This is a genomic window from Acinetobacter sp. 25-47-130, from assembly GCF_056779705.1.
Genome location: NZ_JBWYII010000001.1, coordinates 576,716 through 738,790, shown reverse-complemented (window position 1 = coordinate 738,790; position 162,075 = coordinate 576,716). Strand labels below are relative to the sequence as shown.

The 162,075-nt window shown below is 38.0% G+C and carries 178 protein-coding genes and 1 other RNA gene (1 of these 179 running past the window's edge); 72 read left to right on the top strand and 107 right to left on the bottom strand.

The window, feature by feature from the left end; genetic code table 11:
- Nucleotides 1-2,768 (top strand): BapA/Bap/LapF family large adhesin (locus tag AC1M83_RS03680; protein ID WP_481590050.1); only part of this gene is annotated, 2,768 nt, incomplete at its 5' end.
- Nucleotides 2,769-2,845: 77 nt separating this feature from the next.
- Here the strand turns inward: AC1M83_RS03680 and AC1M83_RS03675 are convergent.
- The 3 genes from AC1M83_RS03675 to AC1M83_RS03665 are packed head-to-tail and all read right to left on the bottom strand — an operon-like array spanning nucleotide 2,846 to nucleotide 5,962.
- Nucleotides 2,846-3,043 carry a heavy-metal-associated domain-containing protein gene (locus AC1M83_RS03675; RefSeq protein ID WP_035268662.1) on the bottom strand — a complete coding sequence of 66 codons (198 nt, stop codon included), beginning with the start codon at nucleotides 3,041-3,043 and terminating at the stop codon, nucleotides 2,846-2,848.
- 34 nt (nucleotides 3,044-3,077) lie between these two features.
- A complete protein-coding gene (gene cueR, locus AC1M83_RS03670; RefSeq protein WP_035268660.1) occupies nucleotides 3,078-3,473 on the bottom strand; it encodes a Cu(I)-responsive transcriptional regulator in 396 nt (131 codons plus the stop codon).
- Between the two features lie 23 nt (nucleotides 3,474-3,496).
- Nucleotides 3,497-5,962: a heavy metal translocating P-type ATPase gene (locus AC1M83_RS03665; protein WP_481590049.1), complete on the bottom strand. Its 2,466-nt coding sequence runs from the start codon at nucleotides 5,960-5,962 to the stop codon at nucleotides 3,497-3,499.
- Between the two features lie 309 nt (nucleotides 5,963-6,271).
- Between AC1M83_RS03665 and AC1M83_RS03660 the strand changes: the two genes are divergently transcribed.
- A complete protein-coding gene (locus AC1M83_RS03660; protein WP_481588106.1) occupies nucleotides 6,272-6,886 on the top strand; it encodes an OmpW/AlkL family protein in 615 nt (204 codons plus the stop codon).
- A gap of 69 nt (nucleotides 6,887-6,955) precedes the next feature.
- Here the strand turns inward: AC1M83_RS03660 and AC1M83_RS03655 are convergent, their stop codons facing one another.
- Complete coding sequence (locus AC1M83_RS03655) at nucleotides 6,956-7,564, bottom strand: MarC family protein (RefSeq protein WP_035268656.1); 609 nt, start codon at nucleotides 7,562-7,564, stop codon at nucleotides 6,956-6,958.
- A gap of 34 nt (nucleotides 7,565-7,598) precedes the next feature.
- Complete coding sequence (locus AC1M83_RS03650; RefSeq protein ID WP_035268654.1) at nucleotides 7,599-9,635, bottom strand: choline transporter; 2,037 nt, start codon at nucleotides 9,633-9,635, stop codon at nucleotides 7,599-7,601.
- A 248-nt stretch (nucleotides 9,636-9,883) separates the two neighbouring features.
- Between AC1M83_RS03650 and betI the strand changes: the two genes are divergently transcribed.
- The 4 genes from betI to AC1M83_RS03630 are packed head-to-tail and all read left to right on the top strand — an operon-like array spanning nucleotide 9,884 to nucleotide 14,446.
- Nucleotides 9,884-10,465: a transcriptional regulator BetI gene (betI, locus tag AC1M83_RS03645; RefSeq protein ID WP_035268653.1), complete on the top strand. Its 582-nt coding sequence runs from the start codon at nucleotides 9,884-9,886 to the stop codon at nucleotides 10,463-10,465.
- A 33-nt stretch (nucleotides 10,466-10,498) separates the two neighbouring features.
- Nucleotides 10,499-11,974, top strand: coding sequence for a betaine-aldehyde dehydrogenase (gene betB / locus AC1M83_RS03640; RefSeq protein WP_481590048.1), 1,476 nt, complete (start codon nucleotides 10,499-10,501; stop codon nucleotides 11,972-11,974).
- A 10-nt stretch (nucleotides 11,975-11,984) separates the two neighbouring features.
- Entirely contained in the window at nucleotides 11,985-13,658 is a 1,674-nt protein-coding gene (betA, locus tag AC1M83_RS03635; protein WP_481590047.1) for a choline dehydrogenase, read from the top strand.
- 8 nt (nucleotides 13,659-13,666) lie between these two features.
- Entirely contained in the window at nucleotides 13,667-14,446 is a 780-nt protein-coding gene (locus tag AC1M83_RS03630; protein WP_481590058.1) for a TorF family putative porin, read from the top strand.
- A gap of 860 nt (nucleotides 14,447-15,306) precedes the next feature.
- Here the strand turns inward: AC1M83_RS03630 and AC1M83_RS03625 are convergent.
- Nucleotides 15,307-16,452 carry an RICIN domain-containing protein gene (locus tag AC1M83_RS03625; RefSeq protein WP_481590046.1) on the bottom strand — a complete coding sequence of 382 codons (1,146 nt, stop codon included), beginning with the start codon at nucleotides 16,450-16,452 and terminating at the stop codon, nucleotides 15,307-15,309.
- A 246-nt stretch (nucleotides 16,453-16,698) separates the two neighbouring features.
- Here AC1M83_RS03625 and zigA point away from each other — a divergent pair, with 246 nt between their 5' ends.
- Complete coding sequence (gene zigA, locus AC1M83_RS03620; protein WP_481590045.1) at nucleotides 16,699-17,919, top strand: zinc metallochaperone GTPase ZigA; 1,221 nt, start codon at nucleotides 16,699-16,701, stop codon at nucleotides 17,917-17,919.
- A 17-nt stretch (nucleotides 17,920-17,936) separates the two neighbouring features.
- Here zigA and AC1M83_RS03615 read toward each other — a convergent pair whose 3' ends face one another.
- A complete protein-coding gene (locus AC1M83_RS03615) occupies nucleotides 17,937-18,635 on the bottom strand; it encodes a DUF1826 domain-containing protein (protein WP_481590044.1) in 699 nt (232 codons plus the stop codon).
- Nucleotides 18,636-18,842: 207 nt separating this feature from the next.
- Entirely contained in the window at nucleotides 18,843-19,079 is a 237-nt protein-coding gene (locus AC1M83_RS03610; protein WP_035268632.1) for a VF530 family protein, read from the bottom strand.
- Nucleotides 19,080-19,342: 263 nt separating this feature from the next.
- On the opposite strand from AC1M83_RS03610, the gene AC1M83_RS03605 reads away from it, so the two are divergent.
- From AC1M83_RS03605 to AC1M83_RS03550, 12 genes are all read left to right on the top strand, one after another.
- Nucleotides 19,343-20,041 (top strand): DUF4145 domain-containing protein, encoded by a 699-nt coding sequence (locus AC1M83_RS03605; RefSeq protein ID WP_481590043.1) that lies wholly within the window; start codon nucleotides 19,343-19,345, stop codon nucleotides 20,039-20,041.
- Between the two features lie 409 nt (nucleotides 20,042-20,450).
- Nucleotides 20,451-21,863, top strand: a complete 1,413-nt coding sequence (locus AC1M83_RS03600) for an amidase (protein WP_481590042.1) — start codon at nucleotides 20,451-20,453, stop codon at nucleotides 21,861-21,863.
- Between the two features lie 115 nt (nucleotides 21,864-21,978).
- A complete protein-coding gene (locus AC1M83_RS03595) occupies nucleotides 21,979-23,724 on the top strand; it encodes a SulP family inorganic anion transporter (protein ID WP_481590041.1) in 1,746 nt (581 codons plus the stop codon).
- A gap of 162 nt (nucleotides 23,725-23,886) precedes the next feature.
- A complete protein-coding gene (gene sstT, locus AC1M83_RS03590) occupies nucleotides 23,887-25,089 on the top strand; it encodes a serine/threonine transporter SstT (RefSeq protein ID WP_481590040.1) in 1,203 nt (400 codons plus the stop codon).
- A 34-nt stretch (nucleotides 25,090-25,123) separates the two neighbouring features.
- Nucleotides 25,124-25,801: a YoaK family protein gene (locus AC1M83_RS03585; RefSeq protein ID WP_092766442.1), complete on the top strand. Its 678-nt coding sequence runs from the start codon at nucleotides 25,124-25,126 to the stop codon at nucleotides 25,799-25,801.
- A 12-nt stretch (nucleotides 25,802-25,813) separates the two neighbouring features.
- Nucleotides 25,814-26,350: a DUF2058 domain-containing protein gene (locus tag AC1M83_RS03580; protein ID WP_481588118.1), complete on the top strand. Its 537-nt coding sequence runs from the start codon at nucleotides 25,814-25,816 to the stop codon at nucleotides 26,348-26,350.
- Between the two features lie 563 nt (nucleotides 26,351-26,913).
- On the top strand, nucleotides 26,914-28,155 hold the full coding sequence (locus AC1M83_RS03575; protein ID WP_228143075.1) for a mechanosensitive ion channel family protein: 1,242 nt from the start codon (nucleotides 26,914-26,916) through the stop codon (nucleotides 28,153-28,155).
- A gap of 30 nt (nucleotides 28,156-28,185) precedes the next feature.
- Nucleotides 28,186-30,051 (top strand): ABC transporter ATP-binding protein, encoded by a 1,866-nt coding sequence (locus AC1M83_RS03570; RefSeq protein WP_180027849.1) that lies wholly within the window; start codon nucleotides 28,186-28,188, stop codon nucleotides 30,049-30,051.
- Nucleotides 30,038-30,472 (top strand): MaoC family dehydratase, encoded by a 435-nt coding sequence (locus AC1M83_RS03565; RefSeq protein WP_179997979.1) that lies wholly within the window; start codon nucleotides 30,038-30,040, stop codon nucleotides 30,470-30,472. The genes AC1M83_RS03570 and AC1M83_RS03565 overlap by 14 nt, the downstream gene beginning before the upstream one ends.
- A 116-nt stretch (nucleotides 30,473-30,588) precedes the next feature.
- Entirely contained in the window at nucleotides 30,589-31,620 is a 1,032-nt protein-coding gene (locus AC1M83_RS03560; RefSeq protein ID WP_035267503.1) for an AraC family transcriptional regulator, read from the top strand.
- 68 nt (nucleotides 31,621-31,688) lie between these two features.
- On the top strand, nucleotides 31,689-32,063 hold the full coding sequence (gene gcvH, locus AC1M83_RS03555; protein WP_035267502.1) for a glycine cleavage system protein GcvH: 375 nt from the start codon (nucleotides 31,689-31,691) through the stop codon (nucleotides 32,061-32,063).
- Nucleotides 32,064-32,259: 196 nt separating this feature from the next.
- On the top strand, nucleotides 32,260-33,435 hold the full coding sequence (locus tag AC1M83_RS03550) for an MFS transporter (protein WP_035267500.1): 1,176 nt from the start codon (nucleotides 32,260-32,262) through the stop codon (nucleotides 33,433-33,435).
- Nucleotides 33,436-33,489: 54 nt separating this feature from the next.
- Here the strand turns inward: AC1M83_RS03550 and AC1M83_RS03545 are convergent, their stop codons facing one another.
- The 4 genes from AC1M83_RS03545 to AC1M83_RS03530 all read right to left on the bottom strand — a co-directional run bounded on the left by AC1M83_RS03545 (nucleotide 33,490) and on the right by AC1M83_RS03530 (nucleotide 39,543).
- A complete protein-coding gene (locus tag AC1M83_RS03545; protein ID WP_035267499.1) occupies nucleotides 33,490-34,653 on the bottom strand; it encodes a PilT/PilU family type 4a pilus ATPase in 1,164 nt (387 codons plus the stop codon).
- 161 nt (nucleotides 34,654-34,814) lie between these two features.
- Nucleotides 34,815-35,852, bottom strand: coding sequence for a 3-deoxy-7-phosphoheptulonate synthase (locus AC1M83_RS03540; protein WP_481590039.1), 1,038 nt, complete (start codon nucleotides 35,850-35,852; stop codon nucleotides 34,815-34,817).
- Nucleotides 35,853-36,261: 409 nt separating this feature from the next.
- Nucleotides 36,262-38,397, bottom strand: a complete 2,136-nt coding sequence (locus AC1M83_RS03535) for a sensor domain-containing protein (protein WP_481590038.1) — start codon at nucleotides 38,395-38,397, stop codon at nucleotides 36,262-36,264.
- A 384-nt stretch (nucleotides 38,398-38,781) separates the two neighbouring features.
- Complete coding sequence (locus tag AC1M83_RS03530; protein ID WP_481588125.1) at nucleotides 38,782-39,543, bottom strand: alpha/beta fold hydrolase; 762 nt, start codon at nucleotides 39,541-39,543, stop codon at nucleotides 38,782-38,784.
- A 244-nt stretch (nucleotides 39,544-39,787) separates the two neighbouring features.
- Here AC1M83_RS03530 and AC1M83_RS03525 point away from each other — a divergent pair, with 244 nt between their 5' ends.
- Nucleotides 39,788-40,993 carry an amino acid aminotransferase gene (locus AC1M83_RS03525; protein ID WP_481590037.1) on the top strand — a complete coding sequence of 402 codons (1,206 nt, stop codon included), beginning with the start codon at nucleotides 39,788-39,790 and terminating at the stop codon, nucleotides 40,991-40,993.
- 41 nt (nucleotides 40,994-41,034) lie between these two features.
- Here AC1M83_RS03525 and AC1M83_RS03520 read toward each other — a convergent pair whose 3' ends face one another.
- Nucleotides 41,035-42,144, bottom strand: a complete 1,110-nt coding sequence (locus AC1M83_RS03520) for an S-(hydroxymethyl)glutathione dehydrogenase/class III alcohol dehydrogenase (RefSeq protein WP_481590036.1) — start codon at nucleotides 42,142-42,144, stop codon at nucleotides 41,035-41,037.
- Nucleotides 42,145-42,279: 135 nt separating this feature from the next.
- Here AC1M83_RS03520 and AC1M83_RS03515 point away from each other — a divergent pair, with 135 nt between their 5' ends.
- Both AC1M83_RS03515 and AC1M83_RS03510 read left to right on the top strand, forming a co-directional pair.
- Nucleotides 42,280-43,824, top strand: a complete 1,545-nt coding sequence (locus AC1M83_RS03515) for a phospholipase D family protein (protein ID WP_481590035.1) — start codon at nucleotides 42,280-42,282, stop codon at nucleotides 43,822-43,824.
- A 90-nt stretch (nucleotides 43,825-43,914) separates the two neighbouring features.
- The gene (locus tag AC1M83_RS03510) at nucleotides 43,915-44,352 is read left to right on the top strand and encodes a hypothetical protein (RefSeq protein ID WP_180027843.1); all 438 of its coding nucleotides are present in this window, start codon (nucleotides 43,915-43,917) and stop codon (nucleotides 44,350-44,352) included.
- Between the two features lie 29 nt (nucleotides 44,353-44,381).
- On the opposite strand, the gene AC1M83_RS03505 is transcribed toward AC1M83_RS03510, so the two are convergent.
- Nucleotides 44,382-44,969, bottom strand: a complete 588-nt coding sequence (locus AC1M83_RS03505) for a uracil-DNA glycosylase family protein (protein WP_481590034.1) — start codon at nucleotides 44,967-44,969, stop codon at nucleotides 44,382-44,384.
- A 13-nt stretch (nucleotides 44,970-44,982) separates the two neighbouring features.
- Entirely contained in the window at nucleotides 44,983-45,705 is a 723-nt protein-coding gene (locus AC1M83_RS03500) for an SGNH/GDSL hydrolase family protein (protein WP_481590033.1), read from the bottom strand.
- 153 nt (nucleotides 45,706-45,858) lie between these two features.
- On the opposite strand from AC1M83_RS03500, the gene AC1M83_RS03495 reads away from it, so the two are divergent.
- Nucleotides 45,859-47,229: an alpha/beta hydrolase-fold protein gene (locus AC1M83_RS03495; protein WP_481590032.1), complete on the top strand. Its 1,371-nt coding sequence runs from the start codon at nucleotides 45,859-45,861 to the stop codon at nucleotides 47,227-47,229.
- Between the two features lie 24 nt (nucleotides 47,230-47,253).
- Here the strand turns inward: AC1M83_RS03495 and AC1M83_RS03490 are convergent, their stop codons facing one another.
- Genes AC1M83_RS03490 through AC1M83_RS03475 form a run of 4 tightly spaced genes read right to left on the bottom strand, consistent with a single transcriptional unit; the run spans nucleotide 47,254 to nucleotide 51,114 of the window.
- Entirely contained in the window at nucleotides 47,254-47,997 is a 744-nt protein-coding gene (locus AC1M83_RS03490; RefSeq protein WP_180027839.1) for an SDR family oxidoreductase, read from the bottom strand.
- A gap of 31 nt (nucleotides 47,998-48,028) precedes the next feature.
- The gene (locus tag AC1M83_RS03485) at nucleotides 48,029-48,727 is read right to left on the bottom strand and encodes a histidine phosphatase family protein (RefSeq protein ID WP_035267788.1); all 699 of its coding nucleotides are present in this window, start codon (nucleotides 48,725-48,727) and stop codon (nucleotides 48,029-48,031) included.
- On the bottom strand, nucleotides 48,724-49,845 hold the full coding sequence (locus AC1M83_RS03480) for a phosphotransferase family protein (RefSeq protein ID WP_481590031.1): 1,122 nt from the start codon (nucleotides 49,843-49,845) through the stop codon (nucleotides 48,724-48,726). The genes AC1M83_RS03485 and AC1M83_RS03480 overlap by 4 nt, the downstream gene beginning before the upstream one ends.
- A 27-nt stretch (nucleotides 49,846-49,872) precedes the next feature.
- Nucleotides 49,873-51,114 (bottom strand): acyl-CoA dehydrogenase family protein, encoded by a 1,242-nt coding sequence (locus AC1M83_RS03475; protein WP_481590030.1) that lies wholly within the window; start codon nucleotides 51,112-51,114, stop codon nucleotides 49,873-49,875.
- 89 nt (nucleotides 51,115-51,203) lie between these two features.
- Here AC1M83_RS03475 and AC1M83_RS03470 point away from each other — a divergent pair, with 89 nt between their 5' ends.
- The 4 genes from AC1M83_RS03470 (at nucleotide 51,204) to AC1M83_RS03455 (ending at nucleotide 54,534) form a co-directional block, all read left to right on the top strand.
- Nucleotides 51,204-52,118: a LysR family transcriptional regulator gene (locus tag AC1M83_RS03470; protein WP_481590029.1), complete on the top strand. Its 915-nt coding sequence runs from the start codon at nucleotides 51,204-51,206 to the stop codon at nucleotides 52,116-52,118.
- A gap of 106 nt (nucleotides 52,119-52,224) precedes the next feature.
- On the top strand, nucleotides 52,225-52,779 hold the full coding sequence (locus AC1M83_RS03465) for a thermonuclease family protein (protein WP_035267796.1): 555 nt from the start codon (nucleotides 52,225-52,227) through the stop codon (nucleotides 52,777-52,779).
- Between the two features lie 100 nt (nucleotides 52,780-52,879).
- Nucleotides 52,880-53,329, top strand: coding sequence for a MarR family winged helix-turn-helix transcriptional regulator (locus AC1M83_RS03460; protein WP_481590028.1), 450 nt, complete (start codon nucleotides 52,880-52,882; stop codon nucleotides 53,327-53,329).
- Complete coding sequence (locus AC1M83_RS03455) at nucleotides 53,326-54,534, top strand: MFS transporter (RefSeq protein ID WP_481590027.1); 1,209 nt, start codon at nucleotides 53,326-53,328, stop codon at nucleotides 54,532-54,534. Before AC1M83_RS03460 ends, AC1M83_RS03455 begins: the two co-directional genes overlap by 4 nt.
- Nucleotides 54,535-54,583: 49 nt before the next feature.
- Here AC1M83_RS03455 and AC1M83_RS03450 read toward each other — a convergent pair whose 3' ends face one another.
- The 5 genes from AC1M83_RS03450 to AC1M83_RS03430 all read right to left on the bottom strand — a co-directional run bounded on the left by AC1M83_RS03450 (nucleotide 54,584) and on the right by AC1M83_RS03430 (nucleotide 59,766).
- Nucleotides 54,584-55,186, bottom strand: coding sequence for a nitroreductase family protein (locus AC1M83_RS03450; protein ID WP_481590026.1), 603 nt, complete (start codon nucleotides 55,184-55,186; stop codon nucleotides 54,584-54,586).
- A 245-nt stretch (nucleotides 55,187-55,431) separates the two neighbouring features.
- Nucleotides 55,432-55,923, bottom strand: coding sequence for a hypothetical protein (locus AC1M83_RS03445; RefSeq protein WP_481590025.1), 492 nt, complete (start codon nucleotides 55,921-55,923; stop codon nucleotides 55,432-55,434).
- Between the two features lie 142 nt (nucleotides 55,924-56,065).
- The gene (locus tag AC1M83_RS03440) at nucleotides 56,066-57,004 is read right to left on the bottom strand and encodes a DUF4760 domain-containing protein (protein WP_481590024.1); all 939 of its coding nucleotides are present in this window, start codon (nucleotides 57,002-57,004) and stop codon (nucleotides 56,066-56,068) included.
- A 255-nt stretch (nucleotides 57,005-57,259) separates the two neighbouring features.
- Nucleotides 57,260-58,654, bottom strand: coding sequence for a class II fumarate hydratase (gene fumC, locus AC1M83_RS03435; RefSeq protein WP_481590023.1), 1,395 nt, complete (start codon nucleotides 58,652-58,654; stop codon nucleotides 57,260-57,262).
- Nucleotides 58,655-58,764: 110 nt separating this feature from the next.
- Nucleotides 58,765-59,766, bottom strand: coding sequence for an NAD-dependent epimerase/dehydratase family protein (locus tag AC1M83_RS03430; RefSeq protein WP_481590022.1), 1,002 nt, complete (start codon nucleotides 59,764-59,766; stop codon nucleotides 58,765-58,767).
- Between the two features lie 71 nt (nucleotides 59,767-59,837).
- Here AC1M83_RS03430 and tusD point away from each other — a divergent pair, with 71 nt between their 5' ends.
- Genes tusD through AC1M83_RS03410 form a run of 4 tightly spaced genes read left to right on the top strand, consistent with a single transcriptional unit; the run spans nucleotide 59,838 to nucleotide 61,257 of the window.
- Nucleotides 59,838-60,206 carry a sulfurtransferase complex subunit TusD gene (gene tusD / locus AC1M83_RS03425; protein WP_035267807.1) on the top strand — a complete coding sequence of 123 codons (369 nt, stop codon included), beginning with the start codon at nucleotides 59,838-59,840 and terminating at the stop codon, nucleotides 60,204-60,206.
- A 44-nt stretch (nucleotides 60,207-60,250) separates the two neighbouring features.
- On the top strand, nucleotides 60,251-60,601 hold the full coding sequence (locus AC1M83_RS03420; RefSeq protein ID WP_035267809.1) for a hypothetical protein: 351 nt from the start codon (nucleotides 60,251-60,253) through the stop codon (nucleotides 60,599-60,601).
- 5 nt (nucleotides 60,602-60,606) lie between these two features.
- The gene (locus AC1M83_RS03415; protein ID WP_180027828.1) at nucleotides 60,607-60,906 is read left to right on the top strand and encodes a DsrH/TusB family sulfur metabolism protein; all 300 of its coding nucleotides are present in this window, start codon (nucleotides 60,607-60,609) and stop codon (nucleotides 60,904-60,906) included.
- Nucleotides 60,907-60,933: 27 nt separating this feature from the next.
- Entirely contained in the window at nucleotides 60,934-61,257 is a 324-nt protein-coding gene (locus AC1M83_RS03410) for a TusE/DsrC/DsvC family sulfur relay protein (RefSeq protein ID WP_035267814.1), read from the top strand.
- 247 nt (nucleotides 61,258-61,504) lie between these two features.
- Here the strand turns inward: AC1M83_RS03410 and AC1M83_RS03405 are convergent, their stop codons facing one another.
- Complete coding sequence (locus AC1M83_RS03405; RefSeq protein WP_481590021.1) at nucleotides 61,505-61,876, bottom strand: hypothetical protein; 372 nt, start codon at nucleotides 61,874-61,876, stop codon at nucleotides 61,505-61,507.
- A complete protein-coding gene (locus AC1M83_RS03400; RefSeq protein ID WP_035267817.1) occupies nucleotides 61,876-62,226 on the bottom strand; it encodes an immunity protein Imm33 domain-containing protein in 351 nt (116 codons plus the stop codon). The genes AC1M83_RS03405 and AC1M83_RS03400 overlap by 1 nt, the downstream gene beginning before the upstream one ends.
- Nucleotides 62,227-62,380: 154 nt before the next feature.
- Here AC1M83_RS03400 and AC1M83_RS03395 point away from each other — a divergent pair, with 154 nt between their 5' ends.
- From AC1M83_RS03395 to accC, 5 genes are all read left to right on the top strand, one after another.
- Nucleotides 62,381-62,998 (top strand): LexA family protein, encoded by a 618-nt coding sequence (locus tag AC1M83_RS03395; RefSeq protein WP_257219868.1) that lies wholly within the window; start codon nucleotides 62,381-62,383, stop codon nucleotides 62,996-62,998.
- 28 nt (nucleotides 62,999-63,026) lie between these two features.
- Nucleotides 63,027-64,358 (top strand): Y-family DNA polymerase, encoded by a 1,332-nt coding sequence (locus tag AC1M83_RS03390; RefSeq protein WP_035267823.1) that lies wholly within the window; start codon nucleotides 63,027-63,029, stop codon nucleotides 64,356-64,358.
- 236 nt (nucleotides 64,359-64,594) lie between these two features.
- On the top strand, nucleotides 64,595-65,050 hold the full coding sequence (gene aroQ / locus AC1M83_RS03385) for a type II 3-dehydroquinate dehydratase (RefSeq protein ID WP_035267826.1): 456 nt from the start codon (nucleotides 64,595-64,597) through the stop codon (nucleotides 65,048-65,050).
- Between the two features lie 18 nt (nucleotides 65,051-65,068).
- Nucleotides 65,069-65,488 carry an acetyl-CoA carboxylase biotin carboxyl carrier protein gene (gene accB / locus AC1M83_RS03380; RefSeq protein WP_035267829.1) on the top strand — a complete coding sequence of 140 codons (420 nt, stop codon included), beginning with the start codon at nucleotides 65,069-65,071 and terminating at the stop codon, nucleotides 65,486-65,488.
- Nucleotides 65,489-65,503: 15 nt separating this feature from the next.
- A complete protein-coding gene (gene accC / locus AC1M83_RS03375) occupies nucleotides 65,504-66,847 on the top strand; it encodes an acetyl-CoA carboxylase biotin carboxylase subunit (protein ID WP_481590020.1) in 1,344 nt (447 codons plus the stop codon).
- Between the two features lie 103 nt (nucleotides 66,848-66,950).
- Here accC and AC1M83_RS03370 read toward each other — a convergent pair whose 3' ends face one another.
- Entirely contained in the window at nucleotides 66,951-67,433 is a 483-nt protein-coding gene (locus AC1M83_RS03370) for a hypothetical protein (protein ID WP_035270703.1), read from the bottom strand.
- A gap of 252 nt (nucleotides 67,434-67,685) precedes the next feature.
- Between AC1M83_RS03370 and AC1M83_RS03365 the strand changes: the two genes are divergently transcribed.
- A complete protein-coding gene (locus tag AC1M83_RS03365; protein ID WP_481590019.1) occupies nucleotides 67,686-69,152 on the top strand; it encodes a GGDEF domain-containing protein in 1,467 nt (488 codons plus the stop codon).
- Nucleotides 69,153-69,156: 4 nt separating this feature from the next.
- Here AC1M83_RS03365 and AC1M83_RS03360 read toward each other — a convergent pair whose 3' ends face one another.
- On the bottom strand, nucleotides 69,157-70,320 hold the full coding sequence (locus AC1M83_RS03360; RefSeq protein WP_481590057.1) for an MFS transporter: 1,164 nt from the start codon (nucleotides 70,318-70,320) through the stop codon (nucleotides 69,157-69,159).
- Between the two features lie 605 nt (nucleotides 70,321-70,925).
- On the opposite strand from AC1M83_RS03360, the gene AC1M83_RS03355 reads away from it, so the two are divergent.
- Both AC1M83_RS03355 and AC1M83_RS03350 read left to right on the top strand, forming a co-directional pair.
- Nucleotides 70,926-71,111 (top strand): hypothetical protein, encoded by a 186-nt coding sequence (locus AC1M83_RS03355; RefSeq protein WP_481590018.1) that lies wholly within the window; start codon nucleotides 70,926-70,928, stop codon nucleotides 71,109-71,111.
- Between the two features lie 65 nt (nucleotides 71,112-71,176).
- Nucleotides 71,177-71,401, top strand: a complete 225-nt coding sequence (locus AC1M83_RS03350; protein WP_481590017.1) for a hypothetical protein — start codon at nucleotides 71,177-71,179, stop codon at nucleotides 71,399-71,401.
- A 567-nt stretch (nucleotides 71,402-71,968) separates the two neighbouring features.
- Here AC1M83_RS03350 and AC1M83_RS03345 read toward each other — a convergent pair.
- From AC1M83_RS03345 to AC1M83_RS03270, 16 genes are all read right to left on the bottom strand, one after another.
- On the bottom strand, nucleotides 71,969-72,376 hold the full coding sequence (locus tag AC1M83_RS03345; RefSeq protein ID WP_481588137.1) for a hypothetical protein: 408 nt from the start codon (nucleotides 72,374-72,376) through the stop codon (nucleotides 71,969-71,971).
- Entirely contained in the window at nucleotides 72,373-72,921 is a 549-nt protein-coding gene (locus AC1M83_RS03340) for a glycoside hydrolase family protein (protein WP_481590016.1), read from the bottom strand. Before AC1M83_RS03340 ends, AC1M83_RS03345 begins: the two co-directional genes overlap by 4 nt.
- Entirely contained in the window at nucleotides 72,905-73,168 is a 264-nt protein-coding gene (locus AC1M83_RS03335; protein WP_048882812.1) for a phage holin family protein, read from the bottom strand. Before AC1M83_RS03335 ends, AC1M83_RS03340 begins: the two co-directional genes overlap by 17 nt.
- A gap of 44 nt (nucleotides 73,169-73,212) precedes the next feature.
- Entirely contained in the window at nucleotides 73,213-73,425 is a 213-nt protein-coding gene (locus AC1M83_RS03330; RefSeq protein ID WP_481590015.1) for a hypothetical protein, read from the bottom strand.
- Nucleotides 73,409-73,888: a hypothetical protein gene (locus AC1M83_RS03325; RefSeq protein ID WP_481590014.1), complete on the bottom strand. Its 480-nt coding sequence runs from the start codon at nucleotides 73,886-73,888 to the stop codon at nucleotides 73,409-73,411. Before AC1M83_RS03325 ends, AC1M83_RS03330 begins: the two co-directional genes overlap by 17 nt.
- Complete coding sequence (locus tag AC1M83_RS03320; protein WP_481590013.1) at nucleotides 73,854-74,363, bottom strand: hypothetical protein; 510 nt, start codon at nucleotides 74,361-74,363, stop codon at nucleotides 73,854-73,856. The genes AC1M83_RS03325 and AC1M83_RS03320 overlap by 35 nt, the downstream gene beginning before the upstream one ends.
- The gene (locus tag AC1M83_RS03315; RefSeq protein WP_481590012.1) at nucleotides 74,347-74,598 is read right to left on the bottom strand and encodes a hypothetical protein; all 252 of its coding nucleotides are present in this window, start codon (nucleotides 74,596-74,598) and stop codon (nucleotides 74,347-74,349) included. Before AC1M83_RS03315 ends, AC1M83_RS03320 begins: the two co-directional genes overlap by 17 nt.
- A 14-nt stretch (nucleotides 74,599-74,612) precedes the next feature.
- Nucleotides 74,613-74,936, bottom strand: coding sequence for a hypothetical protein (locus tag AC1M83_RS03310; RefSeq protein ID WP_481590011.1), 324 nt, complete (start codon nucleotides 74,934-74,936; stop codon nucleotides 74,613-74,615).
- Between the two features lie 45 nt (nucleotides 74,937-74,981).
- Nucleotides 74,982-77,468 (bottom strand): phage tail protein, encoded by a 2,487-nt coding sequence (locus tag AC1M83_RS03305; protein ID WP_481590010.1) that lies wholly within the window; start codon nucleotides 77,466-77,468, stop codon nucleotides 74,982-74,984.
- 1 nt (nucleotide 77,469) lies between these two features.
- Nucleotides 77,470-77,892, bottom strand: a complete 423-nt coding sequence (locus tag AC1M83_RS03300) for an NlpC/P60 family protein (protein ID WP_481590009.1) — start codon at nucleotides 77,890-77,892, stop codon at nucleotides 77,470-77,472.
- The gene (locus AC1M83_RS03295; RefSeq protein ID WP_481590008.1) at nucleotides 77,889-80,051 is read right to left on the bottom strand and encodes an SGNH/GDSL hydrolase family protein; all 2,163 of its coding nucleotides are present in this window, start codon (nucleotides 80,049-80,051) and stop codon (nucleotides 77,889-77,891) included. Before AC1M83_RS03295 ends, AC1M83_RS03300 begins: the two co-directional genes overlap by 4 nt.
- Nucleotides 80,052-80,108: 57 nt before the next feature.
- Nucleotides 80,109-80,966: a DUF2163 domain-containing protein gene (locus AC1M83_RS03290; RefSeq protein WP_481590007.1), complete on the bottom strand. Its 858-nt coding sequence runs from the start codon at nucleotides 80,964-80,966 to the stop codon at nucleotides 80,109-80,111.
- Nucleotides 80,963-81,616, bottom strand: coding sequence for a DUF2460 domain-containing protein (locus tag AC1M83_RS03285; protein ID WP_481590006.1), 654 nt, complete (start codon nucleotides 81,614-81,616; stop codon nucleotides 80,963-80,965). The genes AC1M83_RS03290 and AC1M83_RS03285 overlap by 4 nt, the downstream gene beginning before the upstream one ends.
- A 10-nt stretch (nucleotides 81,617-81,626) precedes the next feature.
- The gene (locus AC1M83_RS03280) at nucleotides 81,627-85,322 is read right to left on the bottom strand and encodes a lytic transglycosylase domain-containing protein (protein WP_481590005.1); all 3,696 of its coding nucleotides are present in this window, start codon (nucleotides 85,320-85,322) and stop codon (nucleotides 81,627-81,629) included.
- 96 nt (nucleotides 85,323-85,418) lie between these two features.
- The gene (locus AC1M83_RS03275; RefSeq protein WP_481590004.1) at nucleotides 85,419-86,351 is read right to left on the bottom strand and encodes a phage antirepressor N-terminal domain-containing protein; all 933 of its coding nucleotides are present in this window, start codon (nucleotides 86,349-86,351) and stop codon (nucleotides 85,419-85,421) included.
- Nucleotides 86,352-86,433: 82 nt separating this feature from the next.
- Nucleotides 86,434-86,586 (bottom strand): toxin-antitoxin system HicB family antitoxin, encoded by a 153-nt coding sequence (locus tag AC1M83_RS03270; protein ID WP_481590003.1) that lies wholly within the window; start codon nucleotides 86,584-86,586, stop codon nucleotides 86,434-86,436.
- A 108-nt stretch (nucleotides 86,587-86,694) separates the two neighbouring features.
- Between AC1M83_RS03270 and AC1M83_RS03265 the strand changes: the two genes are divergently transcribed.
- Nucleotides 86,695-86,946 (top strand): Arc family DNA-binding protein, encoded by a 252-nt coding sequence (locus AC1M83_RS03265; RefSeq protein WP_481590002.1) that lies wholly within the window; start codon nucleotides 86,695-86,697, stop codon nucleotides 86,944-86,946.
- Between the two features lie 35 nt (nucleotides 86,947-86,981).
- On the opposite strand, the gene AC1M83_RS03260 is transcribed toward AC1M83_RS03265, so the two are convergent.
- From AC1M83_RS03260 to AC1M83_RS03110, 31 genes are all read right to left on the bottom strand, one after another.
- Nucleotides 86,982-87,752 (bottom strand): hypothetical protein, encoded by a 771-nt coding sequence (locus AC1M83_RS03260; RefSeq protein WP_481590001.1) that lies wholly within the window; start codon nucleotides 87,750-87,752, stop codon nucleotides 86,982-86,984.
- A 73-nt stretch (nucleotides 87,753-87,825) separates the two neighbouring features.
- Entirely contained in the window at nucleotides 87,826-88,059 is a 234-nt protein-coding gene (locus AC1M83_RS03255) for a hypothetical protein (protein ID WP_481590056.1), read from the bottom strand.
- A gap of 26 nt (nucleotides 88,060-88,085) precedes the next feature.
- Entirely contained in the window at nucleotides 88,086-88,406 is a 321-nt protein-coding gene (locus AC1M83_RS03250; protein WP_481590000.1) for a hypothetical protein, read from the bottom strand.
- Nucleotides 88,407-88,412: 6 nt separating this feature from the next.
- Entirely contained in the window at nucleotides 88,413-89,174 is a 762-nt protein-coding gene (locus AC1M83_RS03245) for a hypothetical protein (protein WP_481589999.1), read from the bottom strand.
- 59 nt (nucleotides 89,175-89,233) lie between these two features.
- Nucleotides 89,234-89,674, bottom strand: coding sequence for a hypothetical protein (locus tag AC1M83_RS03240; RefSeq protein WP_481589998.1), 441 nt, complete (start codon nucleotides 89,672-89,674; stop codon nucleotides 89,234-89,236).
- Nucleotides 89,667-90,149 carry a hypothetical protein gene (locus tag AC1M83_RS03235; RefSeq protein ID WP_481589997.1) on the bottom strand — a complete coding sequence of 161 codons (483 nt, stop codon included), beginning with the start codon at nucleotides 90,147-90,149 and terminating at the stop codon, nucleotides 89,667-89,669. The genes AC1M83_RS03240 and AC1M83_RS03235 overlap by 8 nt, the downstream gene beginning before the upstream one ends.
- Before the next feature lie 7 nt (nucleotides 90,150-90,156).
- Nucleotides 90,157-90,345: a hypothetical protein gene (locus AC1M83_RS03230; protein ID WP_481589996.1), complete on the bottom strand. Its 189-nt coding sequence runs from the start codon at nucleotides 90,343-90,345 to the stop codon at nucleotides 90,157-90,159.
- Between the two features lie 9 nt (nucleotides 90,346-90,354).
- Nucleotides 90,355-90,738: a DUF4054 domain-containing protein gene (locus tag AC1M83_RS03225; RefSeq protein ID WP_179998030.1), complete on the bottom strand. Its 384-nt coding sequence runs from the start codon at nucleotides 90,736-90,738 to the stop codon at nucleotides 90,355-90,357.
- Between the two features lie 8 nt (nucleotides 90,739-90,746).
- A complete protein-coding gene (locus tag AC1M83_RS03220) occupies nucleotides 90,747-91,133 on the bottom strand; it encodes a hypothetical protein (protein WP_481589995.1) in 387 nt (128 codons plus the stop codon).
- A gap of 13 nt (nucleotides 91,134-91,146) precedes the next feature.
- Complete coding sequence (locus AC1M83_RS03215) at nucleotides 91,147-92,142, bottom strand: DUF2184 domain-containing protein (protein ID WP_481589994.1); 996 nt, start codon at nucleotides 92,140-92,142, stop codon at nucleotides 91,147-91,149.
- A gap of 6 nt (nucleotides 92,143-92,148) precedes the next feature.
- Nucleotides 92,149-92,619, bottom strand: a complete 471-nt coding sequence (locus tag AC1M83_RS03210) for a structural cement protein Gp24 (protein ID WP_481589993.1) — start codon at nucleotides 92,617-92,619, stop codon at nucleotides 92,149-92,151.
- A gap of 14 nt (nucleotides 92,620-92,633) precedes the next feature.
- On the bottom strand, nucleotides 92,634-93,818 hold the full coding sequence (locus tag AC1M83_RS03205) for a DUF2213 domain-containing protein (RefSeq protein ID WP_481589992.1): 1,185 nt from the start codon (nucleotides 93,816-93,818) through the stop codon (nucleotides 92,634-92,636).
- 3 nt (nucleotides 93,819-93,821) lie between these two features.
- Nucleotides 93,822-94,238: a hypothetical protein gene (locus tag AC1M83_RS03200; RefSeq protein WP_481589991.1), complete on the bottom strand. Its 417-nt coding sequence runs from the start codon at nucleotides 94,236-94,238 to the stop codon at nucleotides 93,822-93,824.
- Nucleotides 94,239-94,311: 73 nt separating this feature from the next.
- Nucleotides 94,312-94,608, bottom strand: coding sequence for a hypothetical protein (locus tag AC1M83_RS03195; protein WP_481589990.1), 297 nt, complete (start codon nucleotides 94,606-94,608; stop codon nucleotides 94,312-94,314).
- 47 nt (nucleotides 94,609-94,655) lie between these two features.
- Nucleotides 94,656-95,465 (bottom strand): phage head morphogenesis protein, encoded by an 810-nt coding sequence (locus AC1M83_RS03190; RefSeq protein WP_481589989.1) that lies wholly within the window; start codon nucleotides 95,463-95,465, stop codon nucleotides 94,656-94,658.
- Nucleotides 95,440-96,798, bottom strand: coding sequence for a DUF1073 domain-containing protein (locus AC1M83_RS03185; protein WP_481589988.1), 1,359 nt, complete (start codon nucleotides 96,796-96,798; stop codon nucleotides 95,440-95,442). The genes AC1M83_RS03190 and AC1M83_RS03185 overlap by 26 nt, the downstream gene beginning before the upstream one ends.
- An 8-nt stretch (nucleotides 96,799-96,806) precedes the next feature.
- A complete protein-coding gene (gene terL, locus AC1M83_RS03180; RefSeq protein WP_481589987.1) occupies nucleotides 96,807-98,333 on the bottom strand; it encodes a phage terminase large subunit in 1,527 nt (508 codons plus the stop codon).
- Nucleotides 98,311-98,793 (bottom strand): DUF2280 domain-containing protein, encoded by a 483-nt coding sequence (locus tag AC1M83_RS03175; protein ID WP_168396906.1) that lies wholly within the window; start codon nucleotides 98,791-98,793, stop codon nucleotides 98,311-98,313. Before AC1M83_RS03175 ends, terL begins: the two co-directional genes overlap by 23 nt.
- A gap of 46 nt (nucleotides 98,794-98,839) precedes the next feature.
- On the bottom strand, nucleotides 98,840-99,487 hold the full coding sequence (locus AC1M83_RS03170) for a putative metallopeptidase (protein ID WP_481589986.1): 648 nt from the start codon (nucleotides 99,485-99,487) through the stop codon (nucleotides 98,840-98,842).
- Nucleotides 99,484-99,654, bottom strand: coding sequence for a hypothetical protein (locus AC1M83_RS03165; RefSeq protein ID WP_171319224.1), 171 nt, complete (start codon nucleotides 99,652-99,654; stop codon nucleotides 99,484-99,486). The genes AC1M83_RS03170 and AC1M83_RS03165 overlap by 4 nt, the downstream gene beginning before the upstream one ends.
- 506 nt (nucleotides 99,655-100,160) lie before the next feature.
- Entirely contained in the window at nucleotides 100,161-100,391 is a 231-nt protein-coding gene (locus AC1M83_RS03160; protein WP_179998039.1) for a hypothetical protein, read from the bottom strand.
- A gap of 197 nt (nucleotides 100,392-100,588) precedes the next feature.
- Nucleotides 100,589-100,825, bottom strand: a complete 237-nt coding sequence (locus AC1M83_RS03155) for a hypothetical protein (protein WP_004646432.1) — start codon at nucleotides 100,823-100,825, stop codon at nucleotides 100,589-100,591.
- Between the two features lie 197 nt (nucleotides 100,826-101,022).
- Entirely contained in the window at nucleotides 101,023-101,577 is a 555-nt protein-coding gene (locus AC1M83_RS03150) for a hypothetical protein (RefSeq protein ID WP_481589985.1), read from the bottom strand.
- Entirely contained in the window at nucleotides 101,574-101,981 is a 408-nt protein-coding gene (locus tag AC1M83_RS03145; RefSeq protein ID WP_481589984.1) for a DUF559 domain-containing protein, read from the bottom strand. Before AC1M83_RS03145 ends, AC1M83_RS03150 begins: the two co-directional genes overlap by 4 nt.
- Nucleotides 101,978-102,238, bottom strand: coding sequence for a hypothetical protein (locus tag AC1M83_RS03140; protein ID WP_481589983.1), 261 nt, complete (start codon nucleotides 102,236-102,238; stop codon nucleotides 101,978-101,980). Before AC1M83_RS03140 ends, AC1M83_RS03145 begins: the two co-directional genes overlap by 4 nt.
- The gene (locus AC1M83_RS03135) at nucleotides 102,235-103,191 is read right to left on the bottom strand and encodes a helix-turn-helix domain-containing protein (RefSeq protein ID WP_481589982.1); all 957 of its coding nucleotides are present in this window, start codon (nucleotides 103,189-103,191) and stop codon (nucleotides 102,235-102,237) included. Before AC1M83_RS03135 ends, AC1M83_RS03140 begins: the two co-directional genes overlap by 4 nt.
- Complete coding sequence (locus AC1M83_RS03130) at nucleotides 103,188-103,526, bottom strand: hypothetical protein (RefSeq protein ID WP_179998047.1); 339 nt, start codon at nucleotides 103,524-103,526, stop codon at nucleotides 103,188-103,190. Before AC1M83_RS03130 ends, AC1M83_RS03135 begins: the two co-directional genes overlap by 4 nt.
- Nucleotides 103,523-103,819 (bottom strand): hypothetical protein, encoded by a 297-nt coding sequence (locus AC1M83_RS03125; protein ID WP_179998048.1) that lies wholly within the window; start codon nucleotides 103,817-103,819, stop codon nucleotides 103,523-103,525. Before AC1M83_RS03125 ends, AC1M83_RS03130 begins: the two co-directional genes overlap by 4 nt.
- Nucleotides 103,816-104,073 carry a hypothetical protein gene (locus AC1M83_RS03120; protein WP_481589981.1) on the bottom strand — a complete coding sequence of 86 codons (258 nt, stop codon included), beginning with the start codon at nucleotides 104,071-104,073 and terminating at the stop codon, nucleotides 103,816-103,818. Before AC1M83_RS03120 ends, AC1M83_RS03125 begins: the two co-directional genes overlap by 4 nt.
- A gap of 47 nt (nucleotides 104,074-104,120) precedes the next feature.
- Nucleotides 104,121-104,573: a phage regulatory CII family protein gene (locus AC1M83_RS03115; RefSeq protein ID WP_481587469.1), complete on the bottom strand. Its 453-nt coding sequence runs from the start codon at nucleotides 104,571-104,573 to the stop codon at nucleotides 104,121-104,123.
- Nucleotides 104,574-104,594: 21 nt separating this feature from the next.
- Entirely contained in the window at nucleotides 104,595-104,843 is a 249-nt protein-coding gene (locus AC1M83_RS03110) for a transcriptional regulator (protein ID WP_427938633.1), read from the bottom strand.
- A 1-nt stretch (nucleotide 104,844) separates the two neighbouring features.
- Between AC1M83_RS03110 and AC1M83_RS03105 the strand changes: the two genes are divergently transcribed.
- The 9 genes from AC1M83_RS03105 to AC1M83_RS03065 all read left to right on the top strand — a co-directional run bounded on the left by AC1M83_RS03105 (nucleotide 104,845) and on the right by AC1M83_RS03065 (nucleotide 111,029).
- A complete protein-coding gene (locus AC1M83_RS03105) occupies nucleotides 104,845-105,624 on the top strand; it encodes a LexA family protein (RefSeq protein WP_481589980.1) in 780 nt (259 codons plus the stop codon).
- An 18-nt stretch (nucleotides 105,625-105,642) separates the two neighbouring features.
- A complete protein-coding gene (locus AC1M83_RS03100; protein WP_481589979.1) occupies nucleotides 105,643-106,596 on the top strand; it encodes a PD-(D/E)XK nuclease domain-containing protein in 954 nt (317 codons plus the stop codon).
- A complete protein-coding gene (locus AC1M83_RS03095; RefSeq protein WP_481589978.1) occupies nucleotides 106,596-107,696 on the top strand; it encodes a hypothetical protein in 1,101 nt (366 codons plus the stop codon). Before AC1M83_RS03100 ends, AC1M83_RS03095 begins: the two co-directional genes overlap by 1 nt.
- Nucleotides 107,689-108,354 (top strand): hypothetical protein, encoded by a 666-nt coding sequence (locus tag AC1M83_RS03090; RefSeq protein ID WP_481589977.1) that lies wholly within the window; start codon nucleotides 107,689-107,691, stop codon nucleotides 108,352-108,354. The genes AC1M83_RS03095 and AC1M83_RS03090 overlap by 8 nt, the downstream gene beginning before the upstream one ends.
- A gap of 112 nt (nucleotides 108,355-108,466) precedes the next feature.
- A complete protein-coding gene (locus tag AC1M83_RS03085) occupies nucleotides 108,467-108,808 on the top strand; it encodes a hypothetical protein (protein WP_481589976.1) in 342 nt (113 codons plus the stop codon).
- A gap of 200 nt (nucleotides 108,809-109,008) precedes the next feature.
- The gene (locus AC1M83_RS03080; protein WP_481589975.1) at nucleotides 109,009-109,437 is read left to right on the top strand and encodes a hypothetical protein; all 429 of its coding nucleotides are present in this window, start codon (nucleotides 109,009-109,011) and stop codon (nucleotides 109,435-109,437) included.
- Complete coding sequence (locus AC1M83_RS03075; protein ID WP_481589974.1) at nucleotides 109,437-110,558, top strand: ATP-binding protein; 1,122 nt, start codon at nucleotides 109,437-109,439, stop codon at nucleotides 110,556-110,558. Before AC1M83_RS03080 ends, AC1M83_RS03075 begins: the two co-directional genes overlap by 1 nt.
- Entirely contained in the window at nucleotides 110,555-110,698 is a 144-nt protein-coding gene (locus AC1M83_RS03070; protein ID WP_481588176.1) for a hypothetical protein, read from the top strand. Before AC1M83_RS03075 ends, AC1M83_RS03070 begins: the two co-directional genes overlap by 4 nt.
- Nucleotides 110,699-110,762: 64 nt before the next feature.
- A complete protein-coding gene (locus AC1M83_RS03065) occupies nucleotides 110,763-111,029 on the top strand; it encodes a helix-turn-helix domain-containing protein (protein WP_481589973.1) in 267 nt (88 codons plus the stop codon).
- Nucleotides 111,030-111,043: 14 nt separating this feature from the next.
- On the opposite strand, the gene AC1M83_RS03060 is transcribed toward AC1M83_RS03065, so the two are convergent.
- Together AC1M83_RS03060 and AC1M83_RS03055 are read right to left on the bottom strand one after the other, a co-directional pair.
- On the bottom strand, nucleotides 111,044-112,306 hold the full coding sequence (locus AC1M83_RS03060) for a tyrosine-type recombinase/integrase (RefSeq protein ID WP_481589972.1): 1,263 nt from the start codon (nucleotides 112,304-112,306) through the stop codon (nucleotides 111,044-111,046).
- Nucleotides 112,307-112,616: 310 nt separating this feature from the next.
- Complete coding sequence (locus tag AC1M83_RS03055; protein ID WP_035270711.1) at nucleotides 112,617-112,850, bottom strand: hypothetical protein; 234 nt, start codon at nucleotides 112,848-112,850, stop codon at nucleotides 112,617-112,619.
- Nucleotides 112,851-113,124: 274 nt separating this feature from the next.
- Between AC1M83_RS03055 and AC1M83_RS03050 the strand changes: the two genes are divergently transcribed.
- Complete coding sequence (locus AC1M83_RS03050) at nucleotides 113,125-113,673, top strand: hypothetical protein (RefSeq protein ID WP_179998064.1); 549 nt, start codon at nucleotides 113,125-113,127, stop codon at nucleotides 113,671-113,673.
- Between the two features lie 148 nt (nucleotides 113,674-113,821).
- Entirely contained in the window at nucleotides 113,822-114,298 is a 477-nt protein-coding gene (locus tag AC1M83_RS03045; protein WP_481589971.1) for a hypothetical protein, read from the top strand.
- 44 nt (nucleotides 114,299-114,342) lie between these two features.
- Here AC1M83_RS03045 and AC1M83_RS03040 read toward each other — a convergent pair whose 3' ends face one another.
- From AC1M83_RS03040 to prmB, 3 genes are all read right to left on the bottom strand, one after another.
- Complete coding sequence (locus AC1M83_RS03040; protein ID WP_481589970.1) at nucleotides 114,343-114,696, bottom strand: hypothetical protein; 354 nt, start codon at nucleotides 114,694-114,696, stop codon at nucleotides 114,343-114,345.
- A 98-nt stretch (nucleotides 114,697-114,794) separates the two neighbouring features.
- Nucleotides 114,795-115,880 carry a chorismate synthase gene (gene aroC, locus AC1M83_RS03035; RefSeq protein ID WP_481589969.1) on the bottom strand — a complete coding sequence of 362 codons (1,086 nt, stop codon included), beginning with the start codon at nucleotides 115,878-115,880 and terminating at the stop codon, nucleotides 114,795-114,797.
- Between the two features lie 14 nt (nucleotides 115,881-115,894).
- Nucleotides 115,895-116,905: a 50S ribosomal protein L3 N(5)-glutamine methyltransferase gene (gene prmB, locus AC1M83_RS03030; protein ID WP_092766327.1), complete on the bottom strand. Its 1,011-nt coding sequence runs from the start codon at nucleotides 116,903-116,905 to the stop codon at nucleotides 115,895-115,897.
- 371 nt (nucleotides 116,906-117,276) lie between these two features.
- Here prmB and AC1M83_RS03025 point away from each other — a divergent pair, with 371 nt between their 5' ends.
- From AC1M83_RS03025 to AC1M83_RS03000, 6 genes are all read left to right on the top strand, one after another.
- On the top strand, nucleotides 117,277-117,486 hold the full coding sequence (locus AC1M83_RS03025; RefSeq protein WP_035263597.1) for a cold-shock protein: 210 nt from the start codon (nucleotides 117,277-117,279) through the stop codon (nucleotides 117,484-117,486).
- A 124-nt stretch (nucleotides 117,487-117,610) separates the two neighbouring features.
- Complete coding sequence (locus AC1M83_RS03020) at nucleotides 117,611-117,916, top strand: hypothetical protein (RefSeq protein WP_481589968.1); 306 nt, start codon at nucleotides 117,611-117,613, stop codon at nucleotides 117,914-117,916.
- 143 nt (nucleotides 117,917-118,059) lie between these two features.
- The gene (locus tag AC1M83_RS03015) at nucleotides 118,060-119,433 is read left to right on the top strand and encodes an ABC1 kinase family protein (RefSeq protein WP_481589967.1); all 1,374 of its coding nucleotides are present in this window, start codon (nucleotides 118,060-118,062) and stop codon (nucleotides 119,431-119,433) included.
- Between the two features lie 227 nt (nucleotides 119,434-119,660).
- A complete protein-coding gene (locus AC1M83_RS03010) occupies nucleotides 119,661-120,956 on the top strand; it encodes an acyl-CoA dehydrogenase family protein (RefSeq protein ID WP_481589966.1) in 1,296 nt (431 codons plus the stop codon).
- A gap of 29 nt (nucleotides 120,957-120,985) precedes the next feature.
- The gene (locus AC1M83_RS03005; protein WP_481589965.1) at nucleotides 120,986-122,185 is read left to right on the top strand and encodes an acyl-CoA dehydrogenase family protein; all 1,200 of its coding nucleotides are present in this window, start codon (nucleotides 120,986-120,988) and stop codon (nucleotides 122,183-122,185) included.
- Between the two features lie 73 nt (nucleotides 122,186-122,258).
- Complete coding sequence (locus tag AC1M83_RS03000; protein ID WP_481589964.1) at nucleotides 122,259-122,744, top strand: GNAT family N-acetyltransferase; 486 nt, start codon at nucleotides 122,259-122,261, stop codon at nucleotides 122,742-122,744.
- A gap of 38 nt (nucleotides 122,745-122,782) precedes the next feature.
- Here the strand turns inward: AC1M83_RS03000 and AC1M83_RS02995 are convergent, their stop codons facing one another.
- The gene (locus tag AC1M83_RS02995) at nucleotides 122,783-123,994 is read right to left on the bottom strand and encodes an alkane 1-monooxygenase (protein ID WP_035263607.1); all 1,212 of its coding nucleotides are present in this window, start codon (nucleotides 123,992-123,994) and stop codon (nucleotides 122,783-122,785) included.
- A 188-nt stretch (nucleotides 123,995-124,182) separates the two neighbouring features.
- Here AC1M83_RS02995 and AC1M83_RS02990 point away from each other — a divergent pair, with 188 nt between their 5' ends.
- Complete coding sequence (locus tag AC1M83_RS02990) at nucleotides 124,183-125,115, top strand: AraC family transcriptional regulator (protein ID WP_092766332.1); 933 nt, start codon at nucleotides 124,183-124,185, stop codon at nucleotides 125,113-125,115.
- A 75-nt stretch (nucleotides 125,116-125,190) separates the two neighbouring features.
- Here the strand turns inward: AC1M83_RS02990 and AC1M83_RS02985 are convergent, their stop codons facing one another.
- From AC1M83_RS02985 to AC1M83_RS02975, 3 genes are all read right to left on the bottom strand, one after another.
- A complete protein-coding gene (locus tag AC1M83_RS02985; RefSeq protein ID WP_481589963.1) occupies nucleotides 125,191-127,056 on the bottom strand; it encodes a SurA N-terminal domain-containing protein in 1,866 nt (621 codons plus the stop codon).
- 128 nt (nucleotides 127,057-127,184) lie between these two features.
- Complete coding sequence (locus AC1M83_RS02980) at nucleotides 127,185-127,457, bottom strand: HU family DNA-binding protein (protein WP_035263613.1); 273 nt, start codon at nucleotides 127,455-127,457, stop codon at nucleotides 127,185-127,187.
- A gap of 168 nt (nucleotides 127,458-127,625) precedes the next feature.
- A complete protein-coding gene (locus tag AC1M83_RS02975) occupies nucleotides 127,626-128,054 on the bottom strand; it encodes a phasin family protein (protein ID WP_092766445.1) in 429 nt (142 codons plus the stop codon).
- 233 nt (nucleotides 128,055-128,287) lie between these two features.
- Here AC1M83_RS02975 and AC1M83_RS02970 point away from each other — a divergent pair, with 233 nt between their 5' ends.
- The 8 genes from AC1M83_RS02970 to fdx all read left to right on the top strand — a co-directional run bounded on the left by AC1M83_RS02970 (nucleotide 128,288) and on the right by fdx (nucleotide 134,480).
- The gene (locus AC1M83_RS02970; protein ID WP_179998074.1) at nucleotides 128,288-128,938 is read left to right on the top strand and encodes a hypothetical protein; all 651 of its coding nucleotides are present in this window, start codon (nucleotides 128,288-128,290) and stop codon (nucleotides 128,936-128,938) included.
- A gap of 139 nt (nucleotides 128,939-129,077) precedes the next feature.
- Complete coding sequence (locus AC1M83_RS02965; protein ID WP_035263618.1) at nucleotides 129,078-129,551, top strand: Rrf2 family transcriptional regulator; 474 nt, start codon at nucleotides 129,078-129,080, stop codon at nucleotides 129,549-129,551.
- A 1-nt stretch (nucleotide 129,552) separates the two neighbouring features.
- Nucleotides 129,553-130,770, top strand: coding sequence for an IscS subfamily cysteine desulfurase (locus tag AC1M83_RS02960; RefSeq protein ID WP_035263620.1), 1,218 nt, complete (start codon nucleotides 129,553-129,555; stop codon nucleotides 130,768-130,770).
- 103 nt (nucleotides 130,771-130,873) lie between these two features.
- Nucleotides 130,874-131,260 carry a Fe-S cluster assembly scaffold IscU gene (gene iscU / locus AC1M83_RS02955; protein WP_035263622.1) on the top strand — a complete coding sequence of 129 codons (387 nt, stop codon included), beginning with the start codon at nucleotides 130,874-130,876 and terminating at the stop codon, nucleotides 131,258-131,260.
- Nucleotides 131,261-131,290: 30 nt separating this feature from the next.
- Nucleotides 131,291-131,611: an iron-sulfur cluster assembly protein IscA gene (gene iscA, locus AC1M83_RS02950; RefSeq protein ID WP_035263624.1), complete on the top strand. Its 321-nt coding sequence runs from the start codon at nucleotides 131,291-131,293 to the stop codon at nucleotides 131,609-131,611.
- A 101-nt stretch (nucleotides 131,612-131,712) separates the two neighbouring features.
- On the top strand, nucleotides 131,713-132,228 hold the full coding sequence (hscB, locus tag AC1M83_RS02945) for a Fe-S protein assembly co-chaperone HscB (RefSeq protein ID WP_180027819.1): 516 nt from the start codon (nucleotides 131,713-131,715) through the stop codon (nucleotides 132,226-132,228).
- A gap of 37 nt (nucleotides 132,229-132,265) precedes the next feature.
- Nucleotides 132,266-134,125, top strand: a complete 1,860-nt coding sequence (gene hscA, locus AC1M83_RS02940; RefSeq protein WP_180027818.1) for a Fe-S protein assembly chaperone HscA — start codon at nucleotides 132,266-132,268, stop codon at nucleotides 134,123-134,125.
- A 16-nt stretch (nucleotides 134,126-134,141) separates the two neighbouring features.
- On the top strand, nucleotides 134,142-134,480 hold the full coding sequence (gene fdx / locus AC1M83_RS02935) for an ISC system 2Fe-2S type ferredoxin (protein ID WP_035263630.1): 339 nt from the start codon (nucleotides 134,142-134,144) through the stop codon (nucleotides 134,478-134,480).
- 65 nt (nucleotides 134,481-134,545) lie between these two features.
- On the opposite strand, the gene AC1M83_RS02930 is transcribed toward fdx, so the two are convergent.
- The 7 genes from AC1M83_RS02930 to AC1M83_RS02900 form a co-directional block, all read right to left on the bottom strand.
- On the bottom strand, nucleotides 134,546-135,988 hold the full coding sequence (locus AC1M83_RS02930; protein ID WP_035263632.1) for an adenylate/guanylate cyclase domain-containing protein: 1,443 nt from the start codon (nucleotides 135,986-135,988) through the stop codon (nucleotides 134,546-134,548).
- A 52-nt stretch (nucleotides 135,989-136,040) separates the two neighbouring features.
- Nucleotides 136,041-136,478, bottom strand: a complete 438-nt coding sequence (locus tag AC1M83_RS02925) for an HIT domain-containing protein (RefSeq protein WP_035263634.1) — start codon at nucleotides 136,476-136,478, stop codon at nucleotides 136,041-136,043.
- 224 nt (nucleotides 136,479-136,702) lie between these two features.
- Entirely contained in the window at nucleotides 136,703-140,161 is a 3,459-nt protein-coding gene (gene mfd / locus AC1M83_RS02920; RefSeq protein WP_481590055.1) for a transcription-repair coupling factor, read from the bottom strand.
- 101 nt (nucleotides 140,162-140,262) lie between these two features.
- Nucleotides 140,263-140,613, bottom strand: a complete 351-nt coding sequence (locus AC1M83_RS02915; protein WP_180027816.1) for a hypothetical protein — start codon at nucleotides 140,611-140,613, stop codon at nucleotides 140,263-140,265.
- A gap of 93 nt (nucleotides 140,614-140,706) precedes the next feature.
- A complete protein-coding gene (locus tag AC1M83_RS02910) occupies nucleotides 140,707-141,498 on the bottom strand; it encodes a glutathione S-transferase N-terminal domain-containing protein (RefSeq protein WP_481589962.1) in 792 nt (263 codons plus the stop codon).
- Between the two features lie 30 nt (nucleotides 141,499-141,528).
- Nucleotides 141,529-142,038: a ribonuclease E activity regulator RraA gene (rraA, locus tag AC1M83_RS02905; RefSeq protein WP_180027814.1), complete on the bottom strand. Its 510-nt coding sequence runs from the start codon at nucleotides 142,036-142,038 to the stop codon at nucleotides 141,529-141,531.
- Nucleotides 142,039-142,049: 11 nt separating this feature from the next.
- Nucleotides 142,050-142,715: a Rossmann-fold NAD(P)-binding domain-containing protein gene (locus AC1M83_RS02900; RefSeq protein WP_481588187.1), complete on the bottom strand. Its 666-nt coding sequence runs from the start codon at nucleotides 142,713-142,715 to the stop codon at nucleotides 142,050-142,052.
- Between the two features lie 215 nt (nucleotides 142,716-142,930).
- Between AC1M83_RS02900 and rpsT the strand changes: the two genes are divergently transcribed.
- Complete coding sequence (rpsT, locus tag AC1M83_RS02895; RefSeq protein WP_035263646.1) at nucleotides 142,931-143,200, top strand: 30S ribosomal protein S20; 270 nt, start codon at nucleotides 142,931-142,933, stop codon at nucleotides 143,198-143,200.
- A 78-nt stretch (nucleotides 143,201-143,278) separates the two neighbouring features.
- On the opposite strand, the gene AC1M83_RS02890 is transcribed toward rpsT, so the two are convergent.
- From AC1M83_RS02890 to AC1M83_RS02880, 3 genes are all read right to left on the bottom strand, one after another.
- On the bottom strand, nucleotides 143,279-144,016 hold the full coding sequence (locus tag AC1M83_RS02890; RefSeq protein ID WP_481589961.1) for a histidine phosphatase family protein: 738 nt from the start codon (nucleotides 144,014-144,016) through the stop codon (nucleotides 143,279-143,281).
- 61 nt (nucleotides 144,017-144,077) lie between these two features.
- On the bottom strand, nucleotides 144,078-144,926 hold the full coding sequence (locus AC1M83_RS02885) for a 3'(2'),5'-bisphosphate nucleotidase CysQ family protein (RefSeq protein ID WP_481589960.1): 849 nt from the start codon (nucleotides 144,924-144,926) through the stop codon (nucleotides 144,078-144,080).
- 325 nt (nucleotides 144,927-145,251) lie between these two features.
- Nucleotides 145,252-145,389 (bottom strand): hypothetical protein, encoded by a 138-nt coding sequence (locus AC1M83_RS02880; protein ID WP_481589959.1) that lies wholly within the window; start codon nucleotides 145,387-145,389, stop codon nucleotides 145,252-145,254.
- Between the two features lie 297 nt (nucleotides 145,390-145,686).
- Between AC1M83_RS02880 and AC1M83_RS02875 the strand changes: the two genes are divergently transcribed.
- From AC1M83_RS02875 to AC1M83_RS02860, 4 genes are all read left to right on the top strand, one after another.
- Entirely contained in the window at nucleotides 145,687-146,379 is a 693-nt protein-coding gene (locus AC1M83_RS02875) for an HAD-IA family hydrolase (RefSeq protein WP_481589958.1), read from the top strand.
- Nucleotides 146,363-146,803, top strand: coding sequence for an RNA-binding S4 domain-containing protein (locus AC1M83_RS02870; RefSeq protein ID WP_481589957.1), 441 nt, complete (start codon nucleotides 146,363-146,365; stop codon nucleotides 146,801-146,803). The genes AC1M83_RS02875 and AC1M83_RS02870 overlap by 17 nt, the downstream gene beginning before the upstream one ends.
- Nucleotides 146,804-146,949: 146 nt before the next feature.
- Nucleotides 146,950-147,993, top strand: a complete 1,044-nt coding sequence (gene recA, locus AC1M83_RS02865; RefSeq protein WP_035263652.1) for a recombinase RecA — start codon at nucleotides 146,950-146,952, stop codon at nucleotides 147,991-147,993.
- Between the two features lie 68 nt (nucleotides 147,994-148,061).
- The gene (locus AC1M83_RS02860) at nucleotides 148,062-148,688 is read left to right on the top strand and encodes a regulatory protein RecX (RefSeq protein WP_481589956.1); all 627 of its coding nucleotides are present in this window, start codon (nucleotides 148,062-148,064) and stop codon (nucleotides 148,686-148,688) included.
- A gap of 27 nt (nucleotides 148,689-148,715) precedes the next feature.
- On the opposite strand, the gene ffs is transcribed toward AC1M83_RS02860, so the two are convergent.
- An RNA gene (gene ffs / locus AC1M83_RS02855) (signal recognition particle sRNA small type) lies at nucleotides 148,716-148,812 on the bottom strand.
- Nucleotides 148,813-149,097: 285 nt separating this feature from the next.
- Here ffs and AC1M83_RS02850 point away from each other — a divergent pair.
- Nucleotides 149,098-149,925: a YbgF trimerization domain-containing protein gene (locus tag AC1M83_RS02850; protein ID WP_180027808.1), complete on the top strand. Its 828-nt coding sequence runs from the start codon at nucleotides 149,098-149,100 to the stop codon at nucleotides 149,923-149,925.
- 46 nt (nucleotides 149,926-149,971) lie between these two features.
- Here the strand turns inward: AC1M83_RS02850 and lpxA are convergent, their stop codons facing one another.
- The 12 genes from lpxA to rimO form a co-directional block, all read right to left on the bottom strand.
- The gene (gene lpxA / locus AC1M83_RS02845) at nucleotides 149,972-150,760 is read right to left on the bottom strand and encodes an acyl-ACP--UDP-N-acetylglucosamine O-acyltransferase (protein WP_035263657.1); all 789 of its coding nucleotides are present in this window, start codon (nucleotides 150,758-150,760) and stop codon (nucleotides 149,972-149,974) included.
- On the bottom strand, nucleotides 150,757-151,239 hold the full coding sequence (fabZ, locus tag AC1M83_RS02840) for a 3-hydroxyacyl-ACP dehydratase FabZ (protein WP_035263658.1): 483 nt from the start codon (nucleotides 151,237-151,239) through the stop codon (nucleotides 150,757-150,759). The genes lpxA and fabZ overlap by 4 nt, the downstream gene beginning before the upstream one ends.
- A 1-nt stretch (nucleotide 151,240) precedes the next feature.
- Entirely contained in the window at nucleotides 151,241-152,311 is a 1,071-nt protein-coding gene (gene lpxD / locus AC1M83_RS02835; RefSeq protein WP_092766345.1) for a UDP-3-O-(3-hydroxymyristoyl)glucosamine N-acyltransferase, read from the bottom strand.
- 3 nt (nucleotides 152,312-152,314) lie between these two features.
- Complete coding sequence (locus AC1M83_RS02830; RefSeq protein WP_179998091.1) at nucleotides 152,315-152,803, bottom strand: OmpH/Skp family outer membrane protein; 489 nt, start codon at nucleotides 152,801-152,803, stop codon at nucleotides 152,315-152,317.
- Nucleotides 152,804-152,832: 29 nt separating this feature from the next.
- Nucleotides 152,833-155,355, bottom strand: a complete 2,523-nt coding sequence (gene bamA / locus AC1M83_RS02825) for an outer membrane protein assembly factor BamA (protein WP_481589955.1) — start codon at nucleotides 155,353-155,355, stop codon at nucleotides 152,833-152,835.
- 41 nt (nucleotides 155,356-155,396) lie between these two features.
- The gene (gene rseP, locus AC1M83_RS02820; protein ID WP_481589954.1) at nucleotides 155,397-156,752 is read right to left on the bottom strand and encodes an RIP metalloprotease RseP; all 1,356 of its coding nucleotides are present in this window, start codon (nucleotides 156,750-156,752) and stop codon (nucleotides 155,397-155,399) included.
- Nucleotide 156,753: 1 nt separating this feature from the next.
- The gene (ispC, locus tag AC1M83_RS02815; RefSeq protein WP_481589953.1) at nucleotides 156,754-157,950 is read right to left on the bottom strand and encodes a 1-deoxy-D-xylulose-5-phosphate reductoisomerase; all 1,197 of its coding nucleotides are present in this window, start codon (nucleotides 157,948-157,950) and stop codon (nucleotides 156,754-156,756) included.
- Nucleotides 157,951-158,775 carry a phosphatidate cytidylyltransferase gene (locus AC1M83_RS02810; RefSeq protein ID WP_481589952.1) on the bottom strand — a complete coding sequence of 275 codons (825 nt, stop codon included), beginning with the start codon at nucleotides 158,773-158,775 and terminating at the stop codon, nucleotides 157,951-157,953.
- 2 nt (nucleotides 158,776-158,777) lie between these two features.
- Nucleotides 158,778-159,524, bottom strand: a complete 747-nt coding sequence (uppS, locus tag AC1M83_RS02805; protein ID WP_481589951.1) for a polyprenyl diphosphate synthase — start codon at nucleotides 159,522-159,524, stop codon at nucleotides 158,778-158,780.
- Nucleotides 159,525-159,532: 8 nt separating this feature from the next.
- On the bottom strand, nucleotides 159,533-160,087 hold the full coding sequence (gene frr / locus AC1M83_RS02800; protein WP_035263669.1) for a ribosome recycling factor: 555 nt from the start codon (nucleotides 160,085-160,087) through the stop codon (nucleotides 159,533-159,535).
- 76 nt (nucleotides 160,088-160,163) lie between these two features.
- Entirely contained in the window at nucleotides 160,164-160,892 is a 729-nt protein-coding gene (gene pyrH, locus AC1M83_RS02795) for a UMP kinase (RefSeq protein ID WP_035263670.1), read from the bottom strand.
- Between the two features lie 47 nt (nucleotides 160,893-160,939).
- On the bottom strand, nucleotides 160,940-162,075 hold the 3' portion of the coding sequence (gene rimO / locus AC1M83_RS02790; protein ID WP_481589950.1) for a 30S ribosomal protein S12 methylthiotransferase RimO. Its footprint extends 208 nt past the window's final position; the window shows 1,136 of its 1,344 coding nt (coding positions 209-1,344); its start codon lies off the right edge, out of view; its stop codon occupies nucleotides 160,940-160,942.

The window sequence follows — 162,075 nt, the reverse complement described above, 5'->3', positions numbered from 1 at the left end:
TAGATGCGTTGAAAGGTACAGCACAAGGCTTGGTTGATGCATTACCTGCATCAGCAGCTAAAGATGATCTAGATGCTCGTTTAGATGCTCTGGATACAGCAGTACCGGCAGTGAACGATTTAGATAACAATGGTATTGTCGATGATCTTCAAGAAATAGTACTTCCAGCGGATAACTCAGTTAATTTCATTCCTGAAGTGATTAACCCGACTACTAAATTACCTTCAGCAGAACAACAACTTGAAGATAAAACTGCATTTGCGGTAGCAAGTGTTGGCTTGGGTGCAGTGCTCGAAGCTAATGTTTTAACAGAAGTTCTTCAAAATTCATTAACAGTAGATGTTGCTGATGGGACAGTTCGCAACTTAACATTGAAATCACAATCAGGTGGTGTTTCGATCGTCTCGATGTACGATCTTAAAATTTATCAATTTGATGAAGAAACTGGTCAATACAAAGAGTACATGACTGAGAAACAATGGTTGAAAGCTTATTTACTGGCTGGTGTTTCTGAAGAATTGAACGTGAGCCTTCCTGAAGGTAAATATATTGTATTCTTAACACCTTCTGTTGGGGTAACAGTATTAAGTGGTTATACATTGAAGGTATTGAATGACATTATTCTGGATTATAATGAAGTTGTGTCAGTCGATGGCGAAGCAACTGGTAATGTAATCACAGATGCAGATGCTGTTGATGGTCAGGATGTACTGCCAACTGGTACGATTGTAGAGTCAGTTATGGCTGGTTCTAATGCAGCAATTACGTTGAATAGTAATTCTGAAACCGCGATCGAAGGTAAATTTGGTACGTTATTTATTAATCAAGACGGAAGCTATCGTTACGAGATTAATGAAGACTTTAAAGGTCCATTCGGGCAAGTAGATGAGTTTACCTATTACGTTAAAACAGAACTAGGTAATACAGCTTCTGCAAAGCTTAATATATCGATTGATAATAAAGTTGTTGAGGTAAAACAATCAGAAATCAACGACACTGTTATCATCAATCCACTTCCTGAAATTAAAGATATCACTGGTGAAGTGCCTAAATTAACAAATGTTAAAGTGTTAGATGTAAGTTTGTTAGATCCAGTTATTAAAGCTGGTGCAGTTGATTTATCTTCGTTCATGAATTTCACAGTGAATGAAAATAATGTTCGTGAAATGACTTTCCAAGGCGATGGCGGCGGTGTAAGTTTAACTTCATACTCTTTATTTATTTATAAGTTCAATGCTGATACCAATGAATATGTCCAAGTTCACAGCATAAATAACTGGTACACAGTAATTTTAGGTGGTAAATCTGATGAAGTTACACTTAAATTTACAGAGGGTGACTATTATGCAGTGACTGTTCCAACAGGACTTAATGTACTTGGTGGATCTGGTCTATATGTTAATAAAGACACACTTTATGATTATTCGACTGTTAAAACAGACAATGATTTTGTCGGTCAAACTTCAGGTCAGATTGAATTAGCTAATGGGTCAGAAATCATTATTGCTGGTAATACTCAGCTTGTTGAAGAAACAGAACTTCAAGGTGTGTATGGTAAATTAATTCTCAATAAGGACGGAACTTACCAATACTTCGTAAATAAACCTAGTGAAGGCACAAGCTTACCATATGGTGAAATCGAGACATTTACTTATGTCATTAAAGATCAGAATGGAAATAGTTCACTCGAAACCTTAACGATTAAAATTGATTTAGCTGTTGCTCAAGATGATTTTGAAGAATCTGAAATTGTAATGCAAAATAAATCAGAAACTATTGTAAATGATACAATTTTAGATATTGGTCTGGCTCAACGTACTATCGATGCTAAATTTGCAATAGCTGAAAACTCAGTCAGTACAGTTGCAATTTCTTTTGAAAGTACTCTATCTTTAACTTCATCACGAAGTATTAGTTACACAGTGAAAAATGCAGCTGGCACTGTAGTTAAGACTGGTGAGTTAAATGCTGTTACTGGAAAAGTATTACAGTTAAATGATCTTCCCGCTGGTGTATATACTGTACAAGCTAATCTTGTTAATCCTGGACTTGCTTATTTCGAGGACTCTACAATCACGTTTAATACAACGTACTTGAATGAATTTACTCCAGTTGCTTTAGAACCAGTTATTGGAAACGTTTCTAATAATGATGACGGTTTAAATTCTATTAGTTCTTATACTATTAATGGATTAACGACGTCGACTTATAGTGGTAATCCTAGTGTAACTGTCGAAGGTAAATTTGGTACTCTTGTTTTCAATAATGATGGTAGCTATACGTATACACCATCAGGAAAAGGATTTGGTAAAGAAGAATTTAGCTATACTGTTTCGACAGTTGGTGGAACGACTTCAACAGCTACTTTAAGCTTTGATGTAAACAAATCATTTACAAGTTCGAAATTTAATGACGCATTCACTGGAAGTGATATCGCGGATAAATTAATCTTCAACTTACTTGATGAAGCCGATGCAACGGGTGGAAATGGTTTTGATACGTGGTCAGATTTCGAAGCAGGTGTCGATGTAATTGATGTATCTCAACTATTTGTTGATGCTAATACTTCAACTACATTCTCAACAGATTCGACTGATCAAGTTGCGGATATCTTAAGTAAATATATCACTGTTAAAGATTCTGTAATTTCAATCGATCGCGATGGTGAAGGTACACAATTTGAAGCTACTCAATTGTTGAATATTGGTCCTCAAAATGCAGATCTGACGTTGGAGCAGTTACTTCAAAACGGTCAAATCATTTATTAATTCTTTAAAAATACGCATACTACGGTATGCGTTTTATCAAAAAAGGCGAAATAATGTTTCGCCTTTTTTATGGCAATTTAATCTTTTAATTCAGGAGGGAAACCATCTTCAGTCAAAACTTCAGCGATTTTTTCAAAGCTATATGTTGTACGAATATCTGCAATTTTGTTGGCAACATCTACATTGACGCTTGCATTAGGATCAAGTGACAATACAGATGCAGTGACACCTTTAGCACAACCCGAACAACTAATATTTTCAATAAATAATTTCATAATAACCTCTTGCGTTAGTTAACATCTATCACTGTCACGATTGAATATGTTCAATTTTATTCAGAATACTGCAGTTTGAAGTCGAATCATTAGAGCACATCTGACTCGCAGCCTTTAATTTTAAAATCATTGATTGCATCGAATGAATTTGTTCTGTCAAAAAATGGATATGTTGATCTGTAATTTTTTTCACATCAGCACTTTTTCTGTCAGGATTTTTCCAAAGCTCAACTAAACTTTTGATTTGATCGATCGAAAAACCAAGATCTTTAGCATGTTTAATAAAACTTAAAGTCGAAAGGTCTTGCTCTGTGTAAACACGATAACCGCTAGCACTTCTGATCGGAACAGAAATGAGATCGATTTTTTCGTAATATCGAATCATTTTAGCAGTTAAGCCTGAACGTCGTGCTAATTCGCCAATATTCATGATCTTTCCTTTGTTTTAAGCTGCTAATTTAATTTCAAAGTTTTGAGTCTTAAGGCATTCGCTAATACAAATACCGAAGAAAGTGCCATTGCGATTGCGGCTAAAACAGGTGAGAGCAGGATACCAGTCAAGGGGTAAAGTACGCCTGCAGCAATCGGAATCAGACAAATATTGTATAAAAAAGCCCAGAACAGATTTTGATGAATATTTCTAATGGTCATTTCGCTTAATTTGATGGCTTTAGATAAGTTATTCAAATTTGATGACATTAAAATAAGGTCAGCCGTTTCAATGGCGACATCCGTACCTGAACCTATCGCAATACCGACTTGAGCTTGCGCAAGTGCAGGAGCATCATTAATACCATCACCAACAAAAGCAACATTTCCATATCGCGTTTGAAGGGTCTCAACGATGTTTAACTTTTCATGTGGTTTGACCTGTGCATAAACTGCATTGATATTGAGTTGATTAGCCACATATTGCGCTGCATTTTGATGATCGCCAGTAATCAAAGCAATGTGCTTGTCGTTCTTTTTAAGTTGAGCCATAACCTCGTAGGTTTCAGGTCTTAATTGATCCGTGATTAAAATAATTGATGCAAGCTCACCATCGATGGAGATCGCGATGGGTGTTTGAGCTTCATCTAGTAATCTTTGATGGTGAGAGAGTGCATGAGAAATCTTTGCATTTTCTCGAGTAATAAATTCTACAGATCCAATTTTAATATCCTGACCATTCAATTGTGCTTGAATGCCGAATCCTGAAATACTCTTAAACTCAGAAATTTCGATCATCTTTATATGATGATCGGAAGCATATTGAACAATCGCTTTAGCAATTGGGTGCTCGGAATGATATTCAACGGATGCAACAGTTTGTAGAACCTGTTGATGTGTAAATGGTGCGAAAATCTCGATATGACTAATCGCAGGTTGCCCTATTGTTAATGTTCCAGTTTTATCAAATGCAAATGTTGAAATTTCTCGAAGTTTTTGAAGTGAAGTCGCATTTTTAAATAAAATTCCGTGTTCAGCAGCACGTCCCGTCGCAACCATTATCGACATCGGGGTTGCAAGTCCCATCGCACAAGGGCATGCAATAATCAAAACAGAAACGGCGTTAATCAAAGCATAGCTCAGATTAGGTTCAGGTCCAATCACCAGCCACGCGATGAAAGTAATCATCGAAATCAAGAGGATAACTGGAACAAACCATAAGGTGACTTTATCGACTAAAGATTGTATGGGGAGCTTTTGTGTCTGAGCATTTTCAACCAACTGAATAATTGAAGATAAAATGCTATTTTCAGAAGAATGTTTGGTTTCAATGACAAGAAATCCATTTTGATTGAGGGTTCCACCAACAACTTCTGAACCCATCAATTTGTGGATTGGAAAAGATTCTCCACTGATCATTGACTCATCTACAAAGCCTTCACCTGAAATAACCACGCCATCTACAGGAATTTTTTCACCAGGCCGAACTTCAACCTGCATACCGATTGTAATTTTATCAATCGATATATCTTTAGTCTGGAGGTCAGATACTCTAACTCGCGCTGTTTTAGGTTGTAAGCCAATCAGATGTTGAATCGCTGCAGAAGTTCGACCTTTAGCTCGTGCTTCTAGATATTTGCCTAACAAAATAAATGTAATAATGAGTGTTGCAGGCTCGTAATAGACATGTACTGACTGTTGTGGCAATAAACTTGGAAAGAACGTAGCAACAATAGAATATAAATAGGCAGCTCCTGATCCTAAACTCACCAAAGAATTCATGTCAGGATGTAAATTTATCAGTGACTTGATACCTTGTGTGAAAAAATGCCGTCCAGGTATAAAAATAACTAAAGTCGCAAGAATAAATTGGAATAACCAGCTCTGATTCTGACTGATGTAAGTACCTATAAAATGATGAAATGAAGGCAAGAGGTGCGAGCCCATTTCAATGATAAATATAGGTAAACTGAGTACAAGTGCGATAATAAAATGCTTGAGAATTTTTTTTGATTCAAGTTCGCGATTTGGAAGTGCTGTGATCGTTTGCTGTTCAAGTACAGCTTCAAACCCTGATCTTTCAATACGCTCAATAACTTGATCAACAGGAACTGGATAAAGTAGATCAATGCTTGCTATCTCAGTTGCCAAACTTACTTGTGCTGCTAATACACCTGGTATTTTTAGTAAAGAACGTTCAACTCGGCTCACACATGCAGCACAAGTCATGCCTAAAATTTTTAATTTTATTGTTGCGCATTTTTTAATTTTAAAACCTGTTTTATTTACGGCTTGAATGATTTGTTGATCTGTTACGTCTGTTGTTAACTCAATTTGAGCTATTTCAGTGGCGAGGTTCACACTGGCATCTTGAATACCATCGACTTTTTTTAATGAGTTTTCAACTCGGCTTACACAAGCAGCACAGGTCATTCCTTCAATTTTGATTTGAATAGATTTAGTTGAAGTAGATGACATACTTAACTCCATATGCTGATTGAAATAAGGTCACGATCATTCTAAACCTTCCCATTGTGGTAAGGTCAATAAGATTTGTTTCTTGTTTCATCATTACTGATTGGAATCCAAATTAGGCGTACGTTCTTTCCTCACTTAAATTAAAAACAATATTCCAAAAATCCATTTAAATTGAATAAATTTTCTTAAATAAAAAATCATCAAAACAAATCAGAATAAAAAATAACCAACAAAAAGAATTATCGATATGATCTAAAGCATTCAATTTAATTGATTAACAATCTTCAAAATTTCAGATATTTATAAAAAATGGGTAATGATATGAATGATAAATTAAGTTTTGGTTTATTCGCGATTTTATTGAGTACCATGGCATTAAGTTCTAATGCGCACAGCGCAGATTATAAATGGAAGATAAGAGGTGCGATTAGCAATATTGATCCCACATCTTCTCCAGGTAGTATTTTTAATCAAACAGCACCCGTCACAATAGATGATGCTTGGGGAGTCACTGGCACGATCTCTTATTTTTATACACCAAATATTGCATTTGATGTATTAGTCGGTTTGCCACCACAGCATAAAATTAATGTTGCTGGTAATGAAGTCGCAAAAACAAAACATTTACCTCCAATTTTTAGTGTGCAATATCACTTCTTACCCAATGAAAAGTTACAACCTTATGTGGGTCTGGGCTTAAATTACACCTATTTTTTTAATGACCGATTATATAGTGGTGATAAGTTCGATCTCTCAGATTCTTTTGGTTGGGCTGGTCAAATAGGCGTAGATTACCAATTTAACCCTCAATGGAGTGTTGGTGCTGATATCCGATATGCGGATATCAAAACTGATGTAAAAGTAAATGGAGAAAAGGTAGGAAGTGTGGACGTAGATCCAACGGTGTATAGTTTAAATATCGGATATAGATTCTAAATATTAGGGTTTAAAAAAAGGAGTCAATGATAAGACTCCTTTTTTATAAATATCAACAACAACCTTCAATTAGCCATTGATGATCCCAGTAACACCAGTCACGATCATATCAATGGCAATCGTACCGATAAGCAATGCAGCAACACGACCCACGATATCTACATATAAGTCGATATAATTAGAATATTTATGCTGTAAATTATCATGCAAATATTTCATTAATATCAAAAGACTACAGGTTAAGAATAAGGTCATAAAGATGACTGTGATCGTCTGCCATAAACTTAATTGAATGCCAGTGATTACAGATGCAGAGATTGTTCCTGGACCGATCATAAAAGGCATGGCGATCGTACCAGCCAAATGGTTTGGTGCTCCACGCATGACCCCAATCGTATCAGCACCTTCAAATACATAACGATAACCAATCACCAAGAAAATGATTCCACCAAAAATTTGGAAAGATTCAAATCGTGCATGAAGTACATCATTAAAAAAGGCTTCACCTGTTTTAGCAAAAATGACAAAAACCACAAAGCTAATCAAACTACCTTGGATCAGGGCCATATTAAAAACTTTTGCATCTGAATTTCGAATAATCCCAAGCATATAAATGCTCATTAAAAAGGGATTAAGCAACGAAAAAAATAGAGCAAAGGCGTTTAGACTTTCTGACATGGTCATTTTCCTTGTTTAGATGAGCTACTACTAACTAAATGTCACGATCGGGAAATTGTGGACGTTTACCTGGACTGATACGGTTAATATGAAGGTACATCATATGACGTTCATATTTGTCCAAAATGTCGTTAATCACTTGTTCTTTGTTGTAACCGACCAAATCATTACCTTGCGAACCTTCAAATAAGTAACTTTCTAAACGATAGTAATAACGCTTTGTTCGTTTAGCACGGGTACTAAAGTTAGGGGTGTCATAACGAACGGGCCAAATCTCATATACGAAATTTTCTTCTTCATTCAAGTGAATAATGAGGTCCAAATGATAAAGCTCAGCATTATCTTCAAGAGGCTTAGTATTCACATCGACTTTGACACCTTTGGATAAAAGTTCTTGTGCCACGGCATCCATTGCAGGTTTACACACATCATCTAGCATTTTTAATGTTTGTTCATGGCTTGGATGAAGCATTACGCGACTGAGTCGCTTTTTCCAATTGAGAATATCCACATTGCCCACGACTGGCGCGGCATTTAAGCTAGTACTGGCTTGTCTGAAATCTTCCAATCTCAAGGATTTGTATAAACCCGCCATCACAAAGAATATGACAAAGCTAAAAGGCAGACCCATGATGATGGTTGTGTTTTGTAAGGCGGTAATACCATTTGCCATCAGCATCGCTAAGGTTAATAAACCAATGGCTATAGCCCAAAATACGCTGAGCCATCTTGGAGAGTCATGCTCGATATTGGTGAATTTTGTTGTGAAATTACCCAAAACAAGAGCGCCTGAGTCTGCAGAAGTGACGTAAAATAATAATCCTGTAATTGTTGCTATACCTGCTAAGAAGGTAAAACCAGGATATTGTGCAAGTAGGTCATAGAAACCATGCGCTGGATTTTCTAAAACGGTTGTTGCAAGTTGTGCATTACCATCAAAAATTACATTGTGAAGTGCACTATTTCCAAAGATGGATAACCAAGTCAGTGTAAATAGTAGAGGAATAATCAACGTACCAAATACAAATTCACGAATGGTACGACCACGAGAAATTCGTGCTAAAAACAGACCGACAAATGGCGACCATGCAATCCACCAAGCCCAAAAGAAAAGCGTCCAACTGTTCATCCATTCTTTAGGTTGTTCGAATGGAAAACTCATTAAACTCAATTTTGGGAATTGACTGAGGTAATCACCTAAATTTTGGATTAAGCCTGCGAGTAAGAATTCTGTATTACCAATCAAAAGAATAAAGAGGAGTAATCCAATCGAGACATAGATATTGATTTCGGAAAGTACGCGAATCCCTTTATTCACACCTGCCGTTACTGAAATTACAGTAATGACTACCGCGATCCCGATTAGACCAGCTTGAATCCACAAATTTTCAGGTAGATCGAAGAGAACATGAAGACCATAATTGAGTTGTACGACACCAATACCACAGGTAGTCGCGATACCAAAAATCGTACCTAAGACGGCAGCTGTATCTACAGTGTGACCTATAGGACCGTTAATTTTTTTTCCAAAAATAGGGTAGAGAGCTGAACGGATCGTAAGGGGAAGGTTATAACGATAGCTGAAGTAACCTAAGGCTACACCAACCAATGCATACATGCTCCAACCAGTTAAACCATAATGAAACAAGGTCCATACCATGGACTGACGTGCTGCTTCAAAGGTTTGTCCTTCACCTACAGGTGGGTTCATGTAATGCGATAAAGGTTCAGCCACGGAAAAGAACATGAGATCAATACCAATACCCGCAGAAAAGAGCATTGCAGACCAACTCAATAAACTAAATTCAGGCTTAGAGTGTTTAGGTCCTAATTTAATTTCGCCGTATCGAGAGCATGCGATAAATACAATAAAGACAAAATAGAGTGTCGCAGCCAACAGGTAATACCAACTAAAGGTTCTGCTTACCCAATCGAGGGTTTGTGTAATGACGTTATTAGCAGCTTCATTAAACAAAATTGTGGTGATCGAAAACAAAAGTATCAATGATGCTGATACATAGAACACGACCTTATTCAAACTATCCTGCGTTTGATCATTTTTGTTATGCATAAATCAGTGACCATTCAATGAGTAATGAAATGATCTACAGCGCAGTTCGATTTATATCCTGATAGAAGCTTGCTTGATCCACAATTACAAACTTTTGCAAATACAAAACAAACTGAGCTGTACATCATGGAAGTAATAGCACTATAATTTTTATTGATTGAACGTTCAATTAAAAAAACGTTTACTAATGTTACAGCGTTCTTATTGATAAACGCTGATTATAATCTCCTGTAGGTTTAGGTCATCTTATGCCAAAAGTTGGTATGCAACCCATTCGTCGTCAACAATTGATTGATGCTACTCTCTCCACTGTAAATGAGCTCGGTTTTGCTGATGCATCCATTCAACAGATTGCGCAAAGAGCAGGTGTCTCCACGGGTATTATTAGTCATTATTTTGGTGGCAAGAATGGATTGATTGAGGCAACCATGCGCTATTTACTACAGCAACTTGGAGAAAGTGTAAGGGATCTAAAATCAGAGGTTGGACATTCTCCAGAAGATCGTTTAATGGCGATTGTTAAAGCGAATTTTGCAACTCCTCAGACCAATCAAGCCGCGATGAAAGTATGGCTCGCGTTTTGGGCTATTAGTTTGCATCAACCCGATCTACACCGATTACAGCAAGTGAATCACTGTCGGCTACATTCAAATTTAAAACATGAGTTTTTAAAACGTTTAAGCCCCCTAAAAGCTGAGCAAGCAGCTCAAGGGTTGGCTGCATTAATTGATGGGTTCTGGTTAAGGGGCGCATTAACAAGAAGTGAGATTGATACTGATCTTTCTATCCGTCTTTGCCATGCCTTTATCCAGCAGCAACTTACACAATAATTTTTAATATTTACTATATCTGAGGCTAATCGTATGAATAAATTCCCATTACAACGTCCTTATATTCATGGACAATTCGTCGATGCTCAATCAGGTCAAACTTTTGATTCGATTAATCCAGCCACGGGGCAAGTTCTCGCGACCATTCAAGCATGTTCTCAACAGGATGTGGATCAAGCCATTCTATCTGCCAAACAAGGACAGAAAGTTTGGGCTGAAATGACTTATATGCAGCGTTCAAGAATTTTAAATAAAGCTGTAGCTATTTTACGTGAAAGAAATGATGAACTTGCCGCCATTGAGTCCTTAGATAGTGGTAAAGCATATAGTGAAACATCGACTGTAGATATTGTGACAGGGGCTGATGTACTCGAATACTACGCTGGAATTTTACCTGTACTCGAGGGTCAACAGATTCCTTTAAGAACAGATTCATTTGTCTATACACGCCGTGAACCTTTGGGAATTGTAGCTGGTATAGGAGCATGGAATTATCCAATTCAAATTGCCTTATGGAAGTCAGCACCTGCTTTGGCGGCGGGGAATGCAATGATTTTCAAAGCCAGCGAGATTACCCCATTAACAGCCTTTAAATTGGCAGAAATTTATACCGAAGCTGGAGTGCCAGATGGGGTATTCAATGTTGTAACAGGGGGCGGTGATATTGGTGCCTATTTAAGCCAGCATGTAGATATTGCGAAAATTTCATTTACTGGTGGTGTGAGCACTGGAAAAAAAGTGATGGCTCAAGCTGCTGAATCGAGTCTTAAAGAAGTCACGATGGAGTTGGGTGGGAAGTCACCATTAATTATTTGTGAAGATGCTGATTTAGACTTAGCTGCAGATATTGCAATGATGGCAAATTTCTATAGTTCTGGACAGGTATGTACGAATGGGACACGAGTGTTTATTCCAGAATCATTACAACTAAAATTTGAAGAAAAGCTATTAGAACGTGTTCCTTATATCCGCTTAGGTAATCCGCTCGATTCAGAAACAAATTTTGGACCAGTATCTAGCTTTGCGCATATGAATAAAATTTTGGCATTCATCGATTCTGCTAAAAGCGAGGGAGCACGTTTAGTGTGTGGTGGTTCTAGAGCAACAGATGATCATTTAAAAAATGGTGCTTTTGTACTGCCTACAATCTTCAGTGATTGTCGAGATGAGATGACCATTGTTCAAGAGGAAATCTTCGGTCCTGTGATGAGTATTTTGACATATACATCAGAAGAAGAAGTGATTCGTCGCGCTAATAATACTTCTTATGGATTGGCTGCTGGCGTGGTTACCCCTGATATTGTCAAAGCACATCGAATCATCCACCAAATTGAAGCAGGTATATGTTGGATCAATACGTGGGGTGAATCGCCAGCTGAAATGCCAGTCGGTGGCTATAAGCATTCTGGTGTAGGAAGAGAGAATGGTTTAACGACTTTACAACACTACACGCAAATCAAATCGGTACAAGTGGAATTAAGTCCATTTCAATCTGTATTTAAAGCCTAAGGAGAACACTATGACATATGATTACATTATCATAGGTGCAGGTTCTGCTGGGAATGTACTTGCAGCGAGACTCACCGAAGATCCAGATATTAAAGTTCTGCTCCTTGAAGCGGGTGGCCCTGACTACCGTTTAGATTTTAGAACTCAAATGCCTGCTGCTTTGGCTTATCCTTTACAAGGTCGACGTTATAATTGGGCATATTTGACTGATCCAGAACCACATATGAATAACCGCCGTATGGAATGTGGACGTGGTAAAGGTTTAGGTGGTTCATCATTAATTAACGGTATGTGTTATATCCGTGGGAATGCCATGGATTTAGAGCAATGGTCTCAAATGAAAGGACTCAGTCATTGGCGCTATGCTGAATGTTTACCTTACTATAAAAAAGCAGAGTCTAGAGATATTGGTGCAAATGAATATCACGGTGATCAAGGCCCAGTTAGTGTTGCTACGCCAAAGTCAGACAATAATGAGTTATTTCATGCAATGGTTGAAGCGGGTTTGCAAGCTGGATATCCACGTACGGATGATTTAAATGGATACCAACAAGAAGGCTTTGGTCCAATGGATCGTACGGTGACACCTCAAGGCAGACGTTCCAGTACCGCTCGTGGCTATTTAGATATAGCTAAAGGTCGTCAGAATCTAACGATTATTACGCATGCCACAACCAATCGAATCTTATTTGAAAAAAAACAAGCTATCGGTGTTGAATACATTCTTGGCCAAGATGCCACAAATTTACACAAGGTCTATGCTGAGCGAGAAGTATTGCTGTGCGCAGGTGCTATTGCATCACCTCAAATTTTACAGCGCTCTGGGGTAGGAGCTAAGTCATTATTAGAGTCACTGGATGTAAAGGTTGTGCAAGATTTACCGGGTGTGGGTGAAAATCTGCAAGATCATTTAGAAATGTATCTTCAATACCAATGTAAGAAGCCCGTCAGTCTTTACCCTGCATTAAAATGGTATAACCAACCTAAAATTGGCGCTGAATGGCTGTTTTTGGGTAAAGGAATTGGTGCAAGCAATCAGTTTGAAGCAGGTGGATTCATCCGCTCAAGTGATGAGTTTGAGTGGCCGAATCTCCAGTATCACTTTTTACCAATTGCAATTAACTACAATGGTACCAATGCAATCAATGAACATGGTTTTCAAGCACATGTTGGATCTATGCGATCGCCGTCAAGAGGGAGAATTCGCTTAACCTCGAAAAATCCTTTTGATCATCCGAGCATTTTATTTAACTACATGAGCACTGAACAAGATTGGCGCGAATTCCGTGATGCAGTGAGAATTACACGAGAAATTATGCATCAGCCTGCATTAGATCAGTATCGAGGTAGAGAAATTAGTCCAGGTTCAGCATTAAAAACAGATCAGCAAATTGATGAATTTGTAAAAAATCATGCAGAAACAGCGTATCATCCTTCGTGTAGCTGTAAAATGGGTGAAGATGATTTAGCTGTTGTAGATGGTTACGGTCGTGTCCATGAAATAGATGGGTTGCGAGTGGTCGATGCTTCTATCATGCCGCTGATTATTACTGGTAATCTCAATGCAACGACGATCATGATGGCCGAGAAGATTGCAGATCACATTCGTAATCGACCTGCTTTAACCCCTTCAGATGCACCATTTTATCGTGCAGAAACTTCACCCTCATTTTCTAAATTATAAATTTTATGATGATTAAAACGACTCAAGCAGTGCTGTTGAGCACTGCTAGCTTTATTATTTTACCCAGTTATGCAAATTCTACGAATCAAGAAACAAATTCACCAATTCAATTTGATGGATATGTCACATTAACCTCCAAATACATTTCACGTGGTTTAACAAATGCACCAGAAAATGATGACCTCGCAATTCAAACAGGTCTAAACCTCAGTTATAACAACTTCTATGTCGGGTATTGGGGGTCTACACTAGGCTACTCTTATGCTGAACTTCAAGGTGATAAGCGCCGTAAAACTGATAAATTAGAGCACGACTTTATTGTCGGCTACAGTTTTGATACTGGTAGGACAAATTGGAATATTTGGAATGCCACTTATTTCTATCCGAACGCGTCAAATACAACTTCCAATGAAATGGGGGTAACTGCCACACACCAATTCAATGATAAAATCTCTTTATCAACCAGTTTATCTGCATATACATATGATGTCGTGTATGCAAACCAAGGGGATACTTATCTAAACGTAATATATACCCACCAACTCAATGATAAATTATCTGCTATAGCAAGTGCTGCAGCGAGCTATTTTAATGATAATGGGAAATATGAAGGTCTAGAGCTCGGTGATACAAAACGAGAATTTGCTTATCGCTTCTCATCTATCGGGCTAGATTATGCCTTGACACCAGAACTCGGATTGAGTGGACAATATATTTTTGGTGGTAAGAACCGCTATAACGAAAAACAGAAAAATTTAGGTGTAGTGGCTTTCACCTATAGTTTCTAATTTAAAAAAATCTTCAAATGCTTAGGCTTAAATTTTGAACACCAAAATAGCCTAAGCAAAAATGTAATTTTTAAATTAGACTCATCAATAAATAAAATATCGACATATCAAAGATTATTAGTAAAAAAACTTATCAACTTAGTATTTATTTAATGAGTGATAGAAGTATGAATTGACCAAAAATAGGTCATGAATATGACGAGGAGAGTAAAATTTTACGCAATTTTTTTTCAAGAATTTATTTAGAAATAATTCTTGTGAAAAAAGTTCACTAAGATTTTTTGATGTTACATAGATGACTATGCTCAAGTATTAACTGATTTCAGCTAAATTCATAAATCAACTAGATATCCTATAATTTATAATTCATGAAGGACAATGGATTGAAAAAATAAAACTATGAATGTTCATATTAAACATGAGGTTAGAATTTGATTCTCTCCAATATTAAAATAGGGCTTTTGATTTCTATCTTCAGAGATAAACAACTAAACGTCTAATCTCATTTATTAAGTTTTAATATTTTGAAGAATTTTGTTCTCATCATTAACGGCGCTATCGGAAAAATAGCAACGATTTATGAAGAATATTTTTAATTGTTTTTATCTTATTGCTGTCATCAATATTACAAATATACCTTAGACAAATATCTCCCTAAAATCATTGAACTTATTTCGCTTTTTGAGCCAGTATTAAGAATGCTTTTAACCTGAGTGAGCTGGCTTATCTATGAGTAAAATCTCTAATTTAGATATCAAATTGTACTAAAATTAGTACGAGTCACTCAAAGAAAGCAAAAAAATTAAAATTTCAGCATTAAAATTCAGAGCTTTAAATGCTAAAGCTCTGAATTTAATAAATTAACGTGTAATTTTCCACGTTTGATATGAATTATTGCTTTGACATCCAATCATTTGTAGGCGTGCCATACTATTTGCACCATCAGCGGCATCAAGGCATAGACCTGTTTTTAAGTTGATATATTGGCTTGTATGGTGGCTATACATCCATCGTTGACTACTATCATTATTGCACGGCGCAACTTTAACAAAATTATCTTTATCATCGCCCATCAAACACGCATCCCGATGAGTTAAGTATAAGCGATGTGTGTGATCCGTACTCAGACGTTGATTTCCGTTGTTGGGATCGCATGAATACAATCCCATTTGTTGACCACCATTCAAGCTATCTGCACAGAAACCTCGTGCACCATTTTTCAAAATGAAAGGTTTTTGCTGGGTGTAATTTGCATTATTCACAGTAGAAATGCAAGTAGAATCATCCGTGCAATGCGCTGATGCCACTTGTACACAATTTCCATAAGTTTTAGTCGTTTGTGATTTAGACTTGATTGAAGAGTTTGCTATTGCAGGATAGGTCGCAGAAACAGATGTATGAACATCATTACAACTGTTATAGCCATAAATACCGTTGGGTTGTTTATTCTGTCGGAAGTTTTCGGTAAATGTAACTAAACTATCAAAACCACCCCAGGTCTGAGGCACATTGATTTTTGCAATTTCAAGTTGTTTACCAGTACTCACGTTTTTAACAAAGGCTGAGACTGTACTGTCATTATTTTTCACAATCTTAAAATTATATTTCGTGCCTTCTTTCCATTCATATGGTAAGTCACATTGAACGCCATCACCTTCGTGATCAAATTGTCTGCAATACGCAGGGTATCCTGATTTCCAAGATGTCGTTTTCCAGATTGAGAAATTTAAATACTTCTCATCATTGCTTCGTTGCTGTAATCCAACATAACCGATATTTCCATTTTTTAATGAAAATTGATTGGCCCAAAATGTATTACCATCATCTCCTGGCTCATGGGTAATGATGATTTGATTTTCAAGTGTTGCAAAGCCGTTAGCCGGAATATTGTTCCAATGGTAGTCAGTAGAAATCATTCCGCCTGCAACCACAGCATACGTATTCGAAACTCCAAGTAACAGGGAAGTACTTAAAGTGGTACGAAAAATAAGATTGATTAAATTCATTGTTATATGCTCATATAATTAAAAAAATTAGGTCATAGATTCTTTAGTTTTACTTATGATTCTACAGTGATGAATACAATTTAGAATCACTATAAATAAATTTTATTAAAGTTTAACTAAACATTAAACATGTTGAAATGTTATAACATAACAATTATGATTTAGTTACATCAAAAATCAAGATCATTCATTGATTGCAATAAGCGATCAAATGATGTGGTTGAACATGAAAACGAGTAACTCACCATGAATATTGATTCTTCACAACCGTATAAATTACCTGTCACTGTGCTATCTGGATTTCTTGGTGCAGGAAAAACCACACTTTTAAATCATATTTTAAATAATAGAGAAGGAAAACGTGTCGCAGTAATTGTGAACGATATGTCAGAAGTCAATATTGATGCTGCTTTAGTCAGAGAAGGTGGGGCGGAATTATCACGAACGGAAGAAAAACTCGTTGAAATGAGTAATGGATGTATTTGCTGTACTTTGAGAGAAGATTTATTAGTAGAAGTAAGACGATTAGCGGAAGAGAAAAAATTTGATCAACTCGTCATTGAATCTACCGGAATATCAGAGCCTCTACCTGTAGCCGAAACATTTACGTTTGAAGATGAAGACGGCGTATCTCTAAATGAGTACGCTCGTTTAGATACCATGGTGACCGTAGTCGATGCATTCAATTTTTTACGTGATTATCGTTCATATGATCTTCTTCATGATCGTGGCGAATCACTTGGAGAATTTGACCAACGTACTGTTGTGGATTTACTGATAGATCAAATCGAATTTTGTGATGTTATTATTCTAAACAAAACTGATTTAATCGATGAGCATCAGAAGTCCCAGCTTTATGCGATTCTCAAAAAGCTTAACCCTAGAGCAAAAATTGAGTCATCTACATTTGGTCAGGTTGAACTCGATAAAATACTCAACACACAGCTTTTTAATTTTGATGAAGCCTCACAAGCACCTGGTTGGTTAAAAGAGTTGAGAGGAGAGCATAAGCCTGAAACTGAAGAATATGGAATCGAAAGTTTCGTATATAGAGCAAGAAGACCCTTTCACCCACAACGTTTTTACAATTTTATTCATTCAGAATGGAAAGGTGTTATACGCTCAAAAGGATTTTTTTGGCTTGCTGCGGAACCAACAATGGCTATGGCTTGGTCACAAGCTGGAGGTATGGCTCGGCATGGTCAAGCAGGATATTGGTGGGCTTCGGTACCACAAGAGGAATGGCCACAAGATACGCAATCTATTCAGGAAATTGAATCGAGTTGGCATCCAGAAACGGGTGATGCCAGACAGGAAATTGTTTTAATTGGTCAAGAGATGGATAAAGAGCAATTAATCCAAAATTTTGATCAATGTTTACTTACTGATTCGGAGATGAGTTTAGGACCAATCGTTTGGTGTAATTTCTTTAATCCATTTGAAGCTGAAAAAGAATTACTCGCCTAAATTGAGCAAGGAATTCCTTAACAAATTAAGAGTAATCTGAGTTCTCCTGCATTTTCTTTTGGAGCACGGTGAACACAAGGAAGTACTTTCTGATCAGGATGATCTACAGCCAAACGCCAGAGATGACCAATTCCTAAATTTAAAGGTGTTGCACCATTTTTAGGTTGATAGTGAAGATCCATATAGGTCTCTTCAAGAAAATCCTCAAACTCATGGTCTTCGCCATCAAACAATGATTTAATTTTTTGACGGATTTCTGGAATATGAATTTTTTGTTCAACCTCATCATTGGAAATAATATCGCTAGCCGCCCCGTAATAGGTACATAGATATGTATCCGTTGCTAATGGCGATCGATCTACATGAAAAGAATATACATCAGTGCTGATAAAATCCAATTCTTCATCACGCTGATATTCTTTGACTAAGTTTAAAGACGGCGATGCACCCAATTCGGTAAGCAACATTATATCATTAATAATAACGTCTCTCGCTTTGCTTGCAGAGTCTGAAAGTTTGAGTTGCTCTAATTGTGCGATGGAAATTTCAGTAATATCTTCTATGAGTGTAAGTTTTTCAACGATTTCTTTGAAATTGTAATCTAAATGCCTATACCAACATAAAGCATTGACAGGGTCTTCAAAAACTTCATTCGCTAATGCTTGGAAAGTATTCACCAATTTGGCTTGAGGATATGAGTGAATGAGTTCGAGCATATGATCTAAAACTTTTTAAAAACATATTATAGCTTTTAGCTCTAGACTTGATAAGACTGGATTTAGATGATTGATCGTTGTCCTATGTAGTAGGAGAGTGGGGCTTCCACCCATAACTACACGCTGTCAACAAAACGATAGATACTCATTAAGGCTATTCTACGATTGGGTCTAAAAGATTAAACATAGCGTGAGTTTTTTTGTTGGCTACAATTTCTGTTTAGCTTTTTGACGGAGAACATACAAATATAAGCTTTCTACTTTTTCACGTGCCCATGGTGTAGTCCGTAGGAATCGTAAAGATGATTTAACACTTGGGTCGATGCAAAAACAACGAATTTCAATTTTACGACTTAATCCTTCAAAGCCTCCGTAGTAATCCAATAACTCATCTAAAATGTCAGCAAGTTTTTTGCCATGTAAAGGGTCATTGGAAGTGTTCATAGTAGATCAACTGAATTGTGTAAGATGAGCATTATAACCTGAGCTAGTTAAAAATTGAGAGCATTGCTTTCTATGCGCAATTAATCATTCAAAATTACAGATTGTGTTTTAGTTTTTTTAATTTTTCAAATTGAATTCTAATCATTCGTTGTTTTATGTCATGTAACAAGACGATAGGTAGTATTGGTGTGCTGTTTAAGATATTGTATTTAAAATAAAATGAAGTTATGAGACTTTATAATGACTTAGCACTTGAGAAAAATATGTCCCAAAAATTTCAAACTAGATTAGAACATCTAATTAGCCAAGGCGAACAGATATCAGCTCAATCTTATCAAAATACAAATGGTTATATGAGCTTTTCACAAAAATCAAAGGATTTATATGTTCAATGGATTGTTAGTTCCAAATCATTACTTAAATTAATTTCTGATAATAAAAAAGCAATTCACTTTGAACTTTTTGATTCAGCTGGAAAGAAAACTCATAGTATGGAAACAGATCCACTTGTTTTAAGACGTCTTATAAGTATCTTAAGGGCAACTCTAGATGACATAAATAGTGGTTGTTTAATCTCTTTTAAACAACTCATACAAGCTGATGTTTTTGATAATGAGCTAGAAAATGAGCTAGAACAAGCTAAACATTTTTTAGAATCTGGTTATCCAGTTGCAGCTGCTGTGACTGCAGGAGTAGTGCTAGAGTCATCAATTAAAGAAATTTGTAAGAATAATGGCATAGATGTTTACCCTCCAGGTTCGACTAAGCCTAAAAAACTTGATGTTTTAAATGCTGCATTAAAAAACGCTGGTATTTATAACATTCTACAACAAAAGAAAATTACTGCTTTAGCTGATATTCGAAATAATGCAGCTCATGGAAACACTAATCAATTTACGATTGAGGATGTAAAAGATATGATTCGTGATATCGAGCGGTTTTTACTGGAATTTGCTTCTTAAAAAAAGAGTCCTTGTTATTAAGGGTAGACTTATAAGAGTAAAAGGACCGAATTACTTAATCATCCTTACAATAAATTTCTGCACGATACTTTACTACAATTATTAGAATCTAGGTCGATTCTTATTGATTTGTGAATTTGAATTGAACTTACACCAATCGACAAGATTCTGATTGTTGCATAAACTTATATTATGTTTCCTAGGATACTCATCAACGTGAATTATAATCGTAGATATTAACGTGGATGAGCTGTAGCTATAAAAAAGTATTGTGTAGGCAACAGTTCCAGATATCCTATTTAACATAATATACATTATGCGAAATCGTGTTAATTCAATCTTTGGTCAATCGACAAATCAATATTTCATGTGTATACATATGCTTAGTCAATTTTAAAGAAAATCGATTATGGATAATCAAAAAAGAATTCACGCTTTCACGGATGATATATTAGGTACGAGTGATGCGATTGAGCTCTCAAACAGAATTCAATCTAAAGACATCTCAATTGATGAAGTTTTAAGAGCTACGATTGAACGCGCAAAATTCGTAAATCCTCTGCTAAATGCAATTGAATTCGAAAACTTCGAACAAATACTTAAATCGCCTACTTTTAAACCAAATCAGATTTTTTCTGCAATCCCTACATTTATTAAGGATAATTTGGATCTAATTGGTTTTCCTACGCAACAAGGATCAACATCGTTCAAATCCAAGGAAAAGATCAAAAATTCTAAAATTACTCAACAAATGTTAGATACAGGCTTAATTGCACTGGGTAAATCTAAAATGCCTGAATTTGGCTTAAATGCTTCAACAGAATTTAAGTCTGGGGATTACACACGCAATCCTTGGCATACTGATTATTCGTGTGGAGCTTCTTCAGGTGGAGCTGCGGCACTCGTTGCATCAGGCGTAGTACCAATTGCACATGCAAATGATGGTGGTGGTTCGATACGAATTCCTGCAGCAAATTGCGGTTTAGTCGGTTTAAAGCCGACACGTGGTCGTTGGTATCCAAATGAAGGTTCACAGTATTTACCAATTGACCTTGTTTCAGATGGTGTTTTAACACGTTCTGTGCGTGATACCGCGTTTTTCTTTGCTGAAATGGAAAAACAATATAAGCCAAAAAAATTACCCGAAATTGGCTTAATCCAGCATCCATCCAGCAAACCTTTACGGATTGGTCTTGTTTATGATTCATTGCAAACCAATACTGATGCTGAGACCCGTCAAACTGTTGAGTCTACTGCTCAATTACTCAGGAATTTAGGTCATCATATTGAAGAATTTTCACTTCCTCTTCCAGATTCGTTTATAGATGATTTCAGCCACTATTGGGGTTTTTTATCATTTATGATTCAACAGTTTGGAAAACCGCTACTTGGCAAAGATTTTAACGTGAATGAGTTAGATCATCTAACAGTTGGGCTTGCAAACTTGTACAAGAAAAATTTCTATAAAACCCCTTTATTTTTATACCGTTTAAAGCAAATCCAGCGCATCTATCAACAAATCTTCCAACAATATGATGTCATCCTTTCGCCAGTTTTAGCGCATGTTTCGCCTCAAATTGGATATCTTTCACCTCAACTCGAATTTGATGTTTTATTTGAGCATTTAAGGAATTATGTAGCATTCACACCTATTCAAAATATCGCAGGTGCTCCAGCGATATCACTGCCAATGGGTATGACTAAAGTAGATTCAAGACCGATAGGTATTCAGCTTTCTGCTGATTTGGGACAAGAACGTTTACTGATAGATCTCGCTTATCAGCTTGAACAGATACAACCTTTTAAAAAAATATTCGATTAAATTCATACGCTAAGGATCATTAATCAAATTCTTGATGATCCTTATCAACAATACTCAGTGCTTGTTTATCACTTTTTATGCATAATATATATATAAATGTGATTTAGAGATTTGTATGGATTTAACGAAGCATTCTGTGGAACGAATCATCCCAGCTTGGAAATGGTTAAAAAAATACAACACTCAAGATTTTAAATCTGATCTTCTTGCATCTGTGATCGTGCTTGCAATGCTTGTACCACAAGGCATGGCATATGCCATGATTGCAGGCTTACCTCCAATTATGGGGTTATATGCCAGTATTATCCCTATGATTGCTTATGCACTGATTGGAGGGAGTACTACCCTTTCAATTGGTCCAGTTGCATTAATCTCTATGATGACTTTTGCTACATTACAGCCATTATATGAAGTGGGTTCACCAGTCTATATTCAAGCTGCCTATTTGCTAGCAGTAATGGTTGGCATAATTTCATTTTTATTGGGATTATTCAGATTTGGTTTTTTGATTCGTCTCATTAGCCATCCTGTGATTAAGAGTTTTATCATTGCTTCAGCCGTCTTAATTGCATTAGGTCAAATAAAATTTATTCTTAATATTCCATTGCAATCCAGTAATTTAATCGAATTTTTTACGAGTTTGGCTCAATATATTTCTTTATATGATTTGGCCAGCTTATCTTTGGGTTTAGCTTCAATTTTAGCGCTCATTTATTTACCACAATTACTTAAAATTCCAGCATTTTCAAATCATCAAAAATTAATGCAATTTGTACAAAAAGCATTACCGTTATGCTTAGTGCTATTTTCAATCTTACTGGTTCAATCCTTTGATTTAACTGTCTATGGAATTAAAACAGTAGGTGAAATTCCAAGTGGATTACCTCCTATTCAAATGCCGTACTGGACATGGGACATGGTGAAAATACTGCTTCCTGGTGCAGCAATGATCGCTATGGTGAGTTTCGTTGAATCTATTTCGATCGCGCAAGCTACGGCTTTTCAATCACGTAGCAATTTGAACAGTAATCAAGAGCTTGTTGCACTCGGTGTTGCAAATTTTGGCGCTGGAATCAGTGGCGCATTTCCTGTCACTGGTAGCTTATCACGTACAGTGGTCAATGCTGATGCTGGTGCTAAAACACCTATGGCTGGGGTTTTATCCTCGCTACTTATTATTGTGGTCAGTCTATATTTTACAAGCCTATTTGAATATTTACCTTTAGGAGTATTGGCTGCAACAATCATTGTGTCGATATGGAAACTTGTTGAAATTAAACCTTTTATAGCGGCTTGGAAATATTCTAAAGCAGATGGTTTAGCAATGGCACTCACATTTTTAGGAGTGCTGTGTATAGATATTACGACAGGCTTAATGGTGGGTATTATTTCAACATTTGTGTTGCTGTTGTGGAGAATTAGTCGTCCACATATTGCAGTGATTGGTCTCGTTGAAGGCACGCAGCATTTTAGAAATATTTCAAGGCACCAGGTTATTACCAGTAAAAGGCTCGTTTCGGTGAGAATTGATGAAAATTTGAGTTTTCTCAATGCAAACACCCTGAAGGAATTTATTATTTCAGAGGTTAGCCAACATGATGAGCTTCAACATGTTGTCATTAACTGTTCCAGTATTAGTAATATTGACTATTCAGCTTTAGAGACTCTTGAAGAAATGAATTCTGAGTTATCTAAACTCAATATTCAACTACACTTAAGCGAAGTTAAAGGTCCTGTTATGGATCGCTTAAATTCAACCAATTGGATACAATATCTGACAGGTAAAATATACCTCACTCATTTCCAAGCAGTATATGAATTAGACCCGCATTTCAGCGAAAATAAATCATCTTTTGCATAAGAATTTGATATTCTTAAGTAAGAATTATCAAAAAAAATCCAGTGATTTGATTCACTTAATTTTTATTATGAATAAGTTTTATATTTAAAATCATTTTTAAGTATAGAATACCCCACTTATTTATCCGATTTTAAGCCAGACTCGGCATTATTAGGTTCAGTTATGTTCACTGCTCTAGCACGTTTGAGTTTAGTCACCAAAATCATTATCGCCATTATTCTTGGCGTTTTGGTGGCTATATTTTTTCCTCAAGTTGCACCACAATTAAGCTTGCTGGGTGATTTATTTATTAAAGCCCTTAAATCTGTTGCACCAATTCTTGTTTTTGTTTTGGTCCTGTCTTCGATTGCAAACTTTAAAGTTGGTGATAGCAGCAGTGCGAAAATCAAACCCATTATGATGATGTATGCCGTAGGTATGTTTTTATCTGCGTTAACTGCTGTCATTGTGAGTAATTTATTTCCAAGCACTCTTTTCCTAGATGTCGCTGCGCAAGCTGATTTACAGCCACCTGGCAGCTTGACTGAAATTCTTAAAAATTTATTACTCAGTTTTGTTGCGAATCCTATCGTTGCATTAAGTGAAGCAAACTTTATTGGGATTTTGGGTTGGGCTGTTGCACTTGGTATAGCATTTCGTCATGCCACAGACACCACAAAACAGTGTCTGACGGATGCTGCGAATGCCGTGAATCACGTGATTCGTCTTGTCATCAGTTTTGCACCTTTCGGTATTTTTGGACTTGTTGCAGTGACTTTTGCAGATGCTGGTCTTAAAACCTTAGCAAGTTATGCACAATTATTGTCTGTTCTATTAGGGACTATGTTCTTTGTTGCACTTGTAATTAACCCAATTATGGTGGCATTTGTTACGCGTTCAAATCCTTATCCATTGGTTATTCAATGTCTACGTGAAAGTGGGATCACCGCATTTTTCACGCGTAGTTCAGCAGCAAATATTCCAGTGAATTTAGATCTTGCAAAACGATTGGGCGTGAATGAATCGACAGCGAGTGTAGCAATCCCGTTGGGTGCTGCAATTAATATGGCGGGCGCATCAGTAACGATTACCGTATTAACATTAGCAGCGGTGAATACACTTGGTATTTCCGTTGACTTTACTACAATGCTTGTTCTTTCTGTTGTGGCTACAGTTTCTGCTTGCGGGGCTTCTGGTGTAGCAGGTGGTTCACTGTTATTGATTCCTGTCGCTTGTGGCTTATTCAATATTTCACCAGATGTGGCTATGCAAGTTGTAGCCATCGGTATGGTGATCAGTGTTCTACAAGATTCTACTGAAACAGCACTCAACTCATCTACAGATGTATTGTTTACTGCTGCGGTTGATCGCGCTCCTTCAAAATAATATATTCATGGCATAAACTTTTAGAATGAAAGATATGCCATTTCAATTCCTTCCAAACTGGGTACAATTTGGGGCTTTCATGCTTGCAGTAAATGCAGGCATGATCAACGTTTTGGGTCTCATTTCTTTATTACATCAGTCAGTTTCACACATGACAGGCAATGCAAGTTTGCTTGCCATCGGTCTTATTGACCATGATTTCAAAGCTGTAATTTTTCTTATTCTTATTATCCTGAGTTATGTTTTAGGCTCTAGTTTTAGCGGTCTGATATTGGGGAATAGTCAATTTAAACTCGGGCGCAGATATGGTCTACCATTGAGTTTAGTGACTCTTTTTATTCTGCTCTGTTGGGTATTTATTCCCTATTATCCTCGTTATGCACTGCTATGGGCATGTTGTGCGATGGGTGTACAAAATGCCATGGTAAGTCATTATAAAGGTGCGATTATACGCACGACTCACCTTTCTGGTGTCTTAACCGATCTTGGTTTAGCATTTGGATATTTTGTAAGAGGTCTTACAACGGAATCCAGAAAAGTTATTTTGCATTTAGTGATTTTATTTGGTTTTATTATTGGCAGTACTGTTGCGGCATTCAGCTATCCTTATTTACAATTAGAAGCGTTTTTAATTCCTGCAGGTTTAAGTTTTTTACTGACCCTGATCTATTGGATTTTATATTTCCGTCATTGTTATTTTCAAAAATCGTAGTTGGTATTACTCATGGTAAAAAATGCCTTGCAAGCACAATTGCTCAAAGCTGGTTTAGTCGATCAAAAAAAGGCTAAAAAACTTTCTAAACAAGCTGTGCATGAGCAACGCACGGGTCAAAGCAATGAAGCTGAGATTAAAGCTAAGATTGAACAAGATTTAAAGCAAAAATTAGAAAAAGATCAGAGTCTTAATCTTGAAATCAAACGCCAGCAAGATGAAAAAGCATTACGTGCAGCAGTAGTGCAAATGATTGGTCAGCATAAAATCAAAGATATTGATGGTGAAATCAGCTACCAGTTCGTTGATGAAAATAAAATTAAGAAAATTTATATTAATCAACAAGTTTACAATGCACTCGTGGCAGGCACATTAGTTATCGCCAAAGATCAAACAGGTTATGCTGTTCTACCAAGAGTGTTATCTGAGCGGATTAATGAAAAAGTCGAAGGATTTATTATTGTGAATAATGCTGAGAAAAATGAGGCTATTACGGATGAGGAAGATCCATATGCAGCTTATGTTATTCCAGATGATTTAATGTGGTAAATCTCTCTAAAGCCTAATTTATTAGGCTTTTTTAACGCTTTATATGTGATTCAGATTGCGGTGTAGCGGGTATAAATTCATGATTAAGATGCTTTAGGTCATATTGCTGCGTCCAACCATCACGAGAAGACTCTATCAATTTTCTGCGCTCGTCTTTTATTCTCTGATTCGATTTTTTTCAATCGATGTTGTTTTGGAGAGCTTTAAAAAAATAATGGATTGACTTTCTCGCATTATTTTTTCATTTTCTAACTGCTGAAGATGAGCAAGTTCAATAATGCTTCTTTGAGGAGCTTTCGCAAAAAGCAAAGAACACAGAGAGATCGATATAAAAAATATTAAATTAGATTTAAACATGGGTTTTATAATTTGAAAATGTAATGACGATAATCTACGAAATTTTATAGTGTGACTTATTTCACATTAATTTTATTTAAAATAGAATTTCATAAAACGTAGTTCAAGTAATTAATTTAATCTATTCTGTTTGATAAACGTTAACTCTAATAAATTTAATAACTTAAACCATTAAGCTAATGCTAATTCATTTAGAGGTGATCAAGTTGGACAGATTAAATTTTGTAACTCAAATCCAAGAATGGTCAGATCAATTTCCTTGGTTAGAGATGTTGACCTCTCTGAGCATTCTTATTCTCATTGCATTTATCGCAAATTTTATTGCTAAACAAGTGGTCGTCCGTGGTATTCGCAAAATTATTAGCAAACTACGTTTTAGTTATAGTGATGTCTTAGCGGAACATAGCGTTATTCGAAGAATTGCAAACATTGTCCCAGCATTGGTGATTATGAATGGAATTGTGACGGTTCCTCACCTGTCTGAAAAAGTCATTACATTGATTCAGATGTTTGCACAAGCCTTCATTTTCTTAACCATTGCCTTGGCAATTAGTCAGCTTCTCACCATTTTTAATATTATTTATCAACGTAATCCTAAATCTCACAATAAGCCAATTAAGGGTTATTTACAGTTAGTTAAACTCATTATTTTTGTTGTTTGTGCTCTGATGGTCATAGGAACATTTCTTAAAAAAGATGTTTTCACGCTATTGGCAGGTTTCGGGGCAATGGCAGCAGTGCTCATGCTGGTTTTCCAAAATACAATTCTATCTCTAGTGGCTTCAGTTCAAATCTCTTCATATGACATGGTTCGGATTGGTGATTGGATTGAAATGCCAACCTTAAATGCGGATGGCGATGTCATTGATATGTCATTACATACGGTGACCGTACAAAACTTTGATAAGACCTATACCACTATTCCGACCAATCGTTTGGTGACAGATACTTTTAAGAACTGGAGAGGTATGCAAGAGCAAGGTGTTCGTCGTATTAAACGTGCACTCTATATCGATCAAAATAGTGTTCACTTCTTATCTGCAATGGAATACAGCAAACTTAAAGAATTTCTGATTTTAGAAAAATATCTGGATGAGAAACAAACTGAGTTAAAAAACTTTAATCAGCAATATGCAAATAATGGGGTCAATAATCAACGTCGTTTAACCAATTTAGGAACATTCCGCGCATATATTGAATACTATTTAAAAAATCATCCAGGTATTGCACAAAATCAGTCCTTAATCGTTCGTCAATTACAACCGACAGGTGAAGGTTTGCCTATAGAAATTTATGCTTTTACAAATACGACAGCTTGGGTGGCTTATGAGGCGATCCAATCCGATATTTTTGATCATCTTTTGGCGATTCTTCCTGAATTCGGATTAAAAATATTCCAGATTCCTTCTGGGAATGATTTCAAGATTCCTCAAGACACAGTAAACTGAGTTTTGATTAGATGAATTAAGATTAGTCGTATGCTGCAGTGGTTTGAAAGACTCGTTGATCCATATCCATCCAAAGATTTAAATCAGCCCTTGCCGAAGAAATTTTTTCCATTTGTTTGGCAAGCAGCATCAGGAGTTAAGCGCTATCTCTTGGTGTTGGTGTTATTTACTGCAGCAACAGCTTCATTTGAAGCTATTTTCTTCTCTCAAATTGGTCATTTAGTTGATTGGTTGTCCGCATCGACGCCTCAAAATTTTCTCGAAAATAACCAAACAAATCTGATGATTTTGTCTGGTTTTCTACTTGCTAATATTTTCTTTGCAAGTTTGCAATCAATCATAAGGCATCAGATTTTATTCAGTAGCTTTCCAATGCGCTTGCGTTGGCGTTTTCACAACTTATTACTTCTTCAAGGTTTAGACTTTTTTCACAATGATTTTGCAGGTCGATTGTCAGCTAAAGTCATGCAAACTTCACTTGCAGTTCGTGAATTTTGGGTAATTTTGGGGGATATCGTTACTTATGTGGTGATTTATTTTATTACCATCAGTGTGGTTTTAGGAAACGTCTCCCCTCTTCTCCTTATTCCCCTGATGGCATGGTTGATTTTATTCATTGGCGCGGCATCCTTCTTTATCCCGCGACTTGGAAAAATTTCAAAAAAGCAGGCTGATGCACGCGCGGTGATGACTGGTCGTGTGACTGATGCTTATACAAATATACAAACAGTAAAATTGTTTGCACATGCTGGTCGTGAAAGCCAATATGCCAAAGAGTCTATGCAACTTTTTATGAAGACGGTGTATACCCAGATGCGTCTGGGAACTGCTTATGAAATTAGCATTAATCTACTGACCGCAATTTTATTCTTTGGCGTTTTAGGTACAGCAGTTTGGCTTTGGTTTATTGGTGAAGCAAACATCGGTGTGATCGCCGCAACGACAGCCATGATTTTAAAGCTGAATAGTATGGCTTCTTTTATGATGTGGCAAACTTCAGCCTTATTTGAAAATATTGGTACCATCCAAGATGGGATGACCACGCTAGCCAAACCAATAGCAATTCAAGACAAAGAAGCTGCACTGCCACTCAAGGTACATTCTGGTGCAATTAAATTTGATAATGTGAGCTTTGCATATAATCAAAAAAATGTTATTAATCACTTGAATTTAGAAATTAAACCGGGTGAAAAAATTGGAATCGTCGGTCGGTCTGGTGCTGGAAAATCGACACTGATCCAACTACTACTTCATTTTTATCAAACCCAACAAGGTAAAATTTATATCGATGGTCAAGCGATTGACGAAGTCACCCAAGATAGTTTAAGAAAAAATATTGCACTCGTGACGCAGGATACTTCTTTGCTGCATCGAAGTGTTGCTGAGAATATTAAATATGGTCGACCTGAAGCGACTGATGAAGAAATGTATGAAGCTGTCCGTAAAGCTCGGGCAGAAGAGTTTATCCCGCAGCTTACAGATCTACGTGGTCAGACAGGATATGACGCTTATGTGGGTGAGCGTGGTGTAAAATTATCTGGTGGGCAAAGACAGCGTATAGCAATCGCACGGGTATTCCTAAAAGATGCTCCAATTTTGATTTTGGATGAAGCAACCAGCGCACTCGATTCAGAGGTTGAGGCGGCGATTCAGGCAAGCCTTGATGACTTGATGGAAGGTAAAACGGTAATTGCAATTGCACACCGACTTTCAACCATTGCTCAAATGGATCGATTAATTGTTTTGGATCAAGGAAATATCGTAGAACAAGGATCTCACGATGAGCTGATCCAACAGAATGGAATTTATGCCCAACTTTGGCAACGCCAAACGGGTGGATTTTTAGTTGAACAAAAAGTGAAAGACAAGGAATTAGACGAAGATGCTTTATCTTGATGATTTAAAAGTGGGTGATCAGTTTAAAAGTCGTGAATATGAGTTAACACTCGAAGAAATTAAAGAATTTGCACAAAAATATGACCCTCAAGTCTTTCATACTGATGAAGAGGCTGCAAAAGATCATCCTATTTTTCAAGGTATCGCAGCCAGTGGTTGGCAAACTTCAGCCATTACCATGCGTCTCTGGACTGAATGTTTTCCAATTGCCAAGGGGCTTATCGGTTCAGAGTCAAGCTTAAGATGGCCAAAACCAGCTCGTGCAGGTGATCGTTTGCATGTGGAAGTTGAAATTGTTGCTATCAATCCTTCTAAAACAAAGCTAGATCGTGGAATTGTGAGTTATGTCACACAAACAAAAAATCAGTATGGTGATGTTTTGTTGATTTCAACCACAAAAATTGTCGTTTTTAAGGCTTAAACATCGGTTTCACACTAGATTTGTCCGACAAAATTGGTATTTTCTATCTGGAATTTATGTCAGTATTATTTTCACCAAAAATTATGAAAAAAATTGTGTAAAGCAATGGATCGCACATGAAAACAGTTTCAGTTCGCCCAGATTTAGGCATTCCAGGTGTTTATGGACTCTTACTTTTAGATGTTGTTTCTCGTTGGGGTTATAGTGCTGAGTCGCTATTCGCTCCCTTTGGATTCACCAACGAGCAACTTGCCGATCCTGAATTTAGAATTCCACTACAAGTAGCGAATGAGATGATTATTCTCGCGCGCAAAATGACAGGTGAAAGTTCTCTTGGTTATCATCTTGGTAACCAAATGCGGATTTCTATCCATGGTTTTATTGGCTATGCCATTATGACCTCGAATGAGATTACTGATGCACTTATTTTAGCCAACCGCTTTATACAACTGCGTATGCCTTTTCTGCAATTTCATTTTTCGACATTTACAGAACAAGTTTCTTTGCAGTTACAATGTGATATTGATCTTGAACCGCTGAGAACTGAAATTGTCATGGCTTTGACTTTTGGTGTCATTACCATGGCAAAAGCACTGACAGGCATAAATGATTTGTATGGCGAAATTAATTTCGACTTTCCTAAACCTGAAGGCTTTGACAAATACATCAGTCGTCTACACCCTAAAACGATTATTCATTTTGACCAGACTCATTTTCTTGCCAGTTTCGATAAAAGTTATTTAGGCTTGAAGATGGTTAACGCAGATCCGATTGCCAGTCAAATTGCAATTAATCAGTGTGAAGCAGAACTATCAGAGCTTGGAGAACGCCGTCGAATTTCAATGCGTGTTCGCGATATTTTGACACATTCTGAACAGCACTATTTAAGTATTGAAAATGTGGCAGATCGCCTGCATATGTCTGATCGTACACTGAAACGTCAGTTGGCTGCAGAAGGAACTTCTTTTTCAACCTTAGTGGATGAAGTTCGATATCGTCATGCAACCTCCCTACTGTCACGTACTGACTATTCACTTGAACAAATCGCAGATGAACTCGGTTATTCAGATGTTGCGAATTTCAGTCGTGCATTTAAACGTTGGAGTGGTCGAAGTCCAAGCAGTTGGCGTAAAGATCCATATTTATAGAACTTTCGTTTTTAAATAAAACACTGTATAACACAAGAAAATTTTTCAAATCGAATTGAGGAGTCGTGATGAATCATCCTTCAGAGCTTAAATATGCTCGCACACACGAATGGGTACGTATTGAAGGTGATCTCGTTGTTACTGGGATCTCAGATCACGCACAAGATGCATTGGGTGATCTTGTCTATGTAGAAGCACCTGAAGTAGGTCGTGAATTGACTGCTGGTGAACAAGCGGGTGTAGTTGAGTCTGTGAAAACAGCTTCTGATATTCATGCTCCTGTAAGTGGTGTAGTTGTAGAAATTAATGAAAATCTAGAAGATGATCCAGATTTTGTAAATGATGATCCCTATGGCAAAGGCTGGATCTACAAAATTAAACCATCTAATTTGGCAGATGTAGAACAACTTCTCTCAAATACAGATTATGAATCAGGTTTGTGATATTTATGACCAGTCTACGGACTGGTTTTTTATTTATACATTTTCGGATGAATGGCTCACTTTTTGATGTAATTTTCATGTAATTTGATTATAATTAATTCAACTTCTCTCCCTACTTCATTGCTGACCAAAACCAAAAATAATTTTATTTGGCACAGATTGAAGCTTTTAATGGTTCAATATTTCAAGGTTGTCTATGTCTTCTATACATGCTGAGCATCTATGGAATAAATCTTTTATTCTGTGTCTAATTAATAACTTATTTATTTTCATCTTCTATTTTGCTCAGACAACGATATTGCCAATTTATATTCTTAATGATTTAAATGGTAATATTACCCAAGCTGGGCTTGCACTGACTTTATTTCTAGCTTCATCGATCGCAATACGACCGTTTACCGGTCTCATTATCGAGAAGATTGGGCTTAAAAAAGCACTTTATATCTCTGAGTCATTTTTTGTACTGCTCTCTTTCGCTTATATCTTTGCTGATAATCTAACCCTATTACTGGTCATTCGGTTACTACAAGGAATTTGGTTCAGTATTTTGACCACTGCCATGATACCAATCGTCAATGACTTCATTCCAAATCAGCGTAAAGGTGAAGGCATGGGCTATTTTGTCATGTCAGTCAATCTTGCCATTGTACTAGGACCCATGTTGGGCTTGATTCTCATTCAACCATGGGGATATATTCCAGTGGCTACACTTTTAGCTGCAATTGTTTTTATTGGTTATTTGTTCTGCTTTTTGATTCCGATCCAGACACAATTTCAAACTGTTAAGCGCAAAACAAAAATTAGTGTTCATGATTTTGTTGAGATTAAAGCTTTACCTGTTGCGATGATGGCGATGCTCATCTCATTTTCTTATGCAAGTATCATGTCTTTTATCTCGACATATGCTGAATCAAAAAATTTATTGACCTATGCGAGCTTATTCTTTGCTGTTTTTGCAATTTCCATGATGCTTCTAAGACCCTTCACAGGAAAGTTATATGACTCTAAGGGTCCTGCCTACGTTGTCTATCCAGCGATTGTGAGCTTTAGCATTGGGCTATTCATTCTAAGCCAAATTCATTCTGCTGCCGGATTATTGATATCTGCTGTCTTTATTGGTATAGGCTTTGGGTCTGCTCAGCCATGTCTCCAAACGCAAGCCATTCAAGCTGTAGCACGTGAACGAGTTGGACATGCGAGTTCAACTTTTTACACCTTTTACGATATTGGCATCGCATTAGGTTCTTTTATTCTAGGTATTGTGATCACACACTATCAGTATTCGATTGCATATATATTATGCGCGATATTGACGCTTTTGAGCTTGCTGTTTTACCGCTTCGTTGTTCAAACTAAAGTTAAAGCGGTCTAGATAGCTAAAAATTTGTCCAAAAAAAAGCCTTCAGATGAAGGCTTTTTTATTTAATTAGCTCTCTGCATCTTCATCAAACATACTGAAGGTTTGTGAAGAGGTTTCAGCATTCTCTCGGACGCGTGTACTTTTTAGCTTAATCTGTAGACGTAATTCATTTTTAGAGTCAGCATTACGAATGGCTTCATCATAACTGATCGCACCTTCGTTATATAAATCAAATAATGCTTGGTCAAATGTTTGCATACCAAGTTCTCGCGACTTGGTCATAATTTCTTTCAACTCATGAAAGTTACCTTTCAAAATCAAATCAGAAACTAAAGGTGTATTTAGCATGACTTCTACAGCAGCTCTACGTCCGACACCATCTTCAGTTCGAACTAAACGTTGAGAAATAATGGCTTTCATATTTGATGAAAGATCCATAAGCAACTGATTGCGCCGTTCTTCAGGGAAAAAGTTGATAATTCGATCCAAGGTTTGATTGGCATTATTCGAATGTAACGTGCCTAAGCACAGATGACCAGTCTCTGCAAAAGCGATCGCATGCTCCATGGTCTCCGTATCACGGATTTCGCCAATTAAAATTACATCTGGTGCCTGACGAAGTGTATTTTTAAGCGCATTATGCCATGAGTGACAGTCCACTCCGACTTCTCGGTGAGTGACCATTGATTTTTTATGTTTATGCACGTATTCAACTGGATCTTCTACAGTAATGATGTGCCCTGCTGAGTTCTCATTACGGTAATCAATCATGGCAGCAAGTGAAGTAGATTTACCCGATCCAGTGCCACCAACCACTAGAATTAAACCTCGCTTTTCCATTACCACATCTTTCAATGTTTCTGGTAATTTCAACTTTTCAAAGTTTGGAATTTCAGAGGTAATGGTACGAATGACCATCCCTACATTAAGTTGCTGTTGAAAAACATTCACGCGAAAGCGCGATACATCTGGGACATTAATGGCAAAATTACATTCTAATTCACTCTCAAATTCTGCTCTTTGTTTTTCATTCATTAAGCTATAAGCGAATAGTTTTGTTTTTTCTGCAGTCAAAGCTTGAGAACTTAAAGGCTTCATTGAACCTTGATGTTTCATACTTGGAGGAAAATCAGCTGAAATAAATAAATCTGATCCCTCATGTTCAAAAACGCTTTTAAGCAATCTGAACATGAATTGCCGAGCTTCGCTAAGTAATTCATTACTGAACATTAATTTCCCCAAGTTATAAATATTAAATACTTAAAATACTAATAGAAATATAAGGTTATTTCAGCTGTTTCATCAAATATTTAATGCTTTAAACAAACATTCAGATCTTAAAGGCAAAAAAAAAGAACCCATATTTCATGGGTTCTTTTTTATGAATTATATTAGGAGAGTTGTTGAGCAACATCCAAAATCAATTGCTCTGTACTTAACCAACCCAAGCATCCATCAGTCACTGATTGACCATAAGTCATGTGATCAGAAATTTTCTGATTGCCATCGACTAAAAAGCTTTCTAGCATGACGCCACGGACTTGTGTTTGAGGTCGTTCATTCACAATTTGCTTTAATACAGCAGGTTGATTCAATGGATTTTTAGCACTATTCCCATGGCTACAATCAATAATCAAAGCTGGTAGTACATGGTTATTGTTTTCTTGAATCTTTTTAATTTCAGATAATTGGTAATTTGTACCCTGATTCGATCCACGTAAGATCAAATGTGCATGCGGATTACCCTTTGAAGATAAAATGCTTGGACCACCATCTTGACTTAAACCAAGAAATTGATGCGGTTGTGAAGCGGACTGAATCGCATCCAATGCAATTTTGATTGATCCATCTGTACCGTTTTTGAACCCAATGCTATAAGGCATATGGCTAGATATTTCACGGTGAATTTGCGATTCGCTTGTTCTCGCCCCAATCGCGCTCCATGAAATCAAATCATCAAAATATCCTGTTGCCATTGGGCTTAAGATTTCTGTGGCCAACGGCAAACCCATTTCAGCAATTTGAATGAAGAGTGATCTAGACTGTTCAAGTCCTTTTTGCATATCTGCTGAACCATTTAAATCTGGATCATACAAGAAGCCTTTCCATCCTACAGTGGTGCGAGGTTTTTCAATATAAGTACGCATCACGATGAAAATCTGATCTTTGACTTGTTCTTGCAGTTGTTTTAATTTTTGTGCGTATTCGAGGGTTGCTTTAGGATCATGAATCGAACATGGACCAGTAATGACCAATAAACGTGGATCATGACCCGCTAAAATGTCTTGTATTGTTTGGCGATGTTGACGAATTTGAAGTGAAAATATAGGACTCACAGGTAAAGCTGATTTTAGTTCTAATGGTAAGCTTAATTTTTTTTCTAAAGTATGTTGAGCTGTGGTTATAAGCTGAGAATTAATTGCATTCATCTTGAATTCCTTTGGGCAGCAATTGCCCTATCTTTTATTTGAGCGTGAGGTGTCTATTGGATGGGTTTTGTTCTTGACTAAAATAGAACCAATAACCGTTGCTAAAATAAAAAGTATTCAATGTTTTCATGAGATGCTCCTATATTTGTTGAGATGAAAAAAAACCTGATTGGTGTTGCCAATCAGGTATAAACTTGATGGGCAACATTTTTGTTGCCCGAACGCGTCTAGGCAACTAGATGTTAAATTGCCAAAAATAATAATAAGCGTTAGTAATCAAGTGTGTCGTTTTCATCAAATTATCTAAAATATAACCCTTAAAAGTAAAATACGCATAAATAGACTGATTGACAAGCAATTTATATAAAAAATATTGTTATATCAATCATAACTCAAATATATCAATGGTTTATTGCCTATCTGTAGGAAGCCAATCTTTTATAGCACATACTTGTTTGAGCATCAGTTGCTCAGCCTCAGACTTACAAATCGCTTGGCTAAATAAAAAGCCTTGACCATATGCACAGCCAACATCCTGAAGACTTAAGAGCTGTTGGCATGTTTCGACACCTTCTGCGATCACATCCAATGACAGAATAGGTCCGAGCTTAGCAATGCCCTCTACAATTGAATTGATTGACTTCTCCTCATTCATTCGATTCACAAAAGCATAATCAATCTTGAGACAGTCGACAGGATAATCTCTTAAATGCGTCATTGAAGAATGACCGGTTCCGAAATCATCCAATGAGATTCGAAGACCATAATTTTTGAGCTTTTGTAGTGCTCGAATCACAAATTCTACTCCACGCTCAGACAGAATATGTTCTGTAATCTCAACCTCGATTAAATGAGCAGGAATTTGATGTCGTTCTAAACGTTGAATTAACAATTCTGCATAATTGTCACGCATGAATTCAACTGGAGAGGCATTAATTGAGATCGGTACAAGTTGAACGCCCTTAGACATCCAATCTGCCATGTCACTGAAAATCTTTTGATGCATGATTTCACTGATTTTACTGGCCAGCTCATAATCGTTAAACGCTTCTGAGATTGAAGCTGGATAGTGAAGTTGCTGCTGTGTATCATGCCAACGCATCAAAGCCTCAAATCCGATTAGCTGACAGTTATCTAAGCGAACCTTAGGTTGATAATACGGCTCGATTAAATTGTCCTGTATGATATAGCGAGCAGTATCAAGTTGTTGCATCTTCTTTTCAGCAAGTGCAAACATTTCGTCATCATACATACGATACCCACCACGACCCTTTTCTTTAAGATCATTTAGAGCGGTATCCGCACATTTCATCAATCCGAATACATCTTGAGCATCTTTAGGATAAATGGCACATCCAATACTCATCCCACTATTAATCACTTTTCCTGCATAAGTGATGGGGGCAATATTTTGTTTAAGTACTTTCTGTGTGGTTTGATGTAATTCTTCTTCTGATGTCATCCCTGGGACAATAATTGCAAATTCATCTCCACCTAGACGTGAAACAATACACTTGCAATCCAAACTCTTTTGCAGACGTTTAGATAAGACTTTAAGTAGATGATCTCCAGCAGGATGACCTAAAGTATCGTTAATGTTTTTAAAATGATCGAGATCAATAAACATCATACCAATAAGTGTTTTTTCACGATTTGCTTGTGAAATCGCCGCTTTTAATTTATTTTTGAAGGCACGACGATTCATCAGACCAGTCAGATCATCATATTCACTGCTGATTTTTAGTTTAGCTTCGGCAACACGTTGACGGGTAATATCACGTGATACACAGAGAATACTGGTCGTATTTCCTTGTTCATCATGCACAGGTGTTAAAATATTATCCCAATACATCACAGTATCGCCGTGTGTGCTCATCCCCGCAAAACGGGCATTCTTCCCTCGAGCTGCTGTTTTAATCGCTTTTGCCCCCTGTTCACGTACTTCAGGTGGTAACAGCGTTAACCAATCCATTCCAAATTTCTTAAAACGCTCTTGACCCAGTAATGCCATGCATCCAGATTTGTTCATGTGTTCAAGCTTGCCATCTGGTGTGATAATTTTTATACAGTCTACGCTGACATCGAGCATATCTGTATTGGCACGCAAGGCCTCAGCAGTTTCACGCATTTTGATTGTACGATCATGGATATTTGTGCAACTTATCATCCAATTTTGCTGGTTGGATTGAATCACCTTAGGTTCAGCAAGCATTAAGAACCAAAGATATTCACCTGATTTATTTTTTATACGACACTCTTTTTCAAATTTCTGACCGTTTTTTTGAGCATCATTCCAAATCTGATAAAGATGTTCAGCATCATCAGGATGAACAAATTTAAGCCAGTCTACGTCACGTAAGATTTGCGTATCCGCACCGATATATTGTTTAAGTGCGAGATTACAATACCCTGAGTTGGTGTGACTGACCCAAATCAAATTGGGCAGTAAATCAAGTGCAAATTTAAAGTCATCTGACAGTGTTAGATGCAAAGGCACAGCTTTGGACTGTAAATGATCAGCTCTATTCAGATCCAGAATGCTCATAGTTCACCTATTTGAAAATAACAACCCATCAAAATGACGAATACAAAAATCAGCGTAAAAATTTAGAATTTAATTAATCAGTATTTAAATTTCGTTAATAATGATTATTAATCATCATTAATTTTAAAATACGTGATAATAATAACACTTAAATGGATTAAATTAATACAAATACCATTTCTGCATGATACATAATTTTTATCACTTGTGAATATTAAATAGACAAAATGCATAAAAAATAATGAAATACGACACAATAATGAATTTATTTGATAATTCGACATCTTAGAATTAAATAATTCCGATTTTAATTAAAAAAAATACCTACTTATATTAAGTAGGTATCGACTAATATAAAAATAATCTAAACTTATTATTAATTTATTATAAAAAATCTTTAATGTTCTTGATAACCTCACTTGGTTTTTCTGCATGTAACCAATGTCCAGTGCCATCAATCGTCACAAATTTAGCTTTAGGATATTGAAACCGAATAAGATCGTTATCGCGCTCGAGATTAATATAATCGGATAATTCTCCTTTTAAAAACAAAGTTTCATTCGATTGTGGATTAAGACGTTCCCATGACAAAATCTGAAAATATTGTTGTTTAAGTGCATCTAAGTTAAATAGCCACTGTCCATTGCGGAAAGATTTGAGCAGAAATTGAATAACGCCAATTTCATTAATATATTTCTGCATCAACTCGGTTGCCTCCTTTCTTGAAACAACTTGAGCTTTTTGAACTTCTTCTAAAGCTTTGAAAATTTGATCATGATGAGATTTTTGATAAGCGACGGGTGCCATATCAAGTACAATCAACTTAACTACTCGATGTGGTACAAGGTTTGCTAAGTGCATGGCAACTTTCCCCCCCATCGAATGACCAATGATGTGAAATTGTTGCACATTCATATCATCTAAAGTTTCTACAACATCTTGCGCCATGAGTTGATAACTCATTTGATTAGAATGAGGTGATAAACCGTGATTACGCAAATCAATTTGGATGACATCATGCGTTTCCTGAAATGCTCTCGCGAGCATGCCGAGGTTCGATAAACTACCAAAAAGACCATGAATCAGAACAAGAGCAGGTTGACGTTGATTCGCATTTGATTTGGTGATCTCAGCATTTAGTCGCATGTATATACTCAAATAGCTTTAAAAATGTGATTCAAATTCTAACAGTTGAGTTTGTATTTTAGTGCTAATTTAATTTTTATTTATATAATTCAGCATATTAAAGACAATCAAAAAATTTCGGTTATAAGTAAAAGTATTGAGTTTTATAAAAATTAGTCCTGTAATTCGATCTTGTGATCGTGCGGAAATTATATATATTATCCGATTAAACTTTTTACTTTGAACATTTTAGGAAATTTAGACCATGTTTCATCATGTAGATGCTTATGCAGGTGACCCTATTCTTTCACTTATGGAAGAATATAGTAAAGATGAGCGTACTCAAAAAGTGAATTTGAGTATTGGTCTATATTATAACGAAGACAGTATTGTACCTCAGTTAAATGCGGTCAAAGCTGCGTACAAAAATATTGAACCGAGCAACGATAAAGTTAAACTTTATTTACCAATGGATGGTTTGAAATCTTATAACGAAGCGACTCAAGCATTAGTTTTAGGTCCTGATAGTCAAGCGCGTAAAGATGGTCGTGCTGTCACGATTCAAACACTTGGTGGCTCAGGTGCACTTAAAGTTGGTGCTGATTTTTTGAAAAAATATTTCCCTGAGTCAGATATCTGGGTAAGTCAGCCAACTTGGGATAACCATATTGCAATTTTTAATGGCGCTGGTATCCAATCTCATTTCTATCCTTATTTTGATGCTGATACAAATGGCGTTAACGTTCCAGCAATGCTTGAGGAATTAAAAACACTAAAAGCAAAAAGTATTGTTTTGCTTCATCCTTGCTGCCATAACCCAACTGGTGCAGATTTAACGCCAGCAGAATGGGATCAAGTGATCGAAGTACTTAAGACGAATGATCTTATTCCATTCCTTGACATCGCTTACCAAGGTTTCGGTAAAGGTCTTGAAGAAGATGCATACCTTATTCGTGCTTTAGATAAATCAGGTATGAATTTCATTGTGAGTAATTCATTCTCAAAAATCTTCTCACTGTATGGTGAGCGTGTCGGCGGCTTAACATTTGTCTGTGATGATCAAGCTACTGCTCAAAAAGTGCTTGGACAATTAAAAGCAACTGTACGCCGTATTTATTCTAGTCCAGCAAGCACAGGTGCATTGTTGGTTGAAAACGTGTTAAACAACGCAGATCTAACTGCTCAATGGCAAGCTGAATTACAAGAAATGCGTGAACGTATTATTAAAATGCGTGAATTGTTAAATGCTAAATTGAGTGCGGCTCTGCCTGAACGTGACTTTAGCTATCTAGTAAAACAACAAGGTATGTTCAGTTATACAGGTTTGACTGGCGAACAAGTGGATATTTTGAAAGATAAATATGGTATTTATTTAGTCCGTAGTGGCCGTATGTGCGCAGCAGGATTAAACTTGAATAATATTGATTATGTGGCTGATTCAATTGCAGAAGTTTTGAAAGCTACCGCTTAAAAACAAAAAAACGGGCATATCGCCCGTTTTTTATTGCCCAATTAAAAATGTACAACTGTACGGATTGATTTACCTTCGTGCATTAACTCAAAGGCTTTATTAATGTCTTCTAGCCCCATAGTATGAGTAACAAAAGGTTCTAATTGAATGTCACCCTTCATCGCATCTTCAACCATTTTTGGTAATTGAGTACGACCTTTTACACCACCAAATGCTGTACCCATCCATTTACGTCCAGTCACTAATTGGAATGGACGAGTTGAGATTTCTTGACCTGCACCAGCCACACCGATAATGACAGATTGCCCCCAACCACGGTGTGCACATTCAAGCGCTGAACGCATTACGTTTGTATTACCGATACACTCAAATGAATGATCAACACCCCATCCAGTCATCTCTACAATGACTTGTTGAATAGGTTGATCATAGTCCTTAGGATTGAGGAAATCTGTAGCACCAAACTGCTCAGCCAATTTAAATTTTTCTGGATTAGTATCCACTACAATAATTCGGCCAGCTTTGGCTTGTTTAGCACCTTGAACAACTGCTAAACCAATACCACCTAAACCGAACACAGCAACAGTATCACCTTCCTGTACTTTTGCAGTATTGTGAACCGCACCAATACCAGTCGTCACGCCACAACCCAATAAACAAACGTGTTCAGGGTTTGCTTCAGGATTAATTTTTGCTAACGATACTTCGGCAACAACTGTGTATTCACTGAATGTTGAACACCCCATATAATGGTAAATAGGTTCGCCGTTATAAGAGAATCGAGTCGTTCCATCAGGCATAACACCTTTACCTTGAGTGGCACGTACAGAGACACATAAGTTTGTTTTATTTGATTTACAGAACAAACATTCGCCACATTCTGCAGTATAAAGTGGAATGACATGATCACCTGGTTTTACACTGGTCACGCCTTCACCAACTTCAACCACAATACCTGCACCTTCGTGACCCAGTACCGCAGGGAATACGCCCTCTGGGTCTTCACCAGAAAGTGTAAATGCATCAGTATGACAAACACCTGTATGCGTAATTTTCACCAATACTTCACCAGCTTGTGGTGGAGCAACATCTAATTCAACAATTTGTAATGGCTGACCTGGACCGAATGCCACCGCTGCACGAGATTTCATGATGAAAACTTCCTTTGTAAATTAAGATTTAACAGATAAGTTACAGTAACCGCTTTTGATAAAAACATTCAACTATTTGATTGATGATATTATAGCCATACAACTGAATAATAAGATTTAGGAACGACAGCTTTGATGCTTATGTTGCGATATATATTGTGTTTACTCACATTCTTTATTTTAACTGGATGTAATTTGGCGATGAATACAAGTATAAAACAAGCCCCAATCCAACCTCATACCACACATTGGCTCAGCAATACACCAGAAACAAAACGCAATATTGAACAAGATTTAACTGCATTCTTACCGCTTCATGATCCTTTTATGAGTATGGCTTCACGTGTTCATTTAATACGTGAAGCACAACATACGATCGATTTACAGTACTATATCTGGGAAAATGATGTGATTGGTCAGCATTTATTGTCTGACCTACTTAAAGCAGCTGATCGTAATGTGAAGGTTCGACTGTTAATTGATGATCAAAATGGCACTCAATTAGACTCGACCTTAAGTGCATTGTCTGAACACCCCAATATCGAAATTAAGCTATTCAATCCCTACAAATTTCGCATCTTTAGAGTTTTGGATTATGTGTTTCGCTTTAATAAAATCAACCATAGAATGCATAACAAACTGATTATTGCTGACGGAGCGATTGCTGTTACTGGGGGGCGTAATATCAGTAATGAATATTTTGATGCCAGTGACAATTTTCAATTCGCGGATATGGATATTTTATTTGCAGGGCAATCAGTTTCAGATGCCAACACGGTGTTTCACCAATTTTGGAATGATGAGCTGAGTTATGATATTCAGCAAATAATTCCTGAGTCTCAAAAAGAATTGGCGCATTTAAGATCGTATTATTCAACCAAGCAAAATTTTCAAGGTGCTGAAACTAAAAAACGTATTGATCAAGCAGAACATTTTTTAGAAGAAAATTTAAAAAAACATCCTATTCGTTGGTCTAAAGCTCATTTTGTTGCAGACAGCCCAAATAAAATCAGAGCGAAAGCTCAATCCCATGAACTGCTGTTTAATCAGTTCAAATCCATTATGGGGAAACCTGCTCAAGAAATAAACTTGGTGTCTGCCTATTTTGTTCCTACTGATCATGGTGAGTCTTTCCTCAAACAATTGAGTGAGCAGAATGTCAAAGTTCGAGTTTTAACAAACTCATATTTGGCAAATGATGTCCCGATTGTTCATGCATTTTATCAAAAATATCGAACCCCACTCTTAAGGTCAGATGTAAAACTTTACGAGTTTAAACCTTATATTGAACGGTCTGATCGCACTTGGTATGAAATTATGACGGGTAATGTTATTCCTGCGAAAGGAAAAAATGCGTCGCGTCTTCATGCCAAATTTTTTACTGTAGATGATAAAGTTTTTATTGGAACATTCAATTTTGATCCACGTTCAGCGTATTTGAATACTGAACTTGGACTGATCATTGAGTCAGCCGATTTTAAAACAGAGATATCTCAATCTTTAGATGAAAATCTTCCCAAAGTTGCCTATCAACTACATTTGGATGCACATCAAAACTTAAGATGGGAAGAACAACGAGGTGAAGAAAAGTTAATACATGATCATGACCCTGAAACGACTCGTTTTCAGAGATTTATGTTCAAGTCTTTGTCCTATCTCCCAATCGAATGGATGATGTAAATTCTTTGTTGTGACTGGTTTGTACAACCAGGATAAATTGCATTATTATTCACGTTTTATTTTTTGAACCCTTGGTTCTACTCTACTCCCATGCAATTTTTTGATCTTAGTCGACAGTATAATCTGAACGACATACTCACCCCTTTTTTATCACTTGAAGATTTATCTCAGCATGAATGGTATTTAGCTAAAATTAGTGTTGATTATGATTGCCTTACTGATGAAGACCTAATTGAAGGTTCTATCACCTTAAAGTCTAACCATAATGTTCAAATTGAATTGGCTTGGTTAATTTTAGACAATGGTCATGAGTTACAAGTTTTGTTCAAAGGCATTGAAACCTCTGTCTCAGAGCAAACACTCGTGATTGTGAAGGGTGCCCGCTTAGTTGATGAAAAAGGACAAGAATTATCTGCTCAAGCATTATCTTTATGGATTGATGGTACTCTACTCAATATGCTTCCACATATTCGTAAAGAAATTAAATCACGTTTAAACTTGTGGGATTATGTAGATTATGATGTGTAATAAGCATCTCGATTGACTTTAACAGGTTGTTAAATTAATCCAATTGACTGGAAAAGTTCACGATAGTATTCGGCTTTCTTTTCGAGAGCTAAAGGATAAGCTCTTGAAGAAGATGGCATACGATGAATTCGGATATCTTTGTTATCAAATTGCAGATCCACGACTGTACCCATTTTAACTTTAGTGTGTACAGATGCATTCATTGACTTTAATAAGGTCTCAGTTGCTTTATCACCTGTGGTCATAATATCTCGACAATGTGGAATTTTTTTAAGCAATAGAAACATATCTGTCGGTGTAACGATTTCTAGAAATTGATCTGAGGCATTGTCTTTCAAACGCCGTATTTGATAGGCTGTATCAAATATTGCAATGCCCAACTCATTTAGAAAATCTTTCAGCATTTGCTCTTTGAATTGTTTATTTTCACGGTCTAGAAAATAATGAGAGTCTTGAAAAAAGATCAACCCATATATTTTCCACATATCATTTTGAAAATTCGGATAATAAAAATCCATTTTCCATCTTGCTTTCGGCGGAGGAAAACTGCCAAGCATGAGCAATTTAGCTTGTTGAGGTACAAATGGCTCAAGTGGATGTGTTTCGATATCAGTCATATCAAATTTCGGTCTAACTTTTCGATCTAAAGTGATTTTGAATAATCGAACTAATTTTTTTTGCCCAAAGCTGATAGATTTCTTTACTTGGATGAAATCCATCCTCAGCCATCTTCAAATTGAGTTGTTTATACTCATCCAAATCATATTTAACCAATTCAAATTTTGGTTGTGGTTCAATCCAATTTTCCAATTTAACATTCATTTGATAGGCATATTTTCCAAACAACCAAGCTAAAGGATTTGGTAATGAAGGAAACTCATTCATCGGTGGAACTCCAGTCGCGATAATGAGCTTGGGTGAAAATTTCTCAGCGATCAGTGAATATAATTGTTCTTGTAGGCAGATCCATTTTTTCGGTGAGATGAGCTGTGTTACATCATTGACCCCTATCGAAGTTACTACAATATCAAACTGATCGTCATTAATAGCCTGTATAGTTCGAATTACATCTGAAGTACGATTTCCAGTTTTTGCAATTAATGACCAGCGAATTTGAAAATGATCTCTTAGTTCTTGTAACAATGTTCCGCTTAGCGCATCTTCTTGAAATTGCACACCCACACCAGCAGCAGCTGAATCACCTAAAATTAAAATTGATATTTGAGGGCCATTCCCAACCAAACCATTTCTTTCCCCCAAAGCTTCTGCTAAACGAGGTGTATTTTTCTTGACTTGGTAACCTTGTACAAGTAAAGCTGGAATGAGTGCGATTGTCGCTAATTTAAGAAACATGTATTTGAATTTAGGTTTTGATATTTCCTATTTTAAACGATTTTTTGATATTTTCATTGCTATTTATTATTGAAAATAATTATCATTTACACAATTAATTCAAAGCTAAAATCCATGAATCATCCTATCAAATTTTTTTCTATATTGATGTTAGTGAGTTCCACAGTAAGTGCTGATCTTTCTGTAAATCATTTATTACAAGTCAGCACTCAATCCTATGCCCCTGTATGTGAGGATATGGATGCTAAAAGTAAGGTGCTTCAACAAATTCAAAAACAGATTCAGATGTATCCTGATCAAAAAAATCATCTCCTCGATCAATTTTGGTCGGAAATTCGTAAAAATCAAACCCCAATAATTGAAGATTTTAATGAAACACACCAACGTGTCATTTATTTATATCGTGGTGCAAAACACAATGTGCGATTAATCGGTGGTCCGAGTAATGATCATGAATGGTTAACTCGGCTTAAAGGTACTGATATTTGGTTTAAAGAAAGTATTGTTGATTCAAGATTTATCGGAAGTTATAGTTTTGCTGTGGATTCGCCGAATATCGATGGATATTTATCAAATTACTGCCCACATTTAAACCCAAATTTAAAAGAATCACGAGATCAGCGTCGATCTATTTTAAAGGTACAACAACTCGACCCTTTCAATCCTCATAAGTGGTTTGATTCTAAAAACATTGCCTTAAAAACGAATACCACGCTGAGAAATGAAAATATCGCAAAACTCAGTCGAGCGCCCAATTTTATTGATCCAACTCAAATGGCTGAAAATAGTGAAAAACAATTAGTTTCATCCGTGTTGAAAAGTAAAGTTTTGGGAAATGATCGTCTTATTCAGATTTATGCAACTCCACCTCAAGTCGGAAAATCATATATCACTCTGATTTTTTTTGATGGTGAGCAATATGCGCATTTAGTTAAAGTTCCCCAGATATTAGATCAGTTGGTTCAACAACAGCAACTCCCACCTATACAGGCTGTTTTTGTTGGACACCCAAATGATCAATTACGTGCTAAAGAACTTAGCCCCAATCCAGAATACACACAGTTTTTTCAAGAAGAATTATTGCCTTGGATGAGTCAACATTTGCCCTATCAACATGATCACAACAAAACAGTCTTATTGGGTTCAAGTTTAGGTGGTCTGAGTTCTGCTTATTTGGCGTTAAAAACATCCAATGATATTAGTCACGTCGTGCCACTTTCTGGTTCATTTTGGTGGAAATCTGATCCAAACGATACAATCAATGGTATGAGTAAACTGATCAGAGCTTCAACATTAGACAATACAAAGAAACTCAATTGGTATATTTCAGCCAATAGCTATGAAAATTCGAGACAAAATAATAGCTTAAGCATTCTAGAAACCTCTCCGATTGTCGCTCAGGATTTAATCGATCAGGGACACAATGTTCACTATCAAGAATATATAGGCGGACATTCATATGCCGTTTGGCAAATCGTCATACAAGATGCTTTGAAATATTTCTTTAAAAATAAATCCCACTAAATGTGGGATTTATAAGACGTTATTTTAACTCAGCTTATTGACGAGCTGAAGCGGTAAAACCTTCATTGCAAAACCCAATGGCAACCATGGCCACTTTGGAACATATGCTTTGACTGGTTGCTTTTCGATTGCTTCAGCTAATAGTCGTGATCCTGTGGCTTGATCGACCTCAAAAGGTAATTTTCCAGCACCTTCATTAATTTCAGTTCGAATGTAACCAGGATAAATCGTTGAAACTTTAATTGGTGTTCCAAGAAGTTCAGCTCGAATCCCTTCGGCTAAATGCGCAATTCCCGCTTTACTGGCAGCATAAGCTGTAAGATGTTTTGGCATACCACGCAAAGCACTCATCGACGAAATTACAACTAAATGTCCTGAATTTTGAGATCTAAAAATTTCGACCGCTGCTTCACATTGTGCCATCGCAGAAATAAAATTAGTTTCAACTGTTGCTTTATTAATCGCAAAATTACCTTTACCGATACGACGTCCTTCGCCCACACCAGCATTGACTATCACTCGATCGATAGTGCCTAGCTCATCTTTAAACTCTTTAAATACACGGAAGACTTGCTCATCATCCGTGACATCCAATGCCTTCGCACTTACTTTTACCTGATAGCGTTGTTCTATTTCATCTTTTAAAGCATACAACCTTTCTAAACGACGTGCACAGATCGCTAGGTTATATCCTTTTTTTGCAAACTCTTGTGCCATCCCAGCACCGATACCTGAGCTTGCACCTGTAATTAATATAGTTTTGTTCATTCCATTTTCTCTCTATGGCATATAGCCTTGATCAAATCCAAGTGAGCAAATCACGATCTTGTTCTTTTAAATAATGATGTTCATTTAAACTGAGTAATTGTGGTTCTGTACCAACCAATCTTAAGGTGGTAAAACTGGTATTGGTGATTGCCCAGTTCAATGCAAAAGTTTTGTCTGCACTTAAACCAAGTAAATGCCCTGCAACAACAGATATAACACCACCAGACGTATAAACTACGGCATAGCGAGGTTTTTCTGTTTCAAGTTGTATACATAGTTTGTTCAAGCCTTGAAGTACTCTTTGCTGAAATTGAGGCCAGCTTTCATCATAATCATGATGATGATCACCCTTGGTCCAACGTTGAATTGCACCTTCAAAAATTTTTCCTAAATATGCACGAGGATCTACCGCTTGACCAACATCTTTTTTAAGTAATGCAGGATCTGCAAAACGTGGTTCATATTTTGCAAACACTTGTTGATGATTGAACTCGTTCCAATGTGGATCGATATCAATATGACTGTCAGGAAAACACTCATTCAAAGAGATATCCGCCGTCTGCTGATGACGTTTCATCGAGCCAGCTAATACATAGGGCTGCTCTTGTATTAACTTTTGAAAATATTGCCCCAACACACGTGCTTGAACTTCACCTTTCTGAGAAAGCTGATCATAACTTTCAGCACCAAATGAAGCTTGACCATGTCTGACCAAATATATTGTCGTCATCTTGGCAGAATATCCTGTAATTTTGCGAGATAAGTTTTTGCAATTTCATTCGCTTCAAGCTTTTGTATACCTATGAGTTTTAAAGCACGAATATGTAATGCATGAATCACAATCCAAAAATCCTTAAATGCAGGATTATCCGTTTGTTTATGGTAATAACGATAATAAATTTGTTGTGCTATGACCGCTAATCTAAAGATCCCAAAAACTTCATAGAACGTCCAGTTAGATGGCTTTAGTCCTGTTTTTTCTAGGTAATAATCCACAACTTCTTTACGTGTAAACATGCCTTTAAGATGTGTAGGTTGTCGACGTGTCGATTTAAAGATCATATTGTCGTTTTCTTCAACCCAATATGCTAAGGCTGATCCTAAATCCATAAGTGGATCACCAATTGTCGCCATTTCCCAATCCAACACCCCGATGACCTCAGTAGGCTGTTGAGGATTCAAAATGACATTATCAAAACGCCAATCGTTGTGAATAATACAGTTGGTTGAATCCTCAGGAATATTGTCTTTAAGCCAATTTCGTACAAACTTAAAGGTCGGCACATTGATGGTATGGGCTTTGTCGTAGCGACTGTCCCAACCTTCGACCTGACGACGGCAGTAACCCTCACCTTTTCCAATTTGCTCAAGTGCTGTTCCTTGATAAGGAACTTGGTGCAATTCAATCAATTTGTCTAAAACATTTATACAAAGCTGATGCACATCAAATTTAGTGAGTTTTAGTTCTGGTGGAAGCTTTGCCCTTGGTATAATTCCCTCGATTCGCTGCATCACATAAAAATCGCATCCGAGTACAGATTCATCCTGACATAATGCCAGCATTTTGGGCACGACTGGATATAGATCTTTTAAAGCTTTCTGAACATTATGTTCTCGAACCATATCATGAGCAGATTTGGCTTTGGTTCCTGCGGGTGGTCTTCTTAATATCAGATCTGCATTGCTATATTTTAGCCGGTATGTCCAGTTTGAAGCTCCACCAGAATATTGTGTAACTTCTACAGGCTCAATCACTTCCACACCATTTTGATTTAACCAGTTTGTGACTGAAACGATATCGAGCTCTTCACCACGTCTGACTTGCCCTGCTGTATCTATAACTGACATATTTCTTCCTTAAATCGAGTGCTCATCTTATTGAGAATGACGAGTTGAAAAACCACGTTTCGCAAGTTCCAATTTTGCAATCATGCCTTTATGCACCTCATCTGGCCCATCTGCCAAACGTAATGCACGCGCTTGTGCAAAAAAACCTGTCAATGGCGTATCTCTAGATAGACCTGCACCGCCGTGAATTTGCATTGCCATATCGACAACTTTTTCCAAAACACTAGGTGCAACGACTTTAATTGCAGAGATTTCAGTGAGTGCAGCCATATTGCCCAGTTTATCCATTTTATATGCCGCATATAAGGTCAAAAGACGTGCTTGATCGATGGCAACACGCGCTTCCGCGACTCTTTCCAAATTACCACCAAGTTTCAAAATTTCCTTACCGAATGCTTTTCTTTGCATTCCACGATCAATCATTAATTCCAATGATTTCTCAGCAGCACCGATACAACGCATGCAATGATGAATACGTCCTGGACCAAGTCGCCCCTGTGCAATCTCAAACCCTTGACCTGCTCCACCAATAAAATGAGTGACTGGAACACGAACATTATTAAAGGTTACTTCTCCATGACCGTGTGGCGCATCATAATCACCAAATACAGGTAACATTCTTTCAATTTTTACGCCCTCAGTTTCAACTGGAACTAAAACCATTGAATGTTGTTGATGTCGACCTTTATTTGCGTCTGGTGTATGTGCCATAAATATAATGATTTTTGCATTAGGATCGCCTAAACCCGAAGACCACCATTTGCGTCCATTTAAAACAATTTCGTCTCCCTCAATTACAGCAGTGGCTTGCATGTTCGTCGCATCTGAAGAAGCAACTTCTGGTTCAGTCATGCAAAATACGGATCGAATTTTTCCGTCTAAGAGAGGTTTTAACCATTGCTCTTTTTGTTGTGCTGAGCCATAGCGCCAAATTAACTCCATATTACCGCTATCTGGCGCATTACAATTGAAAACCGTAGGAGCCAATAAACTACGGCCAGTTAACTCAGCAATGTGTGCATATTCTTGAACTGTTAAACCTTGACCAAATTCTGGGTCTGGTAAAAAAAGATTCCACAAATTTTGCGATTTAGCTTTTTGTTTGAGTACTTCAAGTTCTGCTGGCCACATCCATGATGTCCAATCATCACTTGAATTTAATTGATGAGCTTTATGCCAAAATTCTTGTTCTATAGGCTCTATTTCGTCTTGAATAAAGCGTTGTGCTAAATCATAAAAGTGTTTAGCTTTTTCCGTTAATTGAAACATTAATCCCTCGAACTATATTCTCATCACGCTTTACATCAACATAGCTTGAAACCTACTATGAATGAAATGATTTATTTAAATATTACTTTATGAATAGAATTCATCAGGAATCTGTGGATCTGAGCGCTTTTTCACACATTGATATCAATCTATATCCATTATTTATTGCGATATACGAACATCAAAGTATCAGTAAAGCCGCAAATTTGATGTGTATTACACAATCTGCAGCCAGTCACGCTTTACAGCGATTAAGATTACAATTGAAAGATGATCTTTTTATCCGAAGTGGTATAAAGATGGTTGCGACACCCTTTTCACATCAAATTTATCCACGAATAAAAGAAACATTAATCGCAATTCAGCATATCTCTACTCATCATATATCTTTTGATCCACTGACGATTCAATCTATTCGTATAGCAATTCATGATGAAATTGAGCCTTTAATTTTTCCGCAGTTAATCCGTCATTTTCGTGATTTAGGACTAGCGACACGGTTTCAAAGTATCAAATTAGATCGAACTAATTGGGCAAAAGATTTATTGTCACAGCAACTTGATTTAGTGGTCGATCTTCAACAGAAAGTTGATGAGAAAATTTATTTTAACCCTTTAGTGAATGATCGCTTTGTCATATGTGGTTTGACAACCATCGAAAATTTAGAACAATACAAACATGCCCAACATATTGGTGTTTCATCAAGGCATTCTGGTGTGCTTATTGAAGATTTACATTTTAAAAAGTTGAATATTCAACGTGATATTTTTTTACGCTGTCAACACTATTCAACAGCACTACAAATTTTGAAGGAGTATCCTGACACATTGCTAACCTTACCTTTTAGTATTTTAAAAAATTTGAAATTACCTCAAGATTTAAAAATTTCTGAACTTCCTGTTGAATTTCCTTTAATGAAAATGGGAATTTATTGGAATTCACAATTAGCATTACATCAAAAGTTTGAATATTTAATTTCAGAAATTAATAAAATTTTTGCTTAGGCTATTTAGTTGAAAATCTGTGTGAACACCATCTGTTCAATATTGAATCAAACACTCACTTCGAGTTGATTTATCATATTAATGCTTGTTTTCTCTTGTATTTTCTATGTTTGATCAACTCCCTGCATCATGGCTCATTGGGCTTGGTGCAATTTTATGCTTGTTACTTCTTATTATCTTCAGACAAATATGGATTTATCTTCTTCAAGTATTTAAACCTTTTAAAAAAGGAAAAACTTATTGGTGCCGTGTTACAGCGGTGAGTGATGGTGACACCCTCTCCTGCCATCGTTTGAATTTGAGACGTTCTAAAACTAAATTACGCTTTGCTTTTGTAGATGCGCCTGAATCTAATCAAAGTTACGGGCTTGAATCCCAACGCTTAGTTAAGAAAATGGTTCAAGGTAAAATTGTTCGTGTAAAAATCACGGATATTGATCGTTATGGACGTTGCGTGGGTGTGGTCTACCGCTATCGCAAGAATATGAATGAAGAATTAGTGAGGCGTGGTGGTGCGTGGGTTTACGAAGAATACATACGTGATCCAAAGCAATTAAAATATATGATCTCGCTACAAGATAGTGCAAAACGCAATAAACGTGGTCTCTGGCGCGGGACCCGTCCTATTCGACCAAGTACTTTTAGAAAACAAAAAAACTAATATTTTCAGTACCCTGATTATCAATAAGTGCATTACGCTTGATTCGTCTAATTATTGAGCGTAAATTCAAGCCAACAAACTAGTTAGCTTGGTTAACTATATGCAAAACTCTCCCAAATTCCGTGTCGTATTGCTGCGAAGTGCGCGACTCTTTAGTGACCGTTTAAATGATATCTTGGCTCAATACCAACTGAACTATTCAATGTTGCAGTTGATTTATCATATCTATGATCATGACTCCATCACTTCAATTGATTTGGCTCATGAACTCAATGTTTCTAAACCATCAATTGCAAAACGCATTAATACTTTACATAAATTAGATGTTATTCAGTTTTTAGAATCATCTGATAAACGCCAAAAATTAATTCAATTAACCGAAAAAGGTAGAGATCTTTATCAAATTTGCACAATTCAGATTGATCAATTTGAACAACAGTTTTTGAATCAAGTAAATCCTGAAGACATTGCTCAAAGTGCTGAGACACTTCAACTGTTTTTGTCTATTTTAGAGCGTTATAAAAGCTTAAATATCGTGGAGGAGTTATGAGTACTTCCTCAAATCAAGTTAATCAGCCTCTTTGGACACGTAACTTTATTTTGGTCAGTTTAATTAACTTTCAATTGGTACTGACTTTTTATCTTCTCGTCATTGTCATTGTGGGATTTTCGATAGCAGAACTTGGAGCGACGACGGCGCAGGCTGGTTTAGTATCAGGACTTTTTATTGTGGGTACACTGATTGGTCGTTTATTGGTGGCTAAATTCCTCGTTAAATTCGGTTCTAAAGTCACCATGCTGGTCGGACTCACTGGATTTCTCATATTTTCAGGCTTTTATTTTCTCCATTTAGAGGTTGGAACTTTATTAATCGTTCGATTCTTGCATGGCTTTATGATGGGGGTTGCCTCCACCGTATTTGGCACTATTATCGCTCAAATTATTCCCGCAACTCGTCGTGGTGAAGGTATAGGTTACTACAGTATGAGTAGTACTTTAGGAACTGCAATTGGACCATTTTTGGCAATCTGGCTAATGCTTCATGTCAGTTACAACATTATTTTTGCCCTATCTTCAATCCTTGCAGTTTTATGTTTAATTACAGCATTATTTATTCAAGTTCCTCAATTGCATCAGGTTTCGTCTATACCTGATCAGGCCCATACTCAAAATAGTTTTCTATCTCAATATATTGAAAAGAGCGCCTTACCCATTGCTCTGATCATGTTGGTAAGCTCCCTCTTTTACTCTGGTGTTCTATCGTTTATTAATTTTTATGCCAAAGAAATTGATCTGGTTGAAGCAGCATCATTTTTCTTTCTCATTTATGCGTTGACGATTCTGCTCTCTCGTCCTATTACGGGACCACTGATGGATAAGAAAGGCGAAAATATAATTATGTATCCGGCCTTTCTCATTATGGCACTTGCATTCTTCTTGTTGAGCCAAGCTAACAGTTCGGGTCTTTTGTTGATTTGCGCAGGATTATTAGGTTTAGGATACGGTAATATCCAATCAATTTGCCAAACAATAGCAGTAAAAAGTACTAGTTTGGAACGGATGGGATTTGCAACCTCAACTTACTTTATCTTTTTAGATGCAGGTTTAGGATTCGGTCCTTATTTCTTAGGTTTAGCTTTAGACTTGATCAGTTACCAACAACTCTATTTATATAGTGCTATTGGGACGTTATTTTGCATTGTCTTATATTATGTATTACATGGGAAAAACGTTCAAAATACAAAAAATGCTTAGGCTATTTATGGGTTTAAAAAAAGCACTCCTATGAGTGCTTTCCCATATTTTATTTAAACACTTTAAAACGTGTGGCGTCGTCAATATAGCCTTTATCGAAAGCTTCACCTTCCTTAGATCCAAATACCAATTGTGCGCGTAGTTTCCACGAAGCTGGTATAGCCCATTCAGTTTGGACTTGATCATCTACAATCGGATTATAATGTTGAAGGTTTGCACCTAAACCTTCTGTATGCAAAGCTGTCCAAACCGCAAACTGTGCCATTGCTGTTGAATGTTCCGCCCAAATTGGGAAGTTTTCCGCATACGAAGGATATTTCTCTTGTAAGTCAGTGATCGTATCTATTTCTTCGAAAAATAATACAGTGCCTACGCCTGCAGCAAAGCTATCCATTTTTGCAGAAGTTTTTGCTGCACTCGCCTCGTCCTTCGCATATGACTTTAGCTTCTCTTTCACAAAGCCCCAAAACTTTTCATGTTCAGCGTTAAATAAAATTACCGCACGTGAAGATTGAGAGTTAAAAGATGATGGGCTTTGTTTAATCGCATTCTGAATAAGATCTGTTAAGTACTCAGGAGATTGTTCAACTGCTTTTCCTAAAGCATAAATCGTACGGCGTTTTTTAATTAAATCTAAAAATTGATTCGACATTTTCTGAAATCCTTTGGTATTTCCTCGGGGAAATACGATACTCTGACTTTTAATTCATTAGAAATACTTAATATGAGATTAAATATTCAACAAATCAAATATGTTGTAGTGTTACATTAAGCATTTATCAGACCAACATCTATCCATTTTGAACCCTAATTAGAAGATCTGATTTTATTCGTATTTTTTTTACCCAACAGTAAAAAGCCCTCCATAATAGAGGGCTTGTCTTGGCATATATAAGCTTAAAATTTAGCCTCAAGAACCTGAGCCGATACTTGGTTTTTCCATAGGGAGCGTAAGGTTGGCAAATAGAATTTTTCACCTAACTCTACTAATTCAGCATCAATCGCCGTATGAACTTCATGCATGAACAAATAGTCTAAATCTACCGTACTGAGCTTAGGGTGGTCTTTAGAAAACTTTGCTCTTTTTTGTTGAGCAGTTTTTACTAGCTGATCTGCAAATTCACGATTTTTGAATTGTGTAATGGCATTTAGACGCAGTTCAATAACACCCCAACCTGTCAGTAGGAGTTTGAACGTTTCAAAATCTTTTGTTGTTGATTCCCACGTCATGTCTTCTAGATTTTCATCTTTAGGCAGAACAGGAAGTAGTAATTCCATGATACTTGGGAAGATTTTTTTAAAGTTAAGAATAAATTTAACAGGATGTTCACCTGGATAATCTTGAAATTGAACATTTTTTTGAACATCTGTTAAATATATATCGAGCATTGAAAATTTCCGTAGATTGGCTGTCTTAAGTCTAAGATAAGAACTTTGATACAACAGCAATTAAAAGCAATGTGTATTTTAACAATTGTGACGAGTTAATCAATCTCATAATCATTACATGACTATGTGATGAAGTTTTTACTTATTTTTTTAATGTTTTACAGTTATCGCATAATAAATCTTCCTCCGTTGAATATTTCGTTAATTTCTCTATTAATCTCATGATAGCTATCATTATTAGCCACCCTGAGCCCGTTAAAATTGTTAATGTAATGTTCCGAAGATTATTAAATTTATGTTTCTTTCTATTCTGAACTTCATCATCAATACCTTGCTTACAATTGATACATTCTGGTTCTTTGTTCTCTTCCCACCTTTTATGCAAAATTTCGAGTTGATTGTAAATTTTAGGACTATCAATCTCTCTTAAATATTCAATTACAGGTTGGAAGAGGTTGTAATTAGCTTTAAGTATTGATTTGAAACTACTTTTTATTAATTCTTCATCTAAGTTGTTATGTCTGATTCCAATTGCTACAAATTCCAAAAAATTTAATAAATATGTTACAGCCGATTTTTCCTCATCTTCCAATGAATTAAATTTTTCTCTAGTCAATTGCACTTTATCTTTCGACTCTACGTTTTGATCCTTCCCCAAATTCCTTCTTATTTTGGTTGCAATATCAACCTTAGCAATATACGCAGTAGAATTCCTACTATTCATCAATACTTGTACTGAATGACTTCTTATAGTGTTTATAATTTGCACCCTTGAAGTAAAAATCCAACCAAAAACGGCAGCTATAGCTGCTAAAACCGTAACTAATGCTGTTGTTTTAAACTGCCCATCTGTATTCTCTATATCAAAATTTAGAAATTTATAATCTTCAAAAAAACTTTTCCAAATTAATATTTCTACAAACGTGATACCTAATAAAATTAAGATGAGAAGGAGTTGATTACTACTTCTAATCTTAATAAAGAAATTATCTCTACGATAAATATAAAAATAAGCAATTACAGTGACATATGGAATAATCAAAAGATAAGTATAAAAGAAATTCAATTTTATTTTACTCAAAAATAAAGCACCCTAATGGATGCTTTTTTATTACACAAATTTAAATGAGTCTCAACCTAATCCATAGCCTTCTTCAAGGATTAGACGAGCTTTATAATTATTCATGATTGTCTCCTTTGTAAAAGCCTTAAGTGACGTATGAAAGGTCGTTATATAAATAGTATTCTGAAATGAATAATTGGTCAATATATTAAAGACAGTTGCTTGTCAATATATGTTATCAACATTCAAATCATAAAATTCACCAAATCAAAATCACTTCACATTAGGTGAAACCATATTCTCAGGTACAACGACTTCATCAAACTGCTCAGCTGTGACTAAATTCAGCTCTACAGCAACTTGTTTAAGTGTTTTACCTTCCTTATATGCTGTCTTAGCAACTTTTGCCGCGTTTTCATAACCAATCACAGGATTCAATGCAGTAACTAACATCAACGAGTTATGCAAGAAATAATCAATCTTATCTTGGTTCGGCTCAATCCCCACAGCACAATGCTCATTAAAGCTATTACATGCATCACCTAGCAGCTGAATTGATTGCAGTAAATTATAAGCAATAACCGGCATAAAAACATTTAGTTCAAAATTACCTGAAGCACCAGCGATATTAATCGTCGTGTCATTACCCAAAACCTGCGCAACAACCATCGTCATAGCTTCACTTTGAGTAGGATTCACCTTACCTGGCATAATACTCGAACCTGGTTCATTTTCAGGAATACGAATCTCCCCAAAACCACAACGAGGACCACTCGCTAACCAACGAATATCATTGGCAATCTTATTTAAACTCGCAGCAAGTGTTTTCAGTGCGCCAGAAGCAAATACTGCAGCATCACGTCCTGCTAGTGCTTCAAACTTATTTGGTGCAGTCACAAAAGGTAAACCCGTAAGCTCAGCCAATTTTTTTGCTGCATTTATAGCATAATCAGGATGAGCATTTAGACCTGTCCCGACAGCTGTACCTCCTAATGGCAATTCATATAACCCTTCTAAAGCTTGCTCTAGACGCTTTAATCCATGATCGAGTTGGGATACATAACCACTGAATTCCTGACCTAAAGTTAACGGCGTTGCATCTTGTAAATGTGTACGCCCAATCTTAACGATATTTGAAAATTCTTTAGACTTCTGATGTAAAGTTTCACGTAAAGCTTGAACTGCTGGAATCAGTAACTCATTAATCTGTAAACTAGCAGCGACATGAATCGCTGTTGGAAATGAATCATTTGTAGATTGAGCTCGATTAACATGATCATTTGGGTGAACGGGTTTCTGTGCTCCAAGCGGATTACCCAGTTTTTGATTCGCAATATTTGCAATGACTTCATTACAATTCATATTACTTTGAGTACCAGAACCTGTTTGCCATACCACTAATGGAAATTGACTGTCCCATTGCCCCGTGATTACTTCTTCTGCAGCACCCACAATATAATTCGCCAATTCAGCAGGAATCTGATTTAACTCAGCATTAGTAAGTGCAGCAGCTTTTTTGACCAGCCCCATACCACGGATCATCGCACGAGGAAGTCGCTCACCACCAATTTTGAAATTTTGCAAACTGCGCTGGGTTTGAGCCCCCCACATCGCATCATTTGGTACTTCTACATCACCCATCGTGTCGTGTTCTATACGTGTTTGCATATCAGCCTCAAATATTTCGCTATTCCTTGGAAGAATCATGTTTGATTCGGATTCATCCACCGTTGATTTGATGCTAATCAAAAAAACCATAAATGTAAATGATTATCATTTCAATTATTAAAGATGCTTTGATAGTATCGCCATTGATCTTCAATCATTTGTTCTAGTGATCGATGTGCTTTCCATTTCAATAATTCAAATGCTTTTAAACTATTCGAACCAATTTGATCTAATTCTTGGAAAACATAATCAGTTTCCTCAGTTCTAATTTTTGTTTCAGTCACTTTTTCAACTGTATTGATCAAGTTTTGAATTGAACTTGGCTGACCTGCGATATCAAATGCTTCGCACGTTGATCTTTGATTAAATAACCACTTTAAAGTTGCAATGACTGCCTCGCACACATCAATGACATGCACAAAACTTCGTTCAACCGTTTGGTCTTTTGTCTTGGCATTCTTTTGTAATTGAATGGAATCGCGCTGCATGGCTGCGACTTGTAACACCAAAGGCAAAATATTTTTAGGTAAAGGGGCAACCACTTCACCCAAAACTCCATGTTCAAAAGCACCAGCTACATTTGCTAGTCTCAGGATCGCAATACTCCATTCTTCGTCCGTTTTAGAGGTATCACGGATGATCTCTTCAATCATTTGCTGGGATTTAATATAAGGGTTTGGATTGGCAAAATTGAGAGGATGTTCTTCATTTAAATTCAAACTCGAAGTGCCATAAACCGCCATACTTGAAAGATGCAATAATGTTCGTACACCAGTTCGTTGCATTGCACGCATCAGACTCATAATGCAACTGACATTATCATTATAATATTCAAGCGGTTTTAAGCGAGACTCCTCTAAAGACTTAAATCCTGCAGTATGTATAACAGCACGGATTGAGTACTGCTCAAAAACTTTATTCAGAGCAGGCGTATTTCTAACATCTAGCTTTACAAAAGGTACATACATTCCAGAAATGTATTCAAGACGTTCAAGTGTTTGTAAATTCGCATTGGCAAGATTATCTACAATGACGACTTCTTGACCATGTGCCAATAAGCTTAAAACAACGTGTGAACCTATAAAGCCTAATCCACCTGTCACTAAAATCATTGTATACTACCTTTTTGTTTAAAAGCCTGAACAAGCTATTTTCAGTTTGATCACCCTATGCGAAGTTTTAAATGAGTACGTTATTACTAATTACCTCGGCACCTAGCTCAATCCATGCTTGGCATGCATTAGGACTCGCACAATCATTGCAAGCGAAAGGCGAAATTTTTCGAGTTTTCTTTTATCAAGACGGCGTTCAAGTTGCAAACAACTTACAGTGGTCGCCAGATGATCAAAGAAGTCTCACACAAGAGTGGCAAAAATTAAATATCAAACTTCCTGTTTGCGTAAGTGCTGCCCTAGCACGTGGAATCACTGATGCTGAAAATGCTCAACGCCATCACATTGAGTCCCATAATCTGGCTGAAGGTTTTCAGCTGGTAGGACTCGGTGAATTGGCAGATGCTGTCTCATCTTCAGCACGTCTAGTTCAATTCTAAATTATTCATTTTTCATTGATTGTTGCAATTGAAAGGTAAATTGTGTGAAATCTGTACTGGTTATATTAACCCAATCAAATCTCAACTCGCTACAAGTTCATGAGAGCCTTTCTGCAACCATGGTTTTAGCAACTTTTGGCGCTGAAGTAAAAGTTTTATTGCAAGGCGCAGCTTTAAGTTTACTCCGTTCCGAATTAAGCTTCGAACCCATTAAACATGCGTTTAAACTGGCTTCCAACCTCGTCGATAGCTTTGAGTTTTATGATCTAAGCCCTATTTTGGTTGAATCCAATCAACAAGATAATCCCTTTGTTCAACATACTACGCATGAAATTAAATTTATTGAATTTAATAAAGAGTTAATTCAAAGCTTTGACCATGTACTGTATTGGTAACTCATATGACCGATAAAACGCTTTATTTAATACAATCTCAATTTGCAAATACTGAACATTGTATTCAACAGGTTCAAAAATCACTGGATACTAATGATGCTTTAGTGCTTATGGGGGATGCGGTGTTGGCATTGTTTACACCATCTGTACTTACGATTCAAAACAAGGTCTACGTTTTAGATCGAGATGCTGAGTTATTACCTTCGCATCTATTGAACGGCGAGTATTTTCAAATTGAAGTGATTGATTACACCACTTTTGCAGATATCATTCTGGGCTTTACACGCTGTATTAGCCTTAAATAAAACAAATTTATTGACTTAGGTTTTACCATGACCACTGAATTATCCCTTGAACTCGATCAAGATGGTCATTTAGTTGACTATACCATTTGGAATGAAAATGTAGCGCAAGTACTCGCGAATACACTCGAGCTTGAGCTAACAGCTTGGCATTTCGAAGTATTGCATGCGGTGCGTCAGTTCTACGCTCAATTTGGTCATTCTCCTGCAACTCGTCCCTTAATCAAATTTTTAATGAAACACGTCAGCGCTGACATTGATAATGCAGTATTGCAAGAAAAGTTTAAAACAGGCCTAGTTGCTCGCCATCTAAGTCGATTAGCCGGAATACCAAAGCCCGCCAATTGCCTGTAAACCAAAACTACTTTTTGATTTACATAGCATATCGAGTCAGTTCGTAGCTTAAAAAAATGAATTAATCAGTGAAATAGACATTAATAAACCCGCTATGCAGCGGGTTTAGACATCACCTAGACTAATGATGGTTAAGATGTCGCGTGTCAATCAGGGAAATTGGAATACGTCAACTCAACGCAAAAAATTATAATAAAGCTCGAGTTATCAATTCAGTCCAAATTCATATCAATATCTGACAAATTTGCTAGTTTGCGCTACACCAATCATCAATTGTCATGCCCGATTGCTGAAAACTCGTAGATTGCTGATTTAAATAAAATTGCGCAATACGTTTCATTACATGTGCTTGTTCAACTTGAATAAACTGGTCTGCTAAACCAACAATGTTTTGATAGGCCTTTAACCTTGCGCATAAAGCAAGTTGTTGCTCCATCGGTGTGGCTGTACTGTGTTCATCATCTAAAATCTGCTTGGTTTGTTCGATCAGCTGCATTTCATGATCCAGTTTTTGCTGATACACCATCTGTTGTGCATCAATCAAATCATTCGCTACAACCTGTTGTGATACAACAAAACTTAAACCTACAAAAATCAACCTCACCCATAACATGCGCATTAGATTCCTAAATCAGGCTCAGCTTTCCAAACATCCTCATAATCATCTCGATCAATCATAAAACGGAAACCTGTTTCCAATGCAAGAAATGGAATGGCATCGGGTAAAATTTCTTCAAGCTCTTTCACCGTCATCGTCTCAAAAAAATCTTCGCCCTCGCCTAATTCACCACCATAAATAAACCATGCCACTTTCTCACCTGGTTCAGGCTTATTACGCAAACCGACGATTGGCTCTTGATCTAAAGTATGCTTAGCCACAGCAACAACATCATCTTCATTCACTTTGATGTAAGCAGAATCAAACTCCTCACAGACTAATTTTTGCTCTTCAATAAAATCTTGCAACATGGATGATTCCATTTTCATCATAAATTTAGACCTAATTTTAAGCATAGTGTCGTATAAGCACAATCAATCCGACGAAACAATCTGTTTTTACAATGTTTTTTTTGCTATCTTGATTTTGTTACATATTCAAGATTAAATGGGGGGGGAATTTCATATGAGCAGCAATTCAAATATTTCAGCAACAAATACCGCTTCTCTACATGGTGGTAAACGTGCCAATGCAGGTCGAAAATCACAGTTTTCAGAAAAAACAGTAGTAATGCGTGTTCCTGAATCAAAAGTGATTCAAATTAAAGAATGGTTAAAAATACGACCTGAAGATGATTTCAATCAACAAATTGAAATTTCACCAATCCAATTTAGAACACGTTTAAAAATCGCCTATCCTATTGAATCTGTGGCAGCAGGCTTCCCTTCCCCAGCACAAGATTATGTAGAAGGACATATTGATCTAAATGAATACTTGGTTCACAACGTAGCATCTACTTTTATACTACGCGTAAATTCGTTATCAATGAAAAATGCAGGGATTGAAGTTGGTGATCAAATCTTGATTGACCGGAGTTTGAATGCAGAACATGGTGATATCGTCTTGGCGCTGATTAATAATGAATTCACAGTAAAAAGATTAATGTTAGAAAAACAAAATGATGGAACGATCCTTTTATGGTTAAAAGCCGAGAATCCAGACTACCCTGACATCTATCCTCGTAGCGAAGAACAAATCATGGTCTGGGGTGTAGTGACTTGTATTTTAAAAAAACTGAAATAAATTGATCTAAGCAGTTCACCCTACTCCTATGCAAAATATTTATCATCAAGAGATTTTTGCGCTCATTGATATTAATAACTGCTATGTCAGTTGTGAGCGTGTATTTAATCCAAGTTTAAATGGTCAACCGGTCGTTGTTTTAAGTAATAACGATGGTTGTGTCGTATCTCGTAGTGAGGAAGCGAAAGCTCTCAATATTGGCATGGCCGTGCCATGGTATGAAATTGAAAAAGATATGCTTAAGGCTGGTGTTAAAGTATTTTCAAGCAACTATGCCCTCTACGGCGATATGTCTAGTCGCTTTTTCACTATTTTAGAGCAACACTTTCATGCAGATTCAGATCTAGAGCCCTATTCAATTGATGAATGTTTTATTCGCCTAACACATTATCAAAGTCTTTTTGATTTAGAAAAATTTTGTCGAGAATTAGTCGACCGTATTCAACAATGGATCGGTTTGCCTTGTTGTATCGGGATTGGTTACAGTAAAACACAAGCTAAACTCGCCAATCACTTTGCCAAAAAACGTTCTGGTTTTAACCGAGTGTGTTCTTTATTGGATTTGGATCCATGCAGTTTTGATCAATTACTTATAGAAACCTCAGTATCGGAAATTTGGGGCGTAGGTCGAAAAATTAGTAAACAACTTGAAAGTTACGGTATTTATAATTGCTATGACTTAACTTTTGCCAATGAACACTATTTGATGAAGCAGTTTTCAGTGCTCATGGGGCGTACCATTCGTGAGCTAAAAGGTCAGTCCTGTATTTCACTAGAAGATCCTGATTTACCGTCTAAACGAATCTTAGCATCACGAAGTTTTGCATCAGCATTAAAGGATAAAGCATTAATCAAGCAAGCCATGATTTTTCATTTAAGTCGGGCTCATGAGCGTTTAACCAAGCAAGAACAATTATGCGCCTGTGTCCATGTGTCTCTTTATGAAAAAATTCCAGTAAAACCATTCAAGAAATCACATTCTCATGTAATTGGTTTGGAATATCCGACGGATGATTTATTAATCCTGACCCATGCAGCACAACAGCAAATTGATGTTTTATTTAAAGAAAATATACGTTATGTAAAAGTTTCCGTCATGTTTTCTGCTTTGAGTGCTAAAAAAACACATACACATGACCTTTGGCAGCCTCATGATTTAATCCAGCAGCGAGATTCACTCATGACAACAATTGGCGCTATGAAAAACCGCTTTGGAAAGCATTGTATTCAAGTGGGCTATCATACCAATCAACAACAATGGAAAATGAAGCAATTGCACCACTCTCCACGCTATACCACCTCATGGTCAGAAATGCTGACTATTGATGACTCACATATGGCGGTTACACAAAACAAATGAATACTTTTGGTCAATTCGGTTTAAAATAGCAGACTCGAAGAATTAAAAGAAAAATGTAATTTTTTAACATTGCCAATTGACTGCAAAGTTCTCAAAATACAGCTCATTGACGACATTGTTTTTTTGCTATTTTTGAAACAAAATATAAATGAAAAGCTTAAAAACATGCCATAATATGCAAACTTTGCAGGCATCTTGCAAGGTTATATTGCAACTTTCATATTGGAGCTGTCTTCATGAGTTCGACCATTTTGGTCATACATGGACCAAATTTAAATTTGCTAGGAAAGCGAGAACCTGAAGTTTACGGACACTTAACTTTAGACGATATCAATCATCAACTCATACAGCAAGCTCAAGAAAGTTCAATTCAACTTGAAACCTTCCAAAGCAATTGGGAAGGTGCCATTGTCGACCGAATTCATCAAGCCCAAATTGATGGTATAAAATTTATCATCATCAATCCTGCTGCACTGACCCACACCTCAGTAGCAGTACGTGATGCCCTATTAGGTGTTGCGATCCCATTTATTGAAGTTCACCTTTCAAATGTTCACGCACGTGAAGCATTTAGACACCACTCTTATCTCTCAGATAAAGCTGTCGGTGTCATTTGTGGACTAGGCGCACAGGGTTATTCATTTGCATTAACTCATGCCGTGCAAAAAATTCAAACTTCTACACATCTTTAACCTTAGGAATACGAATTCATGGATATTCGCAAAATTAAAAAGCTCATCGACTTAATGATTGAATCGGATCTTCAATCTATTGAAGTAAAAGAAGGTGATCAATCCATTGCTTTAGCGCGTCGTAATCCTATCGTAGCCGCTGGTGTTGCACCAATACAATCTGCTGCGCCAGAAGCTCCAGTTGTGAAACCAGCTTCTCGTGGTGCTGTTGAAACCTCACCAATGGTTGGCGTGTTCTATGCTGCACCAAGTCCAGGCGAAGCACCATTTGTAAATGTAGGACAAACTGTTTCAGCAGGCGAAACGCTTGGAATTATTGAAGCAATGAAAATCATGAACCCAATTGAGGCAACTCAAAGTGGTGTGATTGAAGAAATTTTAGTTAAAAATGGTGATGTAATCCAATTCGGTCAACCTTTATTCCGCTACCGCGCGTAATCGTTGGGGGTTGGTATGTTGCAAAAAGTTCTCATTGCCAACCGAGGTGAAATTGCACTGCGTATTACACGTGCTTGCAAAACACTCGGTATTAAAACAGTCGGTATCTACTCGGATGCCGATAAAGACCTCATGCATTTACGCTTTGTTGATGAAGCCGTTTGTATTGGTCCTGGTGCAAGTAGCGAAAGTTATCTAAATATTCCTGCAATTATTACAGCAGCGGAAGTGACTGGTGCAGATGCAATTCATCCAGGTTATGGCTTTTTATCAGAAAATGCTGAATTTGCTGAGATTGTAGAAAGTTCTGGTTTTATCTTTATTGGTCCACGTCCTGAACATATTCGCCTTATGGGGAATAAAGTGTCAGCGATTATGGCGATGCGTAAAGCTGGTGTACCAACCGTTCCAGGTTCAGCTCATGCTGTAACACCAAACAATGCCTTGGCCGAAGCAAAAGAGATTGGCTTCCCACTTATCGTTAAAGCTGCTGCTGGTGGTGGCGGTCGCGGTATGCGAATTGTTGAACGTGTTGATACACTGTTGGAGTCTGTACAAGCAGCTCAACGTGATGCTGAAATGTGGTTCGGTGATGATACGGTTTACATGGAACGTTTCCTTCAAAAGCCACGCCATGTTGAAGTACAGGTAATTGGCGATGGTAATGGTCACGCCGTACATTTATATGATCGTGACTGTTCATTACAACGTCGTCATCAAAAAGTGCTTGAGGAAGCTCCTGCTCCGAACCTTCCAGAAGAAGCTCGTGCTGAAATTTTAGCAGCTTGCGTAAAAGCATGCGAATTAATGCAGTATCGTGGCGCAGGCACGTTCGAATTCTTATTTGAAGATGGTGAGTTCTTCTTTATTGAGATGAATACACGTGTTCAAGTAGAACATCCTGTGACTGAAATGGTAACGGGTGTCGATATTATTGAACAACAGCTTCGTGTAGCCGCTGGTCTTGGTTTAAATCTAGAACAAGATCAAATCAAAGTACACGGTCATGCAATTGAATGCCGTATTAATGCAGAAGATCCAACCACCTTCCTTCCATCACCAGGTAAAATCGAGCAATTCTACACACCTGGTGGTGCAGGCATCCGTTTAGATTCTCATATCTATCCAGGTTATAGCATTCCACCTTACTATGATTCGATGATTGCAAAATTAATCGCACATGGTAAAGATCGCGAAACCGCTTTGGCTCGTATGAAACAAGCCTTAGATGAAATGATCTTAACAGGAATCAAAACCAATATTCCGCTACACAAAGATCTCATCCTTGAAGATAAGAACTTTGCAGAACAGGCTATGGATATTCACTACTTAGAGAAACATTTGTTGAAACAGGTATAAGGACATAGCGAAGCTGAGTAATTACAGCTTTACAAGATGAATAAAAAAGCCTCTTTTTCAGGAGGCTTTTTTTTATTGAAGAATACGCTGCAAAGATTTTAGCTCATGGCAATATACGATTAAGTTTTGCAAAACATTGTCCACCCTTTTCAGATGCACAGAAATTGATTTGATTCGGATTGTCCCATTTTACAAAATATTGAGACAAATCTCCTGCCTGATCTACTTGATTACCAGAGCAGTCTTTTTCGTTGTTCTCATAATTGACTTGCATGACCAAGGTAGGCAACAAGCCCGAAGAGCTGTCTTGAGATGGTTGATACTCAAATAAACCGACCGACCACTCTTTAGCACTATTCACGACCACCTCATTGTTACCACGGAAATTATAATACTCAACACATTTTTTATTATTTGGAATTTCCATTCCCCATAAACCTAAAATTTCTGGGCGCATGTTGATTCGAATATTATTTTCAGGCTGTTGTAAATCAGCACCTTTAGCTTGCGCTTGGACATTTTGATCGGCAGAAGAAAAAGACGTCATTAATAAAAGTAAAGGTGCAAAAAAAACTGTTTTTTTCATACAACATCTATAGGTCAACGTTTAGAGCTAAATTAGCACATTTCAGCAAGAAAACTCATAGAATTAACGTGATAAGAACAATTTTATATAAGAAAATGAATTCCCTATTGATGAACTTTAAATCATCAGCAGTTTAATGCGATCTATTGATTTATTAGTGCAAAAATATATTCTTATCAGAATAATATTCATTCTATACCTCACAGAAAGCTTAAAAATATAAGCTTTTATGCAAGGGAATATACGTTAAGTATGACCATATGGATACGAACAGAGCTGATTAAAAACAATGCACAATCTTTTTTGATTGTCATGCTCATCATTACACTTTGTGCTTTGGCTGGAATACTTGGTCGACCTCTCTCATTTCTTGCAATTTTCTGGCCTGCAAATGCCGTACTACTAGGTCTTTTTTTAAGATTTAGTTATCTCAATAATCTTGGTGGCTGGCTTGGGGCCTTTTCTGGGTATATGCTTGCAGACCTAGGTACTGGCAACACTTTACAACTTACTTGGTTGTTAACTCTTGCTAACTTGCTAAACCCATTAGTGACCTTATACCTACTGAACCGGTTAAAAATCAATTATCAAGAATTCAATAAAGGTCTTACATTTGTTTACTTATTTTTAATTAGTGCTTTTGGAGGGTGCCTAGCGAGCCCAACCTTTGCGATTTTAACCATCCCTTATGTTCCTAACAGCTTTATGGAGCTCAGCCGTATTTGGGTTGATTTTGGCATGTGGTGGAGTGGTGAAATTCTTAACTTTGTCGCTTTTTTACCTATTGTTCTCGCATTACCAAGCAAAACTACAGTTCAACAATATTTTGTAAATCAAAAAAATCAACGTTTAAGTTTGCCCCTTGTCTTACCCTTCATATTTGTCGTTGTATCTGTAATTCTAACTCACTTTTTTATTGGCCCTGGCGCCATCATGTTCCCGATCGGAGCACTCATCTGGGCAGCATTAACCTACAATTTATTGTTGGTTGCAATCATCAACTGCTTTGTATGTATGTTCTTATACAACAGCTTAAGTGCATATTATCTAACAGAATCTCCAGAAGCATTTATTTCGACAACACTGTCTGTTCGCATCGGTCTTTTCATGCTGGCTTTAGGCCCACTAACATTATCAATTATTAGTTTGAATCGCCAAAAGCTATATCACCAAATATTATATTTAGCGAACCATGACAGTTTAACAACGACTATGAATCGCCGATATTTTTATGAAGAAAGCGAAAAGACGATAGACTCAACTCATAGGGAGGCGAAATCCAATATTCACAGCGTGTCTATTCTACTACTCGATATTGACCACTTTAAAAAAATTAATGATCAATATGGACATGAAATAGGTGATATTGTTCTCAAAGACTTTAGCAATATCGTCAGATCTCAAATTAGATCAAATGATTTATTCGGTAGAGTTGGCGGTGAAGAATTTGCCATCTTAATTAAAGATAGTAACCTACCAGCCTGCATTGAAATCGCACAGCGTATATGCGACCGCGTGGCAGAAACACCGATTATGATCAGGCAAAATCAACATCTCAATATTAGTGTAAGCATAGGTTTAAGTTATCAACAACTTCCGTCTGGCACCCCATTCCAACAATTGATTAATCGTGCAGACGTTGCCCTTTATCAAGCGAAATCTGCAGGACGAAATAGATTATGCGTGGATCCGCAATTACTATTTACTCAAACATCATAAGTCACTATCTTGCTTCAGTGGGCTTGAGATTTGGTAAAGCGGATAAAAATATGAAACCAATCAACGTTGAAGCTCCTGCAATGATAAAAATATAGCTGCCAGAAATCAGCTCCCAATATTGTCCTGCCAATACGCTTCCAGATGCCACACCCAAGCCCCACATCGTACTATACAAAGCTTGAGCTCTACCCTGCTGCCCAGCAGAAAAGTGCTCAAAAATAATGCGCATCGCCAATAAGTGAAATAAACCGAAACTGAATGCATGCATTGTCTGGGAGAGAAATTGGAGAACAAAACTTTCAGGAAATAAACCAACAATCAAAAACCTAAGCCCAGTCATCCATAAACAGATCGCAACCAAATGACGCCATGTAAAACGATTTAAAAAAAATGATGCATAGGCAAACATCATGATTTCAGCAATAACACCTGTTGACCAAAGAAATCCTGTTGCTGTGGTACTAAATCCAGATGACTGTAAGTAATTGCTATAAAAACTATAGAATGGTGCTTGAGCAAACAACATAATGAACTCAATTAAGAAAATTGCTTTCACAACTGGTTGTTTTAAAACTGGAATAATGGATTCAAGTGTTTTTTGGGCTTTTGGTGCGCCCTTCGGTTCTTTTACTGTAAATGACCATAAGAACGCTAGAAATGAAATACTCAGTAATAAAATCGGGAGATATTGAATATCAATAATTTCAAGAATTAGACCAATAAAGAAAACACCAACAATAAACCCAATCGATCCCCATTTTCTCACTTTGCCATAAAGTTCATTTCGATTTTCGCCTAACCAAAATAATGTAACGCCTTCAAATTGAGCAAGTATCGCATTTTGAAAAAAGCTGAAGATCAACATTAACAAGGCAATTGATTGAAAATTATTGGGTATAATAAAAATGAGGAACCATATACTCGCTTCCATCCATGTTGCGATTCGCACCAATAGCATTCTTTTACCCGTTTTATCCGCCACCCAACCCCAAATAAACGGCGCAAAAAAACGTGTCATGATTGCAATTGCACTAAGCCACCCAATCTCTAAAAAGCTAAATCCCTGATCTTTCAGATATAGACTCCAATACGGCATGAAGGTACCGACAATCGCATAGTAGAAAAAGTAGAATCCACCTAGTTTTGTTTTAATTGGCAACGCTTGTATCATATTGCAATTACCTGTGCTTTCAATGACTTAATACTATTTAACAGTTGCATACATTTGTTACCACTTAGGTGTAATTGCACTTCATCAGTCTACAAATCAGTCTACAAATTTATTTTTTTGTAGACTCTTCATTTTTTGTAGACTGAAGATATTTACGTCTTAGAAAATAATTCTGTGATCATTTTCATCAGAATTAATTGTTAGTAAGTTACTAAAGAAATTTTATACTTTACCTATAAGGTTTCCTACCCAATTTTGCTATTTCTCTTTTTTGAGTATTCAGCGGATAGCATAACTTGCAAAGTATTGAAAAAATTTCAATCTATAGATTGTGTCGCACTAGACTGGGGTAATAGAGTTTGATGAGGAGATTATTGCTAAATTGCTAATGTAAAAATTTATAACAATGCATGAGTAAGAGTTTTTATAAATTACAAATATATTAATTTAAATATTATATTAATAATCGATTAATATCAGGCACTCATAATAAATATTTCTAAAACTATAAATCTTGATACATATTCAGGGTATCTATTAATAAATATAAGGCACATGCTGAGTTTGTCGATAATACTATTGACAATTCAAGGACAATCATTATGTCAAATTTCACAAAGTCAAGTGACTCTAAAACCCAGCAACAGAACCAGCAACAATCAAATCCTGCAGGCGATAATACGCAAAAAACTCAGCAAGAAAAAAATAAGGAACAGCAATTAAATGCTGAGAACAGACAAACTAAAGATGCTCCGAAAGAGCATACTGAGGTCGAAGTTAAAAAATAACTTATAACTCAGAATTCTTAAATCATTTAAAAGGTTTAACTCCTTTTAGGTGATTAGGATAAATAATGAATATTGTTAAAGTTAAAGTCCATAAAATGTATGAAAACTTTCACAGAAATCCAGCTATTCAATATGTTGGGTTTTTTGATGATAACAATGTATTAATCAGCTTATACGATAACAATAATATTAAACTCATTAATAAAATCGGGACGTTGCAATGGGTAAGCATTGCTACTAATCAAGCTTACTTTGTTGAAATACCAGATTATATTAGTGCCGAGAATTAAACTCATGATGATTAAATACCCTCAAGTAATCCTCGTTTTTCACAAAGAGTCAAACCACAGTGATCGTAGATGTGCTTGGGCAAACTATAATTATCAAGGGAAACTAAATAACATTACAGATTTTTATGGCCAGAATTTATCTCTTTACGATGGCAATAAAGTTGTCATCGATGGTGATATTTGGGTTCTGGAAAGTCATCTACACAAGGTATATAGAGATAGAGGTCGCAAATGAAAAAAATTCTAAGTGCATTCGATTTAAAACGTAATTTATATTTCAGAAAATTAATGCTCGATGGTGATTACAAACAAAATGTATATGATTTAAAGCATAGGAATAATTATGATTTATATGTATATAAATTAATAGATAGTGAATCAGGCAGAAAACTGTACTTTAAAAATTTTGTTATATTTAAATAAATTAGCCCTCATTTAGAGGGCTGATGGATTTTAATAAATGCTTTAACTTTAGCTCTACAATCTGCGTATTGCTCAGAAGTATCAACAATCCAAATTAATGCCTCACCCATTTCGCCAGTCTCCAATTGCTTTAAATCTTGGCAATCAATTAATAGGCTTGCTGGAATTTGCGGTAGCGATGGCGGTTTGGGCGATACGCAAGCCGTCATCAGTAAACTTGCAATCAGTGTAAATGCGGTCAGTAATGATTTTTTGAGTCTCATGTCGAATATCTCTAAATTCAATTTTGATGTTGTTGCGTTCGGCTTCGAGTTCATTTTCAACAATGAATACTTTTGCTTTCCAAGCCTCTAAAGCGCTTTGGTAGGCTTCATTAACTTTGTTTATTCGCTCGACACATTCGGCATCAGCGCCATTAAATTTATTTTGCCAGTGACTTACACGCCATGACTGAATTCCAAGCCCAATAAGTGTGAGTAATAAAAAAGCCGTCAGAGCAATAATGACGGCTTCATAAAACTTTGTTATAAATCCTGTTATTAAATCTTTCATTGTGCCCCCATACATTTACTGTGACGTTCAAGCTGTCGAGTCCAAACGCCATAGCAGTTATTTGAACGAATAGAACAGTCACGCTTTGCTACGTATTTCCATTTGAGTAATGAGTCACAGGCAGCTTTATATTTTTTGGCTTTGAGGTTGCGCAACATCGATGAACTGGACCAGTTTGCGGTACCGTATTGATATGTGAAATCTAAATATAAATCGTATTCATCCTGTGAAATTGGTACATTCAATATGGTTTTATTGAATCGCTGTGCGTCTTTATTCATGTGAAGCTTCAGATATTGAAGCGCAGTTTTACGATCAATTGCAGGATCTGTCATCTTGACTCGTACACCGTTTGGATAGACGGTGGTACCGTGGCCAATCGTTGGCACATCCCCCTTCACTGGAATAACAGGTTTTGCTGTATACCCTTCTTTTTTTGCTGTTGCTTCAACTTGTTGTTCACTTGGTCCAGTAATAAAAATGCCGCTTAATAAAGCGGCAGCAACAGTTGAACCAGCGACAAATAATTTAGTCTTGTTTTGCATCCCATTGCCCTCGCAATTTTGCAATTTTCAGTTCATGTTCTTCTTGCTCACGTTGATCTTTACGTTTTTGAAATTGCTTGTTTGATAAGTAGTTTGCAAAACTGATTGCAAGACCAGCCAGACCAATCAAAACACCAATTAAAAACCCCCAGTCCCAAGTAGCAAGCCAGGAAATAATCGTGATGCCTGTGCCTGCTGTAGTCGCTACTGGCCCAGAAGCATCCACCATTTGTGTCGCGTTCGACATTGTGCCCCCTTAAAATCGGCAATAAAAAAACCACCCAGAGGTGGCTATGCATTAAATGGGTTATAGTCCCATTCAGTAAATTCAGATATTGGCTTTTTATATTCCAAAATCCATTGATCAGGTGGTGGTAATGCTACCCATTGCTGAAAATTAAAAACAAACCAAGTTCCGTTTTCTTCTTTAAGATAATAATGTTCGCCAATTTGACTGCGATAATAATCTGAAAAAAACTGAGTACCTTCAGGCGGCAAGTGCATACTGATCTCCTATATAAGGTTTGCCAACAGCAATAAATTGTACAATCGCACCAACAGCATTAGTTAGAACCATAGCTGCTAATAAGCCTGCAGAATTTGCAGTCTTTGCTCTACCACGTGCTCGAGTAGTTGTAATACTCGAAGGAAATAGACATGCAAATGCAGCATTACCTACGGCGGTATTTGTCTCGGGGTTTAAAGCAAATCCTGTGATGAATATTTTGGGTGGTTCAGCAAATATGTTTTCAGGAATGTTGATTGTAAAGAAAGCATCCGATTCGTCTGCCACAACCTCACCTTCGTAAACAACTCTAGGCCCACCATTCGAAGACTTAAGAACATTACCTACCCGATTCCAGTCAACATATAGTTGATTATTATGCAGAATAAAGTCATCCGAAAATTCTTCAAGCTCAGGTACTTTTACTTCACTCGGAAACAATATCGGGTTGTTCAGGCTCATAAGGTAAAATCCACCCTTTAATATCACCTTTTAAATTTCTCAAGGCGACCGTAAACATACTTTTAATCAATGCACGTACATCAGCTTCACTCATAAATTGAGTCAAATCAATTCGCACTTGATCACCTGCAGTATCAGTGAGCACTAACACCTTTCCCTCAACCACACCACTATTTACGTGGACATCAGTCATAAATGCTGAAAAATTTAATTCTGTCGTTTGACCAAGCTCATTAACATAAGTGATAAAACGTGCACCTGACTCTGCATCGACTCTTGAAGAGAGAGCTGTTAATGTTTGATTGGCTTTAATAGCATTAATAAATAATTGCGATTTAAAACTTAAGGCAATGGTTCCGTTTGGTTTGATATGAATAGATTCATTATCGACATTTACTTGTAGTTGATTATTCGCATTGATTGCTAGACTCGGATGCAGATCATCCTTAAGTAAGATATCAAGTATCTGAACCATATATATTCCCTGCTAAATCTCTGAACAAAATTCTATTTTCATTAATTTTTTGATCAATTCGATCATCAACCTCATCTAAAGTTAGTCCAGGATCACCCTTGGGTCCTTGACGACCAGCTTCATTTACTTGAACGACTTTGATTGGCATTTTCGCAACTATTGCTTTACTTGATGAGCTGACTGTCACCTTAAGCTCTGAATTTTTCACAATGACTTTGTGAGTGTTTTGGCTCATGGAAATACCCTCCATTAAGAGATTCGTTCATCAACAATCCATTTGCTTACACCTTTATCGGGCATGGGAAATACATGACCATCTTTCAAATAAAAGTAGACATCCCAAACATGTTCTCCTATAGGCCAATCATCAGTAGGACCTGTTTCTATAATGAGTCGACCAGGTGTTTCCTCATCAATGGAAATGATGAGTTCTGCAATAACCTCACGACTGATATTTCGTATCTTGCTGCGGATCTCAGTCACATCACTAAAGTCATATGGTGTGCCATCACTATTATTAACGTCTAATGGAATAGGCTTATTCGTACCCTGTTTAATCACGATATCTCGCAATTGATTACCCCTTTAAAAATGAAACCACCCGAAGGTGGTTTGTGATTAATCCGCAGTGGCTTGCGTGATTCGTGTTGAATAGTTCCACGAAGTTGGCTTCCACACGTCCCGCGCAGCAACACGCACATAATATGTGGTCGTTGATTGCAAGCCAGTAATCGTGCAAGCATTTTCGGTACCCGTCCAACGTGCTGCTGTTATTTCAGGATCAAAGTTCGCATTATTGCTGATCCACACCTGGTAATCTTTCAGATCCGGTACTTCACTTGGAATCCACGTCACTGTGATCGAATCTGCAGTAGCAGATGTGTACACGTTCAACAATTGTGGTGGCACTAGATTACTGATATTCAGTTCAGCATAAGTGCTGATAATCGAACCGTTTTTACTTGCAACACGTACTGTATAAGCACGTTGAATACCATCGATTTTTGCTTCATCCATTGAATAGCTATAATCTGTATTGGTTGTATCAACAGTCCGAAGCAATACACCATTTGACCAGATCTGCACACGATAACCGCTAGCACCAGAAGCACTTTGCCACTGAACTTTGAAACTTGTGCCTACAAATGCTGACTGAAGTGATAAACCTTTCACACCTGCAGGACGGCCACCATTGACTGTGTAACTGTATGCAGTCACTTCATCCAAGGTTTCTTCTTTTTGCTCAAGACCATTGAAGCTTGTGAACTTCAGATAAATCTGTTTACCGATCATATTTGAGTTGAAGTCATATTCAAAAATAGCACGATCAATACGAACAAATGATTCACCTGCATTATGCGTACTGGCATCATCAAAACGGCCACGCAGCATGCCACTTAATGTATAGCGCCCTGATCCATCCAAGGTTGCATCGATATAGTTGATATATTCATCACCAACTTTACACAGTGTTGCATCAACTTCGGCATCTTCCAGCGTACCACCAAAGATTTGAGATGATGTATTCAATTGCACTTGCATCGATGTGTCATCCGCATCAATGGCTGAAACTAATGTACCGTAACGTGCAGAGCCATAGATGGTGCCGATCATTTCATAAGTCGTGTTGTCTATACTTGCCCAGACGTTACAACCACCCCAATTAATACCACCAGATGCAGCTACCCAGATTTGATTTTTACCATCGGTTAATTCTAAAGGAGGCTCAAAAATTGCCGGTGCATTGACGTTGCCTGGTTCCTCATTGCCACCTTGATACCCATTCGATGATTGCAGATCATACTCAACTGCTGAACGAGATCCGACAGCAAGCTCTTCAGCTGTAATCGAAAGCACACCCTCTTCATCTTCTTCAACACGAGTGATCCGCACAGGAAACTGATTTAAACCCAAGGATTCATCTGTAATGGTCACAATATCCATCGGCTCAAGTCGGCAGTACTTCCACCCCAATTCAAACTCATATTCATTTCGAACATAGAGTTTTCGCTGTAATAGCAATTGCACCGCATGACGCGCAATTTTTGGCTCACAGAAAAAGTCGTACTTGATCGGATCTTGGGTACGAAGCCCAAACATTTCAATATTGGCTTGGTCCTTGGCTTCAACCGTTTCAGTATTGTATTGGTTAAAACGATTCACGTACTCAATTTGGCAATGATTATACGCATCTGTATCACGGCTTCGACGTACACGTACTGGCTGATCTTCACCCAAGAAATCGTCATCAGTCAGGTGGTATACAGGTTCAAGATTGGGCGTAAATGTCACACCATTACCCGTCACAGCACTGTCACCATAGGAACGGATTTTCAAACCGTCTGGACTCGGTACTACTGCACAATTCACTGCTTCCACAATCTCATTGATGATTTCAAATGCTTCACGCTGTTCAGTCAAAGCAGGACTGATCAACAAATTAGTGGCTGCACAATAGGTTCGAAATTCGGATAAATCAGCCATATTCAGACTTGGTGCTGCACCATACCGTGGATTGGTGATGAAGTCCTCAATCACATCAGCAGGATTGGCATCATGAATTGTTTCTGAAAAGGTAATATCGCTAATCACTTCAAAATTATGATTCGATAATGCTGCACTACCGCCCAAATCATAATTAGCACATGCCACATATCCGAGGAATGGATAATGCACCGCTTCATCTGGATGCTTTGATGCTAAATAGCCCCAAACTGGATTGTGATCACCATCGAATAATTCAAAACCGATTTGATCAATTGGCTTGAGTTGCACACCGCCTTCAGTCTTGGTGACAATCTGCTCTTTATCACGCCAGATGATGCCAATGTCTTTGATTTTGTTTTCACACAAACCAAGCATCAAAGATGCTGAATAAGTATATGTTGTGTTTTTGGTCTTGGTTTTACCCCCTTTACCACCAGATTTAGTGGTCGTTGTATGGGCAGTGGATTTAAAATCACCATACCAAAACATATTTGCAGCAACACGGTTTTTGCCATAAACCAATGGCTGAGTCAGACCGTATGCAGATTGCTGAATACGCATCGAATTAATGCGCTTATCAGACGTACTGATTGTCGTACTTCCAAATACTCCACCCATATTATTCTTTTAGCCTCTTCATACGAAAAAAGCCCGCAATTCTGCGAGCTAGACTTCCTTTTGTGCCATCTTGGAGTATTACTCCTTGATGAATATAGGAGTGAATAATCGTTGGCCATTCGACGACAATTGCACCATGACTGATGCATTTGCCAAAGTGATATAAAACAATGTCACCAGGCTGTGGCTCATCGACTTCATAGCACACGGATAAAACATGCTCTAAATATCGTTGGCCAAGCTGGTGCATGTGCCAGTCCGGCGGGTATGGACGTGGATCTAAGTGATCCATCAAGCCCACTTTTTCGTAGACTTCACAGATCAGCGTTCCACAATCCACACCAACACCTTTCACACGCCCTTGGTGATGGTATGGTGTGCCGAGCCAAGTCATGGCTTCGGCAACGGCTTCGAGGTTTTTCATAATAATGTTTTTAAAAATCCACAGAAAGTATTAGCCATCTTTTCATGACCCTGTCGGGTTGGATGCGTACCGTCTGTTATATATACATTGTACATCTGTGTGTATCCTGCCTCTGTGCCTTGAACAGTTTGGCTAATATGTGGAGTGATGCCACTCAAGTTATACATATCTAAAACAGGTATTGAATAGTAAGCTCCAACATCTTTTACAGCTTGAACGTATGGCTCCAACGTAACATCTAGGGCTGTGCCACCACCGACCTGCAGCTTAATCGGAGTCATCAGAATAATTTGCTTTGATTTACCCAGTTCAGTGCCTTGATTTATGTAGTACTTATCAATTAACCCCTGACAAATAACGTGCAATGCACCGTAATAAGTTGTATCTACACGATCTGACATTGTCCCAAGCGGCACACTCTTACGCACATCATTAGTCCCACCCATCACGCAAATAACATCTAAGTCATTCGCCATATTTTGATAACGTCTTGAGAAAGGAGCATTTGCTCCAGCACTGTTCGCACCTAAAGTTGAACCACTGATACCATAATTGAAAGCAGTCATTCCTAGTTTTTCTGCAGAAAGAATTAACCAGCTATTTAATTGAACACCAGTTGTGCCTCCGTTTGGGTCATTACGTGGTGTAAATCCCCATGTGATAGAATCCCCGATTGCACCAATCTTTTTACCAAAAAATGGACTTTCAGGCGTTATTGACTTTGCGATCTGTAAGACTTGCTGTGACGCTTTATTCACAACATTCGGCATGATTAACGGATTAGAGTTATCTGTTTTAATAAACCGCTCAGATGTAGAGTTATTAACTTTTGACCAATCCACTATCACACGACCGACAGGCTCTGTGCTTGCATCCCCATCTCTATAAAGCAAATACTCTACTGTTTCGGTTAGTTTTTCTGTCACCTCAAACATTGAGTAAAGAGAAATATAAGCCTGTGGTGCTAAACCAATCGCAATATGTTGATTTTTTGAAGAATTAAAGCCAATAGATGAAAAATATTTATTATTTTGAGCGGGCAGAAAACAATAATTCCAAAGTGTTCTCAGATAAACACTTTCATCATCTTCCAATCCCCAAAATTCCACAAGTTCAATTGCGTCTTGTGCTATATAAGCTGTTGATAAAATAGGCGACTCTGTTGGGAAAATGGGCTTATCGACAACAGCTTTTAGCTTATTAATGTCGTTTACAACTGAATCATCAGCATAGACGTAGCAGCTCTTATCTATAACCCATGACCATCCTGGACCTGTATTTGACATAAGACTATACGCCGATCCACTGGTTTTGAGTGCAGCACCATTCAGTGTTACTTTAAATTTCACATCATGCGTTGTTGATACTATTAAGTAAGTATCGATCACAGTTCTATCGACAGTAACCTGCGGCATTTTTGATGTAACAACTGTTACACCGCCATTCGTACCGATTGTGCTTGAAAATGTAGACTCATCATATTCTGTAAAACGCCATGAATCTTTGTGAATACTATTCGCAGCATCAACCGCGCCATTTGCAAAATACTCAAGTTTATATAGTTTCCCCTTTTTCGCGCCCAAAACCTCAATATCTAAAAGAGGGGTATTGATGTCACTGCTAGGTGATGTAGTGCCGTTTCTTGTTAATTTTTTTAAAGGGAAATCTTTCCCATTATTTACTCTTAGAGAATCCAAACTATTGCTTAATTCAGTTATTTCCTTTGTTGTTGCTTCCATAACAGCAATGCCGTCAACACTGTACTTAAAATCATTTGTTCTAAAGCTAGTTGATGACGCTACAACGAAACCAAGCACAAGGCTACCATTCGTTCTATTTGCACCCCACGAAACCGCTTGAACCAATCCAGTCGCTATCACGTACTCAAGTCTATAAGGGGTGTCAAGTGGTAGAGCTATGTTCTGCGGAGTTGTTAGTGTGTAAACTTCCACACTAGATACAATCCTAACAGTCCCTTGAATTAATAAATTTCTGTCGGATGTTGTGTAATTAATGTTTACGCCTTGAGCTAACCCTTCAATACGAGCATATCCTTGCTGTTTGCTCACAACATTCTCAGCCATCTGAGCCATCATTTCACGCATTTGAGCATTCGTTTTCGTACGGTCACGCATTTCTGCTGCAGTAGGTAAAGGCATTTTCTCACCCCATAAAAAAACCCAGCTCAAGCTGGGTATTGATTAATACAAATTTGTTTAAACTGCGGTTTCAGGTACAGGTATAAATGGCGCACCACGGAAACGGCTGAAATTATTAAAACGATTTTGACATGTCTCAAGACGTTTATCACATCCTGGATAAACCTTGATTCGTTGCCCTGCCTGCGGTGCTTCCAACAATGGCAAAGTCAATAACAAAGCGCCTGATTCATGCATGCGAATCGTTCGTTTTAGACCTGCATTACCACCGTCCAAGAACTCGATTACACCTTGCGTGAACCAACCTTGCGGTTGATTCAACTGGCATAAAATTCGTGCTGCAGTACTGCCTGTTTCAATTGTCGTTTGCACCATAAAGTTTTGGCGCAATAGACCGCATGCCGTATCAAATAGCGTATTGGTGCAACTTGGCTGATAAAGATTTCGTGGCATTTGCACATTCAATTCATCCAGATCTGACGCAACACTGGCCTGAATTGAATTACGATCTAAGTCAGGCTCAATGATTCGACCTTCGAACAACTTAATGGTGCCGGCACTGGTGTCCGTTGGCGTATTCATATCCATAAATATGCGCTCTAACTTAAATCGAGCACCGTCCAGTTGGCCATTATGAAACGCTTGAACGACATTGATGCCGTTCCATTCATTATCATCAATACAATCAATACTGATCGATAAATTATCAACTTCAATACCCAGTGACAGACTAATTCCTTCACGGCTGATGATTGGACCACTCGAACTATATGTTTGACTTGCAACAGTCAAATCAAAGTCATAATTCGTATATCGGAATACATCACCTTGAACAGTGGTGATGGTGTAGAGATCTGCCATCACAAACTGATCAGCATCAAGTAACGCAATTAGTTTTGCAGAAGCTGCTCTCATACTTTATTTCCTAGAGATCCAACGAGATCAACTCTTTTTGCATTCCAAAGTTTATGCATGAAATTCGTAAACTGTTGTTCATCATCAGCAAATCGACAGCGGTAGTAATATGTTCCATCGACTTCAAACTTAATGCCTCCATCTATTGGTTTGGATAAAGTGATCTTTCCATCTTTTGAAATAATTGCAGTTGTATCATCCCAAAACAGATCGTCGTCGTTATCACTCCAAAATTGCTGATTGTCATTTTCATTCCAAAATGTTGGATCCACATCAAAAATTGTCTCAGCCTTAGTGTGAGCCAAAGGTATTACGGATGTATGCATCTGCTTATAAAGTTCATAGCTTGTTGTCGTGCCATCACCTTGAAAAGTGCAATTAAACTCATAATCATCAGGCATTTTGAAAAGAAACGAATCGAAAGCACCACGGCGCTCTAAAAAGAAACTTTCAAGTTGCTGTAATTCATTCCTACCATTTTTTTCACGTAAAAATGCAAATGACATTGAGATTTCATACTTAGGAATGGCTTGGTAACTTGCTCGAAGTTCCCTACCATTCACAGAAGTCATAATTTTGGTATTAAAAATGGGAGTTTTTGACAACTCCCATTCAAGACCTGGTAGTTCAGGAAATAATACATCAGACACAAAAACCTCCTTAGGTACCGAAATTACGGCGATGGCCCTTTAATCCACTCGCCAATTCACGACCATGCTTTTCAAAGAAACGCTTTACGTCACGTGAGTCAAAGGCTTGAATTGAGAAATGATTACTCACTTGCTGACTAGGAGTTTGAGGTGTGCCAAAGCCTCCATCTGCACTTAGAGACTTACCTAAGGCACGAATCGTATTTGCGTGCTGCTTAGGTAAAACCATTTCTTCTTCATGAAGTTGTGTCATGGGGTTTACACCTGCAGGAATATCGTAACCACCTCGGGCTGATGCCACTTTTCCAACAATTGCAGATACACCCGCGAATGCAGCTATACCAGCAGCCACACCCAATGCAGGGCCTACGATTGGAATTGACGAAAGCGCCGCCCAAGCACCAGCCATAGCCTCCCAAGCTGACATCATGATTGACTTTAAGACTTCCATGAGCTTTAAACCTAAACGAGCAATTACACCTGTTGAAGTTGCAGCGGTTTTCATGCCTTCACCAGCTACCACAGCACCAGTCTGAGCAGCTTGCCCAGCTACTTCAGCCGCCGTCTCTGATTTGATAAACCCTAATTTAATCGCCATACGAGTTGCTAAACTTGCAGCGTATTTTTTCAGTGGTTCACTAATCATGCTTTGAATAAATGCCCCTGCCAGTTCTGTAAAAATGGCATTCATGGCATTTTTCCAAGTCAGCGTGCCATTCATCATGGACTGAATGCCTTTATCCCATAGACCAGACATTCGTGACGTTAGATTCCCAAACTTATCCTCAAAGTCTTTCATTTGGGCATCAGAAATCATGCCTGGTACTTGGATATCAGACACCGATCTTTGATGATCTAATGCACTGATTTCATTGGTTACGCCACTTACCCCAGAACTATTCCCAGTGAGTTGACTTAGCTCTTGTTCAAGATCTAGGCGCTCCTCCAATCCAATACGCTTGATAGCATACAACTGTTCTTCAAGTTGCTTTGCAAGACGTACCTTTTCAACATTATTGATTCTTCCAGCATCAAAATCAGCATCCAAACGTGCCATTTCTAGCTCGAATATTTGCTGAGACAAAATCATTTTGCCTTGAAGCTCTTCCTCATGAAGCGTCTTGAGTTTTTCAAGTTGTTCAACACGAATCGCTTTGATTTTGTCGGCGGCTTCCTGCTCAGCTTTGATTGAAAAAGCTTTCTTTTCTTCAGCTGACAATATAGAAGAATCAATGTCACTTAGTTCTTTCTTAAGATCTAAAGCAACCTGCTTGCTTTCATCTGCATATTTATACTGCAGTGCTAGCATTTCCTTTTCAGCTTCTTCAGCTTTGCGGATTTGCTCTTGAAGTGATTTATCAAAATCTGAAGATTCAGTCCCTGCTTCTACACCGTTAACGCCAGCCATGTAACCCTTGACTTTTTTCACGTACTGGCGATTAATTGGACCAATACTGGTACCACGATCAACATTCCCTTCACCTGCATGATAAGCAGAAATAGCCTTGTTGATATCACCATACTTATCTAGCAAGAAACGCATGTATTTGGCTGCGCCTTCAGCAGCTTGTTTTGTGTCGAATGGATCAGATACGCCAAAGCGCTTGGCGGTCATATCCAGCATTTGAAAGTTGCCTTTCGCCGTGCCGTATTTAGTCTGAACGCCTTCAACATTTCGACCCTTAGTCTCTTGCATGTTAAGAGCTGATAGCATGCCACTCGGCAAGCCATACTTGGCTTCAAATCCTGAATAGTTAAACTTTTCAGCATTCGCTTTAACACGTGCATTGACCTGCAAGATCTGTTGCTGTTTTTCAAGCTCCTTAGTTTGACGTTTTTGAGTCTCCTCAGCTTTCTTTTCAGCTTCCTCACGCGCTTCAGCTGCTTGTTTACGCTTCCAGTCCGCTTCTTCAGCCTGTTTAACAGCTTCAGGCATTGCACCGTCTTTAGCGGTGTATCCCATACCTGCCTTATCACGAGCATCTGCCATGTGCTCAGCACGCTCACGCGACACACCACCAACTTTCATGTTGTGTTGAATATAGCGTTCTCGTTCAGAATGTTTGTTAGATTCACGAACATACTCCATCTGCTTTGCAGTCAAATTGGCTAATGCATTTGCTTTATCGTTGATGGAATTTGTGTGTTCCTTATTATCCTTAGTACCTTGTGTCACAACTTGGTTATAAGTTTTTAGAACACCCTGAGCATCAATGACTGCTTTACGCTCTTTATTAACGGCAGCAGCTTTCTCATCAATTCCAGCCTTATGTTTAGACTCAACTGTTCGTAGGTTATTAATACCTGTGGATAGTTGATCTGCATTCAGCTTGCCTTGAATATATTGATCGTGGAGCTCTTTAGCTGCTTTTTTATCAGCATCTGATGCATCGGAATGATTAACAACCGCACGCACCAAGCCAAGTAATGCAATTTCCTGTTTACGGAAACCTTGCTCAGCTTTGGATAGGTCTGCCGTGGCTTGTCGCGTCAATACACGCTGTTGAGCCTTATCAAGCTTTTCATATTCTTCACGAAGTTGGGTTACAGTTTTACCTTGTGTATTTAATGCAGGTACTGCTTCATCACTGCTTCGTTTCATGTAAAGGAATGCAGCACCTGCCGCTAGACCTTGAAATGCCAACATACCTAAGCCAGCAGGACCACCGAGCAATGCTGACGCACTACGCAGTACACCCATCGCCGTTGCGGTACGCATCGCTTGACCCTGAAGCGCAGACAATTGCATCTGATATGCCATGCCTTGGGCTACGCCGATCACAAACTCTTTAGCCAATACGGCGCATTGAACAACTAATTTGGCTGAAATAGCTGCACCCAAAGCGATGGCTACAGCTTTAATATTGTCAAAGTTCTGCGAAATAGCAGTCACTGCAGGCGTTACTGAATTGATCAGCATTGCCTGGAAACCTTGGAACTGAAGCTCTAGTGTGTAAAGGTTTTCTTTAGCTTTACCGAGGTTATCTACCATGTCTTTCGACATGATAGCACCAGCATTCTTGGCTTCCTCACCCCATTTTTTAAAGCCTGCGCCACCGTCTTTGAGTAATGGAATCAATAAACTACCATCATTGACGATCTGCTCCATGTAGGTGATAGTTTCAGCATGCGATAAATTGGCTTTTTCCAAACCATCGTAATATGCCTGGATAACCTCTGGACCACTTAAATCTTTGAACATATCGATGGTCACACCAATCTTAGGCGCAACCTTTTCAAAGAAGTCTATCATTTCGCCTTCACCACGGCGTGCTTCACCGAGCCGATCTAGCGCGTCCTTACCCATCATGCCGAACTGTTCTAATGACAATCCAGCTGTTTGAGCACCCTTGGCAAAGTATTGGAGGTCTTCTACCGATTCACCCAGCATGTCAGACATTTTCTGAACTTCTGAAGCGGTGCTAATTGCATTGCGAGTGAAACTGACCAATCCATCTACAGCTAAGGCAGAACCAATACCAGCAGCAATTTTTTTACCTAGGCCCAGCATCTGCGTTGAGATATTGCTTGAAAGATTATCGAAGATCTTTTGCACACCAGACACGTCAATCTGAAAGTCCACTTTCTTACCTGTGACTTCAATCTCCTGCGCCGTATCTTTAACAATACTTTCGGCTTCATTCATGCCTTTTTTAAGTTCAGAAGTCTTCGCACCAACGTGCACTTCCACTCGATTGTTGCTCATAATTCCTATCTCGCAGGCATAAAAAAACCGCCGTGAGGCGGTTGTAGTCAGTCAAGGTATGGTGAAAATCACCACACCTTCGAATTTTTTTTAGGGTTATTTAACTAGGCGTTCCATAGCATTTTGCATAATTAAAGGGAGCTGCTCTTTTGAAACTAAATCTGTACGATTCACCAATTCTGGGATTTTATTAGACTCAATCATCACGGCGTTTTCGGGCACAAGGTCAATAGCAAACCCACCCTGATAATTCAGTTTTACAGTCATTTGCTTGCCTTGAAGTATCTCCGACATTAATGCCTGAGCAACTTGTTCAGGATTAAAGGATGGATGTTCAGGCATTTTTCCACCTAAGCGTTTAACCTCGGCTTCCAAATTCTTTTGGTACTCAATCAAACGATACTGTAAAACGCCGTGACAATTCTGAATAGCATTTACATCTACTGGGGCGTGAGATTGGTATTTATCGAAAGTCAAAATTAATCCATGAACATACTCGACCGCATCATCCAAGTTTTCTAATGGTATTTCGTCAATGTGATCAACATTAAATCGCTGTTGAACCATGATATACGCATCTGAAAAGTTGATTTTCACACGCGATACTAAGTTTGATACAGCATGACGTAAGTTCTCACGATCTTTAGGAGTTGTTTTACGTGGATTAACAGCCTTACCTTTAGCCCAATAATCCCAAAGTACATCGTCGCATTCCTCTTGATACTTAATAACCGTGTCTCGAAGTTCAGGTTTTACTTTGTTTGGGCTAATAGTCATAAGCCAGCCAAATAACTTTTTAACTGGCAAACACGTCATAAGACGATCTTTACCATCATTTGCAACTATTGTGATTTCCACAATGGTTGAAGCGAAGCGCTGTTTTAGCTTCACAAATTGAGAACCCCAGTCTAAACCCATGCCATCAACAATAGGCTTCATAGGTGTGTATGGTTGCCCATTATGCTCAACTAAAAATAATTCAGCATTGTGGAAAGGTACTGTGATTTGTTGTAAACTCATAGTTGTCATAACTATTTTCCTTTATGGTTAATAGGCAACTAAACCTTGTGATATGTGAGAGTTGAACAAGGTTTTTTTGTGCCTGTTGATTTCATGCTTTCGCATTCTCTTGGTCAAGTAAAAGTTCAACTGCTTTGTTGATTAAATAATTCATTGAACGGTCTTCCTTTACAGCCTTTTCTTTTAGTTGCTTGTGCAACTCAGGTGGAATTCGTACTGCTACCTGTGTATCTGAACGTGCCATTTAAATCTCCAATAAAGCACCGTGATCACATTAAAGCACACTGCTTTATTGATGTAAAGCACAGTGATGCAATATTATTCTTTATATCACTAGCAGAGTCTTTCGTACATGGCACGTAACGATCCACAAATGAACCTCCGTGTACCCATGGAGTTAAAAGAACGTATTGAAAAAGCAGCTCTTGAAAATGGTAGAACCATTACAGCGGAGGCGGTCTATCGCCTTGAAGAAAGCTTTTCTCAAAACCTATCTGCTGTTGAAAAAATACCTACCGAAGTTCTAATGATGGAACTTGCTAGTCGTATGAAAGGTTATAGCCTTACCGTGGAAGAGGTTGCGCGCATTAAAAAAGCACCCTAAGGTGCTTCTTTAAGTAAGTTTCAAAACTATGGGAGTTACTGTTTTGTTCCTAAGTACAGTACTGCGTTCTGTCTATTACTATTTTCTGCCACTGCATAAAGTGATTTAATTGATGAATCATAATAAACCACACCCTTTACAGACTGTCCCGCTAAGAGACAAGGTGAATAACCAAAAGCTAAATCAACATTGTAGTAAGGTGCATTTTCTTCAACTGCTATTTTCCCCGTGAACGTACAGCCACTTTGTCCCTTACCTGAAATCACACCCGTATTTGAAATTGTTAAGGTTGCTTCTTCAATACCTTCAACTATCGCTGATTGACCTATATAAGATCCTGCGATTGTCGTGAGATTGGCTACCGAGTTATTTAATTCAGCATCATATAAAGTGTCAAATGTAACCTGATTTGAAGGCGTATAAGTGATCGTTCCATTTAGGCTCTTTTTAGTTTCAAAAGTACCATCAATAGATGTGTCGTAAACTGCACTACCACCAAAATAAAAGTCTTTCCCTTTTATCGCTTTTACTGTGTTACCAGAAACAGTTAAATCACCAGTCATGAAGCCAGTAATTCCGTTAGAATAAGGTGGTGTATATAGAAACCAGAATTTATTATTTTTATCTACCAACCCAATAACATTTTGCGCTTGATTGGTCTTGCCAGTGTAAACACCAGTGATTTCAGCATTAGCTACAGGTGTTTTATCTCCCTCATTATTAGAAGAAGATGAATCACCCCCGCCACCTCCACCACAAGCAGCCAAAGTGAAAGCTAAAAAACTCACCCCTAATACTTTTTTCATGGTTATATCCAAGTTGTTATAAAGTTCCCGCAAACTTTAACCAACAAAAAAACTTAAATCAATCAGGGCAGCCTTAGCCACCCTGAGGAAAGTTCTGCAGATCCGCAAACAGATCATCATCATCACTTTGCGTATCATCTGAACCAGTACTGTCTTCAATCCCCATAAATGCCTCAAGGATCCGACACAGACGCTGAATGCCAACATGGCTGGGAGGACACTGCTTGTGATACGCATTCAATGCTTTGACTCTTGAGAAATCCAATTCATTACGCACATAGTCGTAATCCTTGCCCAATGTCAGCACCAAATGCGTGTACAGCTCCTCCCAGTCTATTCCCCCGAATCAGTGGCCTGCTCGTCTTCACCTGTATAAACCAGACCAGAAGCCCCCATGACCGTTTCAAATACGGCGTTCACGTGACCAATATCAAGTAGTTCATCAGCAATAAATTCGCGGGTAATGTCAGGATAGTTACGCTTTAAAGAACTATGTGCTACATCTGCCACTAAAGCAAAGTCACTTGGATCAAAGGTTTTAAGCTTTGGCATCAGCTTTTCCGCAGCACCCAAGGATAACGGCGCAAAAATCCAAATCTGGCCATTAATTTTAAGCGGATTACCACGTGGGTTTTCGACCTGGTTAAATTGCATATGGTATTACTCCGAAGTAGTCCATTTGAACACACGGCCTAAATCATCGGCCATTGGCTGGAATTCAAACTCAGGTAGATCGTAATCATCCTGTTTTGAGCTAAACGCAAGCTTATTGCTGACACAGCGGAAGAATTCAATTCCAAAGAATTTACCTTTGTAATCACGCATCAGATCAACACTGAATTCAGGCGTATAACCCATATCCAAGTTGCTTACGATACCTGATTTGGCACCTGCCACCGTCGCTGTGTATTTAAAGCTGATAAATACCGTTTTACCCACATCAGCTGCTGCAAAGGTATAAACGCCTGTCGCTTCATCCACACTGTATTGACCTGCAACTGGTGCACTCGCCACACGCTTTAAAGGAACTGCTTTGGAATCAGTCACACCTAAATCCTTCATGAATGTACCGCTGTTCGGAACGATTGGTGTTACTGACGCTGCAACGACTTCGCCATTGATGGTTTGAGCGACTGCAGTAATACCACCCTCAGCGACCACGCCACCAAAGAAAATGGAATTCAGTAATGCGCCGTTGATGCGACCCATGGTTGCTTTACACTTAATCGAACCTTTACCGCGTGCGGCATCCACGGCGAACTGACCACGGCCATAGAGTTCTTTTAAGTCATAGCTGATATCAACTGACGTTGACTGCAGTACGCCCACTTCAACGGGTGTGCCATTGGTGATTGGATTACCGTGCACATCCTGTAATGGTGTGGCAAAGATTTTACCGGCACCAAATAAATATTGAGCCATATCGACCTCTTAAAAATGAAAAACCGCCGTATTGGCGGTCATGGAATTTATGAATTGCTTTAGGTGGTGGTAAGGATCCGAATCGGAATGATGGCAATACCTTGGTCATCAAGCATGTTTTCCACTGCTTCAAAAACTTCGATCGTGCCCTCGATCCAGCAATGTTCAACCAATCCCCCTAAGGTTTGGTATTCGCAGATGTCAGGATGGTCTGGTGAAATTCTCGCTCTCACCTCATCAATCATCTGATTTAACTGCACGCTCGGCGGTATCGATGGATCTGATTCATGAATGTAAACGTACACTTCCGCTTCAAGCTCAACCTTGGCATCCAAGCCTTTCACAGGTGCTTCCGTTTGATTCCCTTGCGTCACAAATAACGCTGGGCGCTGTTCGGGTGTAACATGGTTAAAATGCTTCAAGCGTCGACTGGTGGTTTTAATCCCATCAATACATGAAAGTCGGTCAAACAATGCCTGGTAAATGGCTTCACTATTCATTGCTCAGTCCCCTTTCAATTGCAGCATCAATATTTTTCGGTACGATCTTCGCCACTTCATCCAATGAATCACGCATAAAACGGCGTTCTTCAAAGTCTGCTTTACGCGAATGAGCCTTAATCATGATTTGACGAGGTGTAATCGGCTGACCAAAGACTTTCTTGATTGTACGCAAATGCGCCTTAATGGCCATCGCACCTTTAAGCCCAAATTCATGAGCAAAGGCATACGGTACCAAGGCACCACCAGCTCCGACTGTACCCTCGATCCAGTCCTTATCCTCTTCCACCTTGGATGAAACGGATCCTCTTAAACGCCCAGACTGCACATTCAAACGCTGACCTGTCAGCATGTCTTCCTGAATGGTGCGCTGAAGTTTAAGTGTGAGTGCATTTACCGTGCGCCGTATTTCAACACGTACACGTTCATTGACCTCGTTAAAATCAACATCAGCATCAACACGGTAATCACTCATACATCACCTACTTTGCAGCAGTTTCCTTTTTAGGTTCTGCTTTGGTTTCAACCGCACGTTTAAAACCATGCGGTGCCAGGATGTGTGCAATATCGGTATCCGACTCAATCACACCTTTTTCAACCTTGTATGTGGTGCCTGCAATTTCAAGCGAAGTCGCTTTAAAGTTTTCAGGCGCTTGATACTTAAATGACATGCCTTGCTCCTAAACAACGAAAGCACCAACACCGATACGATTGGGATTGGTTCCATCATTGCCAACTGGAATTGAATTTTTTAATGCCAGGTAACGCTGACCATAAATACTTTGGTTATAAAATGCATCGGTACCCGAACGTGAAAAACTCACGCTCTGACCTGCAATAGTCATACTTGATGCATCTGAAAAGCTGTTACCAGACTTTGATTTATGTGCAACTCTGAGAATATGTGCTGCATATAGACCCACAGCACGTTCTTTCAGATCACCAAATTCAAGCGCCGTTACAACAAGACCAGCTTCTTCTAATGCATCGGCAATTTCAGCATCAGAAGTATTTAATAATGTTGTGTCGTACTTAAACTTTAATTTAAAAGCTTGTGGGTCCATAGTTCACCTTATTCAGTGGCTTGAGCAAGTTTTTCTTGCAGCTGCTCAAGGGTTTCATCTTCAGCAAAGGTGATTTCAAGATCAGTCAGTGCTTTACGCACATCATCAATCGTGAGCTCAGCAGTTTTGGATTCATCCTTGCCTTTCCCTTCATCAGTTTTACCTGATTGAGCGCCTTTACCACGACCTGAAGCAGGTTTTGAATCACCAACTTCTGCAATTTCTTCAATGCTTAGCTCAGCAACATCAATCAAATGCTTTGCAAACTTATTTTTTTGAAGTGCTTTGTGGTGATTGGCTTCAACTACTACGGCGATACCTTTAGGTAAAGTCACCAGGCCTGCAAAAACAAAAGCGGCATTAGAGCCGCTGTATGTGTATGAATATTTAGCCATGAGATTTTAATCCTTATGCATGATCAAGGTAACGAAGTGAATCAACACGCTTCAACCAAACGCCCTGGTATTTGTAGTGACCAGGTACAAGCACATCTAAGCCTTTTGGTTGCGCCGTCAGGAACTCAACGCTGTTACCTTTGAATTGAATACATGATGGATCACGGCGATAGATGATCGAACGGTCAGCGCCTGCAGTACCTTTGCCGTTACCACGGCCAGAACCACGAATAGTCAATGGCTTACCCTGAGTGGTGAAGATGTTGTTTTCTTCAATGTACTTCAGGAATGTTTTACCGCCTGAGTTTGGTACCACACGTGTTGAAAGGTGTGTGTACTGCGCTGATGCCATCAAGTAGGTATCAGGCTCAATAGAAGCATCACCGTCAAACAGGTTTGCTGAGTCAGCCAGCGAATTATTGAAGTCAGATAAAACTTCTTCAATGGTCGCTGTAGCCCAATCGTGCTGACCTGTCACGATGGTAACGCCTGTTTGGTTCAAGAAGCCATTCACTTGTTCAAGCTGTCCACTGGCATTCGCTTTGATGTAACCGTACCAAGCGACATTTGACATGTGCTTTTCAGCAGCTAAGTTTGCAGCCTGAACTTTATCCGCTTCAAGCGTGAGGTTCATTTGCTGTGCGGTCGCCAATTCAACCACTGAATATTGGTAGCCAATCACACCGACTTTCACTGGTAGGCTTACAGTATCGTATTCAACTTCTGCAAGCGGAATATCATCACCTGTACCAGCATAGTCTTCGCCGATACCCACGCCTTTTTTACGAGACAGAATTTCACCACCACCATAAACCGCATTTACATTGGTCACTGGGATGAACTTGGCGTAGTCAAGGACCTGTGCAAGCTGTGGTGTAATTTCGTTTTGTTCTTCGATCTTTATGAAGAGCTGTGCCAATGCATCCATGTTGAACGCATCGCCAACTTGTGCCTGAATGGCATGTGAAATCGGCGTTAAACGCGCTTTCATTTTTGCTAATTTGCTCATGTGTTATTAAGCTCCACGAAGATTAAGAAGGGCTAAACCATCGGCACCTGTCACGGTTTCCCATGCTGCACCTGGAAATACTGTTCCGTCAGTTGCTGAGCTCGACAAAGAACCCAACGGCGCTGCTGTGGTACCGTTTGCAGTTTTTACATAAACCGCAGCAGTAATGTCGGTGATCGGCGCTATAGGCTTGACCCAAATTGCACCTTCAAACATCACAGGCAACATATCAGCCGCTTTATAGGCTTCTTTACCAGCCGCCGTTTTGCCTGTCTTACCAACACCGTGGCGTACCACTACTCCAAAACGTGTCGGTGTAGCGCCTGCCACAGCCGTTACAGATTTGCCATCAGTCGTGCGGACAACCACATCACCGTCATTGACTAAAGTCAGACCTGAAAGCGGTAATGACAGTACAACTTCTTTGGTAGTTAAACGGCCACGCTGACCTACCACCGCATTTAATTGCTGAACCATGATTCAAGTTCCCCTTAAATTGTTTTGTATGCAGCAGACTTGTCATAACCCTTATTTTCTTTAGGGTCTTGACCTTGGTTTTGCTGTTGTTGCTGTTGATGTAATGCATCACCGACTGCATTGCCTGGTGTGGTCGACTTCACTGCTGACAGTGCACGGAATACCGTGTCGATCTTTTCAGGATTCGCATCACCTACGGCGACACCACCTAGTACGGCAGTCACCAATGCATCGCCTGCTTTGGCTGCAATCACATCACGTTTAATTTGTTCACATGAACAACCTTCAGTTTTGATACCTGGTACCAATGCAACGGCGTCCGCAACCACTGACGCACGTTCAGCTACGACCTGATCAAGCTTTTCAGGAGTGATTTGGTTTTTCTCGAGATCACCTACTTTTTGCTTAAGTTCTGCGTTTTCAGTCTGCAAGGTATCAACCACTGCTTGTACAGCTGGCAATTCATCACCAATGGCAAATTGTTTGTCACCGACTTTGAGTTTTGCTGCTTTTAAATTTTCAAGCTGGTCTTCTTGTTGCTTTACAGCATCTGCTAGCGCTTGGTTATCACCAATCTCAAAGCGAATACCGTTTACTTTAATTTCCATCTTTTTCCCCTTTGGGTTTGGTTTATGGTCACCGACGCGACAATCACCGCCACAGCGACCGTATTTCACCAGCGCCACGTGATTGCCTTTAAAATTGATAAATTTGGCTTGATACGGCTTACCATCTGGCGCCGTGCCTTGTTCAAGGACAAGATCAGCCGCATAGCCTAATGAGATCTCAACGCGCTCATTGTTTTGGATTAAACCGATACTGTTCTGATCTTTAATGATCAGATCACCGACCAAGAAATCACCCTCTTGGCGCACATTGAAACATTCACCAATGTGGTATTCCTTCCAGTTGGAAGCATTGATTTCATTCTTAGGTGGGTGATAGTCCGTTGTGTCTACGCCGTCGAATCCTTTAATGACTTCAGGTTTGAATAGGTCCTCAGCTGCCACATAGACATTGATGACCTGATCCGCTGAATAGCCTTCCAAATTTGGAAATTCATAGGCGTAGTACTGACGAACTTGCGGTGCTTTGGCCAAACGTACATTGACGCATTTCAGATACCCTTCTTGAGTAAATGAGCGTGTACTTTCGCTTGGTGCAAAGTCCCCAATTTTGAGTTGGTAAATGAGTTTCATGAGTTAATGACTCAGCTTTTGTAAGATTCCGCATAAAAGAAGCGCACAAGCTACGATTGCCGCCATGTGTAAAATGCACAATCCAAACAATCCTGAGTCATTATTTGGCTCAGATTCTCCAATTTTTTCCAATGTTGGAGGTGGTACAAATTCAGATTTAAACTCAGGTTGCTTAGGTGGGTTTCGGGCATTAAAAAAGGGCTTTTTAGCCCTTATTTCTTCCGCTTTCTTTTGTATGTTATTAGCAATGATTTCTAAATCTATTCGATCCGTACGATTACTAAAATCTGGATAAATCTGACAGACCGAATAACCACCCTGCATTACATCCCAATCCGTTTCTGACTTGGATACTGCTTTTTTGTTTTGAGCTTCCAGACGGCGATAAAAACGCTCTTTGGAAAATTTCTTTTTTCGCATGACATCACCTTTCTGTGGGCAATAAAAAACCCACCGAAGTGGGTTAAATTAGATAAAACAACAAGTGACTTTACTATTGATCTTTAAGCGAATTCATCATTACCGAAGCATCTGCTGCCCAACACTCTAAAGCACAATCTTTATCAAATTTACTTAAACCAATCCCTTCACAACAATTTTTAGTCACTTGTAGAATTTCAATTGAATCCATATTCAATAGCAACTCGATATCGAAGTTTGATTCTTTAAAAACATCAAATAAAGGCTGAAAGTGGGGATCAACCACATCCATAGAAAGATACTTTCCAATCCATTTATTTGCTCTATTTTTTACATCCAACAAAATATCTAGTTTTTGGTCTTGATGCATCTGTAATCCCCTGCATATCGAAAGATACTTTAAATCAAACTATTGAATCAGTCGATCAAAATATCCTCATAATTCGGCAACGCCGTGCATCGACATCCAATCTTTTGACCAGGATGACCACCCTTAGGCGGTGTATCCCATCGAAAGGTTTTGCCATGATGGCTGGCACATAACGGACGCACACGATCATCGTTAGAATCTTGCCAATCGTATGTTTCTACACCCATGGATTCCTGACGTTTCTTATTGATTGCGCCGTTGATCTTGCCCATCTGATCACGTGCAATGAGTCGTGCACGAATATCCGTACTATGACCCAGCTTTTTAATTTCCTGAGCCAATTCTTCATTGGTCTGGCCTGTCTGCAAGGCATTCATCACCAATGCTTCAAGTTTATCGGTATATTGACTTGGAATAGACTTAATCAGCGAAACGTTTGCAGCAATCTGATTATCGATTTCATCCTGAATATCAGCACCACGGAAAAACGGCGTAAGGTCCACACCAAGAATGGTTTTGGTATGACTGGCAATCTGCTTATCCACTTCCTTGCTGGTATCCATGACGACCTTAGTGGCCAAAGATACCGACACATCCATGGTGTACTTGATCATCTTTTCACGTAACGCCGTGAATAGATCTGTCACCCAGCTATCACCAATGTTTTGCCCTACCGTAGGCAAAACAAAATCCTTTGTTTGGTCTTGGCAAAATTTGGAGATTCCCAAAAGCTGACGTATATAGAAAAGTTCTATACGGCGATTGACCTTAACTGCCTTAGGCTTAGCCTTGCGCCCTTTCTTACTTTTTTTGATCTGCTGAATTTGAGGCTTAAGGATCTGTATGATCGTCGTCATTTGGCTTCACCATGGTTTCCAGCAATTTGATGTGTTTTTCATCAATGACTGAATAAACGCCGTCGATATTAAGCTGACGAGCGATCTGCGGTTCAGTGATGATGCCCATATTGAGATACTTTTCATCGCGCTCAGCATTGGCTTTTTCCACTTCTGCACGGACTTTCGCATCCAATTGCCAAAGCGGATTAAAAACAACATCAATCTCAGGTATTTGACGCCCAAACGTGGACTGACAGATCACAGCGAGAAACTTCATCAAGATCGGCTTAAGGTCCCATTCCTGCTTAGTAGCAATCGAGTCGTAATAATTACGAGTGTCATGCTCACCAGTGGCATTCATACCTGCGGGTGACTGGCCAAACAGAATCGTATATGGGATATCTGCGGCACCCGCCGTCTGGACAGAGAATTCACGCATCATGTCAGGCAAGCCGCCGAAACTATACGTTTTTGATTCGTACTTTTCTTCAGCATCAAGGACTAACATACCGTTTAGGCTTTTCATCAGCCCCACAGACATGAAACGTTCCATGACGCCTTTCATATCCTCTCTAATCTTATCGACCAAGTTCGGCGTTTGAATGACATCAATCTTTGATTCATGAATAAGGCTAGCAGATCCACGCTTCACGCTGGCATGATCCAGCAGATCCTCATAGACTTCTTGCAGAATGCTTTGAGGTTCTTCATTCACCACATCAGCATGAGCAATGCGAATTAGACGAGTATGGTGAATGCGCTTTTTCGCTTCATTCCCCATTTTCATTTCGTAAAATTCAGGCTGTTTTAGCAGCCCACAGCATGCCGACGGCGGCAAATAACTGTTTTTATCCGCCGTGATGTATTTCTTTTTAACGACCGTAAAGAATTCCAAACGCCCTTGACCGAGTTTAGAAATATCTAAAGGTTGGTCTAAGGCAGCGCCGTCAGCCGTTCCAAGCAGGATATACACAACGCCGTAGAGGCGAGACAGGATTAAGCCTGATAAAAGCACATGCTCTAAGTGAAATGCCTTACACGCTTCCTCAAGGCGTTTTAAATCATCACCTTGAATGCCTTCATAGAACCATCCAGCACGCAGCATGTCAGATGCAGGGCGATTGACAATACGGCGTGCAAGCCAATTCTGATACACCGCTTCAAGTTGATCATCGTCAATGTCTTTACGGACGAACTTGCCACCTGTGGCTTTGTCACGCTCGGTACCAATATTGGATACCAAATTGGTATATGCACCAGCATCACCAATAGCGTTGATTGCCTGTTTTACTGCATCTGCTACAAGCGTTTTAATTTTACCGCCTGTATCAGACTTTTTATCTTTAGCCATAAATACCTCTAATCAAATACAGTCGGCTTTTTCGCAAGTGAGTCATTAATTGCATCGATGGTCGGGTCCCACTGGTCATCGTGCTCATGTGTGAAGTCGGCTTTAAGACCCTCGATTTCTTCAACATAATTCAATAACCATGGTGCACTTACAGGTAAGACAACACGGCGATCTTCAACATAGAACACCACATCCATAGTACGAGTCAGCTTGTCTGTATCACGCTGAATCGCTTTGATCGGTAATGTGGTTTCACGCGAAATGTTTTGGATCAACATCGTTCCAGATGCTTTATCCTCGATGGCCATATATCGAAGCTTGCCGATCTTGGTATTGCTTTCCTTATGCTTATTGATGAAAGCCTTAGCTTCCTTAATCAGCTCAGGTGCTTCCCATTTTCCACGGCGCACATCGATGATGTATAGGCGATTGTCATAACCAAGCCCTGCACAGAAGAACACTGAATAGTCGTTATGCTCTTTGGTTTTTTGCGCCGTATCTGCCCATATCGCACGCCACTTGAGTACTGGTAACTCATGGTATCGATCGAACCATTCAGCCTTAACAAGGTCACCACCGAGCTTTTTAGGCTCTTGCTGGTACTGACTGCTGAACGTATAACGCGACACTGTAGCGCCGTCTTTATCCTGACCGCCTTTCTCTAACTGCAGCAATGACTGTAACGACTCTTTCAGTGGCCAATAACTCTGACGCCCTTTCTCGTCACGCTCCACATCACGTGGTACCTTACGGCGTATATGCTCAGGCAATGAGTTGATATAGTCATCATCAATCAGTGCTGGTATCGAGATCTGATGCCATTTCCCTGGCACGTTGCCAGTCATCACAAAGTTGGTCGGATCCTCAACGTGTAAACGCTGCATGATCAGAATAATTGGTGTGGATGATTTGGCTTTACGTGAGTTGACTGTGTTCAGAATCTTACGATTTGCCTTGTTACGTGCCGTCTTACTAAATGCGTCCTCAGGCTTGAGTGGATCGTCCAGAATAATCGCACCAGTAAATCCAGCATCTGCCAAAGTACCTGCACGGCGGCCCGTAACTTGACCACCCATCGAAGCTGAATAAACATGCCCTGCTTCATAGCCATCTACAGTGGTTTTCCAGCTTGCCTTAGCATCGGTACTGGTCGAGATCTTCACAGGCCATAAACCCTGAAAATCAGCCGATTTCACGATGTTTCGCGCCGTGGATGACACATCCTCTACAAGTGACTGCGAGAATGACAAATATAAGAATCGTGAACGCTGATTCCGTGCGATACCACGTGCAATCAGATTGGTCAGTAATTCAGTCTTGCCTGAACCTGGTGGAACGTTAATGACTAAATTTTCAATGTTTCCCGCAATGACTTCATCAATTGCCCATGCAATATATTCATGGTGCCAATTAACTGAGAACTTAAACCCCATACGAGGCATGAAAAAACGGCGTGTGAAAAACAAATGTTCACGTTCACATTTCTCACGTTCGATCTTTATCTCAAGCGGTCTAGTATTTACTTTCGAGTTCATCTAACACCTGCTTCACTAATTCAGGGCTAGCATCCACGTAGGTAACATTTTCGCTTTGTAATGGTCCACCACCTGCGCCAGTCAATTCTGTTTTATTGGTGTACTTGCCACCGACATCTTCAGCCACCTGTTTAAGAATGGTCAGCTGTAAAATCGGATTGCGTTTGTTCTGTGGGTTATTCAGCAAATTCTCATAATGACGTAAACGCACGGCGAGATTCGCCAGGGGCATTTCATCTGTGTTTTTACGGAACTGCTCCCGGGTTTTATAAAACTCGTCAGCGAGTGCCTTACTGAGGTTTTGTCCTGTCCGTTTGGTCGGATCGTATGCCTCACACTGCTGACGTGAAATAGTGATGCCAAACTCTTGTTGGACAAGCTCAACGGTTTCAGTAGGTGTATTCCACTGCGCTAAGCTACGCACGATAAAGAGTTTGTGCTTTTGATTTAGCGTTGCCATTGCTCTTTATCCGTCCAACTTCGTCCAACTTAATGGACAAAAAAATTTAAACGACCTTCAGGAAGCAAGTACCACACGCATGGTAAATATCGGCTCTTGAAATTTCAGGTCGCTGTTTCGCTGCATCAATCATGATTTGAACTTCTTCGCTTGCACCATAACGGCGTACCACACCAGTGAATTCCTCCACGTCATGCCCTTTGATCTCAAGCTTTGGTAAACCTGTTTCACGGTTAAATTGTGGAATACCCCATTCATCACGCTTATGTGCAATGTGGTAAAGCTCATGCTCAACCAGTGCACAAAAGGCAATGTCATTCGCCACTTGGGCAAATTTGGCATCAACCGTAATGAGATATTCAGGAACTTGACCAAACCATTGTTCAAATTGTTCCTCTTGGCGTGCTTTCTTCCATCCACCCACATTGATCATGACTTTCTCAGCTTGACCAACGACAAAGCGCCCCTGTTTGATAAATCCGCCATTTGCCCACATCACGGCGATCTGTGGCCAGTAAAATGAGTCCAGATGAATATGATCAGGGTTAAATACTTCAGAATGTTCATTTAGGAATACAGCTTTAATCCATGCCCATAGTTCTGGTGCCGGCATAAAGTTAGGCGTATCTAAATCGAATATTTCTTTTGGTGGGTATGGTCGAACTGGTATGGCTTGTCCGACTTCATTGCTCATTGCAGTACGTTCCGTAAGTTTCGGATGCGCTCCTTAAGCTCAATCATGATTTCATCAATCGCAATCATTTGATGACGCTTAAGACCTGAACGGCTGAGGTTTTGATATTTCGCCAGCTCCGCACAACAGAACTGTAAATCTTGTTTAGCTTGCACACGATCTGTCATATAAGTCCCTACCGCGTTAATACAATATTTCAAACAAAAGAAACCCCACTAACAATTACGTTAGTGAGGTTTAGTGCCGTAATAAGTTCGGCAAGTACTTCAAAAAGGGCTTGCTCTTACCTGCGAGCCCTTTAGGTTGGCATGGTGCAAATACATGCATGCGTTAGAAATTCAAGTTAGATGTTAAACATCCAGGTTTATTGAAAGGAAAACGCAATTCCGTATTTCAACTTGAACACTTCCGTATTGCTTACGGTTACAACCCAAGATCACATTAACACCCCTTTAAACTTGAAAAATAAAGTTAATGTAAGGGAATTTATTTATCGCTTTAACTTGCTAATTCAATGAACGATTAATTATGTTAATAATTTAAATGGCAAAAAAATACCTCCTAGGTGAGGAGGTAAAATTGAAGAACAGGTTAGGTCCTGTGCATAAATAATATTCGGTTTCTAAAAGCGTAGCATTAGCAATAAGTTACAATATTATATTAGAAGAATTCATTAACCTGAAGATTTTAATTCAAGCTGTCTATCATCTTGAGTAACCTTAATTTTAATATTTTGATAAGTACGCTTACTAGGATTCATAGCGGATCCCACTACCTCTTCAAAAAACCTTCTATCTTTCATTAACTCTGCATATAGCTTGTAGCCTATCAATATTCTTTCAGGTTTTTTATTATTCGCTAATGTTTCTTTAAAAATATTGTTTAACTGGTTTACATCTACCATAAATAAAAATTAGCTCTAAATTTAAGAAGCCCATTATGCCTTATTTAAAAGTACAAACAATGACAACTGCCTGTTATTAAAGCTTTCAGAACAAACAAACGGTTAAAACACTATACTTCGTAACTTTATCACCAAAAAAAAGAAATATTGATAACTAAAAAGCCCACCATTTGGCGAGCTTTCCTTGATGCTTAAACCTATTTTTGACATTTCACGTTAAACTGGTATTCGTCTTGAGTAACCTTAATTTTAATATTTTTATATTTTCGTTTGTTTGGATCCATTGCCGAGCCAGCCACTTCCTCAAAAAAGCTACGATCATTCATTAGCTCGCCATACGCTTTATAGCCTAATAAAATCTTTTCAGGCTTTTCGCCTTCAGCCACTAATTTACCGAGAGTATCTTCTAGTTTTTTAACAGTTAAAATCGCCATTTCAATTAGAGCTCAAAAACAAAAAGGCATTATCGCTTATTTTCATGAACAAACAATGTCAAAAAAAGCCCACCTTTCGATGAGCCTTTACTAGTAGCCATTAGCCATCTTTTGACCTAACCATACTTGGTCTCGGTTGAACCGTAATACGACCAGTATAGTGAAACTATACCTTGGTTTTCAGAATAATGAAATCCCTATGCCTCAAATTCTTTATAAGTATTTTTCTTATACGTTTTGATAGCCTTGGATGCCTCATCAATTGCCGATTCAATTGCCAAGGTCATAAGGTTTTCATATTGCTTCCATGTCATTCGGTAGCAATCTAGGCTCATCTCAGACTCTCTGACGCCGGCTGCAAGGTGTAACCGCCCTTTGGCAGTGAAGTTATCTTCAAAGGTTGGCTCTAAGGCAAACTGAATCACCATAAAAGCTACACGTTTGGCTAAATCCTTAATCTTGATTCCCTCTGGCTCACGACGTTTATCCTGAACCGCATTTAAAATCATGATATTTGCCAAATGTTCCTGCACATGATCAAAGTCAGCTTTCGCTGCTGGGCCAAATACGATGACTGAGGCAATCGCCTTTGCCAGCTTGGTATCCATTGAAGCAATAGCACCCAACTTGTCCTGATACGTCAAAGGCTTTTCATTAGTTCCATGCACCACAGGTTCAAAGTTAGGTGACTTTGCTGTAGTACCCCGAATCAACCATTCAAACTGTTCAAATTTTTCAACTGCTGCATTCATCCTAAATCCCCTACCATCTTCTCAATTTGTTCAATCGCTGCACCTGATTTCACTTGTTCTGTACTAAACCGTAATACCTGGTAACCCATCATTGTTGCTGCGTTGTATTTTTCCATATCGTCGATATAACCTTTGCCTCTAGTGTGTCTACCTCCACTCCATATTCCACCTTCAACCTCAATCAATATTTTCTTGCCGATTAGGTGAAAATCAGCTTTCCATTTACGTTTGGGATGGAACCTAAATTCCTGCTCAAACTGAATTTTCACCGCACGTAATTGCATGGTCAGTTTGGATTCACCCACACTTTCACGTGCTGCTTTAACCGTGGGACGCTTACGCCCCTTTTTCGGTTTTTCGATTCCTAGCATCTTGTGGTATTCAGCCAATGAGTAACTGGTCATTCAGTTGATCCATTGGCCAACTCAGCAAATAACTGTTTGGCATGATCTGTGAGGCTAAAACCTTGTGGGGTCTCTCCGTCTTTAGCCACCAAACCCCACGATGCAAGACCGTTCAAATAGCGCTGTAAGCTTCGTATTGAGATTCCCATGTTTGGTTCTATCGCTTGATGAATCTGTTTCACAGATACTCTTCCAGGCGTTGATGCCAAGGTTTTAAATATCATTAGATTGGTATACGTCCGTTCAGCTTCGGTCATGCTGCAACCTCTGGGAGATGCCCATTGAATCCAACTTGCTTGAGATACGACTCCCATTTTTTTGCTTGTGCTGGATTCTCTAGCTTCACGGCGATACGTGCTGCTAATTTGTCGTATGATTCTCCTGGTTCACTGAACTTGCCAGCAAATTCAGGATGATGAGCAAGTTTTTGAGCGAAGGTTTGAATTTGTTTTTCGGTGAGTCCTATTGAATTGGTTTTCAGTGAACTCGAATTTCTAGAAGTGCCTGAACTTGGTTTTTCAGAGTATTTGGTTTTGTAGGCGTTGATCAGCCAATCAGCGAAGTGATAAATCATCAAATCATCGCTCATGGATTTTTCAGCGTTGAAAATTTCGAATGCTCGTTTTTCTCGTTCAGCCCATTTGGAATTCATGATGAATTCAAAATCGATTCCGTCATCTGCCAAGAAAATTTCTTCACGAAGTTTTTTAAAGCAAAACCAAGATTTTTTATTTTTAGATTCTATTGATAGATTCTTTGAAAGATTCCGTGTCCCAACGTTGGGACTCTTTAACGGAATTGTTGGGACTCTTTCATGGAATTGTTGGGACTGTTCCATTGTTGGAACAGTTCCACTGTTGGGACTCTTTAAATCATCATTTTCAGCATTAAAGGGTTCCGTTGTTGGTACTGTTTCGCGACCATTTACACCCACCAATTGATAGACTTTAACTTGTTTAGTTCTACCTTTGCGTTCACCGGTGTCAATAATCAATCCATCTTCGATTAGTTCATCGATGATTTTAAGTACAGTTTTACGGTCCATTTCCGTATCTTCTACCAATCTGCTCATGCTTGGATAAGCACAATGATCTTCACTGGCACGATCAGCCAGTGAGAGCAATACTAATTTTTTAAGGGGTTTTAAAGCTCCGCCTTTTTTGGTGGGCATTTCAACTTTCCATGCCCATACACTTGCATCCAAGCTCATGGCTTAACTCCCAATTTTACAAGGCCGCGCACTTCCAGCTGACGGACAATCCGAGGTTCTATAAAATCGTTGTTGATTTTGTAGCGAATTCTTGATTTTTCTTTGACTTGAATGAGTTGAGCGCCATTCTGCATTTGATGGCGTAGAGCTATGGCTTGCCCCCCCATTTTGGTTGTGTGCTCGAGGAGATAAAATTTCTCTTGTGCCTCAATTGCAGCATTCATTTTTGATAAAGGCATTGCTGCAAGCTCTAAAGCGGTATAGATCCGAACGGGATCTAGTAAATTAATAATTCTTTCTTGAGCGATAAAGGTGGTTTTAAGTTTCTTGCTCATTCATCACCATCCTTTGGCTTCACATAACTGCCAAATGCCATTACTTGATCTGCTTTAATTAAGCTTGAGATAACTTTATGTGCTAACCACATCGTTATACGAAATCGGTATGCCATCTTTTGAGCGAGTTCTTCTTTCGTCACTGCAGCATTGTTTTCGCTATAGCCACGTAGCTTGAGGTTCGTTTGTTTAACTAGATAAACTTCATTTAACAACTGCAGTGTCGGCTCATAGAATGACTGCACACCTTGTTGCTGTTTATAGTCAGGTTGCTTTTGAAATTGAGTATTCATGAAACCTCCGCTAATGCCATTTCAGCATCTGTTAAACGGCGTTTTAATTTGAGCTCTGATGGTGTTGCCAGTCGGATATCCGCGCGGTGTACAAGTTGGCCACCTTCTAACCAGTAATATTCTGCAGGTTGAAATGCCTCAACCACCATGAGGTCATCAGTTTTGATATGGTTCATGTACACCACGACATCACCAGTCAAGAAGTCTGTGTTTGGATTGTTTTGAATAAGGTCCTGTGATAGATTTGTTTTCATTCATGATTTCCTAAATTATTGAATGCCTAAAAGCCTGACCTCGACCGTCAGGCTTTTTCGTCTACGCATGCATGAATTTGCGAATCCAGCTTTGCTAAAAATAAATGCAGTTGATGTATGACTTTAGACATGTCCAAGGCTTCTCCTTGCGTAATTCGACCATCTGCCATCATTTCTCTAAAGACTTCACATACATCCCCACCGCCCTTACCAATGCTTAAAACTAGATCTGTTAGCGCCGTATCTCTACATTCAGGAATCTGAGGCAAATCTATCGAGACCTTTCCATGTTCGGCATTGAATGCTTGCAAAATTCTGCAATCCCCTGTGATCGCGATTAACTTTGAAGCTTCGACAAGCGTTAGATGATGTGTTTCCGTATTTGGATTGACTTTACTGTTCAACACAGCAGGACTTTTAATGCCAAGACGTGGCGCGAGTGCATTTGCTCCGCCTGGATAATCGTGAACTGTGTTGTAAGCAGCATCAGTTATGTTCATATCGGCGTCCTTTGAACGTGGTTATTGGAGGGCTGGGTTATTACTATTTTTAGTAGAACGAATGAAAGTCCAATTAATGTCTGGGCGCAATTGCTCAGCTTTAACTTTAGATTTAGTTAATTCTTCGATTGGCAAACAACGTTCTTCAGGAATTTTATTGAAATTCCATTTACTTAGAGCCCAAGGTGTTATGCCTAGTCCACGGGCTAATGCAGACTTATTGCCAGCAATTTTTATCGCTTTTTCTAAAGCATCTTTTGGAGTTGACATAATGCACTCATTAAAACTACTTAAAGTAGAAGATAATATACTACCTAAAATAGAATTGGTGCAACTAAAAATACGAGGTAAACTTCTACCATTGGTAGAAAATGGAAAGAAATCCAAAGTGCAGACAGCAAAATATCTTGAATTTGCATCAAGACTTAAAGGCCTTATGGATAAGGAAGGATCTCCCATTACAACTGTTAATCAGTTGAAAGATGCTATTGATGTAACGTATGAGATGGCTCGTAGGTATACGCTTGGTATTGCAAAGCCGCGTGAAGAAAAAATGCAAATTCTTGCTGATAAATTTAACGTTGATATTAGTTATCTAGATCATGGCACTGGTTTAGAACCAAATGTAAAGAATCCTTTTCCAGTTGCAGGTCGATTAGTACCAGTAATTTCATGGGTACAAGCTGGCTCATGGACAACTGTAGATTCTGTTCCCGCAGGTACACAGTTTGAAGAATGGTTACCACCGAATCCTAAATGTGGAAAGAATGGCTATGGTTTGGAAGTTGTTGGTGAGTCTATGCTCCCCGACTTTCGGCCTGGCGATAAGATTTATGTCAATCCTGACTTTCAAATAACAGATTTAAAAACAAGTGATTTAGTTATTGTTTCCTGCCAAGGCGATAGTGAAGCGACGTTTAAGAAACTTATTGTCGAGAGCGGAAATATGTATTTGCAACCTTTGAATCCTGACTGGCCAGAGAAAACCATTGCTTTAGAAGATGGCTGCAAGTTGGTTGGAAAAGTTGTTGGTTTGTATCGGGATGTTTGATTAATTTAGGTATAAAAAATGGCTGAAACTAGCAATATTGGTAAAATGGCTGCTCTAATTTCTGAAGAACTGTTTAATTATTTTGGGTGGGAAAAATGTACTTTTGAAGACCTTAATTGGAAATGTGAAAATGCTGAGCATGAGAAAAATACTCATCCAGCAGATGTCGTCTTTTATTATAATGATCCATACACAAACACGGTTACTTACATTCATACTGATCTCAAAAGTTTTTCTGAGAGCACTCTAAGCAGTTTAAATCTAAATGAAGTCTTGCAAAGTCTCTCAATGCAAGTGGAATGTTCTGAAATAAGCGAAGAATGGCAAACTTTGTATTTAGAAGGTGCTTCAGACTTTAAAGTGCATGGTATGTTGTTTATCTATAATCATGATAATAAATATATAAAACCACTAACTTCAAAATTTAATAAAGTTACAAATATTAGTATTAATACTCCCAAAAATAGCAGGCTGTATATATTAGATCCTAGTGATATTTATTGGTTAAATAATATTGCTCTACATCTTGGTCGACTACAACATAAGAACCAAATCTCAAGCGATTACACTTTTTTTTATCCTCAAAGAAAAGATCAGGCTACTATTGGCAATAGTAAAGCAGCCACTATTGAGCTTTTGAAATCACCTTTTATTATTATAGAAGACAAAGCCCTTAAAACTGTTATTATTTTCTATAGAGCTGAGGGTGAAGAGATTGATGAATTTGTTTATTTAATTGACTATTTACGACATCATCAACTACTTGATATTGAAAGTAAGATTACTATTTATCAACTTGAGCAATGCGCATTTGCCCCTGCAAATTTTAAAAATGCAATTAGAAAATGTGAAAGCTTATTAAACATTAAAGATCCTGATCTAAAAGATCTCTTAAATAAAATTGATATTCAAAAGATCAAGCACTTTACGACAGAGTTTAGCGAAATTGAAATTGGAATGGCATTAAGATAATGAAAAAATTTGGATTTGATAACCTGCTGGTTTCTGATAGAGAAATTTTTGATGCAATTTATAGTCAAAAACAAAAGTTACCAGATGATAAGCTATTAGAAATTTGTAGAAACTACGGAGTTTTTTTATCTAATAATGAAAATAGAGAATCAATTTGCCATTTTATTTCAACTCAAGTTTCTGATTGGAATAAATTAAAAGCTTTGCTTGATAGCATAAATCATGATGAAAAAAATGCAAAAACAACTACTATGCAGTTTTCTGGTGCGGAATTTAAATTTTTTAAAGAAGCAATACAAGAAATAGCGCCTCAATATGTTGATAATCAAATGAGTCATTCTGGAAAAGGTGTGAATAAATATGAAGTTAATCTTACAACTTCTTCAGTAGAGCTAAGTAATACACGTTTAATTCAAAAGCCATTAAAAGACCAGAAAATTACTGTTGAAAAGAACGGAAATGATGTCATCCTTAGATTTGATTCTGAGGAAGTATTAGAACCAATTATTAACAATATCATTCAGAAAGTTTCTGGGAAATCCAATGGGACTCTAAAGTCAAAAGAAGTAAGTTTAAAAGACGTTAAGATATCCGATTATAGAACTAATTTTTTTATTAATTTAATTATTTTAGATGATAATAGATATCAACTCCGCGATGTTAAAAAAATTAAATTACACCATAGTAAAAACAATAAAGCTGTGGAGTTGGTTAAAGAAGATCTGGAAAAAGAAGAAGGGTTTCTTAAATCAGCTCAATTATCTGGATCATCCTTACATACTAATGATTTGTATAAGGGCTTAAAAAAACTTGGACATTACATTACAGAAATTACTTGGCATGTAGAAGATACGAAAGACAAAAAACTACTAGAGATTAATGCAGGCTTTCTTAATGTAAAAGACTGTTCTAGATTCTTCTATGACCTAAAATGCTACTATAAACAAAATTCAAAAGGTGAGCGATATACTCTAGATCGTCACAAATTTAAAGACAGTGAAAAATCTATTTTTTTTAAATTTTTTGATGGATTTTTATACGAAAACTTTGATAGAACTATTGAAGAGTATAACAATAGTCTGGTTACTGACGATGAGTAAATTAAGCTTTTATACAGCATCATTCCCCTCTAATTTTAATCAATTGGCAGATTATTTTGAAAACAAATCTGTCAAGGTTAATGAGTTTATTTCCATTTCTAGAAAGCGACTACAATATATCGAGCTAAAGTATTCTCTCAATCAAGTTATTATTGAAGAGTATTATGACACCAATAATATAAAAAAATCTTTAGAGAGACTCTCAACAAAAGAGGTTACTTTTAGAATATATAACAGAAGCACTTTTAACTTTGTTATTATAAATCAACCTAGGAGCATCTTAAATTTAAGAAACTTTTTGTCAAAATTATTTCATTTTGACTTTTTCCTATCTAGGGAAGAATTAAATTTGCTTAATTTACTTGATTACTGGCGCGACCAGATTGATTACATCTCAAAAGCAGAGTTTAGAGATGGTTTATATCCTAACAATATATTTTCAAAAAATATTTTCTACACTCAAAATAAAGATATTAGTTCATTAGAAGCATATACATCACTATTAAAAACCAGTCATTACTCTATTTATAAAATTGACTTATATTTTAAGCAGTATTTAAATGTTAAATTTATCATTACAAAGGAATCTAATTTTTCATTTATTGGGCTAGATGAGGATGATGTAATAAATTTTATTTTTGATAATTTACCGATTTAATTAAAAAATTTGGAATAAATAAATATTTTCACCTACCTGCAAGTTTTTTTTATGGTTTTCTCGACCCTATTTTAGCCTATAATTCATCCACCAATAACAACAATACAAAAATATGAAAACTACAATTCTAAGCACCCTACTCATCACTTTGACACTCACCAGCTGCCAAAAGCAGAATAAGGAAGAAACAAAAGTGAATGAAGCTATCAAAGCACAGTTTGAGAAATCAGATGATCAACTTGGAAAATATCTGGCCAAGTTAGATGATCCTGAAATAGCACAAAGCGAAAAAATCCAAATTATTTGTAATGACTTTCCAGCTGAATATACCAACAACTATGTACCAAGCCTATTGAAGCTGCAGCCCAAAGACTACACCGAGCCAGGCCTTCTTCAAGATTTAAAGACTACCGAGGATTACTACATAAAAAAGCTAAAAATTAGTTGTAGTTAGGTTAATCCAATCGAAGAATCCAACCCACCTCGTGTGGGTTTTCTTTTGCTTAATATAAAGCAAAACTATTAAAAGTAGAAAATAATTCTACAAAGTATTGACATTATTTCTACTTAAAGTAGTATTTATTTCACCAGACAATAAAAAAGCACATCGACTCTCTTAACTTCCGATGTGCTTTGCAAACTGCGAGATCTATTATGAATCTAAATTTCACCCCTTTCAATACCATAGCTGTTAGTTTATTGGTTTCTAGTGTAACGATTGGTGCATTAGTCTTCACTAAACAACCTCAAGCGACAGATTTAAAGCTTAGCTATTCAAGCTATGTACCTAATCAAACATCTGTTGCAGCATTAAAACTGACCTCTGAAACGACTGGCTACGCTGTAATACGTTTTGATGAATACACACTCGATGTGTCATTTGACTATGAAAAATTCACGAATGATTACGGCGTTCCTGGTAGTGAATTTGATGATGCAATGATTACATCGCTGACGATCGACAAAATTCACGATGTCTTAGGTAACTCAGTATCAGATTTCACAGATCACAATGACCATTACAACATTAATCAAATGCTGATTACTCACATGCATAAGAATCGCATGTTAGGGGGTGTGTAATGGCCCTTCCTATCATTGAAGCGAACCAAACACTATTGGTTCAAGCCATCATTGTTTATCTATATGCGGATCCAGGACTTGGCAAAACTTCAATTGGCTTTACAGGTGATAAAGCCATTTCCTTTGACTTTGATAAAGGTGCACATCGTACTGGTGAGCTTCGTCGTGGTGCAGTAGTTCAAGTTCAACAATGGTCGGATGTAGCAAATCTCACACCTCAAGATTTAGCACCATATAACACAGTGGTTATTGATACTGTTGGCGCCATGCTTGAAAGCATCAAGACGCACTTGGCCTTAAACAATACCAACAAACAAAAAGATGGTTCACTGAAATTAAAAGCTCAAGGTTTAGCGAACAATATCTTCAAACAATATGTAAATACATTGATTGCATCAGGCAAGGACGTAGTTTTCATTGCACATGCTTCTGAAGATCAAAACGGCGATCAAATTGTATATCGTCCTGATTTAGGCGGTAAGAACCGTAACGAGCTTTACCGTATTGCAGACATTATGGGTTACCTGACTACCGTGACTACAGGTGAAGGTAAAAATGCTCGTGTCATTAGCTTTAAGCCTTGCCCTACTCATCATGCAAAAAATGCTGGTGGCTTAGGTGGTGAAACTGGTGAGGTGTGGGTACCTGACTTAAAACAGAATCCTACATTCTTGGCTGACATCATTAAACAAGCGAAAGACCATATCAACAGAATGACACCTGAACAGTTGGAAACCATCAAAGCGGATGAAGACTTTGAAAATTGGAAACAAAGTTGCACAGAAGCTCAACATGCCGGGGATTTAAACCAACTCACTGAATCATTACCTCAGGGCCATCGTTACGTAATGGATATGTGGTACGCAGTTCAGCGTCGGGCTAAAGAACTAGGCTGTCCATACAACAAAGATGAAAAGAAATGGCTCAATTCACCTGAATTCAATGGCATTTCAAATGAACAATTATCTCAACTTCAAGACTTTATTGCAGAACGTGGCTTAGACACGAAAACCGTTTGTGAATACCTAGGCTTAGATGCCTTGGCACAGATAGAGGTAAAGCAATTTGCAGCGGTTAAAGTCGATATAGATAACTATGCGAAAAGTATAGTGAAAACATGAAATTTAATTATTCCTCTATTACCCGAACACTGACAGTGTTCGGGACGCGAATGACCCATATTTTCGAAAATGTTGGTATTGGTGAAATTGATACGTTGGTCATCAATGCAAAGTTTAAAGAAGCAACATGGAGAAAGTAATGAAAAAAATTTATGTATCAGATTTTCAAAATGAAAAACAAATACAAACAACAGAGGTGTTTTCATGGCTTTGAAAAGTTTTAAGAATATCAACGAAGATGAACGATCTAAATTATTAAAACCATTTTTAGATGCACCTAATGATCAAAAGTTTGGACAAGATTTGGTAGCTCTATATTTAGATTGTTCCCCGTGGACTTTAGCAAGAATGCGTTGTGATGGGTCTGAACTTCCTTACACCAAAATAGGTCGTCGAGTTGCTTATAGAAAAGCTGATGTACTCGCTTTCGAAAAAAGAAGAACTGTCACCTGCACAGCACAATACGCATAATTAAAAAGGCAGGTTTATCCTGCCTTTAATTGTTTGAGTCTTTCATCCCAGACACTTTCGTAGTTAAAACAATCAATTTTTCCTTGGTATACAGCCTCAATCATATTCATGGAAGCTCTTAATTCCTCCATCGGGATTTGTACATATCCACCTGTGACATCTAAACGCGGTCTAGCAGTATGGTTTAGCAGTCGTTTAGTCACATAGATATTAAATCTTAGTAAATTACATATCGTCGCGAAGGTGCGTCTAAAATCATGCATCGATACATAAAAATTAACTTGGGTACCTATTTTTTTGAGTGCAGTATCTACTACAGTAGCGTGAATATTATGAGACGTTGGAAGTTTAGTCGCCGGGAATACCCAATCATTTTCTTTAAGTAAGTATCTTTCTTTTAGTACGGATAGTAAGTGGTCCCCTACTGGAAACTCATGATTTGAACCATTTTTCGTGTCTCTAAAAATAACTATACCATCTTTAAAATTCACATCTTCCCATTTAAGACCACAGACTTCTTGGCGACGGCAACCGGTATACATGGTAAAAAGGATGATATCTCGATGCGTGTTGGATCGTGCAGTATTTTCTAGATTAAGCTCATCCTCATAATTTAGAACGGCGTTGTAGTATTTATGAATGATACTTTTATCTAAATGTCTATTACGACTTTCAATCTTATTCCAGCCTTTAGTTACGGCAATAATATCTACCGGATTGCTTTTTAAAATTGGGTTTTCATCGGTCGAATACAACACATGAATATATTTCCAGACTGTGCCTAGCAATGAAATTGCACCATTGGCTGATGACTTGCTGAGCTCAGATACTTCGATAAACTTATCCAGGACTTCTTTTTTTGTTATTTCAAAGAGCTTTCGATCTGACCACTTTAAGTATAAATCAAAGTATTTTTTATACTGTCTAATTGTTTTAGGTTTGAAATCATTTCTATCGATATAAATCTTTAAAGCTTCATCTACAGTGATATTTAAAAAATTATTTACGGAAACTTTTTCATTTGGACTAATGTATTCCCCATTGGAGATTTGAGCCAAAATCATTTGAGCTTTTGCTCGAGCAGAATTTACGGATATTTCGTTCGCTTTCCCAATCACGACTCGATAAAGTTTCCCCTCGTGTCTTCGTTCTACAATATAGGATTTTGATTTTGTGGTGACTCGAATCGCAAAACCGATCAAATCTTTATCTCTGATAATTTTTTGACCAGAATCCGTCAATGGGATAGCATCAACATTAGACTTGTTGAGTTTCATGATTAATCCAATAAACCTTCAGTAAGTTTATTAAATCATGCTTCTCAACAGTCTACAAATAGTCTACACGTGATTTTTTAAGACTTTTATAGCATCGTTAAAATTAATATAAACCACTAATAAATATATAATTTTAAGTTAAGAATAATCCACAATGGTGTTATAGAAAAAGTAGAATCCACCTAACCTACTTTGGATTGGGAATGTTTGGTGCATATTGAACCGTGCTTAATTTCGAATAGAACTATATTATAAAATAGATAATGAATAGTGATGAGAATAAGAAAGGCAGCTCAAGGCTGCCTTTAAATTAATTCAGTGCGATGACTTTAACTAAGATTGTTTGTGATTCTTCAAAGTCATCAAATATTTGCTTTCGATTAAGTTCTTTTGACTTCACTTTAAACTCATGATTCTGGTACTGAATGACTGATGGAATTGAATCGAAATACGCATAGTCTGCCTCGATGGTTTCTTCAAACAATGGAGTGCCCAATTGATAGTCTTTGCTCTTCAGCACCACATATTTCACAGTCGTTTTCATTTCATACTCTTTTATTAACGCTTTATTTTTAGTTATATCACCTTTTGAAAAGTGTTCAATCAAAAATAGAAACGTTTGACCATAAAGGACTCAATCAATTATTTTTTACCACCTTTAAACTTAATTCAAGCAACCTGACAAGCATCACAAAAAAGAAAAATAGCAAAACACGACAATAAATATATATTTTTTTGATAACTGGTTAACATTTATATGGATTATATGCTAAATTTAGCATATACAAAAACAACATCTGTTTAACTGGTTGATAATAATGAAAGTTCAATTTATATCTATTCTTACTGCTCTTTCACTGAGTGGGTGTATCGTTGTATCCAATAAACCAAATGCAAGTTCTGCAAAAGCTTATGCATCTAATGTTATTGATTTTAAACCTTCAGAAAATGCCAAGCGAATTGAAACACGTGGTCAGGTGATTTGTGAACCGTCAAAACCATGTACTGAGTTAACATTTGATTGGAAACAGCAGAGCAATAACTTATTTAGAGTACATACCAATCTATTTGATCGAAAATCTTTTGATATCAAGCAAGTGATCTTCACGCTAGATGGTCAAACTTATCCTTATACAACTTTAACTCAAACCAATACACGATCAGTCAACAATTCAGATCTCATTAACTCTACAAATTACATTGATGTACCAATGAATTTTGTCGTTATGTTTGATCAGTCTAAATCTATCGATATTGCTGTAGTGACAGATCAAGGTGCCATTACGCATAGCATTTTAAAAGATGGGCATGCATCGTTTGCCTATCAAACATTTAAAAGTGGCTACCAACAATTTAAGCAAAAGTAAAAAAAGACCCACTATGGGTCTTTTTTTAATCATCGATACAAAACTGCAACGTGTTATTAGACTGCTAGGCATTTCATTTTTTAGAATTTTTCGTTAGATTTAACAAATTGTGTACACAGTTATAATAAACAAGACAATAGGTAAAATCATGAAAATCAAACTAGCGCTTATTTCAGCATTGGTTGTATTAACAGGTTGTGCAGGAAGTTATCCAGAACGTGTTGTAACCAAAGGACCTCTCATCTGTGCTACTGATGAAATTTGCCCTGAGCTTGCACTCCGTTGGAATGATGAAAAGCGTAATGGTTTTAAAATAACTGCAGATGTAAATGACACTGTACAGCACGATATAAAACAATTGAACTTTATTGTTGATGGTCAACCTTATGTCTATTCAACAATTCAACCAACCCAATATGCAACTGCAGCTGGTGTAACGAATTCATCTAATTTTATTGTCGTTCCTGTAAGTTTTTTAAACTCATTTAGAGACGCAAAACAAATTGATCTAAAAATCGTGACAGCTAACGGCGAAGTGACTCGTCCCATCCTGCAAGCTGACGGTCAGAAGTCTTCTGCTTACTTAACATTTATCAAAGGTTATACAGGTCAAACTATCGAATAAATGAATTATTCACTAAAAAGCCAGTTCGTTGAACTGGCTTTTTTTTAAGGCTTACAACTTTTTTGATAACTTGTTCCTAAATCTTGGAATGATAACTCAAAAGAATTTCTCATTTTTTTTGCAAATAATGCTTCTTCTTTTGCTTTAGCCATATGAATATTCTTTTGTGCTAATCGTTCTAAAGCATTTAATGCATCTGCATATTCACAAGCTCTTTGAATGATCAACGAAATATTCTGCTTACTATCGACCGATTGATGTAATCGAATTTGACTCGCTTCAATTTCGTTATAAATTGACTTCACTTCAATATCAAACTGAGATTGTGTTAAGCCATTCGCATAACTATACGATAATCCGCATAAGACCATCGCCCCAACCAATATCCTTATTTTCAATTGAATTCCCCATAAAACTTTCAATTGCAATTTTAAAATTATATTAAAAAGCCAGATCAATTATCTGGCTTTTTACATCATACGCTTTTTTACTTTGGTTAAATTGGCTCAAATGGCGCAACAACGTCGGCATTTTGGGCACGATGACGCATAAAGTGATCCATTAACACGATTGCAAGCATCGCTTCAGCGATTGGTGTCGCACGAACACCCACACAAGGATCGTGACGACCTTTAGTAAGAACATCCGTATCTTCACGATTAATGGTAATCGTTTTGCCTGGTGTGGTAATAGAAGCAGTAGGTTTTAGTGCAATTGATACACGAATATCTTGACCACTTGAGATACCACCTAATATACCACCAGCGTGATTCGCTAAGAAGCCATCAGTTGTCAGTTCATCACGTGATTCATGACCAAATTGTTCAGCCACGCCAAAACCATCACCAATCTCTACACCTTTAACCGCATTAATTGACATCATCGCATGAGCGATATCAGCATCTAAACGGTCGAAAACAGGTTCTCCCCAGCCTACGGGTACTTTAGAAGCAATAATTTCAAGTCGTGCTCCACAGCTTGTTCCTTTTTCACGCAATGATGTCACAAGTGCTTCAAAGCGTGGTACGGCATCAACATCACCACAAAAGAATGGATTATTCGGCACTTCATTCCAATCTAATTTTGCTGTTTTTTCAGTTCCGATTTGAGTTACATGCCCACGGATTTCAATACCAAATTTTTCAAATAAGAATTTTTTAGCAATTGCACCCGCTGCAACACGCATCGCTGTTTCACGTGCGCTTGAGCGACCACCACCACGGTAATCACGGAAACCATACTTTTGTGTATAAGTATAGTCTGCATGACCTGGACGGAAAGTTTGTGCGATATTACCGTAATCTTTAGATTTTTGGTCTGTATTACGAATTAAAAGACCAATGGATGTCCCAGTGGTTTTACCTTCGAACACACCTGAAATAATTTCAACTTCATCTGGTTCTTTGCGTTGTGTTGCAAATTTAGAGGTACCTGGTTTACGACGATCTAAGTCTATTTGTAAGTCCTCAGCTGATAACTTCAGACCTGGTGGAACTCCATCTACAATCGCCATCAAACCAACACCGTGAGATTCACCACAAGTTGTTACACGGAACAATTGTCCAATACTATTGCCAGCCATGTTCAACAACTCCTTTAAACTTGAACAGATTGAATGAATAAATCACGATATTGACGGCATTGTGCTGCAGTCAGTGCAAAAATACCTGATCCACCACGTTGGAATTGCAACCAGTAGAAATCAACAGTATTAAAGTTTTGCTTCATCGCCCATTCTGAGTTGCCCACTTCAATGACGATTAAACCATCTTCAGTTAAATAGTCAGCGGCTTGAGCCAGCATTTTACGCACAAGATCCAAACCATCTTGACCCGCTGCCAATGCCAATTCTGGCTCGTGATGAAACTCATCTGGTAAATCTGCCATATCTTCAGCATCGACATACGGCGGATTAGAAATAATTAAATCGTATTGATTTTCAGCAGGTATTTTAGCGAAAAGATCAGATTCCAATAAAGCGACTTGATACTGTTTATTGTGATGCTCACAGTTGATTTGAGCAACCTCAAGGGCTTCTTTTGAAATATCAGTAGCATCGACTTCAGAATCAGGGAATGCATATGCCAAAGCAATTGCGATACAACCAGAGCCAGTACACATATCCAAAATACGCTGTGGAGTTTTAGGATTTGGATTCACTGGCAAATTATTGACCGCTTCACCCATTTCACCATTTTCAGTCAAACAATAAGGTGCAAAACGATTTTCAATTAGCTCAACGATTGGTGAGCGTGGAATCAGTACACGCTCATCTACATAAAATGGTTTACCAAAGAAATAAGCAAGATTTAATAAATATGAAGTAGGAACACGGTCATTGATACGACGTTCGAGTAAACTCAAGAATTCCGCAACTTCGCTTGGCAGCAATTTTGAGTCTAAAATCTCAGCATCGGCATTCCAGTCTAGTGATAAAGTTTGTAAAACTAAAGCAGAACTTTCAGCAAAATAATCTTCAGTACCTTGACCTAAGTGTGCATCGTATTGACGTAATGCTGTAACTCCAAAACGAATAAAATCTCGAATAGTTGTTAAGTTTTCAGCGGCTTCCTGTAGATGTTCAGGGCTAATAGTCGGTCGATCCACTTAAGGCGTCTCCAAGGTCAATTTTTTAAAAACGGTCTATGATACCTTGTTTTATCCTATTAATAAAAAGTTCTATCCGTGTTATTCGGCAAATTTGTATTGAAAATTTGAATAGTTAGAATTATCCATTGAATAAGGTCTACTCATTCAGGTTTTAAAATAGCGAGAAAGTTGATTAAAACTAACGATATTGAAAATAATCGTGTATACTCGAAGCCAACTAGAAAATTTATGTTGTTTCATTAAATCTTTTATTTCGCAGTGTTAGTCATAATCCTACGTTTGGTTTCAGATTTTAAGTTTCATTTTTTTTCAAAGTTACATCATTGAGTTCAAACTCATAACATTAAAGTTTTATTAGGATTCCTATTATGTCTAATACTGTTAAAGGTACAGTTAAATGGTTCAACGAAACTAAAGGTTTCGGTTTCATCCAACAAGAAAACGGTCCTGACGTTTTTGCTCACTTTAGCGAAATCAAGGGTTCAGGCTTTAAAACTTTGGCTGAAGGCCAACAAGTTGAATTCAGCGTAACTCAAGGTCCTAAAGGTCCTAACGCTGTTGACATCGTAGCAGTTTAATTAACTGTTGAAAAAAAGCGGGCTTTGCCCGCTTTTTTTTGTCTCTCGAAAAGCTCACCAGACTTGAAAAAGAAAATTTAGACTCAAACTAATAAAAGTTAAAGTGAATTTCAAAAGTTAAAGTATGAGTTATAAACACAATAATTTAATGGCAATGCGTCAAAATTACTGGGGTGATGATTCTTCCCCTCGTGTCACAACAGAAAAACAATTTCTTAAGCAATTTTTGATGGATCATCAAATTTTTGAAAATCCAAGTTTGGATGATGTTAAATATTTTTTCTTCAGCTTACCTAGCGTCATTATTATCAAAGCATATGCCCTTGGATTTATTCATGAAACTGTTGTCAACTTAATGAAGTTATTCATCTCTGAGTATCGCGTGTCTCTGTCTACTCGAGCTCAACTCCCAGTTAAATATCGACTTTAAAAAGCTTAGGCTATTTAAGTTTGAATAAATTGACCATTTATACACCTGATATTGAAATACTTGAACTATTTTAATACGTTCATAACATGTAATATTCAATACAATGATTTCTCTGCGCGATTCGCTTAAAGGACCTAAACTTCATGTCAGATCAGAATGAAAAGCTTAAACAATTAAAAACTTCTTCAATGGATCGCCGTCTTTCGATTGCGAAAGCTTCTCTACTGGCTGGCACACGCTGGGCTGCTTCAAGTGCGAGTTCTATTTTTTCAAGCGAAGAAGAAAAAGAAAAAAAACGTAAACAAGCGATGAAAGAACAAGCTGACTATCTTGTTGCTGAAATCGGTAAATTAAAAGGCTCTATCGTCAAAATTGGTCAAATGATGGCGTTATATGGTGAGCATTTTCTACCTGAAGAGATCACGCAAGCTTTAAACACTTTAAATAATCAGACCGTTGCCCTCGCGTGGCCTGCGATCCATGAGCAACTGCGCAACCAACTTGGCTCTAAACTCGATGATCTCACCATTGATCATGAGCCTTTAGGCACCGCATCATTAGCACAGGTTCACCGTGCAACACGTAAGTCTGATGGTCTTGAATTGGTGCTCAAAGTTCAATATCCAGGTGTAGCAAGGGCAATTGACTCAGATATGAGCTTGTTTAAGAACATGCTCAAACTTACACGCATGGTTCCTCAAACTCGTGAATTTGATCAATGGTTTGATGAGGTTCGCGAAATGATGCACCGTGAAGTAAATTACAAAATTGAAGCTGAAACAACACGTCGTTTTAGAGCGCGTTTAAAAGATGATCCGCGTTATGTTGTTCCACAAATTATTGATCAATATTGTACAGATCAAGTGCTTTGTATGACTTTTGAGCGTGGTGTTCCGATTAATAGCCCAGTCATGCTTTCACTCCCTCAGGAGCGTCGCAACAAATTAGGTGAAGCATCGCTTGAAATTGCCGTTCGTGAAGTGTTTGAATGGGGCGAGATGCAGACTGATCCTAACTTTGGTAACTACCTAGTACGCTTAGGTGACGGCGCGCAAATTGAAGATAAAATCATTCTTTTAGACTTCGGTGCGATCCGTCAATTTGATGATCAACTCCTCAAGGTAGCTCGTAATTTAATTACCGCGGGCTATCATCATGATGCTCAAGCCATGGTCAATGCTATGACAGGTTATGAGTTTTTCGATGCAATGCCATTAAGCATTAAACCTGACATGGCAAAAGTGTTCCTTCTAGCTACTGAAGCTTTTAGTACTTATAGCAATAATCCAGACCTACCAACAGGCATTATGGATGAACAGCAGCGCTATGATTGGAAACAAAGCCAACTGCATAGCCGTGTGATGCAACGAGCATCTAAGTCGATGGCATCGCGCTATTTTTCAGTTCCACCGAAAGAATTTATGTTCATCAGTCGTAAGTTCATAGGTGCATATACATTCATGACTGTGATCGAAGCAAAAACAAATGTGCGCAAAATGATCCAATCATATGTTTAAGGAACAAAGACCATAGTGATCTATCGTGTCACTATGGTCAATTTATTATATAAAAAATTTAATTACTAAAAAGAATATATCTTAAATTTCATTAGAATACCTATTCAATTACCATTTATCTGTTTGGTCAAAAAAGTCTTTTAAGCTAGTCATTTTCGACATAGTCATTTCACTAAACACATGTCACGATCTTGTTGTATAAAAAAACCATCAGGGAATTTACAACAATGAATGATATCGCAAACAAAGCGCAAGGTTTAGGCTTAGCCTTGATCACTAAGCTCGCAGGCAGTGATTTAATCGATCAATTAAAACTAAGAAAAATTATCGAACGCTCGCTTTATCAAGGTTCTAAGGCTGGATTTAAAACCTTGGGCTCTACACAGAAAATTTTTAAACAAAAATCCAATACTCCGACTCAACGTCTATCCAATCAGCAAAAAGGGTTATTTGATCTCAGCCTTTCTGAAGAACAACAGATGACTGTTGATGCGATGCAACAATTTGCTCATGAAGTTCTCTACCCCCTAGCACATACAGCCGACCACCAAGCTACTTTTCCAGAAAACTTATGGGCTCAATTTAAAGATTTAGGTGTCAATTATTATGCATTGCCTGAACAATACGGCGGCGTTGCTTCAGAAAAGAATGTGGTTACAAATGTGCTGATCGCAGAGCAACTTGCACAAGGTGACTTCTCATTAACAGCTACATTACTCTCCACGTTCTCAGTCATTAATGCAATTACACAGTGGGGTTCAGCAGAGATTCAAAATAAGTATTTGTCGGCATTTAGCGAACAAGATGATCTATTTGCAACTTTTGCTGTTCAGGAAAATACACCTGCTTTCAACCCTTTCCAATTAAAAACAAAAGCGACACGCCAAGGCGATCATTTTGTCATTAATGGTGAAAAAACTATCGTTATTCTAGGTGAGCAGGCAGATCTTTTATTGGTTTCCGCAGATTTAGATGGAACAGCTCAGGTTTTCATTGTTGAGCGAAATGAAACGATTTCATATAAAGTAAATCCAGCAATGGGGCTTAAAGCAACCCAATCTGTGAGCCTAAAATTTAACAACACACCAGCATTTAAACTAAATGAGCAAGATTTTGATTATTCAGCGTTCATTGATCTGGGCAATTTAATGTGGTGTGCAATGGCAGTGGGTACATGCCAAGCGGTTAAACAATATTGCATTCAGTATGCCAATGAACGCACCGCATTTGGTGAACCAATATCCCACCGTCAAAGTGTTGCATTTATGATCGCGGATATGGCTATTGAAATTGATGCTATGAAAATGTTGGTTTTGAATGCTGCAAGCCGCGCAGAATCAGGTTTAAGTTTCCATCGTGAAGCATACTTAGCACGAATTTTGTGTGCAGAAAAATCAATGAAAATTGGCACTGATGGCGTACAACTCTTAGGTGGACATGGCTTTACCAAAGAACATCCAGTTGAACGTTGGTATCGGGATTTGCGTGCTACTGCCATTATGCATTCTGGTTTACATGCTTAATCAAATAATAAAAATTTAAGGACAAGATGATGAATTTAGAGAATCCAAAAAAATTTAAAATGCTTGTTGATCAAGCTCATCAGACAGCGTTAAACGTGCTTCGCCCTATTTCACGCAAATATGATAAAGCTGAACATGCTTATCCCAAAGAACTCGACATGTTAGCATCCCTATTGGATGGTATGAATGAAGGTGGCGATGGCATGAATGCTGGCGCTGCCGTCAATAAACGTGGAGATACGACTCAAGGCAACAAAAATGGCGTGAACATGTCTACTGCTTTGGGTGTAATTGAGATGTGTTATGGCGATACTGGTTTATTACTTACCATGCCTCGCCAAGGATTAGGTAACTCTGCAATTGCTGCTGTAGCCAATGAAGAGCAACTTGAACGCTTCAAAGGAACTTGGGCTGCGATGGCAATTACCGAGCCAGGCTGTGGATCTGATTCTGCAGCAATACGCACCACAGCGACTAAAGATGGTGATGATTATATTTTAAATGGCGAGAAAATTTTCGTCACTTCTGGTGAACGAGCTGATTCAGTCGTGGTTTGGGCAACACTCGATAAAAAACTTGGGCGTGCAGCAATCAAATCATTTGTTGTTCCTAAAGGCACGCCTGGCATGACCGTTGAACGTCTTGAACATAAACTCGGAATTAAAGCTTCAGATACTGCTGTCATTCGCTTTATCGATTGTCGTGTCCCTGCTGCAAATTTATTAGGCAATGCTGAAATCGATGTTGCAAAAGGTTTCGTTGGCGTCATGGAAACTTTTGACAATACACGCCCTCTTGTGGCCGCAATGGCAGTTGGGTGCTCTAAAGCGTCTTTAGAGCGTATCAAGGAAATTTTTAAAGACCAACTAGATGCTGAATATGCCACCCCCTACCTTCAATCCTCAAATATTGCAGCTCAGATTTATCGTATGGAAGCAGAATGGGAAGCTGCTCGTTTATTAACCCTAAAAGCTGCATGGATGGCTGACAATAAAAAGCCTAACTCGCGTGAAGCTTCAATTGCAAAAGCGAAAGCTGGACGAATTTGTAATGAAATTACATTGAAGTGTGTCGAACTTGCTGCAAGTGTAGGCTATACCGAAGATGAGTTGTTGGAAAAATGGGCGCGTGACTCCAAAATACTAGATATCTTCGAGGGTACACAACAAATTCAACAGCTTATTGTTGCGCGCCGTGAACTTGGAAAATCATCAAGCGAATTGAAATAAATCACGTTGAATTAAACTCAACTCCGATGAAACTTAGATATACTCTGTGAAGATTTACTAAGTTTCATCAATTATGTACTTTATTCGAACTATTCACCCCCAAGATAATCCCCATATTGCAAAAATCATTCGTGAAGTCTCAGTGGAGTTTGCTCTCGCTGCTGAATCAGGCTTCGCAGTAGCAGATCCAATTCTAGATCAACTCTATGACGTTTATACAAAACCTCACTCCATATATTGGGTTATTAGCAATGACCAACACGAGGTCTTTGGTGGTGGGGGCATTGCACCTTTGCTGGGCCACGAAAACACCCTAGAGATACAAAAAATGTATTTTATGCCCTCAATACGAGGTTTGGGTTTTGCAAAACAAATTCTAGAAAAATGTATCCAATTTGCACGAGATCAGGGTTACACGCAAATTTATCTCGAAACCACAGCATCTCTCTGGCAGGCTGTAAAATTATATGAAAAATTAGGTTTTCAACATCTACAACACCCATTAGGAAATACTGGACATAGTGATGCATGCGAAATACGCATGTTAAAAGTATTATAAAAAAACCGACCCATGGTCGGTTTTTTTATTTTTGAGTGTTAGCCCAATAATTTATCAATAACACCAAATTTTTTAAAAATTTTTGCTCGTCGTTTTGGATGAATATTGGCTTTATTTAAATCGCCACCATAATGGTCAAATACGCGCTTATCCATAATTTTAAACCATAACTTAGGTATTAAAACTGGGATCAACATCGTCGCATATCCACTTGGCAACACTGGCGCTTCTTCAAAGTTTCTCAATGCTTGGAATGGTCGTGTCGGATAAGCATGATGATCCGAATGGCGCTGCAACTGGTATAAGAATAGATTGGTTGTGATGTTATTATTATTCCAACTATGTTCAGGCATAGTACGCGAATAACTTCCATCTTCTTTCTTTTCTCGCAATAAGCCGTAGTGCTCAAGATAGTTGACCATTTCAAATAAAGTCACACCGTAAAGTGACTGTATGGCTAAGAATGGTAAAATTTTCTTACCATACAGTTTTAGCATCGTTGCGTGAAAAGTTGCACTAATGGCTGCGCCGTGAAATAACTCATTTTTCAGTGAAAAGAACGACTCACCCTTACGATTTAATCGATGTTTTTCAATCTGTATTGCTGACTTCAAGCCACCGCTAATGGTTCTTGGAAGAAACTCGTAAAAGGTCTCACCCATCTTAGAAGTCGCTGGATCTTCTGGAGTAGCTGCGCGCTTATGATGCCCATATGGGTGCTCAATACGGAAATGATTGTATCCAAGTGGTGCTAGTGTCACGTGTGACCAATAATGATCTGCACGCTTCGGTCGATGGCATAGTTCATGGGCAGTATTCACACCAATACCGTTGATCAACCCCATAGTACAACCAATCAACAACTGATCCAACAATGGGGTTTCTTTACGAGAGACCACGTATCCAGCAAAAAAATTGGCTGCATATTGTAAAGGAACAAACATTTTTACTATACGATCATAGTAAGGATCACTGACTAATTTTTTGATCTGCTCATCACTCGGATTATTCTCATCAGTACCGACCAAAGCATCAATGGTGGGAATAATTACGTGTAATAATAAAGGTCCACCTAATGCAAACAATTTTTTAGTTGCTTTAGGTCCGTATTGATATCCAGCCAAAAAGCCCATCCCTAATACAGGTAGTGCTGGACTAAGCAACCATAAGTAACGCTTCTTATCCAGTTGTAAGCCTTGCGCTATCGGGTTCTGACTCAATAACTCTTCAACTTTTACCTTTGCATTCACTTGCAATTTTCCTTTTCTATTTCTTATTTTTATCTTTGTTCATTTCAAATTTCAAATACAGTCGTAATCGTCCAAAAAAGCTATTGAGTCGTATTTCCACAACGATTTTGAAGCTAAAATACATTATAGAAATCTTTACACATGTTAAGATTCAGCAATTGTAAGCGTATAGGGAATATACGAAAAACATGGATGCTCTCAGTCAAGTTTTTGAAGATATTCACCTCAAAAATACGGAATATCTCTACCTTCAAGCACAAGGTAAATGGGCTTTTGAGTTAAGTCATCAAACAGCCATGATTACCTATATTTTATTATACGGTGAAGCCTTTTTTAAATTTCAAAATGGCGAACAGCTACACTTAAAAGCTGGAGATATGGCAATTATTCCTTCTGGAATGTCACATCAAGCCTATAGCCATCAAGAACAAACATTAGTCAACATTACTCAAATAGATCATTTATTTAAAGGTTTAAGAGATGATGAAATTATCCTCGGTGACGAAGATGATAAATCTGAGAAATCTCTCATCTTCAGTATACGATCTAACATGGACAGTATTATGGGTGGACCATTGATTCAAGCCTTACCCACTTATATCCATTTAAACAATGCACTGAATGCTAGAGAGCCGGAGTGGTTAAGGATCGGGCTTTATTTCGTGGCTGATGAAACCAAGATGAACCGACCTGGTCGCCATAAGATTATGGATCACGTGGTGAGTATTATGTTAATCGAATGCGTGAGAGATTACATTTCCACGCTTACAGATCAGAATAACTGGTTAAATGCACTTACTCACCCAGAATTGAGCCCTGCATTTTCAGCGATTCACAGCCAACCAGAACGAAACTGGACTGTAGAATCATTGGCAGAAACTTGCTTTATGTCGCGTTCAAAATTCGCTCATTTATTTCAAAATATGGTGAATGAAACACCATTAGCATACTTACAGAAACACCGTTTAAGATTAGCCAGTCAACTTTTACGCTTGAGCCAGCTTTCAATCCAACAAATCGCGCACAAAGTTGGTTATTCATCAGAGACTGCATTTAGTCAAGCCTTCAAAAAACATTATCTATGCAGTCCAAGCCAGTATCGGAATACTTATTTGAATTAATCGAATTAAATAAATCATAGCAAAATAAAAAAAGCACCGAAGTGCTTTTTTTATGAAGATAGAATTACTGGTGAGTTACTTAATTTTTGCAACTGACTTTAAATACTCAGTGTAATCTTTAAGTAATTGTGTACCACGATAGTTTTGATAAAGCTGTGCAAGCTGCTGTTTTTCTTCAGCCGAAATCGAATCCATAGATGGTTTTTTTACCTCAGCCACACCGATAATTACCATTTCATTTGGTAATTGAGCTGTAGTCACAGACCACATTCCTGCTTTAGGTGCAGGCACACTAAATGCAGCACGTTCAATTTCTCGTTTAAGACCTTGAGAACGAGTAAACACACCTGCATTTACGAAAGATTGCTGATGCTTAGTTAAAACCTGCTGTGAAGGTAGTGTTTTAAAATCCTTTAACATTGCAGCAACTTTTGCTTGAGCAGCTTCATATGCCTTTTGATTCAACAGCTTTTCTTTAACCTTCGCTTTGGCTACTGATAAAGGTTGAACACCAGCTTCACGGTATTCACGAACTTTCAACCAAACTGTATCACCATTCGCCAATTGTATATTGCTGGTCGCATTACGATCACCATTTTTTACATCTTGACTAAAGATCTTAGCTTTTACAGCAGGATCCGCTAGGACTGTATTTTGAGTGGCAAGAGTTACATTATTCGCAGTAACCAATTTAGCCGATTTTAATTCCTGAGGGACTACATCTAAAGCATCGCTACTTACAACGAGCTCATTCAAACCATTTACTAGATCAGAATAAGCATTGGCATTTTTAGATTTTAATAAATCAGCTTCAAGACGTGCTTTTTCAGACTCAAAACTAGCAACATTCACTTGAGCAGCTTTAGCTTGAATAATATGTACACCAAAATCGGTTTTTACTGGCTTAGAAATCGTACCTTTTGAAGCTTGAACTGCATTATCAAAAGCATCACCGAATACACCGGCTTCATAACCATCAACTCGACCCGCATTATCTTTGGAACTAGAATCTTCAGAATACTGTTGAGCAGCCTCTGCAAAAGATAATCCTGATTGAATTTTTGCATAAACATCATTGGCTATTTTTTCAGCCTCAAGCGCAGTACGATTATCTGTTGTAATCAAAATATGTTGGACTTCAACTTTGGCATTTTTATTTTGTTGAGTTACATATTGATCATAAGCTTGTTTTAATTCTGCATCTGTAACAGTTGTTGTGGCATTTGCTACCATAGCAGGCGTTACCAATACATAATCAAGATCAACTGAGGCAGGTTGCTTAAACAGCACTTTATGTTTTTCATAATAAGCAGCGACTTCAGCATCAGTTATTTTTACAGACGTTTTGTAATCATCCAATTTTACAGATGACATAAATAACGTACGTTGCTCACCTTGTAGATTTGCGATTTGCTGAATATCACTTTGGCTTACCAAAGAATTATCACGAATGCTTGAAACTAACATTTGAAGCGCATGATCTTGTCTTAAATTTTGGATTAGACCCTGGCTCGTCATATTAATTGATCGAAGATAGTTTTCATAAGCTTGTTGTGAAAATTTACCATCAACCTGCAGACTTGGCTGTTGAGCAATCATTTGTTCAATCTGAGCATCACTTAAACTGATGCCTAACTTTTCAGCCTGCTGAACCAATAAAGCACGATCAATTAAACTATCTAGAGCCATTTGTTCAATATACGATTGATTCAGAAGTGATTCATCACCTTGAACCATTTGTAAGAATTGATCTTTATAATTCTTCGTTTGAACTTCTAGCTCTTTATTAGAAATTTCTAAATCATTAACGGTTTTAGCAATCCCATCTTTGTTTCCACCACCGAAATAGCCTTCAATACCGACCAATGCCAATGGTGTCAAAAATAATACTAGAAGGACTTTGCCGAGCCACCCTTTAATGAGTTTACGAAACGATTCCATAGGTATTCCAATATTTTATTTCAAAGCGATTCTAACTGATAATCCAAACCGAATATATCAGATGAAGCCATAAATTTTCTTTTTAATAAAAAACGCGCCAAGTCGGCGCGTTTTGGACTTAATAAGAATTAAGCTACAGAATCTTTTAAACCTTTACCAGCTTTAAAGCTAGGAACTTTGCTTGCTTTAATTTGTAATTCTTCGCCAGTTTTCGGGTTACGACCAGTGCGTGCAGCACGATCTTTAACGCTGAAAGTACCAAATCCTACTAAAGTAACAGAGTCACCTTTTTTCAGCGCTTCGCCAATAGAAGCAATAGTCGCGTCCAATGCCTTACCAGCATCAGTCTTAGACAATCCCCCTTTCTCTGCAATCGCATCAATCAATTCTGATTTATTCATGAAGATTACGTCCTCTTATATCGTTTGTTTAAAATCCAAGGCTTGTATTTTAAAAGGCCATGACGACTTTATAGCAATGCTTTGGGGGGAAACGCAATACTGCTCGACCTGTTTTGATCAAAATAAGCGACAAAAAATACCAAAATTACAGTTTTATCTCTAAATCCATCATTTTTTTTCGAGTTTGGCTCGTAAAGCTTGATTTTCAGCAATGAGCACATCTAATTTCTGGTGAATATCTAAAATCATATTCTCAAGATGTTGTACATCTTTAGTTGAGACGAGCCCAATACGATTAAGCGAAGTACTCACCCCATGATCTAAAAGTTTTTCCACCTTATCTTTTTTATCCGTAACAGACTCTTTAGTTTTTTCCGCAACTTTGTTTACTGTTTGATCTGTAAATTCAACCGTTTTTGATTCAAGCTCTTCACCGACTTTGACTAAAGAGTCAAACATTTTATTACCTTCTTCCTCTGCGCGAGAAAAAGCACCTAAACCAGCAAGCCAAATTTGTTTAGTATATTTACGAAAATCAAGTGTGGACTTACGTTGATGCTTTGTTTTACGTGAGTTTGCAGGTTGTGAGTTGTCCATTAACTCCTGTTCTTTATTGTTATTTACATCTTGATCCACCGTTACACTCCTGTATATTTTAGCCTCTAAACTGACTATTCGTGCATAAAATACATTGATAATATCAAATATCGCTATTGAACCTTGTTCAAAACTGTTCTACAAAGCAATGATAAATGATGTAATCTTAGACTTAATTTAAGTTTGTGTTAATAGAACTTTTTAGATTTATTAAATTTGAATAGGATTTATTTATGAGTGAATCGCAACAACAACAAGGTCATACCCGTTTGTTGCTTAACATTGTTATGTTAGTTTTAGAGACATTCTATTCTTTCGTCTTAAAACATGACCGTGTTGTTCGCCTTCAAGCAAAAAAATTTGTAGAACAACAAATTACAATTAAAATGAATAGCTATATCCCCTATTTTGACTTTTATATCCAATTTACGGATAAAGGCATCTTATTTGACCTTCAAGCGCCAGAAAAAGAACCTGACCTCAAGGTAAGTAGTACTTTAGTCGATATCATTCAAATTTTCGGGTTTGCAAACCGCAGAAGTTTGAAAAAAATGCGTATTGAAGGTGATCAAACCCTTAAAGACGAATTCAGAGATTTAGCATTACATCTCTCAACACCGAAATTACTTTCAGATTGGAAAAACTGGTTAACAACAGCTTCTGAAGACCAAGATACAAAGGCTTCGAGAAAACGCATTGCACCATTACTTGAAAAAATTGACTTACAAAGATCTAAAATCAATACACTTCAAGTAGAGGTAAAACAATATAAAAATCGTATTCGTCGCATGCAAACCAACCAAAAACGTATCAATATTGCGTTCGGGATAGTTTCGGTTCTATTCGTGGCTTTAATCGTGTATAATTTATTGATTATTTATTAAAATAATAAAGTTTTATCTGTTTAAATTCTCGCCATATTTAATTCCGATTAATTTAGTTGGTTTTTAGAAAAAATACTTGACTAAATTAGTCGGAATTCATAAAATTTCATCATCTAGCCTTTTACACGTGTATCGAATCATGCGCTTAACCACTCGCGGTCGCTACGCAGTGACTGCATTACTTGATCTAGCTTTGCAGCCGACTGAACAAACCATTACTTTGGCAGAAATTGCTACTCGCCAAACTATTTCTGTGGCTTATTTAGAACAACTATTTGCTAAATTAAAGCGTCATGGCTTGGTTTCGAGTGTACGTGGTGCTAATGGTGGATACCATTTAGCGCGTAATGCTTCTGATATTACGGTCTTAGAAATTATTGAAGCTGTAAACGAAACTGTTGATGCAACACGTTGTGACCACAAAGGTAACTGCCAAAATGGCGCAATGTGTCTAACTCACGATTTATGGCAAGAACTCTCCCTCCACATTGCCGATTACTTAGCTAAAATCTCTCTTGCTGATTTAGTTGCTCGCGATAACGTTCAAACTGTTGCGATCCGCCAGAATACAGCTCCATTAGATTCAGCCCTTTTATCGGTTACAGGTATTTGACATGAAACGTCCAATTTATCTTGATTATGCTGCAACGACTCCAGTCGACCCACAAGTTGCTGAGCGCATGATGGAATGCCTTACATTCGATGGGACTTTTGGTAACCCTGCATCACGTTCGCACGCATATGGTTGGCAAGCTGAAGAAAAAGTTGAATACGCTCGTGAGCAAGTTGCAAATCTTGTAAAAGCAGATCCACGCGAAATCGTTTGGACATCTGGCGCTACAGAATCTGACAACCTTGCACTGAAAGGTGTTGCACAGTTCTACGCTTCAAAAGGCAAACACATCATTACGAGTAAAATTGAACATAAAGCAATTTTAGATACTTGCCGTGAATTAGAACAAGAAGGCTTTGAAATTACCTATCTTGAACCAGAAGCTCAAACAGGTCTAATTACTCCTGAAATGGTTCAAGCTGCTTTACGTCCAGATACAATTCTTGTTTCATTAATGATGGTCAATAATGAAATTGGTACTGTGACTGATGTTGCCGCTATTGGTGAATTAACTCGTGCGAATAAGACATATTTTCACGTAGATGCCGCTCAAGCTGCTGGTAAAGTTGAAATCGATTTATCAACCATGAAAATTGATTTAATGAGTTTCTCTGCTCACAAAATTTATGGTCCTAAAGGTATCGGTGCACTTTACGTACGTCGTAGTCCACGTGTGCGTCTTAAAGCTCAAATGCATGGTGGTGGTCATGAGCGCGGTATGCGTTCTGGTACGCTTGCAACTCACCAAATCGTTGGTATGGGTGAAGCATTTGAACTTGCAGGTAAAAACCTAGTTGCTGAACAAACTCGCTTACGCACTCTACGTGACAAACTTTGGAATGGTCTACAAGATCTTGAACAAGTTTTCTTAAATGGTCATCCGACTCAAAACGTAGCAAACTACTTAAACGTAAGTTTTAACTTCGTTGAGGGTGAATCTTTAATGATGTCACTTAAAGATGCTGCTGTTTCATCTGGTTCAGCTTGTACTTCTGCAACATTAGAACCTTCTTATGTTCTTCGTGCATTAGGCTTATCTGATGAGTTAGCACACAGTTCAATTCGCTTCAGTTTTGGTAAATATACGACTGAAGAAGACATTGATCACGTACTAGAAGTGACAAAAGCTGCTGTAGAAAAATTACGTGACCTTTCTCCACTTTGGGATATGTACAAAGAAGGGATTGATCTGTCGAAAGTTGAATGGACAGAACACTAATTTAAACCAAACACATGCATCTTATTAAGCTTAAATATTGAAATTTAATAAGATGCACCCATATTAAATATTATCAGCCGACCCTGAGGTTTGGAGACGCATCATGGCTTATAGCGAAAAAGTGATTGATCATTACGAAAATCCTCGTAATGTTGGTGTTTTAGATAAAAACGCAGAAAACGTAGGTACAGGTATGGTCGGTGCACCAGCTTGTGGTGACGTTATGCGTCTTCAAATCCAAGTGGATGAGAATGGTGTAATTGAAGAAGCTCGCTTCAAAACTTACGGATGTGGTTCTGCAATTGCTTCAAGTTCACTTGTAACTGAATGGCTAAAAGGTAAAACTTTAGACCAAGCACAGCAAATCAAGAATATTGATATTGCAAATGAACTTGCGCTTCCTCCTGTGAAAGTACACTGCTCTGTACTTGCAGAAGATGCAATTAAAGCTGCTGTAGAAGACTACCGTAGCAAAAAAGCGAAAGCTTAATTTAGCGCTTGATGATTGAATGGAGTTTTCATGATCAATTTAACTGAAAATGCTGCAACTCATATCAGCAATTATTTATTGAATCGCGGTAAGGGTGAAGGTATTCGCGTTGGTGTGAAAACTTCAGGTTGTTCTGGATTGGCTTATGTTCTCGAATTCGTTGATGAAGTTGACGAACATGATCAAGTCTTTGAACAGTTTGGGGTTAAAGTTTTCGTTGATCCGAAGAGCCTTGTTTATCTAGAAGGTATGGAAATGGACTATGTTAAAAATGGTCTAAACGAAGGTTTTGAATTCAACAACCCAAACAAAAAAGGTGAATGTGGTTGTGGTGAATCTTTCACTGTTTAAGATAATCATTCTCTTTTTACCTGATTAAAACAGTGCCCAGCACTGTTTTAATTCTATTCAGCGCCCACTTTTATTTTTCACTATTTTGGAATTTCCAATCCATGAATCATTTTGAGTTGTTTAATCTCCCTGTAGCACTCGATATTGATTTAGCAACTTTGAAAGCTAACTTTCTAAAATTGCAGCAACAATATCATCCAGATAAAGCTGAAAATAAAGACCAAGCCTTGATCAAATCTAGCGAAATCAATCAAGCTTATAAAGTTTTATCTCAAGTTGACAGCCGTGCTGGATATTTACTTACACTCAAAAAACAAGACTATCATTTAGATCAATCCATCAATGATTTCGAATTTTTACAATCTGCATTAGAAATTCGTGAACAGTTAGATGAAGCTCAAAGTTCTGAACAACTTTCATCTTTAAAAACTGAAGTGCAACAATGGATTGATGGTTTAGTTCGCGAATTCAAAATAGACTTTGAAGCTGAAGATTGGGCTGAGTCTCGCGATACTGTTCGAAAATTACGTTTCTTCCAAAAAGTGATGAATGATATACATCAAGCTGAAGATCGTATTCTCGATGATGAAGATTTTGACTTAGATGACGAATTCTAATTTTATTTTTTTGTTTTATTTTCAAGGGATTTAACACATGGCACTCTTGCAAATTGCTGAACCTGGACAATCAAGTGCGCCACATGAACATCGCATTGCTATTGGTATTGATTTAGGTACGACCCACTCTCTTGTAGCAACTGTGCTTTCTGGCAAACCTAAAGTTCTAAACGATGAACAAGGTCAAGTGTTACTTCCTTCTATCGTACATTATGCTGAAAACTCTACTGTGCTCGGCAATGACGCAAAACCGTTTATAACTCGTGACCCACAGAATACTATTGTCTCTGTAAAACGTTTTATGGGACGCTCAAAAGCTGATATTAAATTTCAACACCCATATCAATTGGTGGGTGAAGACAATCAGATGCCTGCTTTTGAAACAGCGCAAGGTCGTAAAACACCTGTCGAAATTTCTGCTGAAATTCTAAAAAATCTAAAAGATCGTGCTGAAGCAAGTTTAAAAAATCCCATAAATGGTGCTGTCATTACAGTACCTGCCTATTTTGATGAGGCACAACGCCAAGCAACACGAGACGCTGCACAGCTCGCTGGTTTAAACGTACTGAGATTATTAAACGAACCTACAGCAGCAGCTGTAGCGTATGGTTTAGATCAAGCAACAAATTTAAGTACAGATCAAAACTATGTGATTTATGACTTAGGTGGTGGTACTTTCGACGTATCCATCCTACGTTTATCACAGGGTGTATTTGAGGTACTCGCTACAGGTGGACACACTGCACTTGGAGGTGATGATTTAGATCGTCTTATCGTCAAGTGGGCTAAAAAATCGCTCAATATCGAGACCTTAGATGATAACGAGTATGCACACTTCCTTGTTGCAGCACGTAAAGCGAAAGAAGCTTTATCGGACCAAGATCAAGTTAATCTTCAGCTTTTAGAAAACGAATTAACATTGGATCGTGCAACGTTTGAAAGCATCATTAAAGTTGCTCTAGATAAAACGATTTCAGTGTGCAAACGAGTATTACGTGATGCTAAATTGGAATTAGACGATATTAAAAATGTCGTTTTAGTTGGTGGCTCTACTCGCTCTTATGCGGTACAAAAAGCTGTAGCAGAAGTATTTAGTCAAGAACCCCTGTGTACCATTAATCCAGATGAAGTCGTTGCAATTGGTGCTGCAATTACTGCCAACCAATTAATTGGTAATAGCACCGATGGTTCTTTACTACTTGATGTAACACCATTATCACTTGGTATTGAAACCATGGGTGGATTAGTAGAGCGATTAATTTCACGCAATACTGCAATTCCTGTCGCTCGTCGTCAAGAGTTCACCACGTATCAAGATGGTCAAACTGCGATGTTAATCCATGTTGTCCAAGGTGAGCGCGATTTAGTAGAACATTGCCGTAGTCTCGGACGTTTTGTTTTACGCGGCATTCCACCGATGACTGCTGGTCAAGCACGCATTGAAGTGACTTATCAAGTCGATGCTGACGGTCTCTTATCGGTATCTGCTCGTGAAACAACATCTAACGTCTCAGCTCAGATTGATATTAAACCATCATACGGTTTATCTGATACTGATATGGAGCGCCTACTGGTTGATGGTTTTAAATTTGCAGCAGAAGATAAAGCCCTTCGTCATTTACATGAAACTAAAGTTGAAGCTCAACGAGAACTTGAAGCTCTTTCTCAAGCGCTTAAAGCTGATATTAAACTCTTGACTGAACAGGAAGCTCAGGATTTAATTTCTGCACAAACTCATTTGGCTCAACAACTTGAAACTTCTGATATTGAAGCAATTGAAGCTGCTGTTGCTGCGTTAAAAGTTCATAGTGATGCATTTGCTGCAAAACGAATGAATCAACATATTGATCATGCTCTCAAAGGCACTAAGCTTGACGATTGGTCAAACTCAAACTAAACATAGGTAAAAATTTATGCCACGTATTAAAGTTCTTCCACATGCGCAAATTTGCCCTGAAGGTGCTGAGTTTGAAGTTGAGCAAAATGCCAATCTTTGCGAAAGCCTTCTAAAAAATGGTATCAAAATTGAACATGCTTGTGATATGTCTGCAGCTTGTACGACCTGCCATGTCATTGTTCGTAAAGGTTTTGACGGTCTTGAAGAAATGAATGATGTAGAAGCAGATTTACTCGATCGTGCTTGGGGTTTAGAGCCTGATTCACGTCTTTCTTGTCAAGTAAAAATTGAAAATGATGATTTAGAAGTTGAAATTCCGAAGTACACGATTAACCATGCTTCTGAAAATCATTAATCATTTGTAAAACCATATAAAAAAGGTCACTTAAGTGACCTTTTTATTTATGTAGATATAAAATCCTAATTTAGATATTTTACTTCATCAGATAGTTTTAACTTCACAATACCAGAAGAGTTGGTTAAATCCTGCTGAAGTTTAATACGTTCAATCATTTTTTCTAAAACTGCGATTAATTCAGCATATTCGTAATTTTGTACTTCTTCCATATTCAGCACCAGTTGAAACCCTTTGTACTCGTAATCAAACCAATGTTGATGGGTTTGCTTGGTGCTATATTTTTCCATGACCTGCCAACTTTTAATTGAACCATGAATCCCTTTCAGCTCTATAGGTTCCTGAGGTGCACAAAGATAATAGTTTTTAACTAACTTATAAGTCTCATCCGAGATTAAAATTTCATCAATTTCTGCAGCATTTTGAAGTCTTGCAGCTAAATTTGCATCCCGCCCAACAATGGTATATGCCATTCGATGAACTGCGCCATAGTTACCAACGTGACAATAACCTGTACTAATGCCCATACGTATATGCAGTGCTGAGTATCCCATTTTCACCCAGCGTTCACGCAAAAATTTCATTTGTTGACGCATTGCCATCGCCATATCGATGCAATTTTTGGCATCCTGCTCAACCCCTTGCGAATCTGGATCTCCAAAGAAAATGAGAATCGCGTCTCCCATAAACTTGTCAATTGTTCCACCATATTGCTTGGCAATTTCAGTCATATGGCTCAGATAATCATTCAAAACAAAAGCTAAGTCATCTGGAATAAGAGTCTCTGAAAGCTCAGTAAATCCCTGAATATCAGAGAAAAAAATCGTAATTTTTTTTCGTTTATATTCAAGTTTCGCTTCAGTTTCACCACGCATGATTGATTGCCACAATTGAATTGGTGCATAGCGGCTTAACTGATTCGATAACTCAATATATCGATTCATTTCTTTAAAATAAGTTTGACGTTGAACATCTAATTTTTTTACACGTCGATTCTGATAATAATTAGCAAAATTCACAAAAAGAATCGCACATATACACGAGACTACGGACAATTCGATTGAAGTTTGCTGGAAATAATCTTCAAAACCAAAAATAAAAATTGTACAAATATAAAAAACAATGATCGCAACTAAAATTGCAATCGAACTCACCATCATCGAAATTTTATTATTAACGGCGGTAAACACCAATCCAAACAGGAAAACAAATGTTGGCAACAAACTTAAATGCACTGCTGCTAAGGCGGTAGCTACAACAACTACATCAATAATAAAGAACGCAAAACGTCTGGTTTTACTACCATAACGATATTGGATACTGTGTGAAATTCGGGGTGCCAATAGAATCAGCAAGAAAATAAATAGAGGGTATAAAATCTGATAATTTTGGTTTTGTGAAGTGAAATAATAGATCACAACAAGAATCGCGATCATCACATACCCCATCATCCTGAGGAGTACTTCAAACTGCTGTGGCTCTTTATCCAGCATTCGTTCAAATGGCAATTGCTATTACCTCAATTCACATTATTTTTATTCTTCCTTGAAATTGACGTATTTACTCCATACGCCAATCGAAAGGCATGTCACCTTGACCACGTAGCGCGAGCATGAGCGTTTGACGCATATGCGCTAAAACATCATTACTGTAAGGAACTGCAGGTGAAGCACCCCAAACAGGCTTAGGCCATGCAGAATCATTCTGATAACGAACTACATGATGAAAATGAAGTTGAGGAACCATATTTCCTAGTGCTGCAACGTTCATTTTATCCGCACGGAAAACTCGAGATAATTGACTAGATAACCAGCTAGATTCTCTTAAAAATTGTTCTTGGTCTGCTTGGCTTAATTCATATAATTCAGTTACACCAGGAACACGCGGTACCAAAATCAACCATGGAAATTGCATGTCATTCATTAAACGACAAGTTGAAAGTGGAAAGTCGCCAACAAAAAAAGTATCTTGAGCAAGTTGTGGATGCAAACTAAACATATATTTATAAATGACGCAAAAATTAAATGGATAGCTAATACTAACACAACAGTTTTAGACTGAGTATTATTAGTCATGTGTTTCGATACAAAAAAATATGTATTTCATTGATTTGAATCTCACTCATTCATTGCAATGCATCGCTAAAAAATCAACCTATAAGGTTGACTGTCAGCCAGTGCATTTTGAGCTACGAACAAGTCTAGATTCAAGCCCAACTTAGATCAGTTGAGCCCTCTCATCAACTCATCTAAAAGATCATTAATAAACTGAATTCTTTTATCATTTTCCTCAAGCATAACCATCACTTTCAGACGTTGACCACCGTCCATTCTAAAAAATGTCGGATGTTTTTGCATCATTTGGATAATACTCATCGCTTGAACAGGAGTATCAGGTGAAAATTCAATTTGGCCACCCTGCTTACTCAAATCAATCTTGGTAATACCTAATTTTTCTGCTTTTATACGCACCTGATGAACAGTAAAAAGATATTTCACTTGTTGAGGTAGCACACCAAAACGATCGATAAGCTCCATACGGATATGATCGAGTTTTTCTTGTGTATCCGTATTACTAATTCGCTTATAGAACAATAAACGCTGATGCACATCACCTAAATATTCATCTGGAATTAATGCAGGCATATGTAAACTAATTTCTGCGGTGAGTGACAAAGGTGCATCAAAGTTAGGAGTCTTACCATTTTGGATGGCTTTAGTCGCTTTCTCAAGCATTTCCATATATAGACTATATCCAATTGCATGCATTGAACCACTTTGCTGCTCACCTAGAAGCTCGCCTGCTCCACGTATTTCTAAATCCTCTGTCGCCAATACAAAACCAGCGCCTAAAGTAGAAGCACGCTGAATGGCATCAAGTCGTTTTTCAGCATCACCTTTTAAGCCTTTAATAGACGGAACCATCAGATACGCATAGGCTTGATGATGAGAGCGCCCCACACGACCACGCAGTTGATGAAGTTGTGCCAAACCTAGCTTGTCTGCTCGCTCAATGATAATTGTATTGGCATTTGGTACATCAATTCCCGTTTCAATAATGGTCGAACACACCAATACATTATATTCTTTATGATAAAACTGCTGCATGACCTGTTCTAACTCACGCTCACGCATTTGACCATGCGCAACTGCAACCCGAGCTTCAGGAACTAACAACCGAATATTTTCAGCCGCTCGTTCAATGGTATCCACTTCATTATGCAAAATATAAACCTGACCACCACGTAATAGTTCACGCAAGATCGCCTCTTTCATCGTGGCATCGGTCTGCTCATTGACAAAGGTCTTAACAGCGAGACGGCGTGCAGGTGGTGTAGCAATAATTGAGAGGTCACGCATACCTGAAAACGCCATATTTAAGGTACGCGGGATTGGCGTAGCGGTTAGCGTCAGCATATCTACATCGGCACGCATCGCTTTAATACGTTCTTTATCTCGCACACCAAAGCGATGTTCTTCATCAACAATCATCAATCCAAGTTGTTTAAACTGGACATTTTCCTGCAAAATTTTATGCGTTCCAATGACGATATCAACTTTACCCTCTGCCAAATCTTCGATCGTTTTTAAGTGTGTTTTATTTGAGCCAAATCGAGATAACACTTCAATACGGATAGGCCAATCAGCAAATCGATCTTTGAAAGATTCATAATGCTGTTGCGCAAGTAAAGTTGTTGGAACTAAAACAGCAACTTGCTTATTGTTCTGTACAGCAACAAAAGCAGCTCTCATCGCCACTTCTGTCTTACCAAATCCAACATCACCACAGACTAAACGATCCATTGGTTTAGCTTGTTGCATGTCGTATAAAGTCGCTTCGATAGCATTCGCTTGATCAAGCGTTTCTTCATAAGCAAAACCACTAACAAACTGCATATAAGTAGTGTGATCTAATTCAAATTGGATACCTGGTTTTGAGTGGCGTCTTGCTTGAATATGAAGAAGTTCGGCTGCAACATCATGTATCTGTTCTAGTGCTTTGCGCTTAGCTTTATTCCAAGCATCAGTACCAAGTTTATGCAGTGGTGCTAAATCAGGATCACCTCCACTGTATCGACTAATCAGGTGCAAATTGGTGACAGGAACATAGACTTTGGCATCATCAGCATAATTAAGTTGCAAAAATTCGTGGTCTTGATCATCAATACATAAAGTCACTAATCCCGCATAGCGACCTACACCGTGATCAATATGAACTACAGGAGCACCTATACTTAATTCAGTTAAACTTTTAACTAAGAACTCTTCAGAAACTTCATGCTGGCGTTTTCTACGGCGTTGTACAACACGATGCTCATAGAGTTGATTTTCTGAAATGACAGATATTTGTCCCTTAATCTCCAAGCCACGTTCAAGTGGTGCATGCGTTACTGCTACTGAATATTGTTGATTAATAAACTCCTGATAATGCTCTACAACAGGAATTTCACCCATACTTGCTCGCAAGGAGTCCTTTAACGATTCACGGCGTCCCGCACTTTCAGCGACGAGTAAGACAGGGTGTTGCGCAGCATCAATAAATGATTTTACAGCATGAAATGGCTGTTGATGTTTAGGCTCTACCGCTAAACGAGGTGGCTGTTCAGCAGAGGTATTAATTACACCCGCTTTAGGTTCAAAAACTTCGTCAGATGCGATAATACGAGGAAACTGATTGAGTTGTTCAAAAATTTGATTTTGTTGAAAGAAGATTTGTTCTGGAGCTAATAAAGGTTGATCAACATTATGACGTCGGTCTTCATAACGCTGATAAATATCTTTCCAAAATTGAGTTAATTCACTTTCAATATTGCGATCTGTAATGACAATGGAATGATTTGGTAAGTATGATGTAATACTACTTTGTTCTAGCATTTCTTTTTTTGAAAAGAACAGCGGAAAGTAATAGTCCAATCCCGGTGAAGATATACCCTCCATTACATCCTGATAAATTGGATTTTTTTTCGGGTTCGCCGTTGGAAACTCTTCAGCATAACGGTCTCGAAATTGAGCTCTACCTTCTTTTAAAGGAAACTCTTTAGCTGGTAAAACCTTAAAATGTTCAAGTTTCGTCGTGGTCCTTTGAGTTTCTGGATCAAAAAATTTTAAAGAATCAATTTCATCATCAAACAAATCTATTCGAATTGGAGCATCTTGCCCTGAAGCAAAAATATCAACTAAACTTCCCCGAACAGCAAATTCTCCATGATCATATACAGTATCGACCAAATGATAACCAGCCTGAATCAGGCGTTGTTTCTGCTTTTCTAAATCAAATTTTTGCCCAACGCTAATATCAAAATGCTCACCTAACACCCAAGACGTCGGCGCAACACGTTGTGCCAAAGTTGTGCTTGAAATGAGTAGTATCCCTTTTGTTGGCATATTAGAGAGCACTGATAATCTTTCTGAGACAATATCTTGATGCGGAGACAACCGATCGTAAGGTAATATCTCCCAATCTGGAAAGATGGTGGGCTTCACACCATAAAATTCAAGTTCACTCTCAAGTTGAGCTAAATGTTGATTATTTCTAGCTACCAGAACAAAGAGTCGATCAGAGTTTTGACTTATTTCTTTTAAAAGCAAAGCGATGGCAGAGCCTTTAAGCGCCCCTAACCATCTTTTTTCGCCAGATTTTATTTGTGATAGATTAAGTTGAGAAATTTCTTTTTGGAACATGAAGATCGCTTTAAAAGTCTGGTAGGACATTGCACTATTTTATCATGTTCAAAATCGAGAATGAGTTATTTTTAGATATCACAAACATTCAGTCGCAAACATTAGCGCTCACGTTTGAATTCACGATAATAATCATTGAGCAATATCACGAATTTTTTTAACTGTTCTAGATTCTGTTGATTATTACCTAATCTCGTTGTAAAACGACCTGTATTCAACTCGAGATCTATTTTCTCTTTGATCAACATTCCCCGATAAAATAAATTCTCCAAATCATCAAAACGAGTAACCTTTCGGTTCGAAAAATATGACAATCTTTCATTTAGTTCATTCAAAACAACGTCATCGATAATATATCCTAATTCAGGATCATGACGAATTTGATGAGTCTGTAAATAAACTTGCTCAGCCGATGGTTTTTTTTGAAACAAATCAGAAATTTTTTTAAACATAGTTTGGGAAGAAAAGCTGAAAACTCAAAATGATGGTCTATCTTAGCATCTGGTCACGAATACACCTATATTCATGACCAAAAAGCACTCAAACTAAAATTCACCGTAATTTTTTCTTAAATATTCTACAATCTTCTTCGATTCGAACAATTTTACGCCTGTATTAGGATCAACTAAGTACGGGACTTGTATATCCTTTCCCTTGCGATTCATTACCTTTACAACCTGCTCGCGTTTACCGCCAGCCAAAGGAATATATTTCCCAGGCTTCAATCGTAAAATCGCTGGTCCTTGATCCTGCCAACGCTCTTTAGCAACATTATGAAACTTAAATGGTAATTCAAGTTCTGTGAGTTCAGCGCGCACGATTCTGGTGTATGGACTCGCTTCAAACCCCCACAGCTCAATTAAATGCTCGGGTTGTGGCCTCTGCTTAATCGCTTTATTTATAAAAATCCCACGAGCACCATTAATCAGTGTTCCAGCTAGAGCAACTACAGGCAATTTGGGGTAGTGTGAGAATTGCTTCGGTGTTTGACCTGTCTCACCATAATGCTTAAAAAGATAGTGAATAATATCCTGAGACTCGTAAAGTTTAGCCCCAGTATTTTCATCAATTAAAAAAGGAAATTGAATCTTACCACCAAGTGTTTTTACTTGATCTCGATAGACCCTTCCACCTTTCGGACAAGGATACACTTCGTAGTCAAGATTAAGTAAAGTCAACACCTCTCTTACACGACGACAGAATGGTGATCCTTCAAATTCGTAAAGCTTTAATGCTTTTTCTGGCTGTTTAGGAAACGGTGTACCTGAAGTCCCACGTCCACCTTCTGCAACAGCTGAAGCTAGCGCCTGAGCCACTTTTAATTGATGAATCACCATACTGATTACCTCGTTTTTGTTTTATTTAAATTAATCGACTAATTTTGTCTTGGACACAATAATTCCATTATTGTCTGCATAGATATAATCACCTGGTTGGATTGTGATATTTCCAATTTGAATCGTGATATTGGTTTCGCCCACCCCTTTGCGATTACTTTTTTGAGGTATAGCCGCCAGTGCGTGCACGCCTAGATTTAAACTCGCAATGGCATCAACATCTCTAACACAACCATTAATAATGACACCACCCCATCCATATTTAACGGCAGACTCAGCAATCATATCTCCCATCAATGCACAACGCATGGAAGAACCACCATCTACAACTAAAACTTTGCCTTGCCCATCTGTAGCGAGTAACTCTTTTACTCGTGAATTGTCCTCAAAACATTTAACAGTGACAGCTTCACCCCCAAAGCTTTTTACACCGCCGTAACTTTTGAAGAATTTTCCATCAATAGATGGATACAATACTTGAATATCTAAATCAGGATGGTCATCCAGTAAATCACACGTCACAAATGTTGGCGTTGTCACTTTTTATACCCTCAGTTATGTTTTTGAATCTCTAAATTATCATAAATCTTAATTTTTTCATTTTGAGTTCTTGCGCTCACGACCATAGTATTAGCGACTTGCTCTGCTGTCACTGGCTTATATTTGAATGTATTTGGCAGAAATTGCGATACTCGCTTGAAAATACTCTGAGAAATATCTTCGAGTGTCCTTGTTTCAGCTCTTTCACCAATTAAGAGTGAAGGTCGAATGATCGCCAATTGATAGAGTGATAATGATTTTAGATAATTTTCTAACTTTCCCTTCACTTGATTATAGAAGAATGGAGATCTTTCATTCGCACCTTCCGCACTTACAATTGCAAAAAAAGTATCGGTATTCACGAGCAAATCAGCAAAATGAGCATTTATCTCAAAATCGATATTGTAAAAATTTTCTTTAGAGCCTGCTTTTTTAATTGTACTTCCTAGGCAACTAAACGCATGTGAGAATCCAGAAGCGTCCTCATCATTTAACATTAAAAAGTCATCAATGACCAACTGATCAACTTTGGTGAACTGTTCAAATTGTTCATCATGCTTACGAACAACTACGACAATTCTTTCGCAATCTACCAATTGATTCAAATGATTTACCAAAGATCGACCAACTAAACCAGTTGCCCCTATAACTATTGCACTTTTAATATTTTTAATCATTTTTTCGCCATTCCTTCCAATATTTATATAATCTAACGTGCTAACCGCATTTTATCTGCATCAAAAATGTTGTCAAAGCATGTCAAGACTTGACTTTGCCGCATCATTTAATCACAATATGGCACTTGTTTACGGGCTGGTGTAAATTCTTCTAATGTTTGTATTTAGTTGAAATTTCAGCCCGCCCAGACCAATCAATTTCAAGGAGTGCACGAGTGGCAAACTCTGCTCAAGCAAAAAAACGTGCTCGTCAAAACGTTAAAGCACGTAAACACAACGCAAGCTTACGTTCTATGGTTCGTACTTACCTTAAACGCACAGTAGCAGCGATCGCTGCAGGTGACTATGCAGCAGCTTCTGAAGCTTACAAAACTGCAGTACCTGTAATCGACCGTATGGCTGACAAAGGTATCATCCATAAGAACAAAGCTGCTCGTCATAAGAGCCGTTTAAATGCACAAGTTAAAGCTCTAGCTTCTAACTAAGTTGCGTTAAAAAAAGCCCTTTAAGGGCTTTTTTTATATTTTAAATTTATCAACAATACTTAAATAATATTAAAAATACTATCTTTCTTGCTCTAAAAATTCACGAATAGACAGCTCATTACATTCACCACGCCATATCCATTTCAATTTTGCATCTATAAATGCTTCACCTTCAAACCAAACAAACAAACCTTCCATCATTTCTGGCCAATCATGCTGACTAATTTGTGTTTTACCTGAAATCACAGCCAGAATACCAGCGAGAATAGTGTCATGGCTAACCGCCAAACTTAATCCATGATTCTGTTGAGGGTGAGTTTGATAAAGCAAATGTAAAACATCAATCACACCTATAATTGGCTGCTTCATCCCAGGTAAAGTATTGTTTACAAAGCTATTGATAAAGCCCAAAGCACCTTGTTGCTTAAAATATGGCGCAGCTTGCTCGATATCTAAAACGAAGCTACCAGGCTCGACCAAAAGCCCCTGCTCAACAATTTTAATATGATGGGTATTTGACTTAGGATTGATTTGATCAGCACCTTGAATCATCAGTGCTGCAGTATCAATACAACGTTGAATTGGACTAGAAATACAGTGTTCAATCACACGATCTGTTTGATCAATAAGATAAGCCCCCCAAGCCTGCGCCAGATCCTTACCTTGATCTGTTAATTGCAAATCATATCCAGCGAGTCCTTGACCCACCACCATTTCACGTATTGAGTGGCGAGTAAATAATGTAACAGGCACAGCAACATCGGGCAGTAAATCAACCGCTCTGAGCATACTTGGAGGAAGCAACTTCAGCGACATAATAATTCTAATAAATGAAATTAATTTGACTATAACACGATGAAATTATAGTTCCACTCCCCTAAAGTACATTCGACAACGCATCTAAAGCCAATTGCCTCATTTCAGGATCACGATAGGCGATAAAACCATTATTCAAAACAGTATCACGCTGATTATAGGTAAATGGCACAGAATCCAAGGTCAATAAACCACCTCCTATACTCTCTAGCAAGCCTTGTCCGGCACTGGTGTCCCACTCAGAGGTTGGATGAAATCTTGGGTAAATATCTATCTCACCTTCAAGCATCATACAAAACTTATAAGCACTTCCAGCTTCACGACGTATAACCGGTATTTCTCTTTCAATATAATCAATATAGTGTTGATACTTAGGATCTTTACTACTATGACTCAGTCCAATTTGGATGGCATCGACTGGTGAGGCTTTAAATTTGCAATATTTTTCCCAAATATTGTTCATAAATGAATATTTATAAGGAAGATCCGTCAAATAGCCCATATACATAACTTGCTCTGTCGGCACGACTATGACTGAAAATACAGTTTGATGGTTCTGAATAAGACTCAGATTAATCGTAAATTCATCACGCTCATGAATAAACTCCTTCGTACCATCCAAAGGGTCTAGCATCCAACATTGAGGCCATTCATGCCGCTCCGAATAATCACTTTCTTCAGAAATGATTGGAATATCAGGTGTAAGTTTTGCAAGCTCTCTGAGCAGATATTGATTGACCTTTAAATCTGCTTGAGTTACAGGAGAATGATCATCTTTTTCGTTGATTTTAAAATCACGTCCAGCACAATAATTTTGATATTCTTCTAATAATATTTGGCTTGCAACAGCCAAAATCGGAACCAAATTTAACATTTGCTGATCTTGGGGAGCATGCGTTGTGATAAACATGGATAAAACCTATTTTTGTCTTTTGGCGCTACACACTCTAAGCATGACGATCATATTAAGAACCTCAGCTTAAATGCAGCGTGATTTAATTTGCATTGTTGGATTTATATTTATAGTAGCAAACCTATAAAATATAACCACTTTGAAACTCATAACCCATTTCAATCATAAGAACTCTAACACTTTTAAAACAAAATCCGAAGCGTGATTGCCAACAACCCTCAATTCATCTTAAATAACACCCGCAATAGTTTCAAAAATCAGATCGCACCTTAGAGTCAATATCACCATAAAAAACAAGCCTTCTTTAAGAAGGCTTGTTTTTTTATTTTTGCTCTTTGACTGGACTTTCAGGCTGTTCATTCGGTTTTTTCACAGGCTCATTATTTTTAAAAGAGTCCTGATTCCCTTTATCCTCATTAGATTCTTTGTGTGGTTTCGAACTATTATCATGTTTTGTCATACTTCAAACTCCTATGCACCATTTTAAAAAAAATATGATGCTTTCATAGCCACTTCTATACTATTTTTGTATTCATTCTCAAGATCTAAATTTGTGACCTCACACATCTAATTCGATATAATACGAATGGAATGAAATATAGAAGTAACCACGCACACCCGTTCTTGAAGTTCAATTTTAAAATGCTGATGCGAGTCCAACCTTTTGCATCAAATGATGGTGTAAATCGATATTTAAATAACACCCATTTGTTGTTTTTATTTGTGCTAAATTGCAACAATACCTGAGGAAAGATGAATGAATAAACCCATCATCATGTTCGACATGGATGGAACCCTACTCGATCTTGCTTTTGACGATTTAATTTGGAATCACAAACTCCCTGAGCGACATGCCAAAACTCATCAAATCAGTTTAGAACAGAGCAATCAAATTCTATTTAAATTTTATCAAGATCATAAGCACACGCTCGATTGGTATTCTACGCGCTTTTGGACAGCCAAAGTCGGCGTTGATACCTTTCAGCTTCAACACGATCACAAAGAATTCATCAAGCCGAGACAGGGATGCATTGCGTTATTATCAGGCCTTAAACAAGCTGGATACCGAATGTGGTTAGTCACCAATGCTGATGAAAGAGGTTTGGCATTGAAAATGAATCAAGTTGACCTTACCTCTTATTTTGAAGTGATGATCAGTAGCGAAACGATCGGTTTTGCTAAAGAGCGTTTTGAATTTTGGAATCAATTACAGAAAATGCACCCATTTGAACCTCGTCACTGCGTTCTCGTTGATGATACAGCGGTAGTACTCGAAGGTGCTAAATCTTTTGGTATCGAACACCTAATCACAATTACCCAACCATCTAGCGCTCAACCTGAGCGCGAAAGGTCTAAACTTCAGTATCCTGCAATCAATGATCTAAGATCATTAATCCCCTATTTAGACCAAATTAACCATGAGAAAGAAATGAATGTCAAAACAGCATGAAACTAAAATCACAGATTCAATGCGAATTGATAAGTGGCTTTGGGCAGCACGCTTTTTTAAAACCCGCTCAATTGCCAAGGCAGCAATCGAAGGTGGTAAAGTTCATCACAACAATGATCGCGTTAAAGTTTCCAGAGAAGTACGTGTAGGAATGGAGTTAACGATTCAGCAGGGATTTGAAAAGAAAACCGTCATTGTGAAAGCTTTATCGTCTGTTCGAGGTGGTGCGCCTGCTGCACAATTACTCTATGAAGAAACTGCAGTCAGTATCGCGCGTCGTGAGTTGCTTTCTGCACAAAGAAAATTGCATAATCTTGCACGACCAGATCATCGGCCAAGCAAAAAAGATCGACGTGATATTACAAGATTCCGTCAACAAAATGGTCAGCAATATGACGAAGTTTGGTCATACGATGATGAATAAGTTAAAGCGACAAATATTGTCGTTTTGAAGTTTAAAATTATAGAACAGTCCGATTTTTTCTGTCACTATAAATGCCGTGGACATTAGACTTAATTAAAGACATCCACTTAAGTTATCAGTGATTTACATCGTTTTGAGGTTATGAGATGGATGATAATAAAAGCAAAGCACTGAGTGCTGCTTTAAGCCAAATTGAAAAACAATTTGGTAAAAATACGGTAATGCGCCTTGGTGACAATACTGTTCAAGCTGTAGAAGCTGTATCTACAGGCTCTCTTACATTGGATATCGCATTAGGTATTGGTGGTTTACCTAAAGGCCGTATTATTGAAATTTATGGTCCAGAATCATCAGGTAAAACCACAATGACACTTCAAGCGATTGCGCAATGTCAAAAAGCTGGTGGTACTTGTGCATTTATTGATGCTGAGCATGCTTTAGATCCTCAATATGCTCGCAAACTTGGTGTAGATATCGATAACTTATTGGTGTCACAACCTGATCACGGTGAACAAGCACTAGAAATTGCAGATATGCTGGTACGATCTGGCGCTATCGACTTAATTGTTGTCGATTCTGTAGCAGCCTTAACTCCTAAAGCCGAAATTGAAGGTGAAATGGGCGACTCTCATATGGGTCTACAAGCACGCTTGATGAGCCAAGCATTGCGTAAAATTACAGGTAATGCAAAGCGCTCCAACTGCATGGTGATCTTCATTAACCAAATTCGTATGAAAATTGGTGTCATGTTTGGAAGTCCAGAAACCACTACTGGTGGTAATGCGCTCAAATTCTATGCTTCTGTACGCTTAGACATTCGCCGTATTGGTCAAGTAAAAGAAGGTGATGAAATAGTTGGTTCTGAAACACGCGTTAAAGTGGTGAAGAACAAAATGGCACCTCCTTTCCGTGAAGCATTATTCCAAATCATGTATGGTAAAGGTACAAATCAGCTTGCTGAATTGGTCGATCTCGCTGTACAACAAGAACTTGTTCAAAAAGCTGGTGCTTGGTATTCATACCAAGGCAACAAGATTGGACAAGGTAAGAACAACGTGATTCGTCACCTTGAGGAAAATCCTCAACTTGCACAAGATCTTGATCGCATGATTCGTGAACAGTTGTTAACCACAGCGACACCAGCTCCAACTGAAGAAAATGACGAAGAAGCAGATTTATTTGAAGTATAATTTTTCAAAAAATTTGAAATCGAAGCGCCCAAATTATGGGCGCTTTTGTTTAAGAGCATGGATTTAAAATGTCAGAGAAGTTTCCCAAGTTCATTCATTATGAGGACTTAAAATCAATAATTAATGAAGATGAACCTCAACATCTCATCAATGATCAACATGTGGCTAGCCAACACCCGAAAAATCAAGCATCAGATGAATGTGATTTAGATGACAACCATTCATCAGCTCTAGCACAAAATAAAGGCTTAACAGGAACTCGTTTGAGATCGTATGCATTTGCAGTCTTAACTCGCAAAGAATACTCAAAAAAAGACTTAATCGATAAACTTGTTTTGTATGCACAAAATAAGGAAGAGGTTTTGAGCTTAGTTGATGAGCTAGCGCGAGAAAATTATCAAAGTGATGCTCGCGTTGCAGAAATGACGGTACGCAGCCAATTACGCAAAGGAAAAGGTCCAAATCGAATAAAGCTAGCTCTTAAAAGCAAACACGTTGATAAAGCCTTGGCTGAACCAGAAATGAAAGAAATAGATTGGTATGAACAAGCATACTTATTGAAAGTCAAAAAATATGGCTATGAAGTTGCTCAGGACGCAAAATTAAAAGCAAAACAAATTCGCTTTTTACAATATAGAGGCTTTGAAATGGATGCGATTATGAAAGCTATAAAACGAAAAGAGAATGAAGAATAAGAAATAAAGTTATTATAATGGTGGCAACCCTACTAGCAAAACTCCGGCACATTATAGTTCTGATACCGTTGCTACCTTCCGGTCCTGGCGGGGTTCTCAGAGTACAATTGCGAAGCCACCAGCAGGGCTACCATTGCAAGAACAGAGTATAGAGATTTTTAACGATCTTGCAAGACCATAATGGGCTTTAAAGGCACTAAAAAAGTTCAAGTGAATATTTACTAATCTATTAACAACAAACTTGATATTTTTCATCTAAATAACTTCAACTTAAATTTCTTCATTTATACAGTTTCATTGTAAATTTATATTGATTTTAAATGCTATGACGTTTTTAATGATCTGATTATTAAGAATTGAAAATACTCAAAGTTCAAATTTGAGTATGGACACAAATGGAATAATGAACATGCTCAATAAGCGTACTTTTCTTGCACTAGCATTGATGAGCTCAACATCAGTTTTTGCCAATATTCCTATCGAATCAAAAGGATTAAGCCAAAATTCGAGTTTGAACCAAACAGCAGTCGCAGCGAATAACACCGCTACAGCCCCTACCAACACCAGTTGGCAGCTTATCCAACAAAATCAACGCTTAGAAAATCAAATTCGTGCACTTCAAGGCAAATTAGAAGAACAAGAACATCAAATTAATCAACTGACCAACGAATTAAAAAATCGCTATACAGATCTAGATCAAAGATTAGAACTCCTTCAACAAAAAATTGATCCTGTGGAGGAGTCCAATGCCGATGATCCTAATGCTGCGCCACCCATTCCTAACGAGCCAACTGCACCAAGCACTAGCACTAACTCCAATACCACAGCATCACAAAATGCAACGAACTTGAATCAAACCAACCAACAAGAACTTGATAAAGCGGCTTATACAGTTGCCTTAGATGCATACAAACAAGGTGGCGCAAAAAAAGCCATTGCACCTATGCAAAACTTTGTACGTAACAATCCAAATAGTGTGTATACAGGTAATGCCTATTTTTGGTTAGCTGAATTCAATTTAGCAATTGAACCACCCAATTATGAAGAAGCAAGAAAACACTATGAAACTGTCGCTTCGAAGTTTCCAAATTCAGGAAAAGCAGCGCGATCTTTATATCAGCTGTATAGCATCGCGAAAGATGTAAATAAAAACGCTCAAACTGCTGAAATTTATAAAAATAAACTACTAAGCACCTATCCTGACTCAGAGGAAGCTGGATATTTCAAAAAAAGTTAAATAAAAAAGACATCATAAGATGTCTTTTTATTGCTAGCAAAAGCTCTTAACGAACAATACCGCGCTTAGATTCATTTAGAGAATCTATGAGGAGCTGAGCTTCAGAAACATTTGGTAAAATTTCAGCAGTAATCTGCTCAATGGCTTGTTGTGTCGTCAGACCACTTTTATAAATCAACTTAAATGATTCTCGTAAACCATTGATTACATCTTTGGACCAACCCTTACGACGCATACCTTCTACATTCATTCCAAATGCATGCGCCGGATTACCAGACACCATCACATAAGCAGGAACATCCTTCAAAATCAATGATGCTCCACCAATCATGCTGTATGAGTCGATTTTACAGAATTGATGAATACCGGAGTTGCCACCGACAACAACGAAGTCACCAACATGCACATGACCTGCGACACCAACATTGTTTGCAAAAATGTTGTTATTACCCACCACACAGTCATGCGCAATATGCGTATTGACCATCAACAGATTATTACTACCAATTTTAGTAATACTTTGATCCTGCACTGTACCGCGATGCAGACTGCAATGCTCACGAATTTTGTTGTTGTCGCCAATCTCAAGCCAAGTTTCTTCACCAGCATACTTAAGATCCTGACACACCTCACCCACACTGGCAAACTGGAAAATTTCGTTTGATTTACCGATGCGAGTATATCCACCAACCACCACATGAGAATGTAACACTGTCCCACTATCAATCGTCACATGAGGACCAATAATCGAATAAGGACCAATTTTTACATCAGAAGCAATCGTTGCCGTAGGATCAATAATTGCTGTAGGGTGGATTAAATCACTGTTACTCATGCTTGCTCTAATTTCTGATGAGAAATAATAATTTCAGCTGTCGCTGCAATTACACCATCAACGCTCGCACTACAAAGATACTTGTAAATACCACGTTTCTGCATTACAAGCTCTGATTTTAACACGAGTTGATCACCAGGAACGACTTGTTTTTTAAAACGAACTTTTTCAGCGCCAGCGAAAAGAAAAAGTGAACCAGGTTTGGGTTTTTCATTGTTCATGATAAAGCCAAGAACGCCAGAAATTTGTGCCATCGCCTCAACGATTAAGACACCCGGCATGATTGGATAACCTGGAAAATGACCTTGCATAAACTCTTCATTTATGGAGACATTTTTAAATCCGACAATTCCATTCTCAGTCACTTCTGTAACACGGTCTACCAATAGAAATGGATAACGATGCGGCAAATATTCACGAATTGTTTGAATATTCATCGGCAATTCAGGAATTGAAAAAGATAAAGTAGACTCTGTCATATTATTTACGCAATTTTAAAGTTGATTCGATTGACTCTAACTGAGCCTGCATATCATCTATTTGTTTGACTAATTTGGTCAATGGCACATCTGCTAATTGTCTTAGACGAACAACTGTTCGTTTCCAACGAGAATTTTCGAGCAATCCCATTCCTGAAGAATATGTACCAGCTTCTAAAATGCTACCTGTGACCATTGACATTCCAGTTAGCGTCACATTATCTACAATTTTTAGATGTCCTGAGATACCACAAGCACCTGCAAGGATACAGTTTTTGCCAATCACAGTACTGCCTGCAATACCGCATTTTGCAGCAATTGCAGTATTTTCACCGATTTGAACGTTATGTGCGACTTGCACAAGATTATCAATAATCACACCATCATGAAGTATAGTGTCATCCAAAGCGCCACGATCAATACTACAGTTGGAACCAATTCTGACATCATTTCCAATTTGAACAGACCCGAGTTGAGCAATTCGGTTCCACTTACCTTGATAAGGAGCAAAGCCAAAACCCTCTCCTCCAATTACGGTATTCGCATGGATACGAACACGTTTAGCAATTTTAGATCGACCCGTAATCGTGACATGCGAATCAATGAAACAATCCTCACCGATTTCAACATACTCATCAATTTTAGTTTGCGAATGAATGACTGTATTTGAACCAATCACGGCATGCGGGCCAACCACCACATAATGTCCAATATATACATTATCCCCTATCATAGCACTCGGATCGATTACTGCGGTGGCCTCGATACCACGTTGCACAGTTTTAGATTCGAACACATGAGTTAAAATCGCGAAAGCAAGATACGGATTTTGTACGACAATAAAATTATTATGCTGATTAAGCTGAGCCTGCATCTCAGAAGTGACAATTAAGGCACCTGCTTGAGATGAAATCGCTTCGTCTAAATACTTATCAGAATTTACAAAAGAAATTTGGTTTGAGTTCGCTTGAGTTAAACTTGCAAGACCCTCTAGCAACAGATCTGCATCACCAATAACTTGGCCTTGTACAAGTTTGGCCAAGTGATCGAGACGAAATTGATTTGATTTCATTGACTATTTGATTGCATTAACCTTTTGAATCATTTTAGCAGTTAAATCGTATTTTGGGTCATATGCCAAGGCAGCATTTTTATTTAAAACTAAATCAAGATTATTTTCTTTGCGCAATTGTTCAGCAACTTGTTTAATCCTTGAGTCAAAAACTTTGTTTGTATTTTGAATGGTGCTTTGAACACGTGATTGAACAGTCTGTTGCAAAGATTGAAATTCGTTCATCTTCGTTTGATATTGAGAGGATAGTTGCTGGGCATTCGATTGATTGGCTTGAGCTGATTTAGCCAAAGCTTCAATTTCTTTACCTAACTGTTCCAACTTTACCGTTTGCGGTTTAATTGTCTGCTCAAGCTGAGCATTCTGCTGCTTTAAATACGTGCTATTTTCTACCACTTTTTCTAAATCGATTACCCCATATCCTGCTGCATGTGCAAAGCCAACTACAGATGTGAGTAAAGCCGTTGATATCATTGTTTTAAATATATTCATTATTATTCCTTTTAAGGCAAAAGGCCGTACTAGAAAGTACGACCAATTTCAAATTGAACAGACTTAGTTTCATCACCAGGCTTATCATTCAGTGGGTACGCATAGCTTAATGATAGTGGACCAATCATCGTAATCCATGTGAAGCCTACACCAACACTATAACGCATATTTCCGGCATCGAAGCCAAAGTTATCTTTACAGTACTGTCTAGCATCGAATGCCGTCGGGTTGGTTGCGCCAAAATAAATATTTCCAGTAGGTACGTCACATTGAGTGTCGAACACTTGAGCACCTTCAGCAAAAATAACAGGACGGACCTGTCGCGCCCAGTCGCCTTTAAAAGGAACTGGTAAGATTAATTCAGTGCCAAATTGAACTAATGCATTACCCCCCACCTCTTCAGGGTTTCTATCTTCTCGAGTTAGAGCAGCATCTGTAATACTCGGATATTTTGGACCTAATGTACTATTATCATAACCACGAACAGACCCATAACCACCAGCGTAATAGTTTTTATAGAATGGTAAATCATTACCGAAACCTACCTTACCATAACCACGCCATACAAAATCCTTTCCTAAAGGAATAAAGGCTTGAGTATCGTATGTTACCTTCTGATATTCAACATCACTGCCCGGCAATGCAATCTCTGCATTAACACGATGAGACATACCCGACGTTGGGAAGCGTGGATTATTTAATGTGTTATAAGACCAACCTAAATTTAAACTATAAGTAAAGAAATCACCTTTAAACTCATTACCGTACTCAACTTCAGGTTCAGAGCAAGGTTCATAACCAATTACATTACCGTTATCATCTTTAATTGGCTCTAAGTCGACTGGACAATACTTACCAGTACTTGTTTCCCTACCCCCATTGGCAAGTAAATAATCACGTACATAAGTAGAAACAAATGGACCAGTCGTTACTTCAGTTTGATCAATATTAATACCAGCACTTAAGCTCTGATTCTCATCAATAGGGTAACCAAAGCTCAGACCACCACCGAAGCTATCTGTAACATAATTGTTAACGTTATAGTCTTCGTCTAATTTCGTCTTACGATAATAGAGATTGTAACCACGGCTGACACCATCAATTGTAAAGTATGGATCAGTAACACTTAGGTTATAATAATCTTGTGTCTCAGAACGAGAAAGATCAATCGCTACACGGTTACCTGTACCTAAGAAGTTAGTTTGACTTAAACCTGCTTGGAACGTGATACCGCCATTTTGCGAATAACCCACAGCTAAAGTACTTGATCCTGAGTGTTGTTCTTCAACAGCGATATTCAAATCAATCTGATCAGGCGCCCCCGGAACACGTACTGGCTTAACATCTACTTTACTGAAAAATCCAGTACGCATTAAACGGACTTTTGAAAGATCAATTTTTTCGTTACTCGCTAATGCACCTTCCATCTGGCGCATTTCACGACGTAAAACTTCATCAGCAGTCTTGGTATTACCTGTAAAATTAATACGTCTAACCGTAACTTGCTGACCCGGATTGATGTAATAATTCAAATTAACTTTTTTTGTTTCATTGTCAATTTGAGGCACAACATTAATTTCAGCATAGTAATAACCAGCATTACCATACTTACGCTGTAACAACTGTTTTACTGCATTCACCAACTCTTGTGAGTAAGTTGCATCATCTTTATAAATCTTTAGTGCACGAAGATCTTCGTCTTTATATAAAGCATCACCTAAAAATTTGGTTTCACCAAATTTAAATTGCTCACCCTCATTCATTGAAACTTCAATGAAAATATTTTTTTTATCTTCACTGATATTCAAATTAGAGTTGGTAATTTCAAAATTGATATAACCTTTATTAAGGTATAAAGCTCTTAATGCTTCAAGGCTTGCTGCCATTTTTTCACGCGCGTAGCGATCATTTCTGGAAATGACAGATAACCATCCGCTTTCCTTGACAGCAAAGACTTGCTTAATTTCATCGTCTTTAAATACAGTATTACCAATTAAATTAATTTCAAAAACTTTAGCTGGTTTACCTTCAATGAAATTAATATTGACATCAACACGGTTATTGGCTTTTGCAACAGTTTCAACCTGAATATCCGCATTGTAGCGACCTTGTTGTGAATACTGTTGTTCAAGCTCGGTTTCTAGCGTCTGAAGTGCAGATTTAGTGAGCACCTCACCTTCAGCTAGACCCATTTTCTTCAAGCCATCTTCCAAGGCTTCTTTTGGAATGAGCTTATTACCCTTGAAATTGATTTTAGAAATAATAGGACGTTCAACGACTTTAAAAACCAAAACATCGTTTTCTTTGAAAGCTTGAATATCATCAAACGAATTAGAGGCATACAAGGCACGAATCGCATTCGCAATCACTGGATCATTAATGCGGTCCCCAGCATTCACCGGTAACATTGCGAGTACATTAGCCTGCGTTAGTCGAACTAATCCATCAACACGCACATCCCGCGCGATAAACTCGTCTGCTGCATATACTTGTTGTACTGCTGCCATTGCGCTAACGAGTGCCAATGGCATAAATAAATGTTTGTGCTGCATGCCTATTGTTTTCCAGTAAGTTAATTATCCATCTATAACGCTTATAAACGCATAAAATCATTAAATATTGCGAGAAACATCATACTTCCCAGCAACACCATACCAATTTTTAATCCAACCAATTGTATTTGTTCAGAAACAGGTTTACCACGAATTAATTCAATTATGTAATAAACTAAATGCCCACCATCCAACATCGGAATCGGAAGCAAATTTAATATCCCCAAACTTACACTCATTAATGCCATAAATGAAATGAAAGTTTGCCACCCCATTTCAGCACTTTGACCTGCAACTTTAGCAATCGTAATTGGACCCGAGAGATTATCCAACCCAATCAATCCACGAATCATTTTGACAATTGAGCCAAGTATCATAGAAGATAATTGACCCGTTTTTTCAACCGCAACCACGAAAGCTTCCGCTGGATTATATTGAATTGTATGCTTATATTCAGCAGGAATATTGATCTGACCAGATTGAGCTTGCACTCCCAACATTCCTGTCGTATTGCCCATATTGTCACGCTTTCCTTGAGGCATGACCTTTAATTGAACAATCTCACCTTGACGCATCACTTCAATATTCAATAGTTTTTCTGGTGATTTTTGTACTATATCAACAACTTCAAACCAATCGTTAATTTTTTTATTATCAATCGCGACAATTACATCACCTTCCTTCATCCCTTGGCGTATAGCAGCACCATCTTCAGATAATTTATGCACAACTGGTTGAACATGAGGTCGATATGGTAAAAACCCCAAGACATCCAAAGGTGATTGAGACTGATCTTTTAGAAATTGCTGAATCGGTAAATTAAAAGTTTGCACCTGTCCATCACGATCAGCTTGAATTTGAATCGTACCAGTTTCACCTACGCGATCAATCAGCGCATAATTCAATTTTTCCCAAGTTGGCGTCGCAGTTCCATCCACTGCTATGATTTTATCACCAGAACGCATCTCTACTTGTGCGGCTGGCGTATTTTCAATCACTTTACCAACTCGAGTGTTTAATTGTTCCTGAGCTGGTAAGAACAGAATCCAAAAAAGTAAAACAGCAAAAATTAAATTAACAAGTGGTCCCGCAGCAACGATTGCAATTCGTTTTAAAGGGGATTGCCGATTAAACGCATAAGGTAAATCTTCTGCACTTACATTACCTTCACGCTCATCTAGCATTTTTACATAACCACCTAAAGGTAATGCAGAGAGCTGATATTGAATGCCTGACTTTTTAGAAGTCCACTTTAGAACTGTTGGACCAAATCCAATTGAATACACAAGAACCTTAACGCCAAGTTTTCGTGCTACCCAGTAATGTCCAAATTCATGAATTGCAATCAATGGACCTAGAAGCAAAATAGCCGCGACGATAATGAAAAGTATATTCATCTTAGGTACTCAGTGAATTCGTGAGTTGAATAGCATAGCGACGTGAAAGCGCATCAGTCTCTAGGATTAGCTCTAAAGAATCAGCATTTGAATTTTGAATATGGTTCAAAGTGGATTCAACAACTTTAGGAATATCTAAAAATTTGATTTTATTTTTTAAAAATGCTTCAACCGCGATTTCGTTTGCAGCATTTAAGATCGCAGGCGCCAATCCTCCAGATTTCATTGCTTCACGAGCCAATTGCAACGCTGGAAAGCGTACAGTATCAGGCTGCATAAAATTAAGCGTATCGTTTAGAAATAAATCTAGCGGAGGAACATGTGTTTCAATCCGATCTGGCCATGCAAATGCATGTGCAATCGGCGTACACATATCAGGATTACCCATTTGAGCCAAAGTACTACCATCAACATACTGAACCATTGAGTGAATAATACTTTGTGGGTGCACAACCACTGTAACAAAATGTTCTTGAATTGAAAATAAATGACAGGCCTCGATCAACTCGAGACCTTTGTTCATTAGCGTTGCCGAATCAACTGATATCTTCTGGCCCATTGACCAATTAGGGTGCTTACAAGCCTGTGCAGGTGTCACATTACTGAGCTCATCTAGCGTATGATGCAAAAATGGACCGCCAGAAGCAGTCAACAAAATTTGTGAAACACCTAACTGGGGTTTACCACCTGTATCTAATTGTAAATAATTTTGAGGCAGGCACTGAAATATTGCGTTATGTTCAGAATCTACAGGTAATAATAAGGCTTTATTCTCTTTAGCGGCCTTCATCATGATGTCACCAGACATCACCAACGATTCTTTATTTGCTAGAAGAACACGCTTACCAGCTTGAACAGCAGCGAGTGTTGGCAATAATCCTGCCGCACCCACTATCGCCGCCATCACGATATCAACCTGAGGATGCTCAACAACAGCGATTAAACCCAACTCATCAGAGAGAATTTCGGTTGAAGTGATATTTTTTAATTTGAAAAATTGATGTAGTTCATCCACCTTGCCTGAAGGTACAACAGCATACTGTGGATGATATTGTTGACATATTTCGCTTAACTGCTCTACACGACTAAATGCAGATACCGCAAAAACATTGTACTTCTCTGGATGTCGATCAATGACTTTTAAGGTACTTTGTCCAATTGAACCCGTTACACCTAATATACATACTGATTGAGACATCTATAAATCTACACCAACAAGTTTTAAAACAAATATTCCCGCAGCAAAAATAGGTGCGGCAGCAAGCAATGAGTCAATGCGATCTAATACACCACCATGACCAGGCAAAATACGACCTGAATCCTTAATACCTGCACGACGCTTAATCATTGATTCAAATAAATCACCTTGAACTGAGCTAAATACTGTCAGCACAGATAGGAGTAAAAATAGAATATGCTCTACTGCGGTTAAATCTAAATAGTTAAATTGTACAAATAAGATAACAATGATGACTGTAATTACACCACCGATTAACCCTTCAATAGATTTATTCGGGCTCACCTCAGGTGCAAGCTTACGCTTACCAAGCTTCCTACCTACAAAATACGCCCCACTATCAGCACCCCACACTAAGAGGAATAGATACATGAGCCACCAAGGTGAACTTATCCAGACTTCGTATATTGCCGATACTGCAGCGCTAATAATCACTACACCAATCCAATTCAGTGAAGTTTTATACCACGCATCATAAAGAGGATATTGCTTAACCCAATAAATGGTAATAACCCAAGTAATAATCGAAGCACTCCACAACAGCAGTACTAGATCATCAAAATAAAGCGCAATTGCAGAAAATACCGCAGTGATTACACCAAAGCATCCTGCTTTAAATTTATTCACTTGATCAGTTTGACGAGGCATGAGTTTAAACCACTCATAGCCAGCCCCCCCGGCAGCGATAATCATTAACGCTAACATTGGATAAATGGATGTAGTTGCAAACATACAGCTCAAGACTACAGCCACTAAAATCAATGCGGTAATTATCCGCTCTAACATTATTAGTTCTCTATTTTCTCTTGTTGGACCTGCTCAGAGGTTTTTCCAAAGCGCCTTTCACGCCCTAAAAACACACCAAAGGCATGATCCAATTCTTCTGTTGTGAATTCTGGCCACAACGTCTCAGTAAAATACAACTCAGCATATGCAGATTGCCATAATAAAAAATTAGACAATCGATAATCACCACCAGTACGAATCAATAAGTCGACTGGAGGTAAGTCACCTAAACTGACATGCTGAGCAAACAAATCAACATCAACTTGATCAACATCAATTTTTTGTTCTTTGACGAGTTGTGCGATTGTTTTAGCAGTTTGTGCGATATCCCACATTCCACCATAGCTCACAGCAATTGTGAGCGTCATTTCTGTGAAAGTAGCAGTCCTTTGTTCTGCTTGCAACATTAATTGTTGCAATTCTGGCGATAAACGAGAGCGATCCCCGATGAATCTGAGCCCAATCTGAAACTTTATCATTCGAGGAATTTGTTCATTAATCGTCTCTTGCAACAATTTCATGAGCAAATCAACTTCATATTGAGGTCGATTCCAGTTTTCACTTGAGAAGGCATAAACAGTAAGTGCTTTTACACCCACTTTACGACAATGCTCTACAATCGGATCAAGGACATTTTTTCCTTCACGGTGTCCACCACCTTTTTGTAGATGTTTCTTTTTTGCAAAACGATTGTTGCCATCCATAATGATGGCAACATGTTGTGGCAGAAGCTCTGCTGAGATGGTCATTATATAGCTTAGACCTTCATCAACTCAGCTTCTTTTGCTGCTAAACGCTTTTCAACTTCAGCAACAAATTTATCTGTGATTTTTTGGATTTCATCGCCAGCACGACGCTCATCGTCTTCAGAAATTTCTTTTTCTTTCAACAACGCTTTAATATCACCTAATACATCACGGCGAATATTACGAATCGCAACTTTTGCATTTTCAGCCTCGTTACGTGCCACTTTTTGCATATCACGGCGTGTTTCTTCAGTTAATGCCGCCATTGGTACACGAATTGAATCAGCAGTAATTGGGTTCAAACCTAAATCTGACTCACGAATTGCTTTATCGATTGCAGCAACCATGGTGCGCTCGAAAGGTTGAACAAGCAATGTACGCGAATCTTCAACACCAATGTTAGCAACTTGGTTTAATGGCACATCAGAGCCATAGTAAGGAACCATTACGCCGTTAAGAATTGATGGATGTGCACGACCTGTACGAACTTTAGCAAAACCATGCTCTAATGAGTCCAATGATTTATTCATACGCTCTTCAGCATCTTTTTTAAGATCGTTAATCATGTGATCTTCCTTACCTAATTCTCAAAATTTAAATCAAAATAGTGTTTAGTATAAATAGCTTTGAAAGCCACGTACATCAATTAGTAACGTGAGTACCTTCTTTTTCACCCATAACCACTGACAATAACGCACCTGATTTATTCATATCGAATACTTGAAGTGGAACATTATGGTCACGGCATAAGCAAATCGCGGTTAAATCCATTACACCAAGTTTCTCATCTAAGACTTGGTCAAATGTTAATGCATCATATTTAACAGCATCTTCGTATTTGCTTGGATCTTTATTGTAGACACCATCTACCTTCGTCGCTTTAAGAATTAAGTTGGCCTCAATCTCAATACCACGTAAGCAAGCAGCGGTATCTGTCGTAAAGAATGGATTACCAGTACCTGCCACAAACACACAAACTTCACCATTATTTAAATGACGAATCGCATCACGGCTAGAATATGATTCTACAACTGTACCGATTGGTAATGCTGACATTAAACGGGTTTTAATATTACGACGTACCAATGCATCTCGTAGCGCCAAACCGTTCATCACAGTTGCTAGCATACCCATTTGATCACCTGTTACACGACCAACCAACCCATCTTGCTGTAATTGGCTACCACGATAAAGGTTACCACCACCCACAACGATACCAACTTGCACACCTAGACCAACCAAGTGAGCAATAGATAAAGACATTTGATCAAGCACTTGTGCGTCGATACCCATATCTTTATTGCCTGCTAGCGCTTCACCCGAAAGTTTTAGCAGAATACGACCAAAGCGTGGTTTTTTAGAATCTAACATTACAAACTCCAATATCCGAATTCATTTATATGTATTACTTCAAACAATTATGCGGTTTTAATTTCAATCAATTCTGCATAAAGGTCGTATTCATCCGCATCAGTGATTTTAACAACCAGTAAATCACCTGCTTTAATCTTGCTCTTATCAATATCTTCTACAAAGACATTTCCATCAATTTCTGGAGCATCTGCATAAGAACGCGCTACTGCAACTGGAAACTCTTCTTCTAGATCATCAACCAGCACGGTCATGGTTTGACCAATACGCTTTTGTAGCTTTGCAGCAGAAATTTCTTGCTGAACCTGCATAAAGCGTTCGTAGCGTTCCTGTTTAATTTCTTCAGGCACATGATCTGGCAGATCATTTGCAGTTGCACCTTCAACTGGAGAGTATGTAAAACAACCAACGCGATCGAGCTGAGCTTCTTTCAACCAATCTAGAAGTTGCACGAAATCTTCTTCAGTTTCACCCGGGAAGCCAACAACAAATGTTGAACGAATGACTAAATCAGGACACTTTTCACGCCAAACTTTTAAACGCTCTAGCGTGTTTTCACTATGCGCTGGACGCTTCATTAGTTTTAAAATTTTAGGGCTAGCGTGTTGGAATGGAATATCTAAGTAAGGCAAGATCTTACCCTTTGCCATCAAATCGATAACCGCATCAACATGTGGATATGGGTAGACATAATGCAGACGCACCCAAATACCCAATTGACCTAATGCTTCACACATATCATAGAACTTAGTTTTTACAGGCTGACCATTCCAAAAATCAAGCTTGTATTTTGTATCTACACCATATGCCGAAGTATCTTGAGAAATAACCAAGACTTCCTTTACACCAGATCGTTTTAAAGCCGCCGCTTCTTCTAATACAGAACCAACTGGGCGAGATACGAGATCGCCACGCATACTTGGAATAATACAGAAGGTACAACGGTGGTTACAGCCTTCAGATATCTTCAAATATGCATAATGTTTTGGTGTTAATCGAATACCTTGTTCTGGCACAAGATCAATAAACGGATTATGTTTAGGAGGTTCAGGAACATATTGATGCACAGCTTCCATTACTTCTTGATAAGCTGCTGCACCAGTAACTTTAAGTACGTTTGGATGCATTTGACGAATTTTTTCTTCATCTTTACCCAAACAACCTGTTACGATGACGCGACCGT

What these genes read in the sequence shown, in the direction of transcription:
- AC1M83_RS03010 (WP_481589966.1), top strand. Translation starts at nt 119,661, where the DNA reads ATGAATGATATCGCAAACAAAGCGCAAGGTTTAGGCTTAGCCTTGATC.
- AC1M83_RS03520 (WP_481590036.1), bottom strand. Translation starts at nt 42,144, where the DNA reads ATGAAATCTCGTGCAGCGGTGGCATTCGGTCCAGGTCAGCCATTACAA.
- AC1M83_RS03000 (WP_481589964.1), top strand. Translation starts at nt 122,259, where the DNA reads ATGTACTTTATTCGAACTATTCACCCCCAAGATAATCCCCATATTGCA.
- AC1M83_RS03330 (WP_481590015.1), bottom strand. Translation starts at nt 73,425, where the DNA reads ATGCACTTGCCGCCTGAAGGTACTCAGTTTTTTTCAGATTATTATCGC.
- AC1M83_RS03100 (WP_481589979.1), top strand. Translation starts at nt 105,643, where the DNA reads ATGGCTGAAACTAGCAATATTGGTAAAATGGCTGCTCTAATTTCTGAA.
- AC1M83_RS03585 (WP_092766442.1), top strand. Translation starts at nt 25,124, where the DNA reads ATGCCATTTCAATTCCTTCCAAACTGGGTACAATTTGGGGCTTTCATG.
- zigA (WP_481590045.1), top strand. Translation starts at nt 16,699, where the DNA reads ATGAATATTGATTCTTCACAACCGTATAAATTACCTGTCACTGTGCTA.
- AC1M83_RS03065 (WP_481589973.1), top strand. Translation starts at nt 110,763, where the DNA reads ATGGCTTTGAAAAGTTTTAAGAATATCAACGAAGATGAACGATCTAAA.
- fumC (WP_481590023.1), bottom strand. Translation starts at nt 58,654, where the DNA reads ATGCAAACACGTATAGAACACGACACGATGGGTGATGTAGAAGTACCA.
- AC1M83_RS02900 (WP_481588187.1), bottom strand. Translation starts at nt 142,715, where the DNA reads ATGATTAAAAATATTAAAAGTGCAATAGTTATAGGGGCAACTGGTTTA.
- cueR (WP_035268660.1), bottom strand. Translation starts at nt 3,473, where the DNA reads ATGAATATTGGCGAATTAGCACGACGTTCAGGCTTAACTGCTAAAATG.
- AC1M83_RS02990 (WP_092766332.1), top strand. Translation starts at nt 124,183, where the DNA reads ATGGATGCTCTCAGTCAAGTTTTTGAAGATATTCACCTCAAAAATACG.
- mfd (WP_481590055.1), bottom strand. Translation starts at nt 140,161, where the DNA reads ATGTTCCAAAAAGAAATTTCTCAACTTAATCTATCACAAATAAAATCT.
- rseP (WP_481589954.1), bottom strand. Translation starts at nt 156,752, where the DNA reads ATGAATATACTTTTCATTATCGTCGCGGCTATTTTGCTTCTAGGTCCA.
- AC1M83_RS03135 (WP_481589982.1), bottom strand. Translation starts at nt 103,191, where the DNA reads ATGAGCTTGGATGCAAGTGTATGGGCATGGAAAGTTGAAATGCCCACC.
- fdx (WP_035263630.1), top strand. Translation starts at nt 134,142, where the DNA reads ATGCCACGTATTAAAGTTCTTCCACATGCGCAAATTTGCCCTGAAGGT.
- AC1M83_RS03090 (WP_481589977.1), top strand. Translation starts at nt 107,689, where the DNA reads ATGAGTAAATTAAGCTTTTATACAGCATCATTCCCCTCTAATTTTAAT.
- AC1M83_RS03610 (WP_035268632.1), bottom strand. Translation starts at nt 19,079, where the DNA reads ATGAACACTTCCAATGACCCTTTACATGGCAAAAAACTTGCTGACATT.
- AC1M83_RS03535 (WP_481590038.1), bottom strand. Translation starts at nt 38,397, where the DNA reads ATGAGCATTCTGGATCTGAATAGAGCTGATCATTTACAGTCCAAAGCT.
- AC1M83_RS02925 (WP_035263634.1), bottom strand. Translation starts at nt 136,478, where the DNA reads ATGTTTAGTTTGCATCCACAACTTGCTCAAGATACTTTTTTTGTTGGC.
- AC1M83_RS03295 (WP_481590008.1), bottom strand. Translation starts at nt 80,051, where the DNA reads ATGCCTTTACCTACTGCAGCAGAAATGCGTGACCGTACGAAAACGAAT.
- AC1M83_RS03465 (WP_035267796.1), top strand. Translation starts at nt 52,225, where the DNA reads ATGTTTGATCAACTCCCTGCATCATGGCTCATTGGGCTTGGTGCAATT.
- AC1M83_RS03215 (WP_481589994.1), bottom strand. Translation starts at nt 92,142, where the DNA reads ATGAGCAAATTAGCAAAAATGAAAGCGCGTTTAACGCCGATTTCACAT.
- ispC (WP_481589953.1), bottom strand. Translation starts at nt 157,950, where the DNA reads ATGTCTCAATCAGTATGTATATTAGGTGTAACGGGTTCAATTGGACAA.
- AC1M83_RS03565 (WP_179997979.1), top strand. Translation starts at nt 30,038, where the DNA reads ATGCTTTATCTTGATGATTTAAAAGTGGGTGATCAGTTTAAAAGTCGT.
- AC1M83_RS02960 (WP_035263620.1), top strand. Translation starts at nt 129,553, where the DNA reads ATGAAACGTCCAATTTATCTTGATTATGCTGCAACGACTCCAGTCGAC.
- AC1M83_RS03550 (WP_035267500.1), top strand. Translation starts at nt 32,260, where the DNA reads ATGTCTTCTATACATGCTGAGCATCTATGGAATAAATCTTTTATTCTG.
- AC1M83_RS03165 (WP_171319224.1), bottom strand. Translation starts at nt 99,654, where the DNA reads ATGACAGATCGTGTGCAAGCTAAACAAGATTTACAGTTCTGTTGTGCG.
- AC1M83_RS02975 (WP_092766445.1), bottom strand. Translation starts at nt 128,054, where the DNA reads ATGGACAACTCACAACCTGCAAACTCACGTAAAACAAAGCATCAACGT.
- AC1M83_RS03240 (WP_481589998.1), bottom strand. Translation starts at nt 89,674, where the DNA reads ATGAATAGTGAAGCCATTTACCAGGCATTGTTTGACCGACTTTCATGT.
- AC1M83_RS03050 (WP_179998064.1), top strand. Translation starts at nt 113,125, where the DNA reads ATGAAAGTTCAATTTATATCTATTCTTACTGCTCTTTCACTGAGTGGG.
- AC1M83_RS03055 (WP_035270711.1), bottom strand. Translation starts at nt 112,850, where the DNA reads ATGAAAACGACTGTGAAATATGTGGTGCTGAAGAGCAAAGACTATCAA.
- terL (WP_481589987.1), bottom strand. Translation starts at nt 98,333, where the DNA reads ATGAACTCGAAAGTAAATACTAGACCGCTTGAGATAAAGATCGAACGT.
- frr (WP_035263669.1), bottom strand. Translation starts at nt 160,087, where the DNA reads ATGATTAACGATCTTAAAAAAGATGCTGAAGAGCGTATGAATAAATCA.
- AC1M83_RS03160 (WP_179998039.1), bottom strand. Translation starts at nt 100,391, where the DNA reads ATGGTAGATGTAAACCAGTTAAACAATATTTTTAAAGAAACATTAGCG.
- AC1M83_RS02910 (WP_481589962.1), bottom strand. Translation starts at nt 141,498, where the DNA reads ATGGTGATTCATCAATTAAAAGTGGCTCAGGCGCTAGCTTCAGCTGTT.
- AC1M83_RS02830 (WP_179998091.1), bottom strand. Translation starts at nt 152,803, where the DNA reads ATGAATATATTTAAAACAATGATATCAACGGCTTTACTCACATCTGTA.
- AC1M83_RS02850 (WP_180027808.1), top strand. Translation starts at nt 149,098, where the DNA reads ATGCTCAATAAGCGTACTTTTCTTGCACTAGCATTGATGAGCTCAACA.
- AC1M83_RS03540 (WP_481590039.1), bottom strand. Translation starts at nt 35,852, where the DNA reads ATGAATGCAATTAATTCTCAGCTTATAACCACAGCTCAACATACTTTA.
- AC1M83_RS03290 (WP_481590007.1), bottom strand. Translation starts at nt 80,966, where the DNA reads ATGAGAGCAGCTTCTGCAAAACTAATTGCGTTACTTGATGCTGATCAG.
- AC1M83_RS03510 (WP_180027843.1), top strand. Translation starts at nt 43,915, where the DNA reads ATGCAATTTTTTGATCTTAGTCGACAGTATAATCTGAACGACATACTC.
- AC1M83_RS03085 (WP_481589976.1), top strand. Translation starts at nt 108,467, where the DNA reads ATGAAAACTACAATTCTAAGCACCCTACTCATCACTTTGACACTCACC.
- AC1M83_RS03070 (WP_481588176.1), top strand. Translation starts at nt 110,555, where the DNA reads ATGAAATTTAATTATTCCTCTATTACCCGAACACTGACAGTGTTCGGG.
- AC1M83_RS03025 (WP_035263597.1), top strand. Translation starts at nt 117,277, where the DNA reads ATGTCTAATACTGTTAAAGGTACAGTTAAATGGTTCAACGAAACTAAA.
- AC1M83_RS02985 (WP_481589963.1), bottom strand. Translation starts at nt 127,056, where the DNA reads ATGGAATCGTTTCGTAAACTCATTAAAGGGTGGCTCGGCAAAGTCCTT.
- AC1M83_RS02860 (WP_481589956.1), top strand. Translation starts at nt 148,062, where the DNA reads ATGTCAGAGAAGTTTCCCAAGTTCATTCATTATGAGGACTTAAAATCA.
- AC1M83_RS03120 (WP_481589981.1), bottom strand. Translation starts at nt 104,073, where the DNA reads ATGAAAACAAATCTATCACAGGACCTTATTCAAAACAATCCAAACACA.
- AC1M83_RS03355 (WP_481590018.1), top strand. Translation starts at nt 70,926, where the DNA reads ATGTCAAATTTCACAAAGTCAAGTGACTCTAAAACCCAGCAACAGAAC.
- AC1M83_RS03095 (WP_481589978.1), top strand. Translation starts at nt 106,596, where the DNA reads ATGAAAAAATTTGGATTTGATAACCTGCTGGTTTCTGATAGAGAAATT.
- AC1M83_RS03395 (WP_257219868.1), top strand. Translation starts at nt 62,381, where the DNA reads ATGAGCAGCAATTCAAATATTTCAGCAACAAATACCGCTTCTCTACAT.
- AC1M83_RS03170 (WP_481589986.1), bottom strand. Translation starts at nt 99,487, where the DNA reads ATGAGCAATGAAGTCGGACAAGCCATACCAGTTCGACCATACCCACCA.
- AC1M83_RS02915 (WP_180027816.1), bottom strand. Translation starts at nt 140,613, where the DNA reads ATGTTTAAAAAAATTTCTGATTTGTTTCAAAAAAAACCATCGGCTGAG.
- AC1M83_RS03200 (WP_481589991.1), bottom strand. Translation starts at nt 94,238, where the DNA reads ATGCGAAAAAAGAAATTTTCCAAAGAGCGTTTTTATCGCCGTCTGGAA.
- lpxD (WP_092766345.1), bottom strand. Translation starts at nt 152,311, where the DNA reads ATGAAATCAAATCAATTTCGTCTCGATCACTTGGCCAAACTTGTACAA.
- AC1M83_RS03655 (WP_035268656.1), bottom strand. Translation starts at nt 7,564, where the DNA reads ATGTCAGAAAGTCTAAACGCCTTTGCTCTATTTTTTTCGTTGCTTAAT.
- gcvH (WP_035267502.1), top strand. Translation starts at nt 31,689, where the DNA reads ATGAATCATCCTTCAGAGCTTAAATATGCTCGCACACACGAATGGGTA.
- AC1M83_RS03415 (WP_180027828.1), top strand. Translation starts at nt 60,607, where the DNA reads ATGACCGATAAAACGCTTTATTTAATACAATCTCAATTTGCAAATACT.
- AC1M83_RS03020 (WP_481589968.1), top strand. Translation starts at nt 117,611, where the DNA reads ATGAGTTATAAACACAATAATTTAATGGCAATGCGTCAAAATTACTGG.
- AC1M83_RS03340 (WP_481590016.1), bottom strand. Translation starts at nt 72,921, where the DNA reads ATGCAAAACAAGACTAAATTATTTGTCGCTGGTTCAACTGTTGCTGCC.
- AC1M83_RS03580 (WP_481588118.1), top strand. Translation starts at nt 25,814, where the DNA reads ATGGTAAAAAATGCCTTGCAAGCACAATTGCTCAAAGCTGGTTTAGTC.
- AC1M83_RS03450 (WP_481590026.1), bottom strand. Translation starts at nt 55,186, where the DNA reads ATGTCGAATCAATTTTTAGATTTAATTAAAAAACGCCGTACGATTTAT.
- betA (WP_481590047.1), top strand. Translation starts at nt 11,985, where the DNA reads ATGACATATGATTACATTATCATAGGTGCAGGTTCTGCTGGGAATGTA.
- AC1M83_RS03205 (WP_481589992.1), bottom strand. Translation starts at nt 93,818, where the DNA reads ATGAAACTCATTTACCAACTCAAAATTGGGGACTTTGCACCAAGCGAA.
- AC1M83_RS03280 (WP_481590005.1), bottom strand. Translation starts at nt 85,322, where the DNA reads ATGAGCAACAATCGAGTGGAAGTGCACGTTGGTGCGAAGACTTCTGAA.
- hscB (WP_180027819.1), top strand. Translation starts at nt 131,713, where the DNA reads ATGAATCATTTTGAGTTGTTTAATCTCCCTGTAGCACTCGATATTGAT.
- AC1M83_RS03260 (WP_481590001.1), bottom strand. Translation starts at nt 87,752, where the DNA reads ATGAAAAAAGTATTAGGGGTGAGTTTTTTAGCTTTCACTTTGGCTGCT.
- AC1M83_RS03570 (WP_180027849.1), top strand. Translation starts at nt 28,186, where the DNA reads ATGCTGCAGTGGTTTGAAAGACTCGTTGATCCATATCCATCCAAAGAT.
- AC1M83_RS03430 (WP_481590022.1), bottom strand. Translation starts at nt 59,766, where the DNA reads ATGATTTTAGTGACAGGTGGATTAGGCTTTATAGGTTCACACGTTGTT.
- bamA (WP_481589955.1), bottom strand. Translation starts at nt 155,355, where the DNA reads ATGCAGCACAAACATTTATTTATGCCATTGGCACTCGTTAGCGCAATG.
- sstT (WP_481590040.1), top strand. Translation starts at nt 23,887, where the DNA reads ATGTTCACTGCTCTAGCACGTTTGAGTTTAGTCACCAAAATCATTATC.
- AC1M83_RS03315 (WP_481590012.1), bottom strand. Translation starts at nt 74,598, where the DNA reads ATGAGCCAAAACACTCACAAAGTCATTGTGAAAAATTCAGAGCTTAAG.
- AC1M83_RS03630 (WP_481590058.1), top strand. Translation starts at nt 13,667, where the DNA reads ATGATTAAAACGACTCAAGCAGTGCTGTTGAGCACTGCTAGCTTTATT.
- AC1M83_RS03615 (WP_481590044.1), bottom strand. Translation starts at nt 18,635, where the DNA reads ATGCTCGAACTCATTCACTCATATCCTCAAGCCAAATTGGTGAATACT.
- AC1M83_RS03220 (WP_481589995.1), bottom strand. Translation starts at nt 91,133, where the DNA reads ATGGCTAAATATTCATACACATACAGCGGCTCTAATGCCGCTTTTGTT.
- AC1M83_RS03130 (WP_179998047.1), bottom strand. Translation starts at nt 103,526, where the DNA reads ATGAGCAAGAAACTTAAAACCACCTTTATCGCTCAAGAAAGAATTATT.
- AC1M83_RS02875 (WP_481589958.1), top strand. Translation starts at nt 145,687, where the DNA reads ATGAATAAACCCATCATCATGTTCGACATGGATGGAACCCTACTCGAT.
- AC1M83_RS03060 (WP_481589972.1), bottom strand. Translation starts at nt 112,306, where the DNA reads ATGAAACTCAACAAGTCTAATGTTGATGCTATCCCATTGACGGATTCT.
- AC1M83_RS03245 (WP_481589999.1), bottom strand. Translation starts at nt 89,174, where the DNA reads ATGGCTCAATATTTATTTGGTGCCGGTAAAATCTTTGCCACACCATTA.
- AC1M83_RS03650 (WP_035268654.1), bottom strand. Translation starts at nt 9,635, where the DNA reads ATGCATAACAAAAATGATCAAACGCAGGATAGTTTGAATAAGGTCGTG.
- AC1M83_RS03045 (WP_481589971.1), top strand. Translation starts at nt 113,822, where the DNA reads ATGAAAATCAAACTAGCGCTTATTTCAGCATTGGTTGTATTAACAGGT.
- AC1M83_RS03185 (WP_481589988.1), bottom strand. Translation starts at nt 96,798, where the DNA reads ATGGCTAAAGATAAAAAGTCTGATACAGGCGGTAAAATTAAAACGCTT.
- AC1M83_RS03005 (WP_481589965.1), top strand. Translation starts at nt 120,986, where the DNA reads ATGAATTTAGAGAATCCAAAAAAATTTAAAATGCTTGTTGATCAAGCT.
- AC1M83_RS03525 (WP_481590037.1), top strand. Translation starts at nt 39,788, where the DNA reads ATGTTTCATCATGTAGATGCTTATGCAGGTGACCCTATTCTTTCACTT.
- iscU (WP_035263622.1), top strand. Translation starts at nt 130,874, where the DNA reads ATGGCTTATAGCGAAAAAGTGATTGATCATTACGAAAATCCTCGTAAT.
- AC1M83_RS03270 (WP_481590003.1), bottom strand. Translation starts at nt 86,586, where the DNA reads ATGGCACGTTCAGATACACAGGTAGCAGTACGAATTCCACCTGAGTTG.
- AC1M83_RS03195 (WP_481589990.1), bottom strand. Translation starts at nt 94,608, where the DNA reads ATGCATCAAGACCAAAAACTAGATATTTTGTTGGATGTAAAAAATAGA.
- AC1M83_RS03530 (WP_481588125.1), bottom strand. Translation starts at nt 39,543, where the DNA reads ATGCGACTAAATGCTGAGATCACCAAATCAAATGCGAATCAACGTCAA.
- AC1M83_RS02810 (WP_481589952.1), bottom strand. Translation starts at nt 158,775, where the DNA reads ATGTTAGAGCGGATAATTACCGCATTGATTTTAGTGGCTGTAGTCTTG.
- AC1M83_RS03460 (WP_481590028.1), top strand. Translation starts at nt 52,880, where the DNA reads ATGCAAAACTCTCCCAAATTCCGTGTCGTATTGCTGCGAAGTGCGCGA.
- AC1M83_RS03275 (WP_481590004.1), bottom strand. Translation starts at nt 86,351, where the DNA reads ATGACAACTATGAGTTTACAACAAATCACAGTACCTTTCCACAATGCT.
- AC1M83_RS03150 (WP_481589985.1), bottom strand. Translation starts at nt 101,577, where the DNA reads ATGAATGCAGCAGTTGAAAAATTTGAACAGTTTGAATGGTTGATTCGG.
- AC1M83_RS03300 (WP_481590009.1), bottom strand. Translation starts at nt 77,892, where the DNA reads ATGAAAAACCTCGAAGCCGTTGCCGAAGCCATGACTTGGCTCGGCACA.
- AC1M83_RS03405 (WP_481590021.1), bottom strand. Translation starts at nt 61,876, where the DNA reads ATGCGCATGTTATGGGTGAGGTTGATTTTTGTAGGTTTAAGTTTTGTT.
- betB (WP_481590048.1), top strand. Translation starts at nt 10,499, where the DNA reads ATGAATAAATTCCCATTACAACGTCCTTATATTCATGGACAATTCGTC.
- AC1M83_RS03105 (WP_481589980.1), top strand. Translation starts at nt 104,845, where the DNA reads ATGCACTCATTAAAACTACTTAAAGTAGAAGATAATATACTACCTAAA.
- AC1M83_RS03370 (WP_035270703.1), bottom strand. Translation starts at nt 67,433, where the DNA reads ATGAAAAAAACAGTTTTTTTTGCACCTTTACTTTTATTAATGACGTCT.
- AC1M83_RS03190 (WP_481589989.1), bottom strand. Translation starts at nt 95,465, where the DNA reads ATGACGACGATCATACAGATCCTTAAGCCTCAAATTCAGCAGATCAAA.
- AC1M83_RS03235 (WP_481589997.1), bottom strand. Translation starts at nt 90,149, where the DNA reads ATGAGTGATTACCGTGTTGATGCTGATGTTGATTTTAACGAGGTCAAT.
- AC1M83_RS03350 (WP_481590017.1), top strand. Translation starts at nt 71,177, where the DNA reads ATGAATATTGTTAAAGTTAAAGTCCATAAAATGTATGAAAACTTTCAC.
- AC1M83_RS03265 (WP_481590002.1), top strand. Translation starts at nt 86,695, where the DNA reads ATGGCACGTAACGATCCACAAATGAACCTCCGTGTACCCATGGAGTTA.
- AC1M83_RS03660 (WP_481588106.1), top strand. Translation starts at nt 6,272, where the DNA reads ATGAATGATAAATTAAGTTTTGGTTTATTCGCGATTTTATTGAGTACC.
- AC1M83_RS03320 (WP_481590013.1), bottom strand. Translation starts at nt 74,363, where the DNA reads ATGGTTCAGATACTTGATATCTTACTTAAGGATGATCTGCATCCGAGT.
- uppS (WP_481589951.1), bottom strand. Translation starts at nt 159,524, where the DNA reads ATGACCATCTCAGCAGAGCTTCTGCCACAACATGTTGCCATCATTATG.
- AC1M83_RS03140 (WP_481589983.1), bottom strand. Translation starts at nt 102,238, where the DNA reads ATGACCGAAGCTGAACGGACGTATACCAATCTAATGATATTTAAAACC.
- aroQ (WP_035267826.1), top strand. Translation starts at nt 64,595, where the DNA reads ATGAGTTCGACCATTTTGGTCATACATGGACCAAATTTAAATTTGCTA.
- AC1M83_RS03500 (WP_481590033.1), bottom strand. Translation starts at nt 45,705, where the DNA reads ATGTTTCTTAAATTAGCGACAATCGCACTCATTCCAGCTTTACTTGTA.
- AC1M83_RS03400 (WP_035267817.1), bottom strand. Translation starts at nt 62,226, where the DNA reads ATGTTGCAAGATTTTATTGAAGAGCAAAAATTAGTCTGTGAGGAGTTT.
- AC1M83_RS03305 (WP_481590010.1), bottom strand. Translation starts at nt 77,468, where the DNA reads ATGGGTGGAGTATTTGGAAGTACGACAATCAGTACGTCTGATAAGCGC.
- AC1M83_RS03110 (WP_427938633.1), bottom strand. Translation starts at nt 104,843, where the DNA reads ATGTCAACTCCAAAAGATGCTTTAGAAAAAGCGATAAAAATTGCTGGC.
- AC1M83_RS03545 (WP_035267499.1), bottom strand. Translation starts at nt 34,653, where the DNA reads ATGTTCAGTAATGAATTACTTAGCGAAGCTCGGCAATTCATGTTCAGA.
- AC1M83_RS03345 (WP_481588137.1), bottom strand. Translation starts at nt 72,376, where the DNA reads ATGAAAGATTTAATAACAGGATTTATAACAAAGTTTTATGAAGCCGTC.
- lpxA (WP_035263657.1), bottom strand. Translation starts at nt 150,760, where the DNA reads ATGAGTAACAGTGATTTAATCCACCCTACAGCAATTATTGATCCTACG.
- AC1M83_RS03075 (WP_481589974.1), top strand. Translation starts at nt 109,437, where the DNA reads ATGGCCCTTCCTATCATTGAAGCGAACCAAACACTATTGGTTCAAGCC.
- AC1M83_RS03175 (WP_168396906.1), bottom strand. Translation starts at nt 98,793, where the DNA reads ATGGCAACGCTAAATCAAAAGCACAAACTCTTTATCGTGCGTAGCTTA.
- betI (WP_035268653.1), top strand. Translation starts at nt 9,884, where the DNA reads ATGCCAAAAGTTGGTATGCAACCCATTCGTCGTCAACAATTGATTGAT.
- aroC (WP_481589969.1), bottom strand. Translation starts at nt 115,880, where the DNA reads ATGGCTGGCAATAGTATTGGACAATTGTTCCGTGTAACAACTTGTGGT.
- AC1M83_RS02880 (WP_481589959.1), bottom strand. Translation starts at nt 145,389, where the DNA reads ATGACAAAACATGATAATAGTTCGAAACCACACAAAGAATCTAATGAG.
- AC1M83_RS03490 (WP_180027839.1), bottom strand. Translation starts at nt 47,997, where the DNA reads ATGAACAAAACTATATTAATTACAGGTGCAAGCTCAGGTATCGGTGCT.
- pyrH (WP_035263670.1), bottom strand. Translation starts at nt 160,892, where the DNA reads ATGTTAGATTCTAAAAAACCACGCTTTGGTCGTATTCTGCTAAAACTT.
- AC1M83_RS02970 (WP_179998074.1), top strand. Translation starts at nt 128,288, where the DNA reads ATGAGTGAATCGCAACAACAACAAGGTCATACCCGTTTGTTGCTTAAC.
- hscA (WP_180027818.1), top strand. Translation starts at nt 132,266, where the DNA reads ATGGCACTCTTGCAAATTGCTGAACCTGGACAATCAAGTGCGCCACAT.
- AC1M83_RS03560 (WP_035267503.1), top strand. Translation starts at nt 30,589, where the DNA reads ATGAAAACAGTTTCAGTTCGCCCAGATTTAGGCATTCCAGGTGTTTAT.
- AC1M83_RS03115 (WP_481587469.1), bottom strand. Translation starts at nt 104,573, where the DNA reads ATGAACATAACTGATGCTGCTTACAACACAGTTCACGATTATCCAGGC.
- AC1M83_RS03485 (WP_035267788.1), bottom strand. Translation starts at nt 48,727, where the DNA reads ATGACGACAATATATTTGGTCAGACATGGTCAAGCTTCATTTGGTGCT.
- AC1M83_RS03080 (WP_481589975.1), top strand. Translation starts at nt 109,009, where the DNA reads ATGAATCTAAATTTCACCCCTTTCAATACCATAGCTGTTAGTTTATTG.
- AC1M83_RS03480 (WP_481590031.1), bottom strand. Translation starts at nt 49,845, where the DNA reads ATGTCAGTTATAGATACAGCAGGGCAAGTCAGACGTGGTGAAGAGCTC.
- AC1M83_RS03475 (WP_481590030.1), bottom strand. Translation starts at nt 51,114, where the DNA reads ATGTTTCAATTAACGGAAAAAGCTAAACACTTTTATGATTTAGCACAA.
- AC1M83_RS02870 (WP_481589957.1), top strand. Translation starts at nt 146,363, where the DNA reads ATGTCAAAACAGCATGAAACTAAAATCACAGATTCAATGCGAATTGAT.
- AC1M83_RS03675 (WP_035268662.1), bottom strand. Translation starts at nt 3,043, where the DNA reads ATGAAATTATTTATTGAAAATATTAGTTGTTCGGGTTGTGCTAAAGGT.
- AC1M83_RS03210 (WP_481589993.1), bottom strand. Translation starts at nt 92,619, where the DNA reads ATGGTTCAGCAATTAAATGCGGTGGTAGGTCAGCGTGGCCGTTTAACT.
- AC1M83_RS02980 (WP_035263613.1), bottom strand. Translation starts at nt 127,457, where the DNA reads ATGAATAAATCAGAATTGATTGATGCGATTGCAGAGAAAGGGGGATTG.
- AC1M83_RS03015 (WP_481589967.1), top strand. Translation starts at nt 118,060, where the DNA reads ATGTCAGATCAGAATGAAAAGCTTAAACAATTAAAAACTTCTTCAATG.
- accB (WP_035267829.1), top strand. Translation starts at nt 65,069, where the DNA reads ATGGATATTCGCAAAATTAAAAAGCTCATCGACTTAATGATTGAATCG.
- AC1M83_RS03155 (WP_004646432.1), bottom strand. Translation starts at nt 100,825, where the DNA reads ATGGCGATTTTAACTGTTAAAAAACTAGAAGATACTCTCGGTAAATTA.
- AC1M83_RS03145 (WP_481589984.1), bottom strand. Translation starts at nt 101,981, where the DNA reads ATGACCAGTTACTCATTGGCTGAATACCACAAGATGCTAGGAATCGAA.
- iscA (WP_035263624.1), top strand. Translation starts at nt 131,291, where the DNA reads ATGATCAATTTAACTGAAAATGCTGCAACTCATATCAGCAATTATTTA.
- AC1M83_RS03505 (WP_481590034.1), bottom strand. Translation starts at nt 44,969, where the DNA reads ATGACTGATATCGAAACACATCCACTTGAGCCATTTGTACCTCAACAA.
- AC1M83_RS03455 (WP_481590027.1), top strand. Translation starts at nt 53,326, where the DNA reads ATGAGTACTTCCTCAAATCAAGTTAATCAGCCTCTTTGGACACGTAAC.
- AC1M83_RS03335 (WP_048882812.1), bottom strand. Translation starts at nt 73,168, where the DNA reads ATGTCGAACGCGACACAAATGGTGGATGCTTCTGGGCCAGTAGCGACT.
- AC1M83_RS03445 (WP_481590025.1), bottom strand. Translation starts at nt 55,923, where the DNA reads ATGCTCGATATATATTTAACAGATGTTCAAAAAAATGTTCAATTTCAA.
- AC1M83_RS03625 (WP_481590046.1), bottom strand. Translation starts at nt 16,452, where the DNA reads ATGAATTTAATCAATCTTATTTTTCGTACCACTTTAAGTACTTCCCTG.
- AC1M83_RS03600 (WP_481590042.1), top strand. Translation starts at nt 20,451, where the DNA reads ATGGATAATCAAAAAAGAATTCACGCTTTCACGGATGATATATTAGGT.
- AC1M83_RS03230 (WP_481589996.1), bottom strand. Translation starts at nt 90,345, where the DNA reads ATGTCATTTAAGTATCAAGCGCCTGAAAACTTTAAAGCGACTTCGCTT.
- accC (WP_481590020.1), top strand. Translation starts at nt 65,504, where the DNA reads ATGTTGCAAAAAGTTCTCATTGCCAACCGAGGTGAAATTGCACTGCGT.
- AC1M83_RS03225 (WP_179998030.1), bottom strand. Translation starts at nt 90,738, where the DNA reads ATGGACCCACAAGCTTTTAAATTAAAGTTTAAGTACGACACAACATTA.
- AC1M83_RS02885 (WP_481589960.1), bottom strand. Translation starts at nt 144,926, where the DNA reads ATGTTTATCACAACGCATGCTCCCCAAGATCAGCAAATGTTAAATTTG.
- AC1M83_RS02965 (WP_035263618.1), top strand. Translation starts at nt 129,078, where the DNA reads ATGCGCTTAACCACTCGCGGTCGCTACGCAGTGACTGCATTACTTGAT.
- recA (WP_035263652.1), top strand. Translation starts at nt 146,950, where the DNA reads ATGGATGATAATAAAAGCAAAGCACTGAGTGCTGCTTTAAGCCAAATT.
- fabZ (WP_035263658.1), bottom strand. Translation starts at nt 151,239, where the DNA reads ATGACAGAGTCTACTTTATCTTTTTCAATTCCTGAATTGCCGATGAAT.
- AC1M83_RS03470 (WP_481590029.1), top strand. Translation starts at nt 51,204, where the DNA reads ATGAATAGAATTCATCAGGAATCTGTGGATCTGAGCGCTTTTTCACAC.
- AC1M83_RS03605 (WP_481590043.1), top strand. Translation starts at nt 19,343, where the DNA reads ATGTCCCAAAAATTTCAAACTAGATTAGAACATCTAATTAGCCAAGGC.
- AC1M83_RS03515 (WP_481590035.1), top strand. Translation starts at nt 42,280, where the DNA reads ATGCTTATGTTGCGATATATATTGTGTTTACTCACATTCTTTATTTTA.
- AC1M83_RS02890 (WP_481589961.1), bottom strand. Translation starts at nt 144,016, where the DNA reads ATGTCGCTGAAGTTGCTTCCTCCAAGTATGCTCAGAGCGGTTGATTTA.
- AC1M83_RS03595 (WP_481590041.1), top strand. Translation starts at nt 21,979, where the DNA reads ATGGATTTAACGAAGCATTCTGTGGAACGAATCATCCCAGCTTGGAAA.
- AC1M83_RS03125 (WP_179998048.1), bottom strand. Translation starts at nt 103,819, where the DNA reads ATGAATACTCAATTTCAAAAGCAACCTGACTATAAACAGCAACAAGGT.
- AC1M83_RS03390 (WP_035267823.1), top strand. Translation starts at nt 63,027, where the DNA reads ATGCAAAATATTTATCATCAAGAGATTTTTGCGCTCATTGATATTAAT.
- AC1M83_RS03325 (WP_481590014.1), bottom strand. Translation starts at nt 73,888, where the DNA reads ATGAGCCTGAACAACCCGATATTGTTTCCGAGTGAAGTAAAAGTACCT.
- tusD (WP_035267807.1), top strand. Translation starts at nt 59,838, where the DNA reads ATGAGTACGTTATTACTAATTACCTCGGCACCTAGCTCAATCCATGCT.
- AC1M83_RS03365 (WP_481590019.1), top strand. Translation starts at nt 67,686, where the DNA reads ATGACCATATGGATACGAACAGAGCTGATTAAAAACAATGCACAATCT.
- AC1M83_RS03410 (WP_035267814.1), top strand. Translation starts at nt 60,934, where the DNA reads ATGACCACTGAATTATCCCTTGAACTCGATCAAGATGGTCATTTAGTT.
- AC1M83_RS03665 (WP_481590049.1), bottom strand. Translation starts at nt 5,962, where the DNA reads ATGGAGTTAAGTATGTCATCTACTTCAACTAAATCTATTCAAATCAAA.
- AC1M83_RS03250 (WP_481590000.1), bottom strand. Translation starts at nt 88,406, where the DNA reads ATGCAATTTAACCAGGTCGAAAACCCACGTGGTAATCCGCTTAAAATT.